Below are 229678 nucleotides of genomic sequence, written 5' to 3'. Positions count from 1 at the left end.
TACTGCTCCAGCTGCCGAATCAGTTCAGCCTGTTCGGCAATGGCTTCCTTGACCAGGTCGCCGATCGACAGCAAACCCATCAGCTCACCGTCCTCCACCACCGGCAAGTGCCGCAGGCGTTTGTCGGACATGATGCCCATGCAGGTTTCGACGGTTTGATGGGTGTCCACGGTGATCACCGGCGACACCATGATGTCGCTGACCGGTGTGCCGACGGAGGAGCGCCCCTTGAGCACCAGTTTGCGCGCATAGTCCCGCTCACTGATGATGCCGACGACCTTGCCATCTTTCAGGACCGGCAACGCGCCGACGTTTTTGGCGGCCATCACCATCAGCGCTTCCAGCACCATTTGATGAGGAGCAATGGTGTGGACTGCCTGATTCTGTTGGGCCTTTAACTTGAGCAACTGGGCGACGGTTTTCATGACGGCTTCTCGGGTGTTGTCGTTGTCCTTGAAGAATCGTAGAGACAGGCTCACAGAGCAAGGTGCAAAGCGGCAGATAACACGCAAATAGCGTCATTCAGTGATTTTTCTTTGTAAACGCCCGCAGCCCTCCCGGGCACCCTGCGCAATTGTGGCGAGGGAGCTTGCTCCCGTTCGGCTGCGTGGCAGTCGCAATCCGATCAACGCGGTGTGCCTGAGAGACCGTGTTGGCAGGTTTGAGGCCCGCTTCGCAGGCCAACGGGGCGGTGCGGCGTTCCGACAAGCCCCCTCGCCACACCGGCAATCACGCGTAGAATCACCACTTGAATCAGATCGTTGAGGTTGCAGTGGTGGATTTACAGCAGGGCTTCGTCCTGACCCGGCATTGGCGCGATACCCCGGCCGGAACCGAAGTCGAATTCTGGCTGGCGACCGATGCCGGTCCCCGGCGCATCCGTCTGCCGCATCAACCGTCGGTCGCGTTCATTCCACAGGCCATGCGCGAGCAAGCCGAAGTGGTGTTGCGCGGCGAAAAGAACGTCGAACTGCGGCCGTTGGCGCTGCTGGACTTCGAGCACCGCCCGGTGCTGGGCCTGTATTGCCAGCAGCACGGCCAGTTGATGCGCCTGGAAACCGCACTGCGCAAATCAGGCGTCGAGGTATTCGAAGCCGACATCCGCCCGCCGGAACGCTACATGATGGAGCGGTTCATCACCGCGCCGGTTTTGTTCGGTGGCACGGCTGGCGCCGACGGCCTGCTGCTCGACGCGCAAATGAAACCCGCCCCCGGCTATCGGCCGAATCTGCGGCTGGTCTCGCTGGACATCGAAACCACCGCGCAGGGCGAGTTGTACTCCATCGCCCTGGAAGGCTGTGGCGAGCGTCAGGTGTACATGCTCGGGCCGCCCAATGGCGATGACAGCGGGGTGGATTTCCAGCTCGAATACTGCGATTCGCGAACCCTGCTGCTGAAAAAACTCAATGAGTGGTTCGCCCGGCACGACCCCGACGCCATCATCGGCTGGAACGTCGTGCAGTTCGACCTGCGGGTACTGCACGAACATGCACGCCGCCTGGCGGTGCCGCTGAAACTGGGGCGTGGCGGCGAAGAAATGCAGTGGCGCGAGCACGGCAGCGGCAATCATTATTTTGCCTCGGCTGCCGGTCGGTTGATCATCGACGGCATCGAGTCACTGCGTTCGGCGACCTGGAGCTTCCCCTCGTTCAGCCTGGAAAACGTCGCGCAAACCCTGTTGGGTGAAGGCAAGTCGATCGACAACCCGTACCAGCGCATGGACGAAATCAACCGCATGTTCGCCGAGGACAAGCCGGCCCTGGCCAAGTACAACCTCAAGGACTGCGAACTGGTGACGCGAATCTTCGCCAAGGCCGAGTTGCTGACCTTCCTGCTGGAGCGCGCCAGCGTCACCGGTTTGCCGGCGGATCGCAGCGGTGGTTCGGTGGCGGCCTTCACTCACCTGTATATGCCGCTGATGCACCGCCAGGGCTTCGTCGCACCGAACCTTGGCAATAAACCACCGCAGGCCAGCCCCGGCGGTTTTGTCATGGACTCGCAACCGGGTTTGTACGAATCGGTGCTGGTGCTCGACTACAAAAGCCTCTATCCGTCGATCATCCGCACCTTCCTGATCGACCCGGTGGGCTTGATCGAAGGGCTCAAACACCCTGACGACAGCGAATCGGTGCCGGGTTTTCGCGGTGCCCGTTTCTCACGGACCAGGCATTGCCTGCCGGCCATTGTCGCCCGGGTCGCCGAAGGCCGCGAAACCGCAAAGCGCGAACACAACGCGCCGCTGTCCCAGGCCCTGAAGATCATCATGAATGCCTTCTATGGCGTCCTCGGCTCCAGCGGTTGCCGCTTCTTCGATACGCGACTGGCCTCATCCATCACCTTGCGCGGGCACGAGATCATGTTGCGTACCCGCCAACTGATCGAAGCTCAGGGCCATGCGGTGATCTATGGCGACACCGACTCGACCTTCGTCTGGCTGCGTCGCCCTCACGGTCAGGTCGAAGCGGCGCAGATCGGCCACGCGCTGGTGGACCACGTCAACCAATGGTGGCGCGAGCATGTGAAGCAGGAGTACGGGTTGGAAAGTGCCCTGGAGTTGCAGTTCGAAACCCACTACAAACGCTTTCTGATGCCGACCATTCGCGGCGCCGAGGAGGGCAGCAAGAAGCGCTATGCCGGGTTGGTCACCCGCGCCGACGGCACCGACGAGATGGTCTACAAAGGCCTGGAAACCGTGCGCACCGACTGGTCGCCGCTGGCCCGGCAATTCCAGCAGGAGCTGTACCTGCGCATCTTCAAACGCAAGCCCTATCAGGATTACGTGCGTGACTATGTGCGCAAGACCCTGGCCGGTGAGTTCGATGAGCGCCTGATCTACCGCAAACGCCTGCGTCGGCCCCTGGATGACTATCAACGCAATGTGCCGCCCCATGTGCGGGCCGCGCGGATCGCCGATGACTACAACGATCAACAGGGGCGGCCACGGCAATATCACAACGGCGGCTGGATCAGCTACGTGATCACGGTCGCCGGCCCCGAGCCGCTGGAAGTGCGCAGCGCGCCGATCGACTACGACCATTACATCACCCGGCAGCTGCAACCGGTGGCGGATGCCATCCTGCCGTTCGTGGATGACGATTTCTCAACGCTGATTGGGGGGCAGCTGGGCCTGTTTTGAGTCCAGCAGCGACAGCGTCCAGTCATCCGGTATGCCGTGAAAGTACTGATCCAGCGCCTGATGGAACAGGCTGCCTTTTGGCGAAACCTGGGCGAACAGTGTCATCGATGAATGAAACTTGAGGTTGTCGGGGTGTCCGAAAATCTTGGTGATCGAACGTTGAGGAACATCCAGCACCAATTGCGTGCAGGTACGCAAGCGCGGCCCCAGCAACGGATGCTTCAGGTACGCCACAGCTTCCTCGCTGGAGTGAATGGCAAAGTAGCGGGACATTTCGCTGTCACCCAACCCGGCAAACTGCGGAAAGATGAACCACATCCAGTGCCGGCGCTTCTGGCCGGCGCGCAGTTCATCCTGAACCCACTCGAACACAGGATCCTGCGCCTGGACGAAGCGTGGCAAATTGAAAGCGTCGAGCTGATCGGTACTTCTCATGCCGATGCCCTCTGATAGAACCGCGATGGCTCAGACCATGGCCAACCGCTGCTTGCGTTGTGGCGCGCGAAACGCTTGGTCCAGCGCCTCCAGATCCCCGACTTCAAGCTGCAATTGTGCCGCTTGCGCGTTGAGCCGCACATGCTCGGGGTGGACCGCTTTGGGGATGGCGATCACCCCGTTCTGACGCAGAATCCATGCCAGCGCTACCTGCGCAGGTGTCGCCTCGTGACGGGCGGCAACCTGCTTGAGCGTCGGGTTGGCCAGCATATGCCCGCCCTGGCCGATTGGACAGTAAGCCATCACCGGCATTTGTCGCTGTTGGCTCCAGGGCAGCAGATCGAATTCGATGCCGCGTTCTTCCAGGTTATACAGCACCTGATTGGTGGCGCAGGCCGGTGAGGCCAGCTCTTCCAGGTCGCCCAGGTCAAAATTGGACACGCCCCAACGGCCGATCTTGCCGTCTTCGCGCAGGCGTTCGAAGGCTTCGACGGTTTCCTCAAGGGGATACTCGCCGCGCCAGTGCAACAGATAAAGATCGATGTAATCGGTATTCAACCGCCGCAGGCTGCGTTCGCAGGCCTGGGGGATGCCTCTGCGGCTGGCGTTGTGAGGGTAGACCTTGCTCACCAGGAAAACCTGGTCGCGCAGGCCTGTGATGGCTTCACCCACCACCTCTTCGGCGCCCCCTTCAGCGTACATCTCTGCGGTGTCGATCAGGGTCATGCCCAACTCGATACCCAGGCGCAGCGCTGCAACTTCCTTGGTGTGTCGGGAGCGTTCCTCTCCCATGTGCCAGGTGCCTTGGCCGATGACCGGCACAGGGCGGCCGGCCAGCTCAAGAGTCCGCATGAATCCTCCTTGTCGAAGTCCGATCGATACTACAGTTGGCAGCAAAATAGCAGGGTGGTTCCGTCGCCATCATGAAAGATCACAGCCTGCGGCAGCTCCTGCGAGGGCGGGGCACACCCGCGATATCACGGGGGTACCCAGCCCCCTGGAGCTGCCGAAAGCTGCGATCTTTTGACCTACCGGGCGGAGAACCTGAACACGGTGGTCTGGGCATAGGTCTTGCCCGGATCCAGCCGCGTGGACGGGAAGCTCGGCTGGTTCGGCGAATCCGGATAATGCTGGGTTTCCAGAGTAAAGGCACCCCAATGCGGGTAAATCTTGCCGGCCTTGCCCTTGACCGAGCCGTCGAGGAAGTTGCTGGTGTAGAACTGTACGCCAGGTTCGGTGGTGTAGAGCTGCAAGCGACGGCCGGATTGCGGATCGCTGACATCGGCGGCGAGTTTGCCCAGGTCGCCCTTGGCGTCCAGCACCCAGTTAAAGTCAAAACCGCCGTGTTTCGGTTCGGCGAATTTCAACTGCGGGTGATCGGCCTTGATGTGTTGACCGATGGCGGTCGGATGAGTGAAGTCCATCGGCGTGCCGGCGACCGGGGCTAGTTCACCGGTGGGGATCAGTTTGCCGGTGACTGGCGTGTAACGGGCGGCGTGCAAGGTCGCCAACTGCTTCAACACATCGCCGTTACCCGCGCCGGCCAGGTTGAAATAGCTGTGGTTGGTCAGGTTCAGCACTGTGGGCTTATCGGTGCTGGCCTTGTAGTCGATGCGCAGCTCATTGTTCTCGGTGAGGCTGTAGGTGACCTCGGTTTTCAGGTTGCCGGGGAAACCCATTTCGCCATCCGAGGACAGGTACGTCAGCGTCACGCCCACCGAATCCTTGCCCTTGCTCGGTTCGGCTTTCCACACCCGCTTGTCGAAACCTTGAGCCCCGCCGTGCAGCGAATTGCTGCCGTCGTTGAGCGGCACTTGAAAGCGCTTGCCATCCAGCTCGAAGGCGCCGTTGGCCAGGCGATTGCCGAAGCGGCCGATGGTCGCGCCGAAAAACGCCGTGCCACTTTGATAACCCTGCACGTCGTCGAAACCGAGCACCACATCGTCGAGCTTGCCGTTTTTATCCGGCACTTTCAGCGACTGGAGAATCCCGCCGTAAGTAATGACCGTGGCCTGCAGGCCGTGGCTGTTGCGCAAAATGTATTGCTCGACGGGCGTGCCGTCATTGGTTTTGCCGAAGGCTTTTTGTTCGCTGGACAAGCCAGTGGCGTGAGCGGGGAGGGTGGCGATCATCAGGGACAGTCCGAGGCCGGAGAGCAGGTGTCGGGATTGAAGCATGGTTGACCTTCCTTTTTGTTGTTTTTAAGAAGTAGTCATACTAATAATCGTGATTTTACGCGATCAAGGAAGGATTTATAGCTCATTCATTAAGCATTGCAATTATAAAGTATGACTAATTTGTGAGTGCTTTCGCGATGGTCAGCGCTTACGGACCACCGGCACTGCACTTTTTCAGCTTTCACGGTTCTATCCTTGGCCAGCCCGCGGCGATCCCCACTGCCGGCCCATGCCCAAGTTCAAGAACCCATGGCTCGAGTTTTACCCCGTTTTACCCTGCACATTCGCCGTCATTGCTTGCTGCTGATTAGCCTGTCGATGCTCCTCGCCAGTGGTTGCAGCCATCAGCCGGGCAACGATGTCATCAGCCAGTTTCGCGATGGCAAACCCCAGGAATTCCTCCAGACCAGCGTCGACCGCATGGCGACCCTGACGATGCGCGACAACCTCGAAAGCCTCTACCTGCTGATGAACAAGCTCTACCTGCGCAACCCGCAGGAGCTGAAAAAATCTGGCTTCCTCGATGTCGGCACCGCAGAAAAGCAGGTGCGCATGGCCATCGAACAACAAGAGCCGCTGCCCACCCTCGGCGGCAAAAAAGACCTCGCGGCGCTGAGCTTCGCCATGAGCCCGGAATTCCTCGGTGACCGGGTCGGCGCATTCATCTACGCGATTGGCAGCATGCTGGTGACGGCCCATGGCAATCGGCTGGAGTTCTACATGACGGATGCGCTCAACCCGACCTTCGTCAGCAATGCCGCGCGCAACATCGAAAAAGCCACTTGGATCTTGAGCCAGCGGCAAAACAGGCAAGGCGAACCTTTGCTGTTCTCCAACGAAATTTCGGAGGAGGGCAGCAACCTGAGTTTTGCCGTGGAGTTCGGCAAAATCGTCGCGCGACTGGACCTGCTGACCCAGATGCTCGACGAGCGCTACCGGCGGATCGGCCTGAACTACGCCCAGAGTCTGCTGTTCCTGAATTTTTTGCCGGTGCAGTGAGATGTCGGATAAAGCGCAATTCTTGTGGGGTTGGTATTGAGGGGAAAGTCGCTGTTTCAAATCGGTGAATTGGCATAACGATAGACCGCATCGATATATGTGGTTATAAGAAAAATCGCTATGCTGCTGACCGGTTTGTTTCCTGCGAATTTCTGGGCGTATTAATGGATTTCGGTAATTTCGGGTTGGTCGTGGCGGGTCTGGTGGTCGGCTTTATTGTCGGCATGACCGGTGTTGGGGGCGGTTCATTGATGACGCCGATCCTGCTGTGGTTCGGCGTTAACCCGGCCACGGCGGTGGGCACGGATTTGCTGTACGCGGCCATTACCAAATCCAGTGGTGTACTGGTTCATCGCAAGAACAAGAACATCGACTGGGCGATCACCGGTTGGCTGACCCTCGGCAGTGTGCCGGCGGTAGCCCTGACGCTGTGGTTCCTGAGCACTTTGCAAACCTCGCCCGAGGCGATGAACGCCGTCATCAAACAGGCGCTGGGCTTCGTATTGTTCGCCACGGCGCTGGCGATTTTCTTCAAGAAGCGCTTGCTCGATTTCGCTCACAAACGGGCGGGCGGTCAATACAACCCCAGCGGTTCCCGGTTGAATGCACTGACCGTGGTCACCGGTCTGGTCCTCGGCACCATGGTGGCCCTGACCTCCATCGGCGCTGGCGCCCTGGGCACCGTTGCGCTGTTCATCCTGTATCCGCTGCTGCCCACTCGTCGCCTGGTCGGCACCGAAATCGCCCACGCGGTGCCCCTGACCCTGGTCGCCGGCCTTGGCCACGCAAGCATGGGCAACATGGATTGGCACGTCCTGGGCTTCTTGCTGGTCGGTTCGTTGCCTGGGATTTACCTGGGCAGCCATTTGACCGGGCGCATCTCCGATGAACTGCTGCGTCCGTGCCTGGCGACGATGCTGGTGCTGATCGGCTATAAACTGGCGTTCTGATCCGATACCGCTTCCCGAGTAAAAATCTCCAGCAGATGCCCGTCCGGGTCATCGAAATACACCCGCCGGCCACCGGCGTAATCGTTGATCTCGTTGGGCCGCTGCTTACCGGGGTCGGCCCACCACGGCTGCTTGATCGCCTGCAGGTGAGCGAAGGCCGCATCGAAGTCGTCGTCACCAATCAGGAACGCATAGTGCTGGGACGCGATGGGCGGGTCGTTGTTGTAGAAATCCAGCGACACTCCGTTATCGAACTTGACCACCAGCATCGGCCCGAACGGCTCGGGATCAGGCAGGCCGAGGAGGTCGGTCAGGTAGCGCGCCGAAACCTGTTTGTCACGGCACCAAACGATGGTGTGGTTCAGCTGAGCGCTCATGGATAAACCCTCACGATGAATCAGCTATGAGATTAGCTCAGGCTGTTGCGCAATGACCGCCCTGACCTAAGCTTGGGCAAGGCGAACACAATCGCGGTGCATCGCCCGGAACGATCACCGCGATGCGCAATCATTAGAGCGTGGATATCAAAAGGAGATGCGCATGCTCATCAGGTCTTTGACCCTGGCTACCCTGTTGGCTTTCGTCGGTCCTTCATTCGCCGCCGATGACGATTCCCCTCTGGTTAAAGACGTGGGCCGGGCTCGACCCCTGATTGTCATCGCGCCCAGTTCGGTGGACCCGGTTTGGCTCAACCTGAAAAAATCACTGGACGACTCTGCCAACCGCAAGGGCTTCACCGATCGAACCATGGTGCTGTACACCGTGATCAATACGATGGGCCAACGGGATGGCAAAGACCTCGACCCGCAATCGACGATGGCGTTGATCCGCTCGCTCAAGCTGGGCGCCGGGGCGAAGAGCAAAATCATCCTGATCGGCAAGGATGGCGAAAAGAAGCTTGAGCAGTCGGATGCGGTCGAGTTGAAAGAGATATTCAACACCGTCGACCAGTTGCCGACGGCCGAGAAGGAAGCAACAGTACCGGTGCCAGCGCCGGTGGCTGAAGTCGCACCGGCCAAAGGTGCTAAAGGCACCAAAGGCAAACCGGCGAAGCCTGCCAAGCCGGCTGAGCAGCCGGATGATTGAATTGAGTTGAGTAGTGGTGAGAAGGCTTACCCCAATGGGCGACCCCAACAGGTCGCCCATTTTTCTGCCAACGGAAATCTGAAACTTGGTGACCCATTGTGGTGAGGTAACCCTGTGGCGAGGGGGCTTGCCCCCGTTCGGCTGCGCAGCAGTCGTAAACCCTGCATCCCAGGCCTATCTGATGTACCGCGGTGACTGGTTCGGGGCCGCTGCGCAGCCCAACGGGGCGGTGCGGCGTTCCGACAAGCCCCCTCGCCACAAGTGAGTGGCTGCCGGGTTACTGGGATCAATCGGCCAGCGCACTCAATATGTTGTGAGCGATTTTGATCCGCTCCGGGTTCGGGTAGTTTTTGTTGGCCAGGATCACGATGCCGATGTCCTTCGCCGGGATAAAAGCGACGTAGGCGCCAAAGCCGCCGGTTGAGCCGGTTTTGTTGATCAGCACGGTGTCGCGTTGAGGTTGTGGCGGGGTCAGCCACCGGACTTCATGGGCCTCAAATGCCATCTGCGACGAGTTGCCGGCCAGTAGGGTGTCGAGCGTCACCGGGTAGTTGTAGAGCTCCCATCCCAACCCTTGAGTCATCTCGCCAACCCGGTAATAACCGGTGTGAGTGCTGGCGATGGCTTGCTGCAAAGGCTTTTCCAGCGACGCGGGATTCATGTTCGCCTCGACATAGCGAAGCAGGTCCGCTGCGCTGGTTTTCACGCCGTACGCTTCGGAATCCAGCGCACCCGGCTCGACCCGCACAGGTTTGTCGTCCTTGCTGTAACCCTGGGCGTAAAGCCCCATCTGATCCTGCGGCACCTTGAGGTAGCTGTGCTTGAGGCCGAGTTTCGGCAACAAGGTTTTTGCCATCAGCTCATCGAACGGCACCCCCATGCTTTGGGCCGCCAGATAGCCGAACAACCCAAGGCTGGGGTTTGAATACTGGCGATGAGTGCCGGCGGCGTAGGTGGGTTTCCACTGCTTGAAATAGCCGAGCATCTTCTCCTGACGGTCTGCCTCGCTGGGGAATTGCAGGGGCAGACCGCCGGCGGTGTAGGTGCCGAGTTGCAGCACGCTGATGTTATCGAACGCGCTGCCGCGCAAGGCCGGGAGTACCTGGCTGGCGTTGTCCGACAAGGACAGTTTGCCGCTCGCCTGGGCATAGGCGGCGAGGGTGGCAGTGAAGGTTTTGCTCACCGAACCGATCTCGAACAGGGTGTTTTCGGTGACGGCTTTACCGTTTTCTTTCGAGGCCACGCCGTAGTTAAAGTAATGCGGCTGACCATGGACGGTGATTGCGACCGCGAGGCCGGGGATCTTCTGTTGCTGCATCACCGGTTCGACGGCGGCTTTAACGATGGTTTCGATGCGCTCGTCAGCAAAGCTGTGGCTGGCACCGAGGAAAAGTGCGAAAGCACTATAGGATATGAGTTTCTTCTGATTTTTTTTACGCATGATTGAGACGCTGTCCATGATTGTTCGTGGTGTTAACCGCTACACTCCGAGCGGTCTTTCAAGGCGGTCCGCTGTTGGGCGAGCCAAATCTAGGCAGTTTGGCGAAGACCGGCAAACGACGATATTTCGGATGAGCCATTAGAAAATTTTGGGGGCTGGCATGATTCGACCTCATTTGCCGCTGAATGCGCTGCGTGCTTTCGAGGCTTCGGCGCGCCATTTGAGTTTCACCCGGGCGGCCGTGGAGTTGTGCGTCACGCAGGCGGCGGTGAGCCATCAGGTCAAAAGTCTTGAAGCCCAGCTTAACGTGACTTTGTTCAAACGCCTGCCCCGCGGCCTGATGCTGACCAGCGAAGGTGAAACCCTGCTGCCGGTATTGCGCGAATCCTTCGACCGGATTGCCGAAACCCTGGAGCGTTTCGAGGGTGGGCATTTTCGTGAAGTGTTGACGGTGGGCGCCGTGGGGACGTTCGCGGTCGGTTGGCTGTTGCCGCGATTGGCGGATTTTCAGAAGAAACATCCGTACATAGATTTGCGCCTGTCGACCAATAACAACCGGGTGGATGTGGCCGCTGAAGGCCTGGATTACGCCATCCGCTTTGGCGCGGGGGCGTGGCATGGGATTGAAGCGGTGCGGTTGATCGAGGCACCACTGTCGGTGCTCTGTGTGCCGGAGATCGCCCGGCAATTGCAGGCGCCAGAGGATCTGTTGCAGCAAACGCTGTTGCGCTCCTATCGCACGGATGAGTGGCCGGAGTGGTTTCAGGCGACCGGTCTTTCGGCCCATGCCGTGCTGCCCCGGAGCATCGTCTTCGATTCCTCGCTGGCGATGATGGAGGCTGCGTTGCAAGGTGCAGGTGTGGCATTGGCGCCACCGCTGATGTTTGCCCGGCAACTGGCGGCGGGCGCAATCGAGCAACCGTTCGCCATCGGGATCACCACCGGCAGCTACTGGCTGACCCGCTTGCAGTCGCGCCCCGAAACGTCGGCGATGGCGGCGTTCCGGGGCTGGCTGCTGCAAGCAGCCCAGATGAAATAGTGTGAGCACCACTCCTTGTGGGAGTGGTGTTTCCAGAGGTTTAGCGCACCAGGCACGGCCGCTTGTTATCGAACTTCCATCCCGGAATCAGAAACTGCATCGCCACGCTGTCATCCCGCGCGCCGAGCCCCATGCCTTTGTACAGCTCATGGGCCTTGGCCAGTTGATCCATGTCCAGCTCAACCCCCAGACCAGGTTTTTTCGGTACTTGCACGCAGCCGTCGACGATTTGCAGCGGCGCTTTGGTCAGGCGCTGGCCGTCCTGCCAGATCCAGTGGGTGTCGATGGCCGTGATCTCGCCCGGCGCGGCGGCCGCGACGTGGGTGAACATGGCCAGGGAAATATCGAAGTGGTTGTTGGAGTGCGAGCCCCAGGTCAGGCCCCATTCGTGGCACATCTGTGCGACTCGCACCGAACCCTGCATGGTCCAGAAGTGCGGGTCGGCCAACGGAATGTCCACCGACTGCAACTGGATCGCGTGGCCCATTTCCCGCCAATCGGTGGCGATCATGTTGGTCGCGGTTTTCAGGCCCGTGGCACGACGAAACTCAGCCATGACTTCACGGCCCGAGTAACCATTTTCCGCCCCGCACGGGTCTTCGGCATAAGCCAGAACATGATGCTGATCCCGGCACAGGCGGATCGCTTCCTTGAGCGACCAGGCGCCATTCGGATCGAGGGTAATGCGCGCATCTGGAAAGCGCTCGGCGAGGGCGGTGACCGCTTCGATTTCCTCGTCGCCGCTCAACACGCCGCCCTTGAGTTTGAAGTCCTTGAAGCCATAGCGGGCGTGAGCGGCGACCGCCAGGCGCACCACGGCGTCGGCGCTCATGGCTTTTTCGTGACGGACGCGGAACCAGTCATTGTCGGCGCCCGGTTCATCGCGATAAGCCAGATCGGTTTCGTTGCGATCACCGACGTAAAACAGGTAGCCGAGCATCTTCACTTCATCACGCTGCTGGCCTTCGCCGAGCAAAGCGGCGACCGGCACGTCCAGGTGCTGGCCAAGCAAGTCCAGCAGGGCCGCTTCCAGGCCGGTGACCGCGTGAATGGTGATGCGCAGGTCGAATGTCTGTAAACCGCGACCACCGGCATCACGATCGGCGAAGGTCTGGCGCACTTGATTGAGGATCTTCTGGTACGTGCCGATCGGGCTGCCGACCACCAATGAACGCGCGTCTTCCAGAGTCTGGCGAATGCGCTCGCCACCGGGTACTTCGCCGACGCCGGTGTGACCGGCGTTGTCCTTGAGGATCACGATATTTCGGGTGAAGAACGGGCCGTGGGCGCCGCTCAGATTGAGCAGCATGCCATCGTGGCCAGCCACCGGCACAACCTGCATGCTGGTGATGATCGGGGCTTTTGCGGCTTCTTGTGGGTTCATTTTTTTGTCCTTTAAACCAATGTTCAAGCGTGATTCGGCGCTGGTTTGCCCAGTGCAACGGCCGGTGCGGGTTTCGGTTTATTGCGCGCGGCGAAGACGATTATCGCGGCGATGATCGAGGTGGCGGCCAGGCCGTAGAGCCCGCCCTGGATTGAACCGGTGTGTTCTTCCAGCAAACCGAAGGTGGTCGGCGCCACGAAGCCGCCGAGGTTGCCCACCGAGTTGATCAGCGCAATCACGCCGGCAGCGATCCGCGCATCCAGGTACGCCTGGGGAATCGGCCAGAACAGCGACGAAGCCGATTTGAAACCCAATGCGGCGAAGCAGATTGCAACGAAGGCGAAGATCGGCCCACCGGTGGTGGACATGAACATCCCCGCCGCAGCGATCAGCAGGGCAGTGGCGACCCAGGCTTGCTGGTGCTTCCATTTGCCCGACAGCGAGGCAAAGGCGTACATGCCGACGATCGACAGCAACCACGGAATCGAGTTGAACAAGCCGACCTGGATGTCGCTCAGGTCGCCCATTTTCTTGATGATGCTCGGCAGCCAGAAAGTCGCGGCATAGATGGTCAATTGAATGAAGAAGTAGATCAGGCAGAACAGGATGATCTGGCGGTCCTTGAGCAGTGTGCCCAACGACGGTTTGATCGGCGTTGCGGCTTCGCGGGCCAGTTGTTCGTCATCGATGGCTTTGACCAGTGCGTTCTGTTCGGCCAGGGTCAGCCATTTGGCGTCGTGGGGTTTGGAGTCCAGCCAGCACCAGACGAACACGCACAACCCGACCGAGAACATGCCCTCGATGAAGTACATCCACTGCCAGCCGTGCATGCCCAAACCGTTGATTTGCAGCAGTAGCCCCGACAGCGGGCCGGAGATCAGCGAAGCAATCGCCGAACCGCTGAGGAAGATCGCAATCGCCTTGCCACGCTCCACGCCAGGCAACCAGCGGGTGAAGTAATAAATTACCCCGGGAAAGAACCCGGCTTCCGCCACGCCGAGCAGAAAACGCAGAATGTAGAAGTGGGTTTCGTTCTGGATGAACGCCATGCAAGCGGCCACCAGGCCCCAGGTCAGCATGATGCGGGTCAGCCAGATTCGCGCGCCGACTTTTTGCAGGAGGATGTTGGAGGGCACTTCGAACAGCGCGTAACCGATGAAGAACAGACCGGCACCGAGGCCGTAGGCGGCGGCGCCAATCCCTAAGTCATGTTCCATGTGGGCGCGGACGAAGCCGATGTTCACACGGTCGATGTAGTTGACGATGAACATGATCACGAACAGCGGCAGGACGTGGCGTTTCACTTTTGAGATGGCGGACTTCAGGACCGAATCGGCGCCATCGTTCATCCCGGGTATGGATGTATTCACTTGTTTTTCTCCCACTCGTTATTTTTATGCGGGGTGTGGCTGGGTGTAGCGTTGTTGATAGACATCATACAACTGGCTTTTTTGATTCGACAAGCACTGTTGTCCAATAAAATGGCTATTTGTCGGGTGGTTTCTATGCTTTTTTGGGTCGGGTGTGGGGTTGTGATGGTGTTCGAGTGGTCAATTTGTTGAGTGTTGTCATACAAGCTTGAGGCTGTTTTCTGGGGATTCCAATCGATTCCGGTGCTACGATCCGGATAGCCCTGTTTTACGGATAATCACCATGCAAGAAGACATCGACGCACCCGCCCGCAAGCGCGCTCACAACCTGGCTCATGATCTGGTGGCCAAGCTGACCCAGAGCATCCTGCTCGGCCAGATGCTGCCGGGGGACAAGCTGCCGTCGGAGAACTCGATTGTCCAGGAGCATGGGGTCAGCCGTACGGTGGTGCGCGAGGCGATTTCGAAATTGCAGGCTTCAGGGCTGGTGGAAACCCGTCACGGCATCGGCACCTTTGTCATCGAGCGCGCGCCAGAGCAGGGGTTGCGGCTGAATGTCGATACCGCGCTGGGGGTGCGCAGCATTCTGGAGTTGCGCATGGGCCTGGAAACCCAGGCCGCCGCGCTGGCGGCGGTGCGTCGTACCGATCAGCAATTGGCGCAGATGCGTGAAGCGCTGGATGACTATCAGAGTTTGCTGGCCAACAATGACAGCTGCGTCGAGGCCGACAAACGTTTCCACCTGCTGATCGCCGAAGCCACCGGCAATGTATGCTTCACAGAGATCATGCAGCACTTGGGCAATGCGATGATTCCCCGCACCCGCGTCAATGCCGCCGAGCGCGGGTCAGCGGACTTGAGCAAGCTGGGGCAACTCGCCAACCTCGAACACGAGGCGATTCTCAACGCCATCAAGCGCCAGGATCCGGATGCTGCGCGGGCGGCGATGTGGTTGCACCTGACCAACAGCCGCGACCGCTTTTCGGCGGGCGGGACCTGATTCGTCAGTGCGTAGGAGCGAGCAGTGCGGCGATCCGACTTGTCCGCGAAGAATACACCGCGTTTTTTCAGGTATTACGCGTCATCGTTCTTCGCGGGCAAGCCTCGCTCCTACAGGGGCGCTATATCGCGCATCAGCAATCCATAACGCAAATCCACCGCATCCGGAATCGGCAAATACACCGTGTGCCCATCCCCAGGCGCCACTTCAATCGCCTCGCCCCTGAGGTTCTGCAGTTGATGCAGGTCGAAGTGGAAGTTGCCCTTGGGCGTCATCAGTTCCATGTGATCGTCCAGGCCAAAACGATTCTTCACCCGTACCTCGGCCAGCCGGTCGCGGCGTTCGCCGGTCAACTCCCCAACGAACTGTTGGCGCTCTGAAACCGAGCTGCCGTTCTGGTAGTTCTGGTATTCGTCATGCACGTGCCGGCGCAGAAAACCTTCGGTGTAGCCGCGCTGAGCGAGGGACTCCAGATCAGTCATCAAGCTGCGATCGAACACTCGGCCAGCCACCGCATCGTCGATCGCGCGGCGATAAACCTGGGTGGTGCGCGCGCAATAGAAATGCGATTTGGTCCGGCCTTCGATCTTCAGTGAATGCACGCCCATTTGTGTCAGGCGCTCGACGTGCTGGACGGCACGCAGGTCCTTGGCGTTCATGATGTAGGTGCCGTGTTCATCCTCGAATGCCGGCATCAGTTCGCCGGGGCGATTGGCCTCTTGCAACAGGAACACCTGATCGGTCGGCGTACCGAGGCCCAGGGTAGGTTCGGGTGAGTAGTGCTGGACGATGTCACCGAGCAGATTTTCGCTGGCTGCTGTCGCCGAGTATTTCCAGCGGCAGGCATTGGTGCAGCTGCCCTGATTGGCGTCACGCTTGTTCATGTAGCCCGACAACAGGCAGCGCCCGGAATAGGCCATGCACAACGCGCCGTGTACGAACACTTCCAGCTCCATCGCCGGGACGTGCTGGCGGATTTCGGCGATTTCTTCCAGCGACAGTTCGCGGGACAGGATGATCCGGCTCAAGCCCTGTTGCTGCCAGAACTCGACGCTGGCCCAGTTCACCGTGTTGGCTTGCACCGACAGGTGGATCGGCATCTGCGGGAAGTGCCGGCGCACCAGCATGATCAGGCCGGGATCGGACATGATCAGCGCGTCCGGCGCCATGCCGATCACCGGTTCCAGATCCTTGAGGAACGTTTTCAGCTTGGCGTTGTGCGGGGCGATATTGGCCACCACATAAAAACGCTTGCCCTGAGCCTGGGCCTCGCTGATGCCGAGCGCGAGGTTGGCGTGATCGAATTCGTTGTTACGCACCCGCAGGCTGTAGCGCGGTTGGCCGGCGTATACCGCATCGGCGCCGTAGGCGAAGGCATAACGCATGTTTTTCAGGGTACCGGCAGGGGCGAGCAGTTCCGGGGGGATGAGAGGCATGGCGCAAGTCATGGCAGTGTCGATCGCAAAAGCCGGCAAGGGTAAGCGACCTGCATGAGGGGTTTATTGATCTGGATCTATGCTTGACCAACAAACAGATGGCACTCGCGACAACCATGGCGGACTAAACATAAGGACGCGAATTTTCGCCTCTGCGCATTGGCATGGACCGGACATGAACGAAACGAAGCTCCAGAACACTTCGCTGATGGTCTTGCTGGCTGTGGTGACCGTTGCCTTCGTCTGGATTCTGCTGCCGTTCTACGGTGCGGTGTTCTGGGCGGCCATCCTCGGCATTCTTTTTGCGCCCTTGCAGCATCAGTTGCAGCTGAGATTCGGTTGGTCACGCAACCTGACCGCCCTGTGCACCTTGAGTCTATGTGTGCTGATTGCGATCCTGCCGGTAATCATCATCAGTACCTTGCTGGTTCAGGAGGGCGCGGCGCTTTATGGTCGAATCGAAAGCGGCGAACTGGACATTGCCGGGCATGTGTCGCAGTTCAAGCACAGCCTGCCGCTGTACTTTCAGCACTTGCTCGATCGTTTCGGCATGGGTGAGCTGAGCGGGCTTCGCGAGAAAATCATCAAGAGCATGATGCAAGGCAGTCAGTTTCTGGCGTCTCAGGCGTTCAGTTTTGGTCAGGGGACGTTCGATTTCGTGGTGGGTTTTTTCATCATGCTGTATCTGCTGTTTTTCTTTCTGCGGGACGGGTCTGAACTGGCGCGCAAAGTGCGCGCGGCGATACCGCTGGAAGATAACCAGAAGCGTCGCTTGCAACTCAAATTCAATCGGGTGGTGCGGGCCACGGTGAAGGGCAGTTTGCTGGTGTCGATCACGCAAGGGGCGTTGGGCGGGTTGATTTTCTGGTTTCTGGATATCCCGAGCGTGCTGCTCTGGGCGGTGTTGATGGCATTCCTGTCGCTGTTGCCGGCGGTGGGGGCGGGTATCGTCTGGGTGCCGGTGGCGGCGTATTTCCTGCTCAGCGGTGCGATCTGGCAGGGCGCGGTGCTCGCGTTGTTCGGGGTGTTCGTGATCGGGTTGGTGGACAATATCCTGCGACCGATTCTGGTGGGCAAGGACACCAAAATGCCTGACTACCTGATTCTCATCTCGACCCTGGGCGGCCTGGCGATTTTCGGCCTGAACGGTTTTGTCATCGGCCCGTTGATTGCCGCGTTGTTTATGTCGAGCTGGGCGATTTTCGTCGATACCAAACAGCGAGTTCAGCTGCCTTAAGCGCTGAGCTGGCCTGAGCCGATACGTTGCGACAGGGCTTGGGCGTCGGGAAGCGAAGTGAGCGGACCGCTGATCGGTTCGCCGTCCTGTACGAGATACCAGCAGGCAAGCAACCCTAGCGCTCTGAGCGGTGCGGGAACGGCGCTGCCGATAACGGACATAATCTGAACCTGAGCCATAAGTACCTCCATCAATCTATGGGGTTACCTTACGGATCGGACGCTTGAGTGGAAAATCAACGCTTTCGATAGTCGTCATTGATGCCAGTGAGTGTTGGCGATCAGTCCACGACTTGATCGAGCATATGCACGACTTCCTGCTCATTGAGCAGGCCTTTACGCACCAGGTTTTCCGCCAGCAGCGAGAGAAACTTGGCGCTGCGGTGGCCTTCCAGGTGCTTGAGCTCGGTCAGTGCGTTGTACACCTTGCTGGATGTGCACAAGCCGACAATGCGGTGCGGGTTTTGTGTGGGCATGAAGTCGTCCTTGTTTTTATCGACCTGTTGTTTATGGACAGATCAAGCTTGCGGGCCTGTCATGACATAAATATGACCGACTTTACCTGCCGGTACTGTCCCGATAGCGACCTTGACGAGATTTATTCAGACTCCGCTCGCTTTGCGGCCACAAAAAAGGCCCCGCTGTTGAGGCGGGGCCTGATGAGTCAGTTACCAGCGATCGTCACGGTAATAACCATGGGGATGGCCATAGTAGCCGCGCGGTGGGCCATAGTAGCCGCGTGGTGGACCGTAATAAATCGGTGCCGGGCGGTAGTACATCGGTTGTTGGACGTAGACCGGCGCCGGTTGGTAGTAAACGGGCGGTGGCTGTACGTAAACCGGCTGAGGCTGAACGTAAACCGGTTGCTCTACATACACCGGCCGGTCGCGGCCGATAATTGCCGAGCCGATGATTGCCGAGCCGACGATCGCACCAAACACAGCCGGACCTTCCCAGCCACGACCACCTGCTTCTGCCTGCCCTGCGATAGCGAGAGCACCAATCAGCAAGGCTACTGTGGGGATTTTACGGATCATGATGAGTCCTCGGTTCTTCGACCCGGCGCTTGCGTCTGCAATAGACACAAGTTGTCGCGGGGATACTTCTAAGACAGCAATTTTTTGAAAATCAGCACAGCCGTTGGGTAAATTTTGTGTAAGGTCTGTACCGGTTTCTTTACGGTGCTGTCTGGTACAGACATACCCTTATGATCGACCACAATCAGGTGGAATTGTTAATTCCGTCCATCTGAAAGTGCTACTGAAGGAGATTCGGATGCAGATGAACCCCAACAAAGACACCCAGTTGTGCATGTCACTCTCGGGGCGCCCCGGCAATTTCGGCCTGCGGTTTCACAATCATCTGTACGAACAACTGGGGCTGAATTTTTACTACAAAGCCTTCAGCAGCCAGGACCTGACGGGGGCTGTCAGCGGTATTCGTGCGTTGGGCATTCGCGGTTGCGGCGTGTCGATGCCGTTCAAGGAGGCCTGCATCGCGCTGGTCGATGAGCTGGATGCATCGGCCGAGGCTATTCAGTCGATCAACACTATCGTCAACTCCAACGGCCACCTCAAGGCCTACAACACTGATTACATCGCCGTCGCCCAGTTGCTTGAAACCCACCAGGTGCCCAAGGATTCGACCTTTGCCCTGCGCGGCAGCGGCGGCATGGCCAAGGCCGTGGCCAGTGCCTTGCGCGATGGCGGCTACAAAAACGGCCTGATCGTGGCCCGTAACGAACGCGCCGGGCGTGCCCTGGCCGAATCGCTGGGTTACCAATGGCAGGCGGAACTGGGTGCCCAACGCCCGCAGATGCTGATCAACGTCACGCCGATCGGCATGACCGGTGGCCCGGAAGCCGATCAACTGGCGTTTCCCCCTGAAGCCATCGCTGCCGCCGAAACGGTCTTCGATGTGGTGGCGATTCCCTCGGAAACACCGCTGATCGTGCGTGCTCGTGCTGAAGGCAAACGAGTCATCACCGGGCTCGAAGTGATTGCGATCCAGGCGCTGGAACAGTTTGTGCTGTACACCGGCGTACGGCCGACCGATGAACAGTTTCAAAAGGCCGTGGCGTTTGCCCGGAGCTGATCATCCCCAAATGTGTTGGCTGTACTGGCCCCTTCGCGGGCAAGCCACGCTCCTACAGGTTCTGCGCTGACCTTGTGGGAGCGTGGCTTGCCCGCGATTGCCGTGACTCGGTCTCCAGCCATTGCCGCGAATATCCCGGCCTATACTGCTCGCCAGCAAGCGAAGACTTGCTCTCCAGTCACCGTGACCGAGGTTCCCATGCATCCCGCCATTCTCAACCTGAATCAGGTCGAACTTGTACCGCTGCCCGAAGGTTTTGCCCCCACCGGTGAAGCCGCCGGCCGCTATCAACAACGCCAGGCCCGCATTGGCCAGCAACTGGGCGCGCAAAAGCTGGGTTATCGGTTGTATGCCCTGGAGCCAGGCATGCGCGGCAGTCCGTTTCATAGCCATCGGGTCAACGAAGAGATGTTCTACATCGTGGCCGGGGAAGGGGAGGTTCGCCTTGGCACCGAACGCTTTCCGATCCGCGCCGGGGACGTGATCGCCTGCCCGGCGGGAGGGCCTGAAACCGCGCATCAGATCATCAACAACAGCCAGGGCGAGTTGCGCTACCTGGCGGTCAGCAGCCAACAATCACCGGACATTTGCGAATACCCGGACTCCGGCAAATACGTGGTGATGGACGATTTCAAGGTCGATGCCAAGGGCAATGCGTCGGGCTTCGTCGCCGTCGCGAGGCAGGCTGATGGCGTGGATTATTGGGACGGGGAGTAGTCATTCAACGTTGAGCTCATTCCTGTAGCAGCTGCCGAGCTTGCGAGGCTGCGTTCGGCGGCGCAGCCGTCGTAAACCCTGCATACACGTTTTTCCTGAAACACCGATTCGTCTGAATTCACGACGGCTCCGTCCGAATGCGGCCCACACCGAACGCAGCCTCGCAAGCTCGGCAGCTGCTACAGGGCCTTATTCGAGGCGCGCCAGGCGTTCTTCCAGTGCCGCGATCCGCGCTTCGAGCTCTTCGATTCGCTCAACCGACACACCGCCACCGGTGCCACGTTCCACCGGGTTCTGTCGGGCCGCGAGGATCGCTTCGATATCCGCCGGATCACCCAGCGCATGCATGTAACGATCTTCGCGCTGGCCGGCCTGGCGCGGAATCAACAGCGCCAGGCCTCGGGCGATCAAGCGCTCCAGTTGATGCAGCACCTGTTCGGCATCTTCGAAGTCATGCATGCGGCCGCTGCGGGTCAGCAGTTCGTTGACCGTCTGCGGACCGCGCAGGAACAACAGCCCCGTCAGAATCACCTGGGCCGGCACCAGTTCCAGCGCCTTGTCGACCCGATGTTCCCAACGATCGGCACGGCTGCCCATCACCAGCCGGGTGAAGCCGCGACCTTCCAGGGCGCGCAGGCTCTGGCCAACCTGGCCCTGGCTGAGGTTCATCACCGGTTCGCGGCTGGTTTTCTGGTTGCAGGCAATCACCAGGGCATTGAGGGTCAGCGGATAGGTTTCCGGGCTGGTGGCCTGTTTTTCGATCAACGAGCCCAAAATGCGGATTTCCGTGCTGTTGAGCCGCGGTTCGTCGAAGGTCGTCTCTTGTTCAGTGCTCATCGCGCTTTTCCCTAGGCAGTCGAGCCGCCTAGCCTAATCCTTGCTGGATAAAAGACAAGTCGCAGGGCGCGCCGGCATGGCTATAATCGCTCCACGTTTTTTACTCCTGTCACCACACGAGACTGCCATGACTATTTCCCTGTACGCCGCATCCGTTCCGGTTTTCCAGCAAATGCTCAACGCCCTGAGCAACAACCTGAGCAAGGCCGAAGCCCACGCTACCGCGAAAAACATCGACCCGAACGCATTCCTGCAGGCCCGTCTGTACCCGGACATGTTCCCGCTGGTGCGTCAGGTGCAGATCGCCGTTGATTTCGCCAAAGGCGTTTCGGCGCGTCTGGCTGAAATCGAACTGCCGAAATACGACGATACCGAAACCACCTTCGCCGAACTGCAAGCGTTGATCGCCAAGGTTCTGGCCTTCATCGGCGAGATCAAACCCGAGCAAATCAACGGCAAGGAAGGCATCGAAATCGTGACCCGTCCTGGCACCCCTAAAGAGAAGCGCTTCACTGGCCAGGCTTACCTGCTGAGCTACGGTCTGCCGCAGTTCTTCTTCCATGTCACCACCGCCTACGCGCTGCTGCGTCACAACGGTGTGGAAGTGGGCAAGCGCGATTACATGGGCGCGTTCTAAACCACCCAGGTACAAAAAAGCCCGCCAAGGTGTAAGCCTTGGCGGGCTTTTTCGTTTTTGTCGGTGCGTTCTACGCCAAACGCTGCGCCTTCAACTCTTCACCCTGGCAAGCCGCCGCGGTGAACAGCACGTCGGTGGAGGAGTTCAGCGCGGTTTCCGCCGAGTCCTGCAACACACCGATGATGAAGCCGACCGCCACCACCTGCATGGCGATTTCGCTCGGGATGCCGAACAGGCTGCACGCCAGCGGAATCAGCAACAACGAACCGCCCGCCACGCCCGAGGCGCCACAGGCACAAATTGCCGCGACGACGCTGAGCAGAATGGCCGTCGGAATATCCACGGCGATGCCCAGGGTGTGCACGGCGGCCAGGGTCAGTACAGTGATGGTGATCGCCGCGCCGGCCATGTTGATGGTCGCGCCGAGCGGGATCGATACCGAATAGGTGTCTTCATGCAGGCCCAGGCGTTTGCTCAATTCCAGGTTGACCGGAATGTTCGCCGCCGAGCTGCGGGTGAAGAAGGCGGTGATGCCGCTCTCGCGCAGGCAGGTGAGTACCAGCGGATACGGGTTGCGGCGCAGTTTCCAGAACACGATGACCGGGTTCATCACCAACGCGACGAACAGCATGCAGCCCAGCAGCACCGCCAGCAGGTGCATATAGCCGATCAATGCGCCGAAACCGGAAGTGGCGAGGGTCGAAGCCACCAGACCGAAGATCCCCAGCGGCGCAAAGCGAATCACCAGGCGCACGATCACGGTCACGCCATTGGACAGGTCGCCCAGCACTTCGCGCGTCGTCTCGCCGGCATGGCGGATCGCAATGCCCATGCCGATCGCCCACGCCAGAATGCCGATGAAGTTGGCGTTCATCAGTGCGCTGACCGGGTTATCGACCACGCTCAGCAACAGACTTTGCAGCACTTCGCTGATGCCGCCCGGCGCGGTGACCGCAACGTCCTGGGTCGACAGCACCAGGCTCGACGGAAACAGCGTACTGGCGATCACTGCAACCACGGCTGCGGCGAAGGTGCCCAGCAGATACAGAAACAGGATCGGCCGGATATGGGTTTCCTGGCCGTGTTTATGGTTGGCAATAGAGGCCATGACCAGCACGAACACCAGAATCGGCGCGACAGCCTTGAGCGCCGACACGAATACTTTGCCAATGAAGGCGGTGGACTTCGCCACCTCAGGCGCGAACAGGGCCAGGGCAATCCCGGCGATCAGGCCGATGATGATTTGCGTGACCAGGCTGCTGCGTTTCAGGCGTTGCAAAAGAGAAGGGGATGAAGCGGTCATAACGGTATCTCTGATTTTATTAGGGTGCAGGGTTCCTTGGCTCATGCAGCAAAAAGCCGGGCAGGCTACATGGAGGGAACCGAAGGGGTCGCCACATCAATGCCAATCAATGGCCGATGAGCAAGGTGTCAATCTCGCGGGTCGCGGACTTTATCACAGCGTAGCCGCGATCCTTCAGACCTGTGACGATCTGCCGCCCGATTGTTCAACGCGATTTGCAGGTTCGTGCAACTTCGTTTGGAAACACTCTGTTAAGCTTCGCCATCCTCATTTTCTAGTTCTGCCAGTGGGCCTTCGGGCTGTCGCTGGTGTCGTCGTTTTCCTGGAGTTCTGCATGCTGTTGCCCATTCTTCTGTTGTCCGCCGCCGGTTTCACGGTGCTGACCACGGAATTCATCATCGTCGGCCTGTTGCCGGCAATCGCCCGTGACCTGGACGTCAGCATCCCTCAAGCAGGTTTGCTGGTGACCCTGTTCGCGTTCACCGTGGCCGCGTTCGGGCCGTTCCTGACGGCGTATTTCGCAAGGTTTGAACGACGCAAACTGTTCATCAGCGTATTGATCATGTTCGGCCTGGCCAACACGCTGGCGGCATTTGCGCCGAACATTTGGGTGATGGCCATTGCCCGGTTGATTCCGGCGCTGGGGTTGCCGGTGTTCTGGGCGTTGGCCAGTGAAACCGCCGTGGACATCGTCGGGCCGGACTACGCCGGGCGGGCGATCGCCAAGATTGGTTTCGGCATCGTCTGCGCAACGGTGTTCGGCATTCCGGTGGGCACGCTGATTTCCGACGCATTCGGCTGGCGCAGTGCCTTTGGCATTCTGGCGGTGATCGCGTTTGCCAAGGCGCTGCTGCTGTTTATCTATTTGCCGAAAACCAGCCTGCACCAGCATCAGGTGAGCTTCCGTTCGCAGTTCAAGATCCTGCGCAGCCCGCTGATGCTGGGTCATGTTCTGCTGTCGATCCTGGTGTTCAGCGGCATGTTCACCGCCTACACCTACCTGGCCGACATTCTTGAACGCCTCGCCGGTTTCAACGGCACCGTGGTCGGCTGGTGCCTGATGGGCTTCGGCGCGGTCGGGCTGATCGGCAACTCGCTGGGCGGTCGCGCGGTGGATCGTCACCCGCTGATCGCTTCGGTGACGTTTTGCGCGTTCATGATTGCCGGCATGGTGACGCTGGTGCCGAACATTCACTCGCCACTGGGGCTGGCGGCGGCGATGGGGATTTGGGGTGTGACCCAGGCGGCGTTATTCCTGGTCAGTCATGTGCGGTTGATGAAGGCTGCGCCTGAAGCGCCGGCCTTTGCTGCGTCGCTGAACATTGCCGGGGCCAACCTCGGGATCGGCCTGGGCGCCATGGTAGGCGGCCGGGTGATCGACAGTGTGGGCCTGGGCGGACTGGGTTTCGCCGCAGCCGGTTTTATCCTGGTTTCGATTCTCCTGGCCATGGCGCTGATGACCTTCAAGCCTCGCGAAATCTGCGCCTGAGGCTTCACATCTCGGTGAACAGCTCGCGTCGGGCACCTTCGGTAATGGCGACAATGCCGGGGTGCTTGACCTTGCGTTCCACCGAAATGGCGTAGAACGACTCGCGCACCGCGTCGGTCTGGCCGATCAACTCCACGCCGCATTGGCGTTTCACCTCGTCGGCAATCACGCTCGGGCCGATGAATATCCCGCTACCGGATTGGCCGAAAGCCTGCATCAAAGCGCTGTCGTCGAACTCGCCGACGATTCGCGGCTGGATCTGCTGTTCGGCAAACCAGCGTTGCAAGCGACTGCGCACCACGGTTTCCGGCCCGGGAATCAACAACGGGGCGCCGTGCAGGCTGCGGGGGAAATCCTGGCCGTATCGCGCCGTCAGTTCAGCGGTGGCAAAGAAGCTGATACCGCATTCGCCGAGCTTCTGGCTGTAGCCCTTGATGTCCAGATGCGAGGGCATCGGGCTGTCGGAAATCACCAGGTCGAGGCGTTGAATCGCCAGGTCGGCGAGCAATCGTTCCAGTTTGTCTTCGCGGCAGGTGATGCGTAGCGGCTCGCTCAACTCCATGGTCGGCGCGATCAGGCGATAGACGATGGATTTGGGCACCACGTCGGCGACGCCCACCCGAAACAGAATCTGTTGCTCATTGGGCTGCGCCCGCAGCATCAGCTCCAGCTCGCCCCCGAGTTGAAACATCTGCTCGGCGTAGGGCAGGGTCTGACGCCCGGCTTCGGTGAGTTCCAGTTGCCGCCCGACCCGGCGAAACAATTCAATGCCATAGGTTTGTTCGAGCAGGGAAATCTGCCCGCTGATGGTCTGTGGCGTCAGGTTCAACTGCTCGCAGGCGCGCACGATGCTGCCGGTCTTGGCCACCACCCAGAAATAATGCAGCTGTCGATAATTCAGCATTCATGCTCCCCGTAGCGTGTGTTTTGCTATGGATTCGTAAAAATCGAAGTATAACCGCTGAAAATACGAATTTTCCTGAAGTGTTTGCCTCTTTAGACTGCCTCGCTATCGACGGATCGCCTTTCGGGTTCTGTCTGTTCTATCGAGGAAAGCATCATGAAGCTTAAAACCACCGCGCTGCTGATCACCTCTTTACTGGTGTTGGCCGGTTGCGATCAGGCCGAGAAAAGTGCTCAGCAATTGATGGGCAAGGCCGCCGAAAGCGCCAAACAGGCGATTGACGATACCCACAAAGCAGCCGAACAAGCGTTGAGCGAAGCCACGAGTGGCCTGATCAGCAAGAAAGAACAACCGGCCAAAGAGACGGGCAAAACCGACTCTTCGTCCCAGGAAATCTAAACCGCCTACAACGAGTCAGGACTGACCCATGGAATACCTTTTAGAACTCGCTGCAAGCCCCACCGCCTGGGTCGCCCTGGCCACATTGGTGGTGATGGAAATCGTGCTCGGCATCGATAACCTGATCTTCATCTCGATCCTCACCAATAAGCTGCCCGAACAGCATCGCCAGAAGGCGCGGCGCATTGGTATCGGCATGGCGTTGATCCTGCGCCTGGCGCTGTTGAGCACCATCGCGTTCATCGTCCAGTTGACTGAACCGGTGATCGACATTCTCGGCCACGCGTTCTCCTGGAAGGACATGATCCTGATCGCCGGCGGCCTGTTCCTGTTGTGGAAGGCGACCACCGAGATTCATCACAGCATGGACCCGTCGCCGGAAGATCCGACATCGGCCACCTCGACCGTGACCCTGGGCTTTGCCGCCGCCATTGGTCAGATCCTGATGCTGGATATGGTGTTCTCCATCGACAGCATCATTACTGCTGTGGGCATGACCGAGCATTTGCCGATCATGATCATCGCGGTGGTGGTATCGGTCCTGGTGATGTTGCTGGCTGCTGACCCGCTGGCCAAGTTCATCAACGACAACCCGACGGTGGTGATGCTGGCGCTGGGCTTCTTGATCATGATCGGCATGACGCTGATCGCCGAAGGTTTCGGCGCCCACGTACCGAAAGGCTATGTCTATGCGGCCATGGCGTTCTCGGCGACGATCGAAGGCTTGAACATGCTGTCGCGGCGGGCCAAACAGAGGCGCGTAGCCGCAGAAGCTTAATCGCCGATAAACGAAACGGCCGCCTGAACTCGCAAGAGTCCAGGCGGCCGTTTTTGTTTGTGCGACTGAAAGGCGCCAGTCAGTGCGCGGTGGCGGGGCGTGTAGCCGGTTTATCGGATTTGGCCACGGGCGCCGATTGAACCGGGTGGTGATGGTGCCGACGGGTAATGCGCAAAACGCCCCACAACATGGCGGCAGCCACTGCCAGCCAGCCGGAAATCAACATCACAATGGTCATTGTCAGGCTCATCAGTGCCTCCTCTTTGCCCTGCAGCGGGCGCACGCTCTTCCTTGGTAAAGGACAGTCTAGCCGTTGCTGTGTTTCAGGCTATTGACCAAAGGTCGCCTGTCATCAACCCGTTCGCTCTATCAAATGCAAACAACTGCGGGTTTAAGGCTATACCGTTGTCGCGCGGCATCCTATGATCGACGGCCAAGCCGGCTGCGTGAGCGCCTGGCGTCTGAACAAGAGAGTGATGATGGTGCGGGTATTTTCTCGAATTCGATCTTTGGCACTGATCGTTGGCTGCGTTGCCGGCCTGGCTGGCTGTGCGGGGAGCGTAGCGCCTGAGATCAAGCGTCTGCCGGAGCGTGTCGAACTCAGCGGTACGTTCTACCGCGGGCAAAGTTATCAAAGCGGGCCTCAAGTGCTGGCCAGCCTGTTGTCCCAGCAAGGCATCGTGATGACTCCGGGGCTGCTCGAAAAGCCCCTGAATTTACCGGGTGCCGAAGACCGGTTGCAGCAGAACATGCAAAACCTCGCCCGTGAATATGGAATGGTGGTCTATCCCCTCGACAGCCAATTGCCGGCGCTGCTGACCCAGGTCGCGGCCGGTTATCCGGTGATGGTGCGCATCACCGAAGGCTCGGCGTTCTGGGCCGGGCCGCGATACGCCATTCTTGCCGGTTACAACCGTCAGAAGCAGACCGTGTTGCTGCGCACCGGGATGGATCGTCGGTTGCTGATGGGGTTCAGCGCCTTTGAGTCGGCGCTCGAGAGTGCCGGCGGTTGGGCCGTTTTGATTCAGAAGCCGGACCAGATTCCGGCCAACGTCGATCAACAGCGCTGGCTGAAAGCGGCGAATGATCTTGCCCAGTCGGGTCAGGAGCAGGCGGCAGCCAGGGCGAAGAAGGCGCTGACCGCGCAGTAGGTTCCGCTCGTCATCTGCAAGGCACGACTCAGCGTTTTTGGTCTCTTATATAAAGGGCCCGGATTCTCGCCGGGTCGTGACCAGGAGGCGCCCATGGCTCATCCCAATACCCCCGACGGCCCGCACTCGTCCGAGCATTCGTCCGATAATGAGTTGGGGTTCGACCCCGATTCTCCGGACGTTGCTGATCCTCAGGTCGACCCCATCGGACCTGCCAGGGCGCCCAGGGACGTAAAACCGGGTGAGGAGGGCAAGAAGAAGCCGGCCAAGCCTTACGACCCGCTCGGTAATCTGAGACCCAAGTCTTAGTGAGAGGTGCATATGTCTACCGATTCGAGCTTCGATGACAAACATCCGGACTCTCCCGACAGTGTTCCAACAACCCTTGAGCCGGACGTGGACCCGGTGATGGACCCAGACAGCCCGTTAAGGGATCCCTTGGCCAGGCCGATGGTGGTGCCGACGAAGCATCCGCAGGGCTGGCGAGACCCGAGTGCAGGGGATGGCATCCCGGATGACGATCAGATGCCGTTGCCCAATGACTGACCGCTGGACAAAAAAAGCCCCGAATATTCGGGGCTTTTCATTTACGGATGTTTCGACCTTATTTTGAGGCTTCAATCACACCGCTCTGGCGATGCTTGAGGTTCTTGTCGGACTTGTACTGCAGGGCTACGGACGGCACGTTGGCGCTCTTGCCGGTTTCGACCCAGTTGCGAATACGGGTCGCATCGGCAAAGTGTGTGTATTTGCCGAAGGCATCGAGAATCACCAGCGCAACCGGACGGTTGCCCATGCTGGTCACCAGTACCAGGCAGTGACCGGCCTCGTTGGTAAAACCGGTTTTCGTCAGCTTGATGTCCCAGTTCGGCTTGTTGATCAAATGGTCGGTGTTGTGGAACCCCAGGCTGTAGTTGGGTTTACGGAAACTGACGGTTTTTTCCTTGGTAGTGCTCAGCTCGGTCAGCAGCGGGTACTTGTGCGCGGCGATCAGCAGTTTGCTCAGGTCGCGGGCGGTGGACACGTTGCGCGGGGAGAGGCCCGTCGGTTCGACGAAGTGGGTGCTGGTCATGCCCAGCGCCTTGGCTTTGGCATTCATGGCGGCAATGAACGCGACATAACCGCCCGGATAGTGATGCGCCAGCGTCGCAGCGGCACGGTTTTCCGATGACATCAGGGCAATCAGCAGCATCTCGCGGCGCGTCAATTCGCTTTTGAGTTTGACCCGGGAGAACACGCCTTTCATTTCCGGGGTGTCGCTGATGTTGACGGGAATGTATTCGTCCATGTTCTGTCGCGCTTCCACGACCACCAGGCCGGTCATCAGTTTGCTGACGGAGGCGATGGGTACGACGACATCAGGGTTGCTGGCATAAATGACTTTGTTGGTTTGCAGATCCATCAGCAAAGCGCTGCCGGACGCGATCTTCAGTTGTGAATTGTCTCGTGGTGCCGCGGTGGTTTCAGCGGCGTTGACCGTTGGCGTGATGAAAGTCCCTGTAACTGCAAAAACTAGGCTCAGGATGGAAAGACGGATTTTCACGCTGGCAGACTCATAAAGGGTGGATATGCCGTTCTGTAACGGGCTGTTTCTTAAAAACGACGCATTTTAGGAGTATGTGCCAGGAAAGCCATAGGCGCCTGTAAGACAGGGGGTAAAAGTGAAGAATATTTAATGCTGTAACCCTTTCTTTACTATTTGGCTTTGCAGTTGTCCGACCTCTGTGATCGAGCTGTTTGCTACGGGCAAAAAGAACCCCGCGATGGGCGGGGTTCTTTTGGGTGCAGCAGGGTGAGAGTGAACTCAGCTGTGCAGTGTTTCTGCGGCGTACAACGTGTTTTCCAGCAGGCAGGCGCGGGTCATCGGGCCGACGCCGCCCGGTACCGGAGTGATCCAGCCGGCGCGGGCCAGGGCGGATTCGTAAGTCACGTCGCCGACCAGTTTGCCGTCTTCCTGACGGTTGATGCCGACGTCGATCACGATCGCGCCTTCCTTGATCCACTCACCTTTGACCAGGCCCGGCTTGCCGGCGGCAACCACTACCAGGTCGGCGCGACCGACCTGGCTGGCCAGATCCTTGGTGAAGCGGTGGGTGACAGTCACGGTGCAACCGGCCAGTAGCAGTTCCATCGCCATCGGACGACCAACAATGTTGGAAGCCCCGACAATGACCGCGTCCATCCCGTAAAGATTGACGCCGGTGCTTTCCAGTAGCGTCATGATGCCTTTGGGCGTGCACGGGCGCAGCAGCGGAATGCGCTGGGCCAGGCGACCGACGTTATAAGGGTGGAAACCGTCGACGTCCTTGTCGGGACGAATGCGCTCCAGCAATTTGGAGGCGTCCAGGTGTTCAGGTAGAGGCAGCTGAAGCAGAACGCCGTCGATTGCCGGGTCGTCGTTCAGGCGATCGATCAGATCGGTCAGCGCTTCTTGAGTGGTGTCGGCAGGCAGGTCATAGGCTTGGGATAGGAAGCCGACCTCTTCACAGTCTTTACGCTTGTGCGAGACATAAACCTGAGAGGCAGGATCGCTGCCGACCAGGATCACCGCGAGGCCGGGCGTGCGCAGGCCTTGCTGGCGACGCTCGGCAACTCGTTTGGCGATCTGCTGGCGCAGGCTGGCGGCGATCGATTTGCCGTCGATTAGTTGTGCAGTCATTGCGCGTGATTAACCATCGAGAGGGGAAAAAAAGAGAGCGCATTCTCGCATGTCACGAGGTGAGGGCAAAGGCGCTTGGTCTGCAAATTCCCCTAACTCCTTTAATTAAATGAATTTTTTTCAAAAAGGATTTGACGACCTTCAGGGGGCTCTATACTATTCGTCGCACTTGTCGGGCACAGCCTAGCACTGGTTAAGAAGGTCGAGCGGAGTTACGGTTTCGCAAGACTGAAAAGCACTTAGTTTGTAGTCCTTCAAGGGTACAGATTAACAAGGCGCCCGTAGCTCAGCTGGATAGAGCATCCGCCTTCTAAGCGGATGGTCGCAGGTTCGAGTCCTGCCGGGTGCGCCATTAGGCAGCATTGGCACAAGTAGCGCGATATGGTGGGCGTAGCTCAGTTGGTAGAGCACGGGATTGTGACTCCCGTTGTCGTGGGTTCGATCCCCATCGTCCACCCCATATTTCGAAAGGCGCCAGATTAATAGTCTGGCGCCTTTGCTTTAACAGCTTCAATCCGCGGATGTGGTGGAATTGGTAGACACACTGGATTTAGGTTCCAGCGCCGCGAGGCGTAAGAGTTCGAGTCTCTTCATCCGCACCAAATAAAGCTTCACTCATGCCGCTTGGCATGATTGAGGTTCAACAAAGAAGTTGTTTGGCTTCTTTGTCACGCAATATGGTGGGCGTAGCTCAGTTGGTAGAGCACGGGATTGTGACTCCCGTTGTCGTGGGTTCGATCCCCATCGTCCACCCCATATTCCGAAAGGCGCCAGATTTAACAGTCTGGCGCCTTTTTTGTTTCAGTGGTTTGAGTGTCGGCGGCTGCAGGTTGTGGGTCGCAGGGGCAGGTCGCTTCGTCGTATTTATGTTTCTCGATGATGCCTGATTTGCCCGCCGATCCCCTCGCGGGGTTGGCTGTCAGGGACGGATTGCCGATTCCTTCTATATATAGGAAGGTGGGTGCAGAGCCCTGGCTTGATTGGCTGTATTTGCTAACAGGGCGAGGCACAACCGTTTGTCCCCGCCTATAAATTGCCTGCTGTTTTTTTACCCGTTTTCAGTAGGGTGACTTCTTGAGTTTGACCCACTAGAATGCATGCCCTTGATTCTGGGGTCGGAAACGGCCGGCTAACGTCTGTGCAACGAGGAATATCCATGCAAGTTTCTGTTGAAAATACTTCTGCTCTTGAGCGCCGCATGAGCATCACCGTGCCGGCTGAGCGCATCGAGACTCAGGTCAACAAGCGTCTGCAGCAGACTGCCCAAAAGGCCAAGATCGCTGGCTTCCGTCCAGGCAAAGTGCCAATGAGCGTGATCCGTCAGCGTTTCGGGGCTGATGCGCGTCAAGAAGCTGTGGGCGACGTGATCCAGTCTTCCTTCTACGAAGCTGTCGTCGAGCAGAAGCTGAACCCGGCTGGTTCGCCTTCGATCGAACCTAAAACCCTGGAAGCGGGCAAGGACCTGGAATACGTAGCTGTATTCGAAGTGTTCCCTGAGTTCACCGTTGCCGGTTTCGAAGGCATCACCGTCGAGCGCCTGAGCGCCGAAGTGGCTGACGCCGATCTGGACAAGATGCTGGAAGTCCTGCGCAAGCAGAACACCCGTTTTGAAGTAGCCGATCGCGCTGCCCAGAACGAAGACCAGCTGAACATCGATTTCGTCGGCAAGGTCGACGGTGAAGTGTTCGCAGGCGGTTCTGCCAAGGGTACTCAGCTGGTGCTGGGTTCCGGCCGCATGATCCCTGGTTTCGAAGACGGTCTGGTTGGCGCTAAAGCCGGCGAAGAGCGCGTTCTGAACCTGACCTTCCCAGAGGACTACCAGAACCTCGACCTGGCAGGCAAAACTGCTGAGTTCACCGTGACCGTGAACACCGTTTCCGAGCCTAAACTGCCAGAGCTGACCGAAGAGTTCTTCGCTCAATTCGGCATCAAGGAAACCGGTCTGGAAGGCTTCCGCACCGAAGTTCGCAAGAACATGGAGCGCGAACTGCGTCAGGCGATCAAATCCAAGGTCAAGAATCAGGTGATGGACGGTCTGTTGGCCACCAACCCGATCGAAGTGCCTAAGGCTCTGCTGTCCAACGAAGTCGACCGTCTGCGCGTGCAGGCTGTTCAGCAGTTCGGTGGCAACATCAAGCCTGACCAACTGCCGGCCGAGCTGTTCGAAGAGCAAGCCAAGCGCCGCGTCGTGCTGGGTCTGATCGTGGCTGAAGTGGTCAAGCAATTCGACCTCAAGCCTGACGAAGCCCGCGTTCGCGAGATGATTCAGGAAATGGCTTCGGCCTACCAAGAGCCTGAGCAGGTTGTGTCCTGGTACTACAAGAACGACCAGCAACTGAACGAAGTCCGTTCGGTTGTGCTGGAAGAGCAAGTTGTGGATACTGTTCTGCAGAAAGCTAGCGTGACCGACAAATCGGTCTCTTACGAAGAAGCGGTCAAGCCGGTAGAAGCTCCACAAGCCGACTGATTGGTTTTGCGGTAAGAAGTACACACCATAAGCCAGCCTTCGTGCTGGCTTATGCGTATTCAAGACATAACTATTTGGGAGTGACTGCGAGACATGTCCCGCAATTCTTATTATCAGAGCTCTGACATCCAGGCCGCAGGCGGTCTGGTCCCGATGGTTATCGAGCAGTCTGCCCGTGGCGAACGTGCCTATGACATCTACTCGCGCCTGTTGAAGGAGCGAGTGATCTTCCTGGTAGGTCCGGTAGAAGACTACATGGCCAACCTGGTTGCGGCGCAACTGCTGTTCCTTGAAGCGGAAAACCCGGACAAGGACATCCATCTTTACATCAACTCACCAGGCGGTTCGGTGACTGCGGGCATGTCGATCTACGACACCATGCAGTTCATCAAGCCAGACGTTTCCACCACCTGCATCGGTCAGGCCTGCAGCATGGGTGCCTTCCTGCTTGCCGGTGGTGCTGCCGGCAAGCGTTTCTGCCTGCCGAACTCGCGCATGATGATTCACCAGCCGTTGGGCGGCTTCCAGGGTCAGGCGTCGGACATCGACATCCATGCCAAGGAAATCCTCCACATTCGTTCGCGTTTGAACCAGCTGTTGGCTCATCACACCGGTCAGAGCCTCGAAACCATCGAGCGCGATACCGAGCGCGACAACTTCATGAGCGCTGAGCGTGCGGCTGAATATGGCCTGATCGACTCTGTGATCGACAAGCGTAAAATGCCCGCCTAAGCAGCCCAAATGTAGGTGGTCGGGGTAACTGACCGCCTGCGGGCTTGAAAAAGCCTGCAATTGCCTTCATCTTGTGTTGCAAGCCTATCGGATTTGGATCGATCGAATGACTGACACCCGCAACGGCGAGGACAACGGCAAACTGCTCTATTGCTCCTTCTGTGGCAAAAGCCAGCATGAAGTACGCAAATTGATTGCCGGCCCCTCGGTCTTTATCTGCGACGAGTGCGTCGACCTGTGCAATGACATCATCCGTGAGGAGGTGCAGGAAGCCCAGGCCGAAAGCAGCGCGCATAAATTGCCTTCGCCTAAAGAAATCAGCGGCATCCTTGATCAGTACGTGATTGGTCAGGAACGTGCGAAAAAGGTTCTGGCCGTAGCGGTGTACAACCACTACAAGCGTCTGAACCAGCGCGACAAAAAGAATGACGACGTCGAACTCGGCAAAAGCAACATCTTGCTGATCGGCCCGACAGGCTCGGGTAAAACCCTGCTTGCCGAAACTCTGGCCCGCTTGCTGAACGTTCCGTTCACCATCGCCGACGCAACCACCCTCACCGAGGCGGGTTATGTGGGTGAAGATGTCGAGAACATCATTCAGAAGCTGCTGCAGAAGTGCGATTACGACGTAGAAAAGGCCCAGATGGGCATTGTCTACATCGATGAGATCGACAAGATCTCGCGCAAGTCTGACAACCCGTCGATCACCCGGGACGTTTCCGGTGAAGGCGTGCAGCAGGCCCTGCTCAAGTTGATCGAAGGCACGGTCGCTTCCGTTCCGCCTCAAGGTGGTCGCAAGCATCCGCAGCAGGAATTCCTTCAGGTCGACACCCGTAACATCCTGTTCATCTGCGGTGGTGCGTTCTCCGGTCTGGAAAAGGTTATTCAAAACCGTTCCACCCGTGGCGGCATCGGTTTCAACGCAGAAGTGCGCAGCAAGGAAGAAGGCAAGAAAGTCGGTGAATCCCTGCGTGAAGTCGAGCCTGACGATCTGGTCAAGTTCGGTCTGATCCCGGAATTCGTCGGTCGTCTGCCGGTACTTGCCACGCTGGACGAGCTTGATGAGGCTGCGCTGATGCAGATTCTCACCGAGCCAAAAAATGCTCTGACCAAGCAGTATGCCAAGCTGTTCGAGATGGAAGGCGTGGATCTGGAATTCCGGGCCGACGCGCTGAAATCGGTCGCCAAACGTGCCCTGGAACGCAAAACCGGTGCCCGTGGCCTGCGCTCGATTCTCGAAGGTGTATTGCTCGACACTATGTATGAAATCCCCTCGCAGTCCGAGGTGAGTAAAGTAGTGATCGACGAAAGCGTTATAGAAGGCAAGTCCAAGCCTCTGTATCTCTATGAGAACAGTGAGCCGACTGCCAAGGCAGCGCCAGACGCCTAAGCGTCACACTGCTGGAATAAAGAAGGGGCCTTCGGGCCCCTTTGCTATTGTGGGAGAGGGGGCAGCTAACCTGAATTTCTGGATGCGCCGGGATAAATGCAGGCGCTACCGTAAGCTCTGATTTTTTAAGTGATTCTTTTATCCGCTTGTTTTTTTTGAAAACAGCCCCCATCTTGGTTTCAAGCTTACTTCCATCTGTTTACGGCCTTATGGCCGCCGTAGAGGCGAAATCATGAAGACGACCATCGAATTGCCTCTCCTGCCATTGCGTGATGTCGTGGTTTATCCGCACATGGTTATCCCGCTGTTCGTGGGGCGCGAGAAATCCATCGAAGCTCTCGAGGCAGCGATGACGGGCGACAAGCAGATCCTTCTGCTGGCTCAGCGGAATCCTGCTGACGACGATCCCGGTGAAGAAGCACTTTATCGCGTAGGCACCATTGCTACCGTTCTGCAGCTGCTCAAGCTGCCTGACGGCACCGTCAAGGTTCTTGTCGAAGGCGAGCAGCGGGGCGCCGTGGAGCGCTTCAGCGAAGTCGACGGCCACTGCCGTGCCGAAGTCTCGCTGATCGACGAAACCGAAGCGCCTGAGCGCGAATCGGAAGTGTTTGTCCGCAGCCTGCTGGCTCAGTTCGAACAATATGTGCAGCTGGGCAAGAAAGTCCCCGCTGAAGTCCTGTCGTCGCTCAACAGCATCGACGAGCCAGGTCGCCTGGTCGACACCATGGCCGCGCATATGGCCCTGAAGATCGAGCAGAAGCAGGAAATCCTCGAAATCATCGATTTGTCGGCCCGGGTCGAGCACGTTCTGGCGTTGCTGGATGCCGAGATCGATCTGCTGCAAGTCGAAAAACGCATTCGCGGCCGCGTTAAGAAGCAAATGGAGCGCAGCCAGCGCGAGTACTACCTGAATGAGCAGATGAAGGCCATTCAGAAAGAGCTGGGCGACAGCGACGAAGGCCACAACGAAATCGAAGAGCTGAAAAAGCGCATCGATGCCGCCGGTCTGCCGAAAGATGCGTTGGCCAAGGCTCAGGCCGAACTGAACAAGCTGAAGCAAATGTCGCCAATGTCCGCGGAAGCGACCGTGGTGCGTTCGTACATCGACTGGCTGGTTCAAGTGCCATGGAAAGCCCAGAGCAAAGTGCGCCTGGACCTGGCCCGTGCCGAGGACATTCTCGACGCCGACCACTACGGTCTGGAAGAAGTCAAAGAGCGGATCCTTGAATACCTCGCCGTGCAGAAGCGCGTGAAGAAGATTCGCGGCCCGGTATTGTGCCTGGTCGGTCCTCCAGGGGTGGGTAAAACCTCTCTGGCGGAGTCGATTGCGCATGCCACCAACCGCAAATTCGTCCGTATGGCCCTCGGCGGCGTGCGCGATGAGGCGGAAATTCGTGGTCATCGCCGGACTTATATCGGTTCGATGCCAGGAAGATTGATTCAAAAGATGACAAAGGTGGGCGTCCGTAACCCGCTGTTCCTGCTCGATGAAATCGACAAAATGGGCAGCGACATGCGTGGCGATCCGGCGTCGGCGTTGCTGGAAGTGCTCGACCCCGAGCAAAACCACAACTTCAACGATCACTATCTGGAAGTCGACTACGACCTGTCCGATGTGATGTTCCTGTGCACCTCCAACTCGATGAATATTCCACCGGCGCTGCTGGACCGGATGGAAGTGATTCGTCTGCCGGGTTACACCGAAGACGAGAAGATCAACATTGCCGTCAAATACCTTTCGCCCAAGCAGATTGCTGCCAACGGACTGAAAAAAGGCGAACTGGAATTCGACGCCGAAGCGATCCGCGACATCATCCGCTACTACACCCGCGAAGCCGGTGTACGTGGGCTGGAGCGCCAGATTGCCAAGGTTTGCCGCAAGGCGGTCAAAGAGCATGCTCTGGAAAAACGCTTCTCGGTGAAGGTGACTGCCGAGATGCTGGAACACTTCCTGGGCGTGCGTAAATTCCGTTACGGCCTGGCTGAGCAGCAGGATCAGATCGGTCAGGTCACCGGCCTGGCGTGGACCCAGGTGGGCGGCGAATTACTGACCATCGAAGCCGCAGTCGTGCCGGGTAAAGGCCAATTGATCAAGACCGGTTCTCTGGGTGACGTGATGGTCGAATCGATCACCGCAGCCCTGACCGTTGTCCGCAGCCGTGCGAAGAGCCTGGGGATTCCCCTGGACTTCCACGAGAAGCGCGACACCCATATCCACATGCCTGAAGGGGCTACCCCGAAAGACGGCCCTAGCGCCGGTGTAGGCATGTGCACGGCCCTGGTGTCGGCATTGACTGGCATTCCTGTAAGAGCGGACGTCGCCATGACCGGCGAAATCACCTTGCGTGGTCAGGTGCTGGCGATCGGTGGCTTGAAGGAAAAACTGCTGGCTGCTCACCGTGGCGGAATCAAGACGGTGATCATTCCTGAAGAGAACGTACGCGATCTGAAGGAAATTCCTGACAACATCAAGCAAGATCTACAGATTAAACCCGTTAAATGGATTGACGAGGTCCTGCAAATTGCGCTGCAATACGCGCCGGAACCCTTACCGGATGTGGTTCCGGAGATCGTTGCAAAGGATGACAAACGCGAGTCTGACTCTAAGGAAAGAATTAGCACGCATTAGTACGCATTTGCCTGGGGGGCTTCCTTGACAGTTTTTTAGAGCCCTTGTTATAAAGCGGCTCTTAAGTGTCTGTAGGCCATTCAGCACTCGTTTTTTTTGCTTTCACCAAAAAACTTAGAATCAAACTCAAATAGATATAAGGGGACTTAGAGTGAACAAGTCGGAACTGATTGATGCTATCGCTGCATCCGCTGATATCCCGAAAGCTGCTGCTGGCCGTGCGCTGGACGCTGTAATCGAATCCGTCACTGGCGCTCTCAAGGCTGGTGATTCTGTTGTTCTGGTTGGTTTCGGTACTTTCTCCGTGACTGATCGTCCAGCTCGCATCGGTCGTAACCCACAGACCGGTAAGACGCTGGAAATCGCAGCAGCCAAAAAGCCAGGTTTCAAAGCCGGTAAAGCACTGAAAGAAGCTGTCAACTAAGTTCGATTCAGGTTTTTGCCTATCCGGGTCGGGGTCATTCCTGACTTGGCAGCGGAGCGGTAGTTCAGTCGGTTAGAATACCGGCCTGTCACGCCGGGGGTCGCGGGTTCGAGTCCCGTCCGCTCCGCCAGTTACGAGAAGGCGCATCCTCGGATGCGCCTTTCTTCTATCCGGATTCTACCCACGCTCCACGGTTGCCTAATTTTGAAGTTCAACCGTTTCTGGGGGACGCATGCTGCAGAATATCAGGGACAATTCACAAGGCTGGATTGCCAAGACCATTATCGGGGTCATCGTTGCACTGATGGCTTTGACCGGTTTCGACGCTATTTTCAAGGCCACGACGCACAAAAATGACGCGGCCAAGGTCAACGGCGAAGAAATCAGCCAGAACGAGCTGAGCCAGGCGGTCGATATGCAACGCCGTCAGCTCATGCAACAGCTGGGCAAGGATTTCGATGCTTCCTTGCTCGACGAAAAAATGCTGCGCGAATCGGCCCTCAAAGGCTTGATCGATCGCAAACTGCTGCTGCAAGGTGCAGAAAAATCGAAATTCGCTTTCTCCGAAGCCGCTTTGGATCAGGTGATCCTGCAAACGCCTGAATTCCAGGTGGACGGCAAGTTCAGCCCCGAGCGTTTCGACCAGGTGATCCGTCAACTGGGCTACAGCCGTCTGCAATTCCGTCAGATGCTGGCTCAGGAAATGCTGATCGGTCAGCTGCGCGCTGGCCTGGCCGGTAGCGGTTTCGTCACCGATGCACAGGTGTTGGCCTTCGCCCGTTTGGAAAAACAGACCCGCGATTTCGCCACCGTGAACATCAAGGCAGACCCGGCGGCAGTGAAACTGACCGACGATGAGGTCAAGGCCTACTACGACGAACACGCCAAGGAGTTCATGACGCCAGATCAGGTGGTCATCGATTACCTTGAATTGAAGAAGGCATCCTTCTTCGATCAGGTCAGCGTCAAGGACGAAGACTTGCAAGCGGCGTATCAGAAAGAAACCGCAAACCTGTCCGAGCAACGCCGGGCTGCGCACATTCTGATCGAAGTGAACGACAAGGTGACCGAGGCGCAAGCCAAGGCCAAGATCGAAGAAGTTCAGGCGCGCCTGGCCAAAGGCGAGAGTTTCGAGGCCCTGGCCAAGGAGTTCTCCCAGGATCCAGGTTCGGCGAACAACGGCGGTGACCTCGGTTTTGCAGGTCCGGGCGTCTACGATCCAGCGTTTGAAAAAGCCCTGTATTCGTTGGCCAAGGATCAGGTCTCGGAGCCGGTTCGCACTGATTTCGGTTTCCACCTGATCAAGCTGTTGGGTGTCGAGGCGCCTGAAGTGCCAACGTTCGCCAGCCTGAAAGACAAGCTGACCCGCGAGTTGAAAACCCAGCAAGTCGAGCAGCGTTTCGTCGAAGCGACCAAGCAATTGGAAGACTCCTCGTTCGAGTCCTCTGATCTGGCCCAGCCGGCACAAGACCTGAAGCTGACCGTTCACACGTCCGCGCCATTCGGCCGTGAAGGTGGCGAAGGCGTTGCGGCCAATCGTGCCGTAGTGACCGCTGCATTCAGTCCTGAAGTGCTGGATGAGGGTGCCAACAGCACCGCCATCGAGCTGGATCCGGAAACCGTGATCGTGCTGCGCGCCAAGGAGCACCGCAAGCCTGAGCAACTGCCGCTGGAAAGCGTGGCTGCCAGCATCCGCGTGCAATTGACCAAGGAGCACGCGAGTGCCGCCGCCAAGACCAAGGCCGATCAACTGATCGCCAGCTTGCGTGATGGCAAGACCGCACTGGACAAGGCGATCGATGGTCAGAACTGGAAAGTCACCGCAACCGCGACTCGCGCTCAGGAAGGGGTCGACCCAACCGTGCTGCAAGCGTTGTTCCGCATGCCCAAGCCAGTCTCCAAGGACAAGCCGACCTTCAGCAGCGTGACCTTGGCCGATGGTAGCCTGGTGGTCGTGCGTCTGAACGGCGTGAATGAAGGCGCTGCGCCGACCGAAGAAGAGAAGGCTCAATACCGTCGCTTCCTCGCCTCGCGCATTGGCCAGCAAGACTTCGCGGCCTACCGCAAGCTGCTGGAGCGTGAGGCTGAGATCAAGCGTTTCTGATGCCTGACTGAGCTTTGCGCGACACAAAGGACCCCAGCCGAAAGGTTGGGGTTTTTTTATGGGGGAAACGAAAAGATCGCAGCCTGCGCTAGCGCTTTCAGGGGATCGCGGTCATCTTTAGGCGCTGCCGCAGGCTGCGATCTTTTGATTTTTGCTCCGGCGGGACTTTCTCCCGAGATGATGGTCAATGAATCTGTAGCCGTTTTAGACAATCGTTGCTCCGCTAAGCATCGATCTGTTGCACAATACGCCTCGAACCGTTTTCCTCAGGATGTTCAATGTTTAAATCAATTCCCATGCGTGTTGTAGGGCTGGCCTTGGTGCTGGCCGCCGCTGCCGGTTGTTCGTCGAAGAAGGCCGCCATCTATGAGCATGAGAACTTCGACGACTCGGGAACGTTTTCGCGCAGCTACCCGGTGACCGATGCGCAAACCTGCGAAGCCGCCCGTCGGGCCTTGCTTAGCCAGGGTTACATCATCACCAGCAGCGATCCGAAACTGGTCAGTGGGCACAAGAGCTTCCAGCAGACCGGCGAAACCCATATGGAGATCAGCTTCAACGTGGTTTGTGCCGATGACGGCAGCGAGGGGCACCATGCGACCATGTTCGCCAACGCCCTGCAGGACCGATATGCGCTGAAAAAGACCAACAACTCCGCCAGCCTCGGCGTCGGCGTATTGGGCTCGGTATCGATGCCGATCGGCTCGTCCGATGATTCGATGGTCAAGGTCGCGAGTGAAACCGTGTCCTCGGCCAAGTTCTACGAGCGTTTCTTTACCCTGGTCGAACTGTTCCTGCCGCCGGAAGCGAAGAAGGCCGCGCACATTATCGAGAAGCCGAAAACCGAACTGGGGATGCCTGAAGCCAAGGCTGCACCGGCTCAGTTGGCGCCAACCCCGGCACCGGCGGCCGATCCTGCGCCAGCGCCAGCAGCCGAGCCCGCACCTGCCGCCGCGCCTGCCACTTCGGAGCCTGTTGCGCCGCCTGCTGAAACAGCGCCGATTACCCCGACCAAGAGCACCGAGCCGACGTCGTCCACGGAAACGGTCACTCCAGTAGCGGACTCGAGCACGCTGCCGCCGCCGACCGAGCCGATTTCGGCGATACCTGTCTCCGGCCAGTAGTGGGCTTGCTTCTTATGGGAGCGGGTCAGACGATACCGCTCCCGTAACGTCTTTCAAGACTGATCCACATCAAGTCGGGCTGTATTCCTACAGCCCGTATCGAAAAATCCAGTGATAAATTCCTGACCACCTGCTACGTTTTATTCAGTAGCGACGTAGTGTCGTGCCCGCGTCATTTTTCTTTCATGCGGGCACTTTATGCTCAAGGCGTTGGTCATTTATTCAAGCGATTTTTTCAACAAGCGATGGGGGTTTAATAATGGACGATTATCAAGAAGAACTGCTCGAGTATCAGGCGTTTGAACTGGACCCGCTGGAACCGGCCGAAGACGCAACCGAGCTGTAATTGCGATGACTGCGGCGAAACTCGCCGGGCGTCTGGCCATTCCAGCGTTTGAAGGCCCGCTGAAAGGCTTCGGCTGAGGCAAACCCCAGCAGATAGGCGATTTCGCCGAACGCCAGTTCAGTGTCGCGGATGTAGGTCATGGCCAGGTCACGGCGTGTATCGTTGAGAATTGCACGAAATTGCGTGCCTTCCTCGGCGAGTTTGCGACGCAAGGTCCAGGTTGGCAGCTTCAGGCGTGCCGCCACTTCTTCCAGGTCGGGTTCCCGGCCACCATTGAGCAACGGGCCCAGCAACTGAGTGATGCGTTCACGCAGGCTGCGGGTGCGTGTCAGTTGCTCAAGTTCCCGTTCACACAGTTGCAGCAGGTGCCGCCAGGTGCTCGGGCAGTGCTCCGGATTGCGCTGGGCGAGGCTGTCCAGGCTCAGGCGCAGTTGATTCTGTTCGGCGCCAAACTGGATCGGACAGTCGCCGAGTACGGCATAGGCGTCACGGTAATCCGGCGCGTCAAATTCGATCTCGATTCGTTCGGCACGCAGCGGGGCAGGGCTCACGCTGGACAATTGCTGCAACCAGCCAGCGATGATCGAATCCACCACGAAGCGGTTGTAGGCGTTGTAGGGGCTGATCGAATAGAACCGCAGCCAGGCGCCTTGGGCGTCTTCGTGAAAGCTCGACTGGCCTCGATAGTTGGAGCCGTACAGCGCTTCGAAACGAATCAGGCAGCGCGCCGCTTCGCGCACGGTGGGGGCCTGGGCGGCGGTGACGCCGGCGAGGCCGGCCTGGCTCAGGCGGCTGAGCTGGCCCATGCGCAAACCCAGCGCCGGGTCGTCGGTCAGTTGAATAGCGCCGTGGCCCAGGCGCATGTAGCGCGGGATCGACAGGCGGGCGCCGGCTTCGGCCAGTCGCGCGGCGTCGAGGCCGTACTGTTCCAGCAACGGTTGTGGGTCCAGGCCATGGCTGCGCACGGCGTCGGCCAGGCTATGGACGAAGCCCACCGACAGATCCCCGAGGCGCATCGGCTGCGGTTTCATCGCTTACAACCAGAGGTTCAGCAATTGCGCGCCGCGGGCATCGCCGTCGGCGAAATGCTGCCCGTTGCTGCTGAGGAAGCTTTGACCGGCGCAGCTCTTGTCCCAGAACTGACCGCGCAGGAACACGCTCATGCCGGCGATGCTCTGGCTGGCCGGTGGTTGGGCGGTCAGCGTCAGCCGCTGCCAGGCTTGACCTTCGCTGAGTTCGCCGGCCTTGAGGCTGACAGAACTCGGCGCGGGCAGGCCTTTATAGCCGCGCCATGGTTGATCCCAGGACCCACGCCCGACGACGAACGCCGGGACTGCCACCAGTTGCGCGCCTTGGTCGTCAAGTTTGCGGTAGTTGTCGGGGTACCAGCTGTCGCTGCCGATCAGCACGCCGAGGCGTCCGGCCGGGGTGTCGACGACGTTGACCGGATGATCGGAATTGCCTTGGAGCGTGCCACGTCCAGCGAACGTCGGGTGCACTTGTCGCTGGGGCTGGCCGATTGGCAGGCCGTCGCGACCGAACACCACGCTGCTGTTGTACAGCGCGCCGTGGCCGATGTGCAGGGTGCCGTCGCTGACGCTCGGCTCGGGCAGCACGATGGAACCGGCCACCAGGGTCACGTGGAACTCTTTCGCCAGGCCACCGAACAGCGCCTGGTAATCCTTGGCCATGCGTTTGGCTTTCATCCGCAAGTGCGCGTCGTCGAGACGGTTGCTGCCTTCGGCGCTGATCAGGGCGCGGATGAACTGCAGCGGGTTGCTCGCCGCCAGCCAGTTCATGGCTTCCTTGAGGGTGGTGGCCTGGTACAGCTCGTCTTTCTCGCCGCTGACCATCAGCCAGGTGCCGACATGTTCAGGCAGTACGACGATGGTTTTTTCATTCAGCAGGCCCTGGTCCTGGGCCTTCTGCAAATAGGCCGCGAGCTTGCGGTGCAGGCGTTCAGGACTTTGATAGTCGGTGGGGAACAGTTCGGGCTGGATGCCCAGCAGATTGCCACGATCGGCGGGCGTGCCCTGATCGACCGCGAGATTGATGCGCAGGTCCGACAGGTAATGACCCACCGGACGGTCCGCGGCCCACATCGCGTAGGTCGTCAGGACGGCGATCAACGCCATGGAGAGGGTCAGGTACAGAAGTTTGCGCATGGAAAACAGTCAGCGGCCGTGTGCAGGGTTCGCGACTAGGGTAGGGCGCATGCCTGCGCTTGCCAAGGGGCGCTGCGCATTTGGATCAATAAGTTGTCAGTTACGGTCATTGAGTGACAGCGGTGCGACTCTTAGTCTGTCGAACATGACTGACGGGGGCCGAAGAGCTCCTGCAAACTTTCCGTGATCGCTCGTTGTGGAGTTACCGATGGCCGCCGCTCATTACCCGCACCTGTTGGCCCCGCTGGACCTGGGTTTTACCACGTTGCGCAACCGTACCCTGATGGGTTCGATGCACACCGGTCTTGAGGAAAAGCCCGGTGGTTTCGAGCGCATGGCCGCGTACTTCGCCGAACGTGCCCGTGGCGGCGTTGGCTTGATGGTCACCGGCGGTATCGGCCCCAACGAAGAGGGCGGGGTTTACTCGGGCGCGGCCAAGCTGACCACCGAGGAAGAAGCGCTCAAACACCGGATCGTCACCCGCGCGGTGCACGAGGCGGGAGGCAAGATCTGCATGCAGATCCTTCACGCCGGGCGTTATGCCTACAGCCCGAAACAGGTGGCGCCGAGCGCGATCCAGGCGCCGATCAACCCGTTCAAGCCTAAAGAGCTGGACGAGGAAGGCATCGAGAAGCAGATCAGCGATTTCGTTACCTGCTCGACCCTGGCGCAAAAAGCCGAGTACGACGGCGTCGAGATCATGGGTTCCGAAGGTTATTTCATTAACCAGTTCCTCGCGGCCCACACCAACCATCGCACTGACCGCTGGGGCGGCGCCTACGAAAACCGCATGCGCCTGCCGGTGGAAATCGTCCGTCGGGTGCGCGAAGCGGTCGGCCCGAACTTCATCATTATCTTCCGCCTGTCGATGCTCGACCTGGTGGAGGGCGGTAGCACCTGGGAAGAAATCGTGCAATTGGCCAAGGCCATCGAGCAGGCGGGCGCGACCATCATCAACACCGGCATCGGCTGGCACGAAGCGCGGATTCCGACCATTGCCACCAAGGTGCCGCGTGCAGCGTTCAGCAAGGTCACGGCGAAACTGCGTGGTTCGGTGAGTATTCCGCTGATCACCACCAACCGCATCAACACCCCGGAAGTCGCCGAGCAGATCCTGGCCGAAGGCGATGCCGACATGGTGTCGATGGCGCGGCCGTTCCTCGCCGACCCGGACTTCGTCAACAAGGCGGCGGCCGGCCGTGGCGATGAAATCAATACCTGCATCGGTTGCAACCAGGCTTGCCTGGATCACACGTTCGGCGGCAAGTTGACCAGTTGCCTGGTGAACCCGCGGGCCTGCCATGAAACCGAACTCAATTACCTGCCGGTGCAACAGATCAAGAAAATCGCCGTGGTTGGCGCCGGTCCTGCGGGGCTGTCCGCCGCCACCGTGGCCGCCGAACGCGGTCATCAGGTGACGCTGTTCGATTCGGCCAGTGAAATCGGCGGTCAGTTCAACATCGCCAAGCGCGTGCCGGGCAAGGAAGAGTTCTTCGAAACCCTGCGCTACTTCAACCGCAAGTTGCAGACCAGCAACGTCGAGCTGTGCCTGAACACCCGTGTGGATGTGGCGCAGCTGGTCGAGGGCGGTTACGACGAAATCATCCTGGCCACCGGCATCGCGCCACGGGTGCCAGCGATCCCGGGTGTCGAGCACGCCAAGGTGCTGAGCTACCTGGACGTGTTCCTCGAGCGTAAACCGGTGGGCAAACGCGTCGCGGTGATCGGCGCTGGCGGTATCGGTTTCGACGTGTCGGAATTCCTCGTGCACGAAGGCGTGGCCACCAGTCAGGACCGCGAAGCGTTCTGGAAGGAGTGGGGCATCGATACGCACCTTGAAGCGCGTGGCGGTGTCGCGGGCATCAAGGCTGCGCCGCATGCGCCGGCTCGTGAAGTGTTCCTGCTGCAACGCAAGACCTCCAAGGTCGGCGATGGCCTGGGCAAGACCACGGGCTGGATTCACCGCACCGGTCTGAAGAACAAAAAGGTGCAAATGCTCAACAGCGTCGAGTACCTGAAGATCGACGACGAAGGCCTGCACATCCGCATCGGCGAAAGCGGCGAACCGCAGGTGCTGCCGGTGGACAACATCGTGATCTGCGCCGGGCAGGATCCATTGCGCGAGTTGCACGACGGTTTGGTTGCGGCCGGGCAGAACGTGCACTTGATCGGCGGCGCGGACGTGGCGGCGGAGCTGGATGCCAAGCGTGCGATCAACCAGGGGTCGCGGTTGGCGGCTGAACTCTAACGTTCGCAGATATCCCTTGTAGCAGCTGGCGCAGCCTGCGTTCGGCTGCGCAGCAGTCGCAAAATCAGCCATCGCGGTATTCCAGATAAACCGAGGTGTCAGGATTGACGACTGCTTCGCAGCCGAACGCAGCCTTCGGCAGCTGCTACAGGGATCGTGCTGGCTGATAGACTCCTGTTTTTCGTCAGAACGTAACGCATCAATGCTTTCCCCTCCAACAGACTGGCTCCCCCAAGCCCCCCTCGAACTACTTCACCTCGACTGGCTCACCACCGCCGGCATCGACGTCGCCATCCTGCGTCTGGACCAGATCGACCCGCTGATCAGCGGCAACAAATGGTTCAAACTCATCGAACACCTGAAAGCCGCCGACCAGAACGGCGCCCAAGGCATCATCAGCCTGGGCGGTGCTCACTCCAACCATCTCCACGCATTGGCCGCCGCAGGCAAGCGCTTCGGGTTCACCACGGTCGGTTTGCTGCGCGGGCATCCGCAAGACACCCCGACAGTAAAGGACTTACAGGCGTTCGGCATGCAGTTGCACTGGCTGGGTTATGGCGGTTATCGAGCGCGGCATGAACCGGGCTTCTGGCAGCCATGGCGGGCGCAGTATCCCGAGCTGCAACCGGTGCCGGAAGGGGGTGGTGGCTTGCGTGGGGCGAAGGGCTGCATGCAGCTGGTGGCGCAGGCCCGCGAGCAACTGAGTGGTCTGGGCTGGAGCCATTACGACGGCTGGTGGCTGGCCTGCGGAACGGGCACGACCCTGGCCGGTCTGGTGCTGGCCGAGGCGGGTGAACACCCGGTGTATGGCGCGCTGGCGGTGCCCGATGATCATGGCGTGGCGCAGCAGGTCGAGATGATTGGGCAGGAAGCCGGTTGGGTCGATCCTTTGTATGAACTACTGGACGCCAGCCGTGGCGGTTTTGCCAAAGTCGATCCGCAGCTGCTTGCATTCATCGAGCAGACCGAACAGGCCAGCGGCATTCTTTTCGAGCCGCTGTACACCGGCAAAGCGCTCATGGCTCTCAAGCAACAGGTCGACGCCGGTAAATTTCCCCAAGGCACGCGCCTGATCTTCATCCACACCGGCGGCTTGCAGGGCCGCCGGGGTTTCGAGCAAAGCGGTCGCGATTAACCGCGTTTGGGCATCATCCGCAGCAAGGTGTTATCGCGCACCACATAGTGGTGGTAAATCCCGGCCACCGCGTGCAACCCGATCAGCCAATAACCGATGGTGGCGCCGAGCTCATGCCAGCCTTGGAACTGCTTGGCCAGCGGTTTGTTTTCTTCGATCAGCGATGGCAAGTCGACGCCATAGAACATCACCCGATGCCCCTCGGCGCTGGTAATCAGCCAACCCAGAACCGGCACGGTGATCATGAAAATATACAGTGCCCAATGCATCAGCCTGGCAACCACGGTTTGCCAGCGAGGGGAGGCGGGGAATATCTGCGGTGCCGGCCCCAGGCTACGGGCGAACAGCCGCAACCAGACCAGGACGAACACGGTCAGGCCGAGCATGAAGTGTGCTTCCTTGATCAGCGTCCGGCCGCCACTGCCTTTGGGAAAGATCCCGCGAAATTCGATACAGGCGTAGACCAGTATTAACAGAACCAGCATCAACCAGTGCAGCGCGATCGATACGGTGCTGTAGCGTGATTCGGAATTCTTCCAGGGCATACGGTGTTTCCTCACAATTCTGGTCTGAAGTCACCGTTCTTGTTCGACGGCGTGCACTAACTGTAATCCTGTTTCGCAGGATTTGCCCGAGGCAAATGGGCCGTTCAATGCTCTAAATCAAGTGATCGACCACAAAAAAGCGCCAGCTCCATCAAAGGAACTGACGCTTTTTTTATGAGGCGAGAGGGGTAATCAGTTGGTTTGCGGCATTTCGCCATTGGCCAGACGCTTGTTGATGTCGGCGATCACCTCGGGCAAGTCGCTGATGGTGTCGATCATGTAGTGCGGTCGCAAGCCTTCGAACAGAGCATGAATGCGCTTGCGTTCGCTGGCGAGTTTGTCGCTGCTTAGCGCGCGATAACCTTCGTAGTCCAGACCCAGCGCGTTACCGGAGCAGATCAACGCCACGGTCCACATGCCGGCACGGCGACCTTCGAGAATGCCTGGCACCGTGTCGTCGATCTTCACGCAGGCCGCGACGTCGTCGATGCCCAGCGCAATCACATTGGCCAGGGCCTGAGCGGGCCATGGGCGGCCGTTGGGTACTTCGTCGGTGGCGACCACGTGATCGGTGACGTAGCCGTTGCTGGCGGCCAGTTCCACCACTTTGTCCATGACCTGTTTCGGGTAGCCGGAGCACGAGCCGATCTTGATCCCTTGTTGGCGCAAGTTGGCGATGGTGTCCAGGGCGCCCGGAATCAGCGCCGAATGTTCGGCGATTTTTTCGATCTGCAGCGGCATGAAGCGTTGGTAGATGGCGGTGACGTCATCGTCGGTCGGCGTGCGGCCGAACACCTGGCGATAACGCTCGGCAACTTGTGGCTGATCGCACAGGGTGCGGATGTGGTCCCACTTGCCCATGCCCATCGGCCCACGGGCTTCTTCGATGGAAACCTGGACGTCGAACTCGGCGAAGGCTTCGACGAAAATCTGTGTCGGGGCGAAGGAGCCGAAGTCGACCACGGTGCCGGCCCAGTCGAGGATGGCGGCTTGCAGTTTGGTTGGGTTGCTGTAGTTCATGTCTCATATCCTGTCTTGGGGAATTGGTGATCCCCGTAGCAGCTGCCGAGCCCGCGAGGCTGCTGCTACGGAGCGTGGTGGATCAGATTTCGATGACTTCCATCTCGCGCAGCACCTCGGCCACGGCCGCCACCGCTGCGTGCATTTCGGCCTGGTTGACGTGGCCGATGCAGCCGACGCGGAAGGTGTCGACCTGGGTCAATTTGCCGGGGTAGAGGATGAAACCCTTGGACTTGACCCGTTCGTAGAATTCCTTGAACTGATAGCGCGGGTCTTTCGGCGCATGGAAGGTAACGATGATCGGCGCCTGGATCGCCGCGGGCAGGAAGCTGCGCAGGCCGAGTTTGGCCATGTCATCGAGCAGCACCTGGCAGTTGTTGGCGTAGCGCTGATGCCGGGCGGGCAAGCCACCTTCTTCGTGGTATTGCAGCAAGGCTTCGTGCAGCGCCGCGACCACGTGGGTCGGCGGGGTGAAACGCCATTGACCGGTCTTGGCCATGTAGCTGTGCTGATCGAACAAGTCCATCGCCAGCGAGTGCGAGTTGCCGGCGGCGTTCGCCAGCGCTTCTTTGCGAGCGAAGACGAAACCCATCCCCGGCACGCCCTCCAGGCATTTGCCCGAGGCGGCGATCAGGGCGTCGAACGGCACCTGTTGCGCATCGATCGGCAGGGCGCCAAACGAGCTCATGGCGTCGATGATCAGGCGTTTGCCGTGCTGCTCGATGACGTGGGCGATTTCTGCCAGCGGGTTGAGGATGCCGGTGCTGGTTTCGCAGTGAATCAAGGCGACATGGGTGATGCTGGCGTCGGCCCGCAGCAAGCGGTCGACGTCGACGGCGGTGGTCGGTTCGTCTTCGGCGGTTTCGAAGGTGTTGAACGAGCGGCCGAGCACTTCGCAGATATTCGCCAGGCGTTTGCCGTAGGCGCCGTTGATCAGCACCAGCACTTTACCGTCCCGGGGCACCAGCGTGCCGATCGCCGCTTCGACCGCGAACGTGCCGCTGCCTTGCAGGGGCACGCAGTGGTGGCTGTCGCCGCCGTTGATGATCACCAGCAATTGCTCGCACAGGCTGGCGGTCAATTGGTTGAAGCGGTCATCCCATGAACCCCAGTCGACCATCATCGCCTGACGGGTACGTTGCGATGTGGTCAATGGGCCGGGGGTGAGCAGGATGGGCTCGGCAGTATGCATTCTTGTGTCCTTGCAAAAGCTCAGTGGGATGAAACTACGGGGCATAAATTGCAATTCGACGTGCTATCAATCAAATTGTTTGTTGTTATGCCAATCATCAGTGAGAGTTATTCATGAATCTGTTCCAGCTGCGTGCCTTCGATGCCGTGGCCCGCGAGGGCAGCTTCACCCGCGCCGCCGCACGCCTGTTCATCAGCCAACCGGCGGTCACCGGGCACATCAAGGCGCTGGAGGAGCGTTACCAGATCACCTTGTTGCGCCGCACCGCGCGGCGGGTCGAGTTGACGGAAGAGGGCACCAAGCTCGCGGCGATCACCCGGGCAATGTTCGGCCTGGCCGAAGAAGCGCAGGCGATGCTGGAGGCCAACCGGCAGCTACTCACCGGGCGCCTGGAAGTGGCGGCGGATGGCCCGCACATGGTCATGCCGATGCTCGCCAGCCTGCGTGCGCGTTATCCGGGGATTACCGTGAACCTGCGGTTGGGCAATGCCCAGGAAACCCTCGCGGCGTTGTTGTCGGAGCATGCCGACGTGGCGGTGCTGACCGAAGTCGAGCCGCGCAAAGGGTTGCATCTGCAAGGGTTGAGCGAGTCGAGGATTTGCGCGTTGGTGCCTGCTGGTCATCCGTGGGCGCAGCAGTCGAAAGGGGTGCCGCTCAAGGCGCTGGACCAGGTGATCATGGTGTTGCGCGAGCCGAGTTCGATTACCCGACGCACGTTCGACGAGGCGTGCATTCAAGCCCGGGTCAATCCACGGGTGTTGCTGGAACTGGACAGTCGCGAGGCCGTGACCGAGGCAGTGGCCGCCGAGTTGGGCGTGGGCGTGGTGTCGTCGGTGGAAGTCAGTCACGACCCACGGGTGGCGGCGGTGCCGATCATTGGCGAGGGGCTGGTCAATCGGCACATGATCGGTTGTATGGAACGGCGGCGGGATTTGCGCTTGATACAGGCGTTTTTTGGGCTGGCGCCCGTCGGGTAGAGCGCGGCGTGGCTATCGCGGGCAAGCCACGCTCCCACAGGTTTTGCGTCGTACACAAGGTTGGCGGCCAGCATAAATTCCTGTGGGAGCGGCCCGGTAAAATCACGGCATGGGATCCGAGCGGTTGATCAGCCAATCGAGCAGTAGATGCGCATCGCGGCGTGGTTCGGGAGCGGGCCGGGAAGGCTGGAGGTGGCTCATGCCGGCACACAACACCGGCCGGTCCGGGTCGCTGTCGAGAAAACTGACCAACACTTCGGTGCCGGCCATGGGCAGCCTGGACGGATCGATCCGACCGTCCGGTGCTGCGAGGGCGACCGGTAGCCAGAGCCCAACGGACTCATCCGCCTCGAACCCCGGTTTCGGCCACAAGCAGACCTGTATTCGGCCTTGCTCATCGAATGCCGCCGGTTGCCCGACGGGGCCCAGCACCCGGGCGGTCTGATAGCCCGGGATGCTCGGCCTGACCTGTTTGAGCGTCGGCCTGAATACCGTTGACCAGGGAATGGCGGTGAAACGATTGCTGTAGCGCCGGGCCATGTCATGGCCGGGCTTGTCCTCGGCGAGAATCGACGGCTGCAGCCCCTGGTGCTGGATGTCGGTGAGCAGCCACTGATCGTTGAAGCTCGAGAGCGGGTGCTGCGCCACTTGCACGATTCGTCCGCTGCGCAGCTCGTTCAGGGTGCTTTGGCCGTGGATCTGCCGATGCTGGCAACGCAGGCGTTCCAGCGTGCGGCGGCCCAGCTGTTCGCGATGAAGCTGTTCGGGCGCAAGTCTTGCCGTAACCGGGCCCGTTCCGGCGAGCGGGTGGTTGGCCGCGCCATCGCCAATCACCTGCGCGCCGCGGTTTCTGGCATCCCATTGTGCCGGGGCGGGGGCCGGGTCATGGCGCTGGAACAGTTCGCTGATCGCCGGCAAGAGCGGGTCGTTGAGCACGTCGGTATGGAACGGCATCAGCAGCGGTTCCTGCGGGAAACTCAGGCTGTCGTCGGCCAGAACCAGCAGGTGCCCGTCGGGCTGATGCTCGAAGTGGAAGTGGATGCCTTCTTCTTCACACAGCCGCTGCATGAAGGCCAGATCGCTCTCATCGTACTGAATGCAAAAGGGCCGCAGCGGGTAGTGGCCGCAGGTCAGGTCGAAGCGATAGCTATGCTCGGGCAGCCGATGCTTCTCCAGTAACTGACGCATGATCGCCGGCACGCTGAGACGATGAAATACCCGACGCGAGCTGTGCAACTGAAGTCGTTGCAGATGGGGCGCCAGCACCAGTGAGTAGCCGACCCGATACGGGCCGCGATGTTCGCGGCTGACGCTGTGGATCACGCCATGAATGCCCTGATCAGCCGACAGCCTCAGGAACGCTGGTTGTTGCAGCAACCGGTGCAGGTTCATCGCCGGTGCGAGGCCGATCACCTCGATGTCGAATCGATAGGGCTGGTTGAGGCCTTCGCGGCCATTGAACTGCAATACCTGCAAACTCAGACCACCGTCGAGGAGTGTCAAGGTGTAGGGACTTTCCTTGTCGTTGTGCATCGAATGCGCTTCTGCCATGGAGAACGGGCGCAGAGGGTACGAAACCACAGCCCTGAAGCGTCACCGCAAATCGACTTTTCAGAATTGCCCTACAAACACTGTTGAAGATGTCGATCGGTCATCGGCTGAAGATGTTGGAATTTTTGGTCGATTGGCATCTTTAGGCCGTATAAACTTGCGCTACGCGTCGGCCAATAGATGTCTCGGCGCCACAGATCAAGAGAGTGAGTAATGGGCGCACAGTGGAAGGTTAAACACAAAGAAGCGGCAGCCAACGCCAAGGGCAAGATCTTCGGCAAACTGGTGAAGGAAATCACCATTGCTGCGCGCAACGGTGCCGATACCGCCACCAACGCACACCTGCGTCTGGTGGTCGAACAGGCGAAAAAAGCCTCGATGCCTCGCGAAACCCTGGAACGCGCGATCAAGAAAGGCTCCGGCCAGCTCGGCGAAACCGTGCAATACCATCGCGTGACGTATGAAGGGTTCGCACCGCATCAAGTGCCGCTGATCGTTGAATGCGTGACTGACAACATCAACCGCACCGTCGCTGAAATCCGCGTGGCGTTCCGCAAGGGTCAGTTGGGCGCTTCCGGTTCGGTGGCCTGGGACTTCAACCACGTCGGCATGATCGAGGCGTCCCCGGACAGCCCTGACGCCGATCCGGAAATGGCCGCGATCGAAGCCGGCGCCCAGGATTTCGAACCGGGCGAAGACGGCGCGACGCTGTTCCTGACCGACCCTGCGGACCTGGATGCGGTACAGAAAGCGCTGCCGGAGCAAGGCTTCACCGTGTTGTCGGCCAAGTTGGGTTATCAGCCGAAGAACCCGGTGAGCGGCTTGAGCGACGAGCAGATGGCAGAAGTCGAAGCGTTCCTCGAAGGCCTCGATAACCACGATGACGTGCAGGACATGTTTGTCGGGTTGGCGGGTTAAGCGGTTCTGACCGTTGTGATTTAACCTGTGGTGAGGGCTTGCTTGTGGCGAGGGGGCTTGCCCCCGTTGGGTTGCGAAGCGACCCCAAAAGCGACGGCTGCTGCGCAACCGAACGGGGGCAAGCCCCCTCGCCACAGTTCTATCTTTGCGGGTCAGGATCCATTCAACTCCCGCACCACCTCACTGAACCCCGGCCGCGCCAACACGTCCGGCTGACAGCAGCGCTGTTGTAAATCCTCTAACGCGACCCGCTGTTCTGCGCTCAACCCCGAGTCGATCCGCTCCAGCAATTCCCCCAGCAAAATCCCGAACGCCCGTACCTCGATCCGTTGCAGCGCGCGGCTTTCAAGGCTGTCCGAGGTGGCATGGAAAGATGCCGCGCCAAAATCCCCCAACAGACAATCGCCATGCTCGTTCCACAGAATGTTGTGGCCATAGAGGTCGCCGTGGGTGATGCCTTGGCGGTGCAGGTGTTCGGCCACCGAGGCGATGCCACTGGCGATGCGCATTGCCACGCCGGCGCTGAACCGGGTGTCGTCGGCATAGATGTCACGGGAGCAGGACGCCAGGCTCGGCAGGCTGGCCAGGTTGCGGTAGCTCGGATCGATCAGTTGCATCACCAGCCCGGCCTGCGCCTGCGGATGCCCGACGATCCGCCCTTCGACCCGGATCAGGTTGGGGTGAATGCCGGCAGTGATGCAGGCGTTCATTTCGTGCAACGGCGAGCCGTCGCTGGTCATTTCGCCTTTGTAGAGTTTTACCGCGACCTGTTTTGTCTGCTCCCACAACGCCTGATGAATGACCCCCGACGCGCCTTCGCCGAGTTTCTGCTCCAGGCTCAGCTCGGACCAGGGAATGCTCGTCGTGGCTTCAAGTGCCGCCGCATCGGCTTCGGTTTCCAATGGGTTGCCGGCGTAGGCCAGCCAGGTCAAGCTCGGCAGGGTCAGTAGCCATTCGGGAAGCTCGCTGAGCTGATTGGCGGCAATGCGGATCAGCTCAAGTCGATGACACTGGCTCAGGCTCTCGGGCAAGCGCTGTAAGCGGTTGCCGGCGAGCATGAGTTTTTGCAGGTGCGGGCGCTCGCCCAGCTCGGTTGGCAAATCTGTGATGCGGTTGTCGGTCAGGATCAGCCAGCGCAACAGCGGCGGCAGGGCGGCGGCCGGCACGTGTTCGATGGTGTTGGCCTTGAAACCGATCATCGTCAGTGCCGTACACTGGCCGAGGCAGGCGGGCAGTTCGGTGAACTGATTGTCCGAGCAGAACAGCACGCGCAAACGGGTCAGGCGGTGCAGATCGTCCGGCAGGCTGCGCAAGGCGTTGCCGCTGAGGTTGAGCACTTCCAGCGAGTCCGCCAGGTCGAATATTTCCCGGGGGAATTCGGTCAGGCCACAGACCAGGTCCAGGCGGGTGATACCCGACAATTGGCCGGCGCGCAGTTGTGCGAGGGTGTGCATAGGCAGGTTCGCTATTGATCTGAAGGAAGGCGCGGGGGCCTGGAAATGGGCGACATGATAGCGGGAAAGTGGTGGTGGCTGTCAGGCGAGTTCCCTGACCTCCAGCAACTGCCCCAACCGGCTGCGCGTGCGCGCCAGGTCGATGGCATCGCCATCCAGGCATTCGCGCAATGACTGGTGGCCGAGCAGAATCAGGTGTTTGTCCTGGTCGTACAAGACGTCGATCAGGTTGATGAAGCGTTGCTGGGCGGCGATTGAACAGTCGGCGAGGCTGGGCAGTTTGTCGATGATCCAGCGGTCGAAGCGCCGGCACAGTTCCAGGTAGTCCATGACGGCGGTGGGGTGTTCGCACAGGTCGGCGAAGGTGAAGCCGATGGTTCGCCCTTCGCAGTATCGGGCATGAAGGTGCCGTGTCCCGACGGGCAGTCGAATGGGCGGTGCGTCGTGTTCGAGCAGGTGCAGCGCCTGACGTTGGGTCACCGTGGCCGGCCAGACGTACTGGCCCTGGGTAAACAGCTGCTGCGCATGGGGTCGCGCCTGACTGCGGTAATCGTGGGGGCCGCCGACTTCCATCACCTGCATGCGCGTGTTGATCAGGTCGATCACCGGTTTGAAACGAGCGTGGTAGAGCGGGTTGGGCAGTAAACCTTCCGGCGGGTAGTTTGAGGTCACCAGCAGCAGAATCCCCCGGCGAAACAGCGCCTTGAACAGCCGGGTGATGAGCATCGCATCGCCGATGTCATGCACATGGAATTCATCGAAACACAGCACCCGGCAGTCTTGCAGCAGTTCGTCGAGGGTGGTTGCCAGCGCATCGGGCTGATCGCGATGGCTGAACATGCCCTGGTGCAATTGCGCAAAAAACTCATGGAAGTGCAGGCGCTGTTTTGCCGTGACGGGGATGGCCTGGAAAAATCCGTCGAGCAGCCAGCTCTTGCCGCGCCCGACCGCACCATGGAGGTAAAGCCCGGGGAGTGGCGCCGATGACCCCGGCAGCGCCGATGCGTGCTGCGCCATGCAGTCGATCACGCGCAACTGGCTGTGGCTGAGGGTGTAGCCCTGAACATGGGCCTTGTGGCGGAAGTAGTCGTGGATCACCCGGCCTTGCGCGCTGCCACTGGTTGGCGCCGCGAATGCCTTGCCGAAAAAACGGCGTAGCGCGGACCAGCGTGGTGTGAGTTGCGGACGGTTGGGCGGTCGTACGGCCAATGTGATGTCACCCCGTAATCTTCAGGCCGGCTCCCCCTGAGCCGCGGCGGCGTAGTTTAACCAAGTGGGTAATTTCCCTTCCACTGCTGCCGATAAAATCTGTAGGAGCGAGGCTTGCCCGCGAAGAACGATGATGCGGTGATACGAAAAAACGCGGTGCATTCTTCGCGGGCAAGCCTCGCTCCTACAGGATTTCGATCTTTTGATCTTCGAGGTTAACGCTCGATACTGCGATTCCACCGATCATTCCATGCCGGGCGCTGTTCGTTGACCTGATCCCAATCGATGGCAATCGCTGTCTCCAGATAGCGCTTCATCGCCTCGACCTGACCGCGGGTCTTGTCGGTGGTTGGCGTATTCGGGTTCGACGGAATCTGATCGCCGTCTTCAAGCGCCGCAGCCTGTGCTTCAGGTGTCAGCAAGAAGGCTGCGAGTTTCTGCGCCAGTTCCGGTTGGGTGTTGTTGGCGATGGCGCATTCGGCCACGTTGAGCACCACCGAGCCTTCCTTCGGCTGCGCATATTCCACCGGCATGCCCTTGAGTTTCAGCGCGGTGACCTGGGTCGGGGTCAGCGGGAACAGCGCCGCTTCGTCGGTCTGGAGCATTTCGGAGATTTTCGCCGAGCTCGGAATGTACTCCAGCACGTTGCGCCCGACGGTGTTCGGCCAGGCCTTGAACCCCGGTTCGACGTTGGTTTCGCTACCACCCTGAATCCGGTTGAACATCAGGAAACCGTGCAGGCCGAAGGTCGAGGAGGCCATCGACTGGAACACAACCTTGTCCTTGTATCGAGGATCGGCCATGTCCATCCAGGAGGTTGGCGCGTTCCAGCCTTTTTCCTTGAACAGCCGCGTGTTGTACGCCAACCCGGTAACGCCGAGGCTGACCGCCACCGCTTGATCCTTGATGCGGCCCTTGGGCGGAATCTGCGCCAGGGTCGGGCTGTCTTCGAGTTTGTCGCACAAGCCCATGGCGATGGCGCGGTACATGATGCCGTCGTCGAGGAACATCACGTGCAATTGCGGGTTGCCTTTGCTGGCCTGGACCTTGGCCAGAATATCGGCGGAGGTTCCCGGCACGATCACCACTTTGACGTTATTGGCTTTCTCGAAAACCGGCAGCACCTTGTCGGCGTAGAGCCGCTCCATGGTCCCGCCGTTCATGCCCAGGTAAAGCGTCGGCTCGGCGTGGGCCTGAGTGACCGTGAGCAGGGCGCTCATGCAGGACAAACCGAGCAGTGCAGTGCGTTTGAGGTTATTCATTGGCGCGACCTTCCTCTATCAAGCTACGGAGATGGAGTGAAACCGGGTGATGGAAAACGCATTCAGCGGCGTCTTTGACGCGCCGCTACAGATGATCTCGGTGAGCGCCTGGCCCACCGCAGGCCCGATCTGAAAGCCCGCGCCGGCAAAGCCGAATGCGTGCAACAGACCGAGTTGCGTGCTGCTGTGACCGATCACCGGTTGGCGGTCGGGTAAATAACCTTCGGTGCCGCTCCAGGTACGAATCGCCTGGGCGCCTTCAAGAAACGGGTAGAGCTCGACGGCCTGACGCAGGATCTCGATCACCGCGCTCTGACCAGGTCGGGCGCGGGCACCATCAAGGGCAAAGCCCTGGCCGCCGCCCAACACACAATTGCCCCGCGCGACCTGACGGGCATAGATGCCGCCGCCTTCGACGCCGGTGCTGGCATTCATCACCAACGGTAACGGCTCGGTGACCAGCATCGCCGGGTGCCCGGCGTGCATCGGCACCGCTTCACCGAATTGCGCGGCAAGGTTGCCGGCCCAGGCGCCGGCGCAGTTCAGCAGCCAGGGGGCGCGCAGTTCGAGGCCGGTTTGAGTGCTGACGCGAAAGCGCTGACCATCGTGTTCCACCGCCGTGACTGCGCATTGCTCATGCACCTGCGCGCCATGCCGACGTGCCGCTTGGGCGAACGCCGGAGACACCAGGCGCGGGTTGGCGTGGCCATCGTCCGGGCACAGCGAAGCACCGACCGCTACGTCTCCGACCCACGGAAAACGTGCGCGCAACTCACTGCGGTCGAACAGTTGCAAATCGAGGCCGAACCCCTGGCTGCTGGCGGCGTAATCCTGCAACGCTCGTAAATCGTTGAGACTGCGGGCGAGTTTCAAGTGACCGCTGCGCTGGTACTCGCCGTCGATGCCGATCAGTTGTGGCAACTGTCCCCAGATTTCATGGGCCCGTTGCGACAACGGCAATTGCGACAACGGTCGGCCCTGACGACGCACGCCGCCATAGTTCACGCCGCTGGAATGCGAGCCGCAAAAGTCCCGTTCCAGCAGCGCCACACGTCGGCCGGCCTTGCTCAGAAACAGGGCGGCGGAAGCCCCGACAATGCCGCCGCCAATGATGACTGCCTCGACTTCGATCATGGCTCGACCTCCAGACCGAACGGCAAGGGTTTGATCGGTGCCTGAGCCCGCAACCGACCGATTTCGGCTACGGAACGCTGACTTTCGCAGGCAATGATTTCCGCGGCGGCGGCCCCGCACATCCGGCCCTGACAGCGACCCATGCCGACCCGGCAATGGGCCTTGACCCGGTTGATCTCCCAATGACCTTCGCGCACCACCTGGCGGATGTCGCCGGCGCGTACTTCTTCGCAGCGACAGATCATCAGGTCATCCGCAGCGTCAGCGGCCCAGCTTTCGGGGAAGGCAAAGGCACGCTCAAGGCCCTGGCGGAATCTGCCGATATCTTTCAGCGACTGTTCCAGCTGGGTGGCACGTTGCGGCGGGAGCAGGTGACCGCTGTCTTCGAGCAAGGCGAGGGCTGCCCGTTCACCGGCCATTTCCGCCGCGTCGGCACCCATGATGCCGGCGCCGTCGCCAGCCAGGTACACCTCGGCGACACTGCTGCGCCCGGCACTGTCGCGCTGTGGCAGCCAGGCGCGGTTGAGCGGGTTCCAGGTGAATTCGCAGCCCAGCAGGTCGGCGAGTTGGGTTTCGCTGCGCAGACCATGGGCGAAGGCGACAGCGTCGCAGTCGATTCGATGTTGGCCTTTTGCGTTGCGCCAGATCAGCGATTGCACACGCTGTTGGCCATCGATGCCTGACAGGCTGGCGCCTTGATGCACCGGGATGCTGTGGGCGGTCAGCCAGGTACGGTAATAGAGGCCTTTGGCGAGGGTAGCCGGTTGCGACAACAGACCGGGCAGGGCACGAGCCTGAGCGCTGAACGGCGAACTGTCGAGCACCGCGACCACGTTGGCACCGGCCTTGGCGTATTGATACGCCACCAGGTACAGCAACGGTCCGCTGCCGGCGAACACCACGCGTTCACCAATGGCACAGCCCTGAAACTTCAAGGCGATCTGCGCCGCGCCGAGGCTGTACACCCCCGGCAACGTCCAGCCCGGCACCGGCAGAATCCGGTCGATGGCGCCCGTGGCGACAATCACCCGGGAGAACGCCACACGTATGGCGCGGCCCTCGCGCAAAGTGTCGAGCGCGTTGGCCTCGGCGTTCCACACCAGCGTGTCGGGGCGGTAGTCGAGTTGCTCGCGCAGTTCGTCGATGGTTCGATGCAGCGCGTTGGCCTTGGGGGCTTCGAAGCCATACAACTTGACGGGCGAGCGCTTGAAGTTCACCGGCTGCCGCCGATAAATCTGCCCGCCACCGCGTGCGGCTTCGTCCAGCAGAACCGGGCGCACGCCATGCGCCACCAGCGTCTGCGCCGCACGAATCCCGGCAGGGCCGGCGCCGATGATCACCACAGCGTTCATACCGAGCGCCCCGGTTCGCGGCTGACCTGCTGGCCGGCCTCAAGCTGCGTCGAACACGCCCGCACCCGGCGGCCATCGCCCAGGCGTACCCAGCAGTCCTGGCAGGCGCCCATCAGGCAGAAGCCGGCGCGGGGTTCGGCGCTGAAGTCGCTGCCGCGCAGGTGTTCGCTGCAGGTCAGCACGGCGGTCAGCAGGGTGTCGCCGAGCAAGCCACTGGCAGGCACGCCGTCGAGGGTAAAGTCCAGGGCCGGGCGGTCGCCTTCGGCCAGTCGTTTCAGCAGAGCCATGGCGCCCTCATTGTTTACCCACCAGAACCCGATCCAGGCCGTAGACCCGATCGAGCAGAATCATCGTCAGCGCGGTCAGCGCGATCACCAGGGCCGACACCGCCGCCATCATCGGATCGATGGATTCGGTGGCGTACACGTACATGCGCACTGGCAAGGTTTGCGTGGCCGGCGAGGTGACGAAGATCGACAACGTGACCTCGTCAAAACTGTTGATGAACGCCAGCAGCCAGCCACCGGCGACCCCCGGCAGAATCATCGGCAAGGTGATTTGCCGGAACAGCGTGAAGCGCCCGGCACCCAAGGATTGCGCGGCGTGTTCGGCGCTGCGGTCCAGGCCGATGGCCGACGCCAATACCAGCCGCAACACATACGGCGTGATTACCAGCACATGCGCGAAGATCAGCCAGGCGAAGCTGCCGTTGACGCCCATCAGCGCGAACAGGCGCAGCAACGCCACCCCCAGCACCAGGTGCGGAATGATGATCGGCGACAGGAACAGGGCGTTGAAAAAGTCCCGTCCGGGGAACTCGAAGCGGGTGATCGCCAGCGCCGCCGGCACCGCAATCAGCGTCGCCAGACTGGCCGCGCTGAAGGCCAGGATCAGGCTGTTGTAGAACGCATCGACAAAGTCCGCGCGTTCGAACACGGCGCGGAACCAGCGCAGGGAGAAATCCGTGGTCGGCAGGCTCAGGGTGTTTTCCGGGGTGAAGGCGACGAGGCACACCACCACCAGCGGCGCGAGCATGAACAGCACCACCAGGGCATGGAACAGCAGGGCGAAAGGACCGTTTCTGGACATGACGAATTATCCCAATGACTTCTTGTAGCGGCCTTCGATCATCCGGTTCCACGACAGCATGATCAGCAGGTTGAGCAACAGCAGGGCCACGGCAATCGCGGCGCCCATCGGCCAGTTCAGCTCCGACAGGTACTGGTCGTAGATCAGCGTGGCGACCATCTTCAGCCGGCGTCCGCCGAGCAGGCCGGGAATGGCGAAGGAACTGGCCGCGAGGCCGAACACGATCAAGGTGCCGGAGAGCACGCCGGGCATGACCTGCGGCAACACCACTTTGCGTATCACCGTGAAGTGGCTGGCGCCCAGTGACAGCGCAGCCTGCTCGGCGGCCGGGTCGAGTTTTTGCAGCGAGGTCCAGACCGGAATGATCATGAACGGCAGCATCACGTGGACCAGCGCGATCACCACTGCGAACGGCGTGTAGAGCAGCTTCATCGGCGAGCCACCGAAGGCTTGCAAGGTCTGGTTGACCAGCCCGTCGGCGCCCAGCAACAGGCTCCAGCCGAACGCCCGCACCACCACCGAAATCAGCAGCGGCGTGAGGATCAGAATCAGGAAAATCGAACGCCACGGTGCGCCCATGCGACTGAGGATGTAGGCCTCGGGCACGCCGATCAGCACGCAGAGCAGGGTGGTCAGGGCGCTGATCCACATCGTGCGCAGAAAGATCTCGTAGAAGTACGGATCGCCCAGCAGGCTGCTGTAATGGGCGAAGGTGTAGGCGTCGCTGTTGATCCCCGAGCTGTAGTCGAAGACGTTCAACGACAACACCAGCGTCAGCAGCAGCGGGATCGCCAGCAGGCCGACGTACAACGCCAGGGCCGGCGCCGACAACACATACCCTTGGCGTCCCTGACGGATGGCGGCGAGCGTATTCATGCCGACACCTCGTCGACACTCAGCACCCGCAGCAGTGCCGCGTCCCAGTCGAGGCCGACCGCCGTGCCTTCGGCCAGTGGCGCCGAGCCGTCGTTGCGACGCACCACGCAGAGTTCGCCCAGGGTTGTCGTTACGCCGTACAACCATTGGCTGCCGAGGAAGAAGCGGCTGGCGATCTTGCCTTGCAGACGACCATGGCCTTTTTCCCGCAGATCGATTTTCTCCGGGCGCAGGCTTAACGTCAGTTCACCGTTGCCGGTGTTGCACACCTGAACCGCGCCGGCGCCATCTCGCTCACCGGGCAGCAGATTGGCTTTGCCGACGAACCCGGAAATGAACTCGGTGCGCGGGTGTTCGTAGAGGGTGTAAGGGGCGTCGATCTGGGTGATGCGCCCGGCCTGCATCACCACCACCCGATCGCTGATCGACAGCGCTTCGGACTGGTCGTGGGTGACCATCAGCGTGGTGATCCCGACTTCGCGCTGGATGCGGCGGATTTCGAACTGCATCTCTTCGCGCAAATTGGCGTCGAGGTTGGACAGCGGTTCGTCGAGCAGCAACACCGGCGGCTCGATCACCAACGCCCGGGCCAGAGCAACACGCTGGCGCTGGCCGCCGGAAAGCTCTCGCGGGTAACGCTCGGCGTGCTGGTGCAGGCGAACCAGTTTCAGCACTCGGTCCACCCGTTGCTGCAACTCACCGTTGGGCACTTTGCGCATGCGCAGGCCGAAGGCGACGTTGTCTTGCACGGTCATGTGCGGGAACAGCGCGTAACTCTGGAATACCACGCCCAGGCCACGGCTGGCGGGTTTGGCGTGGGTGATGTCGCGACCGTCCAGCACAATGCGTCCGCTGCTGACTTCGACGAAGCCGGCGATCATTTGCAGGGTGGTGGTTTTGCCGCAGCCGGAGGGGCCGAGCAGTGAGACGAACTCGCCTTTTTCCACCGACAGGTTGGTGGCGACGACTGCGTCGATCTCGCCATATCGTTTGCCGAGGTTTTCAAGCTGCACAAAGGCCATGACTGCGCTCCACCTGAGATTGTTATGCGTCGCCAACGGCGCGCTTTTTTGTATGGGCAGATACGAAAAGATGTTGCGGGGGGTGTTGGCGCTCGACATGTGTCGGCTGCCGTTGTTGTTCGAATCGCCCCTGTATGGACGCAGAGTAGGACGAAGAATAGGATGGGCTCAATAACCTATTTCACTGAAGCGATGACTATTTTCAGTTTTATTCAGTGAGTAAATTTATTGATGAGAAATCAAATGTCAGATTCCACTGATCGGAATGAAAACAAAAATGAAGTCGGTGTCGGTGCGGTCTCAAGACTGTTTGCGGTGCTGCGCAGCCTGGGTGACACCGTCGAGGGCGGCGAACGCGTGACGCAACTGGCGCAGCGCATCGGCTTGTCGCAACCGACTACCCACCGCTTGCTGCGCAGCTTGATGGACGAGGGCATGGTCGAGCAGGACGCCCGCAGCAAACGCTATCGCCTGAGCCTGGAGTTTTTTGCCTTGGCGGCCCGCGCCGGCAATACCAACAACCTGCGAGAACTGGCGCGGCCGGCATTGCTGCGGTTATCGGCATCGCTGGGCGATTCGCTGTTTTTGCTGGCGCGCAGTGGCTTTGATGCGATCTGTCTGGACCGCAGTGAAGGGCCGTTTCCGATCCGCACATTTACCGGTGACATCGGCGGGCGGGTGGCGCTCGGCGTGGGTCAGGGCAGCCTGGCGATTCTGGCATTCCTGCCGCAAGAGGAACGCGACACGGTGATTCACTACAACTTGCCGCGGCTCAAGGATTTTCACCTGTACGACGAAGTGTTCCTGCGCTCGGAAGTCGAGAATGTGCGCGCGCTCGGGTACGCCGGGCGCAACACCGGCGTGTTGCAGGGCATGGCCGGCGTGGCCGTGCCGATCCTCGATCGCGACGGCCGGGCGGTGGCGGCGTTGAGCGTAGCCACGATCAGTGATCGCCTGGGGCCGGATCGTTTGCCGACCGTGGTGGAAATGCTCAAGCGCGAAGCGGCGTTGATCGGGCCGCGGATCAACCCGTTCGACCCGCTGTTGCGCAGGCCTTCGCAGGTGTTTGGGCAGGGGTGACCACAACCCGGATCAGAACTTCAGTGTCTGCTTGAGTATCTGCGCCGCCGGTGTGTCACTCGGGCTGACCATCGCGTAGTTGTACCCGGCATCCGACCAATACTCGGCCTGCAGTTCGCCGTCGCTGCGGCTGCCGCGGGGCAGGAGGAAGTTTTTCGGTCCCGGCGGACGGACGTAAAAGCTGACTTTGTGGCCGCCCTGATCTTCGTAGACCACCATCGCTGCCGGCCCTTGTTCGGTACTGAGCAAACGGCCGCTGACCGGTTTGTAGCCTGCCCCCGCCAAGTTCGGCAGGCGATGGGCCTGGCTGAAATAGCGGTCGAGCCAACCCTGCATGTCGCCATCGTCGCTGACTTGGTAATCCGCCGGCAGCATGCCTTGCTGGGCAATCAGTCGGTAGGCCTGCATCGCATCGGCCATCGGCAGTGGGGGGCTGACCAGAGTCATCTCCCGCGCGTGCCAACCGCCCAATCCGCCGACGCTGACCGCAATCAACAACATCGCGGCACTGGCCAGATGACGGCGGGACTGGCGTTTGAGGCGCTGGCGAATCAGCGCCGGGTCAAGTTGCGGGTTGGCCGGTTGCTGCAAGGCGCCGCTCAGGGCTGCGCGCAATTGTTGGGCGTCTTGCTGCCAGGCGCGTACTTGTGCGGCCACTTCGGCGTTGCCGGCCAGATAAATTTCCACTTGATGTCGGTCGGCATCGCTGAGTTGGTGATCGACGTAGGCGTGCAGGTCACGCTCGTTGGGAGGCAGGCTGATCATTTGAGTCTCCGCAGGGAAGGGCGGGTGATTTCGCCGTCACTGAGCTGGCGCAAGGCCTGACGCGCGCGGGACAGGCGTGACATCACGGTGCCGATGGGGACGTCGAGAATCTCGGCGACCTCCTTGTAACTCATGCCTTCGACCGACACCCAGAGCAGCAGCGCGCGCTGTTCGGTGTTGAGCTGATCGAAGGCTTGCAGGGTCGACTGGGCGATTACCGTGCGTTCTACCGAAGGCTGCGCATCGTCGCGCCCGGTAAAGAATTCGAGCATCCGCGCATACCGCCGGGAGCGGCGGTGGGCGTCGAGAAACTGCCGATAAAGAATCGAAAACAGCCAGGCCCGCAGGTCGCCCTCCGGACGTTTAGCGCTCCAATTCGACAGCGCTCGTTCCAGGCTTGCCTGCACCAGATCGTCGGCACTGCTGGGGTTGCGCGTCAGCGACACGGCGAAGCGCCGCAGCCTGGGAATGATTTCACGCAATTGTCCGTCGATGTTGTTCATGGAAATGGCGTGTTCTCTGGCTGTGATGAATGGCACTGACAAGAAGGACGCCGGCCACTGTGGTTTATTCCTTCGTCGGGGAAAACCATTACTTATTTGTGTAGGAGATTTCTGAGGGGTTTGTAATCCATGTAATGGCATCGAACTTCGCGGCTCAACCCATGCAGCAAGCTCAGGCAGTCAGCCCAGCCTCTCACCAGGCTGCGCAGAACCACCCGTGCTTGAACGTAAATATTGAGCCTGAAGAGAATTTTTAACATGCAAGAGTGCAAAATTTCCCTTGAGTCGGCATCGATGTGTTCGCTGCTTCCGGACAACAACACCGATGACGTGTGGCCGCAGTTCGGTCGTGGGCCGACGGTTGAGCCTGAGTATCTTCTGATCCATCACGCCATCGAGGCGCAAGCCGCCGCCAGACCTCAGGGCATTGCCGCCCATTGTGAGGGCGAAACCATCACCTATGGTGAACTGAACCGGCAGGCCAACCGACTGGCCACGCTGTTGCGTCAGCAGGGCGTCGCCCCGGGCGATCACGTGGCCTTGTTTGTGGAGCGTTCGATCCCGATGCTGGCGGGAATGTTGGCCGCATTGAAAGTGGGTGCTGCCTACATCCCTCAGCACGTAGGGATTACTCCCACTGCGCAATTGCGCCACATCATGGACGTGGCCTCGACGCGGGTGGTGCTGACACTGTCGAGCCTCGAGTCGCGAATTCCCCTGACGTCGCAGCAACACTGCATTTGCCTCGATGAGTTCATGGCGGTTGCGTCAACACCCGCTGATGACCTGAATGTGGCCTGTTCGCTGTCATCGACCCCGGACCGGTTGTGTTTCGTGCTGTTTACCTCCGGCACCACCGGCCTGCCCAATGGGGTTCGGGTGACCCACCGCAATGTGTGCAATATTTTGCTGACAGCCCCTGGCAATCTCGGCATGCGGCCTGGGCTCAAGGTCGGACAGATACTTAACATCGCCTTTGACATGGCGGCCTGGGAAATACTCGGGTGCCTGGCTCATGGTGCGACCTTGATGATCCGTGGCAAGGACATCGCCCAGACGGCCGAACAATGCGACGTGCTGATCGCTACACCTTCGATACTCGGCACACTCGATCCATTGCGGTGTCAGCAAGTCAAGGTCGTGGCCCTTGCCGGGGAGCCTTGTCCTCAACCCCTGGCTGATCGCTGGTCCTCGTTCTGCACTTTTTACAATGCCTGCGGCCCGACCGAAACCACGATCGTCAACACCATGCAGCATTACAGGGGCGCAGGTGCATTGACGATCGGCAAACCCACGCCCAACAACACGGTGTACGTGCTGGATGAGGCGGGCCAGCTCTGTCAGGCGGGTGAGCAAGGTGAGATGTGGGCTGGCGGCGACTGTGTGACCGCCGGTTATTTGAGTAACCCGACGCTGACCGCCGAACGCTATCGGCCCGATCCGTTTCTGGGGCAGGGCCGGATGATGTTTCGCACACGTGATCTGGGGCGCTGGACAGTGAACGGCGAACTTGAACACCTGGGACGTGTCGATGACCAGGTCAAGGTCAGAGGGTTTCGGGTGGAGCTCGACTCTGTTTCTGCGGCTCTGGAGTCATCTGATCGCTGCGAGCGGGCGGTCACGTTGAAACTCGACAGTCGCCATCTGGTGGCCTTCGTCTATCCCGTTACCACGGACATCGATGATGCAAGACGACGCTGTGAAGAGCGGCTTGCCTATTATTGCGTCCCTTCGCTGATCCTCGCTGTGGAGCACATTCCGCTGACCTCACGCGGCAAGGTCGACAAACGCTTGCTGCTGGAGTGGGCGATGACGCACCAGGCCGACGCGACGACCCGGCAAGGGGTGGGCGCATGAAGGGGGGGAATCCGGATACCGCGCTGCCGGTCAAGCGCGTGCTGTGGCGGCGATTGGGGACGTTGCCGATATTCTCGCATTACAACCGCCTCGTAGCGCTGGTGCTTGCACTCAATATCGCGGCACTGGCGCATGGGTTGACCGCCGGGCAGTGGTGGACATCCACGGGGATAGTCCTTGAGGCGCTGTCGGGATTGGTGGTGGCGAATCTGTCGCTGGCGATTTTGATTCGCCAGCAATACATCATCAATCTGCTGTTCTGGCTGGCAACCCGGGCGCCCACTTCCTGGCCGCTTGTGATACGCCGCTCACTGGCCAAGGTTTACCACTTCGGCGGCTTGCACAGTGGCGGGGCGCTGGCGGCGATTGGCTGGTTCGCGGTGTTGATCGGCTCCCTGGCCTGGCATTGGACTGAAAGCTTGGGCGGCGTTTCCCTGGCGCTGCTCGGGGTGAGCACCGGGTTGCTGGGGATCTTGCTGCTGGTGGCCGTCATGGCTCACCCGCGGATTCGCGGGCGTTTTCACAACGGCTTCGAGCGAATGCACCGCTTTGGTGGGTGGACCGCACTTGCCCTGTTCTGGGTATGGAGCGTTCTGTTTACCCGGGACCAGAACCCGCAGGCCTCCGTGAGCGAGGCGCTGTCGACGTCGGTGGCATTCTGGATGCTGATTGTGCTGACGTTCAGCATCGCCTTGCCATGGTTTCGTCTGCGCAAAGTGCCGGTGCAACTGATCAGGCCTTCTTCTCATGCGGTAATAGCCCGTTTTGACCATGTCACGCCGTTTGCCGGCTCCTCCAACGCCATCAGTCTCAACCCGCTGATGGAGTGGCATTCCTTTGCCAATATTCCCGCACCGGGTGAAGCGGGTTTTCGCCTGATCATTTCCCGGGCAGGTGATTGGACCGGCGAGTTCATCGAGCAAATGCCGACGCATGTCTGGGTCAAAGGCATTACCACCGCTGGCGTGGCGCACATCGAAACCCTGTTCAAATCGGTGGTGTACATCGCCACGGGCAGCGGCATCGGCCCGGTGTTGCCCCATTTGTTGGCCAGGCAAGTACCGATACGGCTGGTCTGGTCGACCCGCAGCCCGCGAAAAACCTACGGTGACGAACTGGTGGAAGAGATCCTGCGGGCCAATCCTGATGCCTTGATCTGGGACACCGATGTGCTCGGCAAGCCAGACCTTGTGCAACTGGCTTATGACGCGGTTTGCTCGTTCGGTGCCGAGGCGGTGATCTGCATTTCGAACCAGACGCTCACCCAGCGAGTGGTTGAGGAAATGGAGGGGCGGGGCATTCCGGCGTATGGCGCAATCTGGGATTCCTGAAGTGTGCCAAGAGCGTTTTTTCATTCAAACATTTCACATCTATTTAATGAGATCACCATGCACACATTGATCGAACGTCATGATCGAGTCGTATTGATTCGTCTTAATCGGCCGCTGACCAGGAATGCTTTGAGTTCGGCCCTGATGCGCGAACTGCTGGACACCTTGCAACGGCTGGACCGCGACCCCGGAGTCGGCTGTTTCGTGATCACCGGGACAGCGGATTTTTTTGCGGCGGGTGCCGACATCAAGGAGATGTACGGAAAATCTTACCTGGACATGGTCCATGAGGATTATTTCGCCGATTGGGAAGCCTTTGCCGCGTTGCGTACGCCCAAGCTGGCCGCTGTTGCCGGTTATGCATACGGTGGCGGCTGTGAGTTGGCCATGATGTGCGATCTGATCTTTGCTGCCGATAACGCTCGTTTTGGCCAACCGGAAATCAGGTTGGGGGTGATGCCTGGAATGGGCGGGACCCAACGTCTCACGCGCCTGATCGGCAAGTCGAAGGCCATGGACATGATTTTGACCGGACGCTCGATGTCGGCCGAAGAGGCCGAGCGGGCAGGATTGGTGTCGCGGGTCATCGTTGCCAGCGATCTGCTGGAGCAATCCTTGGCCGCAGCGCAGATCATTGCCGGTTTCGCCAAAACCGCCACACTCGCTGCGCGCGAGTCAGTGGACCGGGCGCTGGAGTCAGGGCTGCGTGAGGGCCTTCTTTTTGAGCGAAGAGTGTTTCATGGTTTGTTTGCCACGCAGGGGCAACAGGAAGGTATGCAGGCTTTTTTGCAGAAGCGTGAGCCGAGTTTTAACCCGGTTTGACCAACCTTGAGGATTCGTCGCTAGCGGTGCTTTGAAAGAAACTACAGTTCAGGGGGAATAATCCTACGTGACGTTCGTCTCATAGCTCTTTCCCCCTGTGGCCTACGGCCCCGGAGACTTTCATGGTTGATCGCTCATCTACAACAGGGCCGTCTCGGCCGCCCCTGAGCACCGCGAGCCTGACGTTGCGCCTGACCGGCATTGCCGTGGTGGTCGCCGCGCTGGCCGGGGCTTTTGCCTACGTCAACGGCACACTCGACCCACAGCGCCTGACGCCGAAAGCGTTGATCAATGTGCTGGAGAAAAACAACGGCGTGCACCCGGGGTTCCGTCGTAACCACGCCAAAGGGGTGTGCGTGATCGGGCATTTCGAGAGCAGCGGCCAGGTGCGCGAGTATTCCAGCGCCCAAGTGTTCAATGAAGCGCGGACCCCGGTGGTCGGGCGTTTCGCGCTGCCTGCCGGCAACCCTTACGCACCGGACAACAGCGTACCGATCCGCAGCCTGGCGTTGCGCTTTACCCAGGCCAACGGTCAGCAGTGGCGCACCGGGATGAACAGCATGCCGGTGTTCCCGGTGGGCACGCCCGAGGCGTTCTATCAACTGCAACAGGCGCAGTCACCGGACCCGGTCACCGGCAAACCGAATCCTGCGGCAGTGCCGGCGTTCTTCGGTTCTCACCCGGAAGCCGCGCCGTTTCTTGCCTGGATCAAGACTGCCAAACCTTCTGCCAGTTATGCGACCGAGACGTATAACAGCGTCAATGCGTTTTACCTGGTGAACGCAGCGGGGCAGCGGCAAGCGGTGCGTTGGAGCATGACCCCGGTTGCTCAGGATGCGGCGGGCGCGATGGCACCGGAGGGCGCTGACTTTCTGGAGAAGGATCTGGTTCAGCGTTTGTCCGCCGGACCGCTGCGTTGGCAGTTGAACATCACCCTGGCGAACCCCGGGGATCCGGTCAACGATGCGAGCAAGACCTGGTCCGGCGACCGAAAAGTGCTGAACGCCGGCACGCTGGTGCTTGAAAGTACCCAGCCACAACTCAATGGCGAGTGCCGCGACATCAACTACGACCCACTGGTATTGCCCAGCGGTATCGAAGGTTCCGACGACCCGTTGCTCGCCGCTCGTTCAGCGGGCTATGCCAATTCCTATCTGCGTCGCACCAGCGAAGTGAATCAGTTGCCCAACGCCAAGCAGGAGGCTCATCAATGAGCGCTCAACCGAACCATTTCGCTCCCCTGGCGCGGCTGCTGCATTGGCTGATGGCGCTGATGATCATCGCGATGCTGTTCATCGGCGCCGGCATGGTGGCCTCGGTGTCCGAGCGTCACGAGTGGTTGATCCACCTGCACAAACCGTTGGGCATCGCCATTCTGCTGTTGGTGGTCGTGCGTCTGGCCGTGCGTTTTTCGACCCGGCAACCACCGCTGCCGGCGGACTTGCCGGGTTGGCAAGTGCTCGCGGCGAAGGCTTCGCATGTCTTGCTGTACGCCTTGATGCTGATTTTGCCGCTGCTGGGCTGGGCGATGATATCGGCGGCTGGCGATCCGGTGATGCTCAGCAGCTCGTTGCAACTGCCGTCGATCCTGCCGGCGAATGCGCAGGTGTTTGCATTCCTGCGCAAGGCACATAGGTATCTGGCGTATCTACTGTTCCTGACCGTGCTGCTGCACCTGGCGGCGGCGTTGTTTCACGGTTGGGTGCGCCGCGATGAGGTGCTGGACAGCATGTTGCGGGGCAGGGACCGTGGGTGAGTCGGGGGACTGCCGATAACTGTGGCGAGGGGGCTTGCCCCAGGTGTTGGGTGTTTTGGCGGCGAGCGTCAGCCACCAATAGATCAACGCTACGGCGTTGATGCCCGCACCCAGCCAGCACACCGCGATCCAGCCGCCCCAGGCATACATCGCCGTCGAACCGATAGAGCCCAAGGCGCTGCCGATCGAATAGAACAGCATGTAGCCGGCAGTGAGTCGGCTTTGCGCTTCGGGGCGCACGCTGTAGATCATGCTCTGGCTGGTGACATGGACGGCCTGCAAACCCAGATCCAGCGTAATCACCCCGAGCAGCAGCGCCCACAGCGAGGATTGAGTGAGGGCGATGGGCAGCCATGAGGCGAGCATCAGCAACAACGACAGTCCGCTGGTCCATTGACCCAGGCCACGATCGGCCAGATGCCCGGCGCGAGCAGCGGCCAGTGCGCCGGCAGCCCCGGCCAGCCCGAACAGTCCGATTTCGGTGTGGGACAGTGAAAGCGGCGGGGCGCTCAACGGCAATACCAAAGGGGTCCACAGCACCATGGCGCTGGCGAACGTCAGCAGGGCAAGGATGGCCCTTTGACGCAACACCGGTTCTTCCTTGAACAACGTGAAGACTGAGCCGATCAACGCGCCGTAAGCGCTATCCGGTCGCGCGTCTTCGCGCCTGGGCAGCACACGAAACAACAGCAGCGCCATCACCAGGGACAACCCGGCGGACAGCAGATAAATCGAACGCCAACCAGCCAGGTCGGCCATGCCGCCGGCCACCGTTCGTGCCAACAGAATGCCGACGACAATGCCGCTGGTGATCACGCCTACCACACGTCCACGTTGCGCCGGGATGGCCAGCATCGCGGCGTAGGCCACCAGGACTTGCGTCACGACCGCCAGTAACCCGGTCAGCGCCATGCCGAGCAACAGCCAGGTGCTGCTCGGGGCTAACGCAATCATCAACAAGGCCAGTGCCGACAGCAGGGTTTGCAAGATGATCAATCGGCGGCGGTTGAGCAGATCCCCCAGAGGGACCAGCAACAACAGGCCCACGCCATAACCGATCTGAGTGAGGGTGATGACGATACCGATGGTTGCCGGGTCCATGGCGAAGGCTTCGGCCATGGCATCGAGCAATGGTTGTGCGTAATACACATTGCCGACGGCCAGGCCGCAGGCGACGGCAAACAGCAGCACCACGGCACCGCTTAACGGGTGGTCAGGTCTCATCACAGGCTTCCTTGTGTGGTTTCAATATAAAACCAGTTGTACGGTAAGGAGTCTGGTTTTATATTGCAACCACATTGGTTGCCGGCGGACGCGGTCATGGTTAAACGTACAAGCATGCAAGGTGCCGAATGCCCGGTCGCCCGTTCACTGGATGCGATTGGGGATTGGTGGTCGCTATTGATCGTGCGCGATGCGTTCGATGGTCTGCGACGCTTCGGTGAGTTCCAGCGCAATCTGGGCATGGCCAAGAACATTCTTTCGGCACGCCTGCGCACATTAGTGGCCCACGGGATTTTCGATCTGGTGCCGGCGTCGGATGGCAGCGCGTATCAGGAATATGTGCTGACGGAGAAGGGCCAAGGCTTGTTCCCGTTAATCATCGGGTTGCGGCAGTGGGGCGAGGCGTTTTTCTATGAGGCGGGGGAGGCGCATTCGCAGGTTGTCGATCGTGAGAACGGTCGACCGGTGCGGCCGCTGGAATTGCGCGCCGAGGATGGGCGGCTGTTGGGGCCCCAGGATTGTGTGCGGATCCCGGCTGAGTAAAACATCAAAAAACCGCAGCCTTGCAGGAGCTGCGAAGGCTGCGATCTTTTGTCCAAGGGGGATCAGCGCAAGGTATCGACCATGTCGGCAATGGTCGTCAGCACATCCTTGCCCAACTGCTTCGAACGCTTGCCAGACCAGCCAGTCAGCGCATTCGGCGCGTCGTTGTTGTCCTTGAAGGGCATTTCAATGGTAAAGGACAGGCAATCGAACTTCTGACCGACGCTGTTGCAGGCCAGGGTCATGTTGGCTTTGCCCGGTTCGTCGCGGGTGTAGCCGTGTTTGGTCTGAAAGTCCTTGGTCAGGTGCTTCAGATGGCTGCGGAAGCGCTCTTCGAGTTTTTCGATCCGCGGTGTATAGCCGGGGTTGCCTTCGCAACCGGCGGTGAACACGTAGGGAATTTCTTCATCGCCATGGATGTCGAGGAACAGGTCGACGCCATACTTTTCCATTTGCTGCTGAACGAACAGCACTTCCGGGCTGATTTCCTGGCTGGCGTTCTGCCAGGCGCGATTCAGGTCCTGGCCCATGGCATTGGTGCGCAAATGACCGTGGAAGGCGCCGTCCGGGTTCATGTTTGGCACCAGGTACAGGTCGGCGCTGGCCAGGAGCTCATTCAGCACCGGGTCGTCGTGTTTCTCCAGACGCTCGATCACGCCTTCCATGAACCATTCGGCCATGTGTTCGCCAGGGTGTTGCTGGGCGATGATCCAGACCTTGCGCTGACCTTCGGCGCCAGTCCCTTTGCGCAATAGCTGGATGTCACGACCCTCAACGCTCTTGCCGGTGGCCAACAGTTCGGTGCCGGCCTTGGTCAGTGCCTGTTCGATCAGCCAGTCGTGACGGCCACGGCTGTAGGGTTCGAAGTAGGCGAACCAGGCATGTGTGGCAGTGGCTTCAAGGCTGAAACGCAGGCAGTCGCCTTCGAAGATGGTCGGCACCCGGAACCAGTTGACGTGGTCGTAGGACGCCACCGCCTGATAACCATCCCAGGCCTTGTTGTATGAGGACTTGCTGGCGTTGTTCAGACGAAACCAATGCTCCTGACCCACATGCAGGCCGCTGGCCTTGAAATGGAACCACTGGAAATGCTGGCTGCGAGTGTCTGGCCTGATGGCCAGCAATGCTTGCAGAGGATTGCTGATGTCCAGCACATCAATGTTGCCGCTGTCGAAGTTAGCGCTGATGTCGAAAGAAGATTTAGCCCCGGCCATAATCAATTCCTGAATACGATTTTTATGGCTGCTACTTTACACGCAAGAGGGGGAGAAACCGGGGGAAATTACGGGGGTGTAAAAGGGGGGCGTCCTCCTTGACGCCGATGCAGCTTAGAGACTGCGCAATTGATTCTCAAGTGCTATTTTTCGTTAGTTTGGCCCAGTGCTGCCGGGCTTCTCTTGGCAGTAGATATTCTTTTGATATCATCCGCGCCAATCGAATTTTGCAGCACCTACAGACTTCATTAGCCTGAAGCCAAAGCCAGCCTGACTGGCAAAAAAAAGACCCGGCAAAAAGCCGGGTCAAAAACCGTGATTAGCCTGATGAGGAGATAGTCCAGGAGTCCGACCTAAGGTCTCTTGGTCTATCGACTGATCTCGCGATCAGTTGATGCAATTATAATAATAATCATTATCATTTGCAAGTCAAATGTTTCTACCTGCGCGATTGGAAAAATTTTCCTGTCCTCCTCCAATACGCTCCCGCCTCAATTGTTCTGATTGCCCTCCAGGGCCCGGTCGACCATCGCCTTGGCCATGTCGATCATGTGCACCGTCGAAAACGCCAGATCCCGGCTTGCGCCCTGCAGCTGGTTGGCTGACTCATGCGCGGTGGCAACGGCGCACCGCAGCAGGTCCGAAGCATGGACCAGCGCCTCTTCGCTGCTGATGTTACGGTTCACATCAAAGAAACGTTCTTCGCTGGCCGCTTCTGACACAGCTGGTTTCAAGTAATAGTCCAGTGCCCGCTGCGCGGCGGCAGAGCCTTTTGGCGAGGTGAGGCTGGTGTCGATTTGCATGTCGGGCAGGGTATTGCTGGGGATAGTCATGACGATGGCGAGCTCCGTGAGAAATTCAAATCCGTGAGCCCAGCTTAGTACGTACTGTATTTGTGTCTTCAGTTTTAATACTACAATTTGTGTTTTGATGGTCGGAGTACCCCACGTATCGTGCCGCACATGGATAAATGGATTGAATTGGTCAAGGCCAAAATGAGTGAACTCAAAGTCACTCAGGAAATACTCGCCGAGCGCATCGGGATGTCCCAGGGTGGCGTCGGCCACTGGCTCAATAAACGTCGTCAGCCCGGCATCGCAGAGATGAATCGTGTCTTGCGGGCGCTCGGCATGGACTATCTGGAAGTGGCGATGGTGATCAGGGAACCGCTGCCCTCAGAGGATGAGGAGATCTGTCTGACGCAAAAGTACAACCCGTACTTCCGCTACCCGGTCAGTGACTGGCGGGAAACCGGGGAGGTGCGTGACGGAGAGCTATCGACCTACGGCACCTCGCTGGCTGTCAGCAAGCCACGTTTCGAGCTGTCCGATTACCACGCACAGGGCGCTGCGTTCTGGCTGGTGGTGGTCGGCGATGCGATGACCGCCCCTACGGGAGCGAGCATTGCCGAGGGCATGCTGATTCTGGTCGACCCGGCCATCGTGCCGGAGCCTGGCAAACTGGTGATCGCCCAATGGCCCGGCAGCGCCGAGGCGGTCTTTCGCAAGCTGATCGAAGAAGGCGGGCAGCGTTATCTGGTCCCGCTCAATCCGACCTATCCGAAAGCCCTTTACACCGAAGAATGCCGAATCATCGGCGTGGTGGTTCAGGCGACTGCCAAATTCTAATCAGATCGGTCCTCGCAACGCGTAGGACCGATCTTCATTTCACGCTTGTTCCAACTCCACCAAGGCACTGCCTTCGCTGACCATTTCGCCTTCCTGGCAATACAGCGCCTTGATCACCCCGGCGTGGGGCGCGCGAATGCTGTGCTCCATTTTCATCGCTTCCAGCACCACCAGCTGCGCCCCGGCTTCGACCGTTTGCCCGGCCTCCACCAGCACCCGCACGATGCTGCCGTTCATGGGCGCGGTGAGCCCGCCTTGATGGCTGTGACTGGCTTCGACGGCGCCGATCGGGTCATACGACTCGATGCGGCGCAGCTCGCCGTCCCATTGCAGATACAGCGCATCGCCACGGCGGATAGCCCGGTGCTGGCGGCGCAAACCGTGGTGTTCGGTCAGCAGATATTCACCTTGAAGCCGTGCGGTATGCATGTCGGCATTGCCCAGGGTCAGCGCCCGGTCTTGCCCTTCGCAACTCAAGTGCAGGGTGATTTCTGTCGGCAGCCCGGCACGGAAACCATTGTTGAAGGCCCACGGCGAACTCGGATCATCGGCGCGCAAAACAGCCGGCTGACTTTGCGCAAACGCCTGGGCCGCCGCTTGCCAGAACTCATTACTGAGCGGCGAAGGTGCTGGCAGCAGTTGCTCCTGATAACGCGGAATGAACCCGGTATCCAGTTCGGCGGCGGCAAACGCCGGGTGGCCGATGATCCGGTGCAGGAAGTTGATGTTGGTCTTCAGCCCGCCAATGGCAAACTCCTCGAGCATGCTCAGCAATCGCAGCCGCGCCTGTTCACGGTCTTCGCCCCAAGCAATCAGCTTGCCAAGCATCGGGTCGTAGAACGGCGAAATCTCGTCGCCTTCTTCGACGCCACTGTCCACACGACGCCCCGGCCCTTCGGCGGATTCGCGGTACAACGCCAGGCGTCCGGTGGCCGGCAGAAAATCGTTGCCCGGATCTTCGGCATACAACCGTACTTCGATCGCATGGCCGATCAGCGGCACCTGATCCTGTGTCATCGGTAGCGCTTCGCCGCGGGCTACACGAATCTGCCAGGCCACCAGGTCGAGGCCGGTAATGGCCTCGGTCACCGGGTGTTCGACTTGCAGGCGCGTGTTCATTTCCATGAAGAAGAACTCACCGCGCGCATCCAGCAAAAACTCCACGGTGCCGGCGCCCACATAGCCGATCGCTTGAGCCGAACGTACGGCGGCTTCGCCCATGGCCCGACGCAATTGCGGGGTCAGGCCTGGAGCGGGTGCTTCTTCGACGACTTTCTGATGCCGACGCTGAATCGAGCAGTCACGCTCGTTGAGGTACAGACAGTTGCCGTGCTGGTCGGCGAATACCTGGATTTCCACATGACGTGGCTTGAGCAGGTATTTCTCGACCAACATCCGCGAATCGCCGAACGACGATTGTGCTTCACGCTGCGCCGAGGCCAGGGCTTCGGCCAGTTGGTTGACGTCCTCGACCACTTTCATGCCTTTGCCGCCGCCGCCCGCCGTGGCCTTGAGTAACACCGGATAACCGATGCGTTCGCAGGCATCGCGGAAGGTGTCGAGGTCTTGGGCTTCGCCGTGATAGCCGGGCACCAGCGGCACACCGGCGGTTTCCATCAAGGCTTTGGCCGCGGACTTGCTGCCCATGGCGTCGATGGCCGAGGCGGGCGGGCCGAGGAAGATCAGGCCAGCCGCCTCGATCGCCCGGGCGAACCCGGCGTTTTCCGAGAGAAAACCATAACCGGGATGAATCGCCTGAGCACCGCTGGCTTTCGCGGCGGCGATCAGTTTGTCGATTTGCAGGTAACTGTCGGCGGCTTTGCTGCCGCCCAGGTCGACGCGGATATCCGCTTCGCGGCTGTGCCGGGCGTCACGGTCGGTGGCGCTGTGCACGGCCACAGTGGTCAGGCCCAGAGCCTTGGCGGTGCGCATCACCCGGCAGGCGATTTCGCCACGGTTGGCCACCAGCAGGGTGGTGAGAACAGGTGCGCTCATCAACGCGGCTCCTTGAGGGTGATTTCGGCTTGCCAGGTGGGCGAACGTTTTTGCAGGAAGGCGCGCAGGCCTTCCTGGCCTTCCGGGCTGACGCGAATTCGGGCGATGGCATTCTCGGTGTAGCGGCGCAGCGCCGGAGTCAGCGCGCCGTTGCCGACTTCACGCAGCAGATCCTTGCTGGCGCGCATGGCTGCCGGGCTGTTGAGCAGTAGATTGTCGATCCACTGATCGACTTTCTGCTCCAGCTCAGCCATCGGATAGCTCTCTGACAACAGGCCGATTTCCCGAGCCCGTTGCCCGCCGAAACGTTCGGCAGTCAAGGCATAACGCCGCGCCGCACGTTCGCCGATGGCTTGCACCACGAACGGGCTGATGACCGCTGGCGCCAGGCCGATGCGCACTTCCGACAGGCAGAACTGCGCGTCGTCGGCGCCAATCGCCATGTCGCAGCAACTGATCAAGCCCAGCGCGCCGCCAAACGCCGCGCCCTGCACCACGGCCAGCGTCGGGACTTTCAGTTTGGCGAGGTTGTACATCAACTCCGCCAGTTCCCGGGCGTCATCAAGGTTGGTGTGGTAATCGAGTTCGGCCGATTGCTGCATCCAGGCCAGATCGGCACCGGCGCTGAAATGTTTGCCGCGCCCACGGATCAACAGAAAACGCAGGCTGGCATCGCTCGACACTTTATCCAGCGCGAGAATCAGTTCGCGGATCATTTCGGCGTTGAACGCGTTGTTCTTTTCTTCTCGGCTGAGCCACAGGGTGGCAAAACCACGCGGGTCGGTCTGCAGCTCGAGGGTGTTGAAGTCGCTCATGGTTTTCTCCAGATCACATCCGGAACACGCCGAAGCGGCTCGGTTCGATGGGTGCGTTCAGCGACGCCGACAAGGCCAGGGCCAACACGTCGCGGGTCTGCGCCGGGTCAATGACGCCGTCGTCCCACAGCCGGGCGCTGGAGTAGTAGGGGTGACCCTGTTCTTCGTACTGATCGAGGATCGGTTGCTTGATCTCGGCTTCCTGCTCGGCGCTGAAACGATGCCCGCTGCGCTCGGTTTGCTCACGCTTGACCTGCACCAGTACGCCCGCCGCCTGTTCGGCGCCCATCACGCCGATTCGCGCGTTCGGCCACATCCACAGGAAGCGTGGATCGTAGGCCCGGCCACACATGCCGTAGTTACCGGCGCCGAAGCTGCCGCCGATGATCACGGTGAATTTCGGCACCTTGGCACAAGCCACGGCGGTCACCAATTTCGCGCCGTGCTTGGCGATGCCGCCGGCCTCGTATTTCTGGCCGACCATGAACCCGGTGATGTTCTGCAGGAACAGCAACGGAATGCCGCGCTGGCAGGCCAGTTCGATGAAGTGCGCGCCTTTCTGTGCGGCCTCGGCGAAGAGGATGCCGTTGTTGGCGAGGATCGCGATCGGGTAGCCGTGCAGGTGGGCGAAGCCGCACACCAAAGTCGTCCCGAACAGCGCCTTGAACTCATCGAACACCGAGCCGTCCACCAGTCGTGAGATCACTTCACGCACATCGAACGGTTGCTTGGCGTCGGCCGAGACCACACCGTACAACTCGTCGCTGCTATATAGCGGCGCGATCGGAGCACGTTGTTGCAGTTCGCCGAGCTTGCGCCAGTTGAGGTTGGCCACGCTGCGCCGGGCCAATGCCAGGGCATGTTCATCGCTTTCGGCGTAGTGGTCGGCGACCCCGGAAATCTTGCAGTGCACATCGGCCCCGCCGAGGTCTTCGGCGCTGACCACTTCGCCGGTCGCGGCTTTCACCAGCGGTGGGCCGGCGAGGAAAATCGTGGCCTGCTGACGAACCATGATCGCCTCGTCGGCCATCGCCGGAACGTAGGCGCCCCCGGCGGTGCAAGAGCCCATGACCACCGCAATTTGCGGAATGCCCATGGCGCTCATGTTGGCCTGGTTGAAGAAGATCCGCCCGAAGTGTTCGCGGTCCGGGAACACTTCATCCTGACGCGGCAGGTTGGCGCCACCGGAGTCCACCAGATAAATGCACGGCAGGCGATTCTGCTGGGCGATGGTTTGCGCACGCAGGTGTTTTTTCACCGTCAGCGGGTAGTACGAGCCGCCTTTCACGGTGGCATCGTTGGCGACGATCATGCATTCGACGCCTTCCACCCGGCCGATCCCGGCAATCACGCCCGCGGCGGGAACGTCTTCGCCATAGACCGCGTAGGCCGCCAGCTGGCTGATCTCAAGAAACGGCGAACCCGGATCGAGCAGGCGATTGATCCGCTCACGGGGCAGCAGTTTTCCCCGCGAGGTGTGACGTTCTTGCGCCTTCGGGCCGCCACCTTGCTGCACTTGCGCGAGCAGGGTGTGCAGGGCGTCGACCTGTTTGAGCATCGCCGCGCTGTTGGCCGCGAACTCCGCCGAACGGGGGTTGAGCTGGGTATGCAGGATAGCCATGGACAGCTCCGTTTAGCGGGTTTCGTTGAACAGTTCGCGACCGATCAGCATGCGACGGATCTCACTGGTGCCGGCGCCGATTTCATACAGCTTGGCGTCACGCAGCAGACGACCGGCCGGGAATTCGTTGATGTAGCCATTGCCACCAAGAATCTGGATCGCGTCGAGGGCCATTTGCGTGGCGCGTTCGGCGCTGTAGAGAATCACCCCGGCGGCGTCCTTGCGGGTGGTTTCGCCGCGCTCGCAGGCCTGGGCCACGGCATACAGGTAAGCGCGGCTGGCATTGAGTTGGGTGTACATGTCGGCGACTTTGCCCTGGATCAACTGGAATTCGCCGATGCTCTGGCCGAACTGTTTGCGGTCGTGGATGTACGGCACGATCAGGTCCATGCAGGCCTGCATGATCCCGGTCGGGCCACCGGAAAGCACCACGCGCTCGTAGTCGAGGCCGCTCATCAGCACTTTCACGCCGCCATTGAGTACGCCGAGGATGTTTTCTTCCGGCACTTCGACGTCATCGAAAAACAGCTCGCAGGTGTTTGAACCGCGCATGCCCAGCTTGTCGAATTTGTTGCTGCGGCTGAAACCTTTCCAGTCACGCTCGACGATGAACGCGGTGATGCCGTGCGGGCCTTTTTCCAGGTCGGTCTTGGCGTAGATCACGTAGGTGTTGGCGTCAGGACCGTTGGTGATCCAGGTCTTGCTGCCGTTGAGCACGTAGTGATCGCCGCGTTTGTCGGCGCGCAGCTTCATCGAGACCACGTCGGAACCGGCGTTCGGCTCGCTCATGGCCAGGGCACCGATGTGTTCGCCGCTGATCAGTTTCGGTAGGTATTTGCTTTTCTGTTCATGAGTGCCGTTGCGGTTGATCTGGTTGACGCAGAGGTTGGAGTGCGCGCCGTAGGACAGGGCGACCGACGCCGAACCACGGCTGATTTCTTCCATGGCAACCACGTGCGCCAGATAACCCAGGCCGGCGCCGCCGTACTCTTCCGGCACGGTGATGCCCAGCAGGCCCATGTCGCCGAATTTGCGCCACAGGTCGGCCGGGAACAGGTTGTCGATGTCGATCTGAGCGGCGCGCGGGGCGATCTCTTTGGCGACGAAGGACTGAACCTGATCGCGCAGCATGTCGATGGTTTCACCGAGGGCAAAGTTCAGGGATGGGTAGCTCATGGGGCACCTTTTGGCTTTTTTGTAGGGTGGGGAGGGCAGTGATTCAGCTCTCACCTTTACGTTAACGTAAGCCTGTGACGAATGGCTGTCAATCACCCTTTACGTTAACGTCAACTTGAGCGAGAGTAGAGCCAGTTCTGAAAGACTGTGGCGAGGGGGCTTGCCCCCGTTCGAGTGCGCAGCGCTCGCAGATCTTGGGTCCGCTGCGCGGCCCAACGGGGCAAGCCCCCTCGCCACACAAGCCGGCTCCTACAGGTCGCCGGTACAGCCCATTAATAAAGACAATAGGGGTCGTCATGGATCAACCCAGTGCAAACCCGCAGCGCAGCTATACCCGTGGTTCCCAGGACAAAGCCTTGCTGGCGATGACCATCGGCCAGGCGTTTGATAACACCGTCGCGCAATACCCGAACGGGGAGGCGCTGGTCGTGCGCCATCAACAGCTGCGTTACACCTGGCAGCAGCTGTCGGATGCTGTTGATCTGCACGCCAGAGCATTCCTGGCGCTGGGTTTGCAAACCGGTGACCGGCTCGGCATCTGGGCCCCGAACTGCGCCCAGTGGTGCATCAGCCAGTTCGCCAGTGCGAAAATCGGCGTGATCCTGGTCAACATCAACCCGGCTTATCGCAGTTCAGAACTCGAATACGTATTGAAGCAATCCGGCTGCCAATGGCTGGTCTGCGCCGGGGCCTTCAAGACCTCCGACTATCACGGCATGCTGCAAGGGTTGGTGCCGGAATTGGCGGAGCAATCCATCGGCCACTTGCAGAGCGAACGCCTGCCGGAACTGCGTGGGGTCATCAGCCTGGATGCGCAGCCACCCTCGGGTTTCCTGCCGTGGTCGCAATTGGCCGATCTGGCGGCCAGTGTGTCGATCGAGCAATTGCACGAACGCCAGGACAGCCTGCATTTCGATCAGGCGGTGAATATCCAGTACACCTCCGGCACCACCGGTTTCCCCAAGGGCGCGACCCTCAGCCACTACAACATTCTCAACAACGGTTACATGGTCGGCGAAAGCCTCGGCCTGACCGCCGATGATCGGCTGGTGATTCCGGTGCCGCTGTATCACTGCTTCGGCATGGTCATGGGCAACCTCGGCTGCGTCACCCACGGCAGCACCATGATTTACCCCAACGATGCCTTCGATCCACTGTTGACCCTGACCACCGTCGCCGAAGAAAAAGCCACCGCGCTTTATGGCGTGCCGACCATGTTCATCGCCATGCTCGATCAGCCCAAGCGCGCCGAATTTGATTTGTCGAGCCTGCGCACCGGGGTCATGGCCGGGGCGACGTGTCCGATCGAGGTGATGCGTCGGGTTATCGGCGAAATGCACATGAGCGAAGTGCAGATTGCCTACGGCATGACGGAAACCAGCCCCGTGTCTTTGCAGACCGGTCCGTCGGACGACCTGGAATTGCGCGTCACCACGGTCGGCCGCACCCAGCCGCAACTGGAAAGCAAGATCATCGACGAGGCGGGCAATCTGGTGCCACGCGGCACCATTGGCGAGCTGTGCACTCGGGGTTACAGCGTGATGCTCGGCTACTGGAAAAACCCGCAAGCCACCGCCGAGGCTATCGATGACGCTGGCTGGATGCACACCGGCGATCTGGCGAGCATGAACGACGAAGGCTACGTGTGCATCGCCGGGCGTAACAAGGACATGATCATTCGCGGCGGTGAGAATATTTACCCGCGCGAACTGGAAGAGTTCTTCTTCACCCACCCGGCGGTTGCCGATGTGCAGGTGATCGGCATTCCTTGCTCCCGGTATGGCGAAGAGATTGTCGCCTGGATCAAATTCCATCCCGGCCACAGCGCCACCGAACAGGAGTTGCAGGCCTGGTGCAAGGAGCGTATCGCGCACTTCAAGACGCCGCGTTACTTCAAGTTCGTCGAGGAGTTTCCGATGACCGTGACCGGCAAGATCCAGAAGTTTCGGATGCGTGAGATCAGCATCGAGGAACTCAAGGCTATACCGTAGGAGCGAGCGGTGCGGCGATCCGACTTGCCCGCGAAGGCGATTTGTCATTCAGCATTGATGTCGACTGATCTGGCGCCTTCGCGGGCAAGCCTCGCTCCTACGTATTTGGGGAATGGGGAAACGCAGGAAGCACAAAGGGGAGCCGAAGCTCCCCTTTAATTTTGTCGTTACGTGCTCTTTTTTTATTATTGAGGGGCGGTCTGTTGTTGTTTTTGGCAACCGTGGCCCTTTACCGCTGTTTTTGTCGATCCCCATCCGGGATCAAGAGCAAACGTATTTTTTTGAGCGCTGATCTACTTTTTCGCCAAGCGATCCAACCAGTTCGGGAGCTACCTGAAGGTAGTTTTATTGTTCTCTGCCCGGTTGCGGGTTACTCCGAAAAGCACCCTGAAAAGCACACCTTCTCCAAAAAAATCTGTTAGCTGCGTCTCTGCCGTGTTGTTCTTGTTATGTCAGAGTCGTTACGTCTTATTTTTATTGGTTTGCAGCTTTTTATTCTTGTTATGCCATAGAGATAGCAGAAGCCGTGCCAACTTTGAAAAGTCCTTTAAAATCAATGATTTGATTTTTTGTGAGATTTTTCATCCGTACCAAACCTGACAATTTGTTTCCGTGTTACTCGTTTCCGCCCCACGTGCCAGAACACGCGGTAACACCCGGACACATCCGCGTCGTCACTGTGCGCTGCGAGCCTTGGCCACGCGAGAACCGGTAGGGCGCCCCAGCACCGCGCAAATCTGCTGGCCGGCGCGAATCAAGGCGTCCAGGTCGATCCCGGTCTCGATGCCCAGGCCGTTGAGCAGGTAAACCACGTCTTCGGTGGCGACGTTACCGCTGGCGCCCTTGGCGTACGGGCAGCCGCCAAGGCCGGCGATGGAGCTGTCGAACACCGCAATGCCTTCCAGCAGGCTGGCGTAGATATTGGCCATGGCCTGGCCATAGGTGTCGTGGAAGTGCCCGGCCAGTTTTTCCCGTGGCACGTCGGCCGAAACCACTTCAAACATCTTGCGGGTCGCGCCAGCGGTGCCGGTGCCGATGGTATCTCCCAGCGAAACCTCGTAGCAGCCCATGGCATAGAGTTCGCGAGCGACCCGGGCGACTTGCGCAGGCGCGACATCACCCTCGTAAGGGCAGCCCAGCACACAGGACACGTAACCGCGCACGCTGACGCCGTGTTGTTTGGCCGCGTCCATGATCGGCACGAAGCGCTCCAGGCTTTCGCTGATCGAGCAATTGATATTGCGCTGGGAGAACGCTTCGGATGCTGCGGCGAACACGGCGACTTCCTTGACCCCGGCGGCGATAGCGTCTTCAAAGCCCCGCAGGTTGGGGGCGAGGGCGCCATAGGTTACCCCTGGTTTGCGCTGGATCTGCGCGAAGACCTCGGCGGAACCGGCCATTTGCGGCACCCATTTGGGCGAGACGAAACTGCCGACTTCTATATAGCCGAGGCCAGCGGCGGTGAGCGCATCGACCAATTGCACCTTGTCCGCGACGCTGATGGGTTGGGCTTCGTTTTGCAGACCGTCGCGGGGGCCGACTTCGACCAGGCGTACGTGGGTGGGGAGGGACATGGGAATCGACCTGTTGAGATTGTATGAATGTTCACAGAGCCCTGTAGGAGCTGAGCTTGCTCGCGAAAGCGTCAGGTCAGTCGACATCCATGTTGAAGGACATACCGCTTTCGCGAGCAAGCTCAGCTCCTACACGAGCTGCTGGCTCTTGATCGTTTGCTCCAGCGCCTGGGTGCAGCGCTCCTCGGCTGTGTCGAGTTCCAGCTTCATCTGTTCGATGTCCAGCAGTTGCTGCTCGAGTTGTTCCCGACGCTCGGCAATTTTCGCCAGCATGCTGTGCAATTGCTTGGTGTTACCGCTGGAGGGGTCATAGAGCTCGATCAGCTCGCGGCATTCGGCCAGGGAAAAACCAATGCGCTTGCCCCGCAGGATCAGCTTCAGGCTGACCTTGTCACGGGGCGAATAAATGCGTTCCTGACCGCGACGCTCGGGGCTGAGCAGGCCTTGCTCTTCATAGAAGCGAATGGCCCGGGTGGTGATGTCGAGCTCGCGGGCGAGGTCGGAAATGCTATAGGTCTGGCTGCTCATGGAAGCGCTCGAAAAAGGTCATGGCGCTAAGCTAATGTCAGGTTGACGTTTACGTCAAGGGGCATGAATTGTCTGTGTAGTGACGGGCCTCTTCGCGGGCAAGCCTCGCTCCTACAGGTTTGGTGTCGATCATTTAATCGTGGTTCGACGCTAACCTTGTAGGAGCGAGGCTTGCCCGCGAAGAACGATGACGCGGATTAACGTCCTACACCTTATCCAGCTTCTTCTCGTGCGCCGTGACCTGCTGGCACAACTCGATCATCTGCTCGCGCATCCAGCGGTTGGCCGGGTCCTGGTCGGTGCTTTCGTGCCAGTAGAGGTGGGTTTCCACCGGCGGAACTTCTTTGACCGGCAGGTTCACCGAGTACAAATCATGGCGACGAGCGAAGCGTTCCGGCACGGTCATGACCATGTCGGTCTGCTGTAACACCTGGGACGCCATCAGGTAATGCTGGGAGCGCAGGGCGATCTTGCGCTGGATGCCCATTTTGCCCAGGGCCAGGTCGACATAGCCCAGGCCGCTGCGGCGGCTGGAGATATGGATGTGGGTCAGGGACAGGTAATCGTCGAGGGTGAATTTCTCTTTGCCCGCCAGCGGATGGCCCTTGCGCATGGCGCACACATAACGGTCTTCCATCAACTTGACGTGACGCACCTGCGGATCGGTGTTGAGCGGCGCATCCACCGCGAAATCCAGGCGCCCGGCCGCCAGTTCCTTGGTGGTTTCGCGGCGTTTGGACAGGAAACTTTCGATGATCACCGTCGGCGCCAGGCGGCGCAGGCGCTGGAACAATGGCGGCAGGATCACCGCTTCGGTGAGGTCGGTCATGCTGATGCGGTAGGTCTTGACCGCCTGCAACGGGTTGAAGATGCGGCTTTCCTGTACCGACACCCGCAGCAGGGAGAGGGCGTTGCGCACGGGGCCGATGATGTTCTGTGCCATCGGCGTCGGCACCATGCCCTGGGCGGTGCGCACGAAAAGCGGATCGTTGAAGGTTTCGCGCAGGCGGGCCAGAGCGTTCGACACTGCCGGTTGAGTAATGCCGACGATCTGCCCGGCGCGGGTCAGGTTGGCTTCGGTGTAGATCGCGTCGAAGACGATGAAAAGGTTGAGGTCGACCTTGCTCAGATTCATGCGCTGCACTCTTGTTATCAGGGGCGTCTTGATCGGACCCGAGGGCCTTGGCAATCAGCCGATCATATATCGGTGATGAATGTTAATACACGCCGAGAATAGGTTAGGTAAATTTTCGTAGCTGTTCTAGCATCGATTGCATGACCTGAACAACTCCTCTGAACCCCTGATTAAAAGGTAGAGCTGCCATGGATTTCGCTTATTCGCCCAAGGTCCAGGAACTGCGTGAGCGCGTGACTGCGTTCATGGATACCTACGTTTACCCCGCCGAAGCGGTGTTCGAACGCCAGGTCGCCGAGGGCGATCGCTGGCAGCCGACAGCAATCATGGAAGAGCTCAAGCTCAAGGCCAAAGCTGAAGGCCTGTGGAATTTGTTTCTGCCTGAGTCCGAACTCGGTGCCGGCCTGACCAACCTCGAATACGCGCCATTGGCGGAAATCATGGGCCGCTCATTGCTGGGCCCTGAGCCGTTCAACTGCTCGGCGCCCGACACCGGCAACATGGAAGTGCTGGTGCGTTACGCCAACGAAGAGCAGAAGCAACGCTGGCTCGAACCGCTGTTGCGCGGCGAGATCCGCTCGGCGTTTGCCATGACCGAACCGGACGTGGCCTCGTCCGACGCCACCAACATGGCTGCCCGTGCCGTGCGTGATGGCGATGAGTGGGTGATCAACGGCAAGAAATGGTGGACTTCAGGGGCCTGCGATCCGCGCTGCAAGATCCTGATCTTCATGGGCCTGAGCAATCCGGATGCACCACGCCACGCGCAGCACTCGATGATTCTGGTGCCGGTGGATACGCCGGGCGTGAAGATTGTGCGTCCGCTGCCGGTGTTCGGTTACGACGACGCGCCTCACGGCCACGCCGAAGTGCTATTCGAGAACGTCCGGGTGCCGTACGAAAACGTCCTGCTGGGCGAAGGACGCGGCTTCGAAATCGCCCAGGGTCGCCTCGGCCCGGGCCGGATTCACCACTGCATGCGTTCGATCGGCATGGCTGAACGTGCGCTGGAGCTGATGTGCAAACGGGCGGTCAACCGCACTGCATTCGGTAAACCTCTGGCGCGTCTGGGCGGCAACATTGACAAAATCGCCGACTCGCGGATGGAGATCGACATGGCGCGACTGCTGACGTTGAAAGCGGCGTACATGATGGACACCGTCGGCAACAAAGTGGCGAAGAGCGAGATCGCGCAGATCAAAGTGGTTGCACCGAACGTGGCGTTACGGGTGATCGACCGGGCGATCCAGATCCATGGCGGGGCAGGGGTGTCCAACGATTTCCCGCTGGCCTACATGTATGCCATGCAACGCACCCTGCGCCTGGCCGACGGCCCGGACGAAGTGCACCGCGCGGCGATTGGCAAGTTCGAGATCGGCAAGTATGTGCCTAAAGAAATGATGCGCAGCGGGCACTGAAACCTGTGGCGAGGGGGCTTGCCCCCGTTCGGCTGCGCAGCAGTCGTAAATTGTACACCGCGTCTTTCCAGGAAAAATGCGGTGGCCGGTTTGAGGCCCGCTTCGCGGTCCAACGGGGGCAAGCCCCCTCGCCACAGTAGGCCCCCAAGCCACAATGTTTGGTGCTTACTTCAATACACCCAAACCTCAACCCGCCGATTCTTGATCCGCCCTTCATCCCCGCTGTTGGTCGCCACCGGCATCTCGGCGCCAAAACCGCGAATCTCGCGAAACACCACGCCGCTTTTCACCAGTTCTCGCCGCACCGCCATGGCCCGCAGTTTCGACAGCAGGTCGGCCCGCGTGGGGTCGCTCTTGGCATCGCCAAACCCTACCAACGTCACCTGCCGATTGGTTTTGTCGTGCTGCTTTATATAGTCGAGCACCCGCGACAGGTCCTGGCGAGCCTTGTTGTCCAGCGTCGCGCTGCCTTCTTCGAAACGAAAATTCACCGTCAGCCGCTGGGCATGCCGACTGAGTGCCTGATAACCCTCGGGCATCAGCGCATTCGGTGTGACGGCCATGGCCTGAACGGTCTGCGCGATAAAACCATTGGCCGCGACAATCGCCTGGCCATTGCTGCTCTGGGCGAACTTCACCAGCGCCTTGGCCCAGGGATTTTTCCCGTTCGGCGGCAGGTAAAGGAACAGCCGACGGGACAGCGGGTAATCTTCCGTCGCGATCAGGCTATTGAACGGAAGCATGGCCTGGGAGTCACCATCGACAATGGCCACTGCTTTGGCCTGGCGCACATAAGGCAAACCGATGAAGCCGATGGCTTGCGGGTCCAGACTCACCGCGTCGGACAATTGCTCACTGGATTCGAAGCGTTTCGCATTGCCGCTCAGCATTTTCCCACGCGGGCTGAGGACCAACTCCTTGAACGTGTCGTACGTGCCCGATTGGTCATCCCGCGCGTAGAGATGAATCGTCCCACCGGTGCCGCCGAGTTCTTCCCAGGTTTTCGTCTCGCCGCTGAAGATTCGCGCCAGTTGCTCGGTGTTGAGCTGCTTCAGCGGATTGTGCGGATGAAGGATGATGGCCAGCCCGTCGATGGCGATGACTTGTTCGGCAACCGGGCTTTTCAGATCGCCCAGCGGTTCGAGATCCAGTCGTTCGCTGTCCTTGATCGGCCGTGACGAGGCCGCAAGATCGGCGGAGGCGATTTTCAGGGCTTTGAATCCGGTGCTGGAACCGTGGGCCGCGACTTCCACCTCGACTCGACGGCCCTGAACGGTTTCGCCGACGATGCGTTGTTCGTTGGCTTTGTCCGGGGCTTCGCGGTGCACCTTGAGCAGGCCCTGCTCATGCATCAACCCCTCGACCAGCGCCGGCCCCAACGCCGCGCCAATGGTGTTGGAACCCTGGATGCGCAGCACCGGGCCGTGTTCGGGCGTCGGCAGATCGCCCGCCGACACCGTCAATGGCAGCACGGCGCCGAGCAGCAGGAACAACACGCGCAGGGTCATGCCGGCACCTTAATAAGCCAAAGAAAGTGCCGGGAGAATAAGTCAGTAAGGTTTCTGAACGATGACAGTGATCGTTCCCACGCGCAGCAAGGGAACGTCGCCGGGGACGCTCCGCGTTCCGCTGTTGAATGTGACGCAGAGCGTCACGGGATGCATTCCGTTGCTGCGCGTGGGAACGATCAGATCAGCTCAAGCCAGATCGGCGCATGATCGGAAGGTTTTTCCATCCCGCGCAGTTCGTAATCCACGCCCGCGTCCTTGACCCGAGGCAACAACCCGTTGGATGCCATGATCAGGTCAATCCGCAGCCCGCGCTTGGGCTCATCTTCAAAACCGCGGCTGCGGTAGTCGAACCAGCTGAAACGGTCGGCAACGTCCGGGTTCAGGTGACGGAAACTGTCCACCAGACCCCAGTTCTTCAGGCGTGCCATCCATTCGCGTTCTTCGGGCAGGAAGCTGCATTTGCCGGTTTTCAGCCAGCGTTTCATGTTATCCGGGCCAATGCCGATGTCGCAGTCTTCCGGGGAAATGTTCACATCGCCCATCACCACGATCGGCTGGTCGTTGCTGAACTGGCTTTCCAGCAATTGTTGCAAATCGCTGTAGAAACGTTCCTTGGCCGGGAACTTGGTGGGGTGATCGCGGCTTTCGCCCTGTGGGAAATAGCCGTTCATGATGGTTACCGGCACGCCATTGGCGTCGGCGAACGTGCCCCAGATAAAGCGCCGTTGAGCGTCTTCTTCATCAGTGGCGAAACCTTTGTGCAGCGCAATCGGCTCTTGGCGCGAGAGCAGGGCCACGCCGTAGTGACTCTTTTGCCCGTGGAAATACACGTGATACCCCAGCGCCTGCACCTCGGCCAGGGGAAACTGGTCGTCGTGGACCTTGGTTTCCTGCAACCCGATCACGTCCGGTTGATGCTTTTCGATCAGCGCCGCCAGCTGATGCGGGCGAGCGCGCAGCCCGTTGATGTTGAAGGAGACGATCTTCATGGTCGGCAGTCCTGGCAAAAGTGCGATGCTAGCTGACATGTAGGAATGGGGCCAGCTTTGGGGTGAGGGGATTCGTTGTGTCCTGTCAGAGATGCGTTGGCGCGGGCAAGCCTAGTCGATGAAGCTCCTCGCTTGGTCTATACCTGTCTGGGGAACTGTGAAACCACCCCAAGGCTCGTACCAAGAAGAGCGCAGCCATCTGAGCTGTGCCCCAGGGAGATCCGCCGTTATGCCCGAAACCTCGACCGCCATCGCCGATATTCACATGCTCGACAGCGGCTATTCCCGCGAAGCGCGTTCCCTGTTGTACCAGGCGTACCGGCACGAGCCGACGTTCGGCTATCTGTTCGAAGCCGAACGCCCCGGTTATGAACAGCGGGTGCGGGCGACGGTGCGCGAATTGGTCAAACAACATTTTCTGCAGGATTTACCGGCCATCGGCCTGCTGGTGAATGACCGCTTGATCGGCATCGCCCTGATCGCGCCGCCGCAACGCCGCCTGGGCATCACCGAAAGCTGGGCCTGGCGCCTGCGGATGGTGCTCAGCACCGGGTTTCGCTGTACCCGGCGCTACCTCGACTACCACGCCGCCGTGATGGCCTGCGTGCCGTCCGATTCGGTGCACATCCTGCCGTTGCTGGGAGTTCACCCGCAATTTCAGGGCAAGCACTTTGGCGAACAATTGCTGCAAGCGGTGCACAACTGGTGCGCGGTCGATGAGCACTCCCAGGGTGTGATCCTCGATACCGGGAATCCTCGCTATCTGGAGTTCTATAAGCGTCAGGGCTATGAGGAAATCGGCGAAGTGGCCGTAGGGCCGATTCGTGAACACGTGTTTTTCCACGCCAACCCGCAGGTGTTACAAACAGCAACAGCGTAATCGCCGAACTTTTTGGGGCAAGTCCGGCTCTATCAGGCTCCCAAGCTCGTGATAGCATCCGCGCCTATGAATGTTCCAGGAAGAATGACCAGTGGCCTGCTGATGCTGTTATCCAGCTGCGCAGCGCTGGCGCAAAGTGAATTGGATGTGCGGATCAAACCGTCCAACGATGAACTGAAGGCCAATATAGAGGGCTATATCGGTAGCCTCGGCGATCGCGATGAAGAAGCCTTGCTGCGCTTCAGTCGCGGCGCCGAAGAGCAGGCGCGCAAGGCCGCCCAGGCCTTGGGGTATTACCAGCCGCAAATCGACAGCGACGTGAAGGGCGGCAAGACGCCGCGCCTGGTGCTGAACATCGATCCCGGCGAGCCGATCCATTTGCGCAACGTCACGATACGTGTCGACGGTCCTGCCGCCTCGCTTAAATCCTTTCGTGTGCCTAAGAGCGACCTGCTTAAACCTGGCGCGGTGCTGAATCATGGTCATTATGAAGACGCCAAGCGGCTGATCCAGAACCAGGCCTCGCGTTTCGGCTTCTTCAGTGGGCGCTTCACTCGCCAGAAGCTGTTGGTGGACCCGCGCGCGGGCGTCGCCGACATCGAGTTGATCTACGACAGCGGTCCGCGTTATGCGTTGGGCAAAGTCAGTTTTGAAGGCGACACGCCGTTCGACGAAGACCTGCTGCAACGCATGGTGCCGTTCAAGGCCGGTACGCCCTATGACTCCGAGCTGATCGCCGAACTCAATCAGGCGCTGCAATCGAGCGGTTATTTCGAAGGCGTGCGCGTCGACGCGGCGCCAACGGCCTCCAAGGACGACGTGATCCCGGTGGCGGTCAAACTCGACACCCGCAAGCCGCGGACCATGGGCTTGGGTCTGGGGTTTTCCACCGACGTCGGCCCGCGAATCAAGGCCAACTGGACCCGGCACTGGGTCAACCCGCAAGGCGACAGCTATGGCTGGGAAGCCGAACTGTCGGCACCGCGGCAGAACGTCGGGGTGTTTTACGACATTCCCCTGGATCCACCGCTGACCGACAAACTGCGCTGGGCCGCTGGCTATCAATATGAAGATATCGCTGGCACCGACTCCCGCAGCAAATTGCTGACCCTCGGCCCCGAATGGCACAGCAAGTTGCCCAGCGGCTGGCAGCGGGTAGTGTCGCTCAAATGGCAACGTGAGGAATACACACTCGGTGACGACTCGGGGCTCAGCACCTTGCTGATGCCCGGCGTGAGCTATTCGTACCTGAAAAGCGACAACCGCATCGACCCGCACAACGGCTATCGCCTGCAATTCGAAACCAAGGTGGCCAAGGAAGGATTGGGTTCGGACACCAACCTGGTGTATGGCACGGCACTGGTCAAAGGCCTGACCACGGTCTTCGATAAACACCGCTTCCTCGGTCGGGTGCAGGTCGGCGGCAGCGCCACCAACGGTTACAAGTCGGTGCCGCCATCCTTACGCTTCTTCGCCGGTGGCGATCAGAGCGTGCGCGGTTACGACTACCAGAGCCTGTCCCCGGAGAACTCCGATGGCGACCGTATCGGTGGCCGTTACATGGTCGCCGGCAGCGTCGAGTATCAATACTCCATCGCCGAAAAGTGGCGGGTCGCAACCTTCATCGACCAGGGCAACTCCTTCAACACCCTCGAACTGCCGAACCTGAAGACCGGCGTCGGTATTGGCGTGCGCTGGGTTTCGCCGGTAGGGCCGATTCGCCTCGACCTGGCCCATGCGATGGACGACGACGGCGGCATTCGACTGCACTTTTCCATGGGGCCTGAGCTGTGAAGCGTGGTTTGAAAATAACGCTGCTGGCGATCCCGGCGCTGCTGATGCTGGTCGTGCTGGCCTTGATCATCGTGCTGGGTACGGCGACGGGCAGTCGCTGGGCGCTCGGGTTTGTGCCGGGTTTGACCGTGGAGAATTTCCAGGGCCGTTTGGGTGGACAGTGGAGCGCCGACCATCTGCTGTGGCAGCAGGACAACAGCCGGGTTGAGCTGAACCAGGCGATTTTCGCCTGGTCGCCACTGTGCCTGACGCGCATGACGCTGTGCATCGAGCAATTACAGGCCGAGCAGGTCAGCCTGCAATTCCCGCCAGGCGTGGAAGAGCAAAGCAGCGGGCCGATCAGCCTTCCGGACTTGAAGTTGCCGCTGGCCATCGAGTTGGGTGACGTCAAGGTCGGCCGTCTGCTGTTCAATGGCAGCGAAGAGCTCAAAGGCCTGCAACTGGCGGCGCACTGGACCGAACAGGGTTTGCAGATCGACTCGGTGCACTTGCAGCGGGATGAACTGAGCCTGAACCTGTCTGGCCTGTTGCAACCGAGCGGCAACTGGCCGCTGACCGCCGAAGGCAAACTGACCTTGCCGGCGCCGGGCACCGAACCCTGGGCATTGGTGTTGAAGGTCGACGGCGATCTGCTGAAAACCCTGAACCTGAAAGCCGACAGCAGCGGTTACCTGAACGGGCAGTTGACCGGCGAATTGCAGCCGCTGGTGGAAAACCTGCCGGCAAAAGTGCGTATCACCGCTGACGGCTTCAAGGCCAGCGCCGAGCTGCCGGACACCCTGCAACTCAATCAACTGGAACTCACCGGCGACGGCGACCTGAAAAACGGCTACCAGTTGCTCGGCAAAGCCACGTTGCCCGCAGAGCTTGGCCCGGTCGCGTTGTTGCTGCAAGGCAAGGTCGACGCCAAGGGCGCGCAAATCGCGGGTCTCGACCTGACCGCCAATGACAAACAAAGCCTCAAGCTCACCGGGCAACTGGACTGGAGCAAAGGCTTCAGTGCCGAAGCGAAAATCGACTGGCTGGATTTCCCCTGGCACCGCCTCTATCCGCTGATCGACGAGCCGCAAGTGGCACTGCGCAGCTTCAACGGTGAAGTCTCCTACACCGACGGCAACTACATCGGTAACTTCAAGGCCGCACTGGATGGCCCGGCCGGTGCGTTCAGCCTGAACAGCCCGTTCAGCGGCGACCTGAGCCAAATCCATCTGCCACAATTCAAACTTGAAGCCGGGCAGGGCAAGGCCGAAGGGCACCTGAGCCTGCAATTTGCCGACGGCATCGCCTGGGATACCGCGCTGGACCTCTCGGCGATCAACCCGGCTTACTGGCTCGCGGAGTTGCCGGGTACCTTGGCGGGTCCGTTACGCAGCAAGGGCGAGATGAAGAATGAAAGGCTCAGCCTGACCGCCGACCTGGACTTGAAAGGCAAACTGCGCGGGCAGCCGGCGGTGCTGCAAGCCAAGGCTGATGGCGGCGGCGAGCAATGGAACTTCAATGCCTTGCAGATTCGCCTGGGTGACAACAGCATCAATGGCCAAGGCAGCCTGCAACAGAAACTCGCCGGCCAGATCGACATCAAAATGCCGCGTCTGGCCCAACTCTGGCCGCAACTGCGCGGCCAGCTCAATGGTCGGGTCAATGTCGCCGGCACGCTCAAGGCGCCACAAGGCAAGCTCGCCCTGCAGGGCTCGCAACTGGTCTTCGAAGACAACCGCCTGCAAAGCCTCAATCTCGACGCCACCCTCGACAGTGCCCAACGGGCGAAGATCGACCTCAAGGGCAGCGGCATCCAGACCGGCGACACGTCACTGGGCACCTTGACCGCCAGCGGCCAGGGCGACATCAAAAACCAGAAACTGACCCTCGACCTGCAAGGGCCGAAGCTGAAACTGGCGCTCGGTCTTGACGGCGCGTTGGATAAAGGTAACTGGCGCGGGCGTCTGGCCAGTGGCGATATCCAGGCCGGTGGTCAGGACTGGAAGCTGCAAAACCCGGCCAGGCTCGAACGGCTGGCGGACGGTAAAATCAACTTCGGTGCCCATTGCTGGATGTCCGGCCCGGCCAGCCTGTGTGGCGAAGACCAGCGCTTGATGCCCGAGCCAAAGCTGCGTTACCACCTCAAGCAGTTCCCGATCGACAGCCTGGCGCAATGGCTGCCGAAGGATTTTGCCTGGCAGGGCCGGCTCAACGCCGACCTGCAACTGGACTTGCCGGCCAGCGGCCCGAACGGCCAGATCAGCGTCGATGCCAGCGGCGGCACGTTGCGCATGAAGGAAAAGGATCAGTGGCTGGACTTCCCGTACCAGACCCTGAAACTCACCAGCAAACTCACGCCAAAACGCATCGACACCGACCTCAGCTTCGTCGGTGGCAAGCTTGGTGAGCTGATGCTGCAGGCGCAGATCAACCCGTTGCCGAAGAACAAACCGCTGACCGGCTCATTCCGCCTCAATGGCCTGGATTTGTCGGTGGCGCGGCCGTTTGTGCCGATGGTCGAGAAACTCACCGGGCATTTGAACGGCAGCGGCACGCTGTCTGGCGGGTTGTTGGCGCCGCAGGTCAACGGCAACCTTGAGCTGCGCGACGGTGAAATCTCCGGGCCGGAACTGCCGATGGCGCTCCAGGCCCTGCAATTGCAAGCCGTGATTGCCGGCGAAACCGTACAGCTGAACGGCGGCTGGAAAAGCGGCAAGGCCGGGCAGGGCAGCCTCAATGGCAACATCGCCTGGGGCCAGGCACTGGTCGTGGATCTGGCGCTCAAGGGCTCGCAGTTGCCGGTCACCGTCGAACCCTACGCCGCGCTGGAAGTGGCGCCGGACCTGAAGATCTCCATGAAGGACGACAAACTGGCGATCGTCGGCAAAGTGTTGGTGCCCAAGGGCGAAATCACCGTGCGCGAGCTGCCGCCGTCGACGGTCAAGGTCTCCGATGACACGGTGATCGTCGGTCAGCAGACCGAAGAGGGCAAGCCGCCGATGGCCATGGCGATGGACATCGACGTGGTGGTCGGGGAAGACAAACTAAGCTTTGCCGGATTTGGCCTGACCGCCAACCTGCAAGGTCATGTGCACATCGGCGACAACATGGACACCCGTGGCGAGCTCTGGCTCAACGACGGGCGTTATCGCGCCTACGGCCAGCGGCTGACGGTGCGTCGGGCCCGCTTGCTGTTTGCCGGTCCCATCGATCAGCCGTACCTGGACATCGAAGCGATTCGCCAGACCGACGACGTGATCGCTGGCATTCGCTTGAGCGGCAGTGCCGAACAGCCGACCACGCAGATCTTCTCCGAACCGGCGATGAGTCAGGAGCAGGCGTTGTCTTACCTGGTGCTGGGGCGTCCGCTGAGTACCACCGGTGAAGACAACAACATGCTCGCCCAGGCCGCCCTCGGTTTGGGTTTGATGGGCAGCTCCGGGGTCACCAGCGGGTTGGCCAAGGATCTGGGCATTCAGGACTTCCAGCTCGATACCCAAGGCAGCGGCAACACCACCAGTGTGGTCGCCAGCGGCAATATCTCCGAGAAGCTCAGCCTGCGCTATGGCGTAGGCGTGTTTGAACCGGCCAATACCATCGCTTTGCGTTACAAGCTGAGCAAAAAAGTCTACCTCGAAGCCGCCAGCGGCGTGGCCAGTTCGCTGGACATCTTCTACAAGCGGGATTTCTAACCCCCTGCGCGATCCCTGTGGCGAGGGGGCTTGCCCCCGTTGGGCCGCGCAGCGGCCCCAAAACTTGCCATTTCATTCCTTCTGAAACCCTGCAAATCGAAAAGCGACGACTGCTTCGCAGCCGAACGGGGCGGTGCGGCGTTCCGACAAGCCCCCTCGCCACAGAGATTTGTGGTGGTCGGTCGTGCGCCTTTTATCAGTCGAATACAAAGCATCCTAACTATTGCGTTGACATTGGCTGCCTAAGCAGTAATATCTCGACATACATTCACTGCCTAGGCAGCTAATCGGTGGCCAGATGAAACATTTCTCCTCATACGATTTCCATAATTGCCATCTCGGCCTCTTGCTCGGACGCGCCGCGCTGCTCAAGGACCGGATCATCGATACGCACATGGAACCCCACGGCATCACTGCCGCGCAGTTCAAAGTGTTGATCATCATGGCCCAGTTCGGCGTCGATACCCCGGCCGAGCTGTGCCGTCACCTGTCGCTGGACAGCGGTTCGATGACCCGCATGCTCGATCGTCTGGAACAGAAAGGTTTCCTTGCCCGCCAACGCTCCGAGGCAGACCGCCGCCAGGTGCAACTGGTGCTGACCGAACAAGGCCAGCAGTTGACCGACCAGCTGCCGCAGATCGGCGCCGATGCCATGAATGAACTGGCCGGTGCCATCACCCCGGAAGAATTGAAAACCCTGGAACACATCCTGAAGAAAATCCTGGTAGCGGCGGGTGACTCGATCACCTTGCTGCGGGTAGGTGGTCATGAACAGTAAACGCCTGCGTACCGGACTGAGCCTGGTGCTGTTGGCCATGAGCGTCGCCGGTTGCGCCAGCTACAGCGGCCTGAGCACTGAAGGCGTGAGCCTCGATGCGAAGAACCTCAAGGCCGGGCAGTCGCTCAATGGCGTGACCCTGACACCCGCCGCATGGCCGAAAAGCGACTGGTGGAAAAGCCTCGGCGACCCGCAGCTCGACGGCCTGATCGGCGAAGCCCTGCACGACAGCCCCGACATGCAAATCGCCGACGCTCGCGCTCATCAGGCCAGTGCTGCCGCCTATGCCGCCGATGCTGCGCGGATGCCCACCCTCGATGCCAACGCTGGTGTCAGCCGTTCGCGTCTGGCCCGCGACAAAGACCCGAGCGGGCAGGGTGGCACTTACTCCACCGTGCGTAATCTCGGTGCCAGCTTCAATTACACCTTCGATCTCTGGGGCGGTCAGCGCGATGCCTGGGAAGCCGCATTGGGCCAGGCCCGCGCCGCCGAAGTCGATCAGCAGGCCGCGCAACTGACCTTGTCCGCCGACGTCGCCCGCGCCTACAGCGATCTGGGGCAGGCGCACATCATCCATGACCTGGCCAGCGAAGACCTCAAACGCACCAAACAAATGCTCGACCTCAGCCAGCGTCGCCTGAGGTCGGGGATCGACAGTCAGTACCAGTTCCAGCAAACCGAAAGCCTTGAAGCCAGCGCCGAAGCCAGCCTGATCGACGCCGAGAAACGCCTGCAAAGCGCGAAAATCGCCTTGGCGGTGCTGCTGGGCAAAGGCCCGGATCGCGGCAACGAAATCGCCCGGCCGAAAGTCCTTCAGGCCAGCACCGTCGCGTTGCCATCGGTGTTGCCAGCGGAATTGCTCGGTCGTCGCCCGGACTTGGTAGCGGCACGCTGGCGGGTTGAAGCCGCGAGCAAAAACATCGCGGCGAGCAAGACCCGGTTCTACCCCAACCTCAACCTGAGCGCGGCGGCCGGTGTCGAGTCGTTGCTGGGGGATGCGATGTTCGGTTCCGCCAGTCGCTTCTTCAGCATCGCGCCGACGATCTCGGTGCCGATTTTCGACGGCGGCCGCCTGCGTGCCGACCTCGATTCTCGCGATGCCGATTACGACCTCGCGGTGGCGCAGTACAACAAAAGCCTGGTGAAAGCTTTAGGCGATGTCAGCGACACCATCAACCAGTTGCACGATATCGGCCGGCAAATCGGTGCCCAGCAACACGCCACCGACATCGCCCAGGACTCTTACAACACCGTGGTCCAGCGCTACGGTTCCGGCATCGGCAACTACCTCGACGTGCTCAGCATCGAGCAGCAATTGCTCCAGGCCCAGCGTCAGCTGGCCAACCTGAATGCCGAGCAGATCGACCTGTCGATCCAACTGATGCAGGCGCTGGGTGGCGGTTTTCAGGGCGAAACCCTGACCGCCGCCAACGCAAACCCAGCCACGCAGCACAACTAATTCAAGGTACTTGTCATGGCCACTGCCGATACAACTCCAACCCCAGCTCCTGACAACGGTCAAGACACGAGCAATCCGCGCAAGCGCAAAGTGATGCTGTTTGTCCTGACGATCCTGGTGATCCTCGCCGGAGCCGGCGTCTGGGGTTATCACCAATTCTTCGGTCGCTGGAGCGAAAGCACCGACGACGCCTACGTGAACGGCAACGTGGTGGAAATCACGCCGCTGGTCACCGGCACCGTGGTCAGTATCGGCGCTGACGATGGCGATTTGGTCCACGAAGGCCAGGTGCTGATCAACTTCGACCCGAACGACGCCGAAGTCGGTCTGCAAAGCGCCCAGGCCAACCTGGCCCGCACTGTGCGCCAGGTGCGCGGTTTGTACAGTAACGTCGACGGCATGAAAGCCCAGGTCAATGCGCAGCAGGCCGAAGTGCAAAAGGCTCAGGACAACTTCAATCGGCGGAAAAACCTCGCTGCCGGCGGGGCGATTTCCCAGGAAGAACTGTCCCACGCCCGTGATGACCTGACCTCGGCGCAGAACGCCCTGGCCAACGCTCAACAACAGCTCAAGACCACCAGCGCGCTGGTCGATGACACCGTAGTGTCGTCGCACCCGGACGTGATGGCCGCCGCTGCGCAAGTGCGTCAGGCGTACCTGAACAATGCCCGTAGCACCTTGATCGCGCCGGTCACCGGTTATGTCGCCAAACGTACCGTGCAACTCGGTCAGCGTGTCCAGCCGGGCACCGCGTTGATGGCGGTGATTCCGCTGGATCAGCTGTGGATTGACGCGAACTTCAAGGAAACCCAATTGCGTGACATGCGCATTGGTCAACCGGTGGACATCGAAGCTGATGTCTACGGCAGCGACGTCAAATACAGCGGCACCATCGACAGCCTCGGTGCCGGGACCGGCAGTGCATTTGCCTTGCTGCCGGCGCAGAACGCCACCGGTAACTGGATCAAGATCGTGCAGCGGGTGCCGGTGCGGATTCACATCAATGCCGAAGAACTGGCCAAGCACCCGTTGCGGGTCGGTCTGTCGACTCAGGTCGAGGTTAACCTGCGCGATCAGAGCGGTCCGGTGCTGGCACAACAGCCGCCGCAAAAGGCTTCGTTCAGCACCAGCGTCTACGACCGTCAGTTGGCCGAGGCCGACGCGATGATCACCCAATTGATCCACGATAACAGCGCCGCGGTCAGCAAAACCGCGCATCGCTGATTCGCCAATCCGTCAGCTGCGCCTGTAACGGGCGCAGCGCCGGCCCCGCTCCAAGAAATTCAGCTCCAAAGGATTCGCGATGAGCAAAAACGCCTCTTTCTCGCCGCCCAGCCTGGTGCTCAGCACCATCGGCCTGTCGCTGGCGACGTTCATGCAGGTGCTCGACACCACCATCGCCAACGTGGCCTTGCCGACGATTTCCGGCAACCTGGGCGTGAGTTCGGAGCAGGGCACCTGGGTGATCACCTCGTTTGCCGTGAGCAACGCTATCGCGCTGCCGCTGACCGGTTGGCTCAGCCGGCGCTTTGGTGAAGTGAAACTGTTTCTCTGGGCGACGATGCTGTTCGTGCTGGCGTCGTTTCTGTGCGGTATCTCGACCTCGATGCCGGAGCTGATCGGTTTTCGGGTACTGCAAGGCCTGGTGGCCGGGCCGTTGTACCCGATGACCCAGACGCTGTTGATCGCGGTCTATCCGCCCGCCAGGCGCGGCATGGCCCTGGCGTTGCTGGCGATGGTCACGGTGGTGGCGCCGATTGCAGGCCCCATTCTCGGTGGCTGGATCACCGACAGCTACAGCTGGCCGTGGATCTTCTTCATCAACGTGCCGATCGGGGTTTTCGCCGTGATGGTGGTGCGCCAGCAACTCAAGGCGCGTCCGGTGGAGACCAGTTACCAGCCGATGGATTACGTGGGGCTGATCACCTTGATCATTGGGGTGGGTGCATTGCAGGTGATTCTCGACAAGGGCAATGACCTGGACTGGTTCGAGTCGAATTTCATCATCATCGGCGCGGCTATTTCGGTGATTGCGCTGGCGGTGTTCGTGATCTGGGAAATGACCGACAAACACCCGGTGGTCAACCTGCGGCTGTTCGCCTACCGCAACTTCCGCATCGGCACCATCGTGCTGGTGGGCGGATACGCCGGGTTCTTCGGCATCAACCTGATTCTGCCGCAATGGCTACAAACCCAGATGGGCTACACGGCCACTTGGGCTGGTCTGGCGGTGGCGCCGATCGGCATTTTGCCGGTGGTGTTGTCGCCGTTTGTCGGTCGGTACGCGCACAAATTCGACCTGCGATTGCTGGCCGGTGGGGCGTTCCTGTGCATCGGTTTGAGTTGCTTCATGCGCGCCGGGTTTACCAACGAAGTGGACTTCCAGCACATCGCCCTGGTGCAGCTGTTCATGGGCATTGGCGTGGCGTTGTTCTTCATGCCGACCCTGAGCATTTTGATGTCGGACCTGCCGCCGAGCCAGATTGCCGACGGCGCGGGGCTGGCGACATTCCTGCGGACCCTGGGCGGTAGTTTTGCGGCGTCGTTGACCACCTGGATCTGGATTCGCCGGGCCGATCAGCACCATGCGTATCTGAGTGAAAGCATCACTACCTATGAGCCGGCGACCCGGGAGGCATTGAACACGCTGGGCGGGGCGGGCAACCCGGCCTACGCGCAACTGGATCATGTGCTGACCAGTCAGGCGTACATGCTCTCCACCGTGGATTACTTCACGTTGCTGGGGTGGGCGTTCATGGGCTTGATTCTGCTGGTATGGCTGGCGAAACCGCCGTTTGCGGCGAAGGCGGGGCCGGCTTCGGCAGGGCATTGATTCAGTGGCGCCCGTTTAAAAGATCGCAGCCTCGCTCCGCTCGACAGCTCCTACATTGACCACGTTAGGCAATGCACCTTTAGGAGCTGTCGAGTGAAACGAGGCTGCGATCTTTTGATCTTAGGTTTTTATGGCGTAACGAAATCAAACGGCGCCAACGCAAACCCTTGCTCATCCACCTGCAACGCCCAGCCTTGACGGTCCCAATCCCCCAGCACAATGCGCTTGGCCGCCTGCTCGCCAATCTGCAACTTGTGGATGGCGGGGCGATGGGTATGGCCGTGGATCAGGGTTTTCACGCCATAGGCCTGCATGACCCGCGGCACTTCTTCCGGCGTGACATCGACGATGTCATTGGCCTTCATCCGCGTCTGCGCACGGCTTTCGCTGCGCAACTTGCGCGCTAGCTTATGCCGGGTGCCCAAAGGCAGATGGCGCAGGATGAACAGGGTGATCGGGTTACGCAGGTAGCGCCGCAGCTTCATATAACCTACGTCGCGGGTGCAAAGGCTGTCGCCGTGCATCAACAGCACCGGCTCGCCGTAAAACTGCACGACACTCGGATCTTTGAGCAAGGTACAGCCGGCCGCTTTGCAGAAGGCCTTGCCGAGCATGAAGTCGCGATTGCCGTGCATCAGGAAAATGGCCGTGCCGCTGTCGCTTAAGTTCCGCAGGGCTTGGCAGATGGAACGCTGGAAGGCTGTCATGGCATCGTCGCCAATCCACGCCTCGAAAAAGTCGCCCAGAATGTACAACGCACTCGCCGAGCGGGCGCGTCCAGCGAGCAAATCCAGAAACGCCCGGGTAATGTCCGGGCGCTCCTCTTCCAGATGCAAGTCTGAAATCAGCAGTATCACGCTTCGATGATCTCGGCTTTCTCGATGATCACGTCGTCTGCAGGTACGTCCTGGTGACCGGCCTTGGAGGTGGTGGCCACGCCTTTGATCTTGTCGACGACGTCGGTGCCTTCAACCACTTCGCCGAATACCGCGTAGCCCCAGCCCTGAACGGTCTTGGCGCTGTGGTTCAGGAAGCTGTTGTCAGCCACGTTGATGAAGAATTGCGCGGAAGCCGAATGCGGCTCCATGGTGCGGGCCATGGCAACGCTGTACTTCTTGTTCGGCAGGCCGTTGTCGGCTTCGTTCTGGATGCTTGGGCGCTTGTCTTTCTTTTCTTTCATGCCTGGCTCGAAACCGCCGCCCTGGATCATGAAGTTACCGATGACGCGGTGGAAAACAGTGTTTTCGTAGTGACCGGCCTTGACGTATTCGATGAAGTTGGCAACGGTCAGCGGTGCCTTATCAGCGTTCAGTTGCAGGACGATGTCGCCGAAGTTGGTAGACAGTTTGACTTGAGTCATGATCAGTACTCTTTATAGGAATTCGTGGGTTAGGGGCGCTTTGGCCCTCAACCGGTCCGGCCAGTGTCGGCCAAGGTGCGCAGTTTAGCGTGCCGGACGCGAATTTCGAGGCTGTTTTTCATCGCCGGCCGATTAAATGCAACCGATTGCCGGCCTGCTCTGTCAGCCACTTGACAGCATCGGCTATGATAAGCCCCTTTGATTTATAACAGCCGCTTTGATTTGGCCAACTGGCCGCGCACTTGTACGTTCAAGGATCCTATGAGCAAGCCCACTGTCGACCCTACCTCGAATTCCAAGACCGGCCCTGCCGTGCCGGTCAATTTCCTGCGCCCGATCATCCAGGCGGACCTGGACTCGGGTAAGCACACGCAGATCGTTACCCGTTTCCCGCCTGAGCCCAACGGTTACCTGCACATCGGTCACGCCAAGTCGATCTGTGTGAACTTCGGCCTGGCCCAGGAATTCGGCGGCGTCACGCACCTGCGTTTCGACGACACCAACCCGGCCAAGGAAGACCAGGAATACATCGACGCGATCGAAAGCGACGTCAAATGGCTGGGCTTCGAATGGTCCGGTGAAGTGCGCTATGCCTCGCAGTATTTCGACCAGTTGCACGACTGGGCGGTAGAGCTGATCAAGGCCGGCAAGGCCTATGTCGACGACCTGACCCCTGAACAGGCCAAGGAATACCGTGGCAGCCTGACCGAGCCGGGCAAGAACAGCCCGTTCCGCGACCGCTCGGTTGAGGAAAACCTCGACCTGTTCGCTCGCATGAAGGCCGGCGAATTCAAGGACGGTGCACGCGTGCTGCGGGCCAAGATCGACATGGCCTCGCCGAACATGAACCTGCGCGACCCGATCATGTATCGCATCCGTCATGCCCATCACCACCAGACCGGCGACAAGTGGTGCATCTACCCGAACTACGACTTCACCCACGGTCAGTCGGACGCCATCGAAGGCATCACCCACTCGATCTGCACCCTGGAGTTCGAAAGCCATCGTCCGTTGTACGACTGGTTCCTCGACAACCTGCCGGTGCCGGCGCACCCGCGTCAGTACGAATTCAGCCGTTTGAACCTGAACTACACCATCACCAGCAAGCGCAAGCTCAAGCAACTGGTCGATGAAAAGCACGTCAATGGCTGGGACGATCCGCGCATGTCCACGCTGTCGGGCTTCCGCCGCCGCGGCTACACCCCGGCGTCGATCCGCAACTTCTGCGACATGATCGGCACCAACCGTTCCGATGGCGTGGTCGACTTCGGCATGCTCGAGTTCAGCATCCGTCAGGACCTGGACGCGAATGCCCCGCGCGCCATGTGCGTGCTGCGTCCGTTGAAAGTCGTGATCACCAACTACCCGGAAGACCAAGTCGAGAATCTCGAACTGCCACGTCATCCGCAGAAAGAAGAACTCGGCGTGCGCAAGCTGCCGTTCGCCCGTGAAATCTACATCGACCGCGATGACTTCATGGAAGAGCCGCCAAAAGGCTACAAGCGCCTGGAGCCGAACGGCGAAGTGCGTCTGCGCGGCAGCTACGTGATCCGTGCCGACGAAGCAATCAAGGATGCCGACGGCAACATCGTCGAACTGCGTTGCTCGTACGATCCGGACACCCTGGGCAAGAACCCCGAAGGCCGCAAGGTCAAAGGCGTGGTGCACTGGGTGCCGGCTGCGGCCAGCGTCGAGTGCGAAGTGCGTCTGTACGATCGTCTGTTCCGTTCTCCGAATCCGGAGAAGGCCGAAGACAGCGCCAGTTTCCTGGACAACATCAACCCTGACTCACTGCAAGTCCTCACCGGTTGTCGTGCTGAACCCTCGTTGGGCAACGCACAGCCGGAAGACCGTTTCCAGTTCGAGCGCGAAGGTTACTTCGTCGCGGATATCAAGGACTCGAAACCGGGCGCTCCGGTATTCAACCGTACCGTGACCCTGCGTGATTCGTGGGGCCAGTGATTAAGTCTTAAGGAACTGTCGTGCTTACGATCTACAACACGCTCACCAAGAGCAAAGAAGTCTTCAAGCCGCTGGATGGCAACAAGGTGCGCATGTACGTCTGCGGGATGACCGTATATGACTACTGCCACCTGGGCCATGGCCGCAGCATGGTCGCGTTCGACCTGGTGACCCGCTGGTTGCGGTTCAGCGGTTACGACCTGACCTACGTGCGCAACATCACCGACATCGACGACAAGATCATCAATCGGGCCAACGAGAACGGCGAGTCGTTCGAGGCCTTGACCGAGCGCATGATCGCGGCGATGCACGAAGATGAAGCGCGCCTGAACATCAAAAAGCCGGACATGGAGCCGCGTGCCACGGATCACATCCCGGGCATGCACGCGATGATCCAGACCCTGATCGACAAGGGCTACGCCTACGCACCGGGCAATGGCGACGTGTACTACCGCGTCGCCAAGTTCATGGGCTACGGCAAGCTGTCGCGCAAGAAGATCGAAGACCTGCGCATCGGCGCACGAATCGAAGTCGACGAGTCGAAACAGGACCCGCTGGACTTCGTGCTGTGGAAAGGCGCCAAGCCGGGCGAACCGAGCTGGCCATCGCCGTGGGGCGACGGTCGTCCGGGCTGGCACATCGAGTGCTCGGTGATGTCCACCTGCTGCCTGGGCGAGACCTTCGACATTCATGGTGGCGGCAGCGACCTCGAGTTCCCGCACCACGAAAACGAAATCGCCCAGAGCGAAGCGGCTACCGGCAAGACCTACGCCAACGCGTGGATGCACTGCGGCATGATTCGCATCAATGGCGAGAAGATGTCCAAGTCCTTGAACAACTTCTTCACCATTCGCGACGTACTCGACAAGTACCACCCGGAAGTCGTGCGTTACCTGCTGGTGTCGAGCCACTACCGCAGCGCGATCAACTATTCGGAAGACAACCTCAAGGACGCGAAGGGCGCCCTCGAGCGTTTCTACCATGCATTGAAAGGCCTGCCGAAAGTGGCACCGGCGGGTGGCGAAGCCTTCGTCGAGCGTTTCACCCAGGTGATGAACGACGACTTCGGCACGCCGGAAGCCTGTGCGGTGCTGTTCGAGATGGTCCGCGAGATCAACCGTCTGCGCGAGAGCGATCTGGATGCGGCGGCCGGTCTGGCGGCGCGCTTGAAGGAACTGGCCAGCGTGCTGGGTGTGTTGCAGCTTGAAGCCGATGACTTCCTGCAGGCCGGTGCCGAAGGGCGGGTCGATGCGGCTGAGGTTGATGCACTGATCCAGGCGCGCCTGACTGCCCGTGCCAACAAGGACTGGGCCGAATCCGACCGCATCCGCGACCAGCTCACCGCCATGGGCGTGGTGCTGGAAGACGGCAAGGGCGGCACGACCTGGCGTCTGGCTGACTGATCACTGCGTTTGCTACAAACAAAACCCGCCTTGTGCGGGTTTTTGTTTGCGCCACTGATCGTTCTGTCACTCGATCTGGCGCAACCGCTTGTACAAGGTATTGCGACTAACCCCCAACCGTCGCGCCAAGTGCGAAATATTTCCCCCAGCCGCCTGCAATTGCCGATTCAATGCCTCGGCATCATTCAAATCAACGGCTATCTGCTCCGGTGTATCCACCGGCTCCATCTCCAGATCGACAAAAAAATCATCCGGTAAATGTTCCGGTCGCACCGGCTGTTCCTCGGCCATGGCCAACGCCACCTGCATCACGCTGCTGACCTGACGCAAATTCCCCGGCCACGGATGACGGCCGAACAGGTCCAGCACCTCGGGGCTCAACCCGGCCCATTGCGACGGTTCACGGTGTTGTTCCCACAAGCGCTTGAACAGCGACTGCTTGTCACTGCGTTCCCTGAGCGGTGGCAGTTCCAGGGTCAAACCACCGATGCGGTAATACAAATCCTCACGAAACCGCCCCAACTGAACCTGTTCGCGCAACAAGCGGTTAGTCGCCGAAATGATCCGAATGTCCACCGGGAACAACTCGCTGCTGCCCACCGGTTGTACGCAACGTTCCTGCAACACCCGCAGCAGCCGGGCCTGGGTCGGTAACGGCATGTCGCCGATTTCATCTAGGAACAGGGTGCCTTTGTCGGCCTTGCGGATCAGCCCGATGCTGCCTTTCTGGTTGGCGCCGGTGAATGCGCCTTTCTCGTAGCCAAACAGCTCGGACTCCACCAGTTCGGCGGGGATCGCTGCACAGTTGACGGCAATGAACGGTTGTTTGCTGCGTGAGCTGGCGTGGTGCAGGGCTTTGACGAAGACTTCCTTGCCGACCCCGGTTTCCCCGTGGATCAACAATGGAATGTCCTTCTCCAGCAAACGCTCGGCCTGGCGCACGGCTTTTTCCACGCGGCTGTCGCCAAAGTGCAGGGTGTTGAGGCTGATCGCGGCGGGCGCTGCCAGGGTGGGCTCAGTGCACTTTATTTCAGGGCTTTTCGTTTCAGTGCTCTTTTTTTCTGCAAACAGCCGCGCCTGAATCGACGCCTGTTTCGGTCGTTTCAGCACGCACTGGAAACGGTTGTTTCCTGAGGCTTGCAGGGAAAACGGCAGGCCGTCCGGCTGATTCAGCAGTTCCATCAACGAGACTTTGAACAAGCTTTCGACGCTGACCCGCGACAGGCTGATGCCCAGCAGATTGTCGGCCCGGCGGTTGGCCGACAGTACCTGACCGGTTTCATCGAAGATCAGCATCCCGGCCCATTGGCTGTCGAGGTTGTTCAACCCGGTGTTGAAGGTCAATTGGAAATGCTGGCCATGGAACAGGTTGAGGATCAGCCGGTTCTCCACGGTCTGGCTCATCATCTTGACCATGCCCAGGGTGTGGGAGGGCGGCAGGTAGCTGTCGCTGGACACGTCCAGCACCGCGATCACCTTGCGCTCGGCATCGAAAATCGGCGCGGCGGAACCGGTCATGAAGCGGTTGGCCTTGAGGAAATGTTCATCGTGCTCGATGTGCACGGCCTGCTCGCAGGCCAGCGCGGTGCCGATCGCATTGGTCCCGCTGCAATGCTCCATCCAGCTGGCGCCGACGCTGAAACCGCGGGTCAGGCTCGGCTCGATGAAGCGCTGGGTACCCCACGACGTCAGCACCTGGCCGTGATTGTCGGCGAGCATGATCAGGCAATTGGAGTTGCTGAGGATGTTTTCGTAATACGGCAGGACTTCCTGATGGGTGGTCTGCACCAGGGAATGCTGGCTCTCCAGCAAGTGGGCGATGCCGTCTGCCGGTAACTGATCGAACGCCGGAGCGCTCTGATGATCGAGCCCGAACGCGCGGCAGCGGGACCAGGAGTCCTGGATGATGGCGTCGTGGGAGCGCTTTGAGACAGGTACGGCCATGGCGGTCGATCTCTGGGCATTATTATTTTTGTTATGAGTAACACGCTTCATGTAGCAGCTGGCGAAGCCTGCGTTCGGCGACGCAGTCGTCGTGAAATCAGGCGTCGCGGTGTATCAGGACGACCACGCAAACAGGTCTTACGACGACTGCGTCGCCGAACGCAGGCTTCGCCAGCTGCTACACAGGATGTGGGGGATTCGAGTAATCGTCTTGCTAAAGCATCCGTAGAGTGTTGTTCACTATTGTTCATTGTCAACCGCCGGATTGTTCAGTTGTTCATTCGTGGTTGTTCATTTCTGTTCAGCAACGAATGCGATTTTTATCTTGTTTGAAGGGATTTCCAGCCAAATCAAACGCTTGAGATTTTTGGCACGGATGTCGCTATGTAGCTCCGGTCGCTTGACTCAAAAAATAAAAAAAGGCCGAGCCATGTCACTCATCCTGGAACACGTCAGCCGCACCATCGAAGGCCAGACCTGGATCGACGATGCGTGCCTTAATTTCGAACCCGGATCGTTCAACGTTTTGCTCGGTCGCACGCTGTCCGGCAAAACCAGCCTCATGCGCCTGATGGCCGGTCTGGACAAGCCCGACAGCGGCCGCATCCTGATGAACGGCGTCGACGTCACCCAGCGCCCGGTGCGTTTGCGCAACGTGTCGATGGTCTATCAGCAGTTCATCAATTACCCGACCATGACGGTGTTCGAGAACATCGCCTCGCCGCTGCGTCAGGGCGGCGTTGCCAATGAGCTGATCCAGAGCAAAGTGCTGGAAACCGCGAAGATGCTGCGCATCGAGAAGTTCCTCCAGCGCCATCCACTGGAACTCTCCGGTGGCCAGCAACAGCGCACGGCCATGGCCCGGGCGCTGGTCAAGGACGCCGAGCTGATTCTGTTCGACGAGCCGCTGGTCAACCTCGACTACAAGCTGCGCGAGGAGCTGCGCCAGGAAATGCGCGAGCTGTTCAAGGCGCGCAATACCATCGCGATTTACGCCACCACCGAACCCAACGAAGCCCTGGCGCTGGGCGGCACCACGACGATTCTTCACGAAGGTCGGGTGATTCAGAGCGGCAAGTCCTCCGAGGTGTATCACCAGCCGCAAACCGTGCTGGCGGCGGAGTTGTTCTCCGAGCCACCGATCAACCTGATGCCGGGGCGCATTGCCGGCAACGAAGTCAGTTTCGCCAATTTCGTGCACTTTCCGTTGAACGTCGATCTGCGCCCGGTGGGCGAGGGCGAGTTCCGTTTCGGCGTGCGCCCCAGCCACATCTCGCTGGTGCCGAGCAACGACGATGACCTGGAACTGGCGGTGACCGTCGAGGTGGCCGAGATCAGCGGTTCGGAAACCTTCCTGCACGTGCGCAACGAGTATTTCCTGCTGGTGCTGCACTTGCCGGGGGTGCACGAATACGACGTCGATGCGCCGATTCGCATCTATATCCCGACTCATAAACTGTTTGTGTTCGATATGCAGGGGCGGCTGGTCCAGGCGCCCGGTCGCCGTATTGCGAGGGTTGCCTGATGGCCGAAATCCGTTTGCAGAGCCTTGCCCACAGCTACACCCGCACACCAGCCGGCCCTGAGGATTACGCGATCCGCGAGATGGACCACGTCTGGGAGCAGGGCGGCGCCTATGCGCTGCTCGGGCCATCGGGGTGCGGCAAGTCGACCTTGCTCAACATCATTTCCGGATTGCTCAGCCCGTCCCAGGGCCAGGTGATGTTCGACGGCAAAGTGGTCAACGAGCTGACCCCGGAAAAGCGCAACATCGCCCAGGTTTTCCAGTTTCCGGTGGTCTACGACACCATGACGGTGTTCGACAACCTGGCTTTCCCGCTGCGCAATCAGGGCATGGTCGAAGCGAAGATTTTCAGCAAGGTGCATGAAATCGCCGAAGTCCTCGACCTTCAGGCGTTGCTGCACAAGAAGGCGCGCAACCTTACCGCCGATGAAAAACAGAAAGTCTCCATGGGCCGTGGGCTGGTGCGCGATGACGTGTCGGCGATCCTCTTCGATGAACCGCTGACGGTGATCGACCCGCACCTGAAGTGGAAGTTGCGGCGCAAGCTCAAGCAGATCCACGAGCAGTTCAACATCACCATGGTCTACGTCACCCACGATCAGCTCGAAGCTTCCACTTTCGCGGACAAGATCGCGGTGATGTACGGCGGGCAGATTGTGCAGTTCGGTACGCCACGGGAGTTGTTCGAACGGCCGAGCCACACCTTTGTCGGCTATTTCATCGGCAGCCCGGGAATGAACCTGATCGACGTCCAGCCGCAGGCCGGCGGTGTCGGTTTTGCCGGGACTCACTTGCCATTGTCCGACGCGATGCAGCAACGGATCGCCGACAGCGAATGGAAAAGCCTGAAGGTCGGCATCCGTCCGGAGTTCGTCCATGTGTGGGAGGAGGCCTTTGATGACGCGTTGCGGGCAAAGGTCGTACACGTCGAGGACCTGGGCACCTACAAAATCATGACCCTGAACCTCGACGGCGTGCTGCTGAAAGTACGCTTGGCTGAAGACAAACCGGTGCCCGAGGGCACGGCGTACATCAGTTTTCCGGGGCAATGGCTGATGGTCTACGCCGATGATTACTTGCTGGAGGTGCAGCCATGAACAAGGTGCAGAACAACAAGGCCTGGTGGCTGGTATTGCCGGTGTTCCTGCTGGTGGCGTTCAGTGCGGTGATCCCGATGATGACCGTGGTCAACTACTCGGTGCAGGACATCTTCGACCAGTCCAGCCGCTATTTCGTCGGCGCCGATTGGTACAAGCAGGTCTTGCTCGACCCACGGCTGCATGACTCGCTGCTGCGCCAGTTCATCTATTCCGGTTGTGTGTTGTTGATCGAAATTCCGTTGGGCATCGCCATCGCCCTGACCATGCCGATCAAGGGCCGCTGGTCGTCGCTGGTGTTGATTCTCCTGGCGATTCCGCTGCTGATTCCGTGGAACGTGGTTGGCACCATCTGGCAGATTTTCGGTCGGGCCGACATCGGCTTGCTCGGGGCCAGCCTCAACGGCATGGGCATCAGCTACAACTACGCGGCCAACACCATGGACGCCTGGGTCACGGTGTTGGTGATGGACGTCTGGCACTGGACATCACTGGTGGCGCTGCTGTGTTTCTCCGGGCTGCGGGCGATTCCAGACGTGTATTACCAGGCGGCGCGGATCGATCGGGCGTCGGCCTGGGCGGTGTTCCGGCACATCCAGTTGCCCAAGCTCAAGAGCGTGCTGTTGATCGCGGTGATGCTGCGGTTCATGGACAGTTTCATGATCTACACCGAACCGTTCGTGCTGACGGGTGGTGGTCCGGGCAATGCCACGACCTTCCTGAGTCAGACCTTGACCCAGATGGCCGTAGGGCAATTCGACCTCGGCCCGGCGGCGGCTTTCTCGCTGGTGTACTTCCTGATCATCCTGTTGGTGTCGTGGCTGTTCTACACCGCCATGACTCACTCTGACGCCAATCGGTGAGGCCTGCCATGAGCAAGAGAAAGCTGATTCCACTGCTGGTCTACATCCTGTTCCTGCTGGTGCCGATTTACTGGCTGCTGAACATGTCCTTCAAGAGCAACACCGAAATCCTCGGCGGCCTGACGCTGTTTCCCCAGGATTTCACCTTCGCCAACTACAAGGTGATCTTCACCGACCCGAGCTGGTACACCGGCTACCTCAACTCGGCGTACTACGTCAGCATGAATACGATAATTTCCCTGACCGTGGCGTTGCCGGCGGCCTATGCGTTTTCGCGCTACCGCTTTCTCGGTGACAAGCACCTGTTCTTCTGGCTGCTGACCAACCGCATGGCACCACCGGCGGTGTTCCTGCTGCCGTTCTTCCAGCTGTATTCCTCGATCGGGTTGTTCGATACGCACATCGCGGTGGCGTTGGCTCACTGTCTGTTTAACGTGCCGCTGGCGGTGTGGATTCTTGAGGGCTTCATGTCTGGCGTTCCCAAGGAAATCGACGAAACCGCCTACATCGATGGCTACAGCTTTCCCAAGTTCTTCGTGAAGATTTTCGTTCCGCTGATCGGCTCCGGGATCGGTGTCACGGCGTTTTTCTGCTTCATGTTTTCCTGGGTCGAACTGTTGCTGGCGCGAACCCTGACGTCGGTGAACGCCAAACCCATCGCCGCGGTGATGACCCGCACGGTCTCGGCGTCCGGCATCGACTGGGGCGTGCTGGCAGCGGCGGGGGTGTTGACCATCCTGCCGGGCATGCTGGTGATCTGGTTTGTTCGCAACCACGTGGCCAAGGGCTTTGCCCTGGGCCGGGTATGAGGAACTGATGATGGAATGGATGAGTTGGACTGGCCCCACTGCGGCGTTCTTCGGCGTCATTGCCTTGATCCTGGTGGGCATGACGACCTGGGAGTTGCGTTCGCCAAGCATTCTTCGAAAAGGTTTTCTGCCGATTACCACCACCCGTGGCGATCGGCTGTTTATCGGTCTTCTCGGCAGCGCCTACCTGCATTTGCTGGTAATCGGCGTCACCGACTGGAGCATCTGGATAGCGTTCGCGTTGTCCCTGGTGTGGCTGTTGGCTGTGATGCGTTGGGGCTAGTCGAATCGCTCGGCAATGTTGCTCCGAAACCCATAAAGGAGGTCTTATGTTCGATAAAAACAATAAGCTGCGACATAGCATTTCACTGGCAGCCATGCTGGCACTCAGCGGATTGAGCGCATCGGCCTGGGCTGATGCCTACGAAGACGCTGCGAAAAAGTGGATCGGCGGCGAATTCAAACCGTCCACCCTGACGGCCGATCAGCAACTCGCGGAATTGAAGTGGTTCATCAAGGCGGCCGAGCCGTTTCGCGGGATGGACATCAAGGTCGTCTCGGAAACCCTGACCACCCATGAATACGAGTCCAAGGTGCTGGCCAAGGCCTTCACCGAGATCACCGGGATCAAAGTCACCCACGACCTGCTGCAAGAAGGCGATGTGGTGGAAAAGCTGCAGACCGTGATGCAGTCGGACAAGAGCATCTATGACGGCTGGGTCAACGACTCAGACCTGATCGGTACGCACTTTCGCTATGGCAAGACCGAGGCGATCACCGACCTGATGGCCAACGAAGGTAAAAACTTCACCTCGCCGACCCTCGACATCAAGGACTTCATCGGCACGTCCTTCACCACCGCGCCCGATGGCAAGCTCTATCAATTACCCGATCAACAGTTCGCCAACCTCTACTGGTTCCGCGCCGACTGGTTCGAGCGGCCGGAGCTGAAAGCCAAGTTCAAGGAAAAGTATGGCTATGAACTGGGCGTACCGGTGAACTGGTCTGCCTATGAAGACATCGCCAAATTCTTCAGCGAAGACGTCAAGGAAATCGACGGCAAGCGGGTCTACGGGCACATGGACTACGGCAAGAAAGACCCGTCCCTGGGCTGGCGCTTTACCGATGCCTGGTTCTCCATGGCCGGTGGTGGCGACAAGGGCTTGCCCAACGGTTTGCCGGTGGATGAGTGGGGCATTCGTGTCGAAGACTGTCATCCAGTCGGCTCCAGCGTGACCCGCGGAGGCGATACCAACGGCCCGGCAGCGGTTTTTGCCACCACCAAATACGTCGACTGGCTCAAGAAGTACGCGCCACCGGAAGCGGCGGGCATGACCTTCTCCGAATCCGGCCCGGTGCCGTCCCAGGGCAACATTGCCCAGCAGATTTTCTGGTACACCGCGTTCACCGCCGACATGACCAAACCGGGCCTGCCGGTGGTGAATGCCGACGGCACGCCAAAATGGCGCATGGCGCCATCGCCACGCGGACCGTACTGGGAAGAGGGGATGAAGCTTGGGTATCAGGACGTGGGTTCCTGGACATTCATGAAGTCCACGCCTGAGAAACAGAAACTCGCGGCCTGGCTGTACGCGCAGTTCGTGACCTCGAAAACCGTGTCGCTGAAGAAAACCATCGTCGGCCTGACGCCAATCCGCGAGTCGGACATCAACTCTCAAGCCATGACCGACCTGGCGCCGAAGCTCGGTGGCCTGGTCGAGTTCTATCGCAGCCCGGCGCGGGTGCAATGGACCCCGACCGGCACCAACGTGCCGGACTATCCGCGTCTGGCGCAGTTGTGGTGGAGCCACATCGCCGAAGCTGCCAGCGGCGAGAAAACCCCGCAACAGGCGCTCGATGGTCTGGCCAAGGATCAAGACGCGATCATGACCCGTCTGGAACGCTCCAAGGCCCAGGCCACTTGCGCGCCGAAAATGAACCCGGAACGCGACGCGCAATACTGGTTCGACCAACCGGGCGCACCGAAGCCGAAACTGGCCAACGAGAAGCCCAAGGGTGAAACCGTGAGCTACAACGAACTGCTGAAATCGTGGGCGGATGCGCGTAAGTAATTGTCTGTAATGTGAAACGCTAACGGCACCGTAAGGTGCCGTTTTACTTTGGGCCTGTTCCACCGCTATCGCGGGCTTGCCCGCGAAGAGGCCGATCCCGCTGGTAAACCTTTCCCACTGCACTGTGTGGAGTGGGCAGCTCCAGTCCTGCGGATCGACGTTATCCAAAGCCCAGGATCTCAAGTCCGATCACTGAGTTATAGGAGAACATCTCTATACGTACATCAATATTTCTGAGGGAAACAACTTACACATCTTTAGGAAATATCTCTCACTAAATTAAAGCATGCCCTTCAGTCATTGTAAGAATGCTCTGTTTTTGTTATGCACCATTTCCCACTCACTTTAATCGAGCTAACATCCAGCTGTAGATAGCGCTTATCGCACATCAGCAACTCAATCAATTTGTTATGTGTAACTGAATTTCCATATATCAAAACCAAGTTCATATCGATCCTGGAAGCATGAGACAACAGCCTTGACAACGCCTCTAACCATCAACAATGGAACTCTATGAAAAACATTGTACTGATAGGCGGACATGACGAAACCTTCATGCATTTCGAAGGTTTAGGTTTTAACTTCATCGTCCTGCAACTTCCTGATTCACAGGGCAAAAACCTTGTCGCACTTACCAGCAATATTCATCTTGTCAACGATTTTTCCGAAATCACTATATTCGAAGAACTGGATAAAATACTAAAAACTCAATCTATCGATTACATTTTTTCCTTTACGGAGGATGGACTGCTACCCGCCGCACGTGCCAGTCGACATTACGCCATCCCAGGCATCGATTACGAGGCCTGCGAAATATGCATCTGCAAACCTTTGATGCGATCCAGGCTGGAACATACTGAGTTCGCCGTTGCCAGCAAGATCTGTAGAACCAGAAGGGACGTCGAAGTATTTTTCAACTGCTATCCAAACGGAGTGGTCTTAAAAGACCCAACGGGCTCCGGTAGCGAAAACGTCTTCATCATCAAAGACTCTGCGTCCCTGCTCGATACGCTGGAGAGACTCAATCATGAAAATTTCGTCATGCTGGCGGAAGAGTTTTTAAACGGGCGGGAAGTCAGTGTCGAAACACTGACCATCGACTCACAACACCGAATCCTCGCCGTCACTAACAAAAAATTATACAAAACATCGCTCGCAGAAGAGCAGCACATCATCTCGCCGGACAATCTCGATAGCGACACACTTAACGAATTGAGCTGTTATTGTGAGCGCCTGCTGACCGCAATCAATCACACACATGGCCCTTGCCATATTGAACTAACAATGGCGAATGGGAATTTCCATCTAATAGAGATCAACAACCGCGTCGGTGGCGATTACATAGGTTTGTTGGTTGAACTCACAACAGGCGTTGATCTTTTTAGAGAAACACTACGTCTTCATAGCCATGAAGCCGAATCAGACACTGCCGAGACTCAATTGACACGCTACCAATTCGCGGGCTCTCATCTTTTTTATCAACCACTGAACCCGGACCTGATCAGGGGTTACATGCAAGAAGTGGACATCATCAGGCTAGTAATGGGTGAAGCCATTCCCCCGTTGGGTAGACCGCACATCAACGATGACAAAATCGGACTGGTGGTCATTGCCAGCAATGATCGCGAAAAATTCTATACCGCCATTGATCACCTGAACAGACTAAGTTCCGAAAGTTAATTGCCAACAACAGGAGTAGGACGATATGGAAGTTATCTCTAGAAGCGACATCGCTCCCCTCAATAGCGTTATAGTGAATGACGCCTTACACGACTTGGGTATTGTAAAAATATTCTCCCAACATCCCGCGCTGGCCCAGTTCATTCCGTCCAAAAGCGAGCTGGCCCTTAGCTGGGTCAGGCTCGAAAAGGACCAGGAATTGTCGGTTCACCAACACCCCGAGGCGAGCCTGATCCTGATTTGTGACGGATCAGGAAAAACCCTTGGCGATACAGAACGAGATATCGAAGCAGGCGATATGGTGCTGGTACCGCCTCACTCGCTGCACGGTTTTAAAGGCACCAACGATGGTTTCTGGGCACTCTCCATTCAGTTCAATGGTAAGGCCTTGTACGAGGACACCCTCCAACCGAATGTTGTCTTCAAGGATCAAGAAACAGTCAATGCCAATCCTGCTGATGTGCTGTTAAAAGATAACGAAGGTTATCTGGAGAGCTTCAGGCACAGTCGGTTGCTTTCGCTGATCAATTCACCGTCGATCAATCAGCCCGAAGTACGCGAAAGGCTTCTCGATTGCCTACAGACCTGGTCAGACATGTTTCAGGACCTGCTGCATATACGTGTGGCAATGACGCTTGATCCTGCACACAAGAAAATCGCGTTTGAACACTTGGTTGAGGAACTGGGACACAACAACAATCTACGCAATCAGCGCCATACCAATCACTCGCCCATATGGGATGCGGCCTTCCTGTCCACGATGGAATGGTTCAGGAATCAGATGCTTTACAAAAACGATATGGTCAAGACGTTGTTGATGCACATTGTGCTGGAAGGCAGCGGAGAAATTTTCCATAGCGAAGCGTCCCATGTATTCGCCGGCATGCCGCACTTCCAGGAACACGGTGAAGATGATGGCAGCCACGTCAGCATGGGAATAGAACTGCTGAGCCAGGCATCGCCCAAGGAAATCGAAGTACTGCGTGAAGCCCTGAGTGAAGGTTGGGGCATGATCACGCTGCTTTGTGATCGGTTCGCCGACATCGCCTGCGCTAATCACCCGCAACGTGCAACGGGCACCTGCACCAAAACCAAACTGGCATACAACTGACCCCCATGAAGATTGCAGAATTCCTGAGCACAATTTTATGGTTTCAGATCCCTGACCCCGGACGCCATCGAGGTGCGCGCTGCGTTCACGCGTCCCGCTGGCAGCGCTGGCGTGGCGCCGCGATACAGGATGCGGGGAAAGAAACGGGGGAGGAAAGGCTTCACTTCAGGATTTTTGCAGCCCTCAGAAAAGATATCGTGTTGGCGTTAGTGGCCATCGGTGTGCATACCGCGGCGGCATTTGTTTCCGCCATGACCCTCAAGTCATTACTGGCGCAGCTCATACAGGGCGACTCGGCAATCATGTCGAACGTAGCACTCGGTGCCACCTGTATGGCGCTGACCTACTGCGCCTGGCTGGCGCTCAACCACACGTTTTTTCTGGCTGAACTGGTGGGTGTTGGCGGTCGCTCCTATGTGGAACAACGCCTTCTGCTCAAAAAGAACAATGCATTGGGTGGCTGGTCTCCACTCAACCTCACCACGCTGTTTGACCGCGAAGCGGCACGTGTCGAATCTTCATGGTCGGGGCTTATTACAATCTCGCTGGCACTCGCCACGGTCATCTTTACCTCAACATTCTTCTTCTTTGCTCTGGGCGTCAGTGCCTTGGCCGCGTTGGCGGTTATTGCCGTCAGTTCACTGGCCGTGTACTGGATGGCTCAACGACTGAGCATGACTTATGCACAACTGTCGCTGAACGCCACGCAACGTATCGAGATAGGCGCGTTCGCCGCAAAAAATCGACGTCAGGCCTGGCTTAAGAACTGGAAGGCCACGCTGATAAGCGACTACACAGACAAACGAAACCTTGAAGCAGTGTCGCTGAAACAAGCAGCCCGCCTGGTGGCGGCGATCAGCTTGATCTCGACAATGACGCCCATTGTGGCGTTGCTGAGTGCGGCATCATTGCAGCTTGTCTATCTGGGTCACATCGATGCGCCAGGAGTGTTGGCGGCCATCGCATTGATTGGCGGGTTGAGATCCGTCGCCAATAACATTCCGGATATTGTGCAAAGCATCTCTCAAGGATTTGTCGGGCATAAAAACATCGAATACTTCCTTTGCGCCGGTCACGCCGACTCATTGCCCCTCGAACCGGTACCGCTGCCCACCACTCATGCCAGACATATTGCGATCGTGGGAGCCGCAGGCAGCGGCAAGACCTCCGTGCTACGAACACGGGCGCAATGTCTTGACGACGTTGACGGCCGCGCAATTTTCATTCCGGACGAGCCGTGGATATTTGCCGGTGGGCTTCGCGAGAACCTGAGTCTTTACCGCAGAGATTTTTCAGGCGACGAGGCCTGCCGCGCGCTCGCTCTCTCTCGCTTGCCCGAGCACTTTTACGTCGATTACCTGAGTGAACTCACCTATGGCGCAGAGGCCAGCTGGGACGTTTCCAGAGGTCAGGGAAAGCGCTTTGAGCTGGCCAGAGCTTTGGTCGCACAACCACAGTGGATATTCATTGACCAACCTACTTCAGGTCTGGACGAAGACCTCGCGGCGGGCCTGCTTGTTTCACTTCTGCAAGGTCCATGGCGCGATACCAACGTCATTTTCGTAACGGACAAGCAGGAAGAGAAAGCGGCCGCGCATGAAATCTGGACAGTGGTGGACGGCAGCATTGCGCACGTGAAAACCCATCAACTTGCAGCGCATTCCGGACTCGCTGAGACCTGTGCCGAAAACCTCACACCGGACTTTCCGACAGACGAAGCAGAGCCTCTCTCTGTACCCGAGCCATCACAACCTACTGCGACACGTTCAAGGTCGATCACAAGAAGCCTTCTGGATTTCGGCCTATGGAAAATCACGTTGATAGCCCTCATGCTATTCGCCCTTAAAGAAGTGTTTACCATTGCGGGTGATTACATTATTGCCAGCGGTTACCTGACGACACATTTGCAGCTGTCCTTGATCGGGCTGGCCAGTGTTTTAGTAGTGAGTGCGGTCCTGTCGATTTTCGGGGCGCTGATTACCGTCAGGAAAAGTATTGATGCGGCCTCAACCCAATGCATTCATTACTTTTCGAATTTGATGAATCCAGGCCTGGACCATACTCTGGCTCAAGAAGTTAATCGTGACAGCCAGAACAAACTGACCTGGGATCAGCGTCGCGTCGACGAGGTTCTGCCGGTATTGCTGCTGGAAACGGTTGGCGCGGCAACCTTGCTGTCGATAACCATCGGCTACGTCATGCTGAACAACCTCTATGTACTGCCGCCGTTCATTGTAATCAGTCTTTGCTACTGGTATGGCGCAAGACAGTCCGGCGAGTTACTACAGCGATTTAATAGCGGGGAAATCGACGCCACGTCCACCTTGTATTCACGTGTTCAGGCACTGAACTGGACGGGTGGTCGATTTGATAATGCACACGACAATTCGATGATTCTGGATTGGTTGTCACCCACCCTGGCCACTCGGGCATTCGCTTCGCTGGATAATGCTGCAACGCGTCGCTGGTATAGCTACAAGCTGGATTTGATGGGCGTGTTTTTCCTGTCAGCCATCGTTGCTTCAACGATTTACTTCCATGCAACGGGTACATTCAGCATGGCGAACGTTTTGGCAGTCAGTCTCTCCTACAGCCTGATTGCGATTTTTGCACGACTCGGCAAATGCCTCGTTGAACTCCGGCAAGTCCTGGACAGTGCTGATCGCCTGGTGGGTGCCGGCCTTCAGCCGCGGACTTCGCCGGTGCAAACAAAGATCGATTCGAATGCCCCGTTGGTGTCCTTTTCCGATGTCACATTCATTAACCCGAACAGCGGCTCAACGGTGCTCGAACAGTTCAATCAATCGTTCCATGAGAATGAAGTCGTAGTGATCATGGGTGCCAGTGGCGTCGGCAAATCCACGTTTGCCGACCTCGTAGTGGGCAGTTTGGCCCCAAGCCAAGGGCAGATATCCACACTGGGTGACACCGATGGGTATCTGGCGCGTCAGCATGCGGAAGAGGTCCAGCTACTGACCTCCAACCCCGTGTTTAAACCAGGTTCATTGGCGCTGCATTTCAACAACCCGTCACTGGAAGAACTCAATCAACGCGCGGCTTATCTCGGGCTCTCGGATATTGTCGAGCAATTGCAGGATGGCTTTAATCAACACATCCCCTGGAATGGTGAAATAAGCCTGAGCAAATCAGAACTGCAACGACTGGCATTGCTTGACCTGACCCTCAACACCCCAGCGATCGTCATCCTTGATGAAGCGACTTCAGAGCTGAACAGCACGGATGAAGTTCAGTTGATGCACAAGCTCATTACTGCTCTGCCGAATACGCTGTTCTTCATCATTACTCACAACCCCGAGCTTTGCGCACTTGGCAGCAGAAACTTCAATTTCAATCACGAAAAGCGGCTGGTTGAAAAAACGGCATAAAAGCCCCCCGGATAAATCTCCAAGAATGGTTATACAAGGATCGTAAACATGGAGTTACACGCGCAACGAGATGCGTTTTGTATCAGCTATGGTGTCTCTCGCCCACAACTACCCCTGTGTGGGATAGCCCATTGGGAAGCAACACTCAAAGGAACGGTGGTTCAACACAGCGCCCTGCATGAGGAACAGGCTTATGTAGCCCCGGGCTTTTTTTACCTACCGGTTTCTGAACGCCCCGATCCGCATCACCTGAACTCGCTTGCACAAGAGGCACACACGGCCGATTGGTTGTTAGTACCCTCCATGGAGAGGTCGACAGATTCGATGCGGCTGCAATATGAACAAAAAATTATCCCGGTGCCCTTCATGCAAGTCGCCTACTTGCAGGTTGAGGGAACCCTGGATGAGTGTTTGCTCACGTCCATGGGCAGGAAACACTACAAAGAAATGATGCGCCTGACACGCCGGGCCGAGGATATCTGTCATACGCAGGTATACCGTCTTGGCGAATTGTCCGAGAACAGCGAGGTGCTGGCGGCGTTTTCACTTCTTCAATCCTTCAATGTGGATAAATACCAGCACGTCAAAAACCTCTATTCGCTGGAGGCAATGCAGGCACTGGCACGGTCGACGGAAGGTTCAAAGTACTACATCAAAATTAACTACGACAAAACGACCGACGCACCGGTCTACGGCTCGCTCAGTTACGCCGATGAACAACGTGGGGTTTTCTCGCAACTGGTTCAGGGTCAAGACCGAAGCCGGGTTCCGACGGGGCTGAACCTGTACGTCAGCGATTACTACCAACTGTACAAAGTAGCGGAGTCACTGGGCTTCAAGAGCAACTGCCTGGGACGGGGAGCAATCGATATGAAGATACGGATGGGCGCCAACCGGGTGTTGGACCTGGAGAACTGGCTGATTCCGATCCGAACGAGCAACCCGCACCAAATGCATGAGTTTTCATGTACGAAAGACAGCTAACAAGGAGTTTAAAATGTCTTTTTTCGATATCAACAAACAGCTCTACAGTGTTCACAGGATAGAGAACGGTATCTCTATCATGGATTACCCAACGTCAAACTTTGACTTGGCAGGGACACTTCAGAAAACCTTGGCCAGTCGCTACAACCTCAAAGCCGACTTTGCGCTGAACAAAATACATGAATGCCTGAGCCGGGAAGAAGTCGACAAGCATCTGGAAGACTCCGGCCATTGGCACGACCCTCTGCAAACACTAGGGGCGCCGATGATCGAGGCGTATTACAAGTTTGTACATTGGCTCAGCGACCATCTGGGGTTTGATTTCGTATTCGAACACAACCCATTGGTCCGTTATCACATCCCCGCCAAACTGGATGATCGATACAGGTTGCCGGATGGCGAACTTTTCACCCATCACTCGGACACGCTGCTAGGCGATTACTTTCAACAGATCAACATATGGCTGCCATTTTGTGATGTGAAAAATACCGGCGCGCTCAGCGTTTGCTCCAGAACTGCCAGCATCAACACCCTTAAAACCTTCGCCCAGGAGCAGGGTTATACCTATGACGAATACAAAGAAAGTCGGGTCGCCTTTTTTGACTATGCAAAGCAACGTCCGCAACTGATGGCCGATCTGCGCACTGACGCCATGCCGACCAACCTTCGTTATGGTCAATGCTTGATGTTTGATCCCCGGATTCTGCACGGGACCGCAGAGAACGTGGAAATCATGACGCGAGTCAGTATGGACTTCAGGATTGTCCCCATGGACGCCTACGAATCCATCATCAAGGAACTTGAACGTCAAGGTAGACGCCCCAACAGCTATGAAGGTGAAGGGTTGATCAAGGGCGAGTTCTACAACGCACTAACCGCACGCGAAATCATAAAGAATTAACGCTTCACTTCGCTGTAAACATCATAAGAACATTAATCAGGAAATAGAGTATGACCACGGCTCTCGCCTGGCTGGACGGCGTATACCTCCAGCATGAGCAGATTAACTTGTCGCCCGCCACACACTCGCTGTCCTATGCCTCCTCAGTCTACGAAGGCATGCGCAGTTATGGCGGTAAGGTATTCAAGTGCGAGGAGCATTTACAACGGTTACAACAGTCAGCCCGTTTGTTCAAACATGACCTGCATTACACAAACGCAACGCTGACTGAGGCGTGCAATGAACTGCTCAAGCGCAACGAGCTGCAAGACGCGTACATTAAAATAATCGTGTTTTATGACGAAGCCGACGTCAGTTTCATGGGTCGAGGTTGCCATAGCAAAGTGGTGATATTCGTCCTGCCATTTGCTCCGAAGGCAGCGACCACACCATACAGGCTCACGACCGCCAGTTGGAGACGCGCGCCGACCGATTGCCATCCGTATCAAGCCAAAACCTCTTCCACCTATGCGATCAGTTTTTTGAGCTTCCGTGATAAGGATGAGGCGTTTGACGACGTGCTGTTTCTCTCGACCAGCGATACGGTCTGCGAGTCCAGTGGTTCCAATATCTTTTTTGTAAAGGGCAGCCAACTCGTTACACCGACGACCGAAATGGCACTGGCGGGCATCACCCGCCATGTCATTATTGAAGAGCTAGCCCCGGCGCTGGATCTGCAAGTGATACAGCGTGATATTTCAAGCTCGGAACTGGGCCAGTTTGATGGCGCCTTCTTATGTGGCACAGCAATGGAGATCACCGAAGTCAGCGGCATTGACGGTGTGCATTATGAAAGGAACCAGTGGGTCGAGTTGTTGATAACGCAATATCGAAAGAGCGTGATGCACACATGGTCCTAACCGGCGAGGGAATATGCTTCCCCGTCGGTTACGGGCCGATCAGGTTCGTGGCGAAATCGCTGGCCAAAGATCGCAGCCTTCGGCAGCTTCTACATTGCCTATTCGTTTTTGGGGAAAACCAGTCTGAACACGGTCATCGCACCGGGCGGACTTTCAACCTCGGCCACTCCCTGATGCACGCTCATGATTGAGCTCACGATGGCCAGACCCAGTCCGGTGCTGCCTTGCGAGCGGGAGCGGCTGCTGTCGACCCGGTAAAAACGGTCGAACAGGTGCGGCAGATGCTGCGCTTCGATGCCCGCGCCGGGGTTGCTGACTTCCAGTGCAACCTGTGTCGCCTTTTGTTCAATCTGTAGCGAAACCGTTTGCCCGGTCGGGCAGTGGCGCAGGGCGTTGGACAGCAGGTTCGAGATCGCCCGTTGAATCATCAACCGGTCGCCCAGCACGCGTGCGCTGCCGGTCACGTTCAGGTTGATGCGCTTGTCTTGCGCCGACAAGGAAAACAGGTCGGCCACTTTCTCGGCTTCTTCTTCTAGGGCGACCGGCTCGAAAGATGTGAGCGCTGCCGGGTTGCTGGCCTGCGCCAGAAACAGCATGTCCGAGACGATCCGCGCAACACGCTCCAGTTCTTCGGTGCAGGACACCAAGACGTTTTTGTACGCCTCGGCCGTGCGTTCCCGGGACAGCGTCACTTGTGCCTTGCCCATCAAATTGTTGATCGGCGTGCGCAGTTCATGGGCCAGGTCATCGGAGAACTGCGACAACTGCTGCACACCATTGTCGAGGCGATCCAGCATGAAGTTGATCCCCTGGGCCAGTTCACTGAGTTCCTGGGGCATGTCGAGCACCGACAGTCGATGGCCGAGGTCTTGCGTCGAGACCATCGCCGCCACTTTGCGAAACTCGCGCAACGGCATCAGCCCCCGCTGTACGGCGGCCCAGGCACTGAGGCCGATGAAGATCAGCAGCAATGGCAAAGCAATCAGCGTCGAGCGCAGATAGGCGCTGAGCAACGCCTGATTGTGGGCATCGTCCATCGACAGCAGCACCGGGACGCGGGTGCCGTCCTTGATGCGGACCAACCGAGAGGCGGTCAGGTAGTGCTTGCCTTGATCGTCGGTGCCGTCGGAGAACGCCAGTGGTTCGTCGGCGGCCAGTACTGCCTTGCGTTCAAGGCGCGGGTCGGCCATGCCGGAGCCGGATTTCAACAGTGGCGTGCGCAAGTTACTGCGGTCATAAATCGTCAGGGTGAGGTTGTCATGGCCCATGACCTGATCGAGCAGAATGTGCGGCGCCGAACGAATTTCTGCGGCATCGGCGTACAGCGACAGGCTGTGTTCCACCTGTTCCATCTTCTGGGCCAGGCTGTCCCTGGATAACGCGTTCAACTCATGGGTCAGGGCAAAGTAGGCAAGGATCGCCAGGAACACCACCAGTAGCGCGCCGAGAATACTCACCGTCAGGCCCAGGCGCATCGAAAGGCTGGCCGGCTTCATTCCCGCGCCTCCAGCACATAGCCGACACCGCGCAGGGTGTGGATGAGTTTGCTGTCGAACGGGTCGTCGATCTTGGCGCGCAAACGCCGGATCGACACTTCGACCACATTGGTGTCGCAGTCGAAATTCATGTCCCACACCAGCGAAATGATCTGGGTGCGGGTGAGCACCTCGCCGGACTGGCGCATCAACAGATGCAGCAGGGCGAACTCCTTGGTGGTCAGGTCGATGCGCTGCTCGCCGCGAAAGGCGCGGTGACGGCCCGGATCAAGTTCCAGGTCGGCGACTTTGAGCACCTGCGGCACCGGGATGTTTTCGCTGCGGCGCATCAGCGTGCGCACCCGCGCCAGCAATTCCGGAAACTCGAATGGCTTGACCAGATAATCATCGGCGCCCAGATCCAGACCACGAATCTTGTCGGCCAGACGCCCGCGGGCGGTGAGCATCATCACTCGGGTGGAATGGGTGCGACGTAATTGTTCCAGCACGCCCCAGCCATCGAGTTCCGGCAGGTTCACATCCAGGATCACCAGGTCGTATGCCTGCTGTTGTGCCAGATGCAGTCCATCGGCGCCAGTGGCCGCGTGGTCAACGATATAACCACTTTCCGTCAGTCCCTGATGCAAGTATTCGGCAGCTTTAAGCTCGTCCTCGACGACAAGGATTCGCATGATCTATCACCACTTTTATTTAATGGATATTTAATTAAGGTGGCCGGGAAAGTTGTTGTTTTTGTAGGGGCTTCCGGACGGTTTTGAATAACGACTAGAGGTTGTGAGTTGCTGGTTTCCTACAGCGGTTTCCCTGTGTGATGGCGTGCAAGGTAAAGGCTGTAGTGGCTACAGGGTCAACTGAAATGCTGGGTCTTGAGCCCTGAAAATGGCGATCTGCGACAGCCTGTCGCAGCAGGCAAGCCCGAATGCCCATGCGCCACATTCAGGCAAGTGCTGTTTGGCAGATAACTACCGTGTATTTTTTTCCATGTATTGCTATGTCGCCTTTCGCACTTCGCATCCTAGATCAAAACAACTTCCATAAACCGTGGATGACGGATTTGTAATGTTCCAGTCACCTTGCCGATAAGTTCAAAACCCTACCGTGGCGGCATCAAAAATTCTTGAATAAAGGAAGTCTTCCATTGCCCGGTTTAAAAGAACGGACGGCGCGAGCACGCCTGAAAAAAACAGCGAGGACAGTGACGGCCAGCGTTGTGTTGCTGGCCGGCACGGGGCTTGTGCATGCATCGACCCTGACCCTCGATCAAGCCCTGCAAACGGCATTCGCCGGTAACCCGGATCTGGCGGCTGCGCAGTGGGAAATCGGCATCGCCGAGGGTGAGCGCAAACAGGCCGGCCTGATCCCCAACCCCGAAGTGTCGTGGGAGGCCGAAGACACCCGGCGCGATTCGCGAACCACCACGGTGATGCTCAGCCAACCGATCGAACTGGGCGGCAAACGTGGCGCACGGATCGACGTCGCCAGCCGCGCGCAGGACGCCGCCGGGATCGAGTGGGAGCGCAAGCGCAATGCCTTGCGCGCCGATGTGATTCAGGCGTTCAACAGCGCCCGGACCGCGCAACAGCGCTTGCAGTTGTCTCGTCAGTCGCTGCAACTCGCCGAACACGGTTTGCGCGTCGCCCAAGGACGCATCGAGGCCGGCAAATCATCGCCGGTCGAAGGCACCCGGGCGCACGTGCAACTCTTAGAAGTACGCCTGGAACTGAGCCGCGCCGAGCGCGATCAGGCCAACGCCTATCAGCAATTGGCGCAGGTCATGGGCGCACCGTTGCCAGCCTCGACCACCGTGCAAGCGGCCACGCAAAGCATGCCCACCGTGCCACCGGCGAGCCGATTGCTGGAGCGCCTGAACGAGACCGCCGAGCTGCGTCTGGCCAAATTGCAGATCGATCAGCGCGAAGCCTCACTGGGTCTGGAAAAGTCGCAACGCATTCCCGACCTGACCGTGAGCATTGGCAGCCAATACAGCGAAACCGAGCGCGAGCGGGTCAACGTGGTCGGGCTGTCGCTGCCGATTCCGCTGTTCAACCGCAATCAGGGCAACGTGCTGGCAGCAGCCCGGCGCAGCGATCAGGCGCGGGATCTGCGCAATGCCACCGAGCTGCGTTTGCGCACGGAAATCCAGACCAGCCTTGAGCAATGGCAGACCGCCAACGGCGAAGTCGAGGCGTTCAACCAGACCATCCTGCCCGCTGCGCAAAGTGCGGTCGACAGCGCCACGCGCGGCTTCGAAATGGGCAAGTTCGGCTTCCTCGATGTGCTCGACGCCCAGCGCACCCTTATCAGCGCCCGCAGCCAATACATCCAGGCCGTCAGCGAGGCGACGGACGCGCGAGTACGCATCGAACGCATCTTCGGCGACCTCACCGTCAGCCCTTGAATTTCATCTTTCAAATCACTGCGCGATGGCATGGCGCAGAGGAGTTTCCATGGAAAAAAAACTGATCGTGGTGGCTGCGGCGACGTTGGCGCTGGGCATTGGTATTGGCTCGATGTGGCCGGGCAATGCGTCCATCGACGCGCACGCCGATGAAGCGGCGGAGCACGCCGATCACGCTGAAGAAGGCGCAGCAGCCGACGGCGAACATGCAGAGGAAGGGCACCTGGAGCTGAGCGCTGAACAGATCACCGCGGCGGGCATTCAACTAGCCGAAGCGCGGGCGCAGTACATCAGCCTCGGCTTGCCGTTCCCCGGCGAAGTGCGCTTTGACGAAGACCGCACTGCGCACGTAGTGCCTCGGGTGCCCGGGGTGGTCGAGTCGGTGTCGGTCAATCTCGGGCAGTCGGTGAAGAAGGGCCAGTTGCTGGCGGTGATCGCCAGTCAGCAGATCTCTGATCAGCGCAGCGAACAGGCTGCCGCGCAGCGGCGCCTGACCTTGGCGCGCACCACCTACGAACGCGAGAAAAAACTGTGGCAGGACAAGATCTCCGCCGAGCAGGATTTCCTTCAGGCACGCCAGGCATTGGAAGAAGCCGAAATTGCCCTGACCAATGCCCGGCAAAAAATCAGCGTGCTCAGTGGCAGCGTGGTCGCCACCGGCGGCAATCGCTATGAACTGCGCGCGCCGTTCGACGGTGTGGTGGTGGAAAAACACCTGACGCCGGGGGAGGTGGTCGATGAATCCACGGCGGCTTTTACCCTCTCCGACCTGTCGCGGGTGTGGGTGACGTTCGGCGTTTCGCCCAAGGATCTGACCAAGGTGCAAGTGGGCAAACCGGTCACCGTCAGCGCCCCGGAACTCAATGCCGAAGTCGCCGGCACCGTGGCCTACGTCGGCAGTTTGCTCGGTGAACAGACCCGCACTGCAACGGTCCGCGTGACCTTGGAAAATCCGCAAGGCTCGTGGCGCCCCGGCCTGTTCGTCACCGCGCTGGTGGCGACCGACAGTCGCCAAGCCAGGGTCGCCGTACCTGAAACCGCGATCCAGACCGTCGAGGACAAACCCACAGTGTTCGTGCGCACTGACGACGGCTTCAAGGCGCAAGCGGTGGAGCTGGGCAGTCGCGCGGCCGGCTTGGTGGAAGTCACCCAAGGGCTGGAGCCGGGCGTGCAAGTCGCCAGTGCCGGCAGCTTCGTCCTCAAATCGGAATTGGGCAAAGCCTCGGCCGAGCACTCTCATTGAAGGCTCCCACTGATCCGTCAACCTCGACCGGAAGGTTCTCATGTTCGAACGCCTGATCCAGTTTGCCATCGAGCAGCGCATCATCGTGCTGCTCGCCGTTCTCCTCATGGCCGGCCTCGGCATCGCCAGTTACCAAAAACTGCCGATCGACGCCGTGCCCGACATCACCAACGTCCAGGTGCAAATCAACACCGGCGCGGCCGGGTTCTCGCCGCTGGAAACCGAGCAGCGCATCACTTTCCCGATTGAAACCGCCATGGCCGGTTTGCCGGCGCTGGAGCAGACCCGCTCGCTGTCGCGTTCGGGGCTGTCGCAGGTCACGGTGATCTTCAAGGACGGCACCGATCTGTTCTTCGCCCGGCAATTAGTCAACGAGCGCTTGCAGATCGCCAGGGAGCAATTGCCCGAGGGCGCGGAAGCGCTGATGGGGCCTATTTCCACCGGGCTCGGGGAGATTTTCCTGTGGACGGTGGAGGCGCAGGACGGTGCGTTGAAGGACGATGGAACCGCCTACACGCCAACCGATTTGCGGGTGATTCAGGACTGGATCATCAAGCCGCAATTGCGCAACGTGCCCGGTGTGGCCGAGATCAACACCATCGGCGGATTCGCCAAGGAATACCAGATCGCCCCCGACCCGAAACGGCTGGCGGCTTACAAACTGACCCTCACCGATCTGGTCACGGCGCTGGAGCGCAACAACGCCAACGTCGGCGCCGGTTACATCGAGCGCAGCGGCGAGCAGTTGCTGATTCGCGCGCCTGGGCAAGTGGCGAGCACCGATGACATCGCCAATATCGTGATGGCCAATGTCGACGGGACGCCGATCCGGATCAAGAATGTCGCGACCGTGGACATCGGCCGCGAACTGCGCACCGGTGCCGCCACCGAAAACGGTCGCGAAGTGGTACTGGGCACGGTGTTCATGCTGATCGGCGAAAACAGCCGGACGGTCTCCCAGGCAGTGGCGACCAGGCTTGAACAGATCAACCGTTCCCTGCCCAAAGGCGTGATTGCGGTGCCGGTGTATGACCGCACGCACCTGGTGGACAAGGCCATCGCCACGGTGAAGAAGAACCTGGTGGAAGGCGCGATTCTGGTCGTCGCGATTCTGTTCCTGTTCCTGGGCAACATCCGCGCGGCGTTGATCACCGCGATGGTCATTCCGCTGTCGATGCTGTTCACCTTCACCGGCATGTTCACCAACAAAGTCAGTGCCAACCTGATGAGCCTCGGCGCCCTCGACTTCGGCATCATCGTCGACGGCGCGGTGGTGATCGTCGAAAACACCCTGCGACGGCTGGCCCATGCGCAGCAGCATCACGGGCGTTTGCTGAGCCGTTCCGAGCGTTTTCACGAAGTATTCGCGGCGGCCAAAGAAGCGCGGCGGCCGCTGATTTTCGGCCAGTTGATCATCATGGTCGTGTACCTGCCGATCTTCGCCCTGAGCGGTGTCGAAGGGAAAATGTTCCACCCGATGGCCTTCACTGTGGTCATCGCGCTGTTGGGCGCCATGCTGTTGTCGGTGACCTTTGTGCCGGCGGCCATCGCGTTGTTCGTTACCGGCAAGGTCAAGGAAGAAGAGGGCGTGGTCATGCGCGGCGCGCGTCGCGTTTATGCGCCGGCGCTGGCGTGGGTGATGTCCCATCGCGCCATGGCGGGGGGGGCGGCGCTGGCTGTGATTGTGCTCAGCGGCGTGCTCACCAGCCGCATGGGCAGCGAGTTTGTGCCAAGCCTCAGTGAGGGCGATTTTGCCTTGCAAGCGTTACGCGTGCCGGGCACCAGCCTCACGCAATCGGTGGATATGCAGCAGCGTCTGGAGACCTTGATCCTCAACAAGGTGCCGGAAGTCGAGCGCGTGTTCGCCCGTACCGGCACCGCCGAAATCGCCTCCGACCCGATGCCGCCGAACATCTCCGACAGCTACGTGATGCTCAAGCCGAAGGCGCAGTGGCCGGATCCGGGCAAGTCCCGCGAGACCCTGATGGCGGAACTGCAACAAGCCGCCGCGACGCTGCCGGGCAGCAACTATGAACTGTCGCAGCCGATCCAGTTGCGCTTCAACGAACTGATCTCCGGCGTGCGCAGCGATGTGGCGGTCAAGGTGTTCGGGGATGACATGGACGTGCTCAACGCCACGGCGGTGAAGATCGCCGCCGCCATGCAGAAGGTCAACGGCGCGTCCGAGGTCAAGGTCGAGCAAACCACCGGCCTGCCGGTGCTGACCATCAACATCGACCGCGACAAGGCGGCGCGTTACGGGCTCAACGTCGGCGACGTGCAAGACACCATTACAGTGGCGGTCGGCGGGCGCCAGGCCGGGACACTGTATGAAGGCGATCGGCGTTTCGACATGGTGGTGCGCCTGTCCGATGCCATGCGCAAGGACATCGAAGGTTTGTCGGCACTGTTGATTCCGGTGCCGGCGCCCCTGAATGGCGCGGCCGATCAGATTGGCTTCATCGCCCTCAAGGACGTCGCCAGCCTTGATCTGGTGCTCGGGCCGAATCAAGTCAGCCGCGAAAACGGCAAGCGGCTGGTGATCGTCAGCGCCAACGTGCGTGGGCGCGATATTGGCTCCTTCGTTAAAGAGGCCGGCGAGGTGATCGAGCGCGATGTTCAGGTGCCGGCGGGTTACTGGACCAGCTGGGGCGGTCAGTTCGAGCAGTTGCAGTCGGCGGCCAAACGCTTGCAGATCGTGGTGCCGGTGGCTCTGCTGTTGGTGTTCGGGCTGCTGTTCATGATGTTCAACAACCTCAAGGATGGCTTGCTGGTGTTCACCGGGATTCCGTTTGCGTTGACCGGGGGCGTCATGGCGCTGTGGCTGCGGGACATTCCGCTGTCGATCTCGGCGGGCGTCGGTTTCATTGCGCTGTCGGGGGTAGCGGTGCTCAACGGTCTGGTGATGATCGCGTTTATCCGCAATTTGCGGGAGGAGGGGCGTTCACTCAGTGATGCGATCAATGAGGGCGCGCTCACGCGACTACGGCCGGTGTTGATGACGGCGCTTGTGGCGTCCCTGGGCTTCATTCCCATGGCTTTGGCGACCGGCACGGGTGCCGAGGTGCAGCGACCGTTGGCGACGGTGGTGATCGGCGGGATTCTGTCTTCGACCATCCTGACGCTGCTGATACTGCCGGCGTTGTATCAGTTGGCGCATAGACGCGACGAAGACCCAGCTTCAACCAAGTAGGTGGTCCTGCTGTGGGAGCGCTAGATAACGGATATGTAATTTGCGCGCCACCGTCACGAAAGGTTCGGATTGTTACCTTGATCCCGTTAGTTAATTAAACGAGGAATCAAACATGAAAATTGTACAACTGAGTGCGTTTGCAGCGGCGTTGGTGATGTCTTCTGTTGTTTTGGCTGAAGGTGGCGGCGACAGAGTCTTTGAGAAAATGATTGCGGCCAATGACCGTTCGGTGGAGGCGTTTGTCGCCAAGGAACAGGCGCGCAACCCCGTCGTGTTGAATGAAAAAAAGGACGACAAGACCAAAGACTTGTAAGCGTGTCGCACCTGAACTAGCCCGTCATCGAAGGCCGATGGTGGGCTTTTTTTTGAGCCTGGATTTGAAGGTACTGGATATGAAAGTTTTTAAGTTGATGGCGTTCGTCGGTGTGATGGCGATGTCGTTGAATGCGCTGGCAGAAGGCGGCGGTGACCGGACGTTTGAGAGGGCGTTCAGTGCCAACGCCCACGCCATGCAGCAATACGCGGCCAACCAGGGCAAACCTGCGCCGGTGGTGAAAGACTACGAATACGGGATGAAACTGGATGTGGTGAAAGTGGTGAGCGTTGTGCGGCCGCAAGTTGCTTGTGCCGTGGTGCCTACTGCCATGACCTATGAAGATTCAAAGGGCCAACTCAATACCATCAAATACACCGTGGCAGGCGATTGCCGCCGACAGGTCGGGTGAGGGCACCGAGGGCCTCCACCTACAGTGCGTATTTCAATTCGGAATGTTTAACGGATGTGGCGCAAATACAGACGCTTCCCACAATGTTTTCAGGTTGTCCGTCGGACGCACGCTCTCTAGCCTGTGCATGTCGCTGCCAATTCAGCGACCGGGCCTGGAAACCCCGATCAGTAACAGTGGCGCCAACACGCCTTTCATAACGTATCCTTGCGCACCTTGAATGTGTGCACTCCGTTATGGCGGCTGTGCGTGGGAGACCTTCGGGTCGACCGGGTCGCCGCTGCCCGGGTTTCCAACCTGCGTACAGCTGCCACCTCTTCGTCCGGAAACCGAAATGGGGCAGCTCCAACTTTTCAGTGGAGTTTCACCATGAAAAAACCAACACCAAACCCTCCCGAAGCAAGCACAGCTACGGACACCGACCCAACATCTCCCTACGCGTCCATCGACTCCAAAAAACTCCACGAAGCTGCCGAACGTGCGCTCGATTACTACCTGAATCCGACGGCCCATGTCATGGCCGCGCCCTACACCCCCAACCAGATGTATTTCGCCAATCCCAAAGCCGACACCGAATCCCTGCTGGCCAATGCCAGCGAATCATTGTCCTCGGCCACGGTCATGCTCGGTGACTTCGCCGCGCTGCTGGAAGGCACCCATCGCAAGACTTTGCTGGGTATTGCTCAAGTGGTGATGCTAGGGGAGTTGGCGGTGAATCAGGCATTGGATAACGTCGAGCCGAGTGAGTAACTCTCCCGCAACGCAATCCTCAGGAGTCGCCGAAGGCTGCTCCTGCAGTGCTCAATCCACGGGCATAAAAAAGGCGCCCCGAAGGACGCCAAAAGATTCACCTCTTACCAAAGGAGCAAGGAGCTTCTAAAGGTGAATTTGCATAAACCGTGAAGTCAGAGAATCGCCAGCGGATACTCGACAATCACCCGCACTTCATCCAGATCCGACTCAAACGCCGTGGCGCGGGTTGTGGCCTGGCGCAGACGAAGAGACATGTCTTTCAGCGAGCCGCTCTGCACCACGTATTTGACTTCGATGTCGCGCTCCCAGCGCTTCTGGTCAGTCAGTGGTTTGCCGTCGGCATCGCGACGCATGTACACGGCGTTGGCGTTGGAGTAATCGGCGTCGGTGCCACGGCCGTAACGGGTCATGAACGACAAACCCGGCACGCCATAGCTGGTCATGTCGAGGTCGTAACGCACCATCCACGAACGTTCCTTGGGCGAGTTGAAGTCGCTGTACTGGATGGAGTTGTCGAGGAAGATCGAGTCGGACTGGCGCAGATAGTCGAAGTCGTCGTTGCCGTTGTTGCGCTGGTGCGATAACGCAACGGAATGGGCGCCGAGTTTCACCCCGACGCGACCGCTCCAGATGTTGTTGTCAAATTCGCCGAGCAGTTGTTTGCCTTCGTCGACCGCCTTGTAATAGTTCAAGCCACCGAATAGCGACAGGTCATCCGACAGCGGATAAGTCCATGCGGTGCCGGCGTAATACTGATTCCAGGCGTCCTTGAGGCGACTGGAATACAGGCTGAAACTGAGGTTTTTGTTCAGTGCATAGTCGCCACCGAGATAGCCGATCCACGGCGAATTGACTGGACCGGCGTAGAAGGTCGCGAAGTTTTCGCGCATGTCGCTGGACACCGGCTGGCTCATCGCATGCAGGCGACCGCCCTGTACCGACAGACCTTCGATGCTGGTGTTGGTGGCCGTGACACCCCGGAAGCTTTCCGGCAACAGTCGGGAGTCACCCGCCGCAACCACTGGGTTGGCAGGGAACACATCGCCGACCTTCACCACTGTATCGAAGGCGCGCACTTTGGCGGCGCCACCGACCTTGGTGTATTCATCCCGCGCCTGACCATCGCTGTCGACCGGCAACACGTCGAAAGAACTACGGCCACCGTTGCGCCCGTCACCGGTATCGAGTTTCAAGCCGATCATCGCAAACGCATCGACCCCGAATCCAACGGTGCCTTGGGTAAAGCCGGATTCGAACTTGCTGATGACCGCGTGAGCCCAGGCCTCGGAATAACCATTGCCGGTGGGACTCGACTGGCCGTCACGGTGATCACGATTGAAGTACAAGTTGCGGTTGAGCACCGTCAGGCTGCTGCCCTCGATAAACCCCTCGGGTTTTTCTTCCGCCAACACCATGGACGGCCCGGAGCCGACAACCACCGCTAAAGCGGCTATCGACATTTTTGTATTGTTAACCATCAATCACTCCTTGGGTTCGGCAGAACGGGAACGTGCTTCGGCGTGGGTTTTATTGTTCGACGGGCAAGGGCCCGCCGGCATGGTCGCCGGGTGACATCGTTGCAAGCTGCGGATAACGCCAAGGTGATGGGGGAATTACAATTTCGTCATGTGCGTGGAATGACAAGCCTGCACGTTCAGGTCAGCGCTGCGAGTTGTTCGATTGTTTGCGGAAAGCGTTCAACCAAGCGGATCAGTGTCGTGGCTTGGGCATTTGGTGTTGCCCGTCCTTGTTCCCAGTTTTCGAGGGTTCGGGTGTTGGTGCGTAGATACATGGCGAACACCGACCGGGAAAGATTGAGCTGTTGACGGATGGCTACCACTTCCTCGGCAGTGATGGGTACCAGTTTCGGCAGCTTGACCTTGTGGGTCCGCAGCGTGACCTTGCCTTGGCGCTCGTCGGCCAAGGCTTCGAGGCCTTCCATCAGTTCGGAAAAAATGTCACGTTTCATAGTGGGTTCTCGTGTTGATTTCTCTATCCAGCGTTTGTCTGAAAAGTTTTTTCTGGGAAGGCGACAGGTCGTCTTGCTCGTTTTTGCTATACACGGTGAACAGCCAGAATTGATCGAAACCTGACCACCAGTAATAAATCACCCTAAGCCCGCTACGCTTGCCTTTACCGCGACGTTGATCGAAAAAGCGGATTTTTCGCAGCCCGCCCGTACCTTCAATGAGATCGCCCGCTTCAGGGTTTTTCAGCAGCTCCAACTGAAAGCTGCGGAACAAATCGTCATCCAGGTAATCGTCTCGGTGTTTCTGAAACGCAGGTAATTCGATAAAAAGAGCGTCCATGTTCTGTACGTCACCTGCGTATAGTGTTGTCTTGATAATCGAATAGGTCAAGGCATCGAAGCCATCCTTTTCGTCCCCCGTTTTCAAGGTAGACCCCGGTCGTAAAAACGCCTGTAGGACGAAGCGACCAGGCCGGTGAGAATTTTCGAGTAATGCTGGGGGAAGGGGACTTCGCAATTGACTCATCGGCTCACCCACAGCACTATCTGCCGATGAATGATCAACGCCGAATGAACATGATGTGTTCCTCTATGACCGCTTCAGGCGGGCCATAAGGTCATACGTGCTCGGCATTTGACGTGTTACCCAAAGCCCCGCCAGAGATGGACGGGGCTTTTTGATTCTCCGTCTGCACATGGCTGATGGAGAGTGAAATGTTCGAAATGAGAAAAGCCACCCAAAGCGACGCCCAGACGGCATTCGACATACGGCGGCTAGCCATCCGACATCAATGCATCGGTGCCTATACCGAAAAGCAAATGCTGACCTGGACATCGGGGTCAGCTGAGGACGGTTACTGCGCACTCATGGAAAAGTACTTCTATCTGGGGTGCGTTCAGGGTGAGCCTGTGGCGACAGGCATGCTGGATCCGGAGAACCGCGAAATCGGCGCAATCTTTATACATCCTGACTTTATGGAACGAGGCCTGGGTAAGCGTATCGTGGGCTTTCTCGAAGATCTGGCGCGGGATCTTGGCCTGGTGGAAGTCCGTCTGGATGCGACTTTGAATGCCGCCGACTTTTATCGACGCTGTGGTTACATTGGGGAGGAACCCGCGGTTTACCATTCCCCCCTCCGGTCTTCAACTGGCCTGCGTTCCTATGGTGAAGAAACTGTGATGGCTTCGGGGCCGACCTGAGTAGCACTGCATAATTTGGCGCCTGAAAGCTCCAATCTCAAAACGCAAAAACGGCACCCGTGTGCCGTTTTTTATCCGTCGTACCGATCTCGTTTCAGACTTCGGCGAACGGCTTTCAGTACAGTGCCGTCGAGAGCGTTATGCCCTGCGTTGAGCAACCGGCACTGAATATCCACACGTTCACGGAGCCAGCGCAGGCTCGCCATGCCGAACGAGTCTTTGATGCCTTGTATGACGCGGGTATTGCTGTCGAGGGAAAGCACTTCGTGAGCCTGGGTGAAGAAGTACTGGTTGATGTGGTAGTGCAGCTCCAGCCGGATAGCGCGGACGGCTTCTTCATTGACGAAGTCTTCGAGTGCGCGCTGGCGCATCGACTGGCCGTTCAACTGCCAAATGGCCCTTGACCAGTGCATGGCAGCCTGACGCTGCTGGATTGGGCAGCCATGGCTCAGTGTCTGATAGATTTCTTGCGCATTGCAGCCTTCGACCCCATTGGACACTCCGACCAAACCATCGCTCAAGGTTTGATCGTAGGCGCTGACATTCGTGGAAAACGGCACAAATATCGAGACCAGCGTGGTGTTCAGAACGGCTTGGGGATACCGCTGCTGGTATTGAATCGCCAGCCAGCTTCCCCAGGAAACCCCCAGCAAGCTTATCTTCTCGAAGCCCAGATGCCGACGCAGCGAATCGATGTCTTCGACACACAGCCTGGTATTGTTGTGACGCAATTCACCGTGGGGATGAGAGCGTCCGCAGCCGCGCTGGTCAAACAGGACAATGTCGTAACCAAGGAGGTCGAAGAACTCGAGGTGATGACGGGAACTGCAACCGCCGGGCCCGCCATGCAGGAAAAAGATCGGTTCGGTACCCGGAGTGCCATGCCGTTCCCAATAGACCAGATGACCGTCGCAGGTTGGGTAGTAGCCATTGTTCAAGGACGTCGTCATTCCATCGGGACCCTGAGTCGGTAGAACTGGAACAGCTCCACTTGGCCGGGGCGGGCCGCTACGCTTGAAATCAGCTCCATTTTCAGCGATTGAGCCATATAAGGAACCGCGATAAGCACGGGGGTATGGCCGAAAACGAGAATCGTGCCTCCTGGATTCACGCACGCTGCCATATCGCGCAATGTTTGCCGGGCCTCTTTATGCGTCATCACTTCGGCATTGAGAAAACGCAGAATCAGCACATCACATTTGACCCCGCAAGCGGCCACCTCACGGGCGTCGGCCAGATAGAACTCCGCAGAACACATGCCATGGCGACGTTTGGCGTGTTCGACCATCGAGGCCGAACGGTCCGAACCCAAGCAACGGCGGCCGGGGAGCTCGCGGGCCAGGTGCGCGATGAATTCGCCAGTCGAACACGCCGGGTCAAGGATCACGGCACCCGGGCTCGACAGGGTTTCAAGCAGGGCTGTGCAATGTTGACGCAAGTGGGTTTCGTCGCCATTCAGCTGCATGGCGAGCGAGTCGTCGCATTGCCAGTAATCCGCCGGACACACAAACTCCAGCCCCTTGTCATCGACTGCAGGAAACGGGAAACGGACCTCGCTGTCAGGCCGAGCCTGTGCGATGTTGAACGCCGCGTGTTTTTCCTGCGTGGAAACACCGCGAAAATAGACGGCGATACCTTCATCGCTCCACTGTACATCCGTCAGCGGCCCAAGCAGCATCCAGGGCTTGAGCAAGCTGTTGATGTACCAGCTGCCGGTCGCCGTCTGTTGCAAAACTTTTCGACCGACCCAGTCGCAGCGATTCACCCGCAAAACGAAAAGCTGATGGCATCCGGGCCCTGCGGGTTCTACGTGACAATCAAGCTTGCCCAAGGAGGCGACGCGGTGGATGAAGGTTTGCGTCAGCTGTAATTCGCGCTGGAAATCTGCTGGTGTGGACCGCAGGTTCATGCAGGCACTCCTTGCGGGTTTTCCAGACGCCGCCCTCGTGCCTGCGGGATCACCACATTGCCGCTGGAAACAATAAAAAACCGCTCCAGCCCCGGAATGACGACGTTCACCAAGGTGGTCCCGAGTTCGGTCTGGTGCAACTGCGTGATACCCAAGGTCCGCCCATGCCGGTGCAGATCTTCTGCCAGCAAATTGATTTGCTCTGCCAATGGCCTTTCATCGTGGGCGGTAGGTAACGCTACGAACTGTTGTTCGCACAGGTTCAATAGAGGATGCAGGTCGAATCGCAGGCAACGCAGGAGTCGCGGAAAATGGGTTAGATGACGTTCTGCGTTGATCAGGTAATGCTTCACTTCATGCTCGCTGGCACCGTGATGCATCTGAACCAGTTCGGTCAGTGCACGCCATGCACCATGCCGGGCCATGAGGGAGCAACCTGTTCCGAAAACTCTTGGGAAGGTGCAAGACGCGAGTGAAAAGGCCAGAAAAGTGCGTGGGAGGAACTCATTGCTGATGTCGACAAGAATGATTTCGGCGTCGATTTCTGATTCGGCATCTGACCATAGGCGGCCGAGGTCATCGTCATCGGGTAAACGGGCAATGCGGCGTAGAGGAGGGCGGTTTTCGTAGTAAAAATGCTGCAGTAGAAATAATGACACCGCGTCACGTTCAATACTTTCATTAATGGCGTGCAGCACGGCCTCATTGTAACTTGCACCCACCGCAGTGCCGCTATTACTGGCATAACGCTGCAGGGAGTGGCAGTGGGTAGTGTCGGCAGAAAATAGCGTGCCTGGGTATCCTGGGGAACACAACGCTTTCGGATAATAAAAAGGGGACTGGTCGATAGCGTTGGTGTACGTTCGGCAGGCTATAACAGTGTTTTTTTGTTTTTCGATAAGTGCAAGAACTGTGTCGTCATGAAAGAGAGGGCATTCAGAGAAATATTCCGGAGTAATAAGTTCAGTAGTGGAAGTATCGCAATGATCGCTGAGGTAATGTTCCAATGCTTCATAAAGCGCACCCACATTGGCCTGTGGAGGGTAGCCTTTGCCGGCACCCCTGGCTCTTCGTTCAGGATCGATGGTACTGACAGACGCATGGGTCGCGACGACCTTTTGGCCAATGGTGCGGGTGTTGAGACGGAGTCCCAATACCTTGAATTCCGCATAAATTCGCTGTTCAGCCTGTGCGAGAGTCAGTTCCCGTTCAGTCACTGTGAAATTGTCCATTATTTGCTTCCTCAAGAAACCGGGGGCGTGAGCCCCCGATTTTTTATTCGGCTTTCAGTTCGGCCAGTTCTTCCTTAGTCAATTGGAGTGTTTCGATCTGCTCGGCAGTCGGGGCTTCCTGCTGTTCAAGATCAATAACTTTGTTTGCATTCCAGCTAACGAGATAACCCATCATTGAATCCTCTTGTTTTTAGTTTGACTGTGCACTGTTGAGCACGGATCAAATGTATAAGTCATTCGATGAGAGAGTCAAAAATGTCTGGAAGTTTCGACAGGCAGATTTAAGCAGTGCGGAAATACGTACATAACCATTCTCGGCTTGACCGAGTTGGCGCGACACAATGGTTTGCTCGACAGGGAACAGCATTACAAAACTAACTGGGCGTCTGGTTTTTGTCGTAGACGCTTGTAGGAAACTTCAACTGCATACAGAAGAAAAATCTCTTTAACTGATTTTTTCAATCCTATGGGGCTTCGGCTTGGCGAGTTCTCCTACACCTTTTGTGGATACTTCAGACGTCACTGCACCTTTCACTGCTGGCGGTTGCGAACTTGCAAACGCAAAAACGGCACCCGAAGGTGCCGTTTCTGTTTTCTACCGAGTATCGCTTAAGCGATCAACCCGCCAACCCCGACTGTTGAACCAGGTTCAGCAGCGGTTGTGGGTACAGGCCGAGGAAGAACGCCAGTACGGCGATCGCCAGCAGCATCACGCCGCCTGCACGTTGTTCCCAGTGCAGTTGCGCATCGTGGCGACGCAGGTTCGGTTCCATCAGGTACAGGGTGACCATCACACGCAGGTAGTAGAAGACGCCGATGGCGCTGCCCAGTACCAGGGAGCCGACCAGCCACCATTGGTGCGATTCGACGCCGGTGGCGATGATGTAGAACTTGCCGATGAAGCCCGCGGTCAGCGGGATACCGGCCAGGGACAGCATCATCACGGTCAGGACGGCGGTCAGGTACGGACGGCGCCAGAACAGGCCACGGTATTCGTACAGGGCATCCGCGTCACGGCCGCTGTACGGCGAGGACATCAGGGTGATCACACCGAACGCGCCAAGGCTGGTGATCACGTAGGTGACCAGGTACACGCCGATGGCTTCCACGGCCAGGCCCTTGCTCGCCACCAGGGCGATCAGCAGGTAACCGAAGTGCGCGATGGACGAGTAACCCAGCAGACGCTTGAGGTTGCTCTGGGTCAGTGCCAGCAGGTTGCCGAACAGGATCGACGCGATGGCGATGACGGTCAGCACGTTGCTCAGCACGCCACTGCTCGCCGCTGGCGAGATCTGGAACAGACGCACCATTACCGCGAACACCGCCACTTTGGAGGCCGTGGCCAGGAACGCTGCCACCGGTGCCGGAGCCCCTTCGTAAACGTCCGGGGTCCAGAGGTGGAACGGTACCAGCGACAGTTTGAACGCCAGGCCGATCAGCATCATGCCCAGGCCCAGTTGCGCGATCGGGCTAGGCAGGCCGGTGGCCGCCAGGGCCTGACCGATGCCGTTGAAGCTCAGGCTGCCGGCTTCGGCATAGAGCAGGGCCATGCCGAACAACAGGAACGCGGAACCGGCGGCCGACAGCACCATGTACTTGATGCCGGCTTCCAGCGAACGTTTGTTGAAGAAGGCGTAAGCCACCAGACCGTAGACCGGTACCGAGAGCAGTTCCAGACCGACGAACAAACCGGCCAGGTGCTGCGCGCTGACCAACACCAGGCCACCGGCGGCGGACATCAGGATCAGCAGGTAAAGTTCTTCACGGTTGCCCGGGTAGCCCGTACCGCCATCGCCCAGGTAGGCGTGGGCGAGGGTCACACAGGCGAGGGTGGCGACCAGGATCAGCGCCATGTACAGGCAAGCGAAAGTGTCGATCTGCAGCAACGGGGTCACGGCCAATGGCGCGACTTTCAGGGCTGGCAGGATCGACAGCAAGGCCAGGTTAAGACCTGCCACCGACAGCAGGAAGGTTTGCGAGTGGTTGCGGCGCCACGCGATAGCCAGCATCACCACGATGATCGTGGCGCTGGTGATCAACAACGGCGCAAGCGCGATAAAGTGTTGAGTCGTGAATTCCATAGCGCTCTTACCGGGCCGAAGCGAGTTGAGTGAAGGCGGAGCCGAGCCACTGCTGCACGCCATGCATCGTCGCGGCAGAGGTATCGAGGAACGGTTGCGGGTACACGCCGATGTAAAGCAGCAGTGCCGCAAGCCCAACCACCATGATCAGTTCGCGACCGTCCATGCCATGCAGCACCGCGTCGGATTTCGACGGGCCGAAGTAGGCGCGGTGGATCATGATCAGCGAGTAGACCGAACCGAATACCAGGCCGGACGTGGCGATCACGGTGACCCATGGCGCGCTGGCGAAGGTGCCGATCAGGATCAGGAACTCACCGACGAAGTTACCGGTCGCCGGCAGGCCCAGCGACGCCGCTGCGAAGAACAGGCTTAGGGCTGGCAGGTAGGCAATCTTCGACCACAGGCCACCCATCTCGCGCATATCGCGGGTGTGGGTGCGCTCGTACAGCTGACCGGAGAGGATAAAGAGTGCCGCGGCCGACAGACCGTGAGCCAGCATCTGCATGACCGCGCCCTGCAGTGCCAGTTGGCTGCCGGAGTAGATGCCGATCAACACGAAGCCCATGTGGGAAACGGACGAGAAGGCAATCAGACGCTTGATGTCGGTTTGCGCAAAGGCCAGGAACGCACCGTAGAAGATCCCGATCAGACCCAGGGTCATGGCGAACGGCGCGAACTCGGCCGAGGCATTCGGGAACAGCGGCAGGGCGAAACGCAGCAGGCCGTACGCAGCAGTCTTCAGCAAGATACCGGCCAGGTCCACGGAACCCGCGGTCGGTGCCTGGGCGTGAGCGTCAGGCAACCAGGAGTGGAACGGTACGACGGGCAGCTTGACCGCGAAGGCGATGAAGAAGCCGAGCATCAGGATGTACTCGGTGGTCTGCGACATCTTGGTTTTCAACAGGTCGGCGTAGTTGAAGGTAATCACGCCGGTGTCGTTGAAGTTGACCAGTACCAGGCCCAGGATCGCCACCAACATGATCAGGCCGGAAGCCTGAGTGAAGATGAAGAACTTGGTCGCCGCGTAGATCCGGGTTTTCTTGCCGTCCGAAGAACTGTGACCCCAGAGCGCGATGAGGAAGTACATCGGCACCAGCATCATTTCCCAGAAGAAGAAGAACATGAACAGGTCGAGGGCGAGGAACACGCCAACGACACCGCCCAGGATCCACATCAGGTTCAGGTGGAAGAAGCCCACATGACGCTGAATCTCTTTCCAGGAGCAGAGTACCGAGAGGACACCCAGCAGGCCGGTCAGCAGGATCATCAACAGCGACAGGCCGTCGAGGGCCAGGTGCACGTTGATGCCGAAGCGCTGGATCCAGACGTGTTTGAACTCAAGCGCCCAGGTCGGATCGGCGCCAGGCTTTGGTGCAAATGAATAGTCACCGTTGGCCCACAGCCAGAGGCCGAGGGAGAGCAGCAGGGACATGGTGATCAGCGCAATCCAGCGGGGGAGGGTGGCGCCGAAGCGCTCACCCATCCAGCACAGCAGGCCGCCGATGAAGGGGATCAGGATTAGCCATGGCAGAATCATGACGGGCTCGTTTCCTTTCGCAAGTTCGCAAGGTTCATAGTCAGACCGCTACCAGCACGACGGCGCCGATTACCAGCACGGCACCAGCAGCCATCGAGGCGGCATACCAACGCAATTGACCGGTCTCGGTGCGGCTCAGGGCGGTGTGACCGCCTTTGGCCATACGCGGGATCAGACCGATGGTCTGGTCGAGCGGGTCTTTGCGCAGAATGTGGCTGATCGCAAGGTATGGCTTGACGAACAGTTTGTCGTAGATCCAGTCGAAGCCCCAGGCAGCGAACCACCAGGCCGAAAGGAAGCGGCCAATGCCGCTGTTGGCGATGGCCGTGACGAAGCGACGCTTGCCAAGGAACAGCAGCGCGGCCAGCAGGATACCGGACAGGGCGATGGCGCCCGAAGCGATTTCCAGGCTGTGCTTGGCTTCGCCGCCGGCATGGCCGACGCTTTCCGGCAGTACACCGTGCAGCGGTGGAACGATCATCGCGCCGACGAACGTCGACAGTACGATCAGCACCGACAGCGGCAGCCAGTGAGCAACGCCGTGACCGGCATGGGCTTCGGTCTTCGCTTCACCGTGGAACGTGATGAAGATCAGGCGGAAGGTGTAGAGCGAGGTCATGAAGGCACCGACCAGACCGGCATACAGCAGGCCTTCGTTACCGCTGGCGAACGCTTCCCAGAGGATTTCATCCTTGGAGTAGAAGCCCGCGGTCACCAGAGGCAAGGCCGCCAGGGCCGCGCCGCCGACGATGAAGCTGGCGTAGGCCAGTGGCAGTTTCTTCCACAGGCCGCCCATCTTGAAGATGTTCTGCTCGTGGTGGCAGGCAACGATCACCGCACCGGATGCAAGGAACAGCAGCGCCTTGAAGAAGGCGTGGGTCATCAGGTGGAAGATCGCGCCATCCCATGCACCCACGCCCAGGGCCAGGAACATGTAGCCGATCTGGCTCATGGTCGAGTAGGCGAGGATACGTTTGATGTCGGTCTGAACCAGTGCGGCAAAACCTGCCAGCACCAGCGTCACGCCACCCACGACACCTACCAGGTGCAGGATATCCGGCGCCAGTGCGAACAGGCCGTGGGTACGGGCGATCAGGTAGACACCGGCGGTTACCATGGTCGCGGCGTGGATCAGTGCCGAAACCGGAGTAGGGCCGGCCATCGCATCCGCCAGCCAGGTTTGCAGCGGCAGTTGCGCGGATTTACCGACAGCGCCACCCAGCAGCATCAGGGTCGCCAGAACGATCCAGAAGTCACCGGCCTTGAAGTGCTCAGGCGCCTTGACCAGCAGTTCCTGGATATTCAGCGTACCCAGTTGCTGGAACAGGATGAACAGGCCGATGGCCATGAACACGTCGCCGACGCGGGTCACGATGAAGGCTTTGAGTGCCGCGTTACCGTTGTTGCGGTTGCTGTAGTAGAAACCGATCAACAGGTACGAGCACAGGCCTACGCCTTCCCAGCCGAAGTACACGAACAGCAGGTTATCGGCCAGGACCAGGAACAGCATGCTGGCGATAAACAGGTTGGTGTAGGCGAAGAAGCGCGAGTAACCGGCTTCACCGCGCATGTACCAGGACGCGAACAGGTGGATCAGGAAGCCCACGCCCACCACCACACCGAGCATGGTCACGGACAGACCATCCAGGTACAGGGCGAAGTTCGGCGTGAAGCCTTCCACCGCCATCCATTGCCACAGCACCAGGGTGTAGTGGCCACCCTCGGGCGGTGCAACGTTGAATTGCCAGATCACATAAGCCGCGACGATCGCCGACAAGCCGATGGAGCCGACGCCGATCAGCGCCGAGAGGTTTTCCGAGAGGCGTCCCCGGGAGAACGCCAGCAGCACAAAACCGATCAGGGGGAACAGGAAAGTCAGATAGAGAAGGTTCATCCGCGCATCTCGCTGGCAGCGTCGATATCGAGAGTGTGGAAGCGGCGATACAGCTGCAACAGAATCGCCAGGCCAATACTGGCCTCGGCGGCTGCCAGGCTGATCACCAGGATGAACATGATCTGTCCATCCGGCTGCGCCCAGCGGCTACCGGCAACGATGAACGCCAGTGCGGAGGCATTCATCATGACCTCCAGGCTCATCAGCACGAAGAGAATGTTGCGCCGGACCATCAGGCCGACCAGACCGAGGCAGAACAGGATGCCGGCGACCGCCAGACCATGCTCCAAAGGGATAGCAGGCATCGTCATTGCTCCTTGGCTTCGTTGCGGCCCAAGTGGAACGCCGTGACGGCTGCGGCGAGCAGCAGCATCGAGGCGAGTTCGACCACCAGCAGATAAGGACCGAACAGGCTGATGCCCACGGCCTTGGCGTCTACGGTGGTGTGGCCGAGGGCCTGGCCGCTGGAGTGGCTGAACAGCACATACAGCAGTTCAGCCAGCAGCAGGGCGCCGAGTACGACCGGGCCCAGCCAGATACCGGGCTTGAGCCAGACGCGCTCTTGCTGAACCGAGGCCGGGCCCAGGTTCAGCATCATCACCACGAACACGAACAGCACCATGATGGCGCCGGCGTAGGCGATCACTTCCAGTACACCGGCAAACGGTGCGCCAAGGGCGAAGAACGTCATGGCCACGGCGATCAGCGAAATGATCAGGTAGAGCAGGGCGTGCACGGGGTTGGTGTTGGTGATCACGCGAAGCGTGGACACAACAGCGATACCCGATGCGAAATAGAAAGCGAATTCCATCGTTCTTCCTTAAGGCAGCAAGCTCTTCACGTTGATCGGCTCGGCTTCATTCTGCGCGGCGCCTTTTGGCTTACCGGCAATCGCCATACCTGCAACACGATAGAAGTTGTAGTCAGGGTTTTTACCGGGACCGGAGATCAGCAGATCTTCTTTCTCGTAAACCAGGTCCTGCCGCTTGAACTCGGCCATTTCGAAATCCGGTGTCAGCTGGATCGCGGTGGTCGGGCAGGCTTCCTCGCAGAGGCCGCAGAAAATGCAGCGCGAGAAGTTGATGCGGAAGAAATCCGGGTACCAGCGACCGTCTTCGGTTTCAGCTTTCTGCAGCGAGATGCAACCCACCGGGCACGCCACGGCGCACAGGTTGCAGGCTACACAACGCTCTTCGCCGTCGGGGTCGCGGGTCAGGACGATACGGCCACGGAAACGCGGCGGCAGGTACACGGGTTCTTCCGGGTACTGCAGCGTGTCGCGCTTGCGGAAGGCGTGGCCGAAGATCATCACCAGGCTGCGAAGCTGGGTGAAGAAGCCATGCACGATGTCAAAAATGTACTTCATGATTCTCTATCCTCACTGAGCCGCGACGGCGGGCGTGTTGAGCAACACGATCGCAGCGGTCACCAGCATGTTGACGAGGGTCAGCGGCAGGCAGAACTTCCAGCTGAAGTCCATCACTTGGTCATACCGTGGGCGCGGAATCGAGGCGCGCAGCAGGATGAAGAACATGATGAAGAACGCGGTTTTCAGTGCGAACCAGATGAACGGGATCTGCGGCAGCAGGCCGAACGGGCCGTGCCAGCCACCGAAGAACAGCGTGACCAGCAGCGCCGAGATCAACACGATGCCGATGTACTCACCGACGAAGAACATGCCCCATTTCATGCCGGCGTATTCAATGTGGTAACCGTCGGCCAGTTCCTGTTCCGCTTCCGGCTGGTCGAACGGGTGACGGTGAGTCACGGCGACGCCAGCGATGAAGAAGGTCAGGAAACCGAAGATCTGCGGAATGATGAACCACATGTTCTGCGCTTGGTATTCAACGATGTCGCGCATGTTGAACGAGCCAACCTGGATCACGATGCCCATCAGCGACAGGCCCATGAACACTTCGTACGACACGGTTTGTGCCGAGGCCCGCAAGCTGCCCAACAGGGCGAACTTGTTGTTGCTCGACCAGCCGGCAAACAGCACCGCGTAGACCGACAGACCCGCCATGGCGAAGAAGAACAGGATGCCGATGTTGATATCCGCCACGCCCCAGGTCGGGGTGATCGGGATGATCGCGAAGGCAATCAGCAAGGCGCTCATGGCCACGACCGGTGCCAGGGTGAAGATCACTTTGTCGGCGAACGGTGGGGTCCAGTCTTCCTTGAAGAACATCTTGATCATGTCGGCCGCAATCTGGAACGCGCCGAACGGGCCGACGCGATTCGGACCGTAACGGTCCTGCCAGAGGGCGAGCAAACGACGCTCGACCCAGCTCAGCAGCGCGCCGCAAACCACTACGGCGAGCAGAATCACGATGGCCTTGAGGACCGCGATGATTACGTCGATCACTTCAGGAGTGAACAAGGTCATAGCGCTGCCTCCTGCAGACCGTCAACGGATTTGCCAAAGATGGCTGGTGGAATGCCGGCGATACCTGCAGGCAATGCGACCAGACCGGCACCCAGCTCTTCGTTGATGCGCAGCGGCAGACGCAAAGTCTGGCCAGCAACGTTCAAGCTCAGCAGGGCACCGTCATTGACACCCAGGCGATCGGCTTCGGACTTGGCCAGCGACACGTAGGCGGCCGGAATGCGTTCCTGCACCGGTGCGGCTTTGGAAGAGTTTTCTTCGCTGCCGAACAGGTGGAAGAACGGTACGACCTGCCAGGTGCCTGGCGCCGGGTTGAACGCACGCGGAACACTGGCGAACCAGTTCAGCGAATCACCGGTGCTTTCGATCAGGCGAGTGCCCGGGTCGCCAGCGCGCAGGTGACCACCGACTTCGTCCTGGAACTTGTTCCAGGCTTGCGGCGAGTTCCAGCCCGGAGACCAGGCGAAAGGTACTTGCTGACGCGGTTCGGCGGAGCCCGAGTAACCTTCCATCGAGAACGAGAATGCAGTGTCGTTATCCTGGGAAGTACGCGGTTCGTGCACGCTGATGTCGGCGCGCATGGCGGTACGACCGGAGTAACGCAGCGGTTCGCGCGCCAGTTTCAGGCCTTTGATCCGGAATGCGGCGGACGGTGCGGCATCGACGATACGCGCCAGTTGCGGCGTGCTTGCAGCAACGGCAGCGGTGACGTGGTCCAGTTGGGTCCAGTCGATCGGCTGGTTCAGCAGGGTCGAACGCAGGGCATGCAGCCAGCGCCAGCCTTCGTGAACCAGAATGCTCGCGTCGAGGTAAGTCGGGTCGAAGACCTGGAAGAAGCGCTGGGCGCGGCCTTCCTGGCTGACCAGCGTACCGTCGCCTTCAGCGAAGCTGGCCGCTGGCAGTACCAGATGCGCGCGATCGCTGGTGGCAGTCTTCTGATGGTCCGCCACGATCACCACTTTCGCGGCGTTCAGGGCAGCATCGACCTTGGATTTGTCGGTACGGGTGTACAGATCGTTTTCCAGCACGACGATGGCGTCGGCCTTACCGTCGATCACGGCTTGCAGTGCTTCGTCGACCGAGTTGCCGCCGAGCATGGCCAGGCCGAGGCTGTTGGCCTCCGGCACGATCAGGCTGATGGAACCGTTCTTCTCGCGCAGCTTCAGGGCTTTGGCGATGTTCGCCGCCGCTTCGATCAGCGCCTTGGAACCCAGCGAGGTACCGGCAATGATCAGCGGACGCTTGGCGGCGAGCAGGGCGTCGGCAATGCGCTTGGCCAGCTCCAGGGCTTCGGCATCCAGGCCTTCTACGGCTGGAGCGCTGGCGTCGAGGGCGTGAGCCACGGCGAAACCGATGCGGGCCAGGTCGTCCGGTGCGGCGTGAACGCATTCTTCAGCGATGTCGTCGAGCTTGGTTTCAGCCAGGCTGGCGATGAACAGCGGGTTCAGTTCGTGCTGGCCGATGTTCTTCACTGCTGCGTCGAGCCATGGCTGAACGCGCATGGCGTCGGCCATGTCTTCGGCCTTGCCCTTGACCGATTGACGCAGGGCCAGGGCCATGCGCGCAGCGGTCTGGGTCAGGTCTTCGCCGAGGACGAAAATCGCATCGTGGTCTTCGATGTCACGCATGTTCGGGATCGGCAGCGGGCTGTCTTTGAGCACCTGCATGACCAGACGAATGCGTTCCAGCTCCGAGGCTTCGATACCGGAGTAGAAGTGCTCGGCGCCGACCAGTTCGAGCAGCGCGTAGTTGCTTTCGAGGCTGGCGCGTGGCGAACCGATACCGACGATGTTGCGACCGCGCAGCAGGTCGGCGGCTTTATCCAGTGCTTCGTCCAGGCTCAGTTTCGCGCCGTTGGCCAGCAGTGGCTGACGTGGGCGATCCTTGCGGTTGACATAGCCATAGCCGAAACGGCCACGGTCGCACAGGAAGTACTGGTTCACCGAACCGTTGAAACGGTTTTCGATACGACGCAATTCGCCGTAACGCTCGCCCGGAGAAATGTTGCAACCGCTTGAGCAGCCATGGCAGATGCTCGGCGAGAACTGCATGTCCCACTTGCGGTTGTAGCGCTCGGAGTGAGTCTTGTCGGTAAACACACCGGTCGGGCAGACCTCGGTGAGGTTGCCGGAGAACTCGCTTTCCAGGGTGCCGTCTTCAACGCGACCGAAGTACACGTTGTCGTGGGCGCCAAACACACCGAGATCGGTGCCGCCAGCGTAGTCCTTATAGAAGCGCACGCAGCGATAGCAGGCGATGCAGCGGTTCATTTCGTGGGAAATGAACGGGCCCAGTTGCTGGTTCTGGTGGGTACGCTTGGTGAAGCGGTAACGGCGCTCGTTGTGGCCGGTCATCACCGTCATGTCTTGCAGGTGGCAGTGACCGCCTTCCTCACAGACCGGGCAGTCGTGAGGGTGGTTGGTCATCAGCCATTCAACGACGCTTGCGCGAAACACTTTCGCTTCTTCGTCGTCGATGGAGATCCAGCTGCCGTCGGTGGCGGGGGTCATGCAGGACATGACGATCCGACCACGCTTGTCGTTCTCGTCGGTGTACTGCTTGACCGCGCACTGGCGGCAAGCGCCAACGCTGCCAAGGGCTGGGTGCCAGCAGAAATAAGGGATATCGAGGCCTAGCGACAGACATGCCTGTAACAGGTTGTCTGCCCCATCGACTTCGAGCTCTTTGCCGTCTACGTGGATAGTGGCCATGGTTCAAAGTTCTTCGTTGGCCCGGTGTCAGCGGGCGTGGCTAATGGAATCTTGTTATCCGTCCAAATCCAAACAGCCTCGAAAGGCGTCATCGGACGAAAGGCGAACGGCACGGACCGTTCGCCTTTTTTAAAGCGTTAAGCGCCGACTACGATCGGCTTTGCCAGAGGCGGGACGACGGCGCGGGTAGGCGCGATGCCGGCTTCGAACTCTGGACGGAAGTATTTGATGGCACTGCCCAACGGCTCCACGGCACCCGGTGCGTGAGCACAGAAGGTCTTGCCTGGGCCGAGGAAACCGACCAGACCCAGCAGGGTCTCGATATCGCCGGCTTGCCCTTCACCGTTCTCGATCGCGCGCAGCAGCTTGACGCTCCACGGCAGACCGTCACGGCATGGGGTGCAGAAACCACACGATTCACGGGCGAAGAACTCTTCCATGTTGCGCAGCAGGGACACCATGTTGACGCTGTCGTCCACCGCCATGGCCAGGCCGGTACCCATACGGGTGCCCACTTTGGCGATGCCGCCGGCGTACATTTGTGCGTCCAGGTGTTCCGGCAACAGGAAGCCGGTACCGGCGCCGCCAGGCTGCCAGCACTTGAGCTTGTAACCGTCGCGCATGCCGCCGGCGTAGTCTTCGAACAGCTCGCGACCGGTAACGCCGAACGGCAATTCCCACAGGCCCGGGTTCTTGACCTTGCCGGAGAAGCCCATGAGCTTGGTGCCCATGTCTTCGCTGCCTTCGCGGGCCAACGATTTGTACCAGTCCACGCCGTCGGCGATGATCGCCGGCACGTTGCACAGGGTTTCAACGTTGTTCACGCAAGTCGGCTTGCCCCACACGCCCACGGCGGCAGGGAAGGGCGGCTTGGAGCGCGGGTTGGCGCGGCGGCCTTCGAGGGAGTTGATCAGTGCGGTTTCTTCACCGCAGATGTAACGCCCGGCACCGGTGTGGACGAACAGCTCGAAATCGAAGCCGCTGCCCAGGATGTTCTTGCCCAGCAGACCTGCTGCCTTGGCTTCTTCCACGGCACGGTTCAGGTGCTTGGCGGCGGTGGTGTATTCGCCACGCAGGAAGATGTAGCCCCGGTAGGTTTTCAGCGCGCGAGCACTGATCAGCATGCCTTCGATCAGCAGATGGGGCAGTTGCTCCATCAGCATGCGGTCTTTCCAGGTGTTCGGCTCCATTTCATCCGCGTTGCACAGCAGGTAGCGGATGTTGATGGATTCGTCCTTGGGCATCAGGCCCCACTTCACGCCAGTGGGGAAGCCTGCACCGCCGCGACCCTTGAGGCCGGAGTCTTTCACGGTCTGGACGATGTCGTCCTGGGCCATGTCGGCGAAGGCTTTGCGTGCAGCGGCGTAACCGTTCTTGGCCTGGTACTCGTCGAGCCATACGGCTTCGCCGTCGTCACGCAAACGCCAGGTGAGCGGGTGAGTCTCGGCCGAACGCTTGATGCGGTTGGCAGGACCGAAGGAAGTCAGGGTCATACGTAGCCCTCGAGCAATTTGGCAACGCCGGCAGGCTGCACATCACCGAATGTGTCGTCGTCGATCATCAACGCCGGCGCCTTGTCACAGTTGCCGAGGCAGCAGACTGGCAGCAGGGTGAAGCGACCGTCGGCGGTGGTCTGGCCCAGGCCGATGCCCAGCTTGCTCTGGATTTCGCTGACCACCGATTCATGGCCGCCGATGTAGCAGACCATGCTGTCGCAGACGCGAATGATGTGACGGCCGACTGGCTGACGGAAGATCTGGCTATAGAAAGTAGCCACCCCTTCAACGTCGCTGGCCGGGATGCCGAGGATTTCGCCGATGGCGTAGAGCGCGCCGTCAGGCACCCAGCCACGTTCCTTCTGGACGATCTTCAGGGCTTCGATTGACGCCGCGCGCGGGTCTTCGTAGTGATGCAGCTCGTGCTCGATGGCCGAGCGCTCGGTTTCGCTGAGGGCGAAACGGTCTGTCAGGATAAGCGTGCTGTTCATGCTTAACGGTCCACGTCGGCCATAACGAAATCGATACTACCCAGGTACGCGATCAAGTCCGCGACCATGCTGCCTTTGATCACCGAAGGGATCTGCTGCAGGTGCGGGAAGCTTGGGGTACGAATCCGGGTGCGGTAGCTCATGGTGCCGCCATCGCTCGTCAGGTAATAACTGTTGATGCCCTTGGTCGCTTCGATCATCTGGAAGGATTCGTTGGCCGGCATGACCGGGCCCCACGAAACTTGCAGGAAGTGCGTGATCAGGGTCTCGATGTGCTGCAGCGTGCGCTCTTTAGGCGGCGGCGTGGTCAGCGGGTGGTCCGCCTTGTACGGGCCTTCCGGCATGTTGCGCATGCACTGCTCGATGATCTTGATGCTCTGGCGCATTTCTTCGACGCGAACGATGCAACGGTCGTAGGCATCGCCATTGGCCGCCAGCGGTACTTCGAATTCGAAGTTTTCGTAGCCGGAGTAGGGGCGAGCTTTACGCAGGTCGAAATTGCAACCGGTCGAACGCAGGCCGGCACCGGTGACGCCCCATTCCAGGGCTTCCTTGGTGTTGTAGGCGGCGACGCCGATGGTCCGGCCACGCAGGATGCTGTTGTCCAGTGCGGCTTTCTGGTATTCGTCCAGACGCTTTGGCATCCACTCGACGAAATCCTTGACCAGTTTTTCCCAGCCGCGCGGCAGGTCGTGGGCGACGCCACCGATGCGGTACCAGGCCGGGTGCAGACGGAAACCGGTAATGGCTTCGATCACCGTGTACGCTTTCTGGCGGTCGGTGAAGGTGAAGAACACCGGAGTCATGGCGCCGACGTCCTGGATGTAAGTCCCCAGGAACAGCAGGTGGCTGGTGATCCGGAAGAACTCGGCCATCATGATGCGGATGACATCGACCTTCTCGGGCACCTTGATGCCGGCCAGCTTCTCGACCGAGAGCACGTACGGCAGGTTGTTCATTACGCCGCCGAGGTAGTCGATACGGTCGGTGTACGGAATGAAGCTGTGCCAGGACTGACGCTCGGCCATCTTCTCGGCACCACGGTGGTGGTAGCCGACGTCTGGCACGCAGTCGACGATCTCTTCACCGTCCAGCTGCAGGATGATACGGAACGCACCGTGGGCCGAAGGGTGGTTCGGACCCAGGTTGAGGAACATGTAGTCCTCGTTCGGGCCGGAACGCTTCATGCCCCAGTCTTCAGGCTTGAAGCGCGCGGCTTCTTCCTCAAGCTGTTGCTTGGCCAGGGTCAGGCTGAACGGATCGAACTCGGTGGCACGGGCCGGGAAGTCCTTGCGCAGCGGGTGACCTTCCCAGGTCGGCGGCATCATGATGCGGCTCAGGTGCGGGTGGCCGGCAAAGTGAATGCCGTACATGTCCCACACTTCACGCTCATACCAGTTGGCGTTCGGCCAGATGCTGGTGACGCTCGGCAGGTTGAGGTCGCTCTCGGACAAGGCAACCTTGATCATTACGTCACTATTACGTTCGATCGACATCAAGTGATAGAACACAGTGAAGTCGACGCCGTTTGGCAGCCCTTGACGCTTGGTACGCAGACGCTCGTCCACGCCGTGCAGGTCATAGAGCATGACGTACGGCTTGGGCAGGTTGCGCAGGAAAGTCAGGACTTCGACGAGTTTGGCGCGGGCAACCCAAAGCACCGGCATGCCGGTGCGGGTAGGCTGGGCGGTGAACGCCTCTGGGCCAAAACGGTTGTTCAGTTCGACGACCACATCCTGGTCGTCTGCCTTATAAGGCGGGATGTACAGAGCACTGCCTGCAGTCATGGTTATTTATCGCTTTCGGTCAACGTAAAGAATGAAGCCAGTTTCTCGTTCTATAAAAGAAGCAGATCTGGATCAGACTTCGTCGGGGCTGCGCAGGTTGGTTACCTGAATACGCTGTTCGCGGCGCTGTTCCTTTTGCGAAGGCATCTCGGCGCGGTAAACGCCTTGATCGCCAACGACCCAGGAAAGTGGGCGACGCTCCTGGCCAATCGACTCCTGCAACAGCATCAAGCCTTGCAGAAAAGCTTCAGGGCGGGGTGGGCAGCCAGGCACGTAGACGTCCACGGGCAGGAACTTGTCCACCCCTTGAACGACGGAGTAGATGTCGTACATGCCACCGGAGTTGGCGCACGAACCCATGGAAATGACCCATTTAGGTTCGAGCATCTGCTCGTAGAGACGCTGAATGATCGGCGCCATCTTGATGAAGCAGGTACCGGCGATAACCATGAAATCCGCCTGACGCGGTGATGCCCGGATTACCTCGGCGCCAAAGCGCGCGATGTCGTGGGGCGCCGTGAAGGCGGTGGTCATTTCCACGTAGCAGCACGAAAGACCGAAGTTATACGGCCACAGGGAGTTCTTGCGCCCCCAGTTGATCGTGCCGTTGAGCACGTCTTCGAGCTTGCCCATGAAAATGTTTTTGTGGACTTGATCTTCTAACGGATCGGAAACGGTTTCCCGTTGGCCAATCGGATACTGCTCGTTAGGAGCATCGGGGTCGATCCTGGTGAGATTGTATTGCATTGCCAAAGCCTCATTGTTTCAGCTTCGCTTGCCGCTTAAGACGAGCTGCCGGAGCCCAGTCAAGGGCGCCCACTCGAAATAGGTAGACAAGACCTGCCAACAGAATTGCTATGAAAACGAGAGCTTCGACGAATCCGGTCCAGCCGCTTTCGCGGACGGACACAGACCAGGCAAAGAGAAAGAGGGCTTCGATATCGAAGATCACGAAGAGCATCGCGACCAGATAGAATTTGGCTGAGAGCCGCAAGCGGGCGCCACCTGTAGGTAGCATGCCGGACTCGAACGGTTCGTTTTTGCTGCGGCCCCAGGCTTTTGATCCGAGGAGGCTGGAGACGCCGAGCATGAAGGCGCAAAGGCCGCCGACACCCAGAAGGAAAATGGCAAAGCCCCAGTTGTGGGCCATGAGTCCGGTCGCTTCGGGCATGCTGGTAATCCTTAACAGAGAGCAAAGGTCTCTGAGCTTGATAAAGAAATAAGGCAGTGACGATATGTCGCAGCAATCAATCCCGCTGATTTTATGGCTAAACACCCTGCAAGTAAAATTCCAATAGCGAAATTATTTATTGGAATAAGGACATGGCGCATCTCCAAAGCCCTGTAGCCCATGCGGTTCGGGCATTAGCGGGGGTTTTGTCAAATATGTTTTGTAGGGAATGTAACGAACATAGTTTCCGCTAAATGATAATCAATGTTATTTGGTGTGGTTTTCAAACTGTTTAGCGAGCAGCGGTTCGGGAAGTTGTCTTATATGCGCGTTACTGCAAGTAGCGCGCGGGGTGGTTTTACCTTGTTTTCCTGATCGTGAAACTGCTCTGGATCAAGGTTTTTTCCTGCACCCGATCCCGTAGGAGCGAGGCTTGCCCGCGAAGAACGATGATGCGGTATGTCTGAAAAACCGCAGCGCATTCTTCGCGGGCAAGCCTCGCTCCTACAGAGGGGGAGAATCGCAGGCAAAAAAACGCCCCGAACCAGTCGGGGCGTCAGATGAGCGGCTTTGCGGTTAGCTTTTTATTCGGTCCGCAAGGGCCGTTTGTTTAAGCGAAGCAGATCAGTGGAACTGTTCTTCTTCGGTCGAACCGGTCAGTGCGGTTACCGAAGACGTGCCACCCTGGATCACGGTGGTCATGTCGTCGAAGTAGCCGGTGCCCACTTCCTGCTGGTGAGCCACGAAGGTGTAGCCCTTGGCGGCGTCGGCGAACTCTTGCTCTTGCAGCTTAACGTAGGCGGTCATGTCGTTGCGGGCGTAGTCGTGCGCCAGGTTGAACATGCTGTGCCACATGTTGTGAATGCCGGCCAGGGTGATGAACTGGTGCTTGTAACCCATGGCGGACAGTTCGCGCTGGAACTTGGCGATGGTCGCGTCGTCCAGGTTTTTCTTCCAGTTGAAGGAAGGCGAGCAGTTGTACGACAGCAGTTGGTCCGGGTATTCCTTTTTGATCGCTTCGGCGAAGCGACGGGCTTCGTCCAGATCCGGCTTGGCGGTTTCGCACCAGATCAGGTCGGCGTACGGCGCGTAGGCCAGGCCGCGAGCGATGGCCTGGTCGAGACCGGCGCGAACCTTGTAGAAGCCTTCCTGGGTACGGGTGCCGGTCACGAATGGCTGGTCGTACGGGTCGCAGTCGGACGTCAGCAGGTCAGCAGCGTTGGCGTCGGTACGGGCCAGGATAATGGTCGGTACACCGGCGACGTCGGCTGCCAGACGAGCAGCGGTCAGCTTCTGCACGGCTTCCTGGGTCGGAACCAGTACCTTGCCGCCCATGTGGCCGCATTTTTTCACGGAAGCCAGTTGGTCTTCGAAGTGAACGCCGGCGGCGCCTGCTTCGATCATGCTTTTCATCAGCTCGTAAGCGTTCAGCACGCCGCCGAAACCGGCTTCAGCGTCAGCCACGATCGGGGCGAAGTAGTCGATGTAGCCTTCGTCGCCCGGGTTCTTGCCGGCTTTCCACTGGATCTGGTCAGCGCGACGGAACGAGTTGTTGATGCGCTTGACCACGGTTGGAACCGAATCCACCGGGTACAGCGACTGGTCCGGGTACATCGATTCGGCGGAGTTGTTGTCCGCAGCCACTTGCCAGCCCGACAGGTAGATCGCCTGGATGCCGGCCTTGACTTGCTGTACTGCCTGGCCACCGGTCAGGGCGCCCATGCAGTTAACGAAATCTTTCTCAGGACGGAAGGACGGCTTGGCGCCCTGGGTCACCAGGTTCCAGAGCTTCTCGGCGCCCATTTTTGCAAAGGTGTGCTCAGGTTGAACCGAGCCACGCAGACGGACGACGTCAGCAGCGGAGTAATTGCGCTTCACGCCTTTCCAGCGTGGGTTTTCAGCCCAGTCTTTTTCGAGGGCTGCAATTTGCTGTTCGCGTGTCAGTGCCATGGAGATAAACCTCGTCGCGTCTTTAATCGAAAATGGTTCTGGGTGAACAATTCCTGCGTGCCAAATACGCTCATTCAGTTGGGGGCGTACATGGCTGCTCGCTGACCAGAAGCTTAGGCGGTCAAGTCGGGTTCGGCGGGGATGGCGACGGGATGAACGATGGGCTCGAGGGGGAAGTGAGCAGGTAAGGGCGAACTGGCGAGCGCATTCGGGCGTCGTGGGCCTTGGTGCGAACTTCAGTGTGGAGCCGGGTTACCTAATTACGCTTCCGTCCCTCGGGACAACTTCGTTCCAGTCGGCAACCTCGTCAAACACACCTTGTGGGCGGTACAGACACGAATCGGCTCGCGGGGTAGGGTGCGAACAGCGACTCGAAAGCCCTTGCCAGGGCCTCTGATTAGCGGGAGCGAGGCCATCATGCCTTTGCTTTTTTGGCTCGTCAAACGTTTTGTAGTGCTTTTTTTCAAGCACTACATCTTTGGTCTAATACGACTAATCAGTCAGTTTTTGGTGCTTTAGTCCAAGGTGTCGACTTTCACCCGCAAAGTCATGTCATCCCGGCCCTGGGTCGAGTAGCTGCGGGTCAGACCCTGTTTGTCGGCCTGAGTCTGACGATTCACGCCGGCCAGGGTGATCCATTCGCCCAGTCGACCGCTGACAGTTGTGTCGGTACTTTGCACGTTCACTACATCGGGACGTTCCTGGCTCATCCGGTCACGGTTGGTACTGATGGCTAGATGAACGATGTCGCCGGTGACGCTGGCGGTGACGTAGAAACCCTGGGTGACATTGCGGTATTCGGTCTGGCTGCGCAGGTCGCCATAGCCGTCAGTCTGAGTGCTGGTGAGCGGCACGCTTTGGCCGACCTGGATTAGCGCCGGTGCGCCTTCGCTGGCCTGAATCTGCTGGATACCGCCTTCACGGCTGTCGGTGCTGCGATTGATGATGCGGGTTTGATTCGGTGCGGCACCGTTGACCGAGTAGCCCTGATCGCCCTGAAAGTTGTTTTCGTTGGTGTCGACGGTGATCAGTAAGCGTTTGGGGGCGGTGTCGAGTTGCGCGAGGAAGGTCTTGAGTTCATCGATCTTGTCGGGCTCGGCGTTGACGATCAGCTGGTTGCCGTAGGCGCTGACCTTGCCGTCCTTGCCGATGAAATCCTGCGCTACTGGCAGCAGGTCGGCGCTGGTGCGGTAATTCAGGGGCACGATCTCGGTGGCGGCCATGACCGAAAAACTGCAGGTCAGCAGCAGCGTGGTGAGCAGGGTGCGTAGGGACATGTCCGTTTCTCCGCAAATCAAAGGTTTGATATTGCCAGTTTGTCGGCCCGGCGTGGTGCGAGTTGAATCACAGACAGCAAAACGCCCCGGCATCCGAGAATGGCGGGGCGTTTTGTGGTGTTCTTGATATGTATTTGTGGTGAGGGGGCAAGCCCCCTCGCCACAGGGAATCAAGTCGAGTGACGCACCATGTCTACATGCGGAATCCCGGCTTCCAGGAATTCCTCACTGACCATGCTGAAACCCAGGCGCTCATAGAACGCCGTGGCCTGCACTTGCGCGCTCAGCATCTGCTGCTTCAGCCCGCGCTTCTCGGCTTCACCGATCACCGCTTGCATCAGCGCATCGCCAACCTTCATGCCGCGCCAGTCTTTGAGCACCGACACCCGGCCGATGTGGCCATCGGGCAGCAGGCGGGCGGTGCCGATCGGAAAGTCGCCTTCGAAGGCCAGGAAATGCACCGCCGTGGCGTCATCGGCATCCCATTCCAATTCAGGTGGAACGGATTGCTCGGCGACGAATACCGCTTCACGAATGCGCCGGATCTCAGCGTTGTCCTTTTGCCAGTCTGCGACACGTACGTGAATCTTATTCATCGGCAAACCCCAGGCTGCCCTGCTTGACCAGTTCACACAGCAGGCCACGGCCGTCTTCGTCGCTCAGCCACGGGCCGAGGTTATCGACATGCAGGGCGTCGGCGGCGCAGATCATTTTCAGCAGCTCGCGCAGCTTGCCCGGCAGGTAACGGCTCTGGCCGCTGGCGAACAGCAGCAGGTCGTCGTCGACTTCCGACCAGGCCAAGCGCGCACTCGGGTTGCGGATCAGCACGGCACCTTCTTCGAGCGCGCTGAGGAAGTCTTGCTCTTCGACCTCTTCCGGGCCGACCACCAGTTCCGGGTAGCGCGGCTCGGTCATGAACTGGCCGAACCAGGTCAGCAGCAGGCGCTCGTCGCTCATGTGTTCGGCCAGCAGGCTTTTGAGGCGATCGAGGGCATCGTGCTGGATTTGATGAGGATCGACCGCCGGCAGGGCGTCGGCGTCGGTGTAGCGCTCTTCGTCCGTCAGGAACTGGCTGAGGAAGTCGGTGAAGTGGGTCAACACTTCAGCGGCGCTCGGGGCGCGGAAGCCGACCGAGTAGGTCATGCAATCATCGACAGCCACGCCAGAATGAGCCAGGCGCGGTGGCAGGTAGAGCATGTCGCCCGGTTCCAGCACCCACTCATCGGTGGCTTCGAAATCGGCGAGGATGCGCAGGTCGGCGTGTTGCAGCAGCGGGCTCTCGGAATCGCACATCTGGCCGATTTTCCAGTTGCGCTTGCCGTGGCCTTGCAGCAGGAACACGTCGTAGTTATCGAAGTGCGGACCGACGCTACCGCCTGGGGCGGCGAAGCTGATCATCACGTCGTCGACGCGCCAGCTCGGTAGAAAACGGAAGTTTTCCAGCAGTTCGGCAACTTCCGGCACGAATTGGTCGACCGCTTGCACCAGCAGGGTCCATTCGCGTTCCGGCAGTTTGCTGAATTCGTCTTCGGCGAACGGGCCGCGGCGCAATTCCCAAGGGCGCTCGCCGTGCTCGATCACCAGGCGCGATTCGACTTCTTCTTCCAGCGCCAGGCCGGCCAGTTCGTCGGCGTCGATCGGACTTTCGAAATCAGGAATCGCCTGACGGATCAGCAGGGGTTTTTTCTGCCAGTAGTCGCGCAGGAATTCCCGTGCCGTGATGCCGCCCAGAAGTTGAAGAGGAATGTCAGGATTCATGTGTAACCTATTGAAAAAATGCACTTTTCAGACGGGAATAAAAACGCCCGGCGGCGCCGGGCGTCTCAAACGGGTAGAGCGGTCGATCAGATGCGTTTGGCTTGTGCCACAGCGTTGCCGATGTAGTTGGCCGGGGTGAGCAGTTTCAGCTCAGCCTTGGCGGCAGCTGGCATGTCCAGGCCGTCGATGAAAGTTTGCAGTGCTTCAGGGCTGATGCCCTTGCCGCGCGTCAGCTCTTTGAGCTTCTCGTACGGGTTTTCGATGTTGTAGCGACGCATCACGGTCTGGATCGGCTCGGCCAATACTTCCCAGCAAGCGTCCAGGTCGGCGGCAATCTTTTGCTCGTTGAGCTCCAGTTTGCTGATGCCTTTGAGGCTGGCTTCGTACGCGATCACGCTGTGGGCGAAGCCGACACCGAGGTTGCGCAGTACGGTGGAGTCGGTCAGGTCGCGCTGCCAGCGGGAGATTGGCAGTTTGCTCGCCAGGTGCTGGAACAGTGCGTTGGCGATGCCCAGGTTGCCTTCGGAGTTTTCGAAGTCGATCGGGTTGACCTTGTGCGGCATGGTCGACGAACCGATTTCGCCAGCGATGGTGCGCTGTTTGAAATAACCCAGGGAGATGTAGCCCCAGATGTCGCGGTCGAAGTCGATCAGGATGGTGTTGAAGCGCGCGATCGCGTCGAACAGCTCGGCGATGTAGTCGTGCGGTTCGATCTGCGTGGTGTACGGGTTGAAGCCCAGGCCCAGCTCGTCTTCGATGAAGGCGCGGGCGTTGGCTTCCCAGTCGATCTCAGGGTAGGCCGACAGGTGAGCGTTGTAGTTGCCGACGGCGCCGTTGATCTTGCCCAGCAGCGGAACGGCGGCGACTTGGGCGATTTGACGCTCCAGGCGGTAAACCACGTTCGCCAGCTCTTTGCCCAGGGTGGTCGGCGATGCCGGTTGACCGTGGGTGCGCGACAGCATCGGCACATCAGCGAAACGGATGGCCAGTTCGCGGATGGCGTTGGCGGTCTGGCGCATCAGCGGCAGCATCACGTCATCACGGCCTTCACGCAGCATCAGGGCGTGGGACAGGTTGTTGATGTCCTCGCTGGTGCAGGCGAAGTGGATGAACTCGCTGACCTTGGCCAGTTCCGGCAGCTTGGCCGCCTGCTCTTTGAGCAGGTATTCAATGGCTTTGACGTCGTGGTTGGTGGTGCGCTCGATCTCTTTGACACGCTCAGCGTGCTCCAGAGAGAAGTTTTCCGCCAGGGTGTTCAACACCGCGTTGGCTTCGGCGGAGAACGCCGGCACTTCGCTGATGGCAGGGTGAGCGGCCAGGCGCTGGAGCCAGCGCACTTCAACCAGAACGCGAGCACGGATCAGGCCGTATTCGCTGAAAATTGGGCGCAGGGCCTGGGTTTTGCCGGCGTAGCGGCCGTCAACAGGGGAAACCGCAGTGAGCGAAGAGAGCTGCATGGGGTGTTCTCGGACAGTCGGGCAACGAAATGGGGCGCGTATCATACATGAAAAAAATCCGCCGGTCCGTTGCCAACTGACCGGCGTATTACGCGTTACTGACTACAAAACGGTATTGCGGGCGCGGTTCAGCTGCTGCGCATCAGCGGGTAAAGCTCTTTAAGCAACTTGCGTCGGCTGATCACCAATTGCCAGCGATGACCGCCCAACTGCCGCCACAGGCGTGCCGAACGAATCCCGGCCAGCAACAGTGCGCGGATTTTCGAGGCATTGCTCGGTTGCTGCAGGTTGCGCATGTCGCCATGCACCTGAATCCGTTGGCGCAGAGTGCTCAGGGTGTCCTGGTACAGCGCGCCGCAAGCGGCGATCACGTTTTCGTGGGCCGGGCCGAAGTGTTCGACCTGGGACTGAATCTGCGGCAGGCGCTTGCCGATCACGTCCAGCATGTCATTGCGCTTGGCCAATTGGCGCTCCAGCCCCAGCATCGCCAGGGCGTAGCGCAGCGGTTCGCGCTGAAGGGTGCTGGGGTCGCGCTCCAGGGCGCCGATCAATGCGCGATAGCCTTCGCGCAAATTGATGTCATCGCCGCCGTACACTTCCAGAGTGTCCTTGGGGTCGCGAATCAACAGGCTGCCGAGCATGCAAGTCAGGCCGGCTTCGTTGGTCTGGCCGGTCTTGGCGATCTTGTCGACCAGCACGGCGGCGAGAAACACGCCGCCCAGGGCCGTCAGTTGCTCCTGAGTCGGGCTCATGAACGCTGGCCCTTGCTGGTCCAGGGCTCGGCTACTTCGATCACGCCGCCACCGAGGCAGATTTCACCGTCGTAGAACACCACGGATTGGCCCGGAGTGACCGCGCGTTGCGGGTCATCAAAGGTGGCACGGTAGCCGGTGGCGGTCTTTTCCAGGGTGCAAGGCTGGTCGCTCTGGCGATAACGCACCTTGGCGGTCAGCCTGCGCGGCTCGGTCAAATCGATCGGGTTGACCCAATAGATGTCCGAGGCGAGCAGGGCGCGGGAGAACAGCCATGGGTGGTCGTTGCCCTGGCCGACGATCAGCTCGTTGTGTTCCAGGTCCTTGATCAACACGTACCACGGCTCTTCACCGGCGTCTTTCAGGCCGCCGATGCCCAGACCCTGCCGCTGGCCGATGGTGTGATACATCAGGCCATGGTGACGGCCGATGACTTCACCGTCGGTGGTCTTGATCTCGCCGGGTTGGGCCGGCAGGTATTGCTTGAGGAAATCGCTGAAGCGACGTTCGCCGATAAAGCAGATTCCGGTGGAGTCCTTTTTCTTCGCGGTGGCCAGGTCGTGTTTCTCGGCAATCGCGCGGACTTCGGGTTTTTCCAGCTCGCCGACCGGGAACAGGGTCTTGGCGATCTGTTCGCCGCCGACGGCGTGCAGGAAGTAGCTTTGGTCCTTGTTCGGATCCAGGCCCTTGAGCAGTTCGGTGCGACCATCGATGTCGCGGCGACGCACGTAGTGGCCGGTGGCGATCAGGTCGGCGCCGAGCATCATGGCGTAGTCGAGGAACGCCTTGAACTTGATCTCGCGGTTGCACAGGATGTCCGGATTCGGCGTGCGACCGGCCTTGTATTCGGCCAGGAAGTGCTCGAACACGTTGTCCCAGTACTCGGCGGCGAAGTTGGCGGTGTGCAGCTTGATGCCAATCTTGTCGCACACGGCCTGCGCGTCCGCCAGGTCGTCCATGGCGGTGCAGTATTCCGTTCCATCGTCTTCTTCCCAGTTCTTCATGAACAGGCCTTCCACCTCATAGCCTTGCTCGATCAGCAGGAGAGCGGAAACGGAAGAGTCCACGCCGCCGGACATTCCGACAATGACGCGCTTCTTTTGTGTGGCAGAAGGGGCTGGATCACGCATAGGGATTTAATGAGTGTCTTGAAAAAGGACGCGATTCTAGCAGGCTCAAGCCTGCAAGGCTAAAGAGAAGGGCGGATCAGCTCGAGGCTGAAGTGTTTACCGTCCAGATAATCATCGATGCAGCGGATGATCAGCTCACTGCGCCAGTTTGCGCGCTGTTGTAGCAGTTCGTCACGCGTCAGCCATTTCGCGCCGACAATACCGTCGTCCAATTGATAGTCGGGATGGTGTTTCAGCGCTTTGGCGGTGAAGCAGACGCGTTGATAGGTCACTCCGTTGCTCGGGGCGGTGTAGAGATAAATGCCTACCACGCCGGTCGGCTCGACGTCCCAGCCGGTTTCTTCGAGGGTTTCGCGTACGGCGGCCTCGATCAGGGTTTCGTCCGGGTCCAGATGGCCGGCGGGCTGGTTGAGCACCGTTCGTCCGTGTTTGGATTCTTCGACCATCAGGAAGCGACCGTTGTCTTCGACGATGGTGGCGACGGTGATGTGGGGTAGCCAATCCATGAAATGTCCTCAATGTTGAATTTGAAGCGCTTTCCCTGTGGGAGCAGTGTTCACATTTGAATGCTGTAAACGCTGAAAACACAAACCCCGGCGCATGGCCGGGGTTTGTGATGTTCCCTTACAACCTTAAACCAACGCAGCGATCGCGGCGTTGAAGGTTGCGCTCGGGCGCATGGCCTTGCTGATCAGCTCGGCATTGGCGTGGTAGTAACCGCCGATGTCCACTGGCTTGCCCTGAACGGCGTTGAGCTCGGCAACGATGGTTGCTTCGTTCGCGGTCAGGGTTTTGGCCAGTTCGCCGAACTGCGCTTGCAGTGCAGCGTCTTCGGTCTGGGCGGCCAGGGCCTGAGCCCAGTACAGCGCCAGGTAGAAGTGGCTGCCGCGGTTGTCGATGTTGCCGACTTTGCGCGATGGCGACTTGTTGTTGTCCAGGAACTGGCCAGTGGCCTGATCCAGGGTCTTGGCCAGCACCAGCGCTTTAGGGTTGTTGTACGTTACACCCAGATGCTCGAGGGAGGCGGCCAGGGCCAGGAACTCGCCCAGGGAATCCCAGCGCAGGAAGTTTTCTTCCAGCAGCTGTTGAACGTGCTTCGGTGCCGAACCGCCAGCGCCGGTTTCGAACAGGCCACCGCCGTTCATCAGCGGAACGATCGACAGCATCTTGGCGCTGGTGCCCAGTTCCATGATCGGGAACAGGTCAGTCAGGTAGTCGCGCAATACGTTGCCGGTCACCGAAATGGTGTCGAGGCCGGAGCGAGTGCGCTCCAGGGTGAACTTCATCGCGTCGACTGGCGACATGACGCGGATGTCCAGCCCGGAAGTGTCGTGGTCCTTCAGGTAAGCCTGAACTTTCTCGATCACTACGCCGTCGTGGGCGCGCATTGGGTCCAGCCAGAAAATCGCTGGAGTGCTGCTTGCGCGAGCGCGGTTGACGGCCAGTTTGACCCAGTCCTGGATCGGCGCGTCTTTGGTCTGGCACATGCGGAAGATGTCGCCGGCTTCAACCGACTGTTCCAGCAGCAGGGAGCCTTTGCTGTCGGTGACACGAACAACGCCGTTGGCCTTGATCTGGAACGTCTTGTCGTGCGAGCCGTACTCTTCGGCTTTTTTCGCCATCAGGCCAACGTTTGGCACGCTGCCCATGGTGGTCGGATCGAAGGCGCCGTTTGCCTTGCAGTCTTCGATCACCGCCTGGTAGATGGTGGCGTAGCAGCGATCCGGGATCACCGCCTTGGTGTCGTGCAGCTGGCCGTCGGTGCCCCACATCTTGCCGGAGTCACGGATCATCGCTGGCATCGAGGCGTCGACGATGACGTCGCTCGGCACGTGCAGGTTGGTGATGCCTTTGTCGGAGTTGACCATGGCCAGCGACGGACGAACGGCGTAGACCGCCTGGATGTCCGCTTCGATCTGCGCTTGTTGCTCGGCAGGCAAGGCCTTGATGCGAGCGTACAGGTCGCCGATGCCGTTGTTCAGGTTGAAGCCGATCTGCGCCAGCACGTCAGCGTGCTTGGCCAGTGCGTCTTTATAGAACTCGGCAACGATCTGGCCGAACATGATCGGGTCGGAGACCTTCATCATGGTGGCTTTGAGGTGAACCGACAGCAGCACGCCTTTTGCCTTGGCGTCTTCGATCTCGGCGGCGATGAAGCTGCGCAGCGCGTTTTTGCTCATGACTGCGCAATCGAGGATCTCACCGGCTTGTACGGTGGTTTTTTCCTTCAGGACGGTGGTGGTGCCGTCTTGAGCGATCAGTTCGATTTTGACGGCGTCAGCGGCGTCGATCAGGGCAGCTTTTTCGCTGCCGTAGAAATCGCCAGTGCTCATGTGAGCTACGTGGGACTTGGAGTCCTTGGCCCAGGCGCCCATTTTGTGCGGGTGCTTGCGTGCGTAGTTCTTGACCGACAGCGGTGCGCGACGATCGGAGTTGCCTTCGCGCAGAACCGGGTTTACGGCGCTGCCCTTGATCTTGTCGTAGCGGGCCTTGGCTTCTTTGTCGGCGTCGCTGGTCACGGTTTCCGGGTAGTCCGGCAGTGCATAGCCCTGGGCTTGCAGCTCTTTGATCGCGGCCTGCAGTTGTGGAACCGAAGCGCTGATGTTCGGCAACTTGATGATGTTGGCTTCAGGTGTAACGGCCAGGTCGCCCAGTTCGGCGAGGTGGTCGGCTACCGCTTTGTCACCCAATTGCTCGGGGAAGCTGGCCAGGATGCGCCCTGCAAGAGAGATATCGCGGGTTTCAACGGCGATATCAGCGGAGGCGGTGAAGGCCTCTACGATAGGCAACAGTGAATAGGTGGCGAGGGCTGGGGCTTCGTCGGTGAAGGTATAGATGATCTTCGAGCGGGTGGGCATATTCGGATTAACTCTCTCTTCTTTGCTAAAGCGTGCACAGAAACTCGAGGGGCGCCGGGTAAGCGCGTTCGTTCAAAGTCATCCATGAGCCGAATGTCGAGGTTTCTTTGCGGTGATGTTGGGTGCATCGGTCGAGCGTCAAGCGGGTGGACTGCGGTAACAATCCTGCTTTTTCGGGCCCAGAGTCTCGGCTACATTTCCAGTGGCAGAGAGGTCGGCCGTCGTGACTCTGTGGTCAGCGGCGGCATTATACATAGGTAGCTGGCAATCTGCCGATGGTTCATATGCAACGATTCTCGTCCATTGGTCTAAAGGTCGCAGGCAGGCGTGGGGAGTAGCCTTGTATGGCGTGCTTGAGTTTGGCGCTTTTCCCTTTACTTTCAGGCTTGTACGTCACGAACTGTGCAGCTTCGCGGCAGATGGACGGAACATAGGGTTTGCGCGCCGATTCAACTGGGGTACGCTCGGACGAAGCCAGATGTTCAATCCAAACAATGGAGTTCAGCATGGGATACAAGAAGATTCAGGTTCCAGCCGTCGGCGAAAAAATTACCGTCAACGCGGACCATTCTCTCAATGTTCCTAACAACCCGATCATTCCCTTCATTGAAGGCGATGGTATTGGCGTTGATATCAGCCCGGTCATGATCAAGGTTGTCGATGCTGCTGTTAAGAAGGCTTACGGCGGCGAGCGCAAAATTTCCTGGATGGAAGTCTACGCCGGGGAGAAAGCGACTCAGGTTTACGATCAGGACACCTGGCTGCCTCAGGAAACCCTGGACGCGGTCAAGGATTACGTGGTTTCCATCAAGGGCCCTCTGACCACGCCGGTCGGCGGTGGCATCCGTTCCCTGAACGTGGCGCTGCGCCAGCAGCTCGACCTGTATGTGTGTCTGCGTCCAGTGCGCTGGTTCGAAGGCGTGCCGAGTCCGGTCAAGAAGCCAGGCGACGTCGACATGACCATCTTCCGCGAAAACTCGGAAGACATTTATGCCGGTATCGAATGGAAGGCTGGTTCGCCGGAAGCGACCAAGGTCATCAAGTTCCTTAAAGAAGAAATGGGCGTCACCAAGATCCGTTTCGACCAGAATTGCGGTATCGGCGTCAAGCCGGTTTCCCTGGAAGGCACCAAGCGTCTGGCGCGCAAGGCCCTGCAGTACGTGGTCGACAATGACCGCGACTCGCTGACTATTGTGCACAAAGGCAACATCATGAAGTTCACCGAAGGTGCCTTCAAGGAATGGGCCTACGAAGTGGCTGCCGAAGAATTCGGCGCGACCCTGCTCGATGGCGGTCCGTGGATGCAGTTCAAAAACCCGAAAACCGGCAAGAATGTCATCGTCAAGGACGCCATCGCCGACGCCATGCTCCAGCAGATCCTGCTGCGTCCGGCCGAGTACGATGTGATCGCCACCCTGAACCTCAACGGTGACTACCTCTCCGACGCCCTGGCGGCAGAAGTGGGCGGTATCGGTATTGCGCCGGGTGCGAACCTGTCCGACACCGTGGCCATGTTCGAAGCCACCCACGGCACCGCGCCGAAGTACGCCGGCAAGGACCAGGTCAACCCGGGCTCGCTCATCCTGTCCGCAGAGATGATGCTGCGTCACATGGGCTGGACCGAGGCGGCCGATCTGATCATCAAGGGCACCAATGGCGCCATTGGTGCCAAGACCGTGACCTACGACTTCGAACGTCTGATGGACGGTGCCAAACTGGTGTCGTCTTCGGGCTTCGGTGATGCGCTGATCTCGCACATGTAAGCGAAGAACGGCTGCAATAAAACCGCCCGGCTCGAGTGATCGAGTCGGGCGGTTTTTTTATGACTGGATGCCTTGGGTGGTATGAATCAGCTCACGGCTTTGGCGTGGCTGCTGGTAGCGGCTGCGGCTGCTGCGTCAATGGCCACTTTGTCCATAATTTTGACGGCATGCAGCCCCTTGGGGCCTTGAACAATATCAAAGTATACGGCTTGCCCGGCCTTGAGGGTCTTGTATCCATCCATATCAATGGCTGAGTAGTGGGCAAAGAAATCGATTTCTTTTCCGTCCTCGTCACGACCTTCCCTGGCGTCGGTATTAATGAAACCGAACCCCTTGGCATTGTTGAACCATTTCACCTTACCGACAGCCATACCCATATCCCTCTGCAACAGACTCCATCACTGGAGTATCATCCAGTTAATCCGCAGTCTAATCTTGTAAATAGATTGACTCCGCGGACCTTTTTTACCCACTGTGGGCTCTATTGGTTGTAACACCGTTTTCCCGATAGTCAAGGTGACCGGGCAGTCGGAGTTGAAATCGCTGATGGCCGCCCCCACCACTGTATTTGCACAACTGACGAACCTTTCTTTCCATGCATGCAATCAGCCAGATTCGACTAACATTCAATCAGGATCGCCCTGATTTACACGACGACGATTCCGCAGGCATTGCTGTTCAGGAGGCTAAGCCTGCTTTACAGGCGCCGCCTATGTACAAGGTGGTTTTGTTCAACGATGACTACACACCGATGGATTTCGTCGTCGAAGTGCTCGAGGTGTTTTTTAACCTGAATCGCGAGCTGGCGACCAAGGTCATGCTGGCCGTTCATACAGAAGGACGGGCAGTATGTGGAGTGTTTACCCGCGACATCGCCGAGACCAAGGCCATGCAGGTCAACCAGTACGCCAGGGAAAGCCAGCATCCGCTACTCTGTGAAATCGAGAAGGACGGTTAATCGCCGACCACTTGGGTATGAGGTGAAGCTATGTTAAACCGCGAGCTCGAAGTCACCCTCAATCTAGCCTTCAAGGAGGCTCGTTCGAAGCGTCATGAATTCATGACCGTCGAACACCTGCTGCTGGCCCTATTGGATAATGAGGCTGCCGCTACCGTTTTGCGTGCCTGCGGCGCAAACCTCGACAAACTCAAGCATGACCTGCAGGAGTTCATCGACTCCACCACGCCATTGATCCCCTTGCATGACGAGGATCGCGAAACCCAGCCAACCCTGGGCTTCCAGCGTGTACTGCAACGTGCTGTCTTTCACGTACAGAGCTCGGGCAAACGCGAAGTGACTGGCGCCAACGTGCTGGTCGCGATCTTCAGTGAGCAAGAGAGTCAGGCAGTGTTTCTGCTGAAACAGCAGAGCGTTGCGCGCATCGATGTCGTCAACTACATCGCCCATGGCATTTCCAAAGTGCCGGGGCATGGCGATCACTCTGAAGGTGAACAAGATATGCAGGACGACGAGGGCGGTGAGTCTTCTTCTTCAGGCAATCCTCTGGATGCTTATGCCAGCAACCTCAATGAACTCGCGCGCCAGGGTCGTATCGATCCATTGGTAGGCCGTGAGCTCGAAGTCGAGCGAGTCGCGCAGATCCTGGCGCGTCGTCGCAAAAACAATCCGCTGCTGGTGGGCGAGGCGGGCGTGGGTAAAACCGCGATTGCCGAAGGCCTGGCCAAACGCATTGTCGACAACCAGGTGCCGGACCTGCTGGCCAGCAGCGTGGTGTATTCCCTCGATCTGGGGGCCTTGCTGGCTGGAACCAAATACCGCGGTGATTTCGAGAAGCGCTTCAAGGCGTTGCTCAATGAACTGAAAAAACGTCCGCAGGCGATCCTGTTCATCGACGAGATCCACACCATCATCGGTGCGGGCGCTGCGTCCGGTGGCGTCATGGATGCCTCGAACCTGCTCAAGCCATTGTTGTCTTCGGGCGATATTCGCTGCATCGGTTCGACCACGTTCCAGGAGTTCCGCGGGATCTTCGAGAAGGACCGTGCCTTGGCCCGGCGCTTCCAGAAGGTCGATGTGTCGGAGCCTTCGGTGGAAGACACCATCGGTATCCTGCGTGGCCTGAAAGGGCGTTTCGAGCTCCATCACAACATTGAATACAGTGATGAAGCCCTGCGCGCCGCTGCCGAACTGGCGTCGCGTTACATCAATGACCGGCACATGCCGGACAAGGCCATCGACGTCATCGACGAGGCGGGTGCCTATCAGCGTCTGCAGCCAGTCGAGAAGCGCGTGAAACGCATCGAAGTGCCTCAGGTCGAGGACATCGTTGCGAAAATCGCGCGAATTCCGCCAAAACACGTCACCAGCTCCGACAAAGAGCTGCTGCGGAACCTTGAGCGTGACCTGAAGCTCACGGTATTCGGCCAGGATGCGGCGATCGACTCACTGTCGACCGCGATCAAACTGTCCCGTGCCGGCCTCAAGTCGCCTGACAAGCCCGTCGGTTCGTTCCTGTTCGCAGGCCCGACCGGCGTCGGTAAAACCGAAGCTGCGCGGCAGCTGGCCAAGGCGTTGGGGGTCGAGCTGGTTCGCTTCGACATGTCCGAGTACATGGAGCGCCATACCGTATCGCGTCTGATCGGTGCGCCTCCAGGCTATGTCGGGTTCGACCAGGGCGGTCTGCTGACCGAAGCCATCACCAAGCAGCCTCACTGCGTATTGTTGCTCGATGAAATCGAGAAGGCGCATCCGGAAGTCTTCAACTTGCTGTTGCAGGTCATGGATCACGGTACGCTGACCGATAACAACGGGCGCAAGGCAGATTTCCGTAACGTGATCGTCATCATGACGACCAACGCCGGTGCCGAGACTGCAGCGCGTGCTTCGATCGGTTTCACCTATCAGGACCACTCGTCCGATGCGATGGAAGTGATCAAGAAGAGTTTCACGCCGGAATTCCGCAACCGTCTGGACACCATTATCCAGTTTGGTCGCCTCAGCCATGAGGTCATCAAAAGTGTGGTGGACAAGTTCCTTACCGAACTTCAGGCGCAACTGGAAGACAAGCGTGTGCAGCTGGAAGTGACTGACGCTGCACGCAGCTGGCTGGCGGCGGGTGGCTACGACACGGCAATGGGCGCTCGACCAATGGCGCGCTTGATTCAGGACAAGATCAAGCGTCCGCTGGCGGAGGAGATTCTCTTTGGCGAACTGGCCGACCATGGCGGTGTGGTGCACATCGACATCAAGGACGGCGAGCTGACTTTCGAGTTCGAGACCACGGCTGAAATGGCCTGACGTTAACTGCAACAAAGCAAAAGGCGCCGAAAGGCGCCTTTTTGCTGTCTGCCAGATGTGATCGTTCCCACGCTCCGCGTGGGAATGCCTCAACGCACGCTCCGCGTTCGGCATTGCGCACAAACAAAAACGCCCGGCATAGCCGGGCGTTTTGTATTGACTTGATTAGCGAGCGCGGTAGGTGATGCGCCCTTTGCTCAAGTCATAGGGCGTCAGCTCGACGCGCACTTTGTCGCCGGTAAGAATACGAATGTAGTTCTTGCGCATCTTGCCGGAGATATGCGCGGTTACGACGTGCCCATTTTCCAACTCCACACGAAACATGGTGTTGGGCAGGGTGTCGACGACAGTGCCTTCCATTTCGAAGCTGTCTTCTTTCGACATGCAGTAAAGCCCTCGGTGTCCAATGAATGGCCCGGTGCAACTGCGCCAGGCAAAAGCGGCGTGCATTGTGCCCGAAAAGTGGGGTTTAAGCCAAGGGGTTCTAGCTCAGGATGACCCAACGTTGATTAATCAGCAGTTCGATAGGGCGATATTGGGTCTTGTAGCTCATTTTTTTGCAGTTTTTGATCCAGTAGCCGAGATAGACCGCTTCCAGCCCCAGGCGCCGGGCTTCGGCAATCTGCCAGAGAATCGCGTAACGCCCCAGGCTGCGACGCTCCTCGCCGGGCTCGTAGAAGGTGTACACCGCTGACAGGCCATTGGGCAGCAAGTCGGTGACGGCCACCGCCACCAGTCGGCCTTCGAGACGAAACTCGTAGAAGCGGGAGAACGGCAGGTCACGCACCAGGAAGGTCGAGAACTGGTCGCGACTCGGCGGATACATATCGCCGTCGGCGTGGCGCTGTTCGATGTAGCGCTGATAGAGGTCGAAATACTCCTCGCTGAACTTTGGTCGGGCCGGGCGTACCTGCAAGTCGGCATTGCGTTTGAGAATGCGTTTCTGCTGACGGTTGGGGGTAAATTGCGCCACAGGAATGCGCGCCGGTACGCACGCATTGCAATTCTGGCAATGGGGCCGGTAGAGATGATCGCCACTGCGACGAAAGCCCATTTCCGACAGATCTGCGTAGACATGCACATCCATGGGCTGACTGGGATCGAGGAACAGCGTAGTGGCCTGCTCCTCGGGCAGATAACTGCAAGAGTGGGGCTGAGTGGCATAGAACTTCAAACGCGCCAACTCGGTCATGATCAACCCTCGGGATAAACTTTTGATAAGGGGACGCTCTCAATTCGTCTCCCCGCATTAAGTGTAAGCCACACGGGCCAATGTCGCTCAGCAAACCCAGGTGGCACTACTGGGTTGATCCAGGTGCCGGGCAAGGTAGCCGGCAAACTCGGTGCGGGGAATCGCTCGGGCGCCCAGGCTGTGCAGATGATCGGTGGGCATCTGGCAATCGATCAGCACAAAACCTGAGTCTTTCAGATGTCGCACCAGCATGGCAAAGCCATATTTGGAGGCGTTGTCGGCGCGGCTGAACATCGACTCACCGAAAAACAGCTGTCCCATGGCCAGGCCGTAGAGCCCGCCGACCAGCACGCCATCGTCCCAGACCTCCACCGAATGGGCGTAGCCGCGCCTGTGCAGTTCGACGTAGGCGTCCTGCATCGCTTGGGTGATCCAGGTGCCATCGGCGTACTCGCGCGGCGCGGCGCAGGCGCTGATGACTGCGGCAAAATCCCGATCGAAGGTCACTTGATAGCGTTGTTGGCGCAGCAGTTTATTCAGGCTGCGGGAGACATGCAGTTCGTCGGGAAACAGCACCGTGCGCGGATCCGGCGACCACCAGAGAATCGGTTGGCCTTCCGAGAACCACGGAAAGCAGCCATGGCGATACGCCTGAATCAGACGGTCGGCGGACAGATCGCCGCCCGCGGCCAGCAGTCCGTTGGGGTCGCGCATGGCTTTTTCCAACGGCGGAAAAGTCAGGGTATTGCGTTGTAACCAAGTCAGCATGGCATCCGGGCTTGCAGAAGGGGAGGGCGGTGGCGGGCCGATAAACCCGCCAGATAGAAGGTTAACCGTCAAACGCCGGGAATGTCATCGAGATACTTCTCGGCATCCAGCGCAGCCATGCAACCGGCTCCGGCAGAGGTCACTGCCTGGCGGTAAACGTGGTCGGCCACGTCGCCGGCGGCGAATACACCCTGGATGGCGGTGGCGGTGGCGTCGCCTTCGCTGCCGCCCTTGACCAGCAGGTAGCCGTTGCGCATCTGCAGCTGGCCCTGGAACAGGTCGGTGTTGGGTTTGTGGCCGATGGCGATGAACACGCCGGCCAGCGACAGTTCAGCGGTTTCGCCGGTATGGCTGTGACGCAGGCGGGCGCCGGTCACGCCGCTGGCGTCACCGAGTATTTCGTCCAGGTTCTGGTTCCAGTGCAGGCGGATATTGCCGTTGGCGGCTTTTTCGAAGAGCTTGTCCTGCAGGATCTTCTCCGAACGCAGTTTGTCGCGACGGTGAATCAGATGAACCTCCTTGGCGATGTTCGACAGGTACAGGGCTTCTTCCACGGCGGTGTTGCCGCCGCCGACCACTGCGACCACCTGGTTGCGATAGAAGAAACCATCGCAGGTGGCGCAGGCCGAAACCCCTTTGCCGGCAAAGGCTTCTTCCGATGGCAGCCCCAGGTATTGGGCCGAAGCGCCGGTAGCGATAATCAGTGCATCACAGGTGTAGGTGCCGCTGTCGCCGATGAGCTCGAACGGGCGCTGTTGCAACTTGGCGGTATGGATGTGGTCGTAAACGATCTCGGTGTCGAAGCGTTCGGCGTGTTTCTGCATGCGTTCCATCAGCACCGGGCCAGTCAGGCCTTCGACGTCGCCGGGCCAGTTGTCGACTTCGACGGTGGTGGTCAGCTGGCCACCGGCCTGTATGCCGGTAATGACAACGGGTTTGAGGTTGGCGCGAGCGGCATAAACGGCTGCGCTGTAACCGGCAGGGCCGGAACCCAGAATGATCAGGCGGGAATGCTTCGCTTCACTCATAAAAACACCTCATAAGCCTTTGTCACAAAAGAGAATGCATGCTCAAATTGGACGGCGCGTATTGTGCTGTTGGCTATGCTGGAGCCAAGGGTCTCAAGCATGGCATTGGGCGAACAAACCCGTACAATGCCCGCTTGTAACAGTGTTTGTATCAAAAAAGCGCTGCGTACCGTATTTCGAAAAACCGGGGCACAGTGTTAAAAGTAGTCCCGGTTGGGACTGTTAACTTTTTTACCTGCCTGGATTGGGCAGTTTTTATAGTCATTCAACAGATGGACGCGCCAAGGGCGCAGGAAAAGAAGCGTTTTGAAGAAATCCACCGCAGCACCTAAAACAGTCGTTCCGCTCTGGCGCCAGCAATTGCACTACCGGCTCAAGGAAGGTGCATTGATCGCCATCGGCGCCTTGTGCCTGTTCCTGATGATGGCCTTGTTGACCTATGGCAAGGACGATCCGGGCTGGAGCCATAACAGCAAGATCGACGACGTACAGAACTTCGGCGGGCCTGCCGGCTCTTACAGCGCCGACATCCTGTTCATGGTCCTGGGTTACTTCGCCTACATTTTCCCGCTATTGCTGGCGATCAAGGCCTATCAGATCTTCCGTCAGCGCCACGAGCCATGGCAGTGGAGCGGCTGGCTGTTTTCCTGGCGCCTGATCGGCCTGGTGTTTCTGGTGCTGTCGGGCGCGGCGCTGGCTCATATCCATTTCCATGCGGCGACCGGTCTGCCGGCCGGCGCGGGCGGCGCTTTGGGTGAAAGCCTCGGCGATCTGGCGAAGAATGCCCTGAATATTCAGGGCAGCACGCTGCTGTTCATTGCGCTGTTCCTGTTCGGCCTGACGGTATTCACCGACCTGTCATGGTTCAAGGTGATGGACGTCACCGGCAAGATCACCCTCGATTTGTTCGAATTGTTTCAGGGCGCGGCCAATCGCTGGTGGGCAGCCCGTACCGAACGCAAGCAATTGGTCGCCCAGCTGCGTGAAGTCGACGATCGCGTGCACGACGTGGTTGCGCCGACGGTCACCGACAAACGTGAGCAGGCCAAGGTCAAGGAACGCCTGATCGAGCGCGAGCAGGCCCTGAGCAAGCACATGTCCGAGCGTGAAAAGCAGGTGCCGCCGGTGATTGCTCCCGCACCGCCGAAGCCGGCCGCTCCGAGCAAGCGCGTGGAAAAAGAGAAACAAGCGCCGTTGTTCGTCGACAGCGCCGTGGAAGGCACCTTGCCGCCGATTTCAATTCTCGACCCGGCGGAAAAGAAACAACTCAATTATTCGCCTGAATCCCTGGCGGCCGTCGGCCACTTGCTGGAAATCAAGCTCAAGGAATTCGGCGTCGAAGTCTCGGTAGACTCGATTCACCCGGGCCCGGTCATCACCCGTTACGAAATCCAGCCTGCCGCCGGGGTGAAAGTCAGCCGCATTGCCAACCTGGCGAAAGACCTGGCCCGTTCCCTGGCCGTGACCAGCGTGCGCGTGGTGGAAGTGATTCCGGGCAAGACCACGGTCGGTATCGAGATCCCTAACGAAGACCGGCAGATCGTGCGGTTCTCCGAGGTCTTGTCGACCCCCGAGTACGATAACTTCAAGTCTCCGGTCACCCTGGCCCTGGGTCATGACATCGGCGGCAAACCGGTCATCACTGACCTGGCGAAAATGCCGCACTTGCTGGTGGCCGGTACGACCGGTTCCGGTAAGTCGGTGGGTGTGAACGCGATGATCCTGTCGATTCTGTTCAAGTCTGGCCCAGAAGACGCCAAGCTGATCATGATCGACCCGAAAATGCTTGAGCTGTCGATCTACGAAGGCATCCCGCACCTGCTGTGCCCGGTGGTCACCGACATGAAGGATGCCGCCAACGCCTTGCGCTGGAGCGTCGCCGAGATGGAACGGCGCTACAAACTGATGGCGAAGATGGGCGTGCGTAACCTGTCGGGCTTCAACGCCAAGGTCAAGGAAGCCCAGGACGCTGGCGAGCCGTTGAGCGATCCGCTGTACAAGCGCGAAAGCATCCACGACGAGGCACCGCTGCTGCAGAAGCTGCCGACCATCGTCGTGGTGGTCGACGAATTCGCCGACATGATGATGATCGTCGGCAAGAAGGTTGAAGAGCTGATCGCGCGTATCGCGCAGAAGGCGCGTGCGGCGGGCATCCACTTGATCCTCGCGACCCAGCGTCCGTCGGTGGATGTGATCACCGGTCTGATCAAGGCGAACATCCCGACCCGTATGGCGTTCCAGGTATCGAGCAAGATCGATTCGCGGACCATCATCGACCAGGGCGGCGCCGAACAACTGCTGGGCCACGGTGATATGTTGTACATGCCGCCGGGCACCAGCCTGCCGATTCGTGTTCACGGCGCATTCGTGTCCGATGACGAGGTGCACCGGGTGGTTGAAGCCTGGAAATTGCGCGGCGCGCCGGAATACAACGATGACATTCTCGCCGGTGTCGAAGAGGCTGGTAGCGGCTTTGAAAACGGCGGCGGTGGCGGTGAAGATGATGCCGAAACCGACGCGCTCTACGACGAAGCGGTGCAGTTCGTCCTGGAAAGCCGTCGCGCGTCCATCTCCGCGGTTCAGCGCAAGCTGAAAATCGGCTACAACCGCGCGGCGCGTATGATCGAAGCCATGGAAATGGCCGGGGTCGTGACGTCCATGAACACCAACGGTTCGCGTGAAGTCCTGGCCCCTGGCCCGGTGCGCGACTGATCCGGTTTTGAAAGGGGCGGCGTCCTGAGGCGCCGCCCGCACTCCCACGAATGTTTATGAGGACTCCCATGCGTCTTATCCGCATGTTGCTGCTGCCGGTACTGGCTTTGACCACGCTCTCGGCCCACGCCGACGACAAGGACGTGGCGCGTCTGACTCAACTGCTGGAAAAATCCCAGACCCTGACCGCGCACTTCTCCCAGCTGACCCTTGATGGCAGCGGCACCCAGTTACAAGAAACAGCGGGTGAAATGTCCTTGCAGCGCCCGGGCCTGTTCTACTGGCACACCAACGCGCCGGCCGAGCAAACCATGGTATCGGACGGTAAGAAAGTGACCCTGTGGGACCCGGATCTGGAACAGGCCACCATCAAGACTCTTGATCAGCGTCTGACCCAGACCCCGGCGTTGCTGCTGTCCGGTGACGTGTCCAAGATCAGCCAGAGCTTCGACATCAGCGCCAAGGAAGCCGGCGGCGTGATCGACTTCACCCTGAAGCCGAAAACCAAGGACACCCTGTTCGACAGCCTGCGCCTATCGTTCCGCAATGGTCTGGTCAATGATATGCAGATGATCGACAGCGTCGGCCAGCGCACCAACATCCTGTTCACCGGCGTGAAGGCCAACGAGCCGATCCCGGCCTCCAAATTCAAGTTCGACATTCCCAAGGGTGCCGATGTGATCCAGGAGTAAACCTGTAGAAGCGAGCTTGTGTGGTGTTCGCCAAACTTGAGAATTGACTCGAGGTTTTAAAAGTACGTGATGGACCTGTTTCGCAGTGCCCCGATTGCTCAGCCTCTGGCCGCCCGTTTGCGTGCGGCCAATCTGGACGAGTACGTCGGTCAGGAACACGTGCTCGCTCGCGGCAAGCCTTTGCGCGAAGCCCTGGAGCAGGGTGCCCTGCACTCGATGATTTTCTGGGGGCCACCGGGCGTGGGTAAAACCACCCTGGCGCGGCTGCTGGCGGAAGTCTCGGATGCGCACTTCGAAACGGTTTCGGCGGTACTGGCCGGCGTAAAGGAAATCCGCCAAGCGGTGGAAGTCGCCAAGCAGCAGGCCGGGCAGTACGGTAAGCGCACCATCCTGTTCGTCGACGAAGTGCATCGCTTCAACAAGTCCCAGCAGGATGCGTTCCTGCCGTACGTTGAAGACGGCACGCTGATTTTCATCGGCGCGACCACGGAAAACCCCTCGTTCGAACTCAACAACGCGCTGCTGTCCCGGGCGCGTGTCTATGTGCTCAAAAGCCTCGACGAAGCCGCCCTGCGCAAGCTGGTGCATCGCGCGCTGACCGAAGAACGCGGGCTGGGCAAGCGGCAACTGACCCTCAGCGACGAGGGCTTCCAGATGCTGCTGTCCGCCGCCGATGGCGATGGCCGGCGTTTGCTTAACCTGCTGGAAAACGCCTCGGACCTGGCCGAAGACCACAGCGAAATCGGCGTCGACCTGCTGCAAAGTCTGCTCGGCGACACCCGTCGACGTTTCGACAAGGGCGGCGAAGCCTTCTACGACCAGATATCCGCGCTGCATAAATCGGTACGCGGTTCCAACCCCGATGGCGCGCTGTACTGGTTCGCGCGAATGATCGACGGCGGCTGCGACCCGCTGTACCTGGCCCGACGCGTAGTGCGCATGGCCAGCGAAGACATCGGCAATGCCGACCCCCGCGCCCTGAGCCTATGCCTGGCGGCGTGGGAAGTGCAGGAGCGCCTCGGTAGCCCCGAAGGCGAACTGGCGGTGGCCCAAGCCATTACCTATCTGGCTTGCGCGCCAAAAAGCAACGCGGTGTACATGGGCTTCAAGGCCGCGATGCGCAGCGCTACCGAACACGGTTCGCTGGAAGTGCCGCTGCACCTGCGCAATGCGCCGACCAAGTTGATGAAGCAATTGGGTTATGGCGATGAATATCGTTACGCCCACGATGAACCGGATGCCTACGCCGCTGGCGAAGATTACTTCCCGGATGAGTTGGAGCCACAACGGTTCTATCAACCCGTGCCTCGCGGCCTGGAGCTGAAGATCGGCGAAAAGCTCAACCACCTCGCGCAGCTTGACCGTCTAAGCCCCCGACAGCGGAGAAAATAGTGATTCCCTTGATCGTTGCGGTTTCTGTCGGCGGTGTCGCCGGTACGCTGTTGCGCTTCGCCACCGGTAACTGGATCAACGCGAATTGGCCGCGGCACTTCTATACCGCGACGCTGGCCGTTAATATCGTGGGCTGTTTGCTGATCGGCGTTCTATACGGCCTGTTTTTGATTCGCCCGGAGGTATCGTTTGCGGTACGCGCCGGGTTGATCGTTGGCTTCCTCGGGGGGCTGACGACTTTTTCATCCTTTTCACTGGATACGGTACGCCTGCTGGAAACCGGGCAAGTGCCGCTGGCCTTGGGCTATGCGGCCATCAGCGTATTCGGCGGGCTGCTCGCCACCTGGGCTGGCCTGTCCTTGACCAAACTTTGATAACGAGAAACCGACATGCTCGATTCCAAACTGTTACGTAGCAACCTTCAGGACGTAGCGGACCGCCTGGCATCCCGTGGCTTTGCCCTGGATGTTGCGCGCATCGAAGCGCTGGAAGAACAGCGCAAGACCGTCCAGACCCGCACCGAAGCTCTGCAGGCTGAACGTAACGCGCGCTCCAAATCCATCGGCCAGGCCAAGCAGCGCGGCGAAGACATCGCGCCGCTGATGGCGGATGTCGAGCGCATGGCGGGCGAGTTGAGCGCCGGTAAAGTCGAGCTGGACGCTATCCAGACCGAGCTGGATTCGATCCTGCTGGGTATCCCGAACCTGCCGCACGAATCGGTGCCGGTCGGCGATGACGAAGAAGGCAACGTTGAAGTGCGCCGTTGGGGCACGCCGAAGGCTTTCGACTTCCCGGTTCAGGACCACGTGGCCCTGGGCGAGAAGTTCGGCTGGCTGGACTTCGAAACCGCCGCCAAACTGTCCGGCGCCCGTTTCGCCCTGCTGCGCGGCCCGATTGCTCGCCTGCACCGTGCGCTGGCGCAGTTCATGATCAACCTGCACATCAACGAACACGGTTACGAAGAGGCTTACACGCCTTATCTGGTACAAGCGCCGGCCCTGCAGGGCACCGGTCAGTTGCCGAAATTCGAAGAAGACCTGTTCAAGATCAGCCGCGACGGCGAAGCCGATCTTTACCTGATTCCGACCGCTGAGGTGTCGCTGACCAACATTGTGGCCGGCGAAATCGTCGATTCGAAACTGCTGCCGATCAAGTTCGTGGCACACACGCCGTGCTTCCGCAGCGAGGCTGGCGCGTCGGGTCGCGACACTCGCGGGATGATCCGTCAGCACCAGTTCGACAAGGTCGAGATGGTCCAGATCGTTGAGCCGTCGACCTCGATGCAAGCGCTGGAAAACCTGACCGCCAACGCCGAGAAAGTCCTGCAACTGCTGGAGCTGCCATACCGCACCCTGGCGCTGTGCACCGGCGACATGGGCTTCAGCGCGGTCAAGACCTACGACCTGGAAGTGTGGATTCCGAGCCAGGACAAGTATCGCGAGATTTCGTCGTGCTCCAACTGTGGCGACTTCCAGGCCCGCCGTATGCAAGCGCGTTTCCGCAACCCGGAAACCGGCAAGCCTGAGCTGGTGCACACCCTGAACGGTTCCGGCCTGGCGGTCGGTCGTACCCTGGTGGCGGTACTCGAGAACTATCAGCAGGCCGACGGTTCGATCCGTGTGCCTGAAGTGCTCAAGCCTTACATGGGTGGCCTTGAGGTCATCGGCTAAATGGACTATCTGCCGCTGTTCCATAACCTTCGCGGCAGTCGTGTGTTGGTCGTCGGCGGGGGGGAGATTGCCTTGCGCAAATCCCGCCTGCTGGCCGAAGCCGGTGCGCTGCTGCGGGTGGTCGCACCTGAAATCGAACCGCAGTTGCGTGAGCTGGTAGCCGGCAGCGGTGGCGAGTGCCTGGTGCGTGGCTACGTCGAGGCGGATCTGGACGGTTGCGGGCTGATCATCGCCGCCACCGACGACGAACCGCTGAACGCGCAAGTCTCCGCCGATGCCCATCGGCGTTGCGTGCCGGTCAACGTGGTGGACGCGCCGGCCCTGTGCAGCGTGATCTTCCCGGCGATTGTCGACCGTTCGCCGCTGATCATTGCCGTGTCCAGTGGCGGTGATGCACCGGTGCTGGCGCGGTTGATTCGCGCCAAGCTGGAAACCTGGATTCCTTCCACTTACGGACAACTGGCCGGTCTGGCGGCGCGTTTCCGCAACCAGGTCAAAGGCCTGTTTCCGGACGTGCAGCAGCGTCGGGCGTTCTGGGAGGATGTGTTCCAGGGACCGATTGCCGACCGGCAACTGGCCGGGCAGGGCGCCGAGGCCGAGCGCTTGATGCTGGCCAAAATCAATGGCGAAGCCCCTGTAGCCACTGGCGAGGTTTATCTGGTGGGCGCCGGGCCGGGTGATCCCGACCTGTTGACCTTCCGCGCCTTGCGCCTGATGCAGCAAGCCGACGTGGTGTTGTATGACCGTCTGGTGGCGCCGGCGATTCTGGATTTGTGCCGTCGCGATGCCGAGCGGGTCTACGTCGGCAAGCGCCGCGCCGATCACGCCGTGCCTCAGGAACAGATCAACCAGCATCTGGTGGATCTGGCCAAGGCCGGCAAGCGCGTGGTGCGCTTGAAGGGTGGCGATCCGTTCATTTTCGGGCGTGGCGGCGAAGAGATCGAAGAACTGGCGGCCCATGGCATCCCGTTCCAGGTCGTGCCGGGCATTACCGCTGCCAGCGGTTGCGCGGCGTATGCCGGGATTCCGCTGACTCACCGCGATTACGCGCAGTCAGTGCGGTTTGTCACCGGGCACCTCAAGGACGGTTCCACCGATTTGCCGTGGGCCGACCTGGTCGCGCCGGCGCAAACCCTGGTGTTTTACATGGGGCTGGTGGGCTTGCCGATCATCTGCGAGCAGTTGATCAAGCACGGTCGCGCGGCCGATACCCCGGCGGCGTTGATCCAGCAGGGCACCACGGTCAATCAGCGGGTATTTACCGGCACTCTGGCCGACCTGCCACGGCTAGTGGCGGAGCATGAAGTGCATGCGCCGACACTGGTGATCGTCGGGGAAGTGGTGCAACTGCGCGAGAAACTGGCGTGGTTCGAAGGGGCTCAAGCGCAGGTCTGATTTCTGTGTTGTCTGTGTGATCGTTCCCACGCTCCGCGTGGGAACGCCGCCAGGGACGCTCCGCGTTCCGTTTCGGATGTGACGCAGAGCGTCACGGGATACATTCCCACGCAGAGTGGGAACGATCAACCTCAGGCCTTGCGCCAAACCTCTTTCCCACTCAACCGCCCCCGATCATGCGCCCCGGTGAAATCCTGCGCCGGCCCTTTAGGCACAATCCCGGTCGGATTGATGGTTTTGTGGCTGCCATAGTAGTGGTTCTTGATGTGGGTGAAATCCACCGTCTCGGCAATCCCGGGCCACTGATAAATCTCCCGTAACCAGTTCGACAGGTTCGGATAATCGGCAATCCGCCGCAGATTGCATTTGAAGTGGCCGTGATACACCGCATCAAAACGAATCAGCGTGGTGAACAGGCGGATATCCGCTTCGGTCAGGTATTCACCCGTCAGGTAACGATTCGCGCCCAGCAGTTGCTCCAGCCGATCCAGCTCGGCAAACAACTCATCGAACGCCTCTTCATAAGCCTGCTGCGAGGTGGCAAACCCGGCGCGATAGACGCCGTTGTTCACTGCTGGATAAATCCGCTCGTTCAGGGCGTCGATTTCGCTGCGCAGCGGTGCCGGGTAGAAATCCAGGTCATTGCCGGTCAAGTCATCGAACGCACTGTTGAACATGCGGATGATCTCCGCCGATTCATTGCTGACGATGCGGTTGGTCTGTTTATCCCACAACACCGGCACGGTGACGCGGCCGGTGTAGTCGGCGGTATCGGCGGTGTAGCGCTGGTGCATGAAATTGAAATGATCGAGCTTGTCGCCGGTCGATCCGAGGTTTTTATCGAAGGTCCAGCCGTTTTCCAGCATCAACCAGCTGACCACCGACACGTCGATCAGGCTTTCGAGGCCTTTGAGTTTGCGCAGGATCAGCGTGCGATGGGCCCACGGGCAGGCGAGCGACACATAGAGGTGATAGCGACCGGCCTCGGCGGCAAAACCACCGACGCCGCTCGGGCCTGGCTTGCCATCGGCGGTCAGCCAGTTGCGACGCTGCGCCTGTTCACGCTGGAACGCGCCATCCTTGCTGCTTTGGTACCACTGATCCTGCCAGCGACCTTCGACTAACAAACCCATGTGCCTGACTCCTCAACCTATAAACGTTGGAGAGGAGTCTATGCGCATAGGTTCGAACAAAAAGCGCAAAGGTTGGGCTGTTATGATCGATTAAATCGATCGGTCCCGGGCGTCCCAATATTGCTGGGCGGTTTCGAAGGCTTGTTCGCGAGACTGGCCGAGGCCGCGCAAGGCCAGGGCCATGGTCGAGATCAGCGCCATTTGCGGATAGCTGTCGACCGCGTCGCCACGCCACACGGCTTTCAAGTGCTCCGGATCCAGGCTCGCCGGTTTGACGTGGCGCTGGCTCGACAGCTGCGGCCATTCTTCATCCCAACTTTCGCCGCCGGTGGTGCCATACAGGTGACTGTCAGCGTCCGGGTTGATCTCAATTTCGCCGCCATCGCCCTTGACGACGATTGCCGTGTCCCCGAGCAGACCGCTGGCATCGCGATGCACCGCCTGGTAGCCGGGGTGGAAAATGCTTTGCAGGCCACAACGGGCGCCCAACGGGTTGAGAATCCGCGCCAGGGAATGGATCGGCGAGCGCAGGCCCAGAGTGTTGCGCAGGTCGATCATTCGCTGGAGTTGTGGAGCCCAGTCCACCAATGGCATGAACGCCAGACCGCCCTGATCGAGTGCCGCACCGACCTGCTGCCAGTTGCGGCACAACGGTATGTTCAGCGTCTCGAGCAGTTGTTCGCTGTACAGTCGCCCCGCCGTGTGCGCGCCGCCGCCGTGCATGAAGATGCGCAGGCCGTTCTGCGCCAGGCACTTGGCCGCCAGCAGATACCACGGCAAATGCCGCTTCTTGCCTGCGTACGTCGGCCAGTCCAGATCGACCGTCAGCGCCGGGGGACTCAGGCGTTCACGCAAGGCTTCGGTGAACCCGGCCATTTCCTCGGCGCTCTCTTCCTTGTGTCGCAACAGCATCAGGAACGCGCCGAGCTGGGTGTCCTCGACCTTGTCGTCGAGCACCATGCCCATGGCCTCGCGGGCTTCGGCCCGGGTCAGATCGCGTGCGCCGCGTTTGCCTTTGCCAAGGATCCGCACGAATTGGGCGAACGGGTGCTCGGCGGGCGTTTCGAGGGTCAGCGCTGGATAGTCGGTCATAAGCAATTCGTCGGTTTGGGCAGGCCCGCCAGTTTCGCGGCGAGTTTGGCAGGGGTGCCTTTGAACAGTCGGTTCAGGTGCAGGCTGTTGCCCTTGTCGGGGCCGAGCTTCAATGCGGTGTACTTGATCAGCGGGCGGGTGGCCGGGGACAACTGGAATTCGTCGTAGAAACTGCGCAGCAGTTCGAGGATTTCCCAATGTTCCGGGCTCAACTCGATGTCTTCGGCGGCGGCGAGGGCGGTGGCCACCTCGGTAGACCAGTCGCTCAGTTCCACCAGGAAGCCGTCCTTGTCCAGTTCAATGGCGCGGGCGCCAACGGTCAGGGATTTCATAGCCAACTGTTGACCTTGTCATAGTGAATCGACAGTTCGACGAAGGCCGGGTAGTCAATGGCACTGGCCCAGTCCGGAACTTGCAGAGCCCGGGCCTGCGCGTCTTCGGCCAGTACGAACAGTTTCAGGTTGCGAGCATGCAAAGAGCTGAATGGCGCGGTGCCTGGCTGCAAGGCATAGGCCGCATCGCCACTCAGCAGCAGCGCATCGTTGGGGCCGATCACGCGCAGGCAACTGCCCAGGCGCTCGTCGCCGAAAGGGGAATGAGACAACACATGCAAAGTCGACATCAGAGGGTGATCACCTGGTCGTAACGGTCAATAAGGGCGGTGATGTCCTGGGCGCTCAGTACCCGGGCTTCTTCAAGCGACAGACCTTTGGGGTTCAGGCCTCGGGCCGCTACGCTTTCAGCGCACACGAACAGGTCTTCGACGCCAAACATCGGCAAGGCTTGCAGGTTGGCGCTCAGGTCTTTCTGCTGCAATGCCTTGGCGTCCTGTTTCGCGGCGAGCTGGAACACGCCGTCATCAAGAAACAGCAGCCCGATCGGCAGATCGAAGGCGCCGCCGGCCAGCACGATGTCCAGCGCTTCCCGCGCATTCGGCCCGGACCACGGCGCCTGACGGCTGATAATCAGCAAGGATTTAGCCATCTCACGCGCCTCCGAAACAGATCAGACGGTCAGCGTCCTGCACCGCGTCATGCAACTGGCCAAGGCCGGACAATTCCCACGGCGCGCCCACGGCGACCGCTTCACGTTGATAGCGCTGGGCTTCTTCCTCGTTCAGCACGCCGCGACGCAGGGCGGCGGCGATGCAGACCACGCCATCGAGTTGATGTTCGGTGACGAAGGTGCGCCATTGCTTGGGCAAATCCTGCTCATCCTGAGGCGTGACCACACTGCCGGACGCGTTGTAGACACCATCCTGATAGAAAAACAGCCGGACAATCTCATGCCCGCCGGCCAGCGCCGCCTGGGCGAACAGCAAGGCACGGCGCGAGGAGGGCGCATGGGCGGCGGAAAACAGCGCTATGGCGAATTTCATGACGGACTCGATCAGCAAAACTGCGGCCATGATAAAGCTTTATCGGCAGGGCGGCGAAGGGCGTTTGCTCGCAGACCGAGTCGCTGCCATCGCGAGGATTATTTGGTCAGCCCATACAACTCGCAATACTCAAGCCAGTTCATGCCGGCCATCTCTGCAACTTCCTTGTGCACTTCCATGCGTTGGGCCTGATATTCCTCGGGCGTGGCGGTGGTCAGTTGCAGTGTCAGCTCCCAGGCAAACAAACCCAGGCGCTCGGCCTCGGCTTCGAACGCTTCATGCAAGCGTTCGTCGCGGTACTGCGCCATCGTCTCGCCTTTGGCCTGGGCGAGCAGGGGATTGAGATTGTCGAGCTCAAGACGCAGCTCAGGGCGTTCATCGAGAAACTTCCTCAGCGCCTGTTCGTGTTGCTGTTCGGTTGCCGCCATGGTCACTCCTTGAGGGGATTACGAAGACTGCTTTTTGCTCGCTTTGGCAGCCGCAGCCAGACACTCAAGGGCAAACTGCTCGGTGTAGGTCATCTGGATCGGCGTGGTTTCGCCTTTGACGGTTCTTTCGCCGTCGAGAATGTAACGAATCCGCTTGTCGGTGACGCCAATTCGCTTGGCGATCCAGGCCGGCGTCTGGCCGATCTGGCTGATCAGTTTGTCGGCGTAGTCGGTGGAGGGTTTGTAGAACTCGGCGTTGGGTGTCATGGCTTTCCTGAAAAATGGGTGATGCGAGGCTATCGGCGCGACAGGGTGCGCGAATCGTTGCGCGGTGTCGCGGTATAAATGAAGTAAAGCAGAACGATACGCCGCGCCGCGGTGGTACAGTCCGCTTTTTCCTTATGAGCGAACGCAATGCGAATTCTGATGGTGGCGCTGGCCGCAACCTTGCTGGCGGGCTGCGCCGGATCGGCGATGAACGACGCCCGCACCAAAACCCCGTACAAAACCCTGACCTCGGACAAACCGGAAAAGGTCGTCGCCCAGTGCGTGCAGTTTGCCTGGCAGGACGAGGCGGTGTTCGGCGTCGATGCCGGTGCGTATTTGCAGCCGGGCAAGAAGGGCGGCTCGACGGTCTACACCCGTTCGGCCGAGTCTTTCGTGGACGTGACCACCGACGCCTCGGGTACAGCATTGAGCTACTACGCGCAGCACGACGATTTTGTCGCCAAGCGCCGATTGGCGGCGTTGGCGACCTGTTTGTAAGCAAGATCGAAGATCCAGAAAAGATCGCAGCCTCGTTTCACTCGACAGAGTGAAACGAGGCTGCGATCTTTTGAAGGCAACACAAAAACCGAAGCTTACAAATCCATCAAACGCTTCTGAAAAAAGAAGCGCTTGTGGCCCGGCGGATAATCGGCAATGTGCCCCAACTCGCTGTAGCCGTGCTTCTTGTAAAACTCCGGCGCCTGGAAGTCGAAGGTGTCCAGCCAGATCCCCACGCATTTCTTTTCCCGCGCCAGGTCTTCGGCCATCTGCATCAGTTTCGAGCCCATCCCTTGTCCCCGGGCCAGCTCCGGCACCGACAACAACTCAATGAAAAACCATTGGTAAAACACCCGGCCATAAAGCCCGCCGAGAATCTCGTCGCTGTCATTGCGTACCAGCAAAGCAATCTGCTCCGACACCGTGGCCCCGGCCTTTGCGGCGTTGTAGGCGCGCAGTGGTGTGAGGATTGCTTCGCGCTCCTCCGCAGTGGCATTTTTCGACAATTCGATTCGCAGAGTCATAGGCAACACATCCTTATGGCAGTGAACACGGAGCCTATCCCGGTTGCGGCGATTGTTCTATCCCCCCGAAGCCCAAGGAACCCCCGGGGCTCCGGGAATGTCTAGCGTGAACAGCATCGTTGTTGAAAGCAGTCATTGAGGGCAGCCCGTGAACATTTTTGAAGCCTTGCGCGAAAGCCACGACCGTCAGCGCCGCTATGCCGATGCAGTGATTCAAGCCAGTGGCGACACCCCGGAACGGGTCGAGGCTTACAAACGGCTCAAATCCGAGCTTCAGGCCCACGCAACCGCTGAAGAACGCCATTTCTACATCCCGCTGATGGAGTTCGACAACGGCGTGGATCTTGGCCGCCACGCTATCTCCGAACACCACGAAATGGACGAGATGATGGAAACGCTGGATGCCACCGAAATGTCCAGTCCGTCCTGGTTGGCAACGGCGAAAAAACTCTCGGAGAAGGTCCATCACCACCTCAAAGAGGAGGAGCAGAAGTTCTTTCAGATGGCCGGCAAGTTACTCGACGACCAACAGAAAGAAACCCTCGCCGGGGAGTATCAGAAAGAATACAAGGCGCAACTTTCCTGAGGATGAAAGCTCCGCAATGCGGTTCACTCAAGAGAGTCTTGAGTCAGTAAGAACTTGTGGCGAGGGAGCCAACACACCTTGCCGGCAAGGTGAAATGATTTGAACCCAATGCGCTCCTTGTAGAGAATCGCCATCTTTGCCTCGAAAGGATGCGCGCAATGAAGTTCGAAGGGACTTTCCAATACATGGGCACTCACGGGATCGTCTTCAACGTCTCGCAGATCACCCTCACCGACAGCGAGCGCGGACGCCTGCGCGAGCTGCATTTTGGCGAGGCGAAAAGCGCCCACTATGAGGTCAACAGCAAGGTTGTCGAGGTGTACGACAAGATGCAGGCCAAGAGCCTGCCGTGCGTGATGATGATCGGCATCTCCAAGCCGCTGACCCGGCAACACGGCGATGCCCTCAATGCCCAACGCACCAAGGTCGCCAACCTGGCCGCCTCCGCCTTCGGTGGCGCTGCCGGTACTGTGGGCGGTTTAGCCGGACCTGCAGGCAGTGTCACCGCAGGTACTGTTGTAACTGCGGGTGTGCGCTCGTACGTCAATGACGCTCTGCCCACCTACCATGCTGGCGACGTAATCGTCAGCATCCAGGCGCAGGTCAATGGTGGGATTGGCCCACAGCGCTCTTCCGAATCCCTGATCATCAAGACCTGAGTGGGGCTGCACATGTCCGAAATTACCCAGACGGTCATCGTCGTGGCGCTGGCCTTTCTACTTGATCGGTTTCTTAAGCCGTACCCGCTGCGCAAGTGGCTAGGGGTGACGCTGGTGGTGGCAGGCGCAATCGGCTGCGTTGCAGTGAGCCAGACCCAGTTGCTGGGCTTTGACTTGGGATTGATGTCGGTCCTTGCCGTGCCGGTGGGCGCGGGGCTGTTCGTGACCAGGCGGCGGTTCGAGCAGATTGGCTGAAGGTCAGGAAGGTGTGTTGACCGGACGGATACCTTGCTCCCGCTTGAGTGCGTAGCGCTCACAAAAATCGCAATGGTTGTCAGATTTTTGGGGCCGCTACGCAGCCCAGCGGGAGCAAGCTCCCTCGCCACAGGTTTCTCCGGCTCAAGGTTCTCTTGAGTGCACAGCATTACGACAGTCGCCGGTTTTTTCTGTTTTCGCCTAACATGGACGCTTTCTGACGAACATAAGGATGGATTGTCATGTCGAACACAGCCGAGCGGGTCAACATCATCGAGTCCCAGGTGCTGTCCCACGACTGGTATCTGCTGAAGAAAATCACGTTTGATTACTTGCGCAACAACGGCGACTGGCAGCGCCAGACCCGCGAGGTTTATGACCGTGGTAACGGTGCAGCGATCCTGCTGTTCAACCGCGAGAAGAAAACCGTCGTGCTGACCCGCCAGTTCCGGTTGCCGGTGTTCGTCAACGGCCATGATGGCTTGTTGATTGAAGTCGCGGCGGGGCTGCTGGAAGGTGCCGCGCCTGAAGAGCGCATTCGCGCCGAAGCCGAAGAAGAAACCGGCTATCGCGTCCACCATGTGCAGAAGGTGTTCGAGTCCTACATGAGCCCCGGTTCGGTCACGGAGAAACTGCATTTCTTTATTGCCGAGTACGATGCCTCTTCGAAAGTCAGCGAGGGCGGTGGGCTGGAAGACGAAACTGAAGAACTGGAAGTGTTGGAGTGGAAGTTCGACGACGCCCTCGAGGCGTTTTATCGCGGGGAAATTTGCGATGCCAAGACCATCATGCTGCTGCAGTACGCGGCGATGAAGAATATCTTCGCAGCGGTTTGAGATCACCTGTGACAGTGTCTGGATCGAGAGAGCGTTCAGGCACAATGGTCGAGCGTTTCGGCACAGTAATCAGCCTTTGCTCTCTCTAGACTCGTGCTTCACGCCAAGACACCGATGAGGTCACGATGAACATCCGAATTATCCTATCCGCATTGTCCATGGGCGTCGTGCTCACCGGGCACGCTGCCGACTTCTCGTTGACCAGCCAGGATATTGCTGAAAATCACCCGCTGACCAGTCGCGAGGTGTTCCAGGGCTTCGGTTGCGAAGGGGGCAATACGTCTCCGCAACTGTCCTGGTCCAACGCCCCGGCGGGCACTAAAAGTTACGCAATCACGGTCTATGACCCTGATGCGCCGACTGGCAGCGGCTGGTGGCATTGGACGGTGGTCAACTTACCGGCTTCAACCAAAAGTTTGCCAAGCGGGGTCGGTTCGAACCTGCCTGCCGGTGCCGTACAAGGACGAACCGATTATGGCCAACCGGGATTTGGCGGAGCGTGCCCTCCTGTGGGGGATAAGCCCCATCGCTATCAATTCACCGTATGGGCGTTGAAAGTCGATAAGCTGCCACTCGACAGCCAGGCCAGCGGAGCCTTGGTGGGCTATATGCTCAATGCCAACGCCTTGGCCAAAGCGACCATCACTTCAACTTACGGACGTTAAGAACGATGCGCCCTTGTGACGGCATCCAGCACCGGGAAAACATTATCGATGCGTGTGTCATACGGGCGCGGCAGCCTCATACCTTGCAACGGGTGCCGATATTCGCGACTGCCTTGTGTCGAGTGCGACAGGGGGAAAAGCTGTTGCAATGGGATGACCGGGAGATGCGCGCAGGGCCGCAACATCTGATTCTGTTGCCGGCCGGGCGTGAGTTTGGTATCTCGAACTTCCCCGGTCTTCACGGTCACTACATCGCTGATGTCGTGACCTTTCCCGGTTCGACACTGCGCAACTTCAGCAGCCGATATGGCCGGCAGATCATGAATGGTCACCGTGCCCCGAAGACAGATCTGTGTGTGCCTCTGGACAGGCATACGACGCAGGCATGGGAGCAGTTATTGGCCGCCATCAATGCGAACGCGCCGGATGCATTACGCACCCACTATGGGGAAGCGGTTCTGCTCTGCCTGGGCCTCAACGGCCAGGCCGGACCGCTGCTGATGGATCGCAATGATCCACTGTGCGAGCGTGTGCAGCAGTTGGTGATGGGCAGCCCTGAGAGCGACTGGACGGTTGCGAGCGTCGCTCAACACCTGAATCTCGGTGAGTCGACTTTGCGTCGCCAACTGGCCAATGAGGGGAGCAGCTTCAGGAATATTCTGGAAAGCGTTCGACTGGCGACCGCGTTGCAATGGTTGCAAACCACTTCCCGGCCCATCGGTGAAATTGCCGGTGCCAGCGGTTACGCCTCGGCCTCGCGGTTTGCCGTGCGCTTTCGCTCACATTACGGCCTGTCGCCACGGGAATTGCGGGCGGCGATTTAGATATTCCTGTGGCCTCGCTCCTACAGGATTTTTGTCGCGGCCAAAAAACGGCCTTGATCAGGCCGTTTTTTTGCGGGCGTTGAACAAGGGGATCACGGCATTTCCGGCAATTCCTGCGGCCGCAAATCAAACACCAGTACCTCGGCATCCACGCCATTGCTCAAGGTCAGCACCTGTTCTTCGCGAACCCGTACGCCGTCGCCTTCCTGCAGCTGCAGGCCGTTCAGCTCGACACTGCCCCGCGCCACATGCACATAAGCATAGCGATCGGCGGCCAGTTCCAGTGTGGCGCTTTCCTTGCCGTCGATCAGGCCGGCATACACCCGCGCATCCTGCCGGACTTTCAATGAACCCTTGGCCCCATCCGGGGAGATGATCAACTGCAAGCGGCCGCGTTTTTTCTGCGTGCTGAAATGCTCTTGCTGATAACGCGGTTTGGCGCCGCTGACGTCAGGCACGATCCAGATTTGCAGGAAGTGCACCGGGCGTGTCGATGAGTGGTTGTATTCACTGTGTGCCACGCCACTGCCGGCGCTCATCAGTTGCACATCGCCAGGGCGGATCACCGAACCCGTGCCTAAAGTGTCCTTGTGTTCCAGCGCGCCTTCGAGCACGTAGGAGAAAATCTCCATGTCGCGGTGAGGGTGCTGGCCAAAGCCTTTGCCGGCGGCTACGCGGTCGTCGTTGATCACCAACAGGTCGGAAAAACCCTGTTCCCGCGGGTTGCGGTAGTTGGCAAAGGAAAAGGTATGGAACGACTTCAACCAACCGTGATTGGCCGCGCCGCGATCCGAAGCTTTGCGAAGGGTCAGCATGATGAAATCTCCTGTCAGGACGTGAATTCGTCCGAGTGAGGAGAAGGTTAATGTTTACCTGAAAGTGCAGTAAGTAGATGGAAATTGAAATACTGTCTCGCACAGGTTGACAGTTGTGTGAACGGGTTCATGTATGCTTGTTGTTACATGTGGCCATAATGTGGGGCGCCAGACCTGTGGGCGGCGCAATGGTATTGAACAGTTCTCTATTAGTGACCTTGAACCCATGAAAACCGTGGCAATGGTGTTGTTCCCAGACTTTCTCCTGCTCGACATGGCCGGCCCCATGGAAGTGTTTTCCATCGCCAATCGTTATCTGCAACCGGCGGACCGATACGAGCTGTTGACCATCGGCACCGTGCAGGGCGCATTGCGGGCCTCCAACGGCGTGAGCGTACTGGCGGATCTGCACATCGATCAGGCGAACAGGCACTATGACCTGTTGCTGGTGCCAGGCGGGCCGGGGGCCTACAACGAAAAGTATCCGCCGCTGCTCGACTGGCTTCGGGGAGCCATCAGCCGTGCTGACCGATACGGGTCGATCTGCACCGGCGCGTTCGTGCTCGGGCATGCCGGATTGCTGGACGGCTTTCGCGTGACCACTCACTGGCATTACACCGAACGACTGATCAAAGGCTTCCCCAAGGCTATCGTCGAGACCGATCAGATTTTCGTGCAGGACCGCAACCTCATCACTTCCGGCGGTGTCACCGCCGGTATCGACCTGGCGCTGGCGGTGGTTGCCCAGGACCACGGCAAGAAAGTCGCCCAGGACGTCGCCAAAGTGCTGCTGGTAGTGATGAAACGCCAGGGCGGGCAGGCGCAGTTCAGTCCGTTGATGGCCGCGGTGGGCCCCCAGGAAACGCCGGTCACCCGGGTGCAGAACCATGTGCTCGAACACCTCGACGAAGCGTTCGGTATCGAGCGTATGGCCAGTCTGGTGAACATGAGTGCGCGGCACTTCGCCAGGGTTTTCACCCGGGAAGTGAACATGACGCCGATGGAGTTTCTGCAAAGCGCGCGCATCGATCACGCCAGGAATCTGTTGGAAACCAGCGAGCTGCCGCTCAAGACCGTGGCCTATAAAAGTGGCTTCGGCAGCGTGCGGCACATGCGATTTCTATTCAGTGAAAAGCTCGGCCTGACCCCCACCCAGTATCGCGAGCAGTTCAGTTAACGCGCTGTTGTCCGTCGTGCGCACCGCGATGACCGTGACGCTCCTCCCATGGCCGTTGTACCGTCACCCATGCCTGCCAAGATACCCGTGAACTCTTTTTTGGGAGGTGCGGGGCCTGGATGGGCGGGATCGAGGGAGCTTGCAGTTCCTTGAGCCGAGCCAGGTTTTCAGCATATGAACGTGCATGAACAACCTCAGAGAGATAAACAGTGACACGGTGCTGCGGTTCGGGCCCTACGCATTCCACTTGCATCAGCGGTTGATCCTGGACGGTGATCGGCCGCTGCGCATGGGCGGGCGAGCCCTGGACATTTTGCAGGTGCTGGTTGAGCACGCTGGTGCGGTGGTCAGCAAAGAGGCGCTGATTGCCCACGTATGGCCGACCTCGGTGGTCGAGGAAATCAACTTGCGCGTCCACATTGCCGCCCTGCGTCGAGCGCTCGGCGATGGGCCGAACGGGCAGCCTTATATCGTTAATATTCCCCAGCGCGGTTATAGCTTCATCGCCCCGGTGCAGCACGATCGGGCGGGCACGCCGGTGCTGGTCGAAACCGTGCACAAGCCTCAACACAACTTGCCTGCGCGGCTCACACCGGTGACCGGTCGTGACTCGATCGTCGGCAGCGTGGTCCGGCAGTTGCCGGTTCGACGCTTCATGACCCTGATCGGCCCTGCGGGCATCGGCAAGACCACCGTGGCGTTGCGCGTGGCCGAGCTGCTGTTGCAGCACTATCGGGATGGTGTCTGGATGGTTGACCTGTCGGCCATCGATGACCCATCGCAGCTTGTCGATCATCTGTCGCGCACCCTGGAACTAGACGTTGGCGCAAACGCGTTGGCGCAACGGCATGCCTTGGTGGTGCTCGACAACTGCGAACACCTGCTCGAACGTTGCAGGACAGTGGTGGACGATCTGTTGGCCTCGGCGCCTCGATTGTCGATCCTCGCCACCAGTCGCGAACCGCTGCGAGCAGCGGGGGAAACGCTGCTGCGGTTACCCGCCCTGACGGTGCCGCCAGTCTCGGCGATTTATAGCGTGGACGAGGCCATGGGGTATTCAGCGGTGCAGCTGTTAGTCAGCCGCGCCCGAGCCCGTCAGCTAGGGTTTGCCCTGCGCCAACAGGATCTCAATGCTGTGCGTGAAATCTGTCGTCGGCTGGATGGCTTGCCCCTGGCCATTGAGCTGGCGGCGGCGCAGATCGATGCATTGGCGCTGGTAGGGTTGCAAGCGCAACTGGGCAACTGTTTTCAGCTGTTGAGCCAAGGTCGACGCACCGCCGTGCCACGGCATCAGAATCTCAAAGCCGCACTGGATTGGAGCTATGAACGGCTAAGCCCGTTGGAACAGATCGTGTTGCAGCGGCTGGCGGTGTTCAAGATGGCGTTCACCCTGGACGCGGCGATTGGCGTGCTCAGTGGCGCGATGTTGCTGCCCGCAAGCCTGGTCAACGTGGTGGAGAGTCTGGCGAATAAATCGCTGCTGTCGGTCGAGCAGGGCAACGGCGTAACGCGCTACCGTTTCCTCAATACCACTCGCACCTACGCCCTGGAGAAACTCGAAAACAGCGGTTACTTGCGTGCCTTCGAACTGCGTTATGAGCGCTACATCAGCCGGGCCCACTGGACATCAGTCGGACAGGTGGTGCTGCAACTCGTCGAGTAACCGCCGGACTTTTATCAGGTCCGGTGTGGCGAAGCCTTCGGTGAAGCGCTGGTAAATCGGCGCCAGCAGCTCATGGGCTTGCCGGAAGTGGCCCTGACGCTGCCACAGCTGGGCCAGCGAAGTCGCACTGCGCAGCTCCCAGGCCAGCGCTCCCTGAGTTTTTGCCACGGCTAAAGCCTTGAGCAGCACCGCCTCGGCCGCGTCAGCACTGCTCGGGCAATCCTCTGCCAGTAACGCGTCGGCCCGGGCCCGCAGAATCTCTGCCGTGCTCCAGCCCGCCGCGCCGTTTTCGGCCCGCTCCAGCAACGCATCATCGATGAAACGGCTGCCCAGAGTGACCATGATTTCCTTGACCAACCCGGTGTCCGGTCGCGGGGATGAGGGCGCATCAGTTTCGTCGATCACCTGCGCGTAGTGTTTGGCCCAAGTGTAGAACAGCAACACCGAGTGTTTCTTCGACTGCTCAAGCAGCAAGGCCAGGAGCTCGCGGGCGACCGGCGTGTTGCCGTTGTAGTGGGCGATCAGGCAACCGGACAGCGCCAGGGTGTAGCAGATGGACGTGCCATGATTGATTTGCATCGCGATGTCGAGCGCCTGTCTTGCGGTATGCCAGGCTTTTTCCGGGAGCCCTTGCAGCCAGAGAATGCGCGCCAGAATCGTAAGGGTCGCCACGCTCTGGTCGTATTGCACACCAAAACCATGGGTGAAACGGTTGAGTTGGCCGCTCTGGGCCAGGCGTTGAATGACCTGTTCGGCATTCTCCCGCGCCAGTGCCTGATCCCCGGCAAAATGCAGGGCCAGGACCCGCAAACGTTGGGTGCTGAGGGCCGTCACCGCGTCGTCGTGCGGCCTCAACCGCTCGAATTGTCGGCTCTGCTCCAGAGCCAGTTGGTAGTGGCCGCAGCTGAGATCAACCGCCAGGTGCCCGGAAATCGCTTTGAGCTGACCGGCCACATCATTGCAGTGTTCGGCCAGGTGTTTGGCGCTGACGAAGGCTTCGACGGCTTCGGCGCTACTGCCCTGGGTGTGGTAGCAGGAACTGCCGAGGGCAAGCTTGAGGTTCATGGTCAAGCGCGGGCAGGGCTGATGCGTCGTTTCGAGCAACGCCAGGGCTTTGCGCACGTACGCGCCGTATTCCTTGAGCAGCGACAGCTCTTGCCAGAGCGGTGCCGAGGTCGCGGCGAGACGGATGGCCAAGGCCTGCGGCCCTTGAGCGTTCAAGCCCCAATCCAGGACTGCACGAATGTCGTCCAGGCTGCGGGCGTAACGCTCGGTCCAGCGCGAGCTCTGGGTGTGTTCCCAATCACTCTGCGCCTGCTGCATCAAGGCCAGGCAGCATTCGGCGTGGCGCTCTCGGGTGTCCGCCAGCTCTTGGGCCTGGTCGAGCTTTTCCAGCGCATAGCCACGCGTGGTGTCGAGCAGACGGTAGAACACTTCTTCGTCGCCGACTTCCACGTTCAGCAATGACTTGGCCACCAATTGGGTAATCGAGGCAAGTACCACGTCGGGCTCGATGTACTGGCCGACAATCACGGCAGCCGCCGATTCCAGGGTAAAAGCGCCCCGGAATATCCCCAGTCGGCGCAGGCACGTTTGCTCGCAGGCATTGAGCAGTTCGAAGCTCCAGTCCAGAGTCGCGCGCAGGGTCTGATGGCGGCCCATGGTGGTCGGGCAGCCTTGGGCGAGCAGGCGAAAGCTGTCTTGCAGTTGCGACAGCAAGCCGCTCAAACCCAGGTTGCCAACCTGCGCCGCTGCCAGTTCGATCGCCAACGGGATGCCGTCCAGACGTCGGCAGATTTCAATCGCCAGCGGTAGGTCGGCTTCGCTCAGTTCGAAGCTGTCGTGGCTGGCCATCGCCCGCTCGACAAACAATTGCAGCGCCGAAAACGTCAGGGCCTGAGCTCGGTCGAGCACGGCGATGGGCGGTGGGCAGTCCAGCGATTCCAGGCGCTGTACGTATTCGCCTTCGGCCCGCAGGCTTTCGCGACTGGTGGCCAGAATGTGCACTTGGGGCGCCGCGCGCAGGATGCTTTCGCTGAGCAACGCAATGGCATCGATCAGGTGTTCGCAGTTGTCGATGACCAGCAGCATCTGTCGTTCGCGCAAGCATGTGGCGAGCCCGTTCATGGGGTCGGCGTCATGCAACGGCAAGCCCAGCGCTGTCGCCAGGTGCGCGCCGATCATCAAAGGGCAGTTGATCGGTGCCAGGTCCACCAGGCGAATGCCGTCTCGATAGCGACCGATCAGTTGCTCGGCGACGCGCAGCGCCACGGTCGTCTTGCCGATCCCGCCGGGGCCCACGAGGGTGATGAAACGTTGCTGTGAGAGTTGCGCCAGCAGTCTGTCGACCAGGGCCTGACGGCCGATCATGCGAGTCCGGCGCACCGGCAGGTTATGGCCGCCCGGTTCATTGGCGTCGTTTTGGGGATGTTGTTCGATGGACTCCAGGGAAAACGGCGCGACAAAACTGTAGCCGCGCTGGGCGACGGTGACGATGTAACGCTGGCCGGCCTGACCGTCACCGAGGGCTTTGCGCAGTGCCGCCATGTGCACGCGCAGGTTGGTGTCTTCCACTACGCTTTTGGGCCAGACCCGCGCGATCAGTTGCTGCTTGCTCACCACCTGGCCTGCGTGCTCCAGCAACATCAACAGAATGTCCATGGCTTGCCTGCCCAGGCGCAGGGGCTGGTCGGCCTCCATCACCAGGCGTTGGCCAGGGTAGATCCGGTAGGGGCCGAAATGGATGGCCTGTTCGGGGGTAAGGGTCAACGGGTCACTCCTGCTTGCATCCGTCTATCGCGCGGTATCCAGGCATATTCCTAAGGTTTTTTCGGTAGCGCAACGTGGCGTCATACATCTCGGCAGCAGGTGCAACGGCTGCGGCCTTGCCGTCGGTGCCCGGCGGCCCCGTATTTATTGGACTCAGCGCTGGTGAACGGCACGCCGGGGCCATGGGTGTACGGCAGAAAATTAACAACGTTTAACTCGTACCGATCCGGTCTACGCTCAAAAATCCATTTCTTCAAGTAGCCGAAGGTATCGGCCTTTTTGCAACAGAAAGTGCAACAAAAAGCGTGCCGCAAAAAGGACGAACACTTCTGGAGGAGCCGGAATGAGCAACGTGGTGGTGGTCTATCACAGTGGTTACGGGCACACCCGGGTCATGGCCGAAGCCGTGGGCCTGGGGGTGGAACGACACTTGGGCAGCACCTGTCGGCTGATTCCGGTGGAGGAAGTGGACGACCACTGGGAGCGCTTGCACCGTGCCGATGCAATCATCTTCGGCGCCCCCACCTACATGGGCAGCGCCTCGGCAGCCTTCAAGGGTTTCATGGAGGCCACCGCCTCGTTCTACCTGGCCCAGCCCTGGCGCGACAAGCTCGCTGCCGGGTTTACCAACTCCGGATGCCTGTGTGGCGACAAGCTCAATACCTTGCTGCAGATGGCGGTGTTCGCCGCCCAGCACTCGATGATCTGGGTCGGCCTCGATCTGCTGCCGGCGCGCAGCAGCCTCGGCCTGTTCGACGGGCAGTTGAACCGGCTCGGCAGTTCGCTGGGGGCGATGGCCCAATCGAACGTCGAACAATCCCCCGAATTTGCTCCGCCCCTGGAAGACCGCCGCACCGCCGCACATTTGGGCGAGCGGGTGGCGCGCCTGGCCGAACGCCTGGCTCAAACCTCTTGTTAATCGTCGTAAACCCATGCATCAGGAGAGTCGTAATGAGCACCTTTACTACCCGAGACGGCACCGAGATTTACTACAAGGACTGGGGCACCGGTCAGCCGATCGTCTTCAGCCACGGTTGGCCGTTGAACGCCGACAGTTGGGAGTCGCAGATGATCTTCCTGGCCTCCAAAGGCTACCGGGTCATCGCCCATGACCGCCGTGGTCACGGTCGTTCGAGCCAGCCATGGTTCGGCAACGAAATGGATACTTACGCCGATGACCTGGCGCAGTTGATCGAGCATCTGGATCTGCAAAACGCTGTGTTGTTCGGTTTCTCCACTGGCGGTGGCGAAGTGGCGCGCTACATCGGTCGCTACGGTACTGGACGCGTGGCCAAGGCCGGGCTGATTTCATCGGTGCCGCCGCAGATGCTCAAGACCGAGGCCAACCCGGGCGGCCTGCCGATGGAAGTGTTCGACGGTATTCGTCAGGCGTCTTTGGTCGACCGTTCGCAGTTGTACAAGGATCTGGCCAGCGGTCCGTTCTTCGGTTTCAACCGGCCGGGTGCCAAACCTTCGCAAGGCATGATCGACTGGTTCTGGCTGCAGGGCATGGCTTCCGGCCACAAGAATGCGTACGACTGCATCAAGGCGTTCTCTGAAACCGACTTCACCGAAGACCTGAAGAAGTTCGACGTGCCGACCCTCGTGGTGCATGGCGACGACGATCAGGTGGTGCCGATTGAAGCCTCGGGCATCGCCTCGGCAAAACTGGTCAAGGGCTCCACATTGAAAGTCTATCCGGGAGCTCCACACGGCCTGACCGATACCCACAAGGATCAACTCAACGAAGATCTGCTGGCGTTCATCAAGGGCTGATCAAAATCAAAGGCGCCGGCGCCTACAGGGACATGTGAGCACCTGTAGGCGCTGGCGAAGGCTGCGATCTTTTGCTGTTGTGAGAGGGAAGAGTACGCATGGCACGGCAGCGCCAGGCAAACGGTGTGATGCCTTCGCTGCGGGTGAAGATATGGGAGAAATGCGCCTGGTCGCAGAAGCCACATTCCAGGCTGATTTGCGTCAGGGTCAGGTCGGTGTTCTGGATCAATTGTTTGGCTCGGGCAATGCGTTGCTGTCGGATCCAGTCCTGCGGCGAAACACCGGTGCTGCATTTGAACGCACGGGAAAAATGACTGCGCGACAGGGCACAGACCCGTGCCAGTTCGGTCACTTCCAGGGTGTCGTCGAGGTGGTCGAGGATCAGTTGCTTGACCAGTGTTTCGCGCCAGGGGCTAAGGCCCCCCGTGGTTTTCTTTTGCGTTTCAATGGCACACGTCTTGATCGCGTTTTGCTGAATGAGAGCCATGGCCAATGTCCGTGTCGATGGGCGCGCGCGGATGCACTGCACGGTGGGTCAGCACGTTCCCTTGTCTGAAAAACAAGTCTGCGCAGAAGGCTTCATTCTTGGCCGCGAGGACTTTGGCTTGCGAGTTAAACGTTGTTAATTCCGCAGTCAGGCTTAAGGGTGAAAATGCGCCAACTGAGCACATCACTGCAATTCGCACCGATGCACGGTCATGCAAGATGGGCGACGTGTAGCGGCCTGGACTGGGCCGCTTTTTCTGGCTCGATCAAGGGTGATCTCATGAAGCAATCCCGCGTTTGCACACTTGGCGGACTTGGCCTGGCATTGGCGCTGATGTCTGGCATCAGCCTGGCCCAGGCACCGGCTCAGGTGAACACTCAGGTGCCCGGTTATTACCGGCTCGCGGTGGGCGACTACGAGGTGACGGCGTTGTTCGATGGCTACAACGACCTGTCGCCCAAACTGCTCGAGGGGCTGACCCAAGACCAGATCCGCGCGTTGCTGGCTCGTCGTTCGATTGAAACGCCGGGGGTGCAAACCGCGTTCAATGCGTTTCTGGTGAATACCGGCAAACAATTGATTCTGGTGGATACCGGAGCAGGGCAGTGCATCGGTGCCACGGCGGGCCAACTGTCGGCGAACATGAAAGCCGCCGGTTATCAGCCAGAACAGGTCGATACTATCCTGCTCACTCACCTGCATCTGGATCATGTGTGCGGGTTGGTGGATGGGCAGCAAAAGCCCGTGTTCGCCAACGCAACGGTGTACGCGGCCAAGGCAGAAGCCGATTACTGGCTTGATCCCCAGGCCATGGCCAAGGCACCGGCCGGTGCCAGGGAATTCTTCAAGATCGCCCAGGACTCAACCGCGCCGTATATCGCGGCGGGCCGTTTCAAAACCTTTACTGCCGGGCAGTCGCCAGTGCCGGGCGTTGTCGATGCCGAGCTGGAGGCCGGGCACACACCGGGCAGTACCACGTATCGGTTCAACTCCCAGGGTCAGAGTATTTTGTTCATGGGCGATCTGGTGCATAACCTGGCGGTGCAGTTCGAGCATCCCGAGGTATCGATCCGTTTCGACGTCGACAATCAGCAGGCGATCAAGAGCCGCGCCAAGGTGTTCAGCGATGCGGCGGCCAGCAAGATCTGGGTCACGGCAGCGCATTTGCCGTTTCCGGGTGTCGGCCATATCACCGCAGTGGACAAGCATTTCCAGTGGGTACCGATCGAGTACGGGCCTTATAAACGAGCGGCGAAAGTGCCGATGATCGAGTAAAGTCCGACACACTTGCGCCTGGCTGAACACAAAAGGGAACCGTGCCCATGAACCGTAATGATCTGCGCCGCGTCGACATGAACCTGCTGGTGATTTTCGAAGCGTTGATGTTCGAAAAAAACCTGACCCGCGTCGCCGAAAAGCTGTTCATGGGCCAACCAGCAGTGAGCGCCGCGCTGGGCCGGTTGCGTGATTTGTTCGACGATCCGTTGTTGTTGCGCAACGGTCGCGGCATGGAACCGACGGCGCGGGCGCTGGCGATTCTCAAGGAGCTGCAACCGGCGATGGACACCATCTCGGGGGCGGTCAGCCGCGCCAAAGAGTTCGAGCCGGCCAGCAGCTGCGATGTGTTTCGCATCGGGCTGTCGGACGATGCCGAGTTCGGGCTGTTTCCACCGTTGCTGCGCCAGTTGCAGGAAGAGGCGCCGGGGATCGTGGTCGTGGTGCGCCGCGCCAACTATCTGCTGATGCCGGCGTTGCTGGCTTCGGGGGAAATCTCGGTGGGGGTGAGTTACACCACGGATCTGCCGGCCAATGCCAAACGCAAAAAACTGCGCGACATTCCCTGCAAAGTCCTGCGCGGCGATGACCGCCCGGGGCCGCTGACTCTCGACGAATACTGCGCCCGTCCGCATGCGATGGTGTCGTTCTCCGGCGACCTGAGCGGCAACATCGACCTCGACCTGGCCAAGGTCGGCCGCACCCGCCGCGTGGTGCTGGGCGTGCCGCAATTCAGTGGTTTGCGCGCGTTGCTCGCTGGCACGGAGATGATCGCCACCGTGCCGGATTACGCCGCGTGTGCGTTGGTTGAGGGCTGTGGATTGCGCGCCGAAGATCCGCCGTTTCCTATCGACGCCGCGCAACTGTCGATGGCCTGGAGCGGGGTGCATGACAACGATCCTGCCGAGAAATGGCTGCGATCGAGGATCAGCCAGTTCATGTCCGAGCCCGTGAAGATACCGACGCCGTAGGAACTGCCGAGGGCTGTGTTTAATGGTGTTTAGCGTTACTTCCTGAAAGCTACAGATTCTTGCGTCGTTGCCTACGACTGCGCCAGAATCCGCCGGCTTGTGCGCTTTGGGCCTGGTCTTTATCGTTTCCGCATCGCTGCCAATCAGCGATCGGGTTTAGCGACCTGAACAGGTATAAGCGCAACAACGCTCCGTCATATTGCAGGCATTCCATGTCTGCAGTTTCGATATGGTGGCTGTGCGCGGGAGGCCCTCGGGTCTGCCGGGTCTTATACCTCTCGGTTCGCTAACCTGCGTACAGCCGCCACCCTTACTTGTTTAGCGACAGGTACTGGTGGTTCCATCAGGTATAACGGAGATTCACCATGTTCAAAGCCACACCTAACCCGCCAGCAACCGACGACGTTTCCCCCTACGATCCCCTCGATCCCAAAAAACTCAACGAAGCCGCCGAACGCGCCCTCGATCACTACCTCAAACCGTCCGACCCCAAGCCCCCGCGCAAACCGAGCACGATTTACACCGTCGCCCCGGATATCAACATCGAAGAGCTGCTGGTCAATGCCTGCGAATCCTTTGCCTCGGCCAAGGTGATCGCCAGTGACTGCGCCGGTTTTCTGGAGGGGTCGCAGCGCAATACGATACTGGGCGTCGCGCAGCTCATCATGTTCGGTGAGCTGGCGGTGAGTCGGGCGCTGGATAGTCTGGAGCTGAAGGCCGCCCCGGCCCTATGACCTGATCCCCTGTGGCGAGGGGGCTTGCCCCCGTTGGGCTGCGAAGCAGACCCAAAACCTGCAGTCGCCGTCTGTCTGGCAAACCGCATGCACAGGTTTTACGACTGCTGCGCAGCCGAACGGGGGCAAGCCCCCTCGCCACAGGGGTTGCGTTGTCTGTGTATGGTGTTCCCGCCGTGCAAAGAGAGCACGTACATTCAATTTTTCCCTACCCCTTGGCGGCACTATTCAATCCAATGATTGAACAGGGGTGAGTCATGAACGCTTCGCAACGGGATGAACAGGCGCGGGATGTCGGGCTGCTGTTTTTGCGGGTCAGCGGTGGTCTGTTTCTGCTGTGGGTTCACGGCTTGCCCAAGCTGCTGGACTTCAACGCGCAGTTGCAACTGATCGAAGACCCATTCCACCTCGGTGCCCACCTCACGCTGATCCTGGCGATTTTCGCCGAAGTCCTGTGCCCGCTATTGATCGTCGCCGGTGTCCTGGCGCGATTGGCGTGCTTGCCTATTCTGTTTGTGCTGCTGGTGGCGCTGCTGGTCGTGCACCCGCAGTGGAGTGTGGCCGAAGGGCAGTTCGGCTGGCTGTTGTTGATCATCTTCACCTCTGTGTTTATCGCCGGGCCTGGACGGCTGGCGCTCAATGTCCGTTTGCCCGGAGTGCTCCGTTATGTCTGAAGCCCAAACTCAAAAAGCGCCGGGGTCCGATGAGATCGTGACGCTGATCGTCAAGCACCGGGTCAAGGCCGGTTTCGAAGCAGCCTATGAAGCCTGGCTGCGCAACATCGTCAGCGTAGCGGGGCGCACGGAGGGGCATCTGGGCGTGGACGTGATCCGCGGCAAGAACGCTGGCCTGGACATGTTTACCTGCGTGCTGCGCTTTTGCTCCACCGAGGCCATGCAGCACTGGCTCGATTCGCCGCAACGTCAATCGTTGATCGATGAAGCCGCGCCGATGCTGGCCGACGGCGACCAGACCGAGGTCAACCCGGTCAACGAATTCTGGTTCGCGCCGCTGGCCGATGCCGCCTCGCCGCCACCGCGCTGGAAGCAGGCCGTGGTGTCGTTGCTGGTAATTCTGCCGCACACCTTGCTGGTGCCGCTGCTCTGGGGGCCGCTGCTCAAACTCAACGCTTTTCTCTCCAACTACCTGGTCGCCACGTTCCTGATCACCCTGACCATCGTGGTGTCGGTGGTGTACGTGTGCATGCCGGCCGCGACTCGCTTGTTTGCGCCGTGGCTGACGGCCAGTCAGCCGCGGGAGCACCTCGAATCCAACGCAAATTCGCCACGCTGAGTCGGCGCTTTTTGCTTCATTTCACTGATGACGAAGGAACTGCGATGAACGCCGATCTGATTCTATTCAATGGCCAATTTCATACCGTAGACCGGGAAAAACCGCTGGCCAGTGCCGTGGCGATCAAGGACGGACGCTTTGTTGCTGTCGGTAACGATGCAGAGGCCATGGCCCTGCGCGGCTCGGGCACCCAGGTGATCGACCTCAAGGGCCGCTGTGTTATCCCTGGCCTCAACGATTCGCACCTGCACCTGATCCGTGGTGGTTTGAACTACAACCTCGAACTGCGCTGGGAAGGCGTGCCGTCCCTGGCTGATGCGTTGCGCATGCTCAAGGAGCAAGCTGACCGCACACCGACGCCGCAATGGGTACGGGTAGTCGGTGGCTGGAACGAATTCCAGTTTGCCGAGAAGCGCATGCCGACCCTGGAAGAGCTCAACCAGGCGGCGCCAGACACCCCGGTGTTCGTGCTGCATTTGTACGACCGCGCCTTGCTCAACCGCGCTGCATTGCGGGTTGCCGGTTACACCCGCGATACGCCGAACCCGCCGGGTGGCGAAATCGTGCGTGATGCCAATGGCAATCCGACCGGCATGTTGGTCGCAAGGCCCAACGCGATGATTCTGTACTCGACCCTGGCTAAGGGGCCGAAGCTGCCGCTGGAATATCAGGTCAACTCGACCCGCCAGTTCATGCGTGAGCTCAACCGCCTCGGTCTGACCAGCGCGATCGATGCCGGCGGTGGTTTCCAGAATTACCCGGACGATTACCAGGTGATCGAGCAGTTGGCGAAAGATGACCAACTGACCGTGCGTATCGCCTACAACCTGTTTACCCAGAAGCCGAAAGAAGAGCTGACCGATTTCCAGAACTGGACTGGCAGCGTCAAGTTGCACCAGGGCGACGACTACCTGCGGCACAACGGCGCCGGCGAGATGCTGGTGTTCTCGGCGGCGGACTTCGAGGACTTCCTCGAACCGCGTCCGGACCTGCCGCAGACCATGGAGCAGGAGCTGGAACCGGTGGTTCGCCACCTGGTGGAGCAGCGCTGGCCGTTCCGTCTACACGCGACTTACAACGAATCCATCAGCCGCATGCTCGATGTGTTCGAGAAGGTCAACCGCGATATTCCGTTCAACGGCCTGCCATGGTTCTTCGACCACGCTGAAACCATCACCCCACAGAACATCGAGCGGGTAAGAGCGCTGGGCGGTGGCATTGCGATCCAGGACCGCATGGCGTTCCAGGGTGAATATTTTGTCGACCGCTACGGCAAGCAGGCCGCCGAATCTACGCCACCGATCAAGCGCATGTTGGCCGAGGGTGTACCGGTCGGCGCCGGCACCGATGCCACGCGAGTGTCCAGCTACAATCCATGGACCTCGCTGTACTGGATGGTCAGCGGTCGCACCGTCGGTGGCCTGGCGCTGTACGAGGAAGGCTTGCCACGGCAGACCGCGCTGGAACTGTTCACCCATGGCAGCGCCTGGTTCTCGTCGGAACAAGGCAAGAAAGGCCAGATCAAGGTCGGGCAACTGGCGGACCTGGTAGCACTGAGCGCGGACTTCTTCAGCGTCGAGGAAGAAGCGATCAAGTGGATCGAGTCGGTATTGACCGTGGTCGGCGGCAAGGTGGTGTACGCCGCCGGCGACTTCGAAAAACTCGGGCCTGTCAGCCTGCCGGTGCTGCCGGACTGGTCGCCGGTGGCGAAGGTTCCGGGACACTGGCGGCCGAACGCGCCGATGCAGGCGCAGGTGCACCAGTGCAGCGGCCCGTGCGCCGTGCATACCCACAGCCATGAGAAGGCCCGTATGTCGAACGTGCCGGTGAGTGACTTCGCCGGTTTCTGGGGCGCCTTCGGCTGTTCCTGCTTCGCGTTCTGAGTCTTGCAACAAAAGCGTCGGCCATGTGTGGTCGACGCTTCACTCATCACCCTCCGAGGAGTTTCACATGAGCAACGTTCCTTACAAACGTCTGAACAAAGATGACGCCGTTGTGCTGCTGGTCGATCACCAGACCGGCCTGATCTCTCTGGTGCAGGATTTCTCGCCCAACGAATTCAAGAACAACGTGCTGGCCCTGGGCGATATCGCCAAGTTCTTCAACCTGCCGACCATCCTCACCACCAGTTTCGACGCAGGCCCGAACGGCCCGATCGTGCCTGAACTGCGCGAGCAATTCCCGGACGCGCCGTTCATTCAGCGTCCAGGCCAGATCAACGCCTGGGACAACGAAGACTTCGTCAAAGCCATCAAGGCCACCGGTCGCAAGCAACTGATCATCGCCGGCGTGGTGACTGACGTCTGCGTGGCGTTCCCAACCCTGTCGGCCATTGCCGAAGGTTTTGAAGTGTTCGTGGTCACCGACTCTTCCGGCACCTTCAACACCACCGTGCAACAAGCGGCGTGGGCACGCATGTCGGCGGCGGGTGCACACCTGCTGAACTGGTTCGCCGTGGCCTGCGAGCTGCAAGGCGACTGGCGCAACGACATGGAAGGCCTGGCCAACCTGTTGTCCCAGCGTCTGCCGAACTACCGCAACCTGATCAACAGCTACACCAAGTTCACCGCCAAGTAAGGCGTTGAAGAAAAATGCCCGCGATGTGCGGGCATTTTTTTGTACTGCTCGAATGTCCTCTGCATCAGCGCTTCTGCAACCATCCCAGAAAACCACCTTTCCTGATCGGCACCGGTTTGGCCATCAACGCCTGCCGACTGTTTTGCTGGCGCACCGCCTGCAACTTGTTCAACGCCCGGCCCACTTCGCTGCGCTGTTCCATGCACTGGCGGGTCAGGTTCTTGTCGAGACGGTAGATGATCGAAGATGTCAGCGCGGTGAACGTTGCCTGCGACGGCGTATCGGCCAGGATGCTCTGTTCGCCCATGACTTCGCTTGGCCCCATGCGACCGGCCTCGGTGAAACCATTGCCGTCCGGCACGCTGGCGCTGACGACGCCGGTGGCGATCACGAACAGGCTGTCCGGCACTTCAGCCAGATCCAGCACCACCTCGCCGGCGGCGTATTGTTGCGCGACCATCGATTCGGCGAGGCGGTCGCGTTCCTCATGGCTCAGCGAGCGGAAAATCTTCACTTCATCGAGCAGTGCGCGGGCGCGGGTCGAGGGTTCGATCACGCCGTCGGGGTGCCGCGAGATGCCGGCCGCTTCCAGATGGCGATGGGCGAGGTCGAACAGTTGATTGCGCACGTCGCTTTTCTTGCCCAGCTCGGCGATGAAACCGCTGGCCACGTATTCGGACATCTCTTCGCCAGCATCGACGAGCACCGCTTTTGGTGCGGGCGACAGCAACAGACTGCTGCTGCCTTGCAGCGTGCGGTCGAGGGCGTCGAGCACCCGGCGTGGGCGGATGTGGTTCGGCACCTTGATGCTGATCGACACCCCGTGCAGGTTGTTCGGGCGGCTGAGGTTGACGATCTTGGCCTTGGCCGCCACCGAGTTCGGCACCACGGCCATCGTGCCCGCGTTGCTCAACAGGTGCGTGGCGCGCCAGTTGATGTCCAGCACTTTGCCTTCGACGCCATCGATCACCACAAAGTCGTCCACCTGATAGGGTTTGGTGGTGTTGAGCACAATGCCGGAGAACACGTCAGCCAACGTACTCTGCAACGCCAGACCGACCACGATGGCGAACACGCCGGAAGTCGCCAGCAGACCCTTGACCGGCAGATCCAGCACATAACCGGCGGCCGCGACGATAGAGGCCAGAAACACCAGCGCACCGATTACGTCCTGCAGCAAACGGCCGCTGTGACCTATGCGACGCATCAGCACCAGACCGAACACCTCGGTGAGCACTCGTGCGGTGTACAACCACCAGATAATCCCCAGCGCCGTTGCACCGAGTTGCGCCACCGGGTCATCGGCAACCAACGGTGTCTGCAACGGGCTGACGCCAGCGTTGATAATCAGCGCGCTGAACGCCAGAAACAGCACCAGCCGCACACCGACCTTTGGCGCGCGATGCTTGAACGGGACGAGGTGCCAGAGCAGGCCGTCGAGCACCAGCAGCAGGGCGCTCCAAGGCAACAGGTGGGCAGAGAAAAGGCTCATGGATTGCACTCCAGCGGGCACAAAAAAAATCGCCACACCCTGAGGTGTGGCGAGAGGTTGGGCTTAGTTCAGATGCGTCTTGAGCTCAGCCGCGGCCTGACGTACCGCCGCTTTGACTTCCGGAATCTGATTCAGCGGATTGAGCAGGCCAAAGTCATGAATCATCCCGTTGTAGCGCACCGAGGTCACCGGCACACCGGCCGCATCGAGGTGGCGGGCGTAGCCTTCGCCTTCGTCACGCAGCACGTCGAATTCGGCGGTCTGCACCAGTGCCGCAGGCAGGCCCTTGAGTTGTTCGGCGCTGGCATTCAGCGGCGAGGCATGAATCTGCGCACGCTCGGCCGGGTTGGTGGTGTAGTTGTCCCAGAACCACTGCATCATCCCTTTGGTGAGGAAGTGCCCCTCGGCGAATTGCTGGTACGAGCCGTCGTCGAACTGCGCGTTGGTCACCGGCCACATCAACAACTGGAAGCGCAGGGCAGGGGTTTTCTGTTCCTTGGCCATCAGCGCCACGACCGCCGCCATGTTGCCGCCGACGCTGTTGCCGGCCACCGCCAGTCGCTTGCCATCGACACCGATCTCTTTGCCGTGCTCGGCCACCCATTTGGTCGCGGTGTAGGCCTGGTTGATGGCGGTCGGGTAGTGCGCTTCCGGCGACGGCGTGTAGTCGACGTATACCGCGACTGCGCCGGAGCCCACCACCAGGTCACGGATCAGGCGCTGGTGAGTCGGGAAGTCGCCCAATACCCAGCCGCCACCGTGGAAGAACATGAACACCGGCAACTCGCCCTTGACCTTGGCCGGACGCACCACTTTCAGGTTGATGGTCTGGCCGTCGACCTTGATCGCCTTGTCGCTGACTTCAACACCCGACAGATCAACCTTCACCGAAGCCTGGGCACCGGTCAGCACCGCGCGGGCGTCTTTCGGGCTCAGTTGTTCCAGCGGTTTGCCACCGCCGGCGGCGAGGGCATCGAGGAAGGCCTGGGTGTTGTGTTCGACACCGGGACTGCCAGCGGCGAATGCGTTGCCGATGGACAGGGCGAGAACGGAAGCGGCGAGGGTTTTCTTGATGTTCATGTGCAAATCCTTTTTAAATCGTTTGAGTTTTTATGCCTTGGGATCGGGCTGCTGTGGCGCTGGGGTTCAGGCCTCAGCAACACCGTGAGCACAGATTAATGAGATGCCGGAAAGTGAAAAAGCGGCTATAAAGCGATTAACTGTCAACCAGAGAGTGACAATGAACCCGTTCGAAGACATGCGTATTTTTTGCCAGGTCATGGACTCTGGCAGCTTCACGGCGGCGGCCGATCAGTTGGGCCTGTCCAAGCAGTTCGTCAGCCGTCGGCTGATGCAACTCGAAGAGCGCCTCGGCGTGCGCCTGCTCAATCGCTCCACCCGACGGCTGGACGTCACCCCGCTGGGGCAGAGTTATTACGAATCGGCCCTGCGCCTGCTCAGTGAAGTCGAGCAAGTGGAGCAGGGCATCGCCGGCCAGACCATCGAGCCTCGCGGGACCATTCGCCTGAGTGCACCGTTGTCGTTTGCCGTGGCGCATTTGGGCTGTTTGCTGCCAGTATTTTTGCAGCGTTATCGCGACGTCACCGTCGAGGTCGACCTGAGTGATCGTCCGGTGGACTTGCTCGGTGAGGGATACGATTTGGCTTTGCGCATCGGCGTGCTGGAAGACTCGACACTGATCGCCCGGCGCATCGCCGTCATCGAGCGGGTGTACTGCGCCAGCCCGGCGTATCTGGCCGAACGTGGCACGCCGGTTGAACCCGAGGAGTTGCACAGCCACGATTGCCTGCCGTACGGCCATGGCCGCCAGGTGCAATGGCGGTTCGAAGGGCGGGGCAAACCGCTGACCGTCAATGTCACCGGGCGGATGCGGGTCAACAACGGTGAACTGCTCAAGGACGCGGCCATCGCCGGCATGGGCATCACGTACTTGCCGACCTTCATCGTCGATTCGGCCCTGGAGGACGGTCGGCTGGTGCCGGTGCTGGATGATTTCCGCCCCGAGCCGCTGACCTTATCGGCGGTCTACCCGCAGCACCGTCAGGCCTCGCGACCGGTGCAGGCGTTGATCGAGTTCTTGCGTGAGCGGTTGAACCAATAGGAGGGTGCACGCCATCGTTGATTACAAGATCGCAACAAACCCCTGATGTGGTTTTTCCTGACGCTGATCTAGACTCGTGCCGGTCAATCAAAGGCCCGGAATCTGGAGCGTGCAATGGAAATGCCGACAAAGGAAAAAGCCATCGCCAGCAATCGCGATGCATGGAATGACTCCGCCCAACACCACAAAGACACCCCCGAATGGCGGGCCCGTTTGAGTGCGGTGAGCCATGGCGATTTTTCCTGCCTGGATGACACCCTCACCGGGTTGCTCCAACAGGTCGGTGTCGACGGCAAGGATGTGGTGCAACTGGGCTGCAACAATGGCCGGGAAAGTCTTTCGCTGTTTGCGCTGGGTGCCCGCAGCGTGGTGGGCGTCGACCAGTCCGGGGCCTTTCTCGATCAGGCCCGGGAGCTGGCATCCCGTTCGCCTCATCAGCCCGAATTCATCGAAGCTGATATCCATCACCTGTCGACTGAGCTGCACCAACGCTTCGACGTGGCGCTGATCACCATCGGCGTATTGAACTGGATGCCGGACATCGGCGAGTTCATGCGCCATGCCGCGCGAACCCTCAAGTCCGGCGGCAGCCTGGTGATTTACGAAACCCACCCGTTCCTGGAAATGTTCGACCCCGAGTCAGCCGATCCCTATCGCCCGGACAGCTCGTATTTTCGCAGTGAACCTTTCGTCCAGGACCAACCGATCGTCTACGAAGGCAAAGTCGAACAGCAGGCCTCGGCGTCCTACTGGTTCGTCCACACCCTGGGCGCGATCTTCACCGGTGCCGTCGAGGCGGGGTTGCAGATCAGCCACTTCAAGGAGTACCCGCATTCCAACCGCGAAGAACTCTACGATCAGTATCAGCAGCAAAAGGCGCAATTGCCGTTGTGTTACACGTTGGTGGCGGTGAAGCGAGCGACGTAGTGCCTGGGGTATTTTCAGAGCGTTGAGTGATTTGCCGCGTGCCCTGGTTGCGCGCAGAGATCAATGCCCAAGGCATGAATGACCTTTAGAACCGTATCAAAACGTGGTTTCGCCCCGGGTGCGAAGGCCTTGTACAGGCTTTCGCGCCCCATTCCGGAATCTTTGGCAATTTGTGTCATGCCGCGAGCCTTTACCACGTAGCCGATAGCACGAAGAAACTCTTCGTTGTCGCCGTCTGCCAATACCTGAGAGAGGTATTCGCTGATGGCTTCGTCACTGTCGAGCAGTGCCGCCATGTCGAAAGCAGTCAAAGTCTGGCCCATGTTCAAACCTCCCTTGCCAATTTTTTCGCCCGTCGGATATCAGTGTTTTGCGAGGACTTGTCACCACCGGCCAGCAATACGATGACTACGCCATTTCGCAAAGTGAAGTAGACCCGATAGCCAGCGCCAACGTCCACGCGCATTTCGGAGACACCATCACCCACCGATTTGATATCGCCAAGATTACCCGTAGAGGCACGGTCAATGCGACGAGCAATAGCAACCTTCGCCCGCAAGTCGCGAATTGAGGCATGCCATGCCACGAAGATTGTGGTTTGTTGAATAAGATAATTCATTGCTCGACTGTATCCATATGAATACAGACGAGCAGTCAGGTCATTCTCTGCTCCAGCGTGTACTTTTCCCTAAACTGCGTAGGCAACATGACGCCTTCGCGGGCAAGCTCGCACACGGAAATATGATCAAATGTGGAAGCCAATCACGCCTGCGCCGCCGTCACCGGCCGTTGTTCCGGTTTGCGCAGTGCCGTCAGCCGCGAGCCGGTGTAGTAGGTTTCGCGGAAGAAGCGCCAGCGGCCGAACAGGTCGTAGACGTGGGTGATGCGCCCTTGCTCCTGGTAGTCCATGCGGATGTGCATTTTCATCGCCTGAATGTTGCGGGTATCGCAGACGTCGACGATCTTGTTGCAGCCTTTGGCCCGCATCGCATCCCAGAGTTTGAACTGGGCGTCCATCGACAGGCTGGTGCCAAAGTAGAGCGGGATCATTTCACCGCCGAACTCGAAAAACTCACCGGGGTTGATCCGGAACCAGCAGCCGTAATAGTGCCGGTCGAAGTAGTCCCTGGCACTGCCCCAGATGAATCCGATGGCATCACCTTCCTCGTTCACGTACATGTGCCCGGTGTGACCCTCGGCGGCGATTTCGGCCATGGCCTTGACGCGGTTGCCGTAATACTTGGTGAACGCGATGGCGTTTTCCGGGGTGATGATCACCAGGCGCAGGCCCGAATAGGGCCGCAGATTTTGCGGCGCCACCGGGGTCACCAGGTCGCGCCCCAGCCACAGCAGCTCCCTATGGAAATACACGTAGCGCTTCCAGAGTGACTGGAGCGTGTGGAGCAGGCCTTTTTGTTTGATGCGTTCGCGAATCTTGTCGATGGCGCTCATGAAGTCCTCCGAGGCTGAAGCCTGGGTGTGGTGGGTAACGTTTTCGATGGCGAAAAATCAGGATTTCAACGGGTGCAGTTCGGTCGGGTATTGCGGCTCCTCTTTGGATGCCCTCGGCACCACGGCATAGGACACTCTCGGAACACCCGCAAGACGCTGCTCCAGCACATGGCTCAGCGACTCGCCCGGGTCCAGATAGGCATCGCCAAAATCGGCGCCGATATGGATCGGATGGACGACGATTTCCAGTAAGCCGTCGATTGGCATCGCCACAGTGCGCAGGTCGACCGGGGTGCATACGTTCTGGGCGGTCGCTCCGGACAGGCTGTTCAGGCGATGGTTGAGCAACGTCTTGAACACTCGCTTGGGCACGCTCAGGTTACTTCCCAGATCGCGCGCCAGTCGCACGGGCACCCCTTGGCGGGCGGCAAACCGCGCGACGATTTCACCAATGGGCCAGATGTTGTGCACGTGCTGATGGGAATCGAGGTGGCTGGGGTGCAGGCCGTTGTCCAGGCAGCGTTGCCATTGGGCTTCGAGTTCCTCCAGCACCGCGTCGCGATCCAGGCGGTTGAGCCAGAGACAGTGACGGGGCAGGCTGAGGTCGAACTCACCCTGGCTGTCGCAGAACGTCGAACGCGCCAGAATCGACGGGCTCAACGGTCGGCCATACGTGAGGTTGAAGTGCAGCCCGATCCGCCCCTTGAGCATTGGCTGTCGGGCCAGGACGCAGGCCGCTTCGAAGGCCGGCATGTTGGCCATGGCGGTTGCGGAGCTGATGACTCCAGCGTGGAAGGCACCCAGGATCACCGCGTTTTCGCTTGGACTGAGGCCGAAATCGTCAGCGTTGACTATGACTTGGCGAGGCATGTTCGCTCTCTTTGTTTTTTTCGGTGGGTGCGGAGTTCTTGGCGGCGCGAGCCTGTATAGGTGTAAGCGTAGGATCAACCAGCACCGCTGCGCGCCAGGCCTGCCACTTTTTTAACCCGGGTTTGATGTGGTGCCAGAGTCGCAGCGCCAGCCCGAGGGCGAGTCCGCTGGGGCGCCAGGAGTAGAAACTCCAGCGCCAGTGCTCCAGTTGCCCGGTCATGCGCTCCAGGAGTTGATGGCTGGAGTTTTCCAGGCTGATCCGCGAGGCGTCGACCCAGTGCCAGTTGTCGTCCAGCCCCCAGCGGATCCACTCTTCAAGCAGCACACGACCGCTGCCCAGGTCTGCGTGTTGCGGCAGGAACGCCAGGTTGTAGTCGTACAACCGACCCTGTTCCAGCAAGCCGATGCGGTAGCTGATGCAACGCCCGTCCAGTTCCAGCACCACCACCCGCACCAGTCCCAGTTCGGCAAGGGCGGTGAAAGCCTGCTCGATCCATTGCCGGTAGCGGTCATTGGTGAAAATCCCCACGCCTTGAAGGCCTTTCCAGCTCAGCGCTTCGACTTTGCCGAGGGTCCGCAACAGTGGCCTGATGGTGGTGGCGTCGGGGGTTATCCGTCGGATCTCGGCACCGCAAGCCGCGATGCGTTTACGTGCACGGCGCAGTTTGTAGCGGGGGTCGCCGGACACTTCCTGATGATCGGCCTCGCTGATCAGGTGCACCGGCACCCGACAACTGAGGCGGCGCTCGCCGGTCGAGCTGTGGGCCATCCAGGTGGTCAGCGCACTTTCTTCGCCGATAGGTTCGGACAATTCATTGAGTTGCAGCATCGCATGGGGCACGCGACGGCGGATGATCACCAGCGCCTTGCGCATGCTCTCGGCATCGAGGCAACTGAGCAGGGCCAGGCGATCGGTGAGGGGGTAACCGAGGTGATGCAGGACTCGAAACGGTAGCCCGCCAAAGCGCTCCACGGACACCACCAACGGCAGGCACAAGGCCAATTCATCGCCGTGCCAGCCGAGCAGAACGTGCAAGCGCTCCCCGGCAACCAGTGCCTGTTCCGATGCGCGCAGCCAGGCGAGGGTGTTGAACGGTGTATGGTCCGTCACGCGCCAGCGCAACCCCTCATAGGCGGCTGTTGGAAAGTCCGGAGCGCACAACGACGTGCGCCATTCGAATCGAGCCATCATAGATTCAGACCGCCGCATAACTCATGGACGTTCATGAGGCGCTCCAGCTCAGGGCGAACAGGGTTTGCCCTGGCAGGTCGAAGCTGACGCGACCGTCCTGACAGTTGAATTTGCCTTCGCGACTGCGGCTGTCGGCACCAAAATACACCAGCGCTCCCTTGGTCAGCGGGCAGGTCGCCCCGGCCAGATCGACACGCTGCAGGCGCGCGCCCTTATTGACGCCCAACAGGCTGCGTTGGTGTTCGGTGGCCATCGCCAGCACGTCGACTTCGAAGGCGTCGTTGTCCAGGCGCATGACGTTTTTCAGCCAGTGCTGCCGGATGAATTGTTGGGCCAGGCCCACCGGTTTGAGCTCGAAACGATCGCCACCCAGCACCCGCACCATGCCTTTGGGGTAGTTCGGTTCGTCGGCGGCCTGGAACCAGTTGAGCATGTCCAGCAAGCCGTCCTGCGCCGAGTTGATGACCACCGAGGCCCACCACAGCGAAGCGAAATGGGTTTCCTGATCGTAGGGGCTCAGACTTGAGCCGCTGGACAGGTTGGTCTGGTCCAGCAGTAAGGCCTTGCGTGGCCGGCCCTTGGCATCGAGGCCCACCAGCTCGGCGGCGCGGCGCACGCTGTCGCGGTAGACCCGGGTCGCCAGCAGGTCGCGAACCATCCATTCATGCCAGGCGAGGGCGTCGATCTGCTCGCCGGATTCGGCCAGCAGGCGCCGTGCCCAGTCGATACCGCGCTTGTCGGCAGCATCGTCGGTGAACGGGCCGTTGACGAAGCGCGAACTGGCGGGCATGGCAATGCGAATGCCGGCCTTGGCGTTGGCCGGATCGCTGCGCACTTGCCGGGCCATGCTGTTGAAGATCGCCTGGTAGTTGGCGTAGCTCGAGTAGTTGAGATTCGGCTCGTCGGCGAACGCGATGTAGTGAGTGCCGCCGCCACCGAGGGTGCGGGTGGCGGTGAGCCAGGCGTCGAGGCCGGCGTTGCTCGTGCTGTCGGCGCGCAGATCGGCCTGACGCTGGCTGCCGGCCAACAGCGTGATGTCCTGCGTGATGCCGAAGCGGTTCTGATAGAGCTGGCGGAACGCGTCTTCGTGGTGTGGATTTTGCGCCGTGACGTCGACGAAACTGTAGTAGGAGCCCGCCTGAGGCTTGAGGGCATCGAGCGCCGCGAAACTGGATTGCGGTGGCAGCACGTAGGGCAAATAAATGCCCAGGTTCGGGGTCGGGCCGAGCGTCTCTTTATGCAGGGTCAGCCGGGTCTGGCCAGCGTCCTCGCGCAGCGGCTTGAGTTGCTGCGGGTTCTGGGCGAACAGGTTCGCCGTGCCATCGAGCCAGAACGCGACCTTGCCGCTGCCTTGCAGGCGCAGGCGCCAGACTTGTTCGTCCTGGGTGACGGGCAGTTCGAGCTGATCGAATTGCCAATAGGCGCGATAGGGTTTCAGCGCCAGCGTCACTTGTTTGTTATCGCCCACACGCTGGGCCAGCAGAGCGCTGACGCCACCGTGAAACTTGCCGGCCAGCACGGCGTGTTCCCCCGGTGCGACTTTGAAATACAGCTCATCGCCGCCACGGGTTTCGGCGCTGAAATGCACCTTGGCCGGGGCGAACAGCGCCACGGTGCGTTCGTCGTGTTCGACGGTGTAGCGGCGGAAACTGTAGCCCGGAATTTCCAGTCGATAACTGGCGGCACCTGGCGCCAGCGGCCAGCTCTGCTTGCCGCGTGATTCACTGGCGGCGATCAGGCGATCACCCTTCAGGTTGCCGTTGCCGTCGAGCAGGTACAGGTGTTCTTCGTTGGCATCGGCCTGCCACGCAGGGACCCACTGGATGGTCAACGTGTCGGGGCGATCCGCTTGCAGGTACAGGCTGCCGTCGCGAATGTCGGTCCAGCGCATGGGCGCCGCCTGAGCGCTCAAACCAAGGCCCAGGCTCAACAGCAGCACCAGGGGTTTCATGCTGATTTCCGTTGCAGTATCTGAAGCATCGGTGCCACATCACTGGGCAGGATGATCAGGGTTTGCCAGAAGGGTACGCCGCTCAACCGGCAGTACATCACCAACAGCGCGACGGTCACCGCCAGGTAGGCGATGGACGATGCCGCCGCGGCGCCGACGATGCCATACATCGGGATCAGCAACAGGTTAAGGGCCAGGTTCAGCAGCGCGCCGAGGCCCACCAGCAGCGAAACCGTGCCGGGGCGATTTTTGCCCAGCAAGTCCAGGCGCAGGATGCTCGCATAGCAAAGGCCGAGCAGCCCTGGTAGCAGCGCCAGCAAGGCTGGGTAGGCCGGTTGATAAGCGATGCCGAACAGGGTGACGATCAGCCATTCTCCGATCACGGCCATGGTCAGGCAGGCACCGAGCATCACCGTGGCGGTCAGGCGCAAGGCCAACGGCGTCAGGCGTTCCATGCCTTCGTCCTGTTGCAGCAGGCGTTTCATCAGGGGTGTGGTCACCGCTTCCGGGACGATCAGCAGCAACTCGGCGGCAGCGCTGGCCATGGCGTAATGACCCAATGCCGTACTGCCGAGCAAGGCACCGATGAACAGGTAATCGGAGCGCAGAATGACTTGCTGGAACAACAAATCGGGATGGCTACGGGCGCTGTAGCGCAACAGTTCTTTCTGGCTGGCGCGGTCCCATTGCAACGTCAAGGGTTGCGCACGGTTGAGCCAGACCCAGCCGGCCAGCACCACCAGGCTGATGCCGGCTAGCCAACTGATCAGCGCCGCTTCCAGCGCGGCGTCTTTCCACATCCAGAACAAGGCGATAAACAGCAGCAGTGGCGCCAGCGATTCGACCAGCCGCAAGGCATTGAACGCCACCACACCGCCCGACGCGTTGTGCAAGGTCAGCAGGCCGCTCTTGAGCACGGTCAGCGGCACCGCCAGCAGCAACAGCCAGGCGAGCAATCCTAATTGCGTGGTGATGTCGAGTTCGCTGCCGAACTCGCGGGTCAGCGCCACCACCAGCAACGTCAGCAAACCTGCCAGCAGGCAACCGAATACCAGCACCTGACTCAGCAGCAAACCCATGGGCCGTTGCTTGGCCGCCTGATAACCCACCGCCGAATTCAGCCCGCCGCTGGTGGCGGCGCTGATCAAATCGGGCAGGGTGCTGAGCAGCGCAAACAGGCCGCGCTCGCTGGGTCCCAGAATCCGCGCCAGCAACACGTTACGCAGCAGGCGCAGGCCGATCATCGCCAGTTTGGTGCCCATGCTCAGGGCCAGGTGTTTGAGGTAGTGGCTGCGACTCATGGCCGGGCTCCGCGGTAGATACGCCACGACAGCAGTTCCGGATCGCGCGCCGTGCGCTGGCTGATGCCGATTCGCGGCAAGGCCAGTGGATCGCCGATACCACGGTAAATCCCGCTGGCGGTGCCCAGGGCAAACGGGAAGTCGTGGTCGGCCACGTGTTCGCGCACCCGCGCATCATGGTTGCCATTGGGGTAGCAGTAGACTGGCAGCGGCCGGTTGCAGCCATTCAACAGTGCATTGCGGCTGCGGCTCAGTTCTTCATCCAGGTGTTGATCGTCAAGGTCGGTGAAGATCGTGTGGCTGGCGCCGTGAGGGCCGAAGCGGATCAACCCGCTGGCTTCCAGCGCGCGCACTTGATGCCAGTCCAAGGCTTGGGGCAACGATTCTTCAGGGCATTGGTCGGTGAGCCGGCTCAGTTCACTCGGTGGCAGGCTTTTCAGGTTTTGCAAAAAATGCAAAAGCGCCAGGCTACGGCGCTGCACATCCAGATCATCGAGCATTACCGGTAACGGTCGCCCGATCTGTTGCAGGCATTCAATCAAGTGTGTCCGGGCTTTTTCACCGTGGCTGTGCCACAGGGTTTCCCCCAGGCTTTCCCACCAGAAGCGTTGCCGGCTGCCGATGAAGTCGGTGGAGAGAAAAATGCTCGCCGGCACCTGATACCTTTTCAGCAACGGGAAGGCATTCAGCGCGTTGTCGCGCCAGCCATCGTCGAAGGTCAGTGCGACTTTGGGGCGCTCCGACATGGCGGTGCCGGGTTGCAGAATTTCCATCAGCGGTACGCAATCGAAGTGTTTTTTCAACCAGAGCAGCAGGTGAGCAAAGCCTTTCGGCCCGACGCACAGTTCATTGCGATGGGGCAAGTCGGCGGCGCGGTCATTGGGCAGCACCCGGTGCAGCATCAGGATCACCCCGGCACCGTGCAGTTGGTGACGGCCTACCGGCGAGTTGAGATAGAGCCAGCCACTGGTGCGTTTTAATAATTGTCTGATCGCCATGGCGCGGTCCTGTCAACGATTTTGCTCGGGGTTCCACTGCGCGTACCGCTGTCCACGCAGGAACTGCCACAGACCGATACTCATTCCGGCAAGGGTCACCAGAAAGAAGCCGGCGAGGCGAAAGGGTTTGGGCAAACGGTGTTGCACATCCAGCAGGCCGGCGATGGCCACCGCATAACCGAGCAGTTGCGCGATCAGGCTCAGACGATAGAAGCCATGGACATTCCACAGCCAGAAGTTACTCAGCAACAACGGCAGCAACAGGATCGGTGCTAAGCGTCGAATCAGTTTGTGGCTGATCAGCGCAATCGCATACAAGCCATGGCGCCAGGGATTCAACAGTTCCCGGCGCTGGGCCAGGCTCTGCAGGCCGCCGACGGTGACGCGCAGACGACGGCGCCATTGTTTGTCGATCTCATCGACGCCCTGATCGATCACCCGGGCTGTGGGCACATAGACAATGCGTTTGTGCGCCACCGGCGCGCAGGTACTGATAAAGAAATCATCGTTGACCTCCGACGGCACGTTCTGGAACAACTCGCGGCGCAGGGCGAGCAGGGCGCCGTCGGCGGAGACCATGCAGCCGGTGCGATTTTCCACCATACGCAGCCAACCTTCGTAGTGCCGATAAAGGCTGTCGCCCAGGCTCAGGCCCTGGCCCGCCACCGGGATCAACATGTGCCCGGCGCAAGCCCCGACCTGTGGATCGGCCAGAGGCGCGAGCAATTGCCCGAGGGTGTCGGTCGACCATTGGTTGTCGGCATCGGTGAACACCAGAATCTCGCCCGTGCTCAGGGCAACGGCGGCATTCAAGGTGGCTGCCTTGCCCTGACGGGGCAGGTCGAGCACGCTGATGCGCGGGTCGATGACCTTGCGGGCGCAGGCCACGGTATCGTCGTTGGAGCCGTCGCTGGCCAGAATGATCTGTAGCGAGCGCGCCTGATAATCCTGGGCGAGCAGGATGCGCAACTTTTCTTCGATGTACTGGGCCTCGTTGTGCGCGGCGATGACGATGCTCACGTTCATCGGCTGTGCCGGCCCATGACGCCGTGCGGGAAATAACGGCGCGAGCAGCGTCAGCAGCAGCGGGTAGCCGAACCAGGCGTACACCGGCAATAACAGGCACCACCAGAAAATGAATTCAGCCACGGGCGGGTCTCCTGGCATTCCAGCGACAAAGGCTCAGGATGAACGCGGCACCCGCCAGGTGCAGACGCACCCAATGCAGGCCCCAGAGTTGCAGCATCAGGCGCAGGTCGCGGTGTAACAGGCTCTGGCGCAGACTTTGGGCGAGCGCTGGCAGGCTGGTGACGAACAGCATGAATAGCGCCAGTAGGGGGGAACCGTTGAGCAGGGCGGATAGCGCCATGAAATCCAACACCCAGGCGATGATCGATAGCATAGGGAATCGCAGTAAACGCAGATTCAAGCCGTGGCTGCGCAGTAATTGCAGGTGACTGCCCTGACGCCAGAACTCCTTGCCCATCCATTCGCGCCAACTGCTCTCGTAACCCCAATGCAGGGCAACGCTCTGGTTGACGGCCAGCAGGCGTGCGCCAGAGTGGGAAAGGCGCATGGTGAAATCTTTGTCTTCGCCGGTGCGCAGGTTTTCGTTGAAGCCGCCGACCTTGTCGAACCATGGACGACGCATCAACAGGTTGGAACTGGGCAGCCATCGCACTGCTTTCACCGTTTCATCGTTCGGGCGCAACGTGCGGCGTTGCCAGGCATTGGCATACCACGGGGCTTCGGCCGGGGTGTGCAGGTCCAGTCCCAGGACGTCGACCTGAACCGCGTGTTGGATGCTCAACAACAGCGTGAGCCAGTCCTCGGGCATCTCGATATCGGCATCGATGAAGCCCAGCCATTCGCCTGTCGCCATCGCCGCCCCGCGATTGCGCAGGGCGCCGATCAGCAGCCCGGGCAGCACCAGCACCTGCGCCCCGAGCTGGCGAGCGATGTGCGGGCCCTGATCGTTGGAGCCGTTATCGACCACAATCAGCTCGCATTCCATCCCGGCAGCCTGCGCGGCTTTTTTCGCGGCAAGCAAGGTGCGGCCGATGTGTCTGGCCTCGTTGTACATCGGGATGGCAATGCTGATGCGGTTCATGCCCTGGCCTCCGTCGGCGGACGTTCCTCAGCCTTGAGGCGCAACACCCAGGTCAGGGCGAGCATGATCCACAGGTACTTGTGATTCGGTGCGCTGAGGAACATCAAAAACAGTGTCAACGACAGATAACTGATGCCCAGGTGGGTGATCAGGTCGGCCTGTTCCCAATCTCGTCGCAGCATCCAGGCTTGACGGGCGCGGACCAGGTTGTACATCCCAAGGCCCAGCATGCCGACGAACAACAGCCCGGCGGGAATCCCCAGTTCACTGAAGATTTCCATGTAGGTGTTGTGAGCGCGACGGTACAAGTCGCCGGGTTTGCGGTTGGCGGAAAACACCTTGGCGTAACCGGAGGTGGCGTAGTGCAGCGGGAAGGTGCCGGGGCCGGAACCGAGTAACGGGTGCTCACGAATGATCTGGCTGCCGACCACAAGGTATGACGTGCGGCGGCCGAGGGATTCGTCCTGGCTTTTGGCGCCTTCTTTCAAGACGCTCAAGGATTGGATGCGCTTGAGGTAACCGGCCGGCATCGAATAAATCCCCACCGGGATCACGATCGCAAGGCCGAGTATGGCAAAACCCAAGTGGCGCGGCCGGATGCGTGGCAACTGCGCGCGGTAGTGCCAGGCGCCGATCATCAAGCTCAGGAACAGCACCACCAGCCCGGAACGGGAATCGGTTTTGGTCATGCCGCCCAGCAGTAAAATGCAGCAGCCGCCCCAGAACAATCGGTGCAACAGGTTCGGACCGCGGATCACCAGTAGCAGGGCCAGCGGCACGGCGAAGGCGATCAACAGGGCAAACGAGTTCGCGTCTTCCAGCAGCCCGGCGGCGCGGCCCTGGTCCTGATACTTGGTGGAGAACATGGCCAGCGCGCTGGTCGCGCTGACGCTAAGGGTTACCAGCCGGGCGAACAGATCGAGGTTCAACTCGCGGCCAATCAGCAAGGTGATTACAAACAGCACCAGGCCGACGCTCATGTCCCGCAGATGACTCTGGGACATGTCCATGTTGTCGGTATTGATCATGCTCAACAGGTACAACACCACGAAGCCGACCAGGAAGCGCCAGATGTTGCTGCGCAGGCGCTCGGACGGAATCTGGTGAATGGCCAGTTGCAACATCAGGACCAGTGCCAGTGACGCACCGATGAATTTGGTGCCTGACAGCGCGTTGCCCTTGAAGAAACCTTCGAATGGCACCAGCGCCGCGATGCCCAATAACCCCCAGGCGGGTTTTCGGTAGAGCACACCGACAGCGACCATGCCGAGCACCGCGCCGGGCGCCAGATAGGGGTAAGGACTGGCCAGCAAACCGAGGCAGACCAGGGCGAGCAGACTGACGATCGAGAGCGGAAAGATCACGCGCGTGCCTCCCGTGCAGTACGGATATAAAGCTGCGACCAGCGTTCGGCCAAGGCCTTCAGGTCGTAACGGTCCTGTTGCGTACGTTTTGCGTTGTCGATCAGTTCGCGAGCCAGTACCGGCTCACTCAGCAGCGTGTCGAGCTGCCGGGCGAGGGCGACGCTGTCGGTGGGGGGCGCCAGCAGACCGTTGTGCCGATCCTCCAGCACATCGGGAATTCCGCCGACGCTGAATGCCACCACTGGCACTCCGGCCTGCATTGCTTCGAGCAAAATCATCGGCGTGCCCTCGGTGCGCGAGCTGATCACCAGCGCATCGAGTTGCGGCCACCAGCGGTTCATGTCGGTCTGGTAACCCGGCAGGGTGATGCGGTTGTGCAAGCCGGCGGCGGCAATTCGCGCCAGCAGGGTTTCCCGTTCCGGGCCATCGCCGAGCATCACCGCGTCCAGTTGCGGATGTTGCTGACACAGCGCAATCAGTGCATCGAGAAACAGGTCCGGGCCTTTTTCATGGGTCAGCCGACCGACGAAGCCCGCCAGCCAGCGCGGGTGTCTGGCGTTGTGGGGCAGCAAGCCGTTGGCGGTTGGCAGACCATTGGGAATCACTTGCAGCTTCTCCTTCCGAACACTGGCCTTGCGGTGCAGCGCCGCGATGCTTTCGGCCACGCAGACCACCCGATTCACCGACGCGGTGCGGCACAGTTGCAGGCTCAGCCAGCCGTAGAAGCGTTGCTTGCGACTGCGCGGGGTGAAACCGTGCTGGGTAATCACCAACGGCAAGTCAAACAATGTCGCGCCGACCCAGCCAAACACCAGACCCTTGAAATTGTGCGTATTGATCAGCGGATGTTCAGCCCGCCGATAACGTAAATGACCCAGCAATTGCCCCAGTCCCGCGAAAGCGCGGCAGTCGATCCCGGCCTCGCGGAACCGGTCGATCAGCGCCGGCGGCGCATCCAGAAACAGCACCTGGTGGTGCCCCGGCGTCGCCAGGCAATGGTCCAGCAACATCCGCTCAGCGCCATAAAAGCCGCCGCTGCTGATCAAATGCATGATCGGCAGCGCGCTGGCGTTGAGCGGCCCGTTCAATGGCGCACCCAATACATGAAGCTAGGCACGGTCCAGTTCTTGTGCGGGTTGTTCGGCAGGACGTCCTGATCGTTGATCACCAACAGCACCGGCAAGCCCAGTTCATGGGTGATTTGCGCTGGATGTTTGAAGCTGTGATCGAAGAACTCACGCACGTAGACGAAGGCAATCGCCAGCAGCAGTCCGGTCAGCATCCCGAATGGAATGATCAGCAGCGGTTTGGGAAACGCCACCTCGGTCGGTTCGAACGGCGGGCTGAGCACCCGGGCGTTGGACAAATCGCTGTCCAGCGCGCGGGCGGTGCTGCTTTCGGCAAAGCGCTGGGCATAGGTGGAGAACGCCGCGTGCAAGGCATTGATCTCGGTATCCATCTGCTGCAACTTGCTCTGAGCCACTTGCAACTGGTGGATGCGGTTCTTGAACTCGGCGATGCGCGCGGTTTTCTGGTTGATCACCGAGGTGACAATGGCCAGGTCGCTGGTGCGCTCCTGAATCCGGTTGCTGACGATTTTCAGGAACTGCTGGCGGGTGCGGGTAATTTGCTCGCGGGCCAGCAGCATCGGTTCGCTGCCCGGCTGGAACACCGCCAGGTCGTTCATGTAGCGACTGACTTGAGTCGTCAGTGCCTCACCGATCTGCCGGATCTCCCGGTCTTCGAAGGCAATGTTGTCCACCGTGGTGGTGAAGGTGAAGGGGAAGGTGTAGTCGTTGAGCCGAGAGGTATTGTTGGCCGCCGCCAGCGCGGTTTTCAGGTAGTCGAGCCAGCGCTGGCTTTGCAGCAAGCGATCCTGATACTGGTTCAGGTTCTCTTCCTCGGTGTTGATGGCGTTGAGGCGGAAGGTGATTTCTTCCTTCGGATCGGACGCACCGATCTTTTCGAGCAACGCCAGTCGAGTACCTTCCAGGCCATCGAGCCGCACCTGATACTGCTTCTTCTTGGTTTCGTAGAAGCTCTGTGGCAGATCGATCGATTGCAGTTCCTGACGGCTGGCCAGGTAGTTTTGCAACATCGTTGCGACAAACCGGGTGCCTTGGGCCGGATCGCTTGAGCTGTAGATAATGGAGATCACGTTGGAGCCGGGCAGGGTGTCGATCTTCAGGTTATCGATGGCCTCCTGGGTGAAGGTATCCAGGGTGGTGTCCCGCACCGGATCGGTTGCAAGCCCGAGCGCGCCGCGCACCGGGTTGATCACGTATTCACGCAAGGGGTTGGTCACGAAACGCTGGATCGGTACGGTCACCAATTTGTTGAAGGCCCCGGGGTTGGGCGTGTATTCGCCTTTGGCCTGCAGGTCACTGATGGTCTGACGGATCAGGGCCGGAGAGCGCAGGATATTGCTCTCGGTTTCCATATCCGCCAGCGATGGCGGAATGAAAGAGGCGTCGCCTTGGGTCAGGGATGTGGTGGCGTCTCCCTGAGAGAGTTTTTTGGACTGCACGAGCACCTGCGCGGTGATATCGAAGCTCTGTTTCAGCACCAGTGGCAGGAGCAGGGCGATCACTGCAAAGATCAGGAAGATTCGCTTCACCAGCCGCTTGTTGGCGAAGAAGATCCTGAAGAACTCATGCAGGTAGTTTTCCTTTGGGTTCATAGTCGGTCACCTGAGAGTTAGTTGTTGCTGCCTTTGTTGTCGACGCGGTAGCCGAAGGTGAAGCCCACCCCCTGAAACAACACCACATCGGCCAGTTGCCGCGCGAGCTCACCGGCACTGGCCAGTTTGGTCTTGGGCACGTAGAGCATGTCGTCCGGTTGCAGGTAAGCAATCTGCGACGCGTCACCGGACAAGGCTTTCTCCACGTCGTAGTGCACAGCCTGCACCTGGTTGCCGTTGCGGCGCATGATCACCACTGAATCGAGGCGCGCCTTGACGTTGGTGCCACGGGCCAGGGTCAACGCTTCGAGCACTGAAACCGGGCGGCGAATCGGATAGGAGCCCGGCTGCGCGACTTCACCCAGCACATAGATTTCATTGCCCGACGTGGATTTGAGCATGACGTCGACGGTCATCCGTCCCGGCAATTGCGCATAACGTTGATTGAGGAACGTTTCCAGTTGGTTCACGGTCATGCCTTGCAGCGGCACGGAGCCGATTTCCGGAAAACTCGCATAGCCGTCGTTGCCCACGGTGATCTCCCGGCTCATGCCGGTAGCGGGGTGGTTCAGGGCGCTCTTGAGGTTTTGCTCGTTGCTCAGCGGGCTGGTGACCAGCACGGTCAACTGGTTGCGATTGGGCTGGAACAGGGCTTTGCGGTTATAGGCGCGCTGGATTTCCTCCCGGGCCTGGACCGAGGTCATCCCACCGATTTTCACCGAGGTGTTGGCCCCCGGCAGTTCGATGGTGCCATCGGGCAGCACCAGTTGCGTGCCGTTGAGCTGGCTGGCCGCAGTGAAGTTCAGCGCGACCTGGTCGCCGGGCTGAATGCGGTAAGCCTCCGAGCCACTGGTGCTGACGTGGAAGATCACGTCCAGCACGTCCTTGGGCCGCAAGGTCTGTTCGACCTTGGGCATATCGGTGGCCTGGGCGTTGGCCGGCTCGGCCGTGAGGATCTGCACCGGCATGTTTTGGGTTTCACTGGTGCTGGAGCAACCTGCAAGCGGTAGCAACAGCAGGACAAGCACTTTGGCATTCATGACTTCATCCTTCAGGTGGGTGCTTACAGGTTTTTGTAGAGCCATTTGGGCATGTAGTACTTGCGCCGGTTGAAGACGCTGCCCACCAGTTTCGCGCCGGCCTGGGTCAGGCGTTGGGCCGCGGCCTGGGCCACTTCCCAGCGGGTGTCTTCCGCACGCACCACCATGATCACGCCGTCCACCAAAGTGCTGATGACCAGGGTGTCGACGGCCTCATACACCGCATCGCCGTCGATCACCACGAAGCGATACCGATCGACCAACTGTTCGAGCAACGGGATCAGCTGTTCGCTGGTCAGGTGCTCGGTACCGCGGATGTGCCGCCCGTTCGGCAGGATGTGGAAGGGCAGGCTGGAGACGGTCACCAGGCAGTCCTGCAGCAGCGGCGGGGAGTCGTTGAACAGCAGATCGCGAAAGCCGCGCTCTTTGCTCAGCCCCAGCTGTTGCGTGAGATTGCCCGTCGACTGACTGGCGTCCACCAGCAGCACTTGGCCGCTGCTCATTGCCGCCAATTGGCTGGCCAGCGCCAGGGCGCTGGTGGTGGTGCCTGTGCCTGCGTTGGCAGCGGTCAGAAAAAGGATCCGCAGATCCAGGTCGAGCACGGTCGAGGTCAGGTTGGACTCGCTCGGGCTGGCGATGGTCAGGCTGTTATTCGATGAACCGTCCATTTAACTCGCTCCGTGGCCGTTGAATACGATGAAGGGGGTTTTCAACAGAATCTTCAGATCAAGCAACAGGCTCTGCTCGGCGATGTACGTGAGGTCCAACTCAACGCGCTGGTCGAAGTCGATATTGCTGCGCCCGGAGATCTGCCACAGACCGGTCATGCCGGGGTAGATGCTCAGGCGTGCAAGGTGGCTGTCCTTGTAACGACGGGCATTGAACGAGGTGGGTCGTGGACCTACCAGGCGCATGTCGCCGCTCACCACATTGATCAGGTTGGGTAATTCATCGAGGCTGCTGCGCCGCAGGAAGCTGCCGATGGGGGTAATCCGCGGGTCGTTGTCGATCTTGAAGTCGATGGCGTCGGCGCCGTGCTTGTTCAGATGCCGCAGGGACTCCTTGAGCTCCTCGGCGTTGGCCACCATGGTGCGGAACTTGTACATGCCGAACATGCGGCCGCGGTAGCCGGTGCGTTGTTGCACGAACATCACCGGCCCCGGGCTGCTGAACTTGATCGCCAGTGCCAGCCCCAGCAGTACCGGGGAAATCAACAGCAAAATCACCAGTGCACCGAGGCAGGCGAGCACCCGATTGGTGCGCGACAGGGTCCAGGGCCGACCGCCGTTGCGGCCGGTCACCCAGCCGTGACCCTGCACGTGGATCGCCTTGTCGAGGCGCATCCGGTGCTCGGGATCCAGGCGGTTGTCACGCTGCATGTGATCGAGCAACATGCCTTTTTCATGTCCAGTCATAGAGTCCTCCGCTAAAGCCCGGCCATAAATGGCGAGTGGGCGCTACGCAGTGGGTAGTAGTCACGGAACCAGGCGATGAATCGTCCGAGTCCTTCATCCAGCTCTATCCGTGGCTGGAAACCGGTGGCCAGTGCCAGATCGCTGGCATCGGCGCAGGTGTTGAGCACGTCGCCCGGTTGCAGGGGCAGTAACTCGACGAGGGCCTTTTGCCCCAGGTGCTTTTCCAGCAGTGCCAGGTAGTCCTTGAGCGCTACCGGCTGCTGTCCGCCAATGTTGTAAATGCGCCATGGCGCCATGCTGCTGGCCGGGTCCGGTTGCTCGCGGTTCCAGTCCGGTGCCGGCTGGGGCGCGCGTTCGACCAGGCGGGCGATGCTCTCGATGATGTCGTCGATGTAGGTGAAGTCCCGCTGGTGCTGGCCGTAGTTGAACAGCTTCAGCGGCTGCCCTTCGGCAATCGCCCGGGCGAACTGGATCGGCGACATGTCGGGCCGGCCCCAGGGCCCGTACACAGTGAAAAAACGCAAACCGGTGCAGGGAATGCCGAACAGATGGCTGTAGCTGTGGGCCATCGACTCGTTGGCTTTTTTGGTCGCGGCGTACAGCGACAACGGATGGTCGACGTTGTCCTTGACCGAATAAGGCGTGTGCTGGTTGGCGCCGTACACCGAACTGGACGAGGCATAGATCAAGTGCCTGACCGGGTGGTGACGGCAGCTTTCGAGAATGTTGAGGAACCCGCTCAGATTGCTGTCGAGGTAGGCCCGAGGATTTTCCAGGGAGTAACGCACCCCGGCCTGGGCCGCGAGGTGAATCACCACTTGCGGTTGTTCACACTCAAACAGTGCGTCGAGGGCCTCGGCATCGGCCAGGTCGACTTTCGCGAGGGGGAAATCGCCGACCTGCTCGCGTACCCAATCCACGCGGTCATGTTTGAGTTGCGGGTCGTAGTAGTCATTGAAGTTGTCCAGCCCGCACACCTGATGCCCGTCGCTCAACAGCCGCAACACACAATGGGCACCAATGAAGCCGGCGGCTCCAGTGACGAGTATCTTCATGATCGTGGCGCCTCTGGAGCTGCCAATGCCGCAGCTTGGATGAGGCCGACGCAACACGTACCCAATACGTTCACGTCCATATTGGCGTGCCTCGTAAGACGGTGGATGTAACTGAAATGAGACTGTCAAAAGGGGTATAGCCCAGCCTTGGGAAAGCGTGTCAGCAAAATGACGGGTAGCGCGGGCTGGAAACCCTGATTTCATGGGCTATTTGGTATCAAGTGCTTGCCGTTGCTGGATTTGTCGTGGTTTTGAGGGGTTTCAAGAAAACGATAAACGGTCGAAAGGCTTGTATTACAAGGGTTGCAGGCGTTTTGAGGCGTCAGATTTGAGTTAATGTTTTTTTGACGCTTTTGGCAAAAAACCGGCATTTCTTGCGCTTTCATGGCT

The 229678-nt window shown here is 59.6% G+C and carries 210 protein-coding genes, 5 tRNA genes and 1 pseudogene (1 of these 216 only partly in view); 99 read left to right on the top strand and 117 right to left on the bottom strand.

Features of this window, described 5'->3' with window-relative positions; genetic code table 11:
• Positions 1–425: the 5' portion of a CBS domain-containing protein gene (locus tag JUI81_RS09100; RefSeq protein WP_007939416.1), read on the bottom strand. The gene continues 16 nt to the left of window position 1, outside the view; only the first 425 of its 441 coding nucleotides appear in the window; its start codon is at positions 423–425; its stop codon lies off the left edge, out of view.
• Between the two features lie 350 nt (positions 426–775).
• On the opposite strand from JUI81_RS09100, the gene JUI81_RS09095 reads away from it, so the two are divergent.
• A complete protein-coding gene (locus JUI81_RS09095) occupies positions 776–3136 on the top strand; it encodes a DNA polymerase II (RefSeq protein ID WP_204124155.1) in 2361 nt (786 codons plus the stop codon).
• Here JUI81_RS09095 and JUI81_RS09090 read toward each other — a convergent pair.
• The 3 genes from JUI81_RS09090 to JUI81_RS09080 all read right to left on the bottom strand — a co-directional run bounded on the left by JUI81_RS09090 (position 3101) and on the right by JUI81_RS09080 (position 5748).
• Complete coding sequence (locus JUI81_RS09090) at positions 3101–3571, bottom strand: DUF1810 domain-containing protein (protein ID WP_028941206.1); 471 nt, start codon at positions 3569–3571, stop codon at positions 3101–3103. The two genes, JUI81_RS09095 and JUI81_RS09090, sit on opposite strands and share 36 nt — an antisense overlap.
• A 30-nt stretch (positions 3572–3601) precedes the next feature.
• Positions 3602–4423 (bottom strand): aldo/keto reductase, encoded by an 822-nt coding sequence (locus JUI81_RS09085; protein ID WP_019579985.1) that lies wholly within the window; start codon positions 4421–4423, stop codon positions 3602–3604.
• Positions 4424–4599: 176 nt separating this feature from the next.
• Entirely contained in the window at positions 4600–5748 is a 1149-nt protein-coding gene (locus tag JUI81_RS09080; RefSeq protein ID WP_204124130.1) for an aldose epimerase family protein, read from the bottom strand.
• A 249-nt stretch (positions 5749–5997) separates the two neighbouring features.
• On the opposite strand from JUI81_RS09080, the gene JUI81_RS09075 reads away from it, so the two are divergent.
• On the top strand, positions 5998–6747 hold the full coding sequence (locus JUI81_RS09075; RefSeq protein WP_026345722.1) for a hypothetical protein: 750 nt from the start codon (positions 5998–6000) through the stop codon (positions 6745–6747).
• Between the two features lie 164 nt (positions 6748–6911).
• On the top strand, positions 6912–7697 hold the full coding sequence (locus JUI81_RS09070; RefSeq protein WP_019579988.1) for a sulfite exporter TauE/SafE family protein: 786 nt from the start codon (positions 6912–6914) through the stop codon (positions 7695–7697).
• On the opposite strand, the gene JUI81_RS09065 is transcribed toward JUI81_RS09070, so the two are convergent.
• Positions 7679–8074 (bottom strand): VOC family protein, encoded by a 396-nt coding sequence (locus tag JUI81_RS09065; protein ID WP_204124129.1) that lies wholly within the window; start codon positions 8072–8074, stop codon positions 7679–7681. The genes JUI81_RS09070 and JUI81_RS09065 overlap by 19 nt on opposite strands.
• Positions 8075–8237: 163 nt before the next feature.
• On the opposite strand from JUI81_RS09065, the gene JUI81_RS09060 reads away from it, so the two are divergent.
• Positions 8238–8783: a DUF4174 domain-containing protein gene (locus tag JUI81_RS09060; protein WP_204124128.1), complete on the top strand. Its 546-nt coding sequence runs from the start codon at positions 8238–8240 to the stop codon at positions 8781–8783.
• A gap of 286 nt (positions 8784–9069) precedes the next feature.
• Here the strand turns inward: JUI81_RS09060 and ampC are convergent, their stop codons facing one another.
• The gene (ampC, locus tag JUI81_RS09055) at positions 9070–10224 is read right to left on the bottom strand and encodes a class C beta-lactamase (RefSeq protein WP_308442595.1); all 1155 of its coding nucleotides are present in this window, start codon (positions 10222–10224) and stop codon (positions 9070–9072) included.
• Between the two features lie 160 nt (positions 10225–10384).
• On the opposite strand from ampC, the gene JUI81_RS09050 reads away from it, so the two are divergent.
• A complete protein-coding gene (locus JUI81_RS09050) occupies positions 10385–11263 on the top strand; it encodes a LysR family transcriptional regulator (RefSeq protein ID WP_019579991.1) in 879 nt (292 codons plus the stop codon).
• A gap of 40 nt (positions 11264–11303) precedes the next feature.
• Here the strand turns inward: JUI81_RS09050 and gudD are convergent, their stop codons facing one another.
• Together gudD and JUI81_RS09040 are read right to left on the bottom strand one after the other, a co-directional pair.
• Positions 11304–12647: a glucarate dehydratase gene (gene gudD, locus JUI81_RS09045; protein ID WP_019579992.1), complete on the bottom strand. Its 1344-nt coding sequence runs from the start codon at positions 12645–12647 to the stop codon at positions 11304–11306.
• A 23-nt stretch (positions 12648–12670) separates the two neighbouring features.
• On the bottom strand, positions 12671–14017 hold the full coding sequence (locus JUI81_RS09040; RefSeq protein ID WP_096479868.1) for an MFS transporter: 1347 nt from the start codon (positions 14015–14017) through the stop codon (positions 12671–12673).
• A gap of 283 nt (positions 14018–14300) precedes the next feature.
• On the opposite strand from JUI81_RS09040, the gene JUI81_RS09035 reads away from it, so the two are divergent.
• A complete protein-coding gene (locus tag JUI81_RS09035; RefSeq protein WP_019579994.1) occupies positions 14301–15017 on the top strand; it encodes a FadR/GntR family transcriptional regulator in 717 nt (238 codons plus the stop codon).
• A 110-nt stretch (positions 15018–15127) separates the two neighbouring features.
• Here the strand turns inward: JUI81_RS09035 and yegQ are convergent, their stop codons facing one another.
• Positions 15128–16453: a tRNA 5-hydroxyuridine modification protein YegQ gene (gene yegQ, locus JUI81_RS09030; protein WP_204124126.1), complete on the bottom strand. Its 1326-nt coding sequence runs from the start codon at positions 16451–16453 to the stop codon at positions 15128–15130.
• Positions 16454–16628: 175 nt separating this feature from the next.
• Between yegQ and JUI81_RS09025 the strand changes: the two genes are divergently transcribed.
• The gene (locus JUI81_RS09025; protein WP_204124125.1) at positions 16629–17690 is read left to right on the top strand and encodes an AI-2E family transporter; all 1062 of its coding nucleotides are present in this window, start codon (positions 16629–16631) and stop codon (positions 17688–17690) included.
• On the opposite strand, the gene JUI81_RS09020 is transcribed toward JUI81_RS09025, so the two are convergent.
• From JUI81_RS09020 to JUI81_RS09010, 3 genes are all read right to left on the bottom strand, one after another.
• Positions 17687–17869, bottom strand: coding sequence for a hypothetical protein (locus JUI81_RS09020; protein ID WP_007940423.1), 183 nt, complete (start codon positions 17867–17869; stop codon positions 17687–17689). The two genes, JUI81_RS09025 and JUI81_RS09020, sit on opposite strands and share 4 nt — an antisense overlap.
• A 101-nt stretch (positions 17870–17970) precedes the next feature.
• Entirely contained in the window at positions 17971–18165 is a 195-nt protein-coding gene (locus tag JUI81_RS09015) for a hypothetical protein (protein ID WP_018925407.1), read from the bottom strand.
• 192 nt (positions 18166–18357) lie between these two features.
• Positions 18358–18726, bottom strand: a complete 369-nt coding sequence (locus tag JUI81_RS09010; RefSeq protein WP_019579997.1) for a hypothetical protein — start codon at positions 18724–18726, stop codon at positions 18358–18360.
• 238 nt (positions 18727–18964) lie between these two features.
• On the opposite strand from JUI81_RS09010, the gene JUI81_RS09005 reads away from it, so the two are divergent.
• Together JUI81_RS09005 and JUI81_RS09000 are read left to right on the top strand one after the other, a co-directional pair.
• Positions 18965–19783 (top strand): shikimate 5-dehydrogenase, encoded by an 819-nt coding sequence (locus JUI81_RS09005; RefSeq protein ID WP_028941211.1) that lies wholly within the window; start codon positions 18965–18967, stop codon positions 19781–19783.
• A gap of 198 nt (positions 19784–19981) precedes the next feature.
• Positions 19982–20500 (top strand): cupin domain-containing protein, encoded by a 519-nt coding sequence (locus JUI81_RS09000; protein WP_028941212.1) that lies wholly within the window; start codon positions 19982–19984, stop codon positions 20498–20500.
• Positions 20501–20689: 189 nt separating this feature from the next.
• On the opposite strand, the gene JUI81_RS08995 is transcribed toward JUI81_RS09000, so the two are convergent.
• Positions 20690–21337 (bottom strand): YceH family protein, encoded by a 648-nt coding sequence (locus JUI81_RS08995; RefSeq protein ID WP_204124124.1) that lies wholly within the window; start codon positions 21335–21337, stop codon positions 20690–20692.
• A 127-nt stretch (positions 21338–21464) separates the two neighbouring features.
• Here JUI81_RS08995 and JUI81_RS08990 point away from each other — a divergent pair, with 127 nt between their 5' ends.
• The gene (locus JUI81_RS08990; RefSeq protein ID WP_019579999.1) at positions 21465–21974 is read left to right on the top strand and encodes a DUF1993 family protein; all 510 of its coding nucleotides are present in this window, start codon (positions 21465–21467) and stop codon (positions 21972–21974) included.
• Between the two features lie 70 nt (positions 21975–22044).
• Here the strand turns inward: JUI81_RS08990 and sstT are convergent, their stop codons facing one another.
• Positions 22045–23277 carry a serine/threonine transporter SstT gene (gene sstT, locus JUI81_RS08985; RefSeq protein ID WP_064618915.1) on the bottom strand — a complete coding sequence of 411 codons (1233 nt, stop codon included), beginning with the start codon at positions 23275–23277 and terminating at the stop codon, positions 22045–22047.
• 334 nt (positions 23278–23611) lie between these two features.
• Between sstT and JUI81_RS08980 the strand changes: the two genes are divergently transcribed.
• Positions 23612–24766, top strand: a complete 1155-nt coding sequence (locus JUI81_RS08980; protein WP_028941214.1) for an MFS transporter — start codon at positions 23612–23614, stop codon at positions 24764–24766.
• A gap of 4 nt (positions 24767–24770) precedes the next feature.
• Here JUI81_RS08980 and nhaR read toward each other — a convergent pair whose 3' ends face one another.
• Positions 24771–25670, bottom strand: coding sequence for a transcriptional activator NhaR (gene nhaR, locus JUI81_RS08975; protein ID WP_018925414.1), 900 nt, complete (start codon positions 25668–25670; stop codon positions 24771–24773).
• 156 nt (positions 25671–25826) lie between these two features.
• Between nhaR and JUI81_RS08970 the strand changes: the two genes are divergently transcribed.
• Both JUI81_RS08970 and JUI81_RS08965 read left to right on the top strand, forming a co-directional pair.
• A complete protein-coding gene (locus tag JUI81_RS08970) occupies positions 25827–26069 on the top strand; it encodes a hypothetical protein (RefSeq protein WP_007940414.1) in 243 nt (80 codons plus the stop codon).
• 28 nt (positions 26070–26097) lie between these two features.
• A complete protein-coding gene (locus JUI81_RS08965) occupies positions 26098–26847 on the top strand; it encodes a TerC family protein (protein ID WP_018925415.1) in 750 nt (249 codons plus the stop codon).
• Between the two features lie 79 nt (positions 26848–26926).
• On the opposite strand, the gene JUI81_RS08960 is transcribed toward JUI81_RS08965, so the two are convergent.
• Positions 26927–27097: a hypothetical protein gene (locus JUI81_RS08960; protein ID WP_169342455.1), complete on the bottom strand. Its 171-nt coding sequence runs from the start codon at positions 27095–27097 to the stop codon at positions 26927–26929.
• A 172-nt stretch (positions 27098–27269) separates the two neighbouring features.
• Between JUI81_RS08960 and JUI81_RS08955 the strand changes: the two genes are divergently transcribed.
• From JUI81_RS08955 to JUI81_RS08950, 3 genes are all read left to right on the top strand, one after another.
• Positions 27270–27998 carry a peptidase C39 family protein gene (locus JUI81_RS08955; RefSeq protein WP_019580003.1) on the top strand — a complete coding sequence of 243 codons (729 nt, stop codon included), beginning with the start codon at positions 27270–27272 and terminating at the stop codon, positions 27996–27998.
• Positions 27999–28091: 93 nt separating this feature from the next.
• Positions 28092–28307: a DUF6021 family protein gene (locus tag JUI81_RS31780; RefSeq protein ID WP_028941216.1), complete on the top strand. Its 216-nt coding sequence runs from the start codon at positions 28092–28094 to the stop codon at positions 28305–28307.
• A gap of 12 nt (positions 28308–28319) precedes the next feature.
• The gene (locus JUI81_RS08950; protein WP_019580005.1) at positions 28320–28544 is read left to right on the top strand and encodes a hypothetical protein; all 225 of its coding nucleotides are present in this window, start codon (positions 28320–28322) and stop codon (positions 28542–28544) included.
• A 58-nt stretch (positions 28545–28602) separates the two neighbouring features.
• Here JUI81_RS08950 and pbpG read toward each other — a convergent pair whose 3' ends face one another.
• The gene (gene pbpG, locus JUI81_RS08945) at positions 28603–29541 is read right to left on the bottom strand and encodes a D-alanyl-D-alanine endopeptidase (RefSeq protein WP_019580006.1); all 939 of its coding nucleotides are present in this window, start codon (positions 29539–29541) and stop codon (positions 28603–28605) included.
• A 261-nt stretch (positions 29542–29802) separates the two neighbouring features.
• Positions 29803–30657, bottom strand: a complete 855-nt coding sequence (gene folD / locus JUI81_RS08940; RefSeq protein ID WP_019580007.1) for a bifunctional methylenetetrahydrofolate dehydrogenase/methenyltetrahydrofolate cyclohydrolase FolD — start codon at positions 30655–30657, stop codon at positions 29803–29805.
• A gap of 275 nt (positions 30658–30932) precedes the next feature.
• Between folD and JUI81_RS08935 the strand changes: the two genes are divergently transcribed.
• The 12 genes from JUI81_RS08935 to JUI81_RS08880 all read left to right on the top strand — a co-directional run bounded on the left by JUI81_RS08935 (position 30933) and on the right by JUI81_RS08880 (position 41527).
• A tRNA-Arg gene (locus tag JUI81_RS08935) sits at positions 30933–31009 on the top strand.
• A 32-nt stretch (positions 31010–31041) separates the two neighbouring features.
• A tRNA-His gene (locus JUI81_RS08930) sits at positions 31042–31117 on the top strand.
• A gap of 57 nt (positions 31118–31174) precedes the next feature.
• A tRNA-Leu gene (locus tag JUI81_RS08925) sits at positions 31175–31259 on the top strand.
• A gap of 78 nt (positions 31260–31337) precedes the next feature.
• A tRNA-His gene (locus JUI81_RS08920) sits at positions 31338–31413 on the top strand.
• 400 nt (positions 31414–31813) lie between these two features.
• Positions 31814–33124, top strand: a complete 1311-nt coding sequence (gene tig / locus JUI81_RS08915; RefSeq protein WP_019580008.1) for a trigger factor — start codon at positions 31814–31816, stop codon at positions 33122–33124.
• Positions 33125–33217: 93 nt separating this feature from the next.
• Positions 33218–33856, top strand: coding sequence for an ATP-dependent Clp endopeptidase proteolytic subunit ClpP (gene clpP / locus JUI81_RS08910; protein WP_018925423.1), 639 nt, complete (start codon positions 33218–33220; stop codon positions 33854–33856).
• Between the two features lie 106 nt (positions 33857–33962).
• Positions 33963–35246, top strand: coding sequence for an ATP-dependent Clp protease ATP-binding subunit ClpX (clpX, locus tag JUI81_RS08905; RefSeq protein ID WP_018925424.1), 1284 nt, complete (start codon positions 33963–33965; stop codon positions 35244–35246).
• Positions 35247–35478: 232 nt separating this feature from the next.
• Positions 35479–37875, top strand: coding sequence for an endopeptidase La (gene lon, locus JUI81_RS08900; RefSeq protein ID WP_007940400.1), 2397 nt, complete (start codon positions 35479–35481; stop codon positions 37873–37875).
• A 151-nt stretch (positions 37876–38026) separates the two neighbouring features.
• The gene (locus JUI81_RS08895; protein WP_002552737.1) at positions 38027–38299 is read left to right on the top strand and encodes an HU family DNA-binding protein; all 273 of its coding nucleotides are present in this window, start codon (positions 38027–38029) and stop codon (positions 38297–38299) included.
• 53 nt (positions 38300–38352) lie between these two features.
• Positions 38353–38429 (top strand) — tRNA-Asp (locus JUI81_RS08890).
• A gap of 102 nt (positions 38430–38531) precedes the next feature.
• A complete protein-coding gene (locus JUI81_RS08885; RefSeq protein ID WP_019580009.1) occupies positions 38532–40403 on the top strand; it encodes a SurA N-terminal domain-containing protein in 1872 nt (623 codons plus the stop codon).
• A gap of 278 nt (positions 40404–40681) precedes the next feature.
• Positions 40682–41527, top strand: a complete 846-nt coding sequence (locus tag JUI81_RS08880) for a DUF2242 domain-containing protein (protein ID WP_019580010.1) — start codon at positions 40682–40684, stop codon at positions 41525–41527.
• 291 nt (positions 41528–41818) lie between these two features.
• Here the strand turns inward: JUI81_RS08880 and JUI81_RS08875 are convergent, their stop codons facing one another.
• Both JUI81_RS08875 and JUI81_RS08870 read right to left on the bottom strand, forming a co-directional pair.
• Positions 41819–42904: an AraC family transcriptional regulator gene (locus JUI81_RS08875; protein ID WP_204124123.1), complete on the bottom strand. Its 1086-nt coding sequence runs from the start codon at positions 42902–42904 to the stop codon at positions 41819–41821.
• A 3-nt stretch (positions 42905–42907) separates the two neighbouring features.
• Complete coding sequence (locus JUI81_RS08870) at positions 42908–44038, bottom strand: carbon-nitrogen hydrolase family protein (protein ID WP_019580012.1); 1131 nt, start codon at positions 44036–44038, stop codon at positions 42908–42910.
• A gap of 208 nt (positions 44039–44246) precedes the next feature.
• On the opposite strand from JUI81_RS08870, the gene JUI81_RS08865 reads away from it, so the two are divergent.
• Both JUI81_RS08865 and JUI81_RS08860 read left to right on the top strand, forming a co-directional pair.
• Complete coding sequence (locus tag JUI81_RS08865; RefSeq protein WP_204124122.1) at positions 44247–46286, top strand: NADPH-dependent 2,4-dienoyl-CoA reductase; 2040 nt, start codon at positions 44247–44249, stop codon at positions 46284–46286.
• Between the two features lie 202 nt (positions 46287–46488).
• On the top strand, positions 46489–47421 hold the full coding sequence (locus JUI81_RS08860) for a 1-aminocyclopropane-1-carboxylate deaminase/D-cysteine desulfhydrase (protein WP_204124121.1): 933 nt from the start codon (positions 46489–46491) through the stop codon (positions 47419–47421).
• On the opposite strand, the gene JUI81_RS08855 is transcribed toward JUI81_RS08860, so the two are convergent.
• The 3 genes from JUI81_RS08855 to JUI81_RS08845 form a co-directional block, all read right to left on the bottom strand.
• Positions 47418–47966: a cytochrome b gene (locus JUI81_RS08855; RefSeq protein ID WP_204124120.1), complete on the bottom strand. Its 549-nt coding sequence runs from the start codon at positions 47964–47966 to the stop codon at positions 47418–47420. The genes JUI81_RS08860 and JUI81_RS08855 overlap by 4 nt on opposite strands.
• Before the next feature lie 192 nt (positions 47967–48158).
• The gene (phnX, locus tag JUI81_RS08850) at positions 48159–48986 is read right to left on the bottom strand and encodes a phosphonoacetaldehyde hydrolase (RefSeq protein WP_204124119.1); all 828 of its coding nucleotides are present in this window, start codon (positions 48984–48986) and stop codon (positions 48159–48161) included.
• An 82-nt stretch (positions 48987–49068) separates the two neighbouring features.
• Positions 49069–50178, bottom strand: a complete 1110-nt coding sequence (locus tag JUI81_RS08845; protein WP_204124118.1) for a 2-aminoethylphosphonate--pyruvate transaminase — start codon at positions 50176–50178, stop codon at positions 49069–49071.
• 113 nt (positions 50179–50291) lie between these two features.
• On the opposite strand from JUI81_RS08845, the gene JUI81_RS08840 reads away from it, so the two are divergent.
• The gene (locus tag JUI81_RS08840; protein ID WP_204124117.1) at positions 50292–51155 is read left to right on the top strand and encodes a LysR substrate-binding domain-containing protein; all 864 of its coding nucleotides are present in this window, start codon (positions 50292–50294) and stop codon (positions 51153–51155) included.
• Positions 51156–51257: 102 nt separating this feature from the next.
• On the opposite strand, the gene JUI81_RS08835 is transcribed toward JUI81_RS08840, so the two are convergent.
• On the bottom strand, positions 51258–52688 hold the full coding sequence (locus JUI81_RS08835; protein ID WP_204124116.1) for a type VI secretion system Vgr family protein: 1431 nt from the start codon (positions 52686–52688) through the stop codon (positions 51258–51260).
• 231 nt (positions 52689–52919) lie between these two features.
• On the opposite strand from JUI81_RS08835, the gene JUI81_RS08830 reads away from it, so the two are divergent.
• Complete coding sequence (locus tag JUI81_RS08830; protein WP_007940960.1) at positions 52920–53624, top strand: YebC/PmpR family DNA-binding transcriptional regulator; 705 nt, start codon at positions 52920–52922, stop codon at positions 53622–53624.
• A 152-nt stretch (positions 53625–53776) separates the two neighbouring features.
• Here JUI81_RS08830 and JUI81_RS08825 read toward each other — a convergent pair whose 3' ends face one another.
• The 9 genes from JUI81_RS08825 to JUI81_RS08785 form a co-directional block, all read right to left on the bottom strand.
• On the bottom strand, positions 53777–55078 hold the full coding sequence (locus JUI81_RS08825; protein WP_028941224.1) for a leucine-rich repeat-containing protein kinase family protein: 1302 nt from the start codon (positions 55076–55078) through the stop codon (positions 53777–53779).
• Positions 55079–55159: 81 nt separating this feature from the next.
• Positions 55160–56287: a cell division protein ZapE gene (zapE, locus tag JUI81_RS08820; RefSeq protein WP_028941225.1), complete on the bottom strand. Its 1128-nt coding sequence runs from the start codon at positions 56285–56287 to the stop codon at positions 55160–55162.
• A 215-nt stretch (positions 56288–56502) separates the two neighbouring features.
• Positions 56503–57549 carry an ABC transporter substrate-binding protein gene (locus tag JUI81_RS08815; protein ID WP_204124115.1) on the bottom strand — a complete coding sequence of 349 codons (1047 nt, stop codon included), beginning with the start codon at positions 57547–57549 and terminating at the stop codon, positions 56503–56505.
• An 18-nt stretch (positions 57550–57567) separates the two neighbouring features.
• Positions 57568–58683 (bottom strand): FAD-binding oxidoreductase, encoded by a 1116-nt coding sequence (locus JUI81_RS08810; RefSeq protein WP_204124114.1) that lies wholly within the window; start codon positions 58681–58683, stop codon positions 57568–57570.
• Positions 58680–60035: an NAD(P)/FAD-dependent oxidoreductase gene (locus tag JUI81_RS08805; RefSeq protein WP_204124113.1), complete on the bottom strand. Its 1356-nt coding sequence runs from the start codon at positions 60033–60035 to the stop codon at positions 58680–58682. Before JUI81_RS08805 ends, JUI81_RS08810 begins: the two co-directional genes overlap by 4 nt.
• The gene (locus JUI81_RS08800) at positions 60032–60322 is read right to left on the bottom strand and encodes a (2Fe-2S)-binding protein (RefSeq protein ID WP_018925441.1); all 291 of its coding nucleotides are present in this window, start codon (positions 60320–60322) and stop codon (positions 60032–60034) included. Before JUI81_RS08800 ends, JUI81_RS08805 begins: the two co-directional genes overlap by 4 nt.
• A 7-nt stretch (positions 60323–60329) precedes the next feature.
• Positions 60330–61124, bottom strand: a complete 795-nt coding sequence (locus JUI81_RS08795) for an ABC transporter permease (RefSeq protein WP_019580025.1) — start codon at positions 61122–61124, stop codon at positions 60330–60332.
• A gap of 6 nt (positions 61125–61130) precedes the next feature.
• Positions 61131–62000 carry an ABC transporter permease gene (locus JUI81_RS08790; RefSeq protein ID WP_086945059.1) on the bottom strand — a complete coding sequence of 290 codons (870 nt, stop codon included), beginning with the start codon at positions 61998–62000 and terminating at the stop codon, positions 61131–61133.
• Positions 61997–63022 (bottom strand): ABC transporter ATP-binding protein, encoded by a 1026-nt coding sequence (locus JUI81_RS08785; protein ID WP_204124112.1) that lies wholly within the window; start codon positions 63020–63022, stop codon positions 61997–61999. Before JUI81_RS08785 ends, JUI81_RS08790 begins: the two co-directional genes overlap by 4 nt.
• A gap of 243 nt (positions 63023–63265) precedes the next feature.
• Between JUI81_RS08785 and JUI81_RS08780 the strand changes: the two genes are divergently transcribed.
• The gene (locus tag JUI81_RS08780; protein WP_018925445.1) at positions 63266–64102 is read left to right on the top strand and encodes an IclR family transcriptional regulator; all 837 of its coding nucleotides are present in this window, start codon (positions 63266–63268) and stop codon (positions 64100–64102) included.
• 12 nt (positions 64103–64114) lie between these two features.
• Here JUI81_RS08780 and JUI81_RS08775 read toward each other — a convergent pair whose 3' ends face one another.
• Both JUI81_RS08775 and JUI81_RS08770 read right to left on the bottom strand, forming a co-directional pair.
• The gene (locus JUI81_RS08775; RefSeq protein ID WP_064618867.1) at positions 64115–64867 is read right to left on the bottom strand and encodes an anti-sigma factor; all 753 of its coding nucleotides are present in this window, start codon (positions 64865–64867) and stop codon (positions 64115–64117) included.
• Positions 64864–65370: an RNA polymerase sigma factor gene (locus tag JUI81_RS08770; protein ID WP_018925447.1), complete on the bottom strand. Its 507-nt coding sequence runs from the start codon at positions 65368–65370 to the stop codon at positions 64864–64866. Before JUI81_RS08770 ends, JUI81_RS08775 begins: the two co-directional genes overlap by 4 nt.
• 294 nt (positions 65371–65664) lie before the next feature.
• Between JUI81_RS08770 and JUI81_RS08765 the strand changes: the two genes are divergently transcribed.
• From JUI81_RS08765 to JUI81_RS08745, 5 genes are all read left to right on the top strand, one after another.
• Entirely contained in the window at positions 65665–67227 is a 1563-nt protein-coding gene (locus JUI81_RS08765; RefSeq protein WP_204124154.1) for an amino acid adenylation domain-containing protein, read from the top strand.
• Positions 67224–68558: a hypothetical protein gene (locus tag JUI81_RS08760; protein ID WP_204124111.1), complete on the top strand. Its 1335-nt coding sequence runs from the start codon at positions 67224–67226 to the stop codon at positions 68556–68558. The genes JUI81_RS08765 and JUI81_RS08760 overlap by 4 nt, the downstream gene beginning before the upstream one ends.
• Positions 68559–68615: 57 nt before the next feature.
• Complete coding sequence (locus JUI81_RS08755) at positions 68616–69380, top strand: enoyl-CoA hydratase-related protein (protein WP_204124110.1); 765 nt, start codon at positions 68616–68618, stop codon at positions 69378–69380.
• A 122-nt stretch (positions 69381–69502) separates the two neighbouring features.
• Positions 69503–70594: a catalase family peroxidase gene (locus tag JUI81_RS08750; protein ID WP_204124109.1), complete on the top strand. Its 1092-nt coding sequence runs from the start codon at positions 69503–69505 to the stop codon at positions 70592–70594.
• On the top strand, positions 70591–71136 hold the full coding sequence (locus JUI81_RS08745) for a cytochrome b (protein ID WP_018925452.1): 546 nt from the start codon (positions 70591–70593) through the stop codon (positions 71134–71136). The genes JUI81_RS08750 and JUI81_RS08745 overlap by 4 nt, the downstream gene beginning before the upstream one ends.
• Here JUI81_RS08745 and JUI81_RS08740 read toward each other — a convergent pair.
• Complete coding sequence (locus JUI81_RS08740; protein ID WP_204124108.1) at positions 71029–72360, bottom strand: MFS transporter; 1332 nt, start codon at positions 72358–72360, stop codon at positions 71029–71031. The two genes, JUI81_RS08745 and JUI81_RS08740, sit on opposite strands and share 108 nt — an antisense overlap.
• Positions 72361–72456: 96 nt before the next feature.
• On the opposite strand from JUI81_RS08740, the gene JUI81_RS08735 reads away from it, so the two are divergent.
• The gene (locus JUI81_RS08735) at positions 72457–72903 is read left to right on the top strand and encodes a helix-turn-helix domain-containing protein (protein WP_028941232.1); all 447 of its coding nucleotides are present in this window, start codon (positions 72457–72459) and stop codon (positions 72901–72903) included.
• 62 nt (positions 72904–72965) lie between these two features.
• Here JUI81_RS08735 and JUI81_RS08730 read toward each other — a convergent pair whose 3' ends face one another.
• Both JUI81_RS08730 and JUI81_RS08725 read right to left on the bottom strand, forming a co-directional pair.
• Positions 72966–74117, bottom strand: a complete 1152-nt coding sequence (locus tag JUI81_RS08730) for a M14-type cytosolic carboxypeptidase (protein ID WP_204124107.1) — start codon at positions 74115–74117, stop codon at positions 72966–72968.
• A gap of 491 nt (positions 74118–74608) precedes the next feature.
• Positions 74609–74950: a DUF6124 family protein gene (locus JUI81_RS08725; protein ID WP_019580038.1), complete on the bottom strand. Its 342-nt coding sequence runs from the start codon at positions 74948–74950 to the stop codon at positions 74609–74611.
• A gap of 129 nt (positions 74951–75079) precedes the next feature.
• Here JUI81_RS08725 and JUI81_RS08720 point away from each other — a divergent pair, with 129 nt between their 5' ends.
• Positions 75080–75745, top strand: coding sequence for a LexA family transcriptional regulator (locus JUI81_RS08720; protein ID WP_019580039.1), 666 nt, complete (start codon positions 75080–75082; stop codon positions 75743–75745).
• Between the two features lie 39 nt (positions 75746–75784).
• Here the strand turns inward: JUI81_RS08720 and JUI81_RS08715 are convergent, their stop codons facing one another.
• From JUI81_RS08715 to JUI81_RS08700, 4 genes are read right to left on the bottom strand one after another with little or no spacing between them, the layout of a single operon-like run.
• A complete protein-coding gene (locus JUI81_RS08715) occupies positions 75785–77740 on the bottom strand; it encodes an acetyl/propionyl/methylcrotonyl-CoA carboxylase subunit alpha (protein WP_204124106.1) in 1956 nt (651 codons plus the stop codon).
• Entirely contained in the window at positions 77740–78555 is an 816-nt protein-coding gene (locus tag JUI81_RS08710) for a gamma-carboxygeranoyl-CoA hydratase (RefSeq protein ID WP_007940935.1), read from the bottom strand. The genes JUI81_RS08715 and JUI81_RS08710 overlap by 1 nt, the downstream gene beginning before the upstream one ends.
• Before the next feature lie 13 nt (positions 78556–78568).
• Complete coding sequence (locus JUI81_RS08705) at positions 78569–80176, bottom strand: carboxyl transferase domain-containing protein (protein WP_096479892.1); 1608 nt, start codon at positions 80174–80176, stop codon at positions 78569–78571.
• Positions 80177–80188: 12 nt separating this feature from the next.
• On the bottom strand, positions 80189–81352 hold the full coding sequence (locus tag JUI81_RS08700; protein WP_007940933.1) for an isovaleryl-CoA dehydrogenase: 1164 nt from the start codon (positions 81350–81352) through the stop codon (positions 80189–80191).
• Between the two features lie 296 nt (positions 81353–81648).
• On the opposite strand from JUI81_RS08700, the gene JUI81_RS08695 reads away from it, so the two are divergent.
• A complete protein-coding gene (locus JUI81_RS08695) occupies positions 81649–83343 on the top strand; it encodes an AMP-binding protein (protein WP_019580043.1) in 1695 nt (564 codons plus the stop codon).
• Between the two features lie 674 nt (positions 83344–84017).
• Here the strand turns inward: JUI81_RS08695 and JUI81_RS08690 are convergent.
• From JUI81_RS08690 to JUI81_RS08680, 3 genes are all read right to left on the bottom strand, one after another.
• Positions 84018–84917, bottom strand: a complete 900-nt coding sequence (locus tag JUI81_RS08690; protein ID WP_019580044.1) for a hydroxymethylglutaryl-CoA lyase — start codon at positions 84915–84917, stop codon at positions 84018–84020.
• A gap of 129 nt (positions 84918–85046) precedes the next feature.
• On the bottom strand, positions 85047–85445 hold the full coding sequence (locus JUI81_RS08685) for a MerR family DNA-binding transcriptional regulator (RefSeq protein ID WP_007904077.1): 399 nt from the start codon (positions 85443–85445) through the stop codon (positions 85047–85049).
• A gap of 205 nt (positions 85446–85650) precedes the next feature.
• On the bottom strand, positions 85651–86580 hold the full coding sequence (locus tag JUI81_RS08680; protein WP_008068246.1) for a LysR family transcriptional regulator: 930 nt from the start codon (positions 86578–86580) through the stop codon (positions 85651–85653).
• 188 nt (positions 86581–86768) lie between these two features.
• Here JUI81_RS08680 and JUI81_RS08675 point away from each other — a divergent pair, with 188 nt between their 5' ends.
• On the top strand, positions 86769–87998 hold the full coding sequence (locus JUI81_RS08675; RefSeq protein WP_008014296.1) for an acyl-CoA dehydrogenase: 1230 nt from the start codon (positions 86769–86771) through the stop codon (positions 87996–87998).
• Between the two features lie 170 nt (positions 87999–88168).
• On the opposite strand, the gene JUI81_RS08670 is transcribed toward JUI81_RS08675, so the two are convergent.
• Both JUI81_RS08670 and xthA read right to left on the bottom strand, forming a co-directional pair.
• On the bottom strand, positions 88169–89506 hold the full coding sequence (locus JUI81_RS08670; RefSeq protein ID WP_204124105.1) for a substrate-binding domain-containing protein: 1338 nt from the start codon (positions 89504–89506) through the stop codon (positions 88169–88171).
• A 179-nt stretch (positions 89507–89685) separates the two neighbouring features.
• Complete coding sequence (gene xthA, locus JUI81_RS08665; protein WP_019580046.1) at positions 89686–90498, bottom strand: exodeoxyribonuclease III; 813 nt, start codon at positions 90496–90498, stop codon at positions 89686–89688.
• Between the two features lie 229 nt (positions 90499–90727).
• Between xthA and JUI81_RS08660 the strand changes: the two genes are divergently transcribed.
• The 7 genes from JUI81_RS08660 to JUI81_RS08630 all read left to right on the top strand — a co-directional run bounded on the left by JUI81_RS08660 (position 90728) and on the right by JUI81_RS08630 (position 101913).
• A complete protein-coding gene (locus JUI81_RS08660) occupies positions 90728–91378 on the top strand; it encodes an N-acetyltransferase (protein WP_105343993.1) in 651 nt (216 codons plus the stop codon).
• Positions 91379–91444: 66 nt separating this feature from the next.
• The gene (locus tag JUI81_RS08655) at positions 91445–93172 is read left to right on the top strand and encodes an autotransporter assembly complex family protein (protein ID WP_026331774.1); all 1728 of its coding nucleotides are present in this window, start codon (positions 91445–91447) and stop codon (positions 93170–93172) included.
• Complete coding sequence (locus JUI81_RS08650) at positions 93169–96843, top strand: translocation/assembly module TamB domain-containing protein (protein ID WP_204124104.1); 3675 nt, start codon at positions 93169–93171, stop codon at positions 96841–96843. Before JUI81_RS08655 ends, JUI81_RS08650 begins: the two co-directional genes overlap by 4 nt.
• Positions 96844–97141: 298 nt before the next feature.
• A complete protein-coding gene (locus JUI81_RS08645; protein ID WP_007940922.1) occupies positions 97142–97621 on the top strand; it encodes a MarR family winged helix-turn-helix transcriptional regulator in 480 nt (159 codons plus the stop codon).
• Complete coding sequence (locus JUI81_RS08640; protein ID WP_204124103.1) at positions 97611–99080, top strand: efflux transporter outer membrane subunit; 1470 nt, start codon at positions 97611–97613, stop codon at positions 99078–99080. The genes JUI81_RS08645 and JUI81_RS08640 overlap by 11 nt, the downstream gene beginning before the upstream one ends.
• Positions 99081–99095: 15 nt before the next feature.
• Positions 99096–100304, top strand: a complete 1209-nt coding sequence (locus JUI81_RS08635; protein ID WP_096479898.1) for an HlyD family efflux transporter periplasmic adaptor subunit — start codon at positions 99096–99098, stop codon at positions 100302–100304.
• Between the two features lie 79 nt (positions 100305–100383).
• Positions 100384–101913, top strand: coding sequence for a DHA2 family efflux MFS transporter permease subunit (locus tag JUI81_RS08630; protein ID WP_019580051.1), 1530 nt, complete (start codon positions 100384–100386; stop codon positions 101911–101913).
• Positions 101914–102041: 128 nt separating this feature from the next.
• On the opposite strand, the gene lpxH is transcribed toward JUI81_RS08630, so the two are convergent.
• Complete coding sequence (gene lpxH / locus JUI81_RS08625) at positions 102042–102770, bottom strand: UDP-2,3-diacylglucosamine diphosphatase (RefSeq protein WP_019648452.1); 729 nt, start codon at positions 102768–102770, stop codon at positions 102042–102044.
• On the bottom strand, positions 102767–103273 hold the full coding sequence (locus JUI81_RS08620) for a peptidylprolyl isomerase (RefSeq protein ID WP_028941249.1): 507 nt from the start codon (positions 103271–103273) through the stop codon (positions 102767–102769). Before JUI81_RS08620 ends, lpxH begins: the two co-directional genes overlap by 4 nt.
• A gap of 261 nt (positions 103274–103534) precedes the next feature.
• Between JUI81_RS08620 and JUI81_RS08615 the strand changes: the two genes are divergently transcribed.
• A complete protein-coding gene (locus JUI81_RS08615) occupies positions 103535–105235 on the top strand; it encodes a glutamine--tRNA ligase/YqeY domain fusion protein (protein WP_028941250.1) in 1701 nt (566 codons plus the stop codon).
• Positions 105236–105255: 20 nt separating this feature from the next.
• A complete protein-coding gene (gene cysS, locus JUI81_RS08610; RefSeq protein ID WP_019580054.1) occupies positions 105256–106638 on the top strand; it encodes a cysteine--tRNA ligase in 1383 nt (460 codons plus the stop codon).
• Positions 106639–106704: 66 nt separating this feature from the next.
• Here cysS and JUI81_RS08605 read toward each other — a convergent pair whose 3' ends face one another.
• Entirely contained in the window at positions 106705–108582 is a 1878-nt protein-coding gene (locus tag JUI81_RS08605; protein WP_204124102.1) for a sigma-54-dependent Fis family transcriptional regulator, read from the bottom strand.
• A 430-nt stretch (positions 108583–109012) separates the two neighbouring features.
• Between JUI81_RS08605 and JUI81_RS08600 the strand changes: the two genes are divergently transcribed.
• The 12 genes from JUI81_RS08600 (at position 109013) to JUI81_RS08545 (ending at position 123909) form a co-directional block, all read left to right on the top strand.
• A complete protein-coding gene (locus JUI81_RS08600) occupies positions 109013–110107 on the top strand; it encodes an ABC transporter ATP-binding protein (protein ID WP_018925486.1) in 1095 nt (364 codons plus the stop codon).
• Complete coding sequence (locus tag JUI81_RS08595) at positions 110107–111204, top strand: ABC transporter ATP-binding protein (protein ID WP_204124101.1); 1098 nt, start codon at positions 110107–110109, stop codon at positions 111202–111204. The genes JUI81_RS08600 and JUI81_RS08595 overlap by 1 nt, the downstream gene beginning before the upstream one ends.
• Positions 111201–112067: a carbohydrate ABC transporter permease gene (locus JUI81_RS08590; protein ID WP_019580058.1), complete on the top strand. Its 867-nt coding sequence runs from the start codon at positions 111201–111203 to the stop codon at positions 112065–112067. The genes JUI81_RS08595 and JUI81_RS08590 overlap by 4 nt, the downstream gene beginning before the upstream one ends.
• Positions 112068–112075: 8 nt before the next feature.
• Positions 112076–112876: a carbohydrate ABC transporter permease gene (locus JUI81_RS08585; RefSeq protein ID WP_018925489.1), complete on the top strand. Its 801-nt coding sequence runs from the start codon at positions 112076–112078 to the stop codon at positions 112874–112876.
• A 10-nt stretch (positions 112877–112886) separates the two neighbouring features.
• Positions 112887–113159, top strand: coding sequence for a DUF2160 domain-containing protein (locus JUI81_RS08580; RefSeq protein WP_018925490.1), 273 nt, complete (start codon positions 112887–112889; stop codon positions 113157–113159).
• A 46-nt stretch (positions 113160–113205) separates the two neighbouring features.
• Entirely contained in the window at positions 113206–114948 is a 1743-nt protein-coding gene (locus JUI81_RS08575; RefSeq protein ID WP_007940906.1) for an ABC transporter substrate-binding protein, read from the top strand.
• Between the two features lie 513 nt (positions 114949–115461).
• Complete coding sequence (locus tag JUI81_RS08570; RefSeq protein WP_204124100.1) at positions 115462–116628, top strand: acetyl-CoA carboxylase biotin carboxylase subunit family protein; 1167 nt, start codon at positions 115462–115464, stop codon at positions 116626–116628.
• Positions 116629–116653: 25 nt separating this feature from the next.
• Positions 116654–117739, top strand: a complete 1086-nt coding sequence (locus JUI81_RS08565; protein WP_204124099.1) for an AraC family ligand binding domain-containing protein — start codon at positions 116654–116656, stop codon at positions 117737–117739.
• Between the two features lie 5 nt (positions 117740–117744).
• Positions 117745–121125: an ATP-binding cassette domain-containing protein gene (locus JUI81_RS08560; protein ID WP_204124098.1), complete on the top strand. Its 3381-nt coding sequence runs from the start codon at positions 117745–117747 to the stop codon at positions 121123–121125.
• A 48-nt stretch (positions 121126–121173) separates the two neighbouring features.
• Positions 121174–122109 carry a hypothetical protein gene (locus JUI81_RS08555; protein ID WP_204124097.1) on the top strand — a complete coding sequence of 312 codons (936 nt, stop codon included), beginning with the start codon at positions 121174–121176 and terminating at the stop codon, positions 122107–122109.
• 13 nt (positions 122110–122122) lie between these two features.
• On the top strand, positions 122123–123010 hold the full coding sequence (locus JUI81_RS08550) for a phytanoyl-CoA dioxygenase family protein (protein WP_204124096.1): 888 nt from the start codon (positions 122123–122125) through the stop codon (positions 123008–123010).
• 50 nt (positions 123011–123060) lie between these two features.
• A complete protein-coding gene (locus tag JUI81_RS08545; RefSeq protein ID WP_204124095.1) occupies positions 123061–123909 on the top strand; it encodes an aminotransferase class IV in 849 nt (282 codons plus the stop codon).
• A gap of 98 nt (positions 123910–124007) precedes the next feature.
• Here the strand turns inward: JUI81_RS08545 and JUI81_RS08540 are convergent, their stop codons facing one another.
• Together JUI81_RS08540 and JUI81_RS08535 are read right to left on the bottom strand one after the other, a co-directional pair.
• On the bottom strand, positions 124008–125405 hold the full coding sequence (locus tag JUI81_RS08540) for a heavy metal sensor histidine kinase (protein ID WP_204124094.1): 1398 nt from the start codon (positions 125403–125405) through the stop codon (positions 124008–124010).
• Entirely contained in the window at positions 125402–126076 is a 675-nt protein-coding gene (locus JUI81_RS08535) for a heavy metal response regulator transcription factor (RefSeq protein WP_007940896.1), read from the bottom strand. Before JUI81_RS08535 ends, JUI81_RS08540 begins: the two co-directional genes overlap by 4 nt.
• Before the next feature lie 467 nt (positions 126077–126543).
• On the opposite strand from JUI81_RS08535, the gene JUI81_RS08530 reads away from it, so the two are divergent.
• The 6 genes from JUI81_RS08530 (at position 126544) to JUI81_RS08505 (ending at position 133714) form a co-directional block, all read left to right on the top strand.
• Positions 126544–127803 (top strand): TolC family protein, encoded by a 1260-nt coding sequence (locus tag JUI81_RS08530; protein WP_204124093.1) that lies wholly within the window; start codon positions 126544–126546, stop codon positions 127801–127803.
• 49 nt (positions 127804–127852) lie between these two features.
• Complete coding sequence (locus tag JUI81_RS08525) at positions 127853–129046, top strand: efflux RND transporter periplasmic adaptor subunit (protein WP_019580062.1); 1194 nt, start codon at positions 127853–127855, stop codon at positions 129044–129046.
• 40 nt (positions 129047–129086) lie between these two features.
• On the top strand, positions 129087–132239 hold the full coding sequence (locus tag JUI81_RS08520; protein ID WP_204124092.1) for a CusA/CzcA family heavy metal efflux RND transporter: 3153 nt from the start codon (positions 129087–129089) through the stop codon (positions 132237–132239).
• 112 nt (positions 132240–132351) lie between these two features.
• Positions 132352–132552 (top strand): co-regulatory protein PtrA N-terminal domain-containing protein, encoded by a 201-nt coding sequence (locus JUI81_RS08515; RefSeq protein ID WP_204124091.1) that lies wholly within the window; start codon positions 132352–132354, stop codon positions 132550–132552.
• 79 nt (positions 132553–132631) lie between these two features.
• The gene (locus JUI81_RS08510; RefSeq protein WP_204124090.1) at positions 132632–132964 is read left to right on the top strand and encodes a DUF2790 domain-containing protein; all 333 of its coding nucleotides are present in this window, start codon (positions 132632–132634) and stop codon (positions 132962–132964) included.
• Positions 132965–133333: 369 nt separating this feature from the next.
• The gene (locus tag JUI81_RS08505; RefSeq protein WP_204124089.1) at positions 133334–133714 is read left to right on the top strand and encodes a DUF6124 family protein; all 381 of its coding nucleotides are present in this window, start codon (positions 133334–133336) and stop codon (positions 133712–133714) included.
• A 155-nt stretch (positions 133715–133869) separates the two neighbouring features.
• Here JUI81_RS08505 and JUI81_RS08500 read toward each other — a convergent pair whose 3' ends face one another.
• The 3 genes from JUI81_RS08500 to JUI81_RS08490 form a co-directional block, all read right to left on the bottom strand.
• Complete coding sequence (locus JUI81_RS08500; RefSeq protein WP_204124088.1) at positions 133870–135195, bottom strand: OprD family porin; 1326 nt, start codon at positions 135193–135195, stop codon at positions 133870–133872.
• A gap of 176 nt (positions 135196–135371) precedes the next feature.
• The gene (locus tag JUI81_RS08495; protein ID WP_007940887.1) at positions 135372–135686 is read right to left on the bottom strand and encodes a DNA-binding transcriptional regulator; all 315 of its coding nucleotides are present in this window, start codon (positions 135684–135686) and stop codon (positions 135372–135374) included.
• Entirely contained in the window at positions 135676–136026 is a 351-nt protein-coding gene (locus tag JUI81_RS08490) for a toxin (protein WP_007940886.1), read from the bottom strand. Before JUI81_RS08490 ends, JUI81_RS08495 begins: the two co-directional genes overlap by 11 nt.
• A 374-nt stretch (positions 136027–136400) precedes the next feature.
• On the opposite strand from JUI81_RS08490, the pseudogene JUI81_RS08485 reads away from it, so the two are divergent.
• Positions 136401–136866 (top strand): annotated as a pseudogene (locus JUI81_RS08485) (GNAT family N-acetyltransferase).
• A gap of 91 nt (positions 136867–136957) precedes the next feature.
• Here JUI81_RS08485 and JUI81_RS08480 read toward each other — a convergent pair.
• From JUI81_RS08480 to JUI81_RS08360, 26 genes are all read right to left on the bottom strand, one after another.
• Positions 136958–137836: an alpha/beta fold hydrolase gene (locus tag JUI81_RS08480; protein ID WP_026331776.1), complete on the bottom strand. Its 879-nt coding sequence runs from the start codon at positions 137834–137836 to the stop codon at positions 136958–136960.
• Positions 137833–138795 carry a trans-aconitate 2-methyltransferase gene (locus tag JUI81_RS08475; protein ID WP_204124087.1) on the bottom strand — a complete coding sequence of 321 codons (963 nt, stop codon included), beginning with the start codon at positions 138793–138795 and terminating at the stop codon, positions 137833–137835. Before JUI81_RS08475 ends, JUI81_RS08480 begins: the two co-directional genes overlap by 4 nt.
• Complete coding sequence (locus tag JUI81_RS08470) at positions 138792–140027, bottom strand: YcaO-like family protein (RefSeq protein WP_204124086.1); 1236 nt, start codon at positions 140025–140027, stop codon at positions 138792–138794. The genes JUI81_RS08475 and JUI81_RS08470 overlap by 4 nt, the downstream gene beginning before the upstream one ends.
• A gap of 43 nt (positions 140028–140070) precedes the next feature.
• Positions 140071–140202, bottom strand: coding sequence for a hypothetical protein (locus JUI81_RS31990; protein WP_019580073.1), 132 nt, complete (start codon positions 140200–140202; stop codon positions 140071–140073).
• A gap of 442 nt (positions 140203–140644) precedes the next feature.
• Positions 140645–142108 (bottom strand): NADH-quinone oxidoreductase subunit NuoN, encoded by a 1464-nt coding sequence (gene nuoN / locus JUI81_RS08465; RefSeq protein WP_018925505.1) that lies wholly within the window; start codon positions 142106–142108, stop codon positions 140645–140647.
• 7 nt (positions 142109–142115) lie between these two features.
• On the bottom strand, positions 142116–143648 hold the full coding sequence (nuoM, locus tag JUI81_RS08460) for an NADH-quinone oxidoreductase subunit M (RefSeq protein WP_018925506.1): 1533 nt from the start codon (positions 143646–143648) through the stop codon (positions 142116–142118).
• 40 nt (positions 143649–143688) lie between these two features.
• The gene (nuoL, locus tag JUI81_RS08455; protein WP_064618791.1) at positions 143689–145542 is read right to left on the bottom strand and encodes an NADH-quinone oxidoreductase subunit L; all 1854 of its coding nucleotides are present in this window, start codon (positions 145540–145542) and stop codon (positions 143689–143691) included.
• The gene (nuoK, locus tag JUI81_RS08450; protein ID WP_007940879.1) at positions 145539–145847 is read right to left on the bottom strand and encodes an NADH-quinone oxidoreductase subunit NuoK; all 309 of its coding nucleotides are present in this window, start codon (positions 145845–145847) and stop codon (positions 145539–145541) included. The genes nuoL and nuoK overlap by 4 nt, the downstream gene beginning before the upstream one ends.
• A gap of 2 nt (positions 145848–145849) precedes the next feature.
• On the bottom strand, positions 145850–146353 hold the full coding sequence (nuoJ, locus tag JUI81_RS08445; RefSeq protein WP_019580075.1) for an NADH-quinone oxidoreductase subunit J: 504 nt from the start codon (positions 146351–146353) through the stop codon (positions 145850–145852).
• 9 nt (positions 146354–146362) lie between these two features.
• Positions 146363–146908 (bottom strand): NADH-quinone oxidoreductase subunit NuoI, encoded by a 546-nt coding sequence (gene nuoI, locus JUI81_RS08440; RefSeq protein ID WP_007940875.1) that lies wholly within the window; start codon positions 146906–146908, stop codon positions 146363–146365.
• A gap of 12 nt (positions 146909–146920) precedes the next feature.
• Positions 146921–147928 (bottom strand): NADH-quinone oxidoreductase subunit NuoH, encoded by a 1008-nt coding sequence (gene nuoH, locus JUI81_RS08435; protein WP_019648467.1) that lies wholly within the window; start codon positions 147926–147928, stop codon positions 146921–146923.
• The gene (nuoG, locus tag JUI81_RS08430; RefSeq protein ID WP_204124085.1) at positions 147925–150639 is read right to left on the bottom strand and encodes an NADH-quinone oxidoreductase subunit NuoG; all 2715 of its coding nucleotides are present in this window, start codon (positions 150637–150639) and stop codon (positions 147925–147927) included. Before nuoG ends, nuoH begins: the two co-directional genes overlap by 4 nt.
• A gap of 137 nt (positions 150640–150776) precedes the next feature.
• A complete protein-coding gene (gene nuoF / locus JUI81_RS08425; protein ID WP_018925511.1) occupies positions 150777–152132 on the bottom strand; it encodes an NADH-quinone oxidoreductase subunit NuoF in 1356 nt (451 codons plus the stop codon).
• On the bottom strand, positions 152129–152626 hold the full coding sequence (gene nuoE / locus JUI81_RS08420) for an NADH-quinone oxidoreductase subunit NuoE (protein WP_007905058.1): 498 nt from the start codon (positions 152624–152626) through the stop codon (positions 152129–152131). The genes nuoF and nuoE overlap by 4 nt, the downstream gene beginning before the upstream one ends.
• 2 nt (positions 152627–152628) lie before the next feature.
• Positions 152629–154413, bottom strand: coding sequence for an NADH-quinone oxidoreductase subunit C/D (gene nuoC, locus JUI81_RS08415; RefSeq protein WP_028941270.1), 1785 nt, complete (start codon positions 154411–154413; stop codon positions 152629–152631).
• A 72-nt stretch (positions 154414–154485) separates the two neighbouring features.
• Positions 154486–155160 carry an NADH-quinone oxidoreductase subunit B family protein gene (locus JUI81_RS08410; RefSeq protein WP_007940869.1) on the bottom strand — a complete coding sequence of 225 codons (675 nt, stop codon included), beginning with the start codon at positions 155158–155160 and terminating at the stop codon, positions 154486–154488.
• A 10-nt stretch (positions 155161–155170) separates the two neighbouring features.
• Positions 155171–155584, bottom strand: coding sequence for an NADH-quinone oxidoreductase subunit A (locus tag JUI81_RS08405; protein ID WP_007940868.1), 414 nt, complete (start codon positions 155582–155584; stop codon positions 155171–155173).
• A 624-nt stretch (positions 155585–156208) separates the two neighbouring features.
• Positions 156209–157534 (bottom strand): isocitrate lyase, encoded by a 1326-nt coding sequence (gene aceA, locus JUI81_RS08400; protein ID WP_018925513.1) that lies wholly within the window; start codon positions 157532–157534, stop codon positions 156209–156211.
• Between the two features lie 515 nt (positions 157535–158049).
• Positions 158050–158811: a secretin N-terminal domain-containing protein gene (locus JUI81_RS08395; protein ID WP_204124084.1), complete on the bottom strand. Its 762-nt coding sequence runs from the start codon at positions 158809–158811 to the stop codon at positions 158050–158052.
• Between the two features lie 170 nt (positions 158812–158981).
• Entirely contained in the window at positions 158982–159407 is a 426-nt protein-coding gene (locus JUI81_RS08390; RefSeq protein ID WP_019580080.1) for a GNAT family N-acetyltransferase, read from the bottom strand.
• Positions 159400–160569: a cupin domain-containing protein gene (locus JUI81_RS08385; protein WP_019580081.1), complete on the bottom strand. Its 1170-nt coding sequence runs from the start codon at positions 160567–160569 to the stop codon at positions 159400–159402. Before JUI81_RS08385 ends, JUI81_RS08390 begins: the two co-directional genes overlap by 8 nt.
• Before the next feature lie 86 nt (positions 160570–160655).
• Positions 160656–162026 (bottom strand): adenylosuccinate lyase, encoded by a 1371-nt coding sequence (gene purB, locus JUI81_RS08380; protein ID WP_007940861.1) that lies wholly within the window; start codon positions 162024–162026, stop codon positions 160656–160658.
• 128 nt (positions 162027–162154) lie between these two features.
• Positions 162155–162778: a high frequency lysogenization protein HflD gene (gene hflD, locus JUI81_RS08375; RefSeq protein WP_007940860.1), complete on the bottom strand. Its 624-nt coding sequence runs from the start codon at positions 162776–162778 to the stop codon at positions 162155–162157.
• Positions 162775–163908, bottom strand: a complete 1134-nt coding sequence (gene mnmA, locus JUI81_RS08370; RefSeq protein WP_028941273.1) for a tRNA 2-thiouridine(34) synthase MnmA — start codon at positions 163906–163908, stop codon at positions 162775–162777. Before mnmA ends, hflD begins: the two co-directional genes overlap by 4 nt.
• A gap of 59 nt (positions 163909–163967) precedes the next feature.
• The gene (locus JUI81_RS08365) at positions 163968–164414 is read right to left on the bottom strand and encodes an NUDIX hydrolase (protein WP_096479914.1); all 447 of its coding nucleotides are present in this window, start codon (positions 164412–164414) and stop codon (positions 163968–163970) included.
• A 126-nt stretch (positions 164415–164540) separates the two neighbouring features.
• Positions 164541–166766: an NADP-dependent isocitrate dehydrogenase gene (locus JUI81_RS08360; RefSeq protein WP_028941275.1), complete on the bottom strand. Its 2226-nt coding sequence runs from the start codon at positions 166764–166766 to the stop codon at positions 164541–164543.
• A gap of 506 nt (positions 166767–167272) precedes the next feature.
• Between JUI81_RS08360 and icd the strand changes: the two genes are divergently transcribed.
• Positions 167273–168529 (top strand): NADP-dependent isocitrate dehydrogenase, encoded by a 1257-nt coding sequence (gene icd / locus JUI81_RS08355; RefSeq protein WP_019580084.1) that lies wholly within the window; start codon positions 167273–167275, stop codon positions 168527–168529.
• A gap of 86 nt (positions 168530–168615) precedes the next feature.
• Here icd and JUI81_RS08350 read toward each other — a convergent pair whose 3' ends face one another.
• Positions 168616–168900: a cold shock domain-containing protein gene (locus JUI81_RS08350; protein WP_028941276.1), complete on the bottom strand. Its 285-nt coding sequence runs from the start codon at positions 168898–168900 to the stop codon at positions 168616–168618.
• Positions 168901–169124: 224 nt separating this feature from the next.
• On the opposite strand from JUI81_RS08350, the gene clpS reads away from it, so the two are divergent.
• Complete coding sequence (gene clpS, locus JUI81_RS08345; protein ID WP_015094394.1) at positions 169125–169487, top strand: ATP-dependent Clp protease adapter ClpS; 363 nt, start codon at positions 169125–169127, stop codon at positions 169485–169487.
• A 30-nt stretch (positions 169488–169517) separates the two neighbouring features.
• Positions 169518–171788: an ATP-dependent Clp protease ATP-binding subunit ClpA gene (clpA, locus tag JUI81_RS08340; RefSeq protein WP_204124083.1), complete on the top strand. Its 2271-nt coding sequence runs from the start codon at positions 169518–169520 to the stop codon at positions 171786–171788.
• Between the two features lie 165 nt (positions 171789–171953).
• On the opposite strand, the gene infA is transcribed toward clpA, so the two are convergent.
• From infA to trxB, 4 genes are all read right to left on the bottom strand, one after another.
• On the bottom strand, positions 171954–172172 hold the full coding sequence (gene infA / locus JUI81_RS08335; RefSeq protein ID WP_002553999.1) for a translation initiation factor IF-1: 219 nt from the start codon (positions 172170–172172) through the stop codon (positions 171954–171956).
• Between the two features lie 100 nt (positions 172173–172272).
• On the bottom strand, positions 172273–172980 hold the full coding sequence (locus JUI81_RS08330) for an arginyltransferase (RefSeq protein ID WP_019580087.1): 708 nt from the start codon (positions 172978–172980) through the stop codon (positions 172273–172275).
• A gap of 87 nt (positions 172981–173067) precedes the next feature.
• Entirely contained in the window at positions 173068–173748 is a 681-nt protein-coding gene (gene aat / locus JUI81_RS08325; protein WP_028941277.1) for a leucyl/phenylalanyl-tRNA--protein transferase, read from the bottom strand.
• 68 nt (positions 173749–173816) lie between these two features.
• Complete coding sequence (gene trxB / locus JUI81_RS08320) at positions 173817–174776, bottom strand: thioredoxin-disulfide reductase (RefSeq protein ID WP_018925527.1); 960 nt, start codon at positions 174774–174776, stop codon at positions 173817–173819.
• A 306-nt stretch (positions 174777–175082) separates the two neighbouring features.
• Between trxB and JUI81_RS08315 the strand changes: the two genes are divergently transcribed.
• The 6 genes from JUI81_RS08315 to cysG all read left to right on the top strand — a co-directional run bounded on the left by JUI81_RS08315 (position 175083) and on the right by cysG (position 182637).
• Positions 175083–177488, top strand: coding sequence for a DNA translocase FtsK (locus tag JUI81_RS08315; protein ID WP_019580089.1), 2406 nt, complete (start codon positions 175083–175085; stop codon positions 177486–177488).
• Positions 177489–177556: 68 nt separating this feature from the next.
• Entirely contained in the window at positions 177557–178180 is a 624-nt protein-coding gene (lolA, locus tag JUI81_RS08310) for an outer membrane lipoprotein chaperone LolA (RefSeq protein ID WP_019580090.1), read from the top strand.
• Positions 178181–178249: 69 nt separating this feature from the next.
• A complete protein-coding gene (locus JUI81_RS08305; protein WP_007941126.1) occupies positions 178250–179572 on the top strand; it encodes a replication-associated recombination protein A in 1323 nt (440 codons plus the stop codon).
• Positions 179572–179946 (top strand): fluoride efflux transporter CrcB, encoded by a 375-nt coding sequence (crcB, locus tag JUI81_RS08300; RefSeq protein ID WP_007941127.1) that lies wholly within the window; start codon positions 179572–179574, stop codon positions 179944–179946. The genes JUI81_RS08305 and crcB overlap by 1 nt, the downstream gene beginning before the upstream one ends.
• 15 nt (positions 179947–179961) lie before the next feature.
• Positions 179962–181242, top strand: coding sequence for a serine--tRNA ligase (gene serS / locus JUI81_RS08295; protein ID WP_018925530.1), 1281 nt, complete (start codon positions 179962–179964; stop codon positions 181240–181242).
• A complete protein-coding gene (gene cysG, locus JUI81_RS08290) occupies positions 181243–182637 on the top strand; it encodes a siroheme synthase CysG (RefSeq protein WP_019580092.1) in 1395 nt (464 codons plus the stop codon).
• Between the two features lie 131 nt (positions 182638–182768).
• On the opposite strand, the gene JUI81_RS08285 is transcribed toward cysG, so the two are convergent.
• The 8 genes from JUI81_RS08285 to JUI81_RS08250 form a co-directional block, all read right to left on the bottom strand.
• A complete protein-coding gene (locus tag JUI81_RS08285) occupies positions 182769–183770 on the bottom strand; it encodes a glutathione S-transferase family protein (protein ID WP_111454056.1) in 1002 nt (333 codons plus the stop codon).
• A 90-nt stretch (positions 183771–183860) separates the two neighbouring features.
• Positions 183861–184862 carry a glycosyl transferase family protein gene (locus tag JUI81_RS08280; RefSeq protein WP_028941279.1) on the bottom strand — a complete coding sequence of 334 codons (1002 nt, stop codon included), beginning with the start codon at positions 184860–184862 and terminating at the stop codon, positions 183861–183863.
• The gene (locus JUI81_RS08275; protein ID WP_018925534.1) at positions 184859–185194 is read right to left on the bottom strand and encodes a TusE/DsrC/DsvC family sulfur relay protein; all 336 of its coding nucleotides are present in this window, start codon (positions 185192–185194) and stop codon (positions 184859–184861) included. The genes JUI81_RS08280 and JUI81_RS08275 overlap by 4 nt, the downstream gene beginning before the upstream one ends.
• On the bottom strand, positions 185191–185484 hold the full coding sequence (gene tusB / locus JUI81_RS08270) for a sulfurtransferase complex subunit TusB (RefSeq protein WP_018925535.1): 294 nt from the start codon (positions 185482–185484) through the stop codon (positions 185191–185193). Before tusB ends, JUI81_RS08275 begins: the two co-directional genes overlap by 4 nt.
• Complete coding sequence (gene tusC / locus JUI81_RS08265; RefSeq protein WP_204124082.1) at positions 185484–185846, bottom strand: sulfurtransferase complex subunit TusC; 363 nt, start codon at positions 185844–185846, stop codon at positions 185484–185486. The genes tusB and tusC overlap by 1 nt, the downstream gene beginning before the upstream one ends.
• Before the next feature lies 1 nt (position 185847).
• On the bottom strand, positions 185848–186240 hold the full coding sequence (tusD, locus tag JUI81_RS08260; RefSeq protein WP_026286366.1) for a sulfurtransferase complex subunit TusD: 393 nt from the start codon (positions 186238–186240) through the stop codon (positions 185848–185850).
• A gap of 98 nt (positions 186241–186338) precedes the next feature.
• Positions 186339–186668, bottom strand: a complete 330-nt coding sequence (locus tag JUI81_RS08255) for a DUF6388 family protein (protein WP_019648485.1) — start codon at positions 186666–186668, stop codon at positions 186339–186341.
• Positions 186669–186686: 18 nt separating this feature from the next.
• Positions 186687–186935 (bottom strand): hypothetical protein, encoded by a 249-nt coding sequence (locus tag JUI81_RS08250; protein WP_007941139.1) that lies wholly within the window; start codon positions 186933–186935, stop codon positions 186687–186689.
• 147 nt (positions 186936–187082) lie between these two features.
• Between JUI81_RS08250 and JUI81_RS08245 the strand changes: the two genes are divergently transcribed.
• The gene (locus JUI81_RS08245) at positions 187083–187433 is read left to right on the top strand and encodes a hypothetical protein (RefSeq protein ID WP_007904889.1); all 351 of its coding nucleotides are present in this window, start codon (positions 187083–187085) and stop codon (positions 187431–187433) included.
• A 95-nt stretch (positions 187434–187528) separates the two neighbouring features.
• On the opposite strand, the gene JUI81_RS08240 is transcribed toward JUI81_RS08245, so the two are convergent.
• Positions 187529–187957, bottom strand: a complete 429-nt coding sequence (locus JUI81_RS08240) for an N-acetyltransferase (protein ID WP_019580097.1) — start codon at positions 187955–187957, stop codon at positions 187529–187531.
• Positions 187958–188105: 148 nt separating this feature from the next.
• Here JUI81_RS08240 and JUI81_RS08235 point away from each other — a divergent pair, with 148 nt between their 5' ends.
• From JUI81_RS08235 to JUI81_RS08210, 6 genes are all read left to right on the top strand, one after another.
• Complete coding sequence (locus JUI81_RS08235; RefSeq protein WP_204124081.1) at positions 188106–188543, top strand: hemerythrin domain-containing protein; 438 nt, start codon at positions 188106–188108, stop codon at positions 188541–188543.
• Between the two features lie 158 nt (positions 188544–188701).
• On the top strand, positions 188702–189202 hold the full coding sequence (locus JUI81_RS08230; RefSeq protein ID WP_204124080.1) for a hypothetical protein: 501 nt from the start codon (positions 188702–188704) through the stop codon (positions 189200–189202).
• 12 nt (positions 189203–189214) lie between these two features.
• Positions 189215–189457: a hypothetical protein gene (locus JUI81_RS08225; RefSeq protein ID WP_019580101.1), complete on the top strand. Its 243-nt coding sequence runs from the start codon at positions 189215–189217 to the stop codon at positions 189455–189457.
• A gap of 242 nt (positions 189458–189699) precedes the next feature.
• Positions 189700–190293, top strand: coding sequence for an NUDIX domain-containing protein (locus tag JUI81_RS08220; RefSeq protein WP_028941284.1), 594 nt, complete (start codon positions 189700–189702; stop codon positions 190291–190293).
• A 125-nt stretch (positions 190294–190418) separates the two neighbouring features.
• Positions 190419–190958, top strand: coding sequence for a kinase inhibitor (locus JUI81_RS08215; protein WP_204124079.1), 540 nt, complete (start codon positions 190419–190421; stop codon positions 190956–190958).
• Positions 190959–190963: 5 nt separating this feature from the next.
• The gene (locus JUI81_RS08210; protein WP_204124078.1) at positions 190964–191782 is read left to right on the top strand and encodes a helix-turn-helix transcriptional regulator; all 819 of its coding nucleotides are present in this window, start codon (positions 190964–190966) and stop codon (positions 191780–191782) included.
• 92 nt (positions 191783–191874) lie between these two features.
• On the opposite strand, the gene JUI81_RS08205 is transcribed toward JUI81_RS08210, so the two are convergent.
• Positions 191875–192597 (bottom strand): pirin family protein, encoded by a 723-nt coding sequence (locus tag JUI81_RS08205; RefSeq protein WP_204124077.1) that lies wholly within the window; start codon positions 192595–192597, stop codon positions 191875–191877.
• 226 nt (positions 192598–192823) lie between these two features.
• Here JUI81_RS08205 and JUI81_RS08200 point away from each other — a divergent pair, with 226 nt between their 5' ends.
• On the top strand, positions 192824–193774 hold the full coding sequence (locus tag JUI81_RS08200; RefSeq protein WP_204124076.1) for a GlxA family transcriptional regulator: 951 nt from the start codon (positions 192824–192826) through the stop codon (positions 193772–193774).
• 184 nt (positions 193775–193958) lie between these two features.
• Positions 193959–195437: a winged helix-turn-helix domain-containing protein gene (locus JUI81_RS08195; protein ID WP_204124075.1), complete on the top strand. Its 1479-nt coding sequence runs from the start codon at positions 193959–193961 to the stop codon at positions 195435–195437.
• On the opposite strand, the gene JUI81_RS08190 is transcribed toward JUI81_RS08195, so the two are convergent.
• Positions 195402–198206, bottom strand: a complete 2805-nt coding sequence (locus JUI81_RS08190; RefSeq protein WP_204124074.1) for a winged helix-turn-helix domain-containing protein — start codon at positions 198204–198206, stop codon at positions 195402–195404. The genes JUI81_RS08195 and JUI81_RS08190 overlap by 36 nt on opposite strands.
• Positions 198207–198549: 343 nt before the next feature.
• On the opposite strand from JUI81_RS08190, the gene JUI81_RS08185 reads away from it, so the two are divergent.
• Together JUI81_RS08185 and JUI81_RS08180 are read left to right on the top strand one after the other, a co-directional pair.
• Entirely contained in the window at positions 198550–199125 is a 576-nt protein-coding gene (locus tag JUI81_RS08185) for a flavodoxin family protein (protein ID WP_018925548.1), read from the top strand.
• Positions 199126–199157: 32 nt separating this feature from the next.
• Positions 199158–199982, top strand: coding sequence for an alpha/beta fold hydrolase (locus tag JUI81_RS08180; RefSeq protein ID WP_064618763.1), 825 nt, complete (start codon positions 199158–199160; stop codon positions 199980–199982).
• Between the two features lie 22 nt (positions 199983–200004).
• On the opposite strand, the gene JUI81_RS08175 is transcribed toward JUI81_RS08180, so the two are convergent.
• On the bottom strand, positions 200005–200469 hold the full coding sequence (locus tag JUI81_RS08175) for a helix-turn-helix domain-containing protein (protein ID WP_204124073.1): 465 nt from the start codon (positions 200467–200469) through the stop codon (positions 200005–200007).
• Positions 200470–200748: 279 nt separating this feature from the next.
• Here JUI81_RS08175 and JUI81_RS08170 point away from each other — a divergent pair, with 279 nt between their 5' ends.
• From JUI81_RS08170 to ycaC, 7 genes are all read left to right on the top strand, one after another.
• Positions 200749–201744 carry an MBL fold metallo-hydrolase gene (locus JUI81_RS08170; RefSeq protein WP_018925551.1) on the top strand — a complete coding sequence of 332 codons (996 nt, stop codon included), beginning with the start codon at positions 200749–200751 and terminating at the stop codon, positions 201742–201744.
• Between the two features lie 47 nt (positions 201745–201791).
• Entirely contained in the window at positions 201792–202715 is a 924-nt protein-coding gene (locus JUI81_RS08165) for a LysR family transcriptional regulator (protein WP_019580112.1), read from the top strand.
• Between the two features lie 365 nt (positions 202716–203080).
• The gene (locus JUI81_RS08160) at positions 203081–203449 is read left to right on the top strand and encodes a DUF6124 family protein (RefSeq protein WP_204124072.1); all 369 of its coding nucleotides are present in this window, start codon (positions 203081–203083) and stop codon (positions 203447–203449) included.
• Positions 203450–203706: 257 nt separating this feature from the next.
• Positions 203707–204123, top strand: coding sequence for a DoxX family protein (locus JUI81_RS08155; protein ID WP_019580114.1), 417 nt, complete (start codon positions 203707–203709; stop codon positions 204121–204123).
• Positions 204116–204742: an antibiotic biosynthesis monooxygenase gene (locus JUI81_RS08150; protein ID WP_018925556.1), complete on the top strand. Its 627-nt coding sequence runs from the start codon at positions 204116–204118 to the stop codon at positions 204740–204742. Before JUI81_RS08155 ends, JUI81_RS08150 begins: the two co-directional genes overlap by 8 nt.
• Positions 204743–204786: 44 nt before the next feature.
• Entirely contained in the window at positions 204787–206625 is a 1839-nt protein-coding gene (locus JUI81_RS08145; RefSeq protein WP_204124071.1) for an amidohydrolase, read from the top strand.
• Between the two features lie 67 nt (positions 206626–206692).
• Positions 206693–207319: an isochorismate family cysteine hydrolase YcaC gene (gene ycaC / locus JUI81_RS08140; RefSeq protein WP_028941293.1), complete on the top strand. Its 627-nt coding sequence runs from the start codon at positions 206693–206695 to the stop codon at positions 207317–207319.
• Between the two features lie 64 nt (positions 207320–207383).
• Here ycaC and JUI81_RS08135 read toward each other — a convergent pair whose 3' ends face one another.
• Positions 207384–208811, bottom strand: a complete 1428-nt coding sequence (locus tag JUI81_RS08135) for a mechanosensitive ion channel family protein (RefSeq protein ID WP_204124070.1) — start codon at positions 208809–208811, stop codon at positions 207384–207386.
• Between the two features lie 63 nt (positions 208812–208874).
• A complete protein-coding gene (locus tag JUI81_RS08130; RefSeq protein ID WP_105348649.1) occupies positions 208875–209891 on the bottom strand; it encodes an alpha/beta hydrolase in 1017 nt (338 codons plus the stop codon).
• A 160-nt stretch (positions 209892–210051) separates the two neighbouring features.
• On the opposite strand from JUI81_RS08130, the gene JUI81_RS08125 reads away from it, so the two are divergent.
• Both JUI81_RS08125 and JUI81_RS08120 read left to right on the top strand, forming a co-directional pair.
• Positions 210052–210933 (top strand): LysR family transcriptional regulator, encoded by an 882-nt coding sequence (locus JUI81_RS08125; RefSeq protein ID WP_204124069.1) that lies wholly within the window; start codon positions 210052–210054, stop codon positions 210931–210933.
• Positions 210934–211047: 114 nt separating this feature from the next.
• Positions 211048–211860, top strand: a complete 813-nt coding sequence (locus tag JUI81_RS08120) for a bifunctional 2-polyprenyl-6-hydroxyphenol methylase/3-demethylubiquinol 3-O-methyltransferase UbiG (RefSeq protein WP_204124068.1) — start codon at positions 211048–211050, stop codon at positions 211858–211860.
• Between the two features lie 14 nt (positions 211861–211874).
• Here JUI81_RS08120 and JUI81_RS08115 read toward each other — a convergent pair whose 3' ends face one another.
• The 17 genes from JUI81_RS08115 to JUI81_RS08035 all read right to left on the bottom strand — a co-directional run bounded on the left by JUI81_RS08115 (position 211875) and on the right by JUI81_RS08035 (position 229288).
• Positions 211875–212183, bottom strand: a complete 309-nt coding sequence (locus JUI81_RS08115) for an addiction module antidote protein (protein ID WP_018925563.1) — start codon at positions 212181–212183, stop codon at positions 211875–211877.
• Between the two features lie 2 nt (positions 212184–212185).
• Positions 212186–212479: a type II toxin-antitoxin system RelE/ParE family toxin gene (locus tag JUI81_RS08110; RefSeq protein ID WP_018925564.1), complete on the bottom strand. Its 294-nt coding sequence runs from the start codon at positions 212477–212479 to the stop codon at positions 212186–212188.
• Positions 212480–212622: 143 nt separating this feature from the next.
• Positions 212623–213312: an N-acetyltransferase gene (locus tag JUI81_RS08105; protein WP_204124067.1), complete on the bottom strand. Its 690-nt coding sequence runs from the start codon at positions 213310–213312 to the stop codon at positions 212623–212625.
• 57 nt (positions 213313–213369) lie between these two features.
• A complete protein-coding gene (locus JUI81_RS08100; RefSeq protein WP_204124066.1) occupies positions 213370–214182 on the bottom strand; it encodes a ChbG/HpnK family deacetylase in 813 nt (270 codons plus the stop codon).
• On the bottom strand, positions 214154–215374 hold the full coding sequence (locus tag JUI81_RS08095; RefSeq protein WP_204124065.1) for a GNAT family N-acetyltransferase: 1221 nt from the start codon (positions 215372–215374) through the stop codon (positions 214154–214156). Before JUI81_RS08095 ends, JUI81_RS08100 begins: the two co-directional genes overlap by 29 nt.
• 31 nt (positions 215375–215405) lie before the next feature.
• A complete protein-coding gene (locus JUI81_RS08090; RefSeq protein ID WP_204124064.1) occupies positions 215406–217325 on the bottom strand; it encodes a hypothetical protein in 1920 nt (639 codons plus the stop codon).
• On the bottom strand, positions 217322–218626 hold the full coding sequence (locus tag JUI81_RS08085) for an oligosaccharide flippase family protein (protein WP_019580125.1): 1305 nt from the start codon (positions 218624–218626) through the stop codon (positions 217322–217324). Before JUI81_RS08085 ends, JUI81_RS08090 begins: the two co-directional genes overlap by 4 nt.
• Positions 218623–219624, bottom strand: coding sequence for a polysaccharide deacetylase family protein (locus JUI81_RS08080; RefSeq protein WP_019580126.1), 1002 nt, complete (start codon positions 219622–219624; stop codon positions 218623–218625). The genes JUI81_RS08085 and JUI81_RS08080 overlap by 4 nt, the downstream gene beginning before the upstream one ends.
• Before the next feature lie 12 nt (positions 219625–219636).
• Positions 219637–220773: a glycosyltransferase gene (locus JUI81_RS08075; protein ID WP_019580127.1), complete on the bottom strand. Its 1137-nt coding sequence runs from the start codon at positions 220771–220773 to the stop codon at positions 219637–219639.
• The gene (locus JUI81_RS08070) at positions 220766–221734 is read right to left on the bottom strand and encodes a glycosyltransferase family 2 protein (protein ID WP_019580128.1); all 969 of its coding nucleotides are present in this window, start codon (positions 221732–221734) and stop codon (positions 220766–220768) included. Before JUI81_RS08070 ends, JUI81_RS08075 begins: the two co-directional genes overlap by 8 nt.
• Positions 221731–223098: an O-antigen ligase gene (locus tag JUI81_RS08065; RefSeq protein WP_019580129.1), complete on the bottom strand. Its 1368-nt coding sequence runs from the start codon at positions 223096–223098 to the stop codon at positions 221731–221733. Before JUI81_RS08065 ends, JUI81_RS08070 begins: the two co-directional genes overlap by 4 nt.
• Positions 223095–224150 carry a glycosyltransferase family 4 protein gene (locus tag JUI81_RS08060; protein WP_050565216.1) on the bottom strand — a complete coding sequence of 352 codons (1056 nt, stop codon included), beginning with the start codon at positions 224148–224150 and terminating at the stop codon, positions 223095–223097. The genes JUI81_RS08065 and JUI81_RS08060 overlap by 4 nt, the downstream gene beginning before the upstream one ends.
• 32 nt (positions 224151–224182) lie before the next feature.
• Complete coding sequence (locus JUI81_RS08055) at positions 224183–225778, bottom strand: Wzz/FepE/Etk N-terminal domain-containing protein (RefSeq protein WP_204124063.1); 1596 nt, start codon at positions 225776–225778, stop codon at positions 224183–224185.
• Between the two features lie 17 nt (positions 225779–225795).
• Complete coding sequence (locus JUI81_RS08050) at positions 225796–226818, bottom strand: polysaccharide biosynthesis/export family protein (RefSeq protein WP_019580132.1); 1023 nt, start codon at positions 226816–226818, stop codon at positions 225796–225798.
• 23 nt (positions 226819–226841) lie between these two features.
• A complete protein-coding gene (locus JUI81_RS08045; protein WP_204124062.1) occupies positions 226842–227486 on the bottom strand; it encodes a CpsD/CapB family tyrosine-protein kinase in 645 nt (214 codons plus the stop codon).
• Positions 227487–228233 (bottom strand): sugar transferase, encoded by a 747-nt coding sequence (locus JUI81_RS08040; protein ID WP_096479932.1) that lies wholly within the window; start codon positions 228231–228233, stop codon positions 227487–227489.
• 11 nt (positions 228234–228244) lie between these two features.
• Positions 228245–229288: an NAD-dependent epimerase gene (locus JUI81_RS08035; RefSeq protein ID WP_096479933.1), complete on the bottom strand. Its 1044-nt coding sequence runs from the start codon at positions 229286–229288 to the stop codon at positions 228245–228247.
• Positions 229289–229678: the final 390 nt, after the last annotated feature.

This window comes from Pseudomonas sp. 008 (assembly GCF_016861935.1).
Lineage (GTDB): Bacteria > Pseudomonadota > Gammaproteobacteria > Pseudomonadales > Pseudomonadaceae > Aquipseudomonas.
This window is presented reverse-complemented; position numbering and strand designations above follow the sequence as displayed.

Coding starts and splice junctions, on each gene's coding strand:
- JUI81_RS08070 (WP_019580128.1), bottom strand. CDS start 221,734: ATGAACCGCATCAGCATTGCCATCCCGATGTACAACGAGGCCAGACAC.
- nuoI (WP_007940875.1), bottom strand. CDS start 146,908: ATGAAGTACATTTTTGACATCGTGCATGGCTTCTTCACCCAGCTTCGC.
- nuoC (WP_028941270.1), bottom strand. CDS start 154,413: ATGACTGCAGGCAGTGCTCTGTACATCCCGCCTTATAAGGCAGACGAC.
- JUI81_RS08715 (WP_204124106.1), bottom strand. CDS start 77,740: ATGAGCGCACCTGTTCTCACCACCCTGCTGGTGGCCAACCGTGGCGAA.
- JUI81_RS09050 (WP_019579991.1), top strand. CDS start 10,385: ATGATTCGACCTCATTTGCCGCTGAATGCGCTGCGTGCTTTCGAGGCT.
- JUI81_RS08815 (WP_204124115.1), bottom strand. CDS start 57,549: ATGAATAACCTCAAACGCACTGCACTGCTCGGTTTGTCCTGCATGAGC.
- JUI81_RS09025 (WP_204124125.1), top strand. CDS start 16,629: ATGAACGAAACGAAGCTCCAGAACACTTCGCTGATGGTCTTGCTGGCT.
- JUI81_RS09070 (WP_019579988.1), top strand. CDS start 6,912: ATGGATTTCGGTAATTTCGGGTTGGTCGTGGCGGGTCTGGTGGTCGGC.
- JUI81_RS08950 (WP_019580005.1), top strand. CDS start 28,320: ATGTCTACCGATTCGAGCTTCGATGACAAACATCCGGACTCTCCCGAC.
- gudD (WP_019579992.1), bottom strand. CDS start 12,647: ATGAACCCACAAGAAGCCGCAAAAGCCCCGATCATCACCAGCATGCAG.
- JUI81_RS08685 (WP_007904077.1), bottom strand. CDS start 85,445: ATGAGCAGCCAGACCTATAGCATTTCCGACCTCGCCCGCGAGCTCGAC.
- JUI81_RS08760 (WP_204124111.1), top strand. CDS start 67,224: ATGAAGGGGGGGAATCCGGATACCGCGCTGCCGGTCAAGCGCGTGCTG.
- JUI81_RS08490 (WP_007940886.1), bottom strand. CDS start 136,026: ATGGACGCTCTTTTTATCGAATTACCTGCGTTTCAGAAACACCGAGAC.
- JUI81_RS09075 (WP_026345722.1), top strand. CDS start 5,998: ATGGCTCGAGTTTTACCCCGTTTTACCCTGCACATTCGCCGTCATTGC.
- JUI81_RS08220 (WP_028941284.1), top strand. CDS start 189,700: ATGTCGAACACAGCCGAGCGGGTCAACATCATCGAGTCCCAGGTGCTG.
- folD (WP_019580007.1), bottom strand. CDS start 30,657: ATGACTGCACAACTAATCGACGGCAAATCGATCGCCGCCAGCCTGCGC.
- JUI81_RS08105 (WP_204124067.1), bottom strand. CDS start 213,312: ATGAGCGCCATCGACAAGATTCGCGAACGCATCAAACAAAAAGGCCTG.
- JUI81_RS08525 (WP_019580062.1), top strand. CDS start 127,853: ATGGAAAAAAAACTGATCGTGGTGGCTGCGGCGACGTTGGCGCTGGGC.
- JUI81_RS08700 (WP_007940933.1), bottom strand. CDS start 81,352: ATGAGCTACCCATCCCTGAACTTTGCCCTCGGTGAAACCATCGACATG.
- JUI81_RS08410 (WP_007940869.1), bottom strand. CDS start 155,160: ATGCAATACAATCTCACCAGGATCGACCCCGATGCTCCTAACGAGCAG.
- JUI81_RS08720 (WP_019580039.1), top strand. CDS start 75,080: ATGGATAAATGGATTGAATTGGTCAAGGCCAAAATGAGTGAACTCAAA.
- JUI81_RS08710 (WP_007940935.1), bottom strand. CDS start 78,555: ATGAGCGACTTCAACACCCTCGAGCTGCAGACCGACCCGCGTGGTTTT.
- JUI81_RS08725 (WP_019580038.1), bottom strand. CDS start 74,950: ATGACTATCCCCAGCAATACCCTGCCCGACATGCAAATCGACACCAGC.
- JUI81_RS08600 (WP_018925486.1), top strand. CDS start 109,013: ATGTCACTCATCCTGGAACACGTCAGCCGCACCATCGAAGGCCAGACC.
- JUI81_RS08035 (WP_096479933.1), bottom strand. CDS start 229,288: ATGAAGATACTCGTCACTGGAGCCGCCGGCTTCATTGGTGCCCATTGT.
- JUI81_RS08155 (WP_019580114.1), top strand. CDS start 203,707: ATGAACGCTTCGCAACGGGATGAACAGGCGCGGGATGTCGGGCTGCTG.
- JUI81_RS08620 (WP_028941249.1), bottom strand. CDS start 103,273: ATGACTCAAGTCAAACTGTCTACCAACTTCGGCGACATCGTCCTGCAA.
- JUI81_RS08120 (WP_204124068.1), top strand. CDS start 211,048: ATGGAAATGCCGACAAAGGAAAAAGCCATCGCCAGCAATCGCGATGCA.
- JUI81_RS08615 (WP_028941250.1), top strand. CDS start 103,535: ATGAGCAAGCCCACTGTCGACCCTACCTCGAATTCCAAGACCGGCCCT.
- JUI81_RS08555 (WP_204124097.1), top strand. CDS start 121,174: ATGGAGTTACACGCGCAACGAGATGCGTTTTGTATCAGCTATGGTGTC.
- JUI81_RS08775 (WP_064618867.1), bottom strand. CDS start 64,867: ATGATCAGCCTGCCTCCCAACGAGCGTGACCTGCACGCCTACGTCGAT.
- aat (WP_028941277.1), bottom strand. CDS start 173,748: ATGCTGACTTGGTTACAACGCAATACCCTGACTTTTCCGCCGTTGGAA.
- JUI81_RS08210 (WP_204124078.1), top strand. CDS start 190,964: ATGCGCCCTTGTGACGGCATCCAGCACCGGGAAAACATTATCGATGCG.
- JUI81_RS08810 (WP_204124114.1), bottom strand. CDS start 58,683: ATGATCGAAGTCGAGGCAGTCATCATTGGCGGCGGCATTGTCGGGGCT.
- ampC (WP_308442595.1), bottom strand. CDS start 10,224: ATGCGTAAAAAAAATCAGAAGAAACTCATATCCTATAGTGCTTTCGCA.
- JUI81_RS08545 (WP_204124095.1), top strand. CDS start 123,061: ATGACCACGGCTCTCGCCTGGCTGGACGGCGTATACCTCCAGCATGAG.
- JUI81_RS09010 (WP_019579997.1), bottom strand. CDS start 18,726: ATGATCCGTAAAATCCCCACAGTAGCCTTGCTGATTGGTGCTCTCGCT.
- JUI81_RS08695 (WP_019580043.1), top strand. CDS start 81,649: ATGGATCAACCCAGTGCAAACCCGCAGCGCAGCTATACCCGTGGTTCC.
- tusD (WP_026286366.1), bottom strand. CDS start 186,240: ATGAAATTCGCCATAGCGCTGTTTTCCGCCGCCCATGCGCCCTCCTCG.
- JUI81_RS08645 (WP_007940922.1), top strand. CDS start 97,142: ATGAAACATTTCTCCTCATACGATTTCCATAATTGCCATCTCGGCCTC.
- JUI81_RS08165 (WP_019580112.1), top strand. CDS start 201,792: ATGAACCGTAATGATCTGCGCCGCGTCGACATGAACCTGCTGGTGATT.
- JUI81_RS08550 (WP_204124096.1), top strand. CDS start 122,123: ATGTCTTTTTTCGATATCAACAAACAGCTCTACAGTGTTCACAGGATA.
- JUI81_RS08845 (WP_204124118.1), bottom strand. CDS start 50,178: ATGCATACTGCCGAGCCCATCCTGCTCACCCCCGGCCCATTGACCACA.
- JUI81_RS08790 (WP_086945059.1), bottom strand. CDS start 62,000: ATGAATACGCTCGCCGCCATCCGTCAGGGACGCCAAGGGTATGTGTTG.
- JUI81_RS08280 (WP_028941279.1), bottom strand. CDS start 184,862: ATGACCGACTATCCAGCGCTGACCCTCGAAACGCCCGCCGAGCACCCG.
- JUI81_RS08840 (WP_204124117.1), top strand. CDS start 50,292: ATGAATCTGTTCCAGCTGCGTGCCTTCGATGCCGTGGCCCGCGAGGGC.
- clpP (WP_018925423.1), top strand. CDS start 33,218: ATGTCCCGCAATTCTTATTATCAGAGCTCTGACATCCAGGCCGCAGGC.
- JUI81_RS08980 (WP_028941214.1), top strand. CDS start 23,612: ATGCTGTTGCCCATTCTTCTGTTGTCCGCCGCCGGTTTCACGGTGCTG.
- JUI81_RS08510 (WP_204124090.1), top strand. CDS start 132,632: ATGAAAGTTTTTAAGTTGATGGCGTTCGTCGGTGTGATGGCGATGTCG.
- JUI81_RS08680 (WP_008068246.1), bottom strand. CDS start 86,580: ATGAATCTGAGCAAGGTCGACCTCAACCTTTTCATCGTCTTCGACGCG.
- JUI81_RS08785 (WP_204124112.1), bottom strand. CDS start 63,022: ATGGCCTTTGTGCAGCTTGAAAACCTCGGCAAACGATATGGCGAGATC.
- JUI81_RS09000 (WP_028941212.1), top strand. CDS start 19,982: ATGCATCCCGCCATTCTCAACCTGAATCAGGTCGAACTTGTACCGCTG.
- clpA (WP_204124083.1), top strand. CDS start 169,518: ATGTTAAACCGCGAGCTCGAAGTCACCCTCAATCTAGCCTTCAAGGAG.
- nuoL (WP_064618791.1), bottom strand. CDS start 145,542: ATGAACCTTCTCTATCTGACTTTCCTGTTCCCCCTGATCGGTTTTGTG.
- JUI81_RS08360 (WP_028941275.1), bottom strand. CDS start 166,766: ATGCCCACCCGCTCGAAGATCATCTATACCTTCACCGACGAAGCCCCA.
- JUI81_RS08225 (WP_019580101.1), top strand. CDS start 189,215: ATGTCCGAAATTACCCAGACGGTCATCGTCGTGGCGCTGGCCTTTCTA.
- JUI81_RS09065 (WP_204124129.1), bottom strand. CDS start 8,074: ATGAGCGCTCAGCTGAACCACACCATCGTTTGGTGCCGTGACAAACAG.
- nuoJ (WP_019580075.1), bottom strand. CDS start 146,353: ATGGAATTCGCTTTCTATTTCGCATCGGGTATCGCTGTTGTGTCCACG.
- JUI81_RS08515 (WP_204124091.1), top strand. CDS start 132,352: ATGAAAATTGTACAACTGAGTGCGTTTGCAGCGGCGTTGGTGATGTCT.
- JUI81_RS08205 (WP_204124077.1), bottom strand. CDS start 192,597: ATGCTGACCCTTCGCAAAGCTTCGGATCGCGGCGCGGCCAATCACGGT.
- JUI81_RS08330 (WP_019580087.1), bottom strand. CDS start 172,980: ATGACCGAGTTGGCGCGTTTGAAGTTCTATGCCACTCAGCCCCACTCT.
- JUI81_RS08200 (WP_204124076.1), top strand. CDS start 192,824: ATGAAAACCGTGGCAATGGTGTTGTTCCCAGACTTTCTCCTGCTCGAC.
- JUI81_RS08745 (WP_018925452.1), top strand. CDS start 70,591: ATGAGCGCTCAACCGAACCATTTCGCTCCCCTGGCGCGGCTGCTGCAT.
- JUI81_RS09005 (WP_028941211.1), top strand. CDS start 18,965: ATGCAGATGAACCCCAACAAAGACACCCAGTTGTGCATGTCACTCTCG.
- JUI81_RS31990 (WP_019580073.1), bottom strand. CDS start 140,202: ATGATGGGTTATCTCGTTAGCTGGAATGCAAACAAAGTTATTGATCTT.
- tusC (WP_204124082.1), bottom strand. CDS start 185,846: ATGGCTAAATCCTTGCTGATTATCAGCCGTCAGGCGCCGTGGTCCGGG.
- JUI81_RS09085 (WP_019579985.1), bottom strand. CDS start 4,423: ATGCGGACTCTTGAGCTGGCCGGCCGCCCTGTGCCGGTCATCGGCCAA.
- serS (WP_018925530.1), top strand. CDS start 179,962: ATGCTCGATTCCAAACTGTTACGTAGCAACCTTCAGGACGTAGCGGAC.
- JUI81_RS08365 (WP_096479914.1), bottom strand. CDS start 164,414: ATGGATTGGCTACCCCACATCACCGTCGCCACCATCGTCGAAGACAAC.
- aceA (WP_018925513.1), bottom strand. CDS start 157,534: ATGGCACTGACACGCGAACAGCAAATTGCAGCCCTCGAAAAAGACTGG.
- JUI81_RS08470 (WP_204124086.1), bottom strand. CDS start 140,027: ATGGACAATTTCACAGTGACTGAACGGGAACTGACTCTCGCACAGGCT.
- yegQ (WP_204124126.1), bottom strand. CDS start 16,453: ATGCCTCTCATCCCCCCGGAACTGCTCGCCCCTGCCGGTACCCTGAAA.
- ycaC (WP_028941293.1), top strand. CDS start 206,693: ATGAGCAACGTTCCTTACAAACGTCTGAACAAAGATGACGCCGTTGTG.
- JUI81_RS08050 (WP_019580132.1), bottom strand. CDS start 226,818: ATGAATGCCAAAGTGCTTGTCCTGCTGTTGCTACCGCTTGCAGGTTGC.
- JUI81_RS08765 (WP_204124154.1), top strand. CDS start 65,665: ATGTGTTCGCTGCTTCCGGACAACAACACCGATGACGTGTGGCCGCAG.
- JUI81_RS08115 (WP_018925563.1), bottom strand. CDS start 212,183: ATGGGCCAGACTTTGACTGCTTTCGACATGGCGGCACTGCTCGACAGT.
- JUI81_RS08100 (WP_204124066.1), bottom strand. CDS start 214,182: ATGCCTCGCCAAGTCATAGTCAACGCTGACGATTTCGGCCTCAGTCCA.
- JUI81_RS08170 (WP_018925551.1), top strand. CDS start 200,749: ATGAAGCAATCCCGCGTTTGCACACTTGGCGGACTTGGCCTGGCATTG.
- JUI81_RS08730 (WP_204124107.1), bottom strand. CDS start 74,117: ATGGCCGGGGCTAAATCTTCTTTCGACATCAGCGCTAACTTCGACAGC.
- JUI81_RS08095 (WP_204124065.1), bottom strand. CDS start 215,374: ATGATGGCTCGATTCGAATGGCGCACGTCGTTGTGCGCTCCGGACTTT.
- JUI81_RS08255 (WP_019648485.1), bottom strand. CDS start 186,668: ATGGCGGCAACCGAACAGCAACACGAACAGGCGCTGAGGAAGTTTCTC.
- JUI81_RS08180 (WP_064618763.1), top strand. CDS start 199,158: ATGAGCACCTTTACTACCCGAGACGGCACCGAGATTTACTACAAGGAC.
- JUI81_RS08575 (WP_007940906.1), top strand. CDS start 113,206: ATGTTCGATAAAAACAATAAGCTGCGACATAGCATTTCACTGGCAGCC.
- JUI81_RS08520 (WP_204124092.1), top strand. CDS start 129,087: ATGTTCGAACGCCTGATCCAGTTTGCCATCGAGCAGCGCATCATCGTG.
- JUI81_RS08395 (WP_204124084.1), bottom strand. CDS start 158,811: ATGTCCCTACGCACCCTGCTCACCACGCTGCTGCTGACCTGCAGTTTT.
- JUI81_RS08670 (WP_204124105.1), bottom strand. CDS start 89,506: ATGACCCTGCGCGTGTTGTTCCTGCTGCTCGGCGCCGTGCTGCCATTG.
- JUI81_RS08880 (WP_019580010.1), top strand. CDS start 40,682: ATGTTTAAATCAATTCCCATGCGTGTTGTAGGGCTGGCCTTGGTGCTG.
- JUI81_RS08195 (WP_204124075.1), top strand. CDS start 193,959: ATGAACAACCTCAGAGAGATAAACAGTGACACGGTGCTGCGGTTCGGG.
- JUI81_RS08495 (WP_007940887.1), bottom strand. CDS start 135,686: ATGAAACGTGACATTTTTTCCGAACTGATGGAAGGCCTCGAAGCCTTG.
- JUI81_RS08830 (WP_007940960.1), top strand. CDS start 52,920: ATGGGCGCACAGTGGAAGGTTAAACACAAAGAAGCGGCAGCCAACGCC.
- trxB (WP_018925527.1), bottom strand. CDS start 174,776: ATGAGTGAAGCGAAGCATTCCCGCCTGATCATTCTGGGTTCCGGCCCT.
- JUI81_RS08770 (WP_018925447.1), bottom strand. CDS start 65,370: ATGAACAACATCGACGGACAATTGCGTGAAATCATTCCCAGGCTGCGG.
- JUI81_RS08475 (WP_204124087.1), bottom strand. CDS start 138,795: ATGAACCTGCGGTCCACACCAGCAGATTTCCAGCGCGAATTACAGCTG.
- JUI81_RS08800 (WP_018925441.1), bottom strand. CDS start 60,322: ATGGCTCTGCTGAAACGACTGGCCGAAGGCGACCGCCCGGCCCTGGAC.
- JUI81_RS08275 (WP_018925534.1), bottom strand. CDS start 185,194: ATGAAATCCCTGACCGTTGGCGCCCGCGCCATTGAACTGGACAAGGAC.
- tig (WP_019580008.1), top strand. CDS start 31,814: ATGCAAGTTTCTGTTGAAAATACTTCTGCTCTTGAGCGCCGCATGAGC.
- hflD (WP_007940860.1), bottom strand. CDS start 162,778: ATGAGCCCGACTCAGGAGCAACTGACGGCCCTGGGCGGCGTGTTTCTC.
- JUI81_RS08080 (WP_019580126.1), bottom strand. CDS start 219,624: ATGGCGATCAGACAATTATTAAAACGCACCAGTGGCTGGCTCTATCTC.
- JUI81_RS08540 (WP_204124094.1), bottom strand. CDS start 125,405: ATGAAGCCGGCCAGCCTTTCGATGCGCCTGGGCCTGACGGTGAGTATT.
- nuoM (WP_018925506.1), bottom strand. CDS start 143,648: ATGATTCTGCCATGGCTAATCCTGATCCCCTTCATCGGCGGCCTGCTG.
- JUI81_RS09015 (WP_018925407.1), bottom strand. CDS start 18,165: ATGCCCACACAAAACCCGCACCGCATTGTCGGCTTGTGCACATCCAGC.
- nuoE (WP_007905058.1), bottom strand. CDS start 152,626: ATGAACAGCACGCTTATCCTGACAGACCGTTTCGCCCTCAGCGAAACC.
- JUI81_RS08995 (WP_204124124.1), bottom strand. CDS start 21,337: ATGAGCACTGAACAAGAGACGACCTTCGACGAACCGCGGCTCAACAGC.
- JUI81_RS08085 (WP_019580125.1), bottom strand. CDS start 218,626: ATGAGTCGCAGCCACTACCTCAAACACCTGGCCCTGAGCATGGGCACC.
- JUI81_RS08660 (WP_105343993.1), top strand. CDS start 90,728: ATGCCCGAAACCTCGACCGCCATCGCCGATATTCACATGCTCGACAGC.
- JUI81_RS08740 (WP_204124108.1), bottom strand. CDS start 72,360: ATGAGACCTGACCACCCGTTAAGCGGTGCCGTGGTGCTGCTGTTTGCC.
- JUI81_RS08590 (WP_019580058.1), top strand. CDS start 111,201: ATGAACAAGGTGCAGAACAACAAGGCCTGGTGGCTGGTATTGCCGGTG.
- phnX (WP_204124119.1), bottom strand. CDS start 48,986: ATGAACTACAGCAACCCAACCAAACTGCAAGCCGCCATCCTCGACTGG.
- JUI81_RS08055 (WP_204124063.1), bottom strand. CDS start 225,778: ATGAACCCAAAGGAAAACTACCTGCATGAGTTCTTCAGGATCTTCTTC.
- JUI81_RS08135 (WP_204124070.1), bottom strand. CDS start 208,811: ATGAGCCTTTTCTCTGCCCACCTGTTGCCTTGGAGCGCCCTGCTGCTG.
- JUI81_RS08500 (WP_204124088.1), bottom strand. CDS start 135,195: ATGGTTAACAATACAAAAATGTCGATAGCCGCTTTAGCGGTGGTTGTC.
- nhaR (WP_018925414.1), bottom strand. CDS start 25,670: ATGCTGAATTATCGACAGCTGCATTATTTCTGGGTGGTGGCCAAGACC.
- JUI81_RS08835 (WP_204124116.1), bottom strand. CDS start 52,688: ATGCACAACGACAAGGAAAGTCCCTACACCTTGACACTCCTCGACGGT.
- JUI81_RS08145 (WP_204124071.1), top strand. CDS start 204,787: ATGAACGCCGATCTGATTCTATTCAATGGCCAATTTCATACCGTAGAC.
- JUI81_RS31780 (WP_028941216.1), top strand. CDS start 28,092: ATGGCTCATCCCAATACCCCCGACGGCCCGCACTCGTCCGAGCATTCG.
- JUI81_RS08875 (WP_204124123.1), bottom strand. CDS start 42,904: ATGAAACCGCAGCCGATGCGCCTCGGGGATCTGTCGGTGGGCTTCGTC.
- JUI81_RS09020 (WP_007940423.1), bottom strand. CDS start 17,869: ATGGCTCAGGTTCAGATTATGTCCGTTATCGGCAGCGCCGTTCCCGCA.
- cysG (WP_019580092.1), top strand. CDS start 181,243: ATGGACTATCTGCCGCTGTTCCATAACCTTCGCGGCAGTCGTGTGTTG.
- JUI81_RS08585 (WP_018925489.1), top strand. CDS start 112,076: ATGAGCAAGAGAAAGCTGATTCCACTGCTGGTCTACATCCTGTTCCTG.
- JUI81_RS08385 (WP_019580081.1), bottom strand. CDS start 160,569: ATGAATCCTGACATTCCTCTTCAACTTCTGGGCGGCATCACGGCACGG.
- JUI81_RS08605 (WP_204124102.1), bottom strand. CDS start 108,582: ATGGCCGTACCTGTCTCAAAGCGCTCCCACGACGCCATCATCCAGGAC.
- JUI81_RS08860 (WP_204124121.1), top strand. CDS start 46,489: ATGCTTTCCCCTCCAACAGACTGGCTCCCCCAAGCCCCCCTCGAACTA.
- JUI81_RS08350 (WP_028941276.1), bottom strand. CDS start 168,900: ATGGCTGTCGGTAAGGTGAAATGGTTCAACAATGCCAAGGGGTTCGGT.
- JUI81_RS08735 (WP_028941232.1), top strand. CDS start 72,457: ATGGTTAAACGTACAAGCATGCAAGGTGCCGAATGCCCGGTCGCCCGT.
- JUI81_RS08805 (WP_204124113.1), bottom strand. CDS start 60,035: ATGAACGCTGTGGTGATCATCGGCGCCGGCCCTGCCGGGATTCGTGCG.
- JUI81_RS08675 (WP_008014296.1), top strand. CDS start 86,769: ATGGATTTCGCTTATTCGCCCAAGGTCCAGGAACTGCGTGAGCGCGTG.
- JUI81_RS08285 (WP_111454056.1), bottom strand. CDS start 183,770: ATGGGTTTGTTAGTCGAAGGTCGCTGGCAGGATCAGTGGTACCAAAGC.
- JUI81_RS08965 (WP_018925415.1), top strand. CDS start 26,098: ATGGAATACCTTTTAGAACTCGCTGCAAGCCCCACCGCCTGGGTCGCC.
- JUI81_RS08870 (WP_019580012.1), bottom strand. CDS start 44,038: ATGCGCAAACTTCTGTACCTGACCCTCTCCATGGCGTTGATCGCCGTC.
- lon (WP_007940400.1), top strand. CDS start 35,479: ATGAAGACGACCATCGAATTGCCTCTCCTGCCATTGCGTGATGTCGTG.
- JUI81_RS08640 (WP_204124103.1), top strand. CDS start 97,611: ATGAACAGTAAACGCCTGCGTACCGGACTGAGCCTGGTGCTGTTGGCC.
- JUI81_RS08855 (WP_204124120.1), bottom strand. CDS start 47,966: ATGCCCTGGAAGAATTCCGAATCACGCTACAGCACCGTATCGATCGCG.
- JUI81_RS08405 (WP_007940868.1), bottom strand. CDS start 155,584: ATGCCCGAAGCGACCGGACTCATGGCCCACAACTGGGGCTTTGCCATT.
- tusB (WP_018925535.1), bottom strand. CDS start 185,484: ATGTCGACTTTGCATGTGTTGTCTCATTCCCCTTTCGGCGACGAGCGC.
- JUI81_RS08185 (WP_018925548.1), top strand. CDS start 198,550: ATGAGCAACGTGGTGGTGGTCTATCACAGTGGTTACGGGCACACCCGG.
- JUI81_RS08780 (WP_018925445.1), top strand. CDS start 63,266: ATGTCAGATTCCACTGATCGGAATGAAAACAAAAATGAAGTCGGTGTC.
- JUI81_RS09080 (WP_204124130.1), bottom strand. CDS start 5,748: ATGCTTCAATCCCGACACCTGCTCTCCGGCCTCGGACTGTCCCTGATG.
- JUI81_RS08230 (WP_204124080.1), top strand. CDS start 188,702: ATGAAGTTCGAAGGGACTTTCCAATACATGGGCACTCACGGGATCGTC.
- xthA (WP_019580046.1), bottom strand. CDS start 90,498: ATGAAGATCGTCTCCTTCAACATCAACGGGCTGCGCGCTCGCCCGCAT.
- JUI81_RS08130 (WP_105348649.1), bottom strand. CDS start 209,891: ATGAACATCAAGAAAACCCTCGCCGCTTCCGTTCTCGCCCTGTCCATC.
- purB (WP_007940861.1), bottom strand. CDS start 162,026: ATGCAGCTCTCTTCGCTCACTGCGGTTTCCCCTGTTGACGGCCGCTAC.
- JUI81_RS08960 (WP_169342455.1), bottom strand. CDS start 27,097: ATGAGCCTGACAATGACCATTGTGATGTTGATTTCCGGCTGGCTGGCA.
- JUI81_RS08245 (WP_007904889.1), top strand. CDS start 187,083: ATGCGAATTCTGATGGTGGCGCTGGCCGCAACCTTGCTGGCGGGCTGC.
- JUI81_RS08505 (WP_204124089.1), top strand. CDS start 133,334: ATGAAAAAACCAACACCAAACCCTCCCGAAGCAAGCACAGCTACGGAC.
- JUI81_RS08060 (WP_050565216.1), bottom strand. CDS start 224,150: ATGCATTTGATCAGCAGCGGCGGCTTTTATGGCGCTGAGCGGATGTTG.
- JUI81_RS08990 (WP_019579999.1), top strand. CDS start 21,465: ATGACTATTTCCCTGTACGCCGCATCCGTTCCGGTTTTCCAGCAAATG.
- lolA (WP_019580090.1), top strand. CDS start 177,557: ATGCGTCTTATCCGCATGTTGCTGCTGCCGGTACTGGCTTTGACCACG.
- JUI81_RS08690 (WP_019580044.1), bottom strand. CDS start 84,917: ATGTCCCTCCCCACCCACGTACGCCTGGTCGAAGTCGGCCCCCGCGAC.
- JUI81_RS08150 (WP_018925556.1), top strand. CDS start 204,116: ATGTCTGAAGCCCAAACTCAAAAAGCGCCGGGGTCCGATGAGATCGTG.
- JUI81_RS08305 (WP_007941126.1), top strand. CDS start 178,250: ATGGACCTGTTTCGCAGTGCCCCGATTGCTCAGCCTCTGGCCGCCCGT.
- JUI81_RS08175 (WP_204124073.1), bottom strand. CDS start 200,469: ATGGCTCTCATTCAGCAAAACGCGATCAAGACGTGTGCCATTGAAACG.
- JUI81_RS08090 (WP_204124064.1), bottom strand. CDS start 217,325: ATGAAACCCCTGGTGCTGCTGTTGAGCCTGGGCCTTGGTTTGAGCGCT.
- clpS (WP_015094394.1), top strand. CDS start 169,125: ATGCATGCAATCAGCCAGATTCGACTAACATTCAATCAGGATCGCCCT.
- JUI81_RS08535 (WP_007940896.1), bottom strand. CDS start 126,076: ATGCGAATCCTTGTCGTCGAGGACGAGCTTAAAGCTGCCGAATACTTG.
- JUI81_RS08635 (WP_096479898.1), top strand. CDS start 99,096: ATGGCCACTGCCGATACAACTCCAACCCCAGCTCCTGACAACGGTCAA.
- JUI81_RS08565 (WP_204124099.1), top strand. CDS start 116,654: ATGGAAGTTATCTCTAGAAGCGACATCGCTCCCCTCAATAGCGTTATA.
- JUI81_RS08570 (WP_204124100.1), top strand. CDS start 115,462: ATGAAAAACATTGTACTGATAGGCGGACATGACGAAACCTTCATGCAT.
- JUI81_RS08865 (WP_204124122.1), top strand. CDS start 44,247: ATGGCCGCCGCTCATTACCCGCACCTGTTGGCCCCGCTGGACCTGGGT.
- JUI81_RS08045 (WP_204124062.1), bottom strand. CDS start 227,486: ATGGACGGTTCATCGAATAACAGCCTGACCATCGCCAGCCCGAGCGAG.
- clpX (WP_018925424.1), top strand. CDS start 33,963: ATGACTGACACCCGCAACGGCGAGGACAACGGCAAACTGCTCTATTGC.
- JUI81_RS08110 (WP_018925564.1), bottom strand. CDS start 212,479: ATGAATTATCTTATTCAACAAACCACAATCTTCGTGGCATGGCATGCC.
- JUI81_RS08630 (WP_019580051.1), top strand. CDS start 100,384: ATGAGCAAAAACGCCTCTTTCTCGCCGCCCAGCCTGGTGCTCAGCACC.
- JUI81_RS08955 (WP_019580003.1), top strand. CDS start 27,270: ATGATCGACGGCCAAGCCGGCTGCGTGAGCGCCTGGCGTCTGAACAAG.
- JUI81_RS08160 (WP_204124072.1), top strand. CDS start 203,081: ATGTTCAAAGCCACACCTAACCCGCCAGCAACCGACGACGTTTCCCCC.
- JUI81_RS08705 (WP_096479892.1), bottom strand. CDS start 80,176: ATGGCTATCCTGCATACCCAGCTCAACCCCCGTTCGGCGGAGTTCGCG.
- JUI81_RS08580 (WP_018925490.1), top strand. CDS start 112,887: ATGGAATGGATGAGTTGGACTGGCCCCACTGCGGCGTTCTTCGGCGTC.
- JUI81_RS08655 (WP_026331774.1), top strand. CDS start 91,445: ATGAATGTTCCAGGAAGAATGACCAGTGGCCTGCTGATGCTGTTATCC.
- JUI81_RS08970 (WP_007940414.1), top strand. CDS start 25,827: ATGAAGCTTAAAACCACCGCGCTGCTGATCACCTCTTTACTGGTGTTG.
- JUI81_RS09090 (WP_028941206.1), bottom strand. CDS start 3,571: ATGAGAAGTACCGATCAGCTCGACGCTTTCAATTTGCCACGCTTCGTC.
- icd (WP_019580084.1), top strand. CDS start 167,273: ATGGGATACAAGAAGATTCAGGTTCCAGCCGTCGGCGAAAAAATTACC.
- JUI81_RS09060 (WP_204124128.1), top strand. CDS start 8,238: ATGCTCATCAGGTCTTTGACCCTGGCTACCCTGTTGGCTTTCGTCGGT.
- JUI81_RS08215 (WP_204124079.1), top strand. CDS start 190,419: ATGAACATCCGAATTATCCTATCCGCATTGTCCATGGGCGTCGTGCTC.
- nuoN (WP_018925505.1), bottom strand. CDS start 142,108: ATGGAATTCACGACTCAACACTTTATCGCGCTTGCGCCGTTGTTGATC.
- JUI81_RS08560 (WP_204124098.1), top strand. CDS start 117,745: ATGAAGATTGCAGAATTCCTGAGCACAATTTTATGGTTTCAGATCCCT.
- JUI81_RS08480 (WP_026331776.1), bottom strand. CDS start 137,836: ATGACGACGTCCTTGAACAATGGCTACTACCCAACCTGCGACGGTCAT.
- JUI81_RS08595 (WP_204124101.1), top strand. CDS start 110,107: ATGGCCGAAATCCGTTTGCAGAGCCTTGCCCACAGCTACACCCGCACA.
- JUI81_RS08125 (WP_204124069.1), top strand. CDS start 210,052: ATGAACCCGTTCGAAGACATGCGTATTTTTTGCCAGGTCATGGACTCT.
- JUI81_RS08390 (WP_019580080.1), bottom strand. CDS start 159,407: ATGAATAAGATTCACGTACGTGTCGCAGACTGGCAAAAGGACAACGCT.
- JUI81_RS08885 (WP_019580009.1), top strand. CDS start 38,532: ATGCTGCAGAATATCAGGGACAATTCACAAGGCTGGATTGCCAAGACC.
- sstT (WP_064618915.1), bottom strand. CDS start 23,277: ATGACCGCTTCATCCCCTTCTCTTTTGCAACGCCTGAAACGCAGCAGC.
- nuoK (WP_007940879.1), bottom strand. CDS start 145,847: ATGCCTGCTATCCCTTTGGAGCATGGTCTGGCGGTCGCCGGCATCCTG.
- infA (WP_002553999.1), bottom strand. CDS start 172,172: ATGTCGAAAGAAGACAGCTTCGAAATGGAAGGCACTGTCGTCGACACC.
- JUI81_RS08750 (WP_204124109.1), top strand. CDS start 69,503: ATGGTTGATCGCTCATCTACAACAGGGCCGTCTCGGCCGCCCCTGAGC.
- JUI81_RS08755 (WP_204124110.1), top strand. CDS start 68,616: ATGCACACATTGATCGAACGTCATGATCGAGTCGTATTGATTCGTCTT.
- nuoG (WP_204124085.1), bottom strand. CDS start 150,639: ATGGCCACTATCCACGTAGACGGCAAAGAGCTCGAAGTCGATGGGGCA.
- mnmA (WP_028941273.1), bottom strand. CDS start 163,908: ATGCGTGATCCAGCCCCTTCTGCCACACAAAAGAAGCGCGTCATTGTC.
- nuoH (WP_019648467.1), bottom strand. CDS start 147,928: ATGACCTTGTTCACTCCTGAAGTGATCGACGTAATCATCGCGGTCCTC.
- JUI81_RS08825 (WP_028941224.1), bottom strand. CDS start 55,078: ATGCACACCCTCGCACAACTGCGCGCCGGCCAATTGTCGGGTATCACC.
- JUI81_RS08040 (WP_096479932.1), bottom strand. CDS start 228,233: ATGACTGGACATGAAAAAGGCATGTTGCTCGATCACATGCAGCGTGAC.
- JUI81_RS08795 (WP_019580025.1), bottom strand. CDS start 61,124: ATGTCCAGAAACGGTCCTTTCGCCCTGCTGTTCCATGCCCTGGTGGTG.
- JUI81_RS09035 (WP_019579994.1), top strand. CDS start 14,301: ATGCAAGAAGACATCGACGCACCCGCCCGCAAGCGCGCTCACAACCTG.
- nuoF (WP_018925511.1), bottom strand. CDS start 152,132: ATGACCCTGACTTCCTTCGGTCCTGCCAACCGCATCAAGCGTTCGGCC.
- JUI81_RS08240 (WP_019580097.1), bottom strand. CDS start 187,957: ATGACTCTGCGAATCGAATTGTCGAAAAATGCCACTGCGGAGGAGCGC.
- JUI81_RS08250 (WP_007941139.1), bottom strand. CDS start 186,935: ATGACACCCAACGCCGAGTTCTACAAACCCTCCACCGACTACGCCGAC.